At 63.7% G+C, this 230,686-nt stretch carries 173 protein-coding genes and 1 tRNA gene (2 of these 174 cut by a window edge); 89 read left to right on the top strand and 85 right to left on the bottom strand.

The window, feature by feature from the left end:
* The 5 genes from HAHE_RS08425 to HAHE_RS08405 form a co-directional block, all read right to left on the bottom strand.
* Positions 1-2,605, bottom strand: partial view of a DUF1588 domain-containing protein gene (locus HAHE_RS08425; protein ID WP_338690158.1) — the 5' portion only. It extends 473 nt beyond the left edge of the window; 2,605 of the gene's 3,078 nt are visible here — the first part of the coding sequence; the start codon lies at positions 2,603-2,605; its stop codon lies beyond the left edge, outside the window.
* Between the two features lie 144 nt (positions 2,606-2,749).
* A complete protein-coding gene (locus HAHE_RS08420; RefSeq protein ID WP_338690156.1) occupies positions 2,750-3,901 on the bottom strand; it encodes a permease in 1,152 nt (383 codons plus the stop codon).
* Between the two features lie 68 nt (positions 3,902-3,969).
* A complete protein-coding gene (locus HAHE_RS08415; RefSeq protein ID WP_338690154.1) occupies positions 3,970-4,287 on the bottom strand; it encodes a heavy-metal-associated domain-containing protein in 318 nt (105 codons plus the stop codon).
* A 20-nt stretch (positions 4,288-4,307) separates the two neighbouring features.
* Complete coding sequence (locus HAHE_RS08410; RefSeq protein ID WP_338690152.1) at positions 4,308-4,931, bottom strand: hypothetical protein; 624 nt, start codon at positions 4,929-4,931, stop codon at positions 4,308-4,310.
* Positions 4,932-5,020: 89 nt separating this feature from the next.
* Positions 5,021-5,365 (bottom strand): hypothetical protein, encoded by a 345-nt coding sequence (locus HAHE_RS08405; protein WP_338690150.1) that lies wholly within the window; start codon positions 5,363-5,365, stop codon positions 5,021-5,023.
* A 157-nt stretch (positions 5,366-5,522) separates the two neighbouring features.
* On the opposite strand from HAHE_RS08405, the gene HAHE_RS08400 reads away from it, so the two are divergent.
* The 4 genes from HAHE_RS08400 to HAHE_RS08385 all read left to right on the top strand — a co-directional run bounded on the left by HAHE_RS08400 (position 5,523) and on the right by HAHE_RS08385 (position 8,864).
* Positions 5,523-6,890 (top strand): right-handed parallel beta-helix repeat-containing protein, encoded by a 1,368-nt coding sequence (locus HAHE_RS08400; protein WP_338690148.1) that lies wholly within the window; start codon positions 5,523-5,525, stop codon positions 6,888-6,890.
* A gap of 87 nt (positions 6,891-6,977) precedes the next feature.
* Positions 6,978-8,115, top strand: a protein-coding gene (gene prfB, locus HAHE_RS08395) for a peptide chain release factor 2 (RefSeq protein WP_338690146.1) whose coding sequence is annotated in 2 segments (ribosomal slippage) — positions 6,978-7,061 and positions 7,063-8,115 — 1,137 coding nt in all. Because the reading frame shifts where the segments join, the coding sequence is not laid out codon by codon here.
* Between the two features lie 166 nt (positions 8,116-8,281).
* The gene (locus tag HAHE_RS08390) at positions 8,282-8,470 is read left to right on the top strand and encodes a hypothetical protein (protein WP_338690145.1); all 189 of its coding nucleotides are present in this window, start codon (positions 8,282-8,284) and stop codon (positions 8,468-8,470) included.
* Entirely contained in the window at positions 8,412-8,864 is a 453-nt protein-coding gene (locus tag HAHE_RS08385; RefSeq protein ID WP_338690143.1) for a nucleotidyl transferase AbiEii/AbiGii toxin family protein, read from the top strand. Before HAHE_RS08390 ends, HAHE_RS08385 begins: the two co-directional genes overlap by 59 nt.
* 3 nt (positions 8,865-8,867) lie before the next feature.
* On the opposite strand, the gene HAHE_RS08380 is transcribed toward HAHE_RS08385, so the two are convergent.
* Together HAHE_RS08380 and HAHE_RS08375 are read right to left on the bottom strand one after the other, a co-directional pair.
* A complete protein-coding gene (locus HAHE_RS08380; RefSeq protein ID WP_338690140.1) occupies positions 8,868-10,130 on the bottom strand; it encodes an MFS transporter in 1,263 nt (420 codons plus the stop codon).
* On the bottom strand, positions 10,123-10,572 hold the full coding sequence (locus tag HAHE_RS08375; RefSeq protein ID WP_338690137.1) for a GNAT family N-acetyltransferase: 450 nt from the start codon (positions 10,570-10,572) through the stop codon (positions 10,123-10,125). Before HAHE_RS08375 ends, HAHE_RS08380 begins: the two co-directional genes overlap by 8 nt.
* A gap of 31 nt (positions 10,573-10,603) precedes the next feature.
* On the opposite strand from HAHE_RS08375, the gene HAHE_RS08370 reads away from it, so the two are divergent.
* The 5 genes from HAHE_RS08370 (at position 10,604) to HAHE_RS08350 (ending at position 15,713) form a co-directional block, all read left to right on the top strand.
* A complete protein-coding gene (locus HAHE_RS08370; RefSeq protein WP_338690136.1) occupies positions 10,604-11,299 on the top strand; it encodes a hypothetical protein in 696 nt (231 codons plus the stop codon).
* Between the two features lie 141 nt (positions 11,300-11,440).
* Positions 11,441-12,229 carry a hypothetical protein gene (locus HAHE_RS08365; protein WP_338690134.1) on the top strand — a complete coding sequence of 263 codons (789 nt, stop codon included), beginning with the start codon at positions 11,441-11,443 and terminating at the stop codon, positions 12,227-12,229.
* 255 nt (positions 12,230-12,484) lie between these two features.
* Positions 12,485-13,777 (top strand): MotA/TolQ/ExbB proton channel family protein, encoded by a 1,293-nt coding sequence (locus HAHE_RS08360; RefSeq protein ID WP_338690132.1) that lies wholly within the window; start codon positions 12,485-12,487, stop codon positions 13,775-13,777.
* Positions 13,778-13,840: 63 nt separating this feature from the next.
* Positions 13,841-14,596, top strand: coding sequence for a hypothetical protein (locus HAHE_RS08355; protein ID WP_338690129.1), 756 nt, complete (start codon positions 13,841-13,843; stop codon positions 14,594-14,596).
* Between the two features lie 4 nt (positions 14,597-14,600).
* A complete protein-coding gene (locus HAHE_RS08350) occupies positions 14,601-15,713 on the top strand; it encodes a hypothetical protein (protein WP_338690127.1) in 1,113 nt (370 codons plus the stop codon).
* Positions 15,714-16,102: 389 nt separating this feature from the next.
* Here HAHE_RS08350 and HAHE_RS08345 read toward each other — a convergent pair whose 3' ends face one another.
* Positions 16,103-17,011, bottom strand: a complete 909-nt coding sequence (locus HAHE_RS08345; protein ID WP_338690126.1) for a hypothetical protein — start codon at positions 17,009-17,011, stop codon at positions 16,103-16,105.
* 93 nt (positions 17,012-17,104) lie between these two features.
* On the opposite strand from HAHE_RS08345, the gene carB reads away from it, so the two are divergent.
* Positions 17,105-20,362: a carbamoyl-phosphate synthase large subunit gene (carB, locus tag HAHE_RS08340; protein ID WP_338690124.1), complete on the top strand. Its 3,258-nt coding sequence runs from the start codon at positions 17,105-17,107 to the stop codon at positions 20,360-20,362.
* A gap of 362 nt (positions 20,363-20,724) precedes the next feature.
* Here the strand turns inward: carB and HAHE_RS08335 are convergent, their stop codons facing one another.
* A complete protein-coding gene (locus HAHE_RS08335) occupies positions 20,725-22,215 on the bottom strand; it encodes an SUMF1/EgtB/PvdO family nonheme iron enzyme (protein ID WP_338690123.1) in 1,491 nt (496 codons plus the stop codon).
* Positions 22,216-22,222: 7 nt separating this feature from the next.
* A complete protein-coding gene (locus HAHE_RS08330) occupies positions 22,223-23,350 on the bottom strand; it encodes a hypothetical protein (protein WP_338690122.1) in 1,128 nt (375 codons plus the stop codon).
* A gap of 109 nt (positions 23,351-23,459) precedes the next feature.
* Here HAHE_RS08330 and pabB point away from each other — a divergent pair, with 109 nt between their 5' ends.
* Positions 23,460-24,713 carry an aminodeoxychorismate synthase component I gene (gene pabB, locus HAHE_RS08325; RefSeq protein ID WP_338690120.1) on the top strand — a complete coding sequence of 418 codons (1,254 nt, stop codon included), beginning with the start codon at positions 23,460-23,462 and terminating at the stop codon, positions 24,711-24,713.
* Positions 24,714-25,065: 352 nt separating this feature from the next.
* Here pabB and HAHE_RS08320 read toward each other — a convergent pair whose 3' ends face one another.
* Positions 25,066-26,619, bottom strand: a complete 1,554-nt coding sequence (locus tag HAHE_RS08320; protein ID WP_338690118.1) for a LamG-like jellyroll fold domain-containing protein — start codon at positions 26,617-26,619, stop codon at positions 25,066-25,068.
* Positions 26,616-27,155, bottom strand: coding sequence for a sigma-70 family RNA polymerase sigma factor (locus HAHE_RS08315; protein ID WP_338690117.1), 540 nt, complete (start codon positions 27,153-27,155; stop codon positions 26,616-26,618). The genes HAHE_RS08320 and HAHE_RS08315 overlap by 4 nt, the downstream gene beginning before the upstream one ends.
* A 180-nt stretch (positions 27,156-27,335) precedes the next feature.
* On the opposite strand from HAHE_RS08315, the gene HAHE_RS08310 reads away from it, so the two are divergent.
* Together HAHE_RS08310 and HAHE_RS08305 are read left to right on the top strand one after the other, a co-directional pair.
* Positions 27,336-29,495 carry an Ig-like domain-containing protein gene (locus tag HAHE_RS08310; RefSeq protein ID WP_338690116.1) on the top strand — a complete coding sequence of 720 codons (2,160 nt, stop codon included), beginning with the start codon at positions 27,336-27,338 and terminating at the stop codon, positions 29,493-29,495.
* A 315-nt stretch (positions 29,496-29,810) separates the two neighbouring features.
* Positions 29,811-32,726 (top strand): hypothetical protein, encoded by a 2,916-nt coding sequence (locus HAHE_RS08305; RefSeq protein WP_338690115.1) that lies wholly within the window; start codon positions 29,811-29,813, stop codon positions 32,724-32,726.
* 7 nt (positions 32,727-32,733) lie between these two features.
* Here the strand turns inward: HAHE_RS08305 and HAHE_RS08300 are convergent, their stop codons facing one another.
* Genes HAHE_RS08300 through rpe form a run of 3 tightly spaced genes read right to left on the bottom strand, consistent with a single transcriptional unit; the run spans position 32,734 to position 35,019 of the window.
* A complete protein-coding gene (locus HAHE_RS08300; protein ID WP_338690113.1) occupies positions 32,734-33,582 on the bottom strand; it encodes a peptidylprolyl isomerase in 849 nt (282 codons plus the stop codon).
* A complete protein-coding gene (locus tag HAHE_RS08295; protein WP_338690111.1) occupies positions 33,579-34,310 on the bottom strand; it encodes a hypothetical protein in 732 nt (243 codons plus the stop codon). Before HAHE_RS08295 ends, HAHE_RS08300 begins: the two co-directional genes overlap by 4 nt.
* Positions 34,311-34,350: 40 nt before the next feature.
* Positions 34,351-35,019: a ribulose-phosphate 3-epimerase gene (gene rpe, locus HAHE_RS08290; RefSeq protein WP_338690110.1), complete on the bottom strand. Its 669-nt coding sequence runs from the start codon at positions 35,017-35,019 to the stop codon at positions 34,351-34,353.
* A gap of 107 nt (positions 35,020-35,126) precedes the next feature.
* Between rpe and tadA the strand changes: the two genes are divergently transcribed.
* On the top strand, positions 35,127-35,651 hold the full coding sequence (gene tadA / locus HAHE_RS08285; protein WP_338690109.1) for a tRNA adenosine(34) deaminase TadA: 525 nt from the start codon (positions 35,127-35,129) through the stop codon (positions 35,649-35,651).
* The gene (locus HAHE_RS08280; RefSeq protein ID WP_338690108.1) at positions 35,641-36,630 is read left to right on the top strand and encodes an aminopeptidase; all 990 of its coding nucleotides are present in this window, start codon (positions 35,641-35,643) and stop codon (positions 36,628-36,630) included. Before tadA ends, HAHE_RS08280 begins: the two co-directional genes overlap by 11 nt.
* A gap of 312 nt (positions 36,631-36,942) precedes the next feature.
* Here HAHE_RS08280 and HAHE_RS08275 read toward each other — a convergent pair whose 3' ends face one another.
* Together HAHE_RS08275 and HAHE_RS08270 are read right to left on the bottom strand one after the other, a co-directional pair.
* Entirely contained in the window at positions 36,943-38,250 is a 1,308-nt protein-coding gene (locus HAHE_RS08275; protein WP_338690107.1) for a hypothetical protein, read from the bottom strand.
* Positions 38,247-39,650, bottom strand: a complete 1,404-nt coding sequence (locus HAHE_RS08270) for a hypothetical protein (RefSeq protein ID WP_338690105.1) — start codon at positions 39,648-39,650, stop codon at positions 38,247-38,249. Before HAHE_RS08270 ends, HAHE_RS08275 begins: the two co-directional genes overlap by 4 nt.
* A gap of 251 nt (positions 39,651-39,901) precedes the next feature.
* Between HAHE_RS08270 and HAHE_RS08265 the strand changes: the two genes are divergently transcribed.
* The 4 genes from HAHE_RS08265 (at position 39,902) to HAHE_RS08250 (ending at position 44,020) form a co-directional block, all read left to right on the top strand.
* Positions 39,902-41,116 (top strand): DUF4190 domain-containing protein, encoded by a 1,215-nt coding sequence (locus HAHE_RS08265; protein WP_338690103.1) that lies wholly within the window; start codon positions 39,902-39,904, stop codon positions 41,114-41,116.
* Between the two features lie 50 nt (positions 41,117-41,166).
* Positions 41,167-42,276 (top strand): DNA polymerase III subunit delta, encoded by a 1,110-nt coding sequence (holA, locus tag HAHE_RS08260; RefSeq protein WP_338690101.1) that lies wholly within the window; start codon positions 41,167-41,169, stop codon positions 42,274-42,276.
* 776 nt (positions 42,277-43,052) lie between these two features.
* Positions 43,053-43,328, top strand: coding sequence for a type B 50S ribosomal protein L31 (locus HAHE_RS08255; RefSeq protein WP_338690100.1), 276 nt, complete (start codon positions 43,053-43,055; stop codon positions 43,326-43,328).
* Between the two features lie 161 nt (positions 43,329-43,489).
* On the top strand, positions 43,490-44,020 hold the full coding sequence (locus HAHE_RS08250) for a hypothetical protein (protein ID WP_338690099.1): 531 nt from the start codon (positions 43,490-43,492) through the stop codon (positions 44,018-44,020).
* Here HAHE_RS08250 and HAHE_RS08245 read toward each other — a convergent pair.
* Together HAHE_RS08245 and HAHE_RS08240 are read right to left on the bottom strand one after the other, a co-directional pair.
* The gene (locus HAHE_RS08245; RefSeq protein WP_338690097.1) at positions 43,971-44,315 is read right to left on the bottom strand and encodes a hypothetical protein; all 345 of its coding nucleotides are present in this window, start codon (positions 44,313-44,315) and stop codon (positions 43,971-43,973) included. The two genes, HAHE_RS08250 and HAHE_RS08245, sit on opposite strands and share 50 nt — an antisense overlap.
* 259 nt (positions 44,316-44,574) lie before the next feature.
* Positions 44,575-46,290, bottom strand: coding sequence for a 30S ribosomal protein S1 (locus tag HAHE_RS08240; protein WP_338690095.1), 1,716 nt, complete (start codon positions 46,288-46,290; stop codon positions 44,575-44,577).
* 907 nt (positions 46,291-47,197) lie between these two features.
* On the opposite strand from HAHE_RS08240, the gene HAHE_RS08235 reads away from it, so the two are divergent.
* Together HAHE_RS08235 and HAHE_RS08230 are read left to right on the top strand one after the other, a co-directional pair.
* Complete coding sequence (locus HAHE_RS08235) at positions 47,198-47,602, top strand: hypothetical protein (protein WP_338690093.1); 405 nt, start codon at positions 47,198-47,200, stop codon at positions 47,600-47,602.
* A 147-nt stretch (positions 47,603-47,749) separates the two neighbouring features.
* Complete coding sequence (locus HAHE_RS08230) at positions 47,750-51,730, top strand: arylsulfatase (RefSeq protein ID WP_338690091.1); 3,981 nt, start codon at positions 47,750-47,752, stop codon at positions 51,728-51,730.
* 422 nt (positions 51,731-52,152) lie between these two features.
* Here HAHE_RS08230 and HAHE_RS08225 read toward each other — a convergent pair whose 3' ends face one another.
* A complete protein-coding gene (locus HAHE_RS08225) occupies positions 52,153-52,758 on the bottom strand; it encodes a hypothetical protein (RefSeq protein WP_338690089.1) in 606 nt (201 codons plus the stop codon).
* A 275-nt stretch (positions 52,759-53,033) separates the two neighbouring features.
* On the opposite strand from HAHE_RS08225, the gene HAHE_RS08220 reads away from it, so the two are divergent.
* The 3 genes from HAHE_RS08220 to HAHE_RS08210 all read left to right on the top strand — a co-directional run bounded on the left by HAHE_RS08220 (position 53,034) and on the right by HAHE_RS08210 (position 55,934).
* Entirely contained in the window at positions 53,034-54,827 is a 1,794-nt protein-coding gene (locus HAHE_RS08220; RefSeq protein WP_338690087.1) for a DUF389 domain-containing protein, read from the top strand.
* Between the two features lie 74 nt (positions 54,828-54,901).
* Positions 54,902-55,789, top strand: a complete 888-nt coding sequence (gene hisG / locus HAHE_RS08215; RefSeq protein ID WP_338690085.1) for an ATP phosphoribosyltransferase — start codon at positions 54,902-54,904, stop codon at positions 55,787-55,789.
* 40 nt (positions 55,790-55,829) lie between these two features.
* The gene (locus HAHE_RS08210; protein WP_338690083.1) at positions 55,830-55,934 is read left to right on the top strand and encodes an AURKAIP1/COX24 domain-containing protein; all 105 of its coding nucleotides are present in this window, start codon (positions 55,830-55,832) and stop codon (positions 55,932-55,934) included.
* A 416-nt stretch (positions 55,935-56,350) separates the two neighbouring features.
* On the opposite strand, the gene HAHE_RS08205 is transcribed toward HAHE_RS08210, so the two are convergent.
* Complete coding sequence (locus HAHE_RS08205) at positions 56,351-61,108, bottom strand: beta strand repeat-containing protein (protein ID WP_338690081.1); 4,758 nt, start codon at positions 61,106-61,108, stop codon at positions 56,351-56,353.
* A 170-nt stretch (positions 61,109-61,278) separates the two neighbouring features.
* On the opposite strand from HAHE_RS08205, the gene HAHE_RS08200 reads away from it, so the two are divergent.
* The 11 genes from HAHE_RS08200 (at position 61,279) to HAHE_RS08150 (ending at position 71,798) form a co-directional block, all read left to right on the top strand.
* Positions 61,279-63,426: a family 1 glycosylhydrolase gene (locus tag HAHE_RS08200; protein WP_338690080.1), complete on the top strand. Its 2,148-nt coding sequence runs from the start codon at positions 61,279-61,281 to the stop codon at positions 63,424-63,426.
* Positions 63,427-64,285: 859 nt separating this feature from the next.
* Positions 64,286-65,638 carry an NAD(P)/FAD-dependent oxidoreductase gene (locus tag HAHE_RS08195; RefSeq protein WP_338690078.1) on the top strand — a complete coding sequence of 451 codons (1,353 nt, stop codon included), beginning with the start codon at positions 64,286-64,288 and terminating at the stop codon, positions 65,636-65,638.
* A 489-nt stretch (positions 65,639-66,127) separates the two neighbouring features.
* Positions 66,128-66,733: a hypothetical protein gene (locus HAHE_RS08190; RefSeq protein ID WP_338690077.1), complete on the top strand. Its 606-nt coding sequence runs from the start codon at positions 66,128-66,130 to the stop codon at positions 66,731-66,733.
* A 93-nt stretch (positions 66,734-66,826) separates the two neighbouring features.
* Positions 66,827-67,396: an imm11 family protein gene (locus tag HAHE_RS08185; RefSeq protein ID WP_338690076.1), complete on the top strand. Its 570-nt coding sequence runs from the start codon at positions 66,827-66,829 to the stop codon at positions 67,394-67,396.
* A gap of 122 nt (positions 67,397-67,518) precedes the next feature.
* Entirely contained in the window at positions 67,519-68,016 is a 498-nt protein-coding gene (locus HAHE_RS08180; RefSeq protein ID WP_338690075.1) for a hypothetical protein, read from the top strand.
* Between the two features lie 45 nt (positions 68,017-68,061).
* Positions 68,062-68,475 carry a hypothetical protein gene (locus HAHE_RS08175; RefSeq protein WP_338690074.1) on the top strand — a complete coding sequence of 138 codons (414 nt, stop codon included), beginning with the start codon at positions 68,062-68,064 and terminating at the stop codon, positions 68,473-68,475.
* Positions 68,476-68,747: 272 nt separating this feature from the next.
* Positions 68,748-68,942, top strand: a complete 195-nt coding sequence (locus HAHE_RS08170; protein WP_338690072.1) for a hypothetical protein — start codon at positions 68,748-68,750, stop codon at positions 68,940-68,942.
* A gap of 166 nt (positions 68,943-69,108) precedes the next feature.
* On the top strand, positions 69,109-69,366 hold the full coding sequence (locus tag HAHE_RS08165; RefSeq protein ID WP_338690070.1) for a hypothetical protein: 258 nt from the start codon (positions 69,109-69,111) through the stop codon (positions 69,364-69,366).
* A 33-nt stretch (positions 69,367-69,399) separates the two neighbouring features.
* On the top strand, positions 69,400-69,753 hold the full coding sequence (locus HAHE_RS08160) for a hypothetical protein (protein WP_338690069.1): 354 nt from the start codon (positions 69,400-69,402) through the stop codon (positions 69,751-69,753).
* 78 nt (positions 69,754-69,831) lie between these two features.
* On the top strand, positions 69,832-71,241 hold the full coding sequence (locus HAHE_RS08155; protein ID WP_338690068.1) for a BNR-4 repeat-containing protein: 1,410 nt from the start codon (positions 69,832-69,834) through the stop codon (positions 71,239-71,241).
* Complete coding sequence (locus tag HAHE_RS08150; RefSeq protein WP_338690067.1) at positions 71,238-71,798, top strand: GrpB family protein; 561 nt, start codon at positions 71,238-71,240, stop codon at positions 71,796-71,798. The genes HAHE_RS08155 and HAHE_RS08150 overlap by 4 nt, the downstream gene beginning before the upstream one ends.
* Before the next feature lie 812 nt (positions 71,799-72,610).
* Here HAHE_RS08150 and HAHE_RS08145 read toward each other — a convergent pair.
* The 3 genes from HAHE_RS08145 to HAHE_RS08135 all read right to left on the bottom strand — a co-directional run bounded on the left by HAHE_RS08145 (position 72,611) and on the right by HAHE_RS08135 (position 76,564).
* The gene (locus tag HAHE_RS08145; RefSeq protein WP_338690065.1) at positions 72,611-72,814 is read right to left on the bottom strand and encodes a hypothetical protein; all 204 of its coding nucleotides are present in this window, start codon (positions 72,812-72,814) and stop codon (positions 72,611-72,613) included.
* 148 nt (positions 72,815-72,962) lie between these two features.
* Positions 72,963-75,119 (bottom strand): transglutaminase-like domain-containing protein, encoded by a 2,157-nt coding sequence (locus HAHE_RS08140; RefSeq protein WP_338690063.1) that lies wholly within the window; start codon positions 75,117-75,119, stop codon positions 72,963-72,965.
* A 62-nt stretch (positions 75,120-75,181) separates the two neighbouring features.
* Positions 75,182-76,564, bottom strand: coding sequence for a DUF58 domain-containing protein (locus HAHE_RS08135; RefSeq protein WP_338690061.1), 1,383 nt, complete (start codon positions 76,562-76,564; stop codon positions 75,182-75,184).
* Between the two features lie 171 nt (positions 76,565-76,735).
* Here HAHE_RS08135 and HAHE_RS08130 point away from each other — a divergent pair, with 171 nt between their 5' ends.
* Both HAHE_RS08130 and HAHE_RS08125 read left to right on the top strand, forming a co-directional pair.
* Positions 76,736-77,212 (top strand): SprT-like domain-containing protein, encoded by a 477-nt coding sequence (locus tag HAHE_RS08130; RefSeq protein WP_338690060.1) that lies wholly within the window; start codon positions 76,736-76,738, stop codon positions 77,210-77,212.
* Complete coding sequence (locus tag HAHE_RS08125) at positions 77,212-78,357, top strand: hypothetical protein (RefSeq protein ID WP_338690058.1); 1,146 nt, start codon at positions 77,212-77,214, stop codon at positions 78,355-78,357. Before HAHE_RS08130 ends, HAHE_RS08125 begins: the two co-directional genes overlap by 1 nt.
* 483 nt (positions 78,358-78,840) lie before the next feature.
* Here HAHE_RS08125 and HAHE_RS08120 read toward each other — a convergent pair whose 3' ends face one another.
* From HAHE_RS08120 to HAHE_RS08100, 5 genes are all read right to left on the bottom strand, one after another.
* Positions 78,841-79,509, bottom strand: a complete 669-nt coding sequence (locus HAHE_RS08120) for a DUF2238 domain-containing protein (RefSeq protein ID WP_338690056.1) — start codon at positions 79,507-79,509, stop codon at positions 78,841-78,843.
* Positions 79,510-79,572: 63 nt separating this feature from the next.
* Positions 79,573-81,060 (bottom strand): methyltransferase, encoded by a 1,488-nt coding sequence (locus tag HAHE_RS08115; protein ID WP_338690055.1) that lies wholly within the window; start codon positions 81,058-81,060, stop codon positions 79,573-79,575.
* Entirely contained in the window at positions 81,057-81,929 is an 873-nt protein-coding gene (locus HAHE_RS08110) for a type VI secretion system tube protein Hcp (protein WP_338690053.1), read from the bottom strand. The genes HAHE_RS08115 and HAHE_RS08110 overlap by 4 nt, the downstream gene beginning before the upstream one ends.
* 6 nt (positions 81,930-81,935) lie before the next feature.
* On the bottom strand, positions 81,936-82,520 hold the full coding sequence (locus HAHE_RS08105; RefSeq protein ID WP_338690051.1) for a type VI secretion system tube protein Hcp: 585 nt from the start codon (positions 82,518-82,520) through the stop codon (positions 81,936-81,938).
* A 193-nt stretch (positions 82,521-82,713) separates the two neighbouring features.
* Entirely contained in the window at positions 82,714-86,730 is a 4,017-nt protein-coding gene (locus HAHE_RS08100; protein ID WP_338690049.1) for a beta strand repeat-containing protein, read from the bottom strand.
* A 130-nt stretch (positions 86,731-86,860) separates the two neighbouring features.
* Between HAHE_RS08100 and HAHE_RS08095 the strand changes: the two genes are divergently transcribed.
* Positions 86,861-87,976 carry a substrate-binding domain-containing protein gene (locus HAHE_RS08095; RefSeq protein ID WP_338690047.1) on the top strand — a complete coding sequence of 372 codons (1,116 nt, stop codon included), beginning with the start codon at positions 86,861-86,863 and terminating at the stop codon, positions 87,974-87,976.
* Position 87,977: 1 nt separating this feature from the next.
* Here HAHE_RS08095 and HAHE_RS08090 read toward each other — a convergent pair whose 3' ends face one another.
* On the bottom strand, positions 87,978-89,291 hold the full coding sequence (locus HAHE_RS08090) for a homoserine dehydrogenase (protein WP_338690045.1): 1,314 nt from the start codon (positions 89,289-89,291) through the stop codon (positions 87,978-87,980).
* A gap of 48 nt (positions 89,292-89,339) precedes the next feature.
* Positions 89,340-89,630, bottom strand: a complete 291-nt coding sequence (locus tag HAHE_RS08085) for a hypothetical protein (protein WP_338690044.1) — start codon at positions 89,628-89,630, stop codon at positions 89,340-89,342.
* A 96-nt stretch (positions 89,631-89,726) separates the two neighbouring features.
* Between HAHE_RS08085 and HAHE_RS08080 the strand changes: the two genes are divergently transcribed.
* Together HAHE_RS08080 and HAHE_RS08075 are read left to right on the top strand one after the other, a co-directional pair.
* Positions 89,727-90,980, top strand: coding sequence for an OmpA family protein (locus HAHE_RS08080; RefSeq protein WP_338690042.1), 1,254 nt, complete (start codon positions 89,727-89,729; stop codon positions 90,978-90,980).
* A 59-nt stretch (positions 90,981-91,039) separates the two neighbouring features.
* Positions 91,040-91,834, top strand: a complete 795-nt coding sequence (locus HAHE_RS08075) for an HAD hydrolase family protein (RefSeq protein ID WP_338690040.1) — start codon at positions 91,040-91,042, stop codon at positions 91,832-91,834.
* Between the two features lie 179 nt (positions 91,835-92,013).
* Here the strand turns inward: HAHE_RS08075 and pyrE are convergent, their stop codons facing one another.
* A complete protein-coding gene (pyrE, locus tag HAHE_RS08070; RefSeq protein WP_338690038.1) occupies positions 92,014-92,571 on the bottom strand; it encodes an orotate phosphoribosyltransferase in 558 nt (185 codons plus the stop codon).
* Positions 92,572-92,672: 101 nt separating this feature from the next.
* Here pyrE and HAHE_RS08065 point away from each other — a divergent pair, with 101 nt between their 5' ends.
* Positions 92,673-93,092: a hypothetical protein gene (locus HAHE_RS08065; RefSeq protein WP_338690036.1), complete on the top strand. Its 420-nt coding sequence runs from the start codon at positions 92,673-92,675 to the stop codon at positions 93,090-93,092.
* Positions 93,093-93,165: 73 nt separating this feature from the next.
* Here HAHE_RS08065 and rpmA read toward each other — a convergent pair whose 3' ends face one another.
* Both rpmA and rplU read right to left on the bottom strand, forming a co-directional pair.
* On the bottom strand, positions 93,166-93,426 hold the full coding sequence (rpmA, locus tag HAHE_RS08060; RefSeq protein WP_338690034.1) for a 50S ribosomal protein L27: 261 nt from the start codon (positions 93,424-93,426) through the stop codon (positions 93,166-93,168).
* A 40-nt stretch (positions 93,427-93,466) separates the two neighbouring features.
* Complete coding sequence (rplU, locus tag HAHE_RS08055) at positions 93,467-93,775, bottom strand: 50S ribosomal protein L21 (protein WP_338690032.1); 309 nt, start codon at positions 93,773-93,775, stop codon at positions 93,467-93,469.
* A gap of 125 nt (positions 93,776-93,900) precedes the next feature.
* On the opposite strand from rplU, the gene tsaE reads away from it, so the two are divergent.
* Entirely contained in the window at positions 93,901-94,314 is a 414-nt protein-coding gene (tsaE, locus tag HAHE_RS08050) for a tRNA (adenosine(37)-N6)-threonylcarbamoyltransferase complex ATPase subunit type 1 TsaE (protein ID WP_338690029.1), read from the top strand.
* A 5-nt stretch (positions 94,315-94,319) separates the two neighbouring features.
* On the opposite strand, the gene HAHE_RS08045 is transcribed toward tsaE, so the two are convergent.
* Genes HAHE_RS08045 through HAHE_RS08035 form a run of 3 tightly spaced genes read right to left on the bottom strand, consistent with a single transcriptional unit; the run spans position 94,320 to position 95,928 of the window.
* Complete coding sequence (locus HAHE_RS08045; protein WP_338690027.1) at positions 94,320-94,613, bottom strand: hypothetical protein; 294 nt, start codon at positions 94,611-94,613, stop codon at positions 94,320-94,322.
* A 58-nt stretch (positions 94,614-94,671) separates the two neighbouring features.
* Positions 94,672-95,319 (bottom strand): SDR family NAD(P)-dependent oxidoreductase, encoded by a 648-nt coding sequence (locus tag HAHE_RS08040; RefSeq protein ID WP_338690026.1) that lies wholly within the window; start codon positions 95,317-95,319, stop codon positions 94,672-94,674.
* A gap of 45 nt (positions 95,320-95,364) precedes the next feature.
* Positions 95,365-95,928: a hypothetical protein gene (locus tag HAHE_RS08035; protein ID WP_338690025.1), complete on the bottom strand. Its 564-nt coding sequence runs from the start codon at positions 95,926-95,928 to the stop codon at positions 95,365-95,367.
* A 136-nt stretch (positions 95,929-96,064) separates the two neighbouring features.
* On the opposite strand from HAHE_RS08035, the gene ribD reads away from it, so the two are divergent.
* Positions 96,065-97,117: a bifunctional diaminohydroxyphosphoribosylaminopyrimidine deaminase/5-amino-6-(5-phosphoribosylamino)uracil reductase RibD gene (ribD, locus tag HAHE_RS08030; RefSeq protein WP_338690023.1), complete on the top strand. Its 1,053-nt coding sequence runs from the start codon at positions 96,065-96,067 to the stop codon at positions 97,115-97,117.
* A 70-nt stretch (positions 97,118-97,187) separates the two neighbouring features.
* A complete protein-coding gene (locus HAHE_RS08025) occupies positions 97,188-97,454 on the top strand; it encodes a hypothetical protein (RefSeq protein ID WP_338690021.1) in 267 nt (88 codons plus the stop codon).
* Positions 97,455-97,459: 5 nt separating this feature from the next.
* Here HAHE_RS08025 and HAHE_RS08020 read toward each other — a convergent pair whose 3' ends face one another.
* The 4 genes from HAHE_RS08020 to lpdA form a co-directional block, all read right to left on the bottom strand.
* On the bottom strand, positions 97,460-98,467 hold the full coding sequence (locus HAHE_RS08020; RefSeq protein WP_338690019.1) for a CAP domain-containing protein: 1,008 nt from the start codon (positions 98,465-98,467) through the stop codon (positions 97,460-97,462).
* Positions 98,468-98,588: 121 nt separating this feature from the next.
* Positions 98,589-98,954: a hypothetical protein gene (locus HAHE_RS08015; RefSeq protein ID WP_338690017.1), complete on the bottom strand. Its 366-nt coding sequence runs from the start codon at positions 98,952-98,954 to the stop codon at positions 98,589-98,591.
* Positions 98,955-99,080: 126 nt separating this feature from the next.
* The gene (locus HAHE_RS08010; protein WP_338690015.1) at positions 99,081-99,944 is read right to left on the bottom strand and encodes a DUF4339 domain-containing protein; all 864 of its coding nucleotides are present in this window, start codon (positions 99,942-99,944) and stop codon (positions 99,081-99,083) included.
* A gap of 136 nt (positions 99,945-100,080) precedes the next feature.
* Positions 100,081-101,463 carry a dihydrolipoyl dehydrogenase gene (gene lpdA / locus HAHE_RS08005; protein WP_338690013.1) on the bottom strand — a complete coding sequence of 461 codons (1,383 nt, stop codon included), beginning with the start codon at positions 101,461-101,463 and terminating at the stop codon, positions 100,081-100,083.
* 140 nt (positions 101,464-101,603) lie between these two features.
* On the opposite strand from lpdA, the gene mscL reads away from it, so the two are divergent.
* A complete protein-coding gene (mscL, locus tag HAHE_RS08000) occupies positions 101,604-102,038 on the top strand; it encodes a large-conductance mechanosensitive channel protein MscL (protein ID WP_338690011.1) in 435 nt (144 codons plus the stop codon).
* Positions 102,039-102,118: 80 nt separating this feature from the next.
* On the opposite strand, the gene azu is transcribed toward mscL, so the two are convergent.
* The 4 genes from azu to HAHE_RS07980 form a co-directional block, all read right to left on the bottom strand.
* Complete coding sequence (azu, locus tag HAHE_RS07995) at positions 102,119-102,571, bottom strand: azurin (protein ID WP_338690009.1); 453 nt, start codon at positions 102,569-102,571, stop codon at positions 102,119-102,121.
* Between the two features lie 74 nt (positions 102,572-102,645).
* Entirely contained in the window at positions 102,646-103,326 is a 681-nt protein-coding gene (locus tag HAHE_RS07990; protein ID WP_338690007.1) for a prolipoprotein diacylglyceryl transferase family protein, read from the bottom strand.
* Between the two features lie 4 nt (positions 103,327-103,330).
* Positions 103,331-104,950 carry a hypothetical protein gene (locus HAHE_RS07985; RefSeq protein WP_338690005.1) on the bottom strand — a complete coding sequence of 540 codons (1,620 nt, stop codon included), beginning with the start codon at positions 104,948-104,950 and terminating at the stop codon, positions 103,331-103,333.
* 51 nt (positions 104,951-105,001) lie between these two features.
* Positions 105,002-106,246 carry an SHD1 domain-containing protein gene (locus HAHE_RS07980; RefSeq protein ID WP_338690004.1) on the bottom strand — a complete coding sequence of 415 codons (1,245 nt, stop codon included), beginning with the start codon at positions 106,244-106,246 and terminating at the stop codon, positions 105,002-105,004.
* 210 nt (positions 106,247-106,456) lie between these two features.
* Here HAHE_RS07980 and HAHE_RS07975 point away from each other — a divergent pair, with 210 nt between their 5' ends.
* Together HAHE_RS07975 and HAHE_RS07970 are read left to right on the top strand one after the other, a co-directional pair.
* Positions 106,457-107,746 (top strand): VCBS repeat-containing protein, encoded by a 1,290-nt coding sequence (locus HAHE_RS07975; RefSeq protein WP_338690002.1) that lies wholly within the window; start codon positions 106,457-106,459, stop codon positions 107,744-107,746.
* Positions 107,747-107,757: 11 nt separating this feature from the next.
* Entirely contained in the window at positions 107,758-108,930 is a 1,173-nt protein-coding gene (locus HAHE_RS07970; protein WP_338690000.1) for a class I SAM-dependent methyltransferase, read from the top strand.
* Between the two features lie 28 nt (positions 108,931-108,958).
* On the opposite strand, the gene HAHE_RS07965 is transcribed toward HAHE_RS07970, so the two are convergent.
* The gene (locus HAHE_RS07965) at positions 108,959-109,822 is read right to left on the bottom strand and encodes a sigma-70 family RNA polymerase sigma factor (protein ID WP_338689998.1); all 864 of its coding nucleotides are present in this window, start codon (positions 109,820-109,822) and stop codon (positions 108,959-108,961) included.
* Positions 109,823-110,005: 183 nt separating this feature from the next.
* On the opposite strand from HAHE_RS07965, the gene HAHE_RS07960 reads away from it, so the two are divergent.
* The 10 genes from HAHE_RS07960 (at position 110,006) to HAHE_RS07915 (ending at position 125,213) form a co-directional block, all read left to right on the top strand.
* Positions 110,006-110,968, top strand: coding sequence for a MerR family transcriptional regulator (locus tag HAHE_RS07960; RefSeq protein WP_338689996.1), 963 nt, complete (start codon positions 110,006-110,008; stop codon positions 110,966-110,968).
* A 49-nt stretch (positions 110,969-111,017) separates the two neighbouring features.
* Positions 111,018-112,637 carry an FtsX-like permease family protein gene (locus HAHE_RS07955; RefSeq protein WP_338689994.1) on the top strand — a complete coding sequence of 540 codons (1,620 nt, stop codon included), beginning with the start codon at positions 111,018-111,020 and terminating at the stop codon, positions 112,635-112,637.
* A 3-nt stretch (positions 112,638-112,640) separates the two neighbouring features.
* Positions 112,641-113,075 (top strand): hypothetical protein, encoded by a 435-nt coding sequence (locus tag HAHE_RS07950; protein WP_338689992.1) that lies wholly within the window; start codon positions 112,641-112,643, stop codon positions 113,073-113,075.
* Between the two features lie 117 nt (positions 113,076-113,192).
* Complete coding sequence (locus tag HAHE_RS07945) at positions 113,193-113,846, top strand: hypothetical protein (protein WP_338689990.1); 654 nt, start codon at positions 113,193-113,195, stop codon at positions 113,844-113,846.
* Between the two features lie 22 nt (positions 113,847-113,868).
* Positions 113,869-115,947 (top strand): hypothetical protein, encoded by a 2,079-nt coding sequence (locus HAHE_RS07940; RefSeq protein ID WP_338689988.1) that lies wholly within the window; start codon positions 113,869-113,871, stop codon positions 115,945-115,947.
* A 55-nt stretch (positions 115,948-116,002) separates the two neighbouring features.
* Positions 116,003-116,377, top strand: coding sequence for a GxxExxY protein (locus HAHE_RS07935; protein WP_338689986.1), 375 nt, complete (start codon positions 116,003-116,005; stop codon positions 116,375-116,377).
* A gap of 43 nt (positions 116,378-116,420) precedes the next feature.
* Positions 116,421-121,544 carry a DNA repair ATPase gene (locus tag HAHE_RS07930; protein WP_338689985.1) on the top strand — a complete coding sequence of 1,708 codons (5,124 nt, stop codon included), beginning with the start codon at positions 116,421-116,423 and terminating at the stop codon, positions 121,542-121,544.
* Between the two features lie 98 nt (positions 121,545-121,642).
* Positions 121,643-122,209 carry a ribonuclease H-like domain-containing protein gene (locus HAHE_RS07925; protein ID WP_338689984.1) on the top strand — a complete coding sequence of 189 codons (567 nt, stop codon included), beginning with the start codon at positions 121,643-121,645 and terminating at the stop codon, positions 122,207-122,209.
* A 5-nt stretch (positions 122,210-122,214) separates the two neighbouring features.
* Positions 122,215-123,072 (top strand): CvfB family protein, encoded by an 858-nt coding sequence (locus HAHE_RS07920; RefSeq protein ID WP_338689983.1) that lies wholly within the window; start codon positions 122,215-122,217, stop codon positions 123,070-123,072.
* Between the two features lie 194 nt (positions 123,073-123,266).
* Positions 123,267-125,213 carry an amylosucrase gene (locus tag HAHE_RS07915; RefSeq protein ID WP_338689982.1) on the top strand — a complete coding sequence of 649 codons (1,947 nt, stop codon included), beginning with the start codon at positions 123,267-123,269 and terminating at the stop codon, positions 125,211-125,213.
* Between the two features lie 167 nt (positions 125,214-125,380).
* On the opposite strand, the gene tssD is transcribed toward HAHE_RS07915, so the two are convergent.
* The 4 genes from tssD to HAHE_RS07895 form a co-directional block, all read right to left on the bottom strand.
* Complete coding sequence (gene tssD, locus HAHE_RS07910) at positions 125,381-125,923, bottom strand: type VI secretion system tube protein TssD (RefSeq protein ID WP_338689980.1); 543 nt, start codon at positions 125,921-125,923, stop codon at positions 125,381-125,383.
* Positions 125,920-126,834: a hypothetical protein gene (locus tag HAHE_RS07905; protein ID WP_338689978.1), complete on the bottom strand. Its 915-nt coding sequence runs from the start codon at positions 126,832-126,834 to the stop codon at positions 125,920-125,922. The genes tssD and HAHE_RS07905 overlap by 4 nt, the downstream gene beginning before the upstream one ends.
* Before the next feature lie 193 nt (positions 126,835-127,027).
* Positions 127,028-128,509: a lysine--tRNA ligase gene (lysS, locus tag HAHE_RS07900; RefSeq protein ID WP_338689976.1), complete on the bottom strand. Its 1,482-nt coding sequence runs from the start codon at positions 128,507-128,509 to the stop codon at positions 127,028-127,030.
* Positions 128,510-128,584: 75 nt separating this feature from the next.
* Entirely contained in the window at positions 128,585-130,285 is a 1,701-nt protein-coding gene (locus tag HAHE_RS07895; protein ID WP_338689975.1) for a C-type lectin domain-containing protein, read from the bottom strand.
* Between the two features lie 138 nt (positions 130,286-130,423).
* On the opposite strand from HAHE_RS07895, the gene HAHE_RS07890 reads away from it, so the two are divergent.
* A complete protein-coding gene (locus HAHE_RS07890; RefSeq protein WP_338689973.1) occupies positions 130,424-131,362 on the top strand; it encodes an arabinan endo-1,5-alpha-L-arabinosidase in 939 nt (312 codons plus the stop codon).
* A 79-nt stretch (positions 131,363-131,441) separates the two neighbouring features.
* Here HAHE_RS07890 and HAHE_RS07885 read toward each other — a convergent pair whose 3' ends face one another.
* The 6 genes from HAHE_RS07885 to HAHE_RS07860 all read right to left on the bottom strand — a co-directional run bounded on the left by HAHE_RS07885 (position 131,442) and on the right by HAHE_RS07860 (position 135,388).
* Entirely contained in the window at positions 131,442-131,798 is a 357-nt protein-coding gene (locus tag HAHE_RS07885; RefSeq protein WP_338689971.1) for a hypothetical protein, read from the bottom strand.
* Positions 131,795-132,172 carry a hypothetical protein gene (locus HAHE_RS07880; protein ID WP_338689969.1) on the bottom strand — a complete coding sequence of 126 codons (378 nt, stop codon included), beginning with the start codon at positions 132,170-132,172 and terminating at the stop codon, positions 131,795-131,797. Before HAHE_RS07880 ends, HAHE_RS07885 begins: the two co-directional genes overlap by 4 nt.
* A 22-nt stretch (positions 132,173-132,194) precedes the next feature.
* Positions 132,195-132,779 (bottom strand): acyloxyacyl hydrolase, encoded by a 585-nt coding sequence (locus HAHE_RS07875; protein WP_338689968.1) that lies wholly within the window; start codon positions 132,777-132,779, stop codon positions 132,195-132,197.
* Between the two features lie 333 nt (positions 132,780-133,112).
* Positions 133,113-133,625 (bottom strand): YbjN domain-containing protein, encoded by a 513-nt coding sequence (locus HAHE_RS07870; RefSeq protein WP_338689967.1) that lies wholly within the window; start codon positions 133,623-133,625, stop codon positions 133,113-133,115.
* Between the two features lie 85 nt (positions 133,626-133,710).
* Complete coding sequence (locus tag HAHE_RS07865; RefSeq protein ID WP_338689966.1) at positions 133,711-134,172, bottom strand: hypothetical protein; 462 nt, start codon at positions 134,170-134,172, stop codon at positions 133,711-133,713.
* Positions 134,173-134,248: 76 nt separating this feature from the next.
* Positions 134,249-135,388: a glycosyltransferase family 4 protein gene (locus HAHE_RS07860; RefSeq protein ID WP_338689964.1), complete on the bottom strand. Its 1,140-nt coding sequence runs from the start codon at positions 135,386-135,388 to the stop codon at positions 134,249-134,251.
* A 113-nt stretch (positions 135,389-135,501) separates the two neighbouring features.
* Here HAHE_RS07860 and HAHE_RS07855 point away from each other — a divergent pair, with 113 nt between their 5' ends.
* A complete protein-coding gene (locus HAHE_RS07855) occupies positions 135,502-137,658 on the top strand; it encodes an excinuclease ABC subunit UvrB (RefSeq protein WP_338689962.1) in 2,157 nt (718 codons plus the stop codon).
* Between the two features lie 667 nt (positions 137,659-138,325).
* Here the strand turns inward: HAHE_RS07855 and recA are convergent.
* The 3 genes from recA to HAHE_RS07840 form a co-directional block, all read right to left on the bottom strand.
* Positions 138,326-139,354 carry a recombinase RecA gene (recA, locus tag HAHE_RS07850; RefSeq protein ID WP_338689960.1) on the bottom strand — a complete coding sequence of 343 codons (1,029 nt, stop codon included), beginning with the start codon at positions 139,352-139,354 and terminating at the stop codon, positions 138,326-138,328.
* 157 nt (positions 139,355-139,511) lie between these two features.
* Positions 139,512-140,477 carry a thioredoxin family protein gene (locus HAHE_RS07845; protein WP_338689959.1) on the bottom strand — a complete coding sequence of 322 codons (966 nt, stop codon included), beginning with the start codon at positions 140,475-140,477 and terminating at the stop codon, positions 139,512-139,514.
* A gap of 60 nt (positions 140,478-140,537) precedes the next feature.
* Entirely contained in the window at positions 140,538-141,959 is a 1,422-nt protein-coding gene (locus HAHE_RS07840; RefSeq protein ID WP_338689958.1) for a class I SAM-dependent methyltransferase, read from the bottom strand.
* A 142-nt stretch (positions 141,960-142,101) separates the two neighbouring features.
* Between HAHE_RS07840 and HAHE_RS07835 the strand changes: the two genes are divergently transcribed.
* Positions 142,102-142,176: transfer RNA gene (locus HAHE_RS07835), tRNA-Cys, on the top strand.
* Between the two features lie 187 nt (positions 142,177-142,363).
* Here HAHE_RS07835 and HAHE_RS07830 read toward each other — a convergent pair.
* From HAHE_RS07830 to HAHE_RS07820, 3 genes are all read right to left on the bottom strand, one after another.
* The gene (locus HAHE_RS07830; protein ID WP_338689957.1) at positions 142,364-142,957 is read right to left on the bottom strand and encodes a toll/interleukin-1 receptor domain-containing protein; all 594 of its coding nucleotides are present in this window, start codon (positions 142,955-142,957) and stop codon (positions 142,364-142,366) included.
* Complete coding sequence (locus HAHE_RS07825; protein ID WP_338689955.1) at positions 142,950-143,366, bottom strand: toll/interleukin-1 receptor domain-containing protein; 417 nt, start codon at positions 143,364-143,366, stop codon at positions 142,950-142,952. Before HAHE_RS07825 ends, HAHE_RS07830 begins: the two co-directional genes overlap by 8 nt.
* 189 nt (positions 143,367-143,555) lie before the next feature.
* Positions 143,556-143,951, bottom strand: a complete 396-nt coding sequence (locus HAHE_RS07820) for a hypothetical protein (protein ID WP_338689953.1) — start codon at positions 143,949-143,951, stop codon at positions 143,556-143,558.
* 755 nt (positions 143,952-144,706) lie between these two features.
* Between HAHE_RS07820 and HAHE_RS07815 the strand changes: the two genes are divergently transcribed.
* The 8 genes from HAHE_RS07815 (at position 144,707) to HAHE_RS07780 (ending at position 157,232) form a co-directional block, all read left to right on the top strand.
* Positions 144,707-145,672, top strand: coding sequence for a hypothetical protein (locus HAHE_RS07815; protein ID WP_338689951.1), 966 nt, complete (start codon positions 144,707-144,709; stop codon positions 145,670-145,672).
* Positions 145,669-147,291 (top strand): hypothetical protein, encoded by a 1,623-nt coding sequence (locus tag HAHE_RS07810; RefSeq protein WP_338689949.1) that lies wholly within the window; start codon positions 145,669-145,671, stop codon positions 147,289-147,291. Before HAHE_RS07815 ends, HAHE_RS07810 begins: the two co-directional genes overlap by 4 nt.
* Before the next feature lie 10 nt (positions 147,292-147,301).
* Entirely contained in the window at positions 147,302-149,017 is a 1,716-nt protein-coding gene (locus HAHE_RS07805) for a nuclease-related domain-containing DEAD/DEAH box helicase (protein ID WP_338689947.1), read from the top strand.
* 10 nt (positions 149,018-149,027) lie between these two features.
* A complete protein-coding gene (locus tag HAHE_RS07800) occupies positions 149,028-152,717 on the top strand; it encodes a hypothetical protein (protein WP_338689945.1) in 3,690 nt (1,229 codons plus the stop codon).
* On the top strand, positions 152,714-154,681 hold the full coding sequence (locus tag HAHE_RS07795; RefSeq protein WP_338689943.1) for a DUF1998 domain-containing protein: 1,968 nt from the start codon (positions 152,714-152,716) through the stop codon (positions 154,679-154,681). The genes HAHE_RS07800 and HAHE_RS07795 overlap by 4 nt, the downstream gene beginning before the upstream one ends.
* Complete coding sequence (locus tag HAHE_RS07790; protein WP_338689941.1) at positions 154,678-155,679, top strand: DNA cytosine methyltransferase; 1,002 nt, start codon at positions 154,678-154,680, stop codon at positions 155,677-155,679. Before HAHE_RS07795 ends, HAHE_RS07790 begins: the two co-directional genes overlap by 4 nt.
* Before the next feature lie 169 nt (positions 155,680-155,848).
* Positions 155,849-156,235: a VOC family protein gene (locus HAHE_RS07785; RefSeq protein ID WP_338689939.1), complete on the top strand. Its 387-nt coding sequence runs from the start codon at positions 155,849-155,851 to the stop codon at positions 156,233-156,235.
* A 100-nt stretch (positions 156,236-156,335) separates the two neighbouring features.
* A complete protein-coding gene (locus HAHE_RS07780) occupies positions 156,336-157,232 on the top strand; it encodes a hydroxypyruvate isomerase family protein (RefSeq protein WP_425511000.1) in 897 nt (298 codons plus the stop codon).
* A 6-nt stretch (positions 157,233-157,238) separates the two neighbouring features.
* Here the strand turns inward: HAHE_RS07780 and HAHE_RS07775 are convergent, their stop codons facing one another.
* Positions 157,239-158,837, bottom strand: a complete 1,599-nt coding sequence (locus HAHE_RS07775) for a PQQ-dependent sugar dehydrogenase (RefSeq protein WP_338689935.1) — start codon at positions 158,835-158,837, stop codon at positions 157,239-157,241.
* A 48-nt stretch (positions 158,838-158,885) separates the two neighbouring features.
* Entirely contained in the window at positions 158,886-159,824 is a 939-nt protein-coding gene (locus tag HAHE_RS07770) for a DUF6528 family protein (protein ID WP_338689934.1), read from the bottom strand.
* Between the two features lie 125 nt (positions 159,825-159,949).
* On the opposite strand from HAHE_RS07770, the gene HAHE_RS07765 reads away from it, so the two are divergent.
* Positions 159,950-162,013, top strand: coding sequence for a DUF5722 domain-containing protein (locus tag HAHE_RS07765; protein WP_338689933.1), 2,064 nt, complete (start codon positions 159,950-159,952; stop codon positions 162,011-162,013).
* Between the two features lie 319 nt (positions 162,014-162,332).
* Here the strand turns inward: HAHE_RS07765 and HAHE_RS07760 are convergent, their stop codons facing one another.
* The 7 genes from HAHE_RS07760 to HAHE_RS07730 all read right to left on the bottom strand — a co-directional run bounded on the left by HAHE_RS07760 (position 162,333) and on the right by HAHE_RS07730 (position 174,826).
* The gene (locus HAHE_RS07760) at positions 162,333-163,832 is read right to left on the bottom strand and encodes a sulfatase (RefSeq protein WP_338689931.1); all 1,500 of its coding nucleotides are present in this window, start codon (positions 163,830-163,832) and stop codon (positions 162,333-162,335) included.
* Entirely contained in the window at positions 163,829-165,376 is a 1,548-nt protein-coding gene (locus HAHE_RS07755; protein ID WP_338689929.1) for a sulfatase-like hydrolase/transferase, read from the bottom strand. The genes HAHE_RS07760 and HAHE_RS07755 overlap by 4 nt, the downstream gene beginning before the upstream one ends.
* The gene (locus HAHE_RS07750) at positions 165,373-166,104 is read right to left on the bottom strand and encodes a type II secretion system protein (protein ID WP_338689927.1); all 732 of its coding nucleotides are present in this window, start codon (positions 166,102-166,104) and stop codon (positions 165,373-165,375) included. The genes HAHE_RS07755 and HAHE_RS07750 overlap by 4 nt, the downstream gene beginning before the upstream one ends.
* A 32-nt stretch (positions 166,105-166,136) precedes the next feature.
* On the bottom strand, positions 166,137-168,908 hold the full coding sequence (locus tag HAHE_RS07745; RefSeq protein ID WP_338689925.1) for a sulfatase family protein: 2,772 nt from the start codon (positions 168,906-168,908) through the stop codon (positions 166,137-166,139).
* Between the two features lie 102 nt (positions 168,909-169,010).
* Positions 169,011-169,721: a hypothetical protein gene (locus tag HAHE_RS07740; protein ID WP_338689923.1), complete on the bottom strand. Its 711-nt coding sequence runs from the start codon at positions 169,719-169,721 to the stop codon at positions 169,011-169,013.
* 23 nt (positions 169,722-169,744) lie between these two features.
* Complete coding sequence (locus HAHE_RS07735; RefSeq protein WP_338689922.1) at positions 169,745-171,757, bottom strand: hypothetical protein; 2,013 nt, start codon at positions 171,755-171,757, stop codon at positions 169,745-169,747.
* A gap of 168 nt (positions 171,758-171,925) precedes the next feature.
* Positions 171,926-174,826: a glycoside hydrolase family 9 protein gene (locus tag HAHE_RS07730; protein ID WP_338689921.1), complete on the bottom strand. Its 2,901-nt coding sequence runs from the start codon at positions 174,824-174,826 to the stop codon at positions 171,926-171,928.
* 185 nt (positions 174,827-175,011) lie between these two features.
* On the opposite strand from HAHE_RS07730, the gene HAHE_RS07725 reads away from it, so the two are divergent.
* Positions 175,012-175,794: a hypothetical protein gene (locus HAHE_RS07725; protein ID WP_338689920.1), complete on the top strand. Its 783-nt coding sequence runs from the start codon at positions 175,012-175,014 to the stop codon at positions 175,792-175,794.
* 479 nt (positions 175,795-176,273) lie between these two features.
* Here HAHE_RS07725 and HAHE_RS07720 read toward each other — a convergent pair whose 3' ends face one another.
* Genes HAHE_RS07720 through HAHE_RS07710 form a run of 3 tightly spaced genes read right to left on the bottom strand, consistent with a single transcriptional unit; the run spans position 176,274 to position 180,065 of the window.
* Positions 176,274-176,921, bottom strand: a complete 648-nt coding sequence (locus HAHE_RS07720) for a response regulator transcription factor (protein WP_338689918.1) — start codon at positions 176,919-176,921, stop codon at positions 176,274-176,276.
* The gene (locus HAHE_RS07715) at positions 176,918-179,002 is read right to left on the bottom strand and encodes an ATP-binding protein (protein ID WP_338689916.1); all 2,085 of its coding nucleotides are present in this window, start codon (positions 179,000-179,002) and stop codon (positions 176,918-176,920) included. The genes HAHE_RS07720 and HAHE_RS07715 overlap by 4 nt, the downstream gene beginning before the upstream one ends.
* 10 nt (positions 179,003-179,012) lie before the next feature.
* Positions 179,013-180,065: a LacI family DNA-binding transcriptional regulator gene (locus tag HAHE_RS07710; protein WP_338689914.1), complete on the bottom strand. Its 1,053-nt coding sequence runs from the start codon at positions 180,063-180,065 to the stop codon at positions 179,013-179,015.
* Positions 180,066-180,205: 140 nt separating this feature from the next.
* Between HAHE_RS07710 and HAHE_RS07705 the strand changes: the two genes are divergently transcribed.
* The 7 genes from HAHE_RS07705 to HAHE_RS07675 all read left to right on the top strand — a co-directional run bounded on the left by HAHE_RS07705 (position 180,206) and on the right by HAHE_RS07675 (position 187,669).
* Positions 180,206-181,585 carry a hypothetical protein gene (locus HAHE_RS07705; protein ID WP_338689913.1) on the top strand — a complete coding sequence of 460 codons (1,380 nt, stop codon included), beginning with the start codon at positions 180,206-180,208 and terminating at the stop codon, positions 181,583-181,585.
* A 4-nt stretch (positions 181,586-181,589) separates the two neighbouring features.
* On the top strand, positions 181,590-181,790 hold the full coding sequence (locus HAHE_RS07700; RefSeq protein ID WP_338689911.1) for a hypothetical protein: 201 nt from the start codon (positions 181,590-181,592) through the stop codon (positions 181,788-181,790).
* Between the two features lie 34 nt (positions 181,791-181,824).
* Positions 181,825-183,054, top strand: a complete 1,230-nt coding sequence (locus HAHE_RS07695; RefSeq protein WP_338689909.1) for an L-rhamnose isomerase — start codon at positions 181,825-181,827, stop codon at positions 183,052-183,054.
* Positions 183,051-185,849, top strand: a complete 2,799-nt coding sequence (locus tag HAHE_RS07690; protein WP_338689907.1) for a family 78 glycoside hydrolase catalytic domain — start codon at positions 183,051-183,053, stop codon at positions 185,847-185,849. The genes HAHE_RS07695 and HAHE_RS07690 overlap by 4 nt, the downstream gene beginning before the upstream one ends.
* 274 nt (positions 185,850-186,123) lie before the next feature.
* Positions 186,124-186,471 (top strand): hypothetical protein, encoded by a 348-nt coding sequence (locus HAHE_RS07685; protein WP_338689905.1) that lies wholly within the window; start codon positions 186,124-186,126, stop codon positions 186,469-186,471.
* 343 nt (positions 186,472-186,814) lie between these two features.
* Positions 186,815-187,288: a hypothetical protein gene (locus HAHE_RS07680; protein WP_338689903.1), complete on the top strand. Its 474-nt coding sequence runs from the start codon at positions 186,815-186,817 to the stop codon at positions 187,286-187,288.
* Positions 187,289-187,309: 21 nt separating this feature from the next.
* Positions 187,310-187,669, top strand: a complete 360-nt coding sequence (locus HAHE_RS07675) for a hypothetical protein (protein WP_338689901.1) — start codon at positions 187,310-187,312, stop codon at positions 187,667-187,669.
* A gap of 109 nt (positions 187,670-187,778) precedes the next feature.
* Here the strand turns inward: HAHE_RS07675 and HAHE_RS07670 are convergent, their stop codons facing one another.
* The 4 genes from HAHE_RS07670 to HAHE_RS07655 form a co-directional block, all read right to left on the bottom strand.
* Positions 187,779-188,435, bottom strand: coding sequence for a protocatechuate 3,4-dioxygenase (locus tag HAHE_RS07670; protein ID WP_338689899.1), 657 nt, complete (start codon positions 188,433-188,435; stop codon positions 187,779-187,781).
* 53 nt (positions 188,436-188,488) lie between these two features.
* The gene (locus HAHE_RS07665; RefSeq protein WP_338689898.1) at positions 188,489-189,574 is read right to left on the bottom strand and encodes a hypothetical protein; all 1,086 of its coding nucleotides are present in this window, start codon (positions 189,572-189,574) and stop codon (positions 188,489-188,491) included.
* An 18-nt stretch (positions 189,575-189,592) separates the two neighbouring features.
* A complete protein-coding gene (ruvX, locus tag HAHE_RS07660) occupies positions 189,593-190,018 on the bottom strand; it encodes a Holliday junction resolvase RuvX (protein WP_338689896.1) in 426 nt (141 codons plus the stop codon).
* Between the two features lie 94 nt (positions 190,019-190,112).
* A complete protein-coding gene (locus HAHE_RS07655; protein ID WP_338689893.1) occupies positions 190,113-191,186 on the bottom strand; it encodes a mannose-1-phosphate guanylyltransferase in 1,074 nt (357 codons plus the stop codon).
* A gap of 129 nt (positions 191,187-191,315) precedes the next feature.
* Here HAHE_RS07655 and HAHE_RS07650 point away from each other — a divergent pair, with 129 nt between their 5' ends.
* From HAHE_RS07650 to HAHE_RS07640, 3 genes are read left to right on the top strand one after another with little or no spacing between them, the layout of a single operon-like run.
* On the top strand, positions 191,316-191,624 hold the full coding sequence (locus HAHE_RS07650) for a hypothetical protein (protein ID WP_338689891.1): 309 nt from the start codon (positions 191,316-191,318) through the stop codon (positions 191,622-191,624).
* A 10-nt stretch (positions 191,625-191,634) separates the two neighbouring features.
* The gene (locus HAHE_RS07645) at positions 191,635-192,501 is read left to right on the top strand and encodes an NAD(P)-dependent oxidoreductase (protein WP_338689889.1); all 867 of its coding nucleotides are present in this window, start codon (positions 191,635-191,637) and stop codon (positions 192,499-192,501) included.
* 37 nt (positions 192,502-192,538) lie between these two features.
* Positions 192,539-193,144 (top strand): hypothetical protein, encoded by a 606-nt coding sequence (locus HAHE_RS07640; protein WP_338689888.1) that lies wholly within the window; start codon positions 192,539-192,541, stop codon positions 193,142-193,144.
* A 457-nt stretch (positions 193,145-193,601) separates the two neighbouring features.
* Here HAHE_RS07640 and HAHE_RS07635 read toward each other — a convergent pair whose 3' ends face one another.
* Entirely contained in the window at positions 193,602-194,096 is a 495-nt protein-coding gene (locus HAHE_RS07635) for a redoxin domain-containing protein (RefSeq protein WP_338689887.1), read from the bottom strand.
* On the opposite strand from HAHE_RS07635, the gene HAHE_RS07630 reads away from it, so the two are divergent.
* Positions 194,095-195,432, top strand: a complete 1,338-nt coding sequence (locus tag HAHE_RS07630; RefSeq protein ID WP_338689886.1) for a valine--pyruvate transaminase — start codon at positions 194,095-194,097, stop codon at positions 195,430-195,432. The two genes, HAHE_RS07635 and HAHE_RS07630, sit on opposite strands and share 2 nt — an antisense overlap.
* Positions 195,433-195,445: 13 nt before the next feature.
* Here the strand turns inward: HAHE_RS07630 and HAHE_RS07625 are convergent, their stop codons facing one another.
* From HAHE_RS07625 to HAHE_RS07610, 4 genes are all read right to left on the bottom strand, one after another.
* Positions 195,446-197,137 (bottom strand): potassium channel family protein, encoded by a 1,692-nt coding sequence (locus tag HAHE_RS07625; protein ID WP_338689885.1) that lies wholly within the window; start codon positions 197,135-197,137, stop codon positions 195,446-195,448.
* 141 nt (positions 197,138-197,278) lie between these two features.
* A complete protein-coding gene (locus HAHE_RS07620) occupies positions 197,279-198,646 on the bottom strand; it encodes an FAD-binding oxidoreductase (RefSeq protein WP_425510999.1) in 1,368 nt (455 codons plus the stop codon).
* Positions 198,647-198,832: 186 nt separating this feature from the next.
* Positions 198,833-200,062, bottom strand: coding sequence for a Gfo/Idh/MocA family oxidoreductase (locus HAHE_RS07615; protein ID WP_338689883.1), 1,230 nt, complete (start codon positions 200,060-200,062; stop codon positions 198,833-198,835).
* Positions 200,063-200,134: 72 nt separating this feature from the next.
* Complete coding sequence (locus HAHE_RS07610; RefSeq protein ID WP_338689882.1) at positions 200,135-201,157, bottom strand: hypothetical protein; 1,023 nt, start codon at positions 201,155-201,157, stop codon at positions 200,135-200,137.
* Positions 201,158-201,248: 91 nt separating this feature from the next.
* Here HAHE_RS07610 and HAHE_RS07605 point away from each other — a divergent pair, with 91 nt between their 5' ends.
* Both HAHE_RS07605 and HAHE_RS07600 read left to right on the top strand, forming a co-directional pair.
* The gene (locus tag HAHE_RS07605) at positions 201,249-202,082 is read left to right on the top strand and encodes a methyltransferase domain-containing protein (protein ID WP_338689881.1); all 834 of its coding nucleotides are present in this window, start codon (positions 201,249-201,251) and stop codon (positions 202,080-202,082) included.
* 154 nt (positions 202,083-202,236) lie between these two features.
* Positions 202,237-203,256 carry an aldo/keto reductase gene (locus tag HAHE_RS07600; RefSeq protein ID WP_338689880.1) on the top strand — a complete coding sequence of 340 codons (1,020 nt, stop codon included), beginning with the start codon at positions 202,237-202,239 and terminating at the stop codon, positions 203,254-203,256.
* Between the two features lie 15 nt (positions 203,257-203,271).
* Here the strand turns inward: HAHE_RS07600 and HAHE_RS07595 are convergent, their stop codons facing one another.
* Positions 203,272-204,066, bottom strand: coding sequence for a CPBP family intramembrane glutamic endopeptidase (locus HAHE_RS07595; protein WP_338689879.1), 795 nt, complete (start codon positions 204,064-204,066; stop codon positions 203,272-203,274).
* Positions 204,067-204,115: 49 nt separating this feature from the next.
* Positions 204,116-205,063: a carbon-nitrogen hydrolase family protein gene (locus tag HAHE_RS07590; protein ID WP_338689878.1), complete on the bottom strand. Its 948-nt coding sequence runs from the start codon at positions 205,061-205,063 to the stop codon at positions 204,116-204,118.
* A gap of 313 nt (positions 205,064-205,376) precedes the next feature.
* Here HAHE_RS07590 and HAHE_RS07585 point away from each other — a divergent pair, with 313 nt between their 5' ends.
* The 6 genes in view from HAHE_RS07585 to HAHE_RS07560 are tightly spaced (at most 39 nt apart) and all read left to right on the top strand, a layout consistent with a single transcriptional unit that may run on beyond the window.
* Complete coding sequence (locus HAHE_RS07585) at positions 205,377-206,450, top strand: hypothetical protein (RefSeq protein WP_338689877.1); 1,074 nt, start codon at positions 205,377-205,379, stop codon at positions 206,448-206,450.
* Between the two features lie 39 nt (positions 206,451-206,489).
* On the top strand, positions 206,490-209,087 hold the full coding sequence (locus tag HAHE_RS07580; RefSeq protein WP_338689876.1) for a hypothetical protein: 2,598 nt from the start codon (positions 206,490-206,492) through the stop codon (positions 209,085-209,087).
* Positions 209,088-209,114: 27 nt separating this feature from the next.
* Positions 209,115-217,880 (top strand): hypothetical protein, encoded by an 8,766-nt coding sequence (locus tag HAHE_RS07575; protein WP_338689875.1) that lies wholly within the window; start codon positions 209,115-209,117, stop codon positions 217,878-217,880.
* A 29-nt stretch (positions 217,881-217,909) separates the two neighbouring features.
* Positions 217,910-220,534 (top strand): cadherin-like domain-containing protein, encoded by a 2,625-nt coding sequence (locus HAHE_RS07570; protein ID WP_338689873.1) that lies wholly within the window; start codon positions 217,910-217,912, stop codon positions 220,532-220,534.
* Between the two features lie 9 nt (positions 220,535-220,543).
* Positions 220,544-221,548 (top strand): peptidylprolyl isomerase, encoded by a 1,005-nt coding sequence (locus HAHE_RS07565; protein ID WP_338689871.1) that lies wholly within the window; start codon positions 220,544-220,546, stop codon positions 221,546-221,548.
* A 24-nt stretch (positions 221,549-221,572) separates the two neighbouring features.
* A protein-coding gene (locus HAHE_RS07560; RefSeq protein WP_338689869.1) for an Ig-like domain-containing protein crosses the window boundary here: on the top strand, positions 221,573-230,686 show its 5' portion. It continues 3,375 nt past the right edge of the window; the window shows 9,114 of its 12,489 coding nt (coding positions 1-9,114); it begins with the start codon at positions 221,573-221,575; the stop codon falls past the right edge of the window.

Raw genomic sequence — 230,686 nt, 5'->3', positions numbered from 1 at the left:
GGCAGTGCCAGCAGTTCTTGTTCTCGGTGGCGCTGACCAGCCGTGCGCGAAGCGTCGCGTTGTGGTCTTCCGGAATCTGGGCGTCGACCGTGATCGGGACGTCCGGAATGGTGCCGGCGAGCAACTTCTCGCGGACGAACTTGCCGCGGTGGACCGGGTCGGTCTCGGTGTTGAAGGCATGGGCGACGAGCCATGCCGGGTGGGTCAGCATGCCCTTGCGGTTGGCGACCTTCATCGGCTGGTCCGGCGACCAGTCCCAGTCGTCCTTCCGGTAGCCCCACAGTTTGGCGACGTTCTCGCCGGGCATGAAGTCCGACCCGTAGCCGCGGTAGAGGTCGAAGGGCGGAGCGTGTTTCTGGCCCTTGTCGAGGCGGGCGGTGATGGAGGTCAGCGACTTCTTGAAAAGCTTGAGACCGTCGCCCTGGCGGTTGCCGGACTTCAGATTGTCCGGGTTGATGCTGCGCATCGGCTCCTCCCGCAGGAACTCCTTGTGCTTCTCGAGTTCCGGATAGCCGAAGTCTTCCCAGCCGGTGTCCTTGAAGTAGGCGTAGATGCGCTTGATCTTCTCGGAAGCCTCACGCATCCGCTCGTTGTCGCCGTCGTGATAGACGTAGAACTTCTCGGTGCCGACGAGTTCCCCGAAGACGTCCCGGTCCTGCTTGAGGATGTACTCGACGAGTCGGTCCGCCTCGCTGACCAGACGGTTGGTGGACTGGTCCAAGCGGTCGCCGCCGAAGCGCTTCTCGTCCTTGAAGATCTTCAGCGCCTTCGGGTAGCCGAAGAACTCGCGGAAGAAGCGCAGTTCGCGGATGGGAAGGTCCGTCGTGTTCTCGTTCCAGTTCTTGTCCTCAAGGACGGGGTCGATGAGCGTGTGGACATCGCGCCGGGCCAGCATGCGGCGGATCTCGCGTTCGTAGTCCTCGCGGGTGCTGAGCCTTCCCTCGCGGGCGGCAGCCACCAGCTCCTCATCCGGACTCTGGTCGGTCAGCGCGTAGGCGATGGCGTAGCTGGCGTCGCGTGGCGACAGCATGCGACGGCCGAACTCGTCCGGCTTGCCGGCTCCGAACTCGTTTCGGTAAGCGAACTCGCTGGAGAGGAAGAAGGTCTGGATCAGCTTCTGCACCGCCTTCCGGCGGCCGAGCTTCTCGATGTAGGACTTGGTAAGTGCGACGTAGTCGGCGGTTTCTTCCCCGGTCGGCTCCCGCTCGAGGATCAGGGTGGAGAGCTGCGAAGCCAGTTCGGCGAGCAGGCTGTCGGTCGGCGGTCCGGCGTCGATACGCTCCTGCTCGAAAGACTGCTCCCACTCGGTCATGCACTTCTCGATCAGGGTCGAGTAGTGGTCGCCCTTCACGCGGTGTTTCAGGATCGCCGCGCGGATGGCTTCCATCTCGGATTCCTCGAGGGGTTCGTAGACGACCCGCTTGATCTTCTGTCCCGACTTTTCGGCGATTTCCCGGAACTCGGGGACATATTCCCGGAGCAGGGCCATCCGGCTCTGGATCGTGCGCTCGTGGTCGCCGCGGTAGAACCAGATCCGTTCGCAGAACTCGCGGAATTCGTCATCGCTGAGATGCGCGAATTCCGGGTCCGACAAGGTGTGATAGACGAGACGGTCGGCCTCCAGCTTCTTGAGCATGTTGGTCGAGACGTTCATCGGCGCCTTCTTGTACTTCTCCCCGTCCTTCAGCGTCGGCAGCGGCTTCAGCTTCACCGGCACGAACTCCGGCAGGAGGGCCTCATGCCGGTCGCCATGGACCTCTTCGCAGATCCGGGCGACGAAGTGGTCGAGGAACTCGCGGCGTGAGGCGAGCGTGGCCATGTGGGATTCCTCGAGAGCCATGATCTCGGTGATCGCCGGAAGGTAGCGGCCGCCGCGTTTGGGAACGTGGACGTCGGTGATGAACTCCGAGACCTTCTGCGCGTTGGTCAGCATCGCCGAAAGATGACCGCCGGTCAGGTCCTCGTTGGCGTAGTAGCGGACGCCGACCGTTTCGGGCAACAGGAACGGATTCGCCAGCGAGACGTCGCGGATCTTCTTGCTGCCGACCACGTCGATCCGCTGCTTTCCGCGCGACACCTTGGTTTGGACCTCGAGGATCCGCTGGAACTTGGCATTGAAGATGTACTCGCTGATCAGCCAGCGCCGGTCCGGAGTGGAGGGCTTGAGGTCGGCATGCTCGCCGGAGAACAACTTTTCGTGGGAGACGTAGTTGCCGTAGGCCGGCATCTTCAGCTTGGCGCTGAGCTTCTCGGCGTCGTGGATCTTCAGGTCCTGCGCGATCCACGCGATCAGCTTCTTGCGCTCTTCGGCCGACGGCTGGTCGTCCTCGTCCTCCGGAGGCATGTGCTCGAGGTACGTCTGCTCGTGCATCCGGTTGAACAACTCGAGGCGGTCGCCGAGAGGCATTTCGGTCAGGTTGTCGAGCCGGACGTCACCCTTGGTGGTGCCGCTGTCGTGGCACTTCCAGCAGTAGTCCTCGAGCAGGTACTCGATCTCCTGGGACATCGTCAGGGCTGCCGGATCCGCCGATTGGGCGAGAAGGCCCGTGCCGGTGAGGCAGAGCAGCGAGCCGGTGAGGCAGGTGGTGGCGGAGAGCGAAGTCATGCGCGTGAGGCCGCGGGTCGGACCGGAATCCCTTGGAAATCGGGAAGTCTGCCCGCCTAAACCGGCAGTTTCTGAGCCAAGCTACGCTCGGAAATCCGAAGCTGTGTCGCTTTTTTGCGGATACAATCCGCTTATTTCGGGCGATTACGCGCCGTAGTGATTGAGCAGCCAGGAAATCGCCAGAACTTGGGGCGTGGTTAGCAGCGGAAGGGCGAAGGTGGCCTTCCACGACTTGGTGGTTTCCTTGAGCGCCATGATCTCCGTGTAGTCGGTCGCGGCTCCGGCCATGAGGAAGGTGAAGGCATTGCCCGGGGCGCCGGCACGGTTCAGCAGGTCGGCGGCGATCGGGCTCGATCCTTCGGAGCAGACCTCGATGACGGTGGTCGCGGCCAGCGTCAGCAGTAGGCCGATCATCGTCGGGCCGAAGTATTCTGAGAAGATGGCATCGGGAACAAAGGCGCGGATGGCACCGGCCATCGCGATCCCGAAGAAGATCCAGCGAAGGATCATCTTCGACTCGCTGAGGCCGTCCCGGACGATCCGCTTCAGGTTGCCGTCGCCGGGGCGGATGCCCGCCCATGCCTCCTGGAGGCCGTCGCGCAGCCGGTAGCTGCCGTCGACTTCGATCTCGTGCGGATTTTCCGGCAAGGCCCCGCGCTTGACCAGAATGTCGGCAACCCAGCCCGCGATGATGCCGATCACCATCGAGAGCGCGACAAAGGCCAGCGTCCACTTCAGGCCGATCAGACCGATCAGAATGAGGGTGAGCGAGAGCGAGTTCCACGGACTCGAGACGAGGAAGGCGATCGTTTGTCCGAGCGATGCGCCTTTGCGGTAGAGCTGCATCCCGACCATCAGGATGCCGTGGTTGCAGAGGTCGAGCAGCGTGCCGGCGAGCGTGGCGCGAACAATGCCGCCGGTGGTGCCGCCTTTGCCGAGAAGCTTCGCGACGACCTCCTTTGGGACCTGGCCGAGGATGCCGACGGCGGCGATCCCGATCAGGATCCCCCACCATGCCTTCGACATCAGCTCCCACGAGCCGTGGGAAAAGGTGTGCCACCATCCCGGTCCACCTCCGATGAAGTGACCGGCGATGCCCGCCGCGACGAGGACCATCGAACCCCACAGCAGCCAGTCGATTCTGCTTTTGCTGCCACAGCACGAGTCGTCCGAAGCGGGGTCATCGTGACCGGCGTTGCCGCCGCAACACGATGGTTCCGGTTCCTTTTCGGTGGAACAGCAGTCCGGCTTCTTGTCCTCCGGTTCCGGAGATTTGGATCCGCAGCAGTCGCTCATTCAGGCAGGTGGAGCAAAGCCCCGTCGGGCAGGCCCCGCAAGCGCGGGACCGCCGACAGGGCCATCGATCATTTCTTCTTCGCCTCGTCGAAGGCGGTCTTGACGCGGTCGATCTTCTTCAGATCGAAGCCGGATCGCGCGATGTATTCGCGGATCTCCTTATCGGTCACCGAGGCTCCCTTCTTTTCCTCGAGGAGGACCAGCTTGCGGTCGAGGTCGACATGGACGTCGGACACGGCCGGGTGCTTCTTGAAGTGGGCGATGATGCCTTGGGCGCAGAACGAGCAGACCATCCCGTGGACGGTGGCCTTGACGGTCATGACCCGTTCGGGCGAGGCGTGCAGCGGCAGTGCCGCGAGCATGCCGAGTGCGATCAACAGTTTCATGATGTGGTTCGGGTTCGGGTTCAGAAGTGGACCATGAAGCTCAGGCTGGGTTCGCCATCCAGCGAGCAGCCGAGTTCCAGGAAGTAGTTGTCCTTGAAGAGTCGAACGTAGGGAACGACATCGAGGTCGTCCCGCATGCCGCTCACGTGCTCGAAGCGGACGATGAACCATGTGTTGAGTTCATCGAAGTCCGCCTCGTAGGGCGCGAAGCCCACGGATGCCGCCGTCCAGCCGCGGCTCACGTCTTCGGAACCGATCAGCTTGGTTTCGAAGGCGGTGTAGATACGGCGGGTCTCGTAGTCGGCCCGGAAGAACCCGATGCCGGCCGGAGCCCAGCTGTCGCCCTCGCGCAGGGCACCGCCGGCGCCGAGCCCGACGTAGACGTTCGCCTGTGCGGAAGGCAGGTTCCAGCGCTTGAGCAGCCAGTTGTGCTGGATGCCCGCGAAGAGATCGGTGTCGCGATCGTCCTCGAAGCGCATGACGTGCAGTCCGAAGGCCTCGCGAGCGGTGTAGGAATGGTAGAGCTCCAGATTCTGGACGGATTCGGTGCCGCCGAGCATGAGCTGGTAGGCCCCTTCGTAGCTGACCGGGTGCGCCGAGGCGGCCCCGGCGAGCAGGGCCGGAATGAGATAAATTGATTTCATGATGGAAGGTGTTTGGTTTCGCCGGAATCCCATTCGGGGAGTCCGGATGCAATGCGGTGAGGTCGGATCGCGGTTCGGACCGCGCCGCCTCAATGCAACCAAGCCATCAGGACCGACCGGTATGCCGCCGGTGGTGCGCGGGGGCCGACGAACGGCCGCGGAATGAAGACCTGCGGCGGAGCCACGACATGTCGGAATGTCGTCCGGGCTTCGGGGCTGCCCGGGCAAGCGGGACACTCGGTGCCCGGACTGAAAAGCAGGGGCTCATCCGGGGTGTCCGGCTGGTCGATCGAACAAGGGCAGGAATCATCCGAACCCGAATCGCCGCAGCAGCAACAGGACTCCCCGCAGGCGGGGTCCGTCGCGAAGGCACGCTCCGGCAATGCCACCACCAGGGTGAGCAGCATGAGGAGTGTGCCGGCGAATCGACGCATGGAGTTAGTCTACCGCAGGCTCGGGATCCTGCAAGACGGCCTTCCGGTGGGGTTTGTATCGGCGCCGAAGGGCGGAATGGGTCGGTCTGCAACTCGGCCGTGGGTAGGCCCGATTTTCGTAAGCTGGAGAGCCCGTGCCGCGTTGGAGTCCGGAAGCATGAGAACCATCTTCGTTACAGCGGTCCTTCTGATTCCGTCCGTCCGGGGAGAACCGGTGAAGTCGGTCGACGCACTCGTCGAAGCCGTGGCGGCCGGAGGGCGGATCGAGGTGGCCGAGGGGCTTTTTGAACTGAAGCAGCCGCTCCGACTTGGAGCCGGAACGCAGTTGGTGGGTGCCGGTAGGGGTAAAACCGTGATCACGGCGGCGGCTGGATGGAAGGCCGATCCGAAGACGCTTCCGGACCCGGAGACGAACCACGCCAAGTTCGACAAGTCCGGCTATCTCCTCCGTCTGGCGGACAAGGCGGAGAAGGTCTCGGTTTCATCGATGACCCTCACCGGTCCGGCAATGCACGGGGCGATCTACGGCTGGGCGAATGACGCAGTGGAAATCCGCGACCTTCTGATCGAGGATTTCATGTACGCCGGCATTCGTACTTACAAGACCTCCAACGCTCGGATCCACGACTGCGAGTTCGTCGACACCGGTGGGCGGTGGGAACGCGGGGCGCCCGGAACCAAAGGAGGGATCACCGGCGGCGGCATCTTCGTGATCTGGATCTCCGACAGCGTGATCTTCAACAACCGGTTCCGTCGGACGAGGGAAGGCCCGGAGCACAACTTTTACGGGATCAAGGGACGGCAGGGGAAGCGGCTGCGGATCCACCACAACACGATCGAAGTGAACTTCTCGATCGAGTTCCCGTTCGAGAACGACGAGGACATCGAGATCGATCACAACGTGCTGAGCGGCACCGTTTCGATCCCGAAGCATGCCGGCGGTCCGGTGCCGGAGAGCGGGCGGACCTTCCGCATACATCACAACTTGTTCCGCGACACCTACTCGATCGAGTTCGTCCGCAACGGCGTGGAGATCGATCACAACCTGTTCGACTTCGATGTCTCGAAGGACCACGGCAACCTGATCAGCGCCTTCGGCAAGGCGCCGGCGGCGGGGCCCGTCCGGATGCACAACAACCTGATCCGCAATCCGGGTCGCGGCGTGATCTGGATGAACGAGCCGTATGCCGGGCTCGAGTTCGTCCACAACGAGGTCCGCTGCGAGACGACCGCCACGCCGCGAACCGAAGGGCTGTTCGGTTTCAATTCGAAGAGCGACTTCGCGACCTATGTCATCGCCGACAACATCATCGAGTGCCGTGGCACGCCGCGTCCCCTGTTCCGGAACGACGAGAGCGCCGGTTCCACGGTGCGCAACAACCGGCTGACGGGGATCACGGATGAAGAGCGCTACGGGAATCCGCAGGGTGATGGTTCGCCGGGGCTTGAGGCACCGCTTGCCTTCGATTGTGGAGTCGATGGCGAGACCCGGGTGGAAGGCTGGAAGGTGAAGGAGCGGGAGTGAGTTGAGCGGGACGACGGGTGCAGGGCGCCGAACCTGATCCTTCTCCCTTGCATTCGCCCCGGGGCTGCCGTTTCCTCCGCGCACCTCATGGCCGAAACACATACTGCCGACCTCTCGACCCTGGACACCGACGCGCTGAGGAAGCGTCTGGGCCAGCTCGGGGGGTATCTTTGACGTCCCGAAGCTGGAACGCGAAATCTCGACTCTCGAGGAGTCGATGGGAGCGCCCGATTTCTGGGACGACCCGAACAAGGCCCGCACCGTCAGCGAGCGGGCGGCCTCGATGAAGAAGAAGCTGGAGACTTTCCGCGGACTCGAATCCGGACTCGACGACGTGCTTGCCGCGATCGAGCTGGCGAAGGAGTTCGACGACGACGACTCGGCCGCCGAGGCGGTCGCGCAGGCGGGGCAACTCGACAAGGACATCTCGTCCTTCGAGCTGGTCACCCTGCTCGACAAGCCGAACGACGGTGCGAGCTGCTACCTGATCATCCAGGCCGGTGCCGGCGGCACCGAGGCCTGCGACTGGGCCCAGATGCTGCAGCGGATGTATGTCCGCTGGGCGGAGAAGAAGGGGTATTCCTGCGAAACGATCGACTGGGAAGACGGCGACGAGGCCGGCCTGCGTTCGGCGACCATCAAGATCAACGGCGAGAACGCCTACGGTTTCCTCAAGAACGAGCGCGGCGTCCACCGTCTGGTGCGGATCTCGCCGTTTGACTCGGCGGGGAAACGCCACACCTCGTTCGCTTCGGTCGACGCGACCCCGGAGGTCGACGACGAGATCAAGATCGAGATCGCCGACAAGGACATCGAGATTTCCTACATGCGTTCCGGCGGCAAGGGCGGCCAGAACGTCAACAAGGTCGAGACCGGCGTGTTGCTGCGCCACTTGCCGAGCGGCATTCTGATCAAATCGACCGCCTCGCGGACGCAGGGCGCCAACAAGGAGCTCGCGTTCCAGATCCTCAAGGCGAAGCTGATGCAGATCGAGGAGGACAAGCGCGCCGCCGCCGCCGAGCAGGCGTACGGCGAAAAGGGTGAGATCGCCTGGGGCAACCAGATCCGCTCGTACGTTTTCCAGCCCTATCAGAAGGTGCTCGACCTGCGCACCGGCGAGGAGACCGGCAACATCCAGAACGTCATGGACGGCGACATCGACGCCTTCATCGAAGCCAAGCTCCGCGGCAAGGTCCGGGTGAAGGGCGCTAAGGACGAGGACTGAGACCCGAAAGGTAGGGACGAGTGCCCTCACTCGTCCGAGGCGTGTCGTGTGCGTGGGAATCCGTTCGCCCGCTCGACGGCCGACCGGGAGAGTCCGATCCTGCCGAGCCTGACTTCGGAGAGGGTGCCAACTCGACAACCCTCCTCACTCAAGTTAGGTTCGATCCATGGAAAAGATCGCGATCAAGCGGGCCCTCGAATCCGAGGGCATCCCTCCGTTGATCGAGGATCGCGATGAGGCGCTGGCAGTCTTCGAGGCGATCCTCAATCGTGGCCGCGCCTTTTACCCGGATGCCGATGAAGCTTCACCCAGACGTTCGCGAATTTGTCGCGTTGTGCCTCTCAAGGAAAGTTGAGTTTCTGATCGTTGGTGGCTACGCGTTGGCGTTCCACGGCGCTCCGCGTTTTACGGAAGACATCGATCTAATGGTGCTGGTCTCGCCCGAGAACGCGGATCGGTTGGAATCCGTCCTCCAGGATTTTGGCTTCGGCGACATCGGTATCACCCGCTCGGACTTTCTCGATGGCGATCAAGTGATCCAACTGGGTCGTGCGCCGAACCGTATCGATCTTCTGACCGGCATCAGTGGCGTCAGCTGGAACGAAGCCTGGAGGTCACGGGTCGGCATGGACCTGGACGGGCTTGGCGTCTTCGTGATCGGGAAAAAGGAACTGGAGAAGAATAAGCAAGCGACCGGGCGACCTCAGGATCTTGCCGATCTGGCCAGGCTGCGACGAGACAAGTCTTGAGCCTCACTCCTCCATCTTCTCCACATCCCGCATCAGCAGCAGGAGGCCGGCAAGGGGAAGCAGGAGGCAGATCGCGAGGCCGGCGGTGTGGCTGCCGGTGAGGTCGCGGAGGAGTCCCATCGGTAGCGGCGCGATGGCGGCGGCGGTCAGCATCACGGTGCCGGCCGATCCTTGCACCGCGCCGAGCCCTTCGCGTCCGTAGAAGCGTGCCCATGTAACGCCGCCCATCACGGCGGAACTTCCGGCGACCGTGCCGAGAAGCAGGATGTAGATCCACAGCATCACTCCGTCCTGAAGCACCTGCGCGAGGCCGAGGCAGAGCATTTCGATCACCAGCAAGGCGCGCAGGATCTTCCTCACACCGAAGCGGTCGACCAGTTGTCCGGTCGCCAGGGTTGTGAGAGCGGCGGAAACGGCGAGCACCGACAGCATTCCGGCGGCGGCTTCGCCGGAGATCCCGCGGTCGGCGAACAGCGAGGCCTGGTGGAAAACGAGGGCGGTGACCGCGAAGGGCGCGGCGGCGAGAGCGATCGCGAGGATCCAGAAGCGTGCGGAGCGGAACACGCGGCGGTCGGGCTTGCGCTTCGGCACCGGCTGCGGTTCGCCATCGCCATCCGGGTGCTGGCCGACTTCCTCCGGGGTGTTGCGGACCAGCAAGGCGGCCACTGCAAGCAGCGCGACGAGCAGGATCCCGCCGATCCAGGCGTAGGTCGCCTGCCAACCGAAGGCGCCGATCGCCGCGAAGCATGCCGGCGGCAGCACCGCGCCGGACAGCGACACGCCGAGTCCCGCCAACGACATCGCGCGGCCCCGCTTGCGGGCGTACCATTGCATCACCAGCAAGCTGCCGAGCAGCACGAGAGTGCCTTGGCCGAGGGCCCGCAGGACCGCGAGCGATACCGAAAGGGAAACCAGCCCAGCACTCAGCGCCATTCCGCCGCAGGCCGCGGCCATGACCACCGCCGACAGCGCCAAAGTACGACGCACACCGTAGCGGTCAGCCGCGCGCCCCGCGAGCGAGGCGACCATCGCGCTGAGCAGGCTGCCCGCGGCGTAGATCCCGGCGAAGGTTCCGCGCGAGATCCCGAAGCTTTCCAGCAGGAACGGTTGGAAGACCGAGAAGGTGAACGACTGTCCCGGACCCGAGCAGAACCCGATCACGAAGGCCGCCGCGATCATGCGGCCGCCGGAGAAGCGGGGAGGGCTCTCGTTCACGCGACGCGCCGTAGGCCAGAACGGCCGGACATGCGAGGGCGGATCAGCCATTTCCGATCCGGCGGCTCATGACGATGTGGGGGAGTCCGATCTCCTCGAACTCCTCTCCTTCGGGCGTGTAGCCGCAGCGTTCGTAGAAACCGCGCACCACCACGCGGGCGTGCAGGGTGAGCAGGTCGAGGCCTTCCGCGGCGAGAATGCGTTCCACCCCCTCAAGCAGCGACCTTCCGAGACCGCGGCCGGCGGTGTCATCGCGGACCCACATCTGCCGGAGCTGAACCGTTCCCCGCTTGCGAGCCACGGCGATCACCCCGGCGAGGATCTCGCCGTCCTGCCGCAGCACGAAGTGGCGCTGGACCTCCTCACCTTCAGTGTCGGTTTCCGAAAGCCGCATCCCGAGCGGCTGGCGCAGGATCCGGTCGCGGAAGTCGAGCACGGTCCGGTAGCCTTCGCTGCCGAAGTCGATTTCCTCGATGACGGGGGGAGTTGGCATTTCGTGCTTCGTCCAGCATGTTGCTTGCCGGATGCCGATGGAAGGAAAGAGCCAGGTCGAGGACGAGGTAGGCACGCGGATGGAGTCGTCCGCCCCGGTCCCCGACATGGTTGCCCGGGATTCGAATGCGCGGGGCAGGGCCCAGCGTGTCGGGTTGGCGATCCTTTCGCTCTACACGCTTGCGTGCGTTTGGATCGGTGGATGGCTGCTTCTGCTGCAAACCGACCCGACGTGGATTCTCTCGGCCCGGGCTCTGTCGATCCTGTTCATTGCGGCGTTCGCAACCTTGCCACTGATGCTGGCGTACTCGGTAGGGGTTCCGGTTGCCAGAGGGGTGAAGCGGTGCTGCAAGGTGGCCGGGAGCTGGCCGACTTGGCTGCTCGCGATGGTGTTGCCGGTCGCGGGCGTTGTGGCTCTCCTTACACCGACAGCGCTCGATCGGATTTTCCCCCAGCGGATTTTCGAGAGATTGACCGGTGTCGAGATGCCGGCCGAGGCGCGGCTGGTCGGTTACGAGAACAGCTCGGATATCATCGAGCAGCACATCACGATCGAGTTCGAGGCGTCGGACACGGAGATCTGGGAGATGGTGCGGCGGATGGGCGTCCGGAATCTCATGGGAACCGGCGTCGATACCTTCCGGGCTCCCGATGCGGTTGGCGACATGTGCGAGCTCCGCATCGACTGGTTCCGGGGGCGGGTGGTGATGGAGTATTTGGATGTTTAGACACCGGCGCCGCAGGCGGACCGCGCGAGCCCACTCGCGCATCGCCGGACCGATGGGGCGCGAGTGGGCTCGCGCGGTCCGCTTTGCTTCCGTCGTCAGCGCCGGCTTGCTGGAGCGTGCCGGACCGGCCATGCTGCCATCATGCGTGCCTTCGTCCCCCTCCTGCTCGTCACCGCCGCCTTTGCCAACGACACCGCCATGCATGACGGCGGGAGCGGGCCGGAACCGGTCGGTTGGACCAAGGATGCCGAAAGCGTGATCCGGATGGAGCGCGAAGAGGTGGAAGTGGAAATGGGACCGTTCGACTCGTCGGTGACCTGCCGGTTCGTGTTTGTCAGCGGCAAGAAGGACGCGCCTGCCATCCAGTTCCTCGGTTTCCCGGACATCACCCGCAGTTTCTCCGAGTCCGACAACATGGGCCCGCTGCGCGACATGCGGACCTTCGTCAACGGCCGCGAGGTGAAGAGCGAGATGGTCAGCAAGAGGATGGGGGATGACGGCAAGTGGATCGACCTGCCCGAGCCGCAGGATCCATGTGAAACGTGGCACGTCGTGAAGGTCAGCTTTCCTCCCGGGGAAGAGGTCGTCGTCGAGCGGCGCTTCCGCACCGACAACGGCCGCACCGCCGGCGGGCCGGTATTCTTCGGCTACACCACCGAGACCGGCGGCAACTGGCGCGGGACGATCGGCAAGGGGACGTTCACCGTGCGACTGGCGGACGGCCTGCAGGCGGCGAAGCTTGATCTGGAACCGAAGACCGGCTGGAAGAAGAGCGAGGATGGTCGGCTGCTGACGCTCGAGTGGAAGGACTTCGAGCCGCGCACCGACGAGACCCGGCGGTATTGGTCGGTCGGCTGGTTCCCGGCCGATGGCGACCCGATGCAGTACGAAAAGGTGCAAGGGAAGCTGGAGAAGGCGTATTCGAAATGAAGTAAACCGAACCTCGGAAAATGGCCCTCGGTCAGGGGTTTGTAGTTCCCCCTTCAGGGGGCTGCGGAACCCGAGTTGCGGCAATCCGAGTGCTGTTTCTTCTGACGAGTCACCCGTCACTTCGACCGCCTGAAGGCGGAACTACGAACACCTGACCACGCACTGCGGAGGCAACTCGTGCCGTGACATGCCGCACTTCGCTCACCCGGGGACTTCCCATGAATCGCCTCATGGTCTAGGGGAAAAACGAAACCCATGCTGATCTCATGCCCCCACTGCAACACCGGGTTGGATGTCGCTCCCGAGCACATCGGCCAAACGGTGCAATGTCCGGCCTGTCAGGGCCGCCTCACGATCTCGGCCGACAACGCCTCGCAACAGCCCGGCGACACGCCTTCGCATCCGGAGCGTGAAGGTTGGCCGGAGAAGGACCACGCCAACCCGAACTTCGCCAAGAGCCTCGGGATCGGCGTCGGCTGCACGGTCGTTTTCCTCGCGCTGATGATCCCGTTCCGCGACACCCGCTTCGGCGGCATTTTCCTCGATCGCGGATGGGTCAACTACGCCGAAACCTTCCTGTTCTTCTGGGGACTCACGATCCTCTTCATGAAGGCGCAGATGAACAAGCGGCAGGAACGCGCCGCGCTGCTCGACCTGTTCCCGCAGCGGCTCGGACGCGAGATCAACCGAGAGACGGTCTCGGACTTCATCGACAACATCTACAAGGTCCCGCTGAGCCTGCGCGACAGCCTGATCGTCAACCGCATCCGCAAGGCGCTCGAGCTCTTCGAGGCGCGCCCGAACAACACCGAGGTCGCGACTTTCCTCAACACCCAGTCGGAGGTCGACGCCAACCGCTCGAGCGGCTCCTACGCCCTGATCAAGGTCTTCCTTTGGGCGATCCCGATCCTCGGCTTCATCGGCACGGTGATGGGTCTCTCGACCGCGGTCGGATCGCTCGCGATGGGTGACAACGCCGATCCGGAAGCGCTCAAGCAGTCGATCAACAGCCTGACCGGCGGTCTGGGTCTGGCCTTCGACACCACCCTGCTCGGCCTGATCCTGAGCATCCTGATGAGCTTCCCGATGGCGGCGGTGCAGAAGAAGGAGGACGAGACGCTGACGATCATCGACGCCTTCTGTAACGAGAAGGTCCTGCCGAAGCTGAACGACAGCAAGCATGCCGGCACCGACAAGTTGCTGGAGAAAGCCGAGAGCATTCCGCAGCTCGTTTCGTCGCTGGCGCGGGCGCACGAGACCTTCCTCGAGAACCTCAACGACAGCACGATCCAGCTGAAGGAGAGCGGTGAGATCCTGCGCAAGGGGCTCGACGCCCATCGCGAGACGGTTGAGAGCAGCTTCACCGAGGCGGTGAAGAAGCTCTCCGACACCAGCAGCGAGATTTTCATCCGCTCCGATCGCGAGCTGAACCGGACTTTCGAGAACATCGCCAACGGCATCGATCTGATGAACCAGGCGCTGCGCGACCTGGGGCAGAAGCAGATCCCGAACGAGGGCAAGAAGCGCAAGGGGCTGTTCCGCCGCTAACCGTCACATCCCATGGCACGCCGACGATCCGCGAGTGAAGGAGGGGTTTCCCTGTTCCCCTTTATGAGCATCCTCGCGTGCCTGATCGGGATCCTGACGCTGATGATCAGCGTGATCACGCAGCTCAAGGAGATGGACCGCGAGGGCCAGACCGAGGAGGAGGTAGCGCGGGCGAAGGAACGTCGCGACCTCGTCATCAAGGCCGAGAAGATGCGCAAGGAGATCGCGCAGCTCGACCAGCGGGTGAAGAAGGAGCGCGCCAGCGCGGCGGAGTTGGAAGAGTTGAAGGACCGCCAGATCGTGTTGCGCGACAAGCTCGACGATCTGACCAAGGCGAAGGACCAGTCGGATGCCGAGCTTCAGAAGATCGCCGAGAACCTGAAGAAGGAACTGGCGGCGCTGCAGAAGGAGCAACCGGCGTTGGTGAAGCGGGCCGAGGAACTGCGCAAGCAGCTGAAGGAACGCAAGGAGGCACCCGAGCCGCCGAAGTCGGTGCAGGTCCGCCCGGGCGGCAGCGGACTGAACAAGGCGAGCAATATCTTCTTCGTCGAGTGCCACTCGACCGGAATCAACATCCTCGAAAAGGGCGGCAAACCGAAGGCCGTCTCAACGGCCGCGATCCCGAACAGCGGCGCCTACAAGGATTTCCTCGCCAAGGTGAAGGGCACTCGCGACTCGATGGTGCTCTACCTGATCCGCAAGGCCGGCAACGAATCGTATCTCTGGGCCGCCAGCGAGGCGCGCAACAAGTTCGAGGTCAACACCGGCAAGCTGCCGCTGCCCAACGACGGCCCGATCGACCTTTCCCTCTTCGACTGAAGCCATGGCCCGCCGACGCAAATCCGATTCCGAGGGAGGCGTGAGCCTCGACTCGCTGATGGACGCGCTGACCAACGTGGTGGCGGTGCTGATTCTCGTCCTGATCCTCGTCCAGGCCGACGTCAGCCGTACGGTCCAGAAGCTGATGGACGACCTCAAGCCGGCGACACCCGAGGAAGTCCAGCAGGCGCGCGAGGACCTGGCGAAGCTCGAGACCCAGCGCGAGCGGCGGGAGGAAATGCTCGAGGCCGAGGCACCGAAGCCGGCTGCCCTTGAGGCCGAGCGGCGGAAGGTGGCGCTGCTTGAGAAAGACGTCGGCAAGAACGAGGAACTGCTCGCCGACCTTAAGGAGCTGCGGGAGCTCGAGAAGAAGCTGCGGACCGACCGCGACAAGGAGCAGGCCGAGACGGTCAAGCTGCAGGAGGAGATCGCGAAGCTCGAGGCGCTACTCGACTCGACGCCCGAGAAGATCGCCAAGCCGGACATCGTCACCATTCCCAGCAGCCGTGAAATCCCGCCGTCGGCGAAGATCTACTACGCGCTCGTCTTCGACGGCCGTGTGCACCTGATCGATCCGTTCACACCGATCGACCTGTTCGAAAACGAGTTCCGCCAGAACAAGGGCGACTGGATCGCGCAACGGATCAAGCGGCAGGGCGCCGACCGGCTGCTGTACGACAAGAACAAGATCATGAAACACTTCGAGGGTTTCGACTGGCGCAACCGTCGGGGTCAGGACGTCTCGATGCTGAGCAGGCCCCACTGGAACCGGATCCAGATCGTGATCAAGCCGGACAAGCAGAAGGGCGGAACCACCACCGACCAGTTGCGGGAACCGGGCTCGGCTTTCGAACAGGCGGTGAAGGCGCTGTCGCGGGTGCGGAACGCGGTGCTGCTTTTCCGGGTCAATCCGAACTCGTTCTCCACCTACCTGCTCGCCCGTCCGATGGCCGACCGGGCGAATCTTCCGTCCGGCTGGGAAGTGAGCTGGAACCAGCAATACGCCTTCCAGATCCCCGACCTCGAGGTCAAACCGACCGGCGCTCCGCCGCCGCCACCGGAAAACCCGAAGCCGAAGCCTGCGGGTCCCCCGAAGCTCGATCCGCGGCTGGATTAGGAAATGGGAGTGGGGGTGGATTGAGGGGTTGAGGGGTTGAGGGATTGAGGGGTTGAGGCCCGGGAACGGGAACGCCCCAACGGGGCATCGTACTGGAGCCCGGGGTTGCCGCAGGCTACCCCGGGACTGGGATGGCCGGGTTTCCCAACCCCAACGGGGTTGTGTCAATGTGCGACGGGCGTTGCCGGGCGGCGAAGCCTGATTGGATCGAACCCCCTTGGGGTTCAAGGGTTCGCGCGTGCGCACCCGGGGTAGCCTTCCGGCAACCCCGGGCTACAGAACGAAGCCCCGTTGGGGCGTCGAAAGGTGGCGAAGCGAGTTGTTTCTGGACCGACTTCGGCGTCGGGGCGTATCGGCCCTTCGGGCGAACATTTCATGCAGTGTTCGGGCTAATCACCCGCTTTCCGCAACTCTCCGAAGCGCTGGCGGATCTCCGCAGCGGTTCCGATCGTCAGGTGGATCGTGTAGTCGTGCTCGAAGCCGGGCTTGATCTGCATCGTCCGCACCGGTGCGAAGTACGAGCACCCGCCGCCCTTCGGGCCGGTCTTTCCCGGGTGCCGGTAGGTTGTGAGCTGCGGGTTGCCGGGGAAATACACGCCGATTCCGCGCCCGTCGGGGCCGACCCACGCCGCCCATTCCTCATTCGCCTCGCGCGGTTCGTTCGGCCAGCCGGGGCGGTCCATGGTCAGCGCCGCGCCGGTCCACGGCTGGTCGCCCTTGTAGTAAACGAGGTCGGCCAGGGTGCTGTCGACGAACACGGCAGGCAGCTCCTGATGCTTCGGAGGGTGAATTGCTTCGCCTTTGTAAACGAAACGGAAGCGGATCGTCGCTATCGGACCATCGAGGAAGATCCACTCTTCCATCCGACACTCCTCGACGTCTTCGCCGCCTGCCCAATTGACCGGCACGCTCTTCACATAGAGAGAGTCGTCGGTCTGCTTCTTCTCGACCACCCGGGCCGGCTTGCCCTTGTAGTCGCCGCCCTGGACCGGATTCCAGCACCACGGCTTTTCGACCCACTTCGAGCCGTCCGGCTTCCCGTAGTACGACTGCTGGATGAAGCGCCCGCGGTCGGCATGGTTGAGCAGGTTCGGACCGTCCGGCTTCTCCGAGAAGTGGAAGATCGAGCCGCCGGATTCGAGGTCGACTCCGATCCGGATCCGGTCGTTTTCCAGAAATGCGGGCTCCGCGGCGAGTGCCGGAACGGAGGCCAGGAGGAGGCAGGCGAGACGGACCATCGACACGGATACGGCGGGATTTCCGGGATCTCCCGCGAATGATCGGCACTTGCGTTTCATCCAACCCTTTACATCGGTGGCAGGGCCTGACAAGTACCCCGAAATTTAGCCCGCGCACTTGGTCGGCGCTGTGCTGAAACCTCCTGTCCCACCATGCCAAAAGACACCTCCATCAAGAAGATCCTCGTCATCGGTTCCGGCCCCATCGTCATCGGCCAGGGCTGCGAGTTCGACTATTCCGGCGTGCAGGCCTGCAAGGCACTCCGCGAGGAAGGCTACGAGGTGGTGCTGGTGAACTCGAATCCGGCGACGATCATGACCGACCCGGAGTTCGCCCACCGGACCTACGTCGAGCCGATCACCCCGGAGGTCGTCGAGAAGATCATCGTCAAGGAGCAGCCCGACGCTCTGCTGCCGACCCTCGGCGGCCAGACGGCGCTCAACTGCTCGATGGACCTGTTCAAGTCGGGCACGCTCGACAAGCACGGCGTGAAGATGATCGGCGCCAATGCCGACGCGATCGACAAGGGGGAGGACCGCCAGCTTTTCAAGGATGCGATGATCAAGATCGGCATCGATCTGCCGCAATCCGGCACCGCCCATACGATGGAGGAGGCGAAGAAGGTCGCCGAAGAGCTTGCCGAGGCGACCGGCAAGAAGTTCCCCCTCATCATCCGCCCCGCTTTCACGCTCGGCGGCCAGGGCGGCGGCATCGCCTACAATCGCGAGGAGTTCGAGGAGATCATCGCCCGCGGACTCGACCTGTCGCCGGTGAGCGAAGTCCTCATCGAGGAATCGCTGCTCGGCTGGAAGGAGTTCGAGATGGAGGTGATGCGCGACCGCGCCGACAACTGCGTGGTCATCTGCGCCATTGAGAACATCGACCCCATGGGCGTGCACACCGGCGACTCGATCACGGTGGCTCCGGCGCAGACGCTGACCGACCGCGAGTACCAGATCATGCGCGACGCGTCCTTCGCCGTCATCCGCGAGATCGGCGTCGAGACGGGCGGATCGAACATCCAGTTCTCGATCGACCCGGTCAGCGGCCGGATGATCGTCATCGAGATGAACCCGCGGGTCTCCCGCTCGTCGGCCCTCGCGTCGAAGGCGACCGGCTTCCCGATCGCCAAGATCGCCGCCAAGCTGGCCGTCGGCTACACGCTCGACGAGCTGCCGAACGACATCACCCGCGAGACGCCCGCCAGCTTCGAGCCGACGATCGACTACGTGGTTACCAAGCTGCCGCGCTTCACCTTCGAGAAATTCCCTACGGCAAACGCCGTACTCACGACCCAGATGAAGGCGGTCGGCGAGGCGATGTCGATCGGCCGCACCTTCAAGGAGTCGATGCAGAAGGCGCTGCGCTCGCTCGAGACCGGCCGCTGGGGCTTCGGCTTCGATCCGAAGGGTCCGTCGGCGCCGATGCACACCGACATCGAGCAGAAGCTCGCGGTGCCGAATGCCGAACGCATTTTCTGGGTCCAGGTGGCCTTCACCAACGGCTGGTCGATCGACGAGGTGTTCGAGGCGACCGCGATCGATCCGTGGTTCCTCCACCATCTGAAGGAGATCGCCGAGGAAGGCCGGACGCTTGCCAACTGCGACCTCAAGACGGCCAAGCGGCTCGGGTTCGCCGACCGCCAGATCGCCCGCGCCCGCAACCTCGAGGCGGCCCGCAGCAGCGGCCACACCCAGTCGGATGTCGAGGCGGTGACCGAGGATTCAGTTCGCGAGGAGCGCAAGGCGGCCGGCATCATTCCCGGCTACCGGCTGGTCGACACCTGTGCCGCCGAGTTCGAGGCCTACACGCCCTACTTCTACTCGAGCTATGGTGACGAGAACGAGGCGCGCGATACCGGGAAGAAAAGCATCATCATCCTCGGCGGCGGCCCGAACCGGATCGGCCAGGGAATCGAGTTCGACTACTGCTGTGTGCACGCCGCCTTCGCGGTGAAGGAGCTTGGCTACGAGGCGATCATGGTGAACTCGAATCCGGAAACGGTTTCGACCGACTACGACACCTCCGACAAGCTGTTCTTCGAGCCGCTCACGCTCGAGGACGTGCTCAACATTTGCGATCAGGAGAAGCCGGCCGGTGTGATCGTCCAGTTCGGCGGCCAGACGCCGCTCAACCTCGCCGCCGACCTCAAGCGTCACGGCGTGCCGATCATCGGAACCTCGCCAGAGAGCATCGACCTCGCCGAGGACCGCAAACACTTCTCCGCACTGCTCGACAAGCTCGGCCTCAAGCAGGCCGAAGCCGGTACCGCGATCGACGAGGACGGCGCCGTCGAGGTCGCCAACCGCATCGGCTACCCGGTGCTCGTCCGGCCGTCGTTCGTCCTCGGCGGACGCGCGATGATGATCGTTTACGAGGACAGCGAGCTGCGCCGCTACATGCGTGAGGCCGTCGACGCCTCACCGGAGCGCCCGGTGCTGGTCGACCGTTTCCTCGATGGCGCGACCGAGGTCGACGTCGACTGCATCGCCGACGGCAAGACCGCGGTGGTCGGTGCGATCATGGAGCACATCGAGCAGGCCGGTATCCACTCGGGCGACTCGGCTTGCTGCATCCCGTCCTACTCGCTCTCGGATTCGATCAAGGAACAGATCGACACCGCGGCCAAGAACCTCGCGAAGGAGCTCGACGTGAAGGGCCTGATGAACATCCAGTTCGCGGTGAAGGATGAGCAACTCTACGTGATCGAGGTCAACCCGCGCGCCTCGCGCACCGTTCCGTTTGTTTCGAAAGCGACCGGAGTGCCGCTGGCGAAATACGCGACCCAGATCATGCTCGGCAAGACGCTCGACGAGATCGGATTCACCCAAGCCGTGATTCCTCCGCATTTCTCGGTGAAGGAAGCGGTCTTCCCGTGGAACCGTTTCCCGGGGATCGACATCGTGCTCGGTCCGGAGATGAAGTCGACCGGCGAGGTGATGGGCATCGATGCCGATTGGGGCATGGCCTACGCCAAGAGCCAGATCAGCGCCTTCAACCCGCTGCCGACGAAGGGCAACGTCTTCCTGTCCGTCGTCGATCGCGACAAGCCCCGCGCCCTCGCGGTGGCCAAGGACCTCGTCGATCTCGGATTCACGCTTTGGTCGACGGGGGGGACCTACCAGTTCCTCCAAGACGCCGGTGTGGCCTGCGAGCGCCTGTTCAAACTGCACGAGCAACGTCGTCCGAACGTCGTCGACATGATGAAGAACGGCGAGATCGCTTTCGTCATCAACACGCCGAGCGACCAAGCCGCGCGTGCCGACGAGGTGAAGATCCGCTCGACCGCGATCACGATGAAGGTCTCCCACGCCACCAACCTCGCCGCCGCCGAGGCCTGCGTGAAGGCGATGCGCTCGCTGAAGGAGCGCGAGCTGACCGTCCAGCCGCTGCAGGATTACCATCCGTAAGGCAGGGGACGGGAGTCAGGAGTCAGGAGTCAGGAGTCAGGAGTCAGGAGTCAGGGCAGGGGTCAGGGCTTAGGGGTTAGGGGTTAGGGGTTAGGGGTTAGGGGTTAGGAGACGGACGTGGCCGGGACTTCAGGCAGCCCCGAAGGGGCGTAGGCGTTTAGCCACGGGGTTCACCCCGTGGTGAGCCGGTCAGCCAAACCCTTGAGCCCCGCGAGGGGCGGCGGCAGAGAGGGTCATCATCTGCAGGGCCGAACGTTGAAATCGCATCGACGATGCCGAGATGTGCGTGAAGGCTGACCCTCCATCGGCTGCAGGATGGTCATCCCTGGGGTCGGCGGACGAGCGAGGGCGCTCGTCCCTACCTAGTCCGGCCGGGTGACGACGCGGAAGCCGAGGTCGGAGCGGCGGAGGAGACGGTTTGGGGTCCACTCACGGGCGAGAGCGCCGTTGTCCGGCTTTTTGAAGGAGGCACCGATGATGACGATGTGCCGCGGGCCGAGCGGGTTGGCGGGATTCACGCTCGGGCGTCGCGTCCACTCGGAGACCGAGCCGGCCATGCCGCGCAGCCCGTTCGGAGTGCGGTCGTTGATGCTGAGGTCCGTGACCGGTCCCCACGGAGCCGGCTGCAGATACTCCGGCCGCTCGACCTTGGAGCGCAGGGCCGCGAACCACTCCTCCTGCGTCGGCAGGCGGCAGTTCTTCCAGTTGCAGTAAGCGGAGGCATCCCACCAATCGACACCGACAACCGGGCAGAACAGACTCATCGGGCGATCATTCCACGTTCCACCTGAGCGGGCGGCGGCCAGCATTTCCTCCCAGCCGTCGGGCACGTGGCCCTTTTTTTCCTCGGGCTGATCCTCGAGGTCGAAGACATCGCGCTCGCCGGGATCAAGTTGCTCCAGCACGTCGAGAAACTCGCGGTACTCGCCGATCGTCACCTCGCAGGCGGAGATTTCGAATGCCGGAAGCTTTTCGGTGCCACCGTCGGGCGAGGGATGCGAACCGGCGGCAATCGGCACAGGCACCGGGAGTGTCGGCAGGACCTCCGGCGGCGGCGGATCGCCTTTCGGGAACATCACCATGGCAACCGTGCCGATTCCGACCACCGCAACCAGGCCACCGAGGATCATCGGCAGTTTCGATTTCTTCAGCGGAACCCGGGCGGTGCGGGGCGAGGTCACGGCCGGTGGCCGGGCTTCGAGGAGCTGGCTTTCGATTTGTTCGCCGTAAGAACGAACCGCCTCCCAGTCGATCTGCTTTTCGGTGCCGTGGCCGCGCATCCACGCGAGCACGGTGAGCACCCGGCTGGCGCCGGGCAGGCCGTCGGCGACGAGAGGTGGCAGCATCTCACCCAGCCGGTGGACGTCGTCGATCTGCCCCTTCGGATCAAAGTCGCCGGCGCGTGCGACGTTCTCGATCCGGATCACTCCGTTCGAGTCGAAGTGGATGGTGTCCGGTGTGAGCGGCTCGGTTGCGGTTCCCTTCGACGCGAGCTGGATCATCGCCTCGGCGGTCCGACGCAGGATGTGGGCGAGATCGGAGGGCCGCATCGCCTCGCGGCTGCGCAGCCGGTCGCCGAGGCTGTTGCCGGTGATCCGCTCGAGTGCGACGTAGCAGGCGTGGGGTTCGTCGACCGCTTCGTAAACCGAGCCGATCAGCGGATGATCGACGCTCGCCTTGGCGCGGACGTCGGCAAGGAAGGTCTCGCGGTATTTCAGGTTGGTCAGCTCGACGAGGACGACCGGTCGCTGGACCGACGACTGCTCGGCGAGCCAAGTGGTCTGACCGGCATGTTCGGCGAGGGGTTCGATCAGGCGGTAATCGCCGAGCGTGCGCGGTTCGGTTTCCGGCATGGAGGGGTCAGCGTTCGGGGAAGGGTGGCAGCGCGGGCTGGAGCGGGATCTCGTCCTCGAGGGGTGGAAGCAGGCTGCCGTCGAACGGAAGCTCCTCGTCAAGGAACAGCGGGTCCATGCCTTGCTCCGGCTCGGTGCGGTTCATCGAGGCGAGGTGCCGCGGCCATGCCTGGCTATCGATCAGCTCGTTCTTGTAGATGAGCTCCACGACCTGGCCGTAGTACTTCCGTCGGCCGAACAGGTGCTCCTGCGAGGGATCGGGGGCGGGCAGGACGTAGGTGACCCGGAGGACCTCCTCGCCACCGAGCCAGTCGAACTCACCGCTGACCCACTCGACTTCGTTCTGCGATTCCGGAGTTGCGGGAACCGGGTCGCCATTGGCGGTCTTGTCGAAGAACTTCACCTGAACGAAGAAGTCGTTCGGGTCCGGCTCGCTGCCTGGGGCGGCGTTCACCGGGATGGTCAGGACCACACGCTCGCCGCCGGCGAAATGGTCATCCTTGAAGATCCGGGCGCGGCCGAGAGCGAGCTTGCCGCGCATGTCGACCGGCATCGCAATCCCATCGCGGAGCTTCTGTGCGGCCAGCGGGTAAAGCGCGCCGGCGCCGGTGGTTCCGAGTTCGAACACGGCTTGGTACGACTGCGCGGCTTTCTCCGCCAGCGCGGGATCGAAGGCGGCCATCGTTTCGTAGACCATGCCAAGCTCGTAGTGGACGTTCGGATCGTTGGGTGCCTTGGTGCGGGCTTCCTCGAGCTTTACGATCGCGCTGCCCATGTCTTCGGAGATGCGGGCCTCGCGGGCCTCGTTGACGAGTCGCTCGACGACCGGGTCGGCAATCGGCGGTGCGTCGAGCGGGCGGGCGGGTGGCAGGGGCTTCTCCACCGGGATCTCGATCGGTGGCGGCAGGGCGACGACCGGCTCGGCCGGTTGGGCGGGTGCGGGAGCCGGCTTCGGCGCGACGTTGACGATCTTGGTGACGATCTCCTTTTCCACCCGGACCTCGCGGCTCGCCTCGAAGCGCACCGCGAGGGCGATCCCGCCCGCCAGGAGCTGGATGAAGGCGACCAATCCGAGCACCCAGCAGGATAGCCGGAAGCACAGGTTCGGGCCGCTCGAGGCAGTCGTTTGGCTCATACCCGAACGCTAGGTCCCCGCGCGGCAGGGGAGCAAGGCGGGAATCGCTCTCCGCGATGGCCGGAACTTGGAACTTGGCAGGCGGCCCGCCCCGGTTTCAGTTCCCGGCGTGAAGCCACCGGTCCAGCGGCGAACCGGAGCGCTCGACGGCCGGACGCCGGGCGAGGTCGCCGCGCGCCTGCGCCATCTTCCAGGCATGGTGTTCTTCGACACCGCGGGCCACTTGCCGGCCAGCTACCGGAATCCGGTTTCGATCATCGCCGCCGAGCCGGTCGAAGTGCTGAAAGGGTCGATCCACGATCCAGCCGACCGCTGTCGGCTGGAGGAGGTCCTGAACAAACGGAGCGGTGGCCCGGCGGCGGACTGCGGGTTTCCGGAAGGAGGCCTCTGCGGCTGGGTCGATTACGAAGGCGACTTCGTCTTCGGCGACTATCCGGAGATGCTAATCCACACGCACGACGGTGGCTGGCACGAGATCGGTTCCCTTTCGGAGAAACTGGCGGAGCCGGCGGACGACCGGCCGTCGCTCGGAGACGTGACGCCGGTCTGGCCGCGCCAGCGGTTCCTCGACGCGGTCGGGCGCATCCGTGAGTGGATCGCAGCCGGCGACATCTACCAGGTCAACATCTCCCAACGCTTCGAGGTCGAAGTACGAGGTCCATCGTTGTTTGGCTTGTATGAACAGCTCCGTGCCGCTTCACCGTCGCCGATGGCAGCGTGGCTTTCGCTCGACGGTCGCGAGGTGCTTTCTTCTTCGCCGGAGACGTTCCTCCGAATCTCCGGTCGCGGAATCGAGACGCGGCCGATCAAGGGTACGCGTCCGCGTTTCGCCGATCCGGTGGCGGACCGCCGTTCGGCGTACGAGTTGCAGACCTCACCGAAGGAAATCGCCGAGCTGGTGATGATCACCGACCTGCTGCGCAACGACCTCGGGCAGGTCTGCGAGTTCGGCAGCGTGGAGGTCGACGAGATGCTCCAGCTCGAGACGCTCGAGCAGGTCCACCACTTGGTATCGACGGTCAGCGGCACCCTGCGCGAGGACGTCGGGCCGGTCGGAGCGCTGGCCTCGTGTTTCCCGGGTGGCAGCATCACCGGAGCACCGAAGCGGCGGGCAATGCAGATCATCCGCGAGTTGGAAGGCGGTCCCCGCGGAATCTATTGCGGGGCGATCGGGTATCTCGGCTACAATGGCGAGAGCCAGTTCAGCATCGCGATCCGGACGATGGTCCGCGAAGGCGGACAGCTGCAGTTCCACGCCGGAGCGGGCATTGTGGCGGACTCCGATGCGGAGAAGGAATTCGAGGAAACCCTACACAAGGCCGAGGGAATCCGGCTGGCACTTGAGCGGTTCAGGGGAGAGTAGCAATGTTTCCGGAGACATCGTCATCCCGCGGTGACATCAAGCCCCGAAGGGGCGACGGCAGTTAGCCACGGGGTTCACCCCGTGGAACCAGGTCGGCAAAATGATTCAGCCCCGGCAGGGGCGTAGGCGGACTCCCGAGATGTTCCCACGCTCCGCCGACGCACCTTCGGCGCTTGGCCCTCTCTAATGCCGTTACCACGGGGTGAACCCCGTGGCTAACTGCCGTCGTCCCTTCGGGACTGCTGATCATGCTGACGTGTGGATCGGCAAGAGACGGTTATCAGCTTTCAAGCGACGGTTGCTTGGGACGGCCGAATTGGAAGAGCGTAGCATCCAAGCAGGGCGACCGTAACTATTCCCCGTCCGTCCCGATCGCGGCTTCGTACTGCCGGGAGACTTCCGCCGGAGTCAGCGGCCGGCTCCACATCGCGATTTCATCGACCCAGCCGCGGAAGTGTTTCGCGCCTTGATCGGTCAGGTCTTCGCTCGGCTTGCCGAACCTGACGCGCGATCCGGCGGACGACGTCGAGGTGAGGCCTCTCGGACCGTGGTCGGCGGCCGCCGACTGTCCGTCGACGAAGAGTTCGGCCGATGCCGTGCCCCAGCTGGCCGCAATGTGGTGCCAACGGCCGTCTGCCACACTCCGCGACGATGCCAGCACGACGTCGGCCCCGTCGTTCTTGATGAACATCCGGACCCGACCGGACTCGGCCAGAGAAGTGTAGACCAGGCAGACTTGCGGGTTGCGCTTCCCTTCAGGAACCGGCCCGACCAGCCAAAGGATCTCCTCGTGGGTGATCCCCGGCTCGCGCCGGATCCAGAAGCTCACGGCACCTTCCCGTTGTCCCATCTCATGAGTCTCGCTCGGGCCGGCGACCAAGGAATCATCCTCGGTGCCAATCAGGCGAAGGCAGCGGTTGTCGTGGTCGAATCCATGGAAGGCCTCGTTGCTTCCCACGCCGGGTTCACCGCCGATCACCTGGGATTCCGTGGAGTCCGAATGGCCCCGCCTGTCGTCTTCGAAGCGCCAATATCTCAGCGGCGACTGGCCGCGGACGGTGGTGGGGTAGTTGCGGTCGGCTTCGAGAAGCTCTGCCAGATCGGGGAATGGATCCTCGGCGAGAGGTTTCTCGGATGGTTCGCCGAAGAGCGGAACCTCCCGGGCTTTCCCGTCCGGCTTCAGTGAGGTGATTACGGGTTCCTGCTTCCGGTTCAGCACCTGCAGCTCGCCTTCGATGAGATGAATCTCCGCGGCTCCCTGTTCCGGCACCCGGACACCGAACCGCGTGCCGATATCGCGCACGATCAGTTCCGGAGTCTTCAGTTCGAATGAGTCGTCCGAGGTTCCTGAATCGAACCACAACATGCCATGGACGAGGTCGGGTTGGTTGAGTTTCGGGAACCGGACTTCGGCGGGTCCCTGGATGGCCAGCGTGGCGCCGGACTCCAGCTCAAGCCGGGCGATGCCGGACATGACCCGGACCGTCGAGCCTTCGGTCACATCCGACTCCTTCCGGTCCTCTTCCCGTGCGACCGAGTCGACACTCCACAGGGTGTCGGCGGCCACGGTGACCTTCGCGGAGTCAGGGCCGGGCTGGCTGATCGCTACCAGCCCGAGGATCGCGGCGACCAGCGCGATCACGGCGGCCGCGGCCAGCATCGAGCGTTGGAAGAGCCGGCGTTGGGCGACGGATGAATCGATGACCGGAAGCAATCCGCGCTCGTGCATCTTGGCACCTTCCATCTTGAGCACGGCCGAGTGCTGGAAGTACTCGAGGTAGGCCCGGCGTGCCGCGGGCGAGCGTTCCAGCTCCGCCATCAGTTCGTCGCGCCGACGGGGATCGATCGAGCCGTCTTCCAGTTCCATGAAGGCGGCCAGCAACTCACCGGACTCGTTCGAATTCATGTGGCGTTCCCTCCCAGCTGGGTTTTGAAACGCACACAGCTCCGGAGGTTCGTCCGGATCCGGTGCAGGCTGCCCTTCAGGTTCTCCGCCTTTCGTCCGATGGCGGCGGCGACTTCGCCGAGGCTACGTCCTTCGTAGTAGTAGCGCAGCACCAGTCCGCGGTCTTCCGGACGCAGCTGCTGGACGCATTCGCGGAGCGCGTCGTGACGGTGGTCGTGTGCGTCGAAGCACTGGTCGGCGGCATCATCGAGCAGCTTCACGAGGGTTGCTTCAGGGACGGTCCAGACCTTCTTCCGTTTCAGGTCGCGCCAGAGGGCGAGCACCTTGAAGCGCGCCACCGAGAACATCCACGCCTTGAAGTTCGTGCCGATCTCGAACTCCCGCCGTTTCCGCCAGACGGCGGCATTGACCTCCTGGACGACGTCGTCGACGTCGGGAGTTCCGGGCATCAGTGACACCACGAAGGCATGGAGAGCCGCCTGATGGCTGACCACCAGCTGCACGAAGGTCTCTTCCATGTCGGGGCTTTCGGCCATCGGACGCGCTTTCTCCCCTGCCTATACCGGAACGCCCCCCGAGGGTGGTGCGGAAATTCGGAGAATTCGTGAATCCGCGTTTTTTTTGGCGAATTCAAAAAATGGCACAACCTTGCCATCCCTTGACGGAATTCATCATCGAGCCGCCCTCGGCGGGAACCTCGACCTTCGAAAACCCCGATGAAAAGCCATATCCTGACTCCAGTCGCCGTCCTTTCCACTTGCTGTTTCCTGAGCTCATCCGCGCACGCCGCTTTGTTCAGTGAGGACTTCGAGAGCTACACACCGGATGCCGGCCTCGACACATCCGGCCCGTGGAACCAGGTCGCGCCCGGGGCCGGAACCGCGACCCTGTTCGTGCGCGACGACCTCACCGCGACACCCTTCGGGGCATCCAACCAGTACCTCGAATATGATGACAACGATGCCACGAGCGGAGGCAGTGTGCGGGTCCAGTCGCCGAACTTCGCGGAGGCCTCGGGTGCGGTAACGACTTTCGTTTTCGACTTCTACGAGCCATCGGCCGTCAGTGGGGGAAGCCTGATCGTCGGTTACGCCAACGAAGATGCGGATCTGAACGGAGCGGGTCAGCGGCTGGCGGTCAACCTGAACGACGGTGCGGTCACGGGACTGTCGACCGTGGCAGCCGCCGGGTCGGACACTTACAGCCTCGATACCGCCTACCGGCTCTATGTCATCTTCAACGACACCGGCTCGAGCGTGAGCTACACCGGTGGCTCAGTCGCTGCAGGCGTTGCGGACCTCTGGCTCGAGGAGATCGGTGGTTCCTTGACCTACGTCGGCACGAAGGACGCATCGAATTCCCAGACCGCTGCCTATCGAGTCGGTTTCCGGAGTTTCAGCAGCACGATCCAGCAGGCGCTCTTCGACAATGTGTTCCTCTACCAGGGGGTGGCGCTACCCGGTGACCTCCCTGCGATCAGCGAGACGCTACCAGCAGACGATGCGACGGCTGTCCTCGAGGACGCGAGCCTCGTCGCGACCTTCGACAAGGGAGTCGTGGCAGGCACCGGGAACATCACGCTGAAGCGGACGGCGGATGATACGACGGTCGAAGTCTTCGATGTGAGCAACCCCGCCGAGGTCGACATTTCCGGGAACGTGGTTTCGGTCACCCCGGCGAGCCTGCTTGCGTCGGACACAGGCTACTATGTCCTGATCGATGCAGGTGCCCTGGAAGACGAGATCGGTGAGGCGTTTGCCGGGATTTCCGCAACCACCGACTGGAACTTCACCACCGGCACCTCGGTTACGGGAGCCTTCGCGGATGACGACCGGATCACCGGCCGGGCCGAGGCCGGTGCGGAAGCGCCCGGTTACTACTCGGGAGGGGCCGGCGGACGTGTCGGGATCGGTGGTGCCACCGGAGCGAGGTCCGATCTAAACCTCGTCCTTTCCTTTACGCTTCCGACCCTTCCGGTCGGTTCCACGCTCAGCGCGGCTTCCCTTGACTTCGAGATCACCGCCTATCGCAACCACAGCGGAGCGGATCCGGCCCTGAATGTCTACCTGCTCGATAGCGCCGACCCGTCGGGCACCGGCACGGACTTCTTCTACCATGGTCCGGCCGATCCGAATCCCGACGTCGAGTTTGTCGGAGCCACCGACCTCTCCGAGCCGACGTCAGCGGGACAGGTGAGCTACGCGGATGACGAGCAGGACCAACGCTATCAGATCACCGGCGATGCGCTGGCGCTTCTTCAGAGTTTCTACGGAGGAGACCACATCCCGGACCAGACGACGGTGTATTTCCGTTTCAATAGCGACAACCTCATCATCGGCAGCGGAACTGCGCAAATCGGAGGCACGACCTTCGACCGGTATTTCATCGACACCGATCCGGCCGAGTCGGCGCTCCAGATCGTGGCCGAGGGTGGTGCCCCGTCCAGCGCCTACGACACCTGGGCTTCGAGCTTCGTCCCGAATCCGGGAACGACTACCGACAACCCGGACTTTGACCCTCTGACCAACCTTCTCGAGTTCGCCTTCGGAACGGACCCCAACGTCAGCGACGCGGTGCCGCTGGTGCCGGACGGGTCGGTCAACGGGGTGCCGATCGTTCAGGCATCCGGTGGCGGTGGCGGGGTCACCTTCGATTACCTGTTTGTCCGTCGGACCGACCACGGGACCTCGGGGAGTGTCGATTACACTCCGCAGTTCAGCAGCGATCTGGATCTGTGGTACGACAGCTCCGCCACCCCGACCTTCGTGGCAAGCGCGGGAGCCGGCTACGAGGTGGTAAGCGTTCCGTATCCGGCGCTCCTTCCGGATGGAAAGAAGGCGCGATTCGCGCGAATGAGTATCGACGAAGTTCCCTAGTATCCCGCGCGGCAAGTTCGTCACCTTTCGGGATGTTGGAAGTTATTTTGAAATCAGCTCGCTGCGCTCGTCCGCCCGATGATTCACGGATCTTTTTCCCATCTGCGGCGTTGTTCCTCGGTCACAAATCTCGATTTGCTCCCTCGTCACGCCTTGCATTTGGGAAAAATCTCTCGCGCGAAAGTCAACGCTCTTGCCGCGCGGGACACTAGCAACTCTGTGAACACGAGCACCCCTTTTTCAAGTCGAACGCAATCGGACCGACATTCCGGCGGCCTTCCTTCCGGTATGGACGGATGCGGGCTGGTTCGGAGGGTGCTTCCATTCCTCCTCGGGGGAGTCCTTTCAGCATCCGTAACTGGTGCCGGGACCGGGTCGTCGCTCGTCTATCCGGGGCCGGGCGGGCAGCTTGAGTACGCGGGCTATGCCAACGAGGGGCAGGCGAGCACCGGCAACCGGATGATCGATTTCTCGATGGCCGGCTACCGGGGAGGTGGGGTGGCAATCCCGTGGGTGCCGGTCGAGATCGAACTCGATCCGGTGCCCGGTGGCGGCGACGACCATGCACGGATCCAGGCGGCGATCGATACCCTGAGCGCGATGCCGCTCTCGCCCGCCGGCTTTCGCGGCACGTTGCTGCTGAAAGCGGGGAACTACAACGTTTCCGAAACACTCCACATCAACGCCAGCGGTGTGGTCATCCGCGGCGAAGGGCAGGGGAGCGGAGGAACCGTGATCCACTTCACAGCGACGGCTCAGGACGACCTCTTCGAGTTCACCGGCAGCAGCCGATGGACGAAAGTGTCGGCCGGCGAAACCACGATCGCCGATCCGTTGGTGCCGAGCGGAGTTCGTTCCTTTGGCGTGGTGTCGGCGGCAGGTTTTTCGGTCGGCGACCGGATCATCATCAACCGGACTCCGAACCAGGCATGGATCGACCTCCTCGACATGGCGCAGTGGGGGTGGACCACAGGTGCCTACACGTCGGATCTGCCACGGGTGATCACCGCGATCGATGGCAACACGATCACGGTCGACGCGCCGCTCACGCATGCGATCGAGAGTCAGTACGGCGGCGCCGAGGTCTACCGCTACACCTTCGACGGCGCGATCCGGAATGTCGGGATCGAGGGCCTCCGGATCGAGTCCGCCTACACCAGTGACACCGACGAGGATCACGGCTGGAGTGCGGTGATGTTCCGCAAGGTCGAGAACGCCTGGGCGAGGAACATCACGGCGAATTACTTCGGCTACGCCTGCGTCGATATCCGTGACGACTCGCTGTTTGTCACGGTCGAGGACTGCGCACAGCTCGACCCGAAGTCACAGATCACCGGCTCCCGGCGATACTCTTTCCGCATCGACGATTCATCGTTCATCCTCTTCCAGCGGTGCTACACGGAGAAGGGTCGGCACGACTACGTGACGCAGTCGAACACCGCCGGTCCGAACGTGTTCGTCGATAGCCTCGCCGAGATCACCTACAGCGACATCGGGCCGCACCATCGCTACTCGGAGGGCATCCTGTTCGACAACATCAAGGGTGGTCCTACCAACGTCCAGAATCGCAAGAGCTCGGGAACGGGCCACGGCTGGGCCGGAGCCCAGACGGTTTTCTGGAACTGCGAGGCCAGCAGCATCATCTGCGATGCTCCGAAGGCGGCGATGAACTTCGCGATCGGATGCGTCGGGACGAAGAGCGAGAGCAACATGTCGCCGGAAGAGCCGTTCGGCTTCTGGGAATCCGAGCAGGTTCCGGTCACGCCACGCAGTCTCTACTACACACAGCTGATGGACCGGCTGGGAGAGCCGGCCGTGCGCACCGTGATCACACCATCGCAACTCGATGGCCGGATCTGGAGTGAACTTTCGTCGTGGCATGGAGACGGAGCGCCTCCGGGCCTGCCGCCCTTGGCACCGGTGCAGGTGGATCTGGGCAACGATCGGACCGAAACGGAAACCTCGCTGCCGGTGATCGCCGTCGTGCGCTGTCCGTTGCCCGACAACTTTCCGATGACCGTCACCGGATGGACCCAAACCTCAGGCCCGGCCGGTGTCACCTTCGACGACCCGGGCGCCGCGTCGACTGTGGCGCAATTCCCGGGACCGGGAACCTACGAACTCAGCTACTCCGTCTCGCAGGATGACAACCGCGACCCCGGGGACGTGGTGACGTATCCGGGATCGGACTCGGTCATGATTACCATCGTGCCGCCTCCCGATGCGGTCGGCACGCTCGCTTCCACCGACTCGATCGTCGGCGAAGGCCAGGCGGCCGCGCCAAGTGCAGACTACTATCCGGATGACGGATCGACCACGGTCGGCACCAGCGGATCGACGCTCACCGACACCCGGGTCGACCGGAACGTGGTGCTGGGTTTCACCCTGCCGACCTTGCCGGTTGGCGAATCGATCGAGTCGGTGGATCTCTTGTTCGAAATCACCGGCGCCCGCGACCAGACCGGTGCTGCAAACCTGCCGGATCTTCGGGTCGACCTCCTCGACACCGCCGATCCGGATGCGACTGGTGCCAGCTTCTTCCATCACGGGCCATCCGATCCGACCCAAGCCCACGTCGGTGCGACGGCGGTCACGATCAGCGGGACATCGCAGAACAGTTTCGCAGATGATGCCGAGGACCGGACCTTCGAGATCACCGGGGCGGCGCTGACCTTGCTGCAGGGATTTTACGGAGGCGACCACATCCCGGACCAGCCCGAGGCGTTCTTCCGTTTCAGTCTGAGTGAGGATCCCGATCTGGCGGATCTCCGACGTTACGCTATCGACTTCGGCGCGGAAGAGTCGCGCCTCGAGTTCTTCACCGGGTCTCCCGACGGCACCTTCGGATCATGGATCGCCGGCTACCCGGAAGTGGGTGCGGAAACCGAAGTCGACGATGACCCCGACGGGGATGGGAATGGCAACGGGCTTGAGAACTACTTCGGCACCCATCCCGGCGAGTTCTCATCCGGGCTTGTGGCGGGAACTCCGAGCGGAAACACCTTCACGTTCAGCCATCCGCTCAACCCCACCCCCGCAAGCGACCTTACCGCGAGCTACCGCTGGTCGAAGGATCTCAGCATCTTCACTCCTGACGGCGTGGCGCATGAAGGAACCACCGTGACGTTTTCCCAAGGCACGCCGGCCGGTGGATTTGTCACCGTCACCGCTACAGTGACCGGAGCGCCGACCGACCGGCTTTTCTTGGTCATCGAAGCGACGGCGGACTGACCCGGAGTCAATCCTCGTCGCGGGTGACCTCCGCCTTTTCCCGCAGTTGGACGGCGAGTTGGTGCAGTGCTTCGCGCCTTTGGTCGGCAAGGGCCTGTTCGCGGATGGTTTCCTCAAGCTCCTCGAAGGGCGGAATGTGCTCGGGCTCGAGCTCCTCGATCCGCACCAGGTGGAGCCCCTGCTCGTACGAGAATACCGGGCTGAGCTCGCCCTCGCGCAGCGAGAAAAGCATCGCTTCGAACGGATTCAGGGTCCGCTCGTGTTCGATCCATCCGAGATCCGTTTCGCCGTCTTCGCGGGCGGTGTGTTCCTTGGCCACTTCGGCGAAATTCGCTCCGTCGAGCACCTCGCCGCGCAGCCCGGTGATCTTCCGGTACTCGGCCGCAGGGTCGTCGCCGGGAAATCGGACGAGGTGCCGCACCCGGGCGCGTCCCGGCTTGCGGAAGAGCTCGGCGTTCTCATCGTACCACTCGCGCAGTGCCGCCTCGTCGAGCTCCGGCAGATCCCTCCAGACGTCGTCGGCGAAGCGTTCCATCCGCAGCCGGGCCACCGTTTCCTCGCGGAGCTGGTCGCGCTGCTGTTCAAGCATGTCCCACGACGCGCCGTGGCTGCGCCATTCCCGGAGCGAGTTTTCCAAAGCTTCGCGAACCTCGTCCCGGTTGGGTTCGGGCACTCTGCGCTCGGCTTCCTGCGCCAGCAGGATTCCCTCGATCACTTCGTCCTCCGCCTTGTGACGGAACTCCTCGTCGCGTTCGCAGCACGAGATCTCGCTGCGGGACTCGGCCTCGGATTTGATGCGCAGGAACGCATCCTCAACCAAAGCGGGGTCGATCGTCTCTCCGTTGACCGTGATCACTCGGGCTGACGGAACCGCGATTGGCGGGTGGAGAAGTGACTCATGATTCCGCTGCGGACACTCTCGAGCGCTTTCCGGTCCTGCTCTGCCTGCCGAAGGGTTTCCTCATCGAAGAACAGAGGCTGGTCCGGAGTGCCGCCATCGGGAACATCAACGACCGGCGGAGCGCCTCCATCGGAGCCGCCGCCATCGTCGCCGGAGGTCGGCCGACCGCCGCGGACGGGCTGGGCCAGATTCGGGTGATTGACCGAAATGTAGTCGTCGTAGAGCGACTTGTAAGTGGAAGTCCAACCTTCGGGGTCGGTCGCGATCGCGGTGCGGACGTCTTCACGCAGCGCTTCGAATGCCCTCGTGCGGCTGTCGGTGACGACGGCAGGAACCGGGCCGTCACCGGTCTCCGGATGCCGGGTGCCGGTTTGCCTCGCGGCATCGCGGGCGGCTTGGATCTCGGCGTATTTCTCCGGGCCGAGGATCCGGCGGAGCACCGCTTCCGGGTTTTCCTTCGAGTTTTTCGGCTCGGTGTCCCGTTGGGAAAGCTTCGGGCCTACCTCGGTCGGCTTTTCGCCCTCACGAATCACCGGGGCGGGGCGTTCGGAGTGTTTGAAATCGCGGCCGGTCGGGTCACTGGCGGCCGCTTGGTCTTCATTGCCATTCCATCCACGGGACAGCAAGGCGACACCACCGACGATGACGGCGGCTCCGGCGAGGGCGATGGTGGAAGGTTTCATGGGTCGGTAGTCGGAAAACGCCGCCGGGCGGCCGATTTGCCTAGGCTTGTCGGATGGCGGTGATGGCCTGAGCCATGTCCGGAGCGCCGAAGGTCGACGAGCCGGCCACCATGACATTCGCACCGGCCTGGGCGCAGCGCGAGGCGGTTTTGTGGTCAATTCCGCCGTCGACTTCAATGTGGAATTCCAGCCCCCGGTCCTCGCGCAGCTTCGCTGCGGCCTCGATTTTCGGCAAAACCTCGTCCATGAAGGCCTGCCCGCCGAAGCCCGGAACCACGGTCATGCAGAGCAGAAGGTCGATTTTGTCGAGAAACGGCTCGGCGTCCTCGATCGGGGTCGCCGGGTTGATCGCCAGCCCCGCCTTGCAGCCCGCGGCACGGATCCGGCCGAGCGTTTCGGCCACATCGTGGTCGGCCTCGGCGTGCACCGTGATCATGTCGGATCCGGCCGCGAGGAAGCGGTCGAGGTAGTGGTCCGGCCGCGAGATCATCAGGTGGACATCGAGGAAAATGTCGTTCGATTCGTGCACCGCGAGAACGACGGCGGGCCCGAACGAGATGTTGTCGACGAAGTGTCCGTCCATCACGTCGAGGTGCATCCAGTCGGCACCGGCGCGGATCGCGCGGGTCACTTCTTCGCGGATCCGCGAGAAATCGGCGGCGAGCAGGGAAGGGGCGATGACTCGGTCCTTGTAGGTCGGTGGAATCACGTCGCGGAGCGTAAGGGTCAGGTGCGAGGGGCCAAGTTCCAAAAAAGATCGGGCCGATTCGGGATTTGGAACTTGGCACGTGGCTCTCGGATCTTCCCCGTAGGGCCGTGGAGATCGATCTTCTCAGCGATGACTACTTCATGGGTCAGGCCCTGCGCGAGGCGCGCAAGGCGGCTGCGGCGACCGAGGTGCCGATCGGTTGCGTGATCGTGCGCGAGCAGCGGGTGATCGGCCGGGCTTGGAACCAGGTCGAAACGCTGAAGGACGCGACCGCCCACGCCGAGATGCTGGCCCTGACTGCCGCGCAGCAGGCGCTCGGCGACTGGCGGTTGGAAGGCTGCACGCTCTACGTCACCAAGGAGCCATGTCCGATGTGCGCCGGCGCGATCGTTCACTGCCGGCCGGACCGGGTGGTCTTCGGCTGTCCCGACGAGAAAGGCGGCGCCGCCGGAGGCTGGATCAATCTGCTCCAGGCGAATCCGCCGCTGAACCATCAGTGCGAGATTGCGTCGGGCGTGATGGGCGAGGAATGCCTTGCGTTGCTGCAGGGGTTCTTCCGTGAGGCCCGGGAAAAGAAGAAGGCGTTGCGCGATGCCGCGAAATCGAACGGGCACCCGAAGGATGAAGGCTAGCCGGATGTCGCTGCTCGCGTGTCTCGTGGTGCTGGCCGTTTCCGGCTGCCGGACCGTCGAGTTCTACTCGCAGGCGGTCGCCGGACAAGTCGAGGTGCTGGCGAAGCGGCAGCCGATCGACAAGGTCATCGCCAAGACCGACGACACCGGTCTGCGCGAGCGGCTGGAGCTCACGAAACGCCTGCTCGCCTTCGCCGAGAGCGAACTGAAGATGCCGTCGGGCGGGAGCTACGAACTCTACACCGAGCTCGGTCGCGATCACCTCGTGTGGGTCGTCCACGCCGCTCCGGAGCTGTCGATGGAGCCGAAGAAGTGGTGGTATCCGGTGGTCGGCGAGCAGGCCTACCGCGGCTACTTCCGTGAGGACCTCGCCCGGGAGGAGATGGCACGTCTCGAAGCCGACGGCTACGAAACGTGGGTTGGCGAGGTCGATGCCTACTCGACACTCGGGGTGTTTCGCGACCCGGTGCTGGATACCTTTGTCGAGCGGGCCGAGGTCGACTACGCCGAGCTGATCTTCCATGAGTTGGTGCACCGGAAGTACTACGTTTCTGGTGATACGCCCTTCAACGAGTCGATGGCCGAAGCGGTCGCGCGTGAAGGGGTGCGGCGGTGGTTCCGGAAGACGGGGCGACCGCATCTGGTGAAGCGTTACGACGAAAGGCTGGTGAAGATCGGGCAGGCGCTGGATGCGATCGGCGGGGCTTCGGAACGGTTGAAGAAACTGTACGCCTCGGACCGCTGCGATGCCGACAAGCTGGTGGCGAAAGATCGCGAGCTGAAACGGCTGAATCGCGAGTTGCGGGCCCTGCGCACCGAATGGGGCCGCGGACTGAAGTCGTGGATCGAAGAGCCGGTGAACAACGCGCGTCTGAATTCCTTCACGACCTACGAGGCCGGTGTCCCGCGTTTCGAGCGGATGATCGAGGAATGCGATGGGGACTTCGACCGCTTCTGGGAGCGGGTGAAGGAGAAGTAGGGAGCATGGCAATCCCTTTCCGCGAAGTCCCGAAGGGACGCAGGCATTTAGCCACGGGGTTCACCCCGTGGGTCCCCGGACGGCAACATGATTGAGCCCCGCGAGGGGCGACGGCGAGGTCGGCCTCATCTCGTGGAACCGCTTCGCCTGCGCACCTTCGGCGCTCAATCCTCATTGCGCAGCTTTCCACGGGGTGAACCCCGTGGCTAAATGCCGACGGCCCTTCGCGGCTCGAAGAGAACCGAGCGAGGCGGTGGATCGTTGTGCGGACTGCGGACCGGAAATGTGGCCGATCGGACTTCGTCTTCCCCGTCACTTCTTGATGCGCCACGGGCGTGGGCCTTCGAACTCGGCGAAGGGGTCGGAACTGAACGGATCCGACTCGGCGTATTCGGCGGACCACTTGGCGTAATCGAGCGCTGTCTGCCTCAGTGCCGGGTCGGCGATGTGTTCCGCCACGGCGGTGAAATCCTCGGACTTCATGCTTTCCACGCAGCCGGCAAGCGCGAGGTCCCGGGTCGGAGGATCCACGACCTCAAGAAGCTGCGGCCAGCGCTTGGAATCGGCCGAGATCGCCCGTTGGAAGGCGGCGAGCCGGACCGGCTGCCACTCTGGATCCTCGGGCAGCCCGATCGCCCACGGAATCCATCGGTCCGCCGCCGCCTGACGTGCGGCGCCATTGGATTCGGAGAGGTTGTTCGATTGGCTGAAGGCGATGCTCAGGGCGATCGCATTTTCCCTGCCGGCACCGAGGCCGCGCTGCTCGATGGAAGCCAGCATGGTGTAGAGGTCGCTGTCGCTGATGTCATAGTTCCACCCGTGCGTTGACCACTCTTCGAGCATCCGGTCGATCACCCGATCCCGGGCTTCATCGGGAAGATCGAGAATGAAGGAGGCGTCCGTGAAGCTCTCGGAATAGCCGCGGACGATGCACTCGGTGATGGCCTCCCCACCCGGGCCGGAGCCGAGGACATCGGCGAGCTCGGCGAGCCGCTCGAAGCGGTGGGTTTCGAGCATCGACTTGGCGATTTCAAGGGCCGCGCGGTGGCGCAGTCGGGCGGACTGCAGGTCGTTCAGGTGGAGATAGAATTCCGGATCGAAGGTGCATGCCCGCTCGAAGAGCTCGCCGAGCTGCTTGACGGGTACGCGGTCTTCGCCGAGCGCGAGGAAACGGGCGAGGGTGGCGGAGGGATCGCCTTCGGTGACCAGCGCGTCGAGGGACCTGGTGCAGCCGGTTCGGATGGCGTAGGCGAGCAGTGCGTCCGGTTGGTCATGCGCGAGCTGACGCAACCACTCGGGGTTCGATCCGGCATAGCGTTCCCACGGTCGTGTCGAGAGGTAGTCCAGAACCGCGAAGGGATCCCGCGCCGCCCAAGCGTCGAGAATCTCCCGCCGCAGTTGCCGGATTTCTCCGGGCTCACCGTCGAGTCGGGCAAGCCGTGCGAGCATTGCTTCCGGCTCGGGGCGCTCCTCCCTTTCCCGGATCTTCGCTTGGAGGACTTCCGGCTCGGGGTCGGATGGTTCCGGAGCTTGGTGGGAGGCATGCTCCTCGATGGCGGCAACCATGAAGGCTCCGAAGGCGGCTGCTGCGAGATGGGTGACCATGTGCCGGGCACTCATCGCTCCTCCTCCTTCGGTGGTTTCCCGTTCAGCCGCTGCCACTCGGCGATGTCCCAATTCCACTCCTTGATTTCGGAGCGGAGGCTGTCGCGGGCGGTTCGCACGTCTTCCGGAATAGCATTCAACCAAGCCTGTTTCCGCAGGGCTCGCGGTTCATCCGCATACCGCAGTCCGTCGCTGAGGGCATCGGCCTGCTGCTCGGGCGTGAGTCGGTGGGAGGCCCACTCAATCGACTTTTCCGGCACGTACTGGAAGATTTCGACGAACAGCCGCTGGTCGAGAAGCGTCGGAAAGTCAGCGAGCTCGGGTACTCTGCCGACAATCGATGACCTTGCCTCTTCGAGCCCCGCTTCACCGGCCATGATCCGCTCGGGGAAGTCACCATCGGAGAGCAGCCAGTCGCCGAGCGACTGCTCGATGGTTCGTTCCGCGAGATCGTCGGACCAGCGCTCCGGCTTCTCGGCTCCGGCTGTCGGGTGTCGGTATCCGCTGGCGGAGTCCGAGGAACGCTCGGCCAAGTGCTCCAGAAACTTTGCTTCGACTTTCTCCAGACCGGTGAGATCGCGCTTGAGAACCGCGGCGTAGAACTCGTCGCTCATGGCGATGCCGGAGAACGACATGAACGGATCTCCTGACCTGGACAGTTGCCCGAGCAATTGGTTCCGCAGCGCCTCGGGGACGTCTTCGAAAAGCTCCCGGACGGCTTGCTCGGGGTCATCGGGGATCCAGTTGTCGGCGAACCAGTGGCACAGCGAGTCCTGAAGATCGGCGTCCGATCCTTCCCACACGGTGCGAAGTCCCTGAAGGTTGTCGCGCGAAGCCAGGTTCGAGGCCGCGCTGTAGGCCATCGTGCTCCGGAAACTTTCCGGGAGATTGGAATCCGTCACCCATCCCCGCATCGTTTCCGGCGGAACGTCGAGCAGGACCGCCGGGTCATCGGTGACCCATTCCAGCAACGCGGGCCGGATCACGACTTGTTGTAGCGCGCCCTGCGGGTCGAGGCGCAGCCAGGCGAGAAAGATCGCCTGCGCGGTCTCCGAGTCGTCCCCTTCGAGCGCGAGGGTGAGCAGCGGGTCGAGCTCCCCCGGGGTCTTGCGTTCGAAGATCCGCGAGCGTTCGACGAGCTGGAGGTGACGGGCGTCGGTTTCCCGATTGTCCTGCTTTTCGAGTTCAACCCAGTTCTCTTCGGAGGTCACCGGCCAGATGCTCTCGCCCCCGCTCTCTCGGCTGGCGTTTGCCTCGGAGATCCGGTGGAGCTCGCGGCGGAGCTCGTCACCGATCGGGTCGGCAGATTCGACCACCGTTTCTTCCGGTTGTTCCGGCTCCGCGTTCATCGCCAGCCACACGCCCGCGCCGACCGCGGCGGCGATGAGGTGGGTGGCCAGCGGAACGACTTTCACGATGGATCATGAAACGCAGGAGTCGTGAAGTTCTTCAAGCAAGTTGGATGGGAGGCGGGACGCCCCCGTCCCGCGAGTGGCGGCGGGTTCGGACGTCGATGTGGGTTTCGTGGCAGTGTGGCATTGACGCTTGCGTTCGGAGGTTGGGCTCGACTCCTGGTCCGAAGGAGGCTCAGCGTGGGAGATGCCGCGTCCGGATTTCACCGGCTTCAAGATTGCGGGACGGGGGCGTCCCGCCTCCCAGGTTCCGAATGAGATGGACGGACGCGGTCGGGTTGGCGGGAATGAATGCCATGAACCACCCGCCCCTGCCGCCCGCGCCACCAATGCGCCCGACCCGGCCCCAGACTTCGGGTCTTTGCGTGGCCAGTTTGGTGCTCGGGATCTTCGGGCTGTGCTCGGGTCTTACCGCGGTCCTTGCCGTGATCTTCGGTCATCTCGGCCTGTCCAAAGTGAAGTCTTCGGGCGGGCGTCTGGCCGGGGGCGGAATGGCGGTGGCCGGGCTCGTGATGGGCTATTTCGGACTGCTGGTGGTGGGGATCTTCGTCGCAATCATGTTCGCTGCAGGCCGATCGGTGGAGAAGAAGCAGGCGGAGGCGGGCAAGCTGTTCGACGTCGCTTCGGTGCCGGTGCCTGCGATGCCCGACCTCCCCGAGTTCGAGCCGGTCGGGGACAAGGGCGTCCGCGTCGGCGCGGTGGAGATCTCCGATGGCGTCGGTCCCGGCGAAAGCATGTGGATGTGGATCTACCTTCCGCCCGGCGATCCGGCTCCGGGATCGTTGTCGGCAGTCCTGGTCGCCCCGGCGGGGACCAACCTGCTTTCCGGATCCGACCTCGGTCCGCTGGGTGTCGATGACTACCACGACGAATGCCTGCCGTACGCGGAGGCCGGCATGGCGGTCGTGTTCTACTCGATCGATGGCGAAGTCGAGGATGAGGAGGACGACGGTTCGCATCGGCTCGGCTACGAGGCTTTCCGCGACGCCTGCGCCGGGGTGGTCAACGGCCGCAACGCGCTCGAGTATGTCTTCAAGCGCATGCCCGAGGTCGACACGACCCGGATCTACTCGGCCGGGCACAGTTCGGCGGGCACGCTTTCGCTGCTCTTCGGGGCTCACGAACCCCGCCTTGCCGGATCGATCGCCTACGCGCCGGCGGCCGACGTGGTGGACCGCCTGCAGGAGCTGATCGATACCCCGCTGGTGAACTCCGCGTTTCCCCAGGTGAAGCATTTCGCGAAGCGCAGCTCGCCGATGACCCATGTGGCCGAGTTTTCGCGTCCGGTGTTCCTCTTCCATGCCGAGGACGACGAGAATGTGCCGGCGGAGAAAACCGAGGAGTTTGCCTCGGCTTTGAAAGCGGCGGGAGCTGACGTGACCCTCAGGATCTCAGAGGAAGGCGGACACTACGTGCCGATGATCACGGAAGGCATTCCTGCGGGCATCGAGTGGATCCGGGCTCAGTGATCGCCGCTCCATCCTTGTCGCTCTCCGGATCGCCCGATTATCCTCTGCCCGTGGCCGCCAACTCGAACATCCATGCCATCATCGGCACCGACGAGGGGCGTGTGAAGGAGGAGGCGCTGCGGCTTCACCGCGAGCTGACGGGTGGCAACGACGACGGCTTCACGCACGAGACGATCGATGGCACCGCCGACAATTCCGATGGCGCTTTCGAGATCTGCAAGCGGGTCGTCGAGGCCCTCAACACGCTGCCGTTTTTCGGTGGAGAGAAGGTGGTGTGGCTGAAGTCGGCGAGTTTCCTCGTCGACGACGTCACCGGCCGCTCGGAGCGGACGCTGAGCGGGGTCGAGTCGCTCAAGGAATGCCTCGAAGCCGGACTCGGCAATGGGGTGACTTTCCTGCTGAGTGCCACCGGCATCGACAAGCGGCGGGCGTTCTGGAAATGGCTGCAGAAGAACGCCAGCGTGAAGTCGTACGACAAGATCGATACCACCCGCGACGGCTGGGAGGAGGAGGTCGCGGCGCTGGTCGAAGGGCGTGCGAGGGACCTCGGGCTGAGCTTCGAGGACGACGCGCTGGAGCTTTTCGTGATCCAGGCGGGCGAGGCGACGCGGCAGATCGGCGCGGAGCTGGAGAAGCTCGATCTGTTTCTCGGTAAGGAGCGTCGGACGGTTGAGCTGGCCGACGTCCGCCGGATGGTCCCGATGACCCGCGCGGGGATCGTTTTCGAGATCGGCAAGGCCTTGCAGACCGGTGACGCGGCGCGGGCGCTCGAGCTGATCGACCGCCAGCTCGAAGCGGGCGAGAACGCGATCGGGCTGATGCGTGCCTCGATCATTCCGACGGTCCGCAACCTCTTCATGGCCCGGGTGGTCGCCGAGACCGGTGTGCCGACGGGCAACTACAAGGCTTTTGCCGGCGCGCTCGACCGTCTGCCCGAAATCCAGCGGGCGTGGCTGCCGCAAAAGAAGGCCGGTGGTGTGAATGCCTATCCGTTGTTCCTCTCGATGGGAGCGGCGCGGGCGTTCCGGATCGAGGGCCTGAGGAAGGTCATGGAATCGGCTCTCAAGGCCGACAAGGCGCTGGTGACAACCGCGCTCGACCACCGGCTGGTGCTGCACCGGCTGGTCGCCGAGATCAGCTCGGCGGCGAAGCGGAGGTAGGGGATGGACGCCGGTGAGCCGCCGATTGCCCTGAAGCCGTGGTGGCGGTCGATCGGGTTTTGGCTGGGGGCGGTTGTGGCGGTGTTTTTCGGGTGGTTGTGGGTGGATTCGGAGGAGTTTACGACGGAGTGCGCCGTGACGACCGACCGGGCAATGCTCGTCGTTGCGATCGGGGACGGACGTGCGGCGCTTGAAGGGCTCGCGTTCGGAAAGGGAGGCGGTATGGCAGCGCCTCTCTGGATGTGGGAACGGAAGCACACAGCCGGCTCAAGGAACTCCGGAAATGCGATTGAGCACGTGACCGTGCGCCATTGGGATCTCGACTCATGGTCAATGGACGGGATGAGTGGATCGAGTGTGGCGGCTCCGACATGGCTTCTTCTTGTCGCTTGGGGAGCATTCTGGGGACTCGGCTGGCCTTGGTGGCGTCGGCGGCGAAGTAGGAGGCTCGCGCCGGCAACGGCGGGGGCTGAGTGAATGGACCGCGAGCTTCAGCTCGCCCCGTCGGTTCGGCAGCCGGGGTTCCGGGGCGAGCTGAATCTCGCGGTCCACTCCCTGTCGGCTCCGAGCGGTGTCCAGCCGTGGTGCGCGGACTTGAGTCCGCATCCGGGCTGACGGGGGCTCTATTGGCCAAGCGGACTGAAGTCCGCGCACCATTTCGGGCTGTCGGCAGTCATGGACGTTTCCACGCCGACTCCCCGGCTTGACAGATCGTGCGGGCCGTGCATTCTCCCCGCCCCGCCGCGTTGGAAACGTGTCGGTTACCTCTCCAGACCATGAAAAAGGATATTCATCCCGACCTCCAGCCGGCCATCTTCGTCGACATGACGACGGGTGCCCGCTTCATCACCCGCTCGACCAAGACCTCCGAGAAGAAGGAGACCATCGACGGTGTGGAATACAACGTGATCTCCGCCGGTATCACCTCGGACTCGCACCCGTTCTTCACGGGTCAAAAGCAGTTCGTCGACACCGAAGGGCGCATCGACAAATTCCAGAAGCGTTTCGGCTCCGTCCGCCGCGCTGGCAAGCCGAAGCTCAGCCAGTCCTGATCGCCGGGATCATCCGCGATTTTCCAAACGCCCGTCCGCACCCCGCGGCCGGGCGTTTTTACGTGTCGAATTCAACATCCAGCAGCCAGCAAGGAATGATCAAATGCCAGTGACTCGGGAGCGGAACCATTGATCTTTGGATGTTCCTTGGTGATTGTTGAGTGTTGAAGGTTTTCTTCCCGCTCCTCATCCGCGAGCCCCGCTCGGTCAGCTACACGATCGTCTTCGGCATCTGGGGCGAGGTGCTGCTCTACTGCCTGCTCCACGATCAATATCTGGTCCGCCTCGCGCCCGAGCATTTCACGGTCTACCACCCGCCGCTGTGGGGGATTGAAAACGAACCGCTGCTGGCCGCGGCTTGGGCGTTCCGGGCATCGGTCGGGCCGGGGATCGTGCTGGGTCTGGCCGCGCTGTTCGTCGGTCGACTCGGTCGCTGGCCGAAGATGCCCGTTACGCCGATGCTGAAAGCGGTCGCGCTCGGACTGGTCGTTACCGAACTTTGCGGACTCTCTGCCGGTGCCTACTCATGGTTCACCGGCCGCACGGTGTATCCCGAGATCATCTACCCGGAACTCACCCGTCCGCTGATCACCAGTCAGTCGATCCAAGTGACCTGCTATCTGGCCGGAGCCGTAGTCGGGCTTATCTTCCTCCTTTGGATCCTTCGCTGGCGGATGCGAGCGCGCGCCTGATGGCACCGGCATTCGCTTTCGCCAGCCACAGGCCGATCCCAAGGGAGAGAATGCCGACGGTGAAGAACCCGACATTCATCGCCGGAACCATTGGCACGCCGAACTGCATCACGAGGCTGGCCAAGGCGGTCGTCAGGGCACCGAGCAACAACCCGGTCGAGCCGATCGCCACCACCACCCCGAAGCCGAGCATCAGCAGCTTGCGCATGTGAGGCTGAAGCGCCTTACCGAGGGTCGGTGCCGCCTCCTTGGAATCGGAGATCAGGCGCAGGAGGAGATTTTCGCCGTCGGTCATGGATTACCCGTTTGCGCGGAGGGGGGGAGGCGCAATGGGAATCTTCCGAAGGGGAACATCCAACAGCCAACAAGGAATGATCAGGTTTCAATGGAAGCGGTCGGAGACCGCCGCGCCCTGATATGGCGCCTGGAAGGCGCCACTCCTTGGCCATTGATCCTTCCTTGCTGGCTGCTGGATGTTGAATCTCTGAAAACGAAAAAGCCGGCCCCGTTTCCGGAGCCGGCTTTCGTGAATCGCTCTTGCGAGCCTCGGAGGATCAATCCTCGTCCTCTTCGGACGGGCTCCACTCCTCGGCGGCTGCGGTGGCGAGGTTGAAGGCCTGCTCGAGGCCGACCATCTCGGAAGACGGGCGCAGGCTTTCGAAGCTGGCGCTCTCCTTCTTGAGTTCTTCCTCGCTGTAGCTGACGGCCTTGATCGAAAGACCGATGCGGCGCTCGACCTTGTCGACCTTGATCACGCGGGCCTCGATCTCGTCGCCGACCTTGATGACGTCCTTGACCTTCTCCACGTGGTCCTCGCTGAGCTGCGAGATGTGGATGAGGCCGTCGATGTCGCCGTCGAGGCTGACGAAGGCGCCGAACGAAGCGATCTTCGCGACGGTGCCCTTGACCAGGTCGCCGACCTTGAAGCGGTCGTCGATGAGGCTCCACGGATCGTCCTCAAGCTGCTTGACGCCGAGAGACACGCGCTGGTTGGCCTTGTCGATGGAAAGCACGATGGCTTCGACCTCGTCGTTCTTCTTCAGCACCTCGGACGGGTGGTTGATCTTGCGGGTCCAGGACATGTCGGACACGTGGATCATGCCGTCGATGCCTTCCTCCAGCTCCACGAACGCGCCGTAGGCGGTGAGGTTGCGGACCGGGCCCTTGATGGTGGCGCCGATCGGGTAGCGGACCTCGATCTCGTCCCACGGGTTCGGCTCGAGCTGGCGGACGCCGAGCGAGATCTTCTGCTCTTCGATCGAGATGCCGAGGACAACGGCCTCGATTTCCTGATCGAGCTCGAGCACGTCGCTCGGGCGGGTGATGCGCTTGACCCAGGAAAGCTCGGACACGTGGACCAGGCCTTCGACACCGCGCTCGAGTTCGACGAACGCGCCGTACGGGAGGAGCTTGGTGACCTTGCCCTTGACGGACGAACCGATCTGATACTTCCGCTCGATGTCTTCCCACGGATTGTCGGTCATCTGCTTGAGGCCGAGCGACACGCGCTCCTTCTCGCGATCGACGTCGAGGATCATGACCTCGACCGGCTGGCCGATCATGAGCATTTCCGACGGGTGGTTGATGCGGCCCCACGACATGTCGGTGACGTGAAGCAGGCCGTCCATGCCCTGAAGGTCGACGAACGCACCGAAGTCGGTGAGGTTCTTGACCGCGCCGGTGACCTTGTCGCCGACCTTGACGGTCTGCAGGAAGCGCTGGCGGAGTTCCGCGCGCTCGGCCTCGATGACCTCGCGGCGGGAAAGCACGATGTTCTTCCGGTCGTCGTTCACCTTGACGATCTTGAACTCGTAGACGTTGCCGACGTACTCGGTGAGATCCTTCGGCGGGATGATGTCGACCTGGGAGCCGGGCAGGAAGGCCTCGACGCCGACGTTGACGGTGAGACCGCCCTTGACGACGGCCTTGACCTTGCCGCGGACCAGACCGCCGTCTTCGTAGACGCGGACGATCTTGTCCCAGTTCTGCTTGTGAGCGGCCTTTTCCTTCGAGAGGACGACCATGCCCTCGTCGTTTTCAAGCTTCTCGAGAAGGACTTCGACTTCGTCGCCGACTTCGATCTCCTCGTCTTCGAACTCGGACGCCATGATGGTGCCTTCGGACTTGTAGCCGATGTCGACGAGAACGACCTGCGGGCGGATCTCGATGATCGTGCCCTTGACGATGGTTCCTTCCTTGAACTCGGTGAACTTCGAATCGATCAGTTCACTGAGTTCCTGGTTTTGGGGTTCAAGCACTTGGGTGCTCATGTGGTTAATGGTTAGGTTGGTTTGGTTAATCGCTTGTCCTTCCGAGATGCCCCGATTTTTGTCTGACACGCCACGGGGCTCCAACCGCGTGCCAGCTTGAGGAAAGAGAAACGGGCGGCGAACCTAGGCACTGCGACCCCGTTGACAAGCAGAAATGCTGCTATTTCAGGGGGTTGTGGAGAAGTGACGGGCAGCGGGTCAGGAGTGAAAATCGGGGGAATTCGGCGGCCCGATCGGACGGATCTTGGCAGGTGGGCCGGGCCGGCGAGGATGGGCCAGTGGAGAACGGGGAAATCGGGCCGAAACCGCTTCGGAAATCCGTAGGATTCTGGATGGGAGCGGTGGTGGCGCTGTTTCTGGTGTGGGCTTGGGTGGATTCGATGTGGTGGAGTACGGAAATCAACCGCTCGAGCGAGGCAGAAATCGTAGGCCTCCACTCAAGAATTGGGGGGATTTATATCGATCATGTGCAAACCGGAAGTGGTGGAACGCCTCGAAGTTCCGCCGTGTTTCTGTGGGGGCGTCACGACAACGACGACCGAATCGGCGGGGAAGGAATCGAGTCAATTCGGGCCTCCGCATCAGGGTGGTTTCCCACGTTCCACGCCTCCGGGTGGGGCGACGCACGGGGCTTCAAGGCGTTTGTGCCCTATTGGATGATTCTCTTGGCGTGGGTGACTCTGTGGACATTGACGCTTGTTCTCTACGGCCGCTGGCAGCGCAAACGGCTGGCGGTCAGGGGTTCGTAGTGCCGCCTTTAGGCGGTCCTCGTTCGCGGTCCGCACCGCCTGAAGGCGGAACTACAAACTCTAGTGGAGGACCTTGATGCGAAATGCGGACGGGCCATGCTGCGAGAGTGAGCCCGAAACCACTCAGAAAGTCGGTATCCTTTTGGCTGGGCGGGTTCTTGGCATGCTTCCTCATGTGGGCGTGGGTGGATTCGATGGAGAACGAGACCCGGGCCTACGGCTCCAATCTGGTCCGCACGGTCGAACTGACCTTGGTCCATTCGGAATTCACCATCCGAACCTCGAACGCGTCGTTCCGGGACGGATGGGTCGAGAACCCGGACTATGTGCCTCCCCCGCTGACTTGGGATTATCGCCGGTCTTCGCTGAACCATGAGCATGTCGAAGCAGGTAACTGGATGGTCGCTCCCAGCTACTCGAGCCGGCGGGGCGGGGTGATGTGGCTCCGATTCATCGGCATCCCGATGTGGCTGATCCTGTTGGGATGGAGCGGTCTGTGGCTGGGCTCGATTTTCCTCTACCGTCGCTGGCAGCGCAGACGGCTCGCGGCCAGTGGTTCGTAGTTCCGCCTTTAGGCGGTCGCTTCTCGCGGCTCGGCCCCTGAAGGGGGAACTACGAACCCTTGATGCCGAACCGTGAAGGAACACTTCAGGCTGCCATCCCATCGATAGGGTGAGACCCTGCCCGTCAAAACCCAGCCATCCGCCTGCTTGAGTGCGAAAACCCAGTCCCTCGGGGCCCTTTTGGCCCTCCTGCCCGCCGTTGCCCCGGCTCAGGACATCCTTTTCTCCGACTCCTTCGATCGGGCCGATGCCCGGAACATCGATGCCTCCCTGACGGGAATAGTCGATGCCACCGGCTCGTCGCTGGCGGCCGACGGCGCTTACGGCCAGCCCTTCGTCGACGCGGCCAACGACACCAGTGGTCCCGATGGCAACGCCGCCAACGGAGGCGGCGCCCAGATCCTCGGAGGAAAACTCGAGCTCGCCGACGGCGCGGGAACCTCCAATGCCTACGTCCGGCACAACTTCATCAATCCGGAGATCCTCGCCGCCGGGTGCTTCAGCGTTTCGGTCGAGATTTCCGGAGCAACGCAGAGTGGAACCGGGCAGGGCGGCGGATTCGCGATCGGGATGTCCGAGGCCGAAGCCCTCGATACCGGCGACGCCTTCAACGGCGACGGCAGCAGCGACGACCTGCGCCGGATGACCGACGCGTTCGGAGATCCGGCGGACTCGATGGCGGTCTCGGATTTCTGGGTCGTCCTGCAGGCCGATGGCCAACTCGTTTGGGGCGGGATCGGCGACCAACCGGCCTTCGGCTCGACCGATGTCGGCACCAAGACGGGCACGGTGTCCGCCATTTTCTCCCTGAGCGACTTCAACGACGGCTCGTCCGTCGGCTTTGAGGTCTTCTTCGACGGAGCTTCGGTCGGCACGGGCACGTTCCCGTGGACCGGAACCGACGCCAACTTCATCGGTCTTGATGCGCGCGACAGTGGCGGCGTGTTCTTCGACAACCTGTCGGTCGGCATTCCGCAACCGGTCGTGACGCTCGACTGCAACCCGACGACCGTGGCGCCGGGGAATCCGGCCAAGACGATCAGCCTGTCGTGGTCGGCGAGTCTTCTGCCTGCGGGATCGACCTATGCGATCACGGCGGACCAGGCGGTCAGCTTTCCCGGCGGCGGTCAGTCGGGTCCGGCAACCGAAACGGGTACGGTGGATGCCGTAGTGAATGGAACCCTCGGTGACACCACATTCACGATCGAGATCCTCGATGGAGCGTCGCCGGTTGCCAGCGCGCAGGCGACCGTCTTCCAGAAGCGGCCGAATGTCCTGCTCATCATGCTCGACGACATGGGCTGGTCGGACTTCGGCTGCTACGGTTCGGAGATCCGCACGCCGACCATCGACTCGCTCGCCGTCAACGGCCTCCGCTACCGGAACTTCTACAACACCGCGCGCTGCTCGACCACCCGCTGCGCGCTTCTTTCGGGGCTCTACACCCAGCAGGTCGCCGCCAACCCCGGAGCGTCGCTGCCGAACCTGATCACCGACAACAACGTCACGATCGCCGAGCTGCTCTCGACCACCGGTTACCGGCGCTACATGGCGGGCAAATGGCACCTTGGCACCAGTGCGGACCGCTCGCCGATCGGGCGCGGGTTCCAGCACATCTTCGGACAAACGAGCGGCGGAAGCTTTCCCCACAACCAGGTCAGCGGCGGCAACCACGACTCGTTCTGGGACCCGTCGAATTTCGGGTTCTATTCGGAAAACGACGAGGTGCCCGAGATCGACTGGACCGGCACGACTTTCCATCAGACGGTCGGCATTGGAGACTACTCGGTCGATTTCATCGACCACCACCTTGGCAAGAACGATGGAGCGCCGTTCTTCCTCTACATGCCTTTCAACGCGGTGCACTGGGACATCAACGCGCCCGCGGAAATGGCCGACCGCTACACGGACGTGGCCGACCTTTCGCCGGACGGACTGACCGCGGACGGCGGCGACGATGGTGGGGACTACTATCACTACGAGATCGGCTGGGACCAGGTGAGGGCGGACCGTTTCGCGCGACAGCAAAGTCTCGGAGTACGGGATCCATCGTGGGTGCTCTCGCCGAAGAGCCCGGCGATCAACTCCAACGGAACGGCGAGCCCGCTGCCACCGCTGACGGACATTCCGGATTGGAGCACCCTCGACGCCGACCGTCAGGCGGATCTCGCGAGGAGGATGGCCGTGTATGCGGCGATGCTCGAACAGGTCGACGACAACATCCGCAAGGTCACCGACCACCTCTCCGCCAACGGACTCCTCGACAACACGATCATCTTCATCCTCGCCGACAACGGCGGCAACTACGAGGGCGGGCTCTACGGCAAGACCGACGGTGTTTCGAATGCCGACCCGGTGACGGGAACCGCCAACCTGCGCAACATGGGGCAGGCGTCGAACCCCGACCTCCACATCGGTGGCGGATGGGCGAACGTGAACAACACGCCGTTCCGGCTCTACAAGCACTACCAGCACGAGGGCGGCATCCGTACGCCATGCATCGTCCACTGGCCGGATGGCATCACCTCGCCCGGCCGCTGGATCGAAGATCGCGGACACCTGATTGACATCATGGCGACCATCGCCGACGTCACGGATACTGCCTATCCCGCGAGCTGGCCGGGACGTACGCTGCTGCCGCTCGAGGGTGAGTCGCTGAAGCCACACTTTGACCCCGCGACCGCCGCCAGCTTCCCCGCCCGTGGCATCGGCTTCGAACACGAGGCGAACCGCGCGTGGTTCAAGGGCAACTACAAGTTCGTGACCAAGAACTTCGCTTACCCGGACGGGTCTTCGCCGCAGGACGAGTTCGAGCTCTACGACATGAGCGTCGATCCCACCGAGCTGAACAACCTCGCGCTTTCCGAAATGGACCTGCTGCTCGAGATGATCGACGACTGGAACGCGTGGGCCACGCATGTCGGCGTGGTGGCGGACCGTCTGATCGATCCACCCGGTCCGCAGGTGAACCCGGCCCCGCTGCCGACAGACCTGTTCCTCGACACGTTCAACCGGGCCTCGAATTCCGATCACGATGCATCAGCGGAAGGCATGTCCGGGCTCCGGGTGCCCCCGATCGGTGCCGGCGCGGCGTGGTGGGATGCCTTCGAAGGCGGAAGCACGGAGGTAAACAACTTCGCGCTGCGGATGGCGGTTGGTTCGGGGATGACCGAGACCGCGGTGCAGCACAACTTCGTCGACCCCGAAATCCTCGCCGCGGGAGGCTTCTCCGTGCAGGTGCGGGTCGATGAGATCCTGTCGAGTGACGCGAGTGGTCCGGCGGACCGCTATGCCGGGATCGCGGTCGGGCTCACGGCATCCGAAGCGCAGGACTCGAGGGACATCGGCAACGCGGGTCCGCCGTACTCGTTCCGCGGGTCGGTCGCGAATCCGGTCGGCACCGCCGACTTCCTTGTCGACCTCGACATCGACGGCAACCTCAAGTGCTGGTCGAACGGTGCGCTGCTCGACACGGTGCCGGTCGGGCAGACGACCGGGAACCTGCTGGTCTGCTATCAGCTCGCGTCCTTCGCGGCCGGGTCGCCGGTGACGGTCAGTGTGTTTCTCGACGGGCGGCTGATCGATATCGACAGCGGCTCGCCCGCGGTGTCGCGGAGCTTCGTTTGGGATGCGGCCGACACCAACCACATCGGGCTCAGCGCCCGTGCTTCGGATCGTGTGGTGCTCGACAATTTCGCGGTGCGCACGCTGCCGCTGAGCGCTTCGTTGGCTTCGGAGTATGCCTTGGCGAACGGCCTGACGGATGGCGGTTCGGCGTCGGGCGCGGATCCGGATGGGGATGGCGACGACAACTTCACCGAATGGCTGAAGCAGGGTGATCCGACCGGATCGGATGCCGGGTCGAAGCTTCTCTCCATTTCCCCGTCCGCATCGGGCGAGTTCCGCTTCAGCTACGTCCATGTGAATGAGGCGGATCTGGCGGGCCTGACGTATCGTTTCCGCTACTCGACCGATCTGGTCGGTCCCGTTTCCTCGTGGCCGGTCTTCACGCCGGACGAAGTCTCAAGCGAAGCCCTCGGCGAGACCCACGAGCGCCGCCTTGCCGCGGTCCCGGCAGGATTGGTGACGGCGAATGACCGTCTTTTCATCCTCGTCGAGGTCGAGTGATGAACGGTCCATGAGGGCCCGCGGCCAGTGGTTCGTAGTTTCGGGGCAAGCAGCTGCCGATCCACGCCGGTGATCTTGCAGCCCCGGAGGGGCGCCGGCAGTTAGCCACGGGGTTTACCCCGTGGATCAGGATGCCACGATATTGGAGCGCCGAAGGTGCGCAGGCGAAGCGGTGGCACGGATGAGGCTGACCTCGCCGTCGCCCCTCGCGGGGCTCATTCAATCTGCCGGACCCGCAAACCACGGGGTGAACCCCGTGGCTAACTGCCTGCGTCCCTTCGGGACTTCCGGGTGACCTGCAGGACAAGCTCGCGCAGCCTGTTTCTCCTTCACCGGCTCCTTGATCCATGAAAACCAGCCTCACCCCCAATCAGCACGAACCGCTGCAGCCGGCTTCCACGTTTGACCCGTTCCCGACCTCTTTACAACCCCGCCCAGTTCCCTTGGGGAATCTGCTCGAGGAACCTGGCATCGGCGCCCTTGACCTTGAGCCAGCCGTTCTTGTGGCCGATGGCCTTGAGCGGCGTGGCGGCTGTGAAAAGTACGACACTCGCTACCAGTGCGAGGATCATCGTGACGATCGTGTAACCGATCGCCTCATCAGGAAGGCTCCCGAAAATCATCGCGAGAAGGCAGACGCCCGCGAGGGCAAGAAGGCCAAATCCGATCCCGCGAAGCCGCAGCATTCTTTTCGAGGCCGCAGGGCTGAGACTATAAACCACCTTCGCCTTTTTCTGGCAGACCAGGATGAGGATCACCAACGGAATGAGTCCTCCCAGGAGCCCGAGGAAAACCCAGGGCGGGTTCCACGAGAGAGGGACCTGCTTCCGCCAGTCGTTGTCCGAGGTTTCATCGCCTGTCGAGACGCAGGACGGGGGAAGTACCGCGCCGTCTCGGACAATGAGAAAAACGTCGTCCTTGAAGAAGGTGGTGGTGAGCGAACCGCCCGGGATCGCGGGCGGTGAGGCCGGCGGTGCTGAGGGTGTCGAGTAAGGGTTGATCGCTTCGGTCGCCGGTTGTTCCTCCATTGGCCGGAAAGCTGGACGCGCGGATTCCCGAAATGAAGCTGAAAGTCAGTGAATGGGTTCGCGGCCAGTGGTTCGTAGTTCCGCCTTCAGGCGGTCGTTGTTGGCGGCCTCGGCCCCCTGAAGGGGGAACTACAAACCCCAGTGGCGGATCTTTGTGGGTCGATGCCAGCTTCGGTGGTTTGAGGCTTCTTGAAGGTGGGATCACGAACCCTTGGATCCGGCTTCCGGAGTTCCGTCTCGCTTGGCAGCGGTGACCGGGCGTGCATGCTTCAGCCATGCCGCTTTTGTTGGTGATCCGCTACCCGGAGGAGGGACCCGGCCTGATGGCTTGGGGGCGCCGGGCCGCCATGGCGCTCGAGGAGCCGATGGAAGTGGTCGTATGCGATCCCGAGGGGCCGCAGGAGGGCATCGGCTGGGAGGAGGAAAGAGGCGAACGCCCGGTGTTTCTCGACGGACTGGAACAAGATGAACGCTGGGGAAGGGTGCGCATGGAGAACGCTGCCGGAGCTCTCGCTGAGGCTTCGGTTCAGGCCAAGTTCATGCTCATCGGCAAACACAACTCGGGCCGTGGCGACAACGACTCTCCCGAGCGCCGGTTGTCGCGAGCGGTCTTCGATCAGGCCCGCTGTGCGGTCGGAGTACTACGGTTGCCGGAGGAAAACCGCGACTGGGCCGGGAAGGTGCTGGTGCCGTGCGCCGGCGGGCCTCACTCGCGGGCGGCGCTGCGGCTCGCCGAAAAGCTGGCAGGGCAGGGGGCCACCGCGTTCTTCGTCGAGCCGGACGTCGATGAGGTCTCGCGGGAAGTGGGGGAACGTCTCCTCAAGAAAGCGATCAAGCGCGCCGGGGTGGATCCCGACGCGGTGACCTGCAAGGTGGCCTTGGGAGAAAAGGTTTCGGACGAGATCCGCAAGGAAGCCGAGGGCGGCGACTACGAGCTTCTCATCATCGGCGCGAGCAATACCGGCACCCTGCGGGCCAAGCTTTTCGGCACGGTGCCCGACCGGTTGCTCCGGGGTCCGGGTGGGCTGGCGCTGGCGGTGGTCCGCGCGGCGCCGCCGAAGGGCCACCAATTGCGTGAGGCGCTGGGCCGCTTCATGCGGCTGAAGGTGCCGCAGCTCGAGCGCGACGAGCGCGTCGCGCTGGTCGACGAGGTCGAGGGCAAGGCCCGGTGGACCTTCGACTTCGCCGCGCTGATGGTGCTGGCGACTTCGATCGCGGCGCTCGGACTGCTGGCCGACTCGGTCGCGGTGGTGATCGGGGCGATGCTGGTTGCGCCCCTGATGACTCCGCTGATTGGCGGCGGGCTGGCCCTGGTTCAAGGCAACTGGCCGCTGTGGCGGCGCAGCCAATGGGCGGTGCTCATGGGATTCTTCGCCGCGCTTGGGATCGGCATCCTCGCCGGATTCGGCGCGCGGCTGCTCGGCTTCGGTCTCACCGGCGAACTCGCCGCCCGCGGCGAGCCGACCCTGCTCGACCTCGGCGTCGCCTTCATTTCCGGCGTGGCGGCGTCCTACTGCCTCGCCCGGCCGTCGCTCAGCGGTGCCTTGGCCGGGGTGGCGATCGCTGCGGCCCTGGTGCCGCCCATCGCGACCGTCGGCATCTGCCTTTCCCTGGGCGAAACCGAAACGTCACGCGGCGCGGCGCTGCTTTTCGGCACCAATGTGGTGGCCATCGTCCTCGGAGCCGCGGGCAACTTCTACCTCGCCGGGATCCGCGGCCAGCAGGCGGGCGGCGTCTGGGCACGTCGCCTGTTCATCACGCTCGCCCTCGCCTGTGCGGGGCTTGCGGTGCCCTTGACCTCCGTTTTGGTCGGAAAAGTCACCGAGCCGCGGCTGCTCGAGCAGCGGCTGCAGGCGGTCGCTGACAACGGCGGCTACCGGCTGCTGAAGCTGCGCCGCACCCGGGAAGCGGGCGACCGGTTGGTGGAGCTCGAGCTGGCCGGTCCGGCGGCTGCCGGCGACGCCTTGGTTTCCCGGCTCCGGGCCGCAGCGGAGGATGAGGTGGGCCATCCGGTGCGGGTCCGGGTGCGGACCTTGCTGGAACGCGAGGAAGTCGGGGATTCCCGCTGACCGATTCCGGCCCCTCCGGCACAAAACTTCCCTTGCGTTTGGGCGTTTCCGCCGCTATCCCCGCCGCCCGCCCGATGCCGGAGAACACTGAAAAGTCCCTGAAGCTGGCCCTGCCGAAAGGCAGCCTGCAGGACCCGACCCTCGATCTGTTCGAGAAGGCCGGATACAACATCCATGTCTCATCGCGCGGCTACCGGCCGGCGTCCGACGACAGCGAATTGGATATCTTCCTGATCCGCGCCCAGGAAATCGGCCAGTACATCGGGCAGGGATTCATCGACTGCGGGATCACCGGTCTCGACTGGGCGACCGAAGCCGGCCGCGAGCTGGTCGACCTCGCCGAGCTGCCCTACTCCCGCGCCACCGTGCGACCGACCCGCTGGGTGCTGGTCGTTCCGGAAGACTCGCCGATCCAGAAGGCCGAGGATCTCGAGGGCAAGCGGATCGCCACCGAGGGCGTCGGCATCACCAAGCGCTACCTCGCCGACAAGGGCATCAACGCCGAGGTCGAGTTCTCATGGGGCGCCACAGAGGTGAAAGTGCCGGATCTCGTCGATGCGATCGTCGACGTCACCGAAACCGGATCGTCCATCCGCGCCAACAAGCTGCGGATCGTCGACACCCTGCTGACTTCCTTCCCGCACTTCTACGCCAGCGCCGAGGCCGCTGCGGATCCGTGGAAGCGCGAGAAAATGGAGCGTATCTGCATGCTTCTGAAGGCCGCGCTCGATGCCCGCGACAAGGTGGGCTTGAAAATGAACCTTCCCGAGGACAAGCTGTCCGTCCTGCTCGAGACGCTGCCATCGCTGCGCCGTCCGACCATTTCCCAACTCGCCGACGGCGGCTGGGTGGCGGTCGAAACGGTGGTGGGCGAGGAAGTCGTCCGCGACATTATCCCGGCGCTCAAGCAGCTGGGAGCCGAGGGGATCATCGAGTATCCGCTCAACAAGCTCGTCCTCTGAAACTTTCCTAGCAACCAACCAACCCCGAACCGACACCACCATGGGCTCGCTCAAAAAGCGTCGTAAGACGAAGATCAGCAAGCACAAGCGCAAGAAGCGCATGAAGCAGAACCGCCACAAGAAGCGGCTCCGCTACAAGTCCTGACGCCGTGAAGCGTCGGTGGCCGCTTGCTGCCTGAAAAGACTTGAACCAAGCAGGGATCCGGAATGCCGGATCCCTTGTTTGGCGTACGGAGTGGCGCATCGGACCGCGAGCTTGCTCCCCCGATGTGTCGGCGGCAGCTCGCCCCGTCGGTCCGGTGAGGTAGGGACAAGCGCCCCCGCTTGTCCGCCGGTGCGAGAAGTGGGCGGATCCCGGACGACCGAGGGCGATCGTCCCTCCCTGCCGGGGTTCCGGGGCGCGGTCGGAGCCGCGCGGTCCTTTGTCAGAGGTAGGGCGGTCGTCCCTACCAACCGGGGTTCCGGGGCGAGCTGAAGCTCGCGGTCCATCACGGTGCCATGCTTCCACACAAAAAACGGCCGCGGGTTTCCCCGCGGCCGCTGCCTTTATGAATCGCTCCGTCAGGGGTTGGTCAACTCCACACGGGCGAAGATCCTCGCTTCGGACGCCGGACTCACAGTCGCCTCAATGGTGACCAGCTCGTAGCCCGGTCCGTCGGCCACAACGGTCACCGGAGCCATCGTCACGGTCACCCCGCTCTCGGTGCCTCCGCTCGGAGTCCAGACCCCGAGAGCGGCCGACCACTCGTAGCTCTCGGTCAGTCCGGTGCGGTCGACCGGACGGCGGTGCACGAAGGTGAAGGTGCCGGGCCCGGTCTTGGTCACTTCGACCAACGGGCTTCCCGAGTTGTCGGGAGTCAGCGGATCGCTGTTGAAGAAGTACCACTCGAAGCCGTTCGGTATGCCGTCATTGTCGTCGTCGTCATCGAAGCCGCCGACCAGTCCCGGATAGTTGGCCGACACCCACGAATCGTAGGCATTGCTCAGCAGGGCGGTCAGCGTGACCGTCTGGCCGTCGTCGTAGTCGATCTCGAAGCTGTTCGAGCCGACCGCCACCGTCGCGCCGTCGGCGAGACCGGCGAAGGTGCCGCCGAGACTCTGGCCGGTGTAGTCGATGATCGTCAGCTTGGTGCCCGGGCTGATCGCCTGCGGGCTCAGCGCGATGTCGCTCAGGTCGAGCGTGACGTTGTTGTTGATGGTCACCGGGCCGCCGGTGACGACCAGCTTGTCGGCGCTCGGCACCGAACTGTCGATTTCGACCTCGAAGATCGAGTTGTCGGCAAACACGACATCGACCGTCGTCAGCGTGCCGATGCTCGAACCCGGAGCAAGCGTGCCGCCGTCCGCGACGTCCACAGCACCGCCCGCGATCCCGCTGCCGCCAAGCGTGGCGCCGCCGGTCACCGTGATCAGCCCGGTCGCCGCCGACTGGTCGCCGTCGATCAGCAGGGTCGAGGTGTTGTTGATGTTGGTCGGGCCGGCGTAGGTGTTCGTGCCGCTGAGCGACAGCGTTCCGTTGTCGCGGATGTTCAGGCCGCCCGCGCCGGAGATCACGCCTGCCACCCGGCCTCCCACGTCCGTGGGCCCATCGATCGTGCGGATCGAATACTGCACCGCATCGGGGAGGATGATCCCGTTCTGGAGGATCGCGGTGTGGGTGGCCGACGGGGAACCGAAGAACAGCGCGAAGTTCTGCGGATCCACCGACGGGAAGAATCCACCGACACCCCATTCGAGGTCGGCGCCCGCGCCACCGATGTTGATCGTGCGGTCGGCACCGACGGCGGCGAATCCACCGCCGTTGGTCCAGTTGAGTTCACCTTCGCCAGCGCCCACGTTGCGTTCGAGATCGGCCGCACCACCGTCGATGTTGCCGGCGATCTGAAGAATGCCGGAACCGCCGAACTGAACTTCCGCATTGGCCGGAAGCTGGCTTGCCGAGGCGACTTCCAGCACGCCGTTCTCCATCCGGAACGCTCCGTCGAAGGTGTTGGTGCCTCCGAGGGTCACGCCGTCGCCGACGAACACATTGCCGCTTTCGATCACAAGCGTGCCGCTCCCCGCGATCGGGACGTTGAGGTCGACTGCCACGCTTCCGTAGATGACCGACCCGCCGTTGGTGCCGACGGTGATGCCGCGGTTGGCGTCATCGATGACGAGCGGGGCGATCGCCCGGAGACTTCCGCCATCGAACAGGATGTGGTCCGCAGCCGGACTTCCCGGGGCCGTGCCGAGCCGGTCCTCGCTGTCGATTTCGAGGGCTCCCTCGGTCAGCACCGTCGCACCGGTGTAGGTGTTGGTGCCCGACAGGGTCAGGTCGGAGTCACCCAGCTTCCGGAGTCCGAAGCTTCCCGCCAGGTCGTTGGTCAGGTCGGCCGAATTGACGTCGGTCTGGAATCCGAGGAACGACCCCGCGTTGAAGGTGGCGTTGGCCAGCAGCGTGTCGATGTCCGCCGTGAGCCACTCCTGGGCCCAGCCGGTATCGATGGCGAAAGTGCCTCCCGCGTTGGCGGTGATCGACTGGGTCGCCGGATCGATATCCGTCGGGAAACGGAAGCGCATGATGCCTCCGTTGACCGTCGCGCTCCCGGTGTAGCTGGCGAAGCCGTTCTTCTCGAAGGCCTGCTCGCCCGCACCGTTCTTTACGAGGCTTACCGTACTTCCATTCTCGAGGATATTCGCGGTGTAGATGTGTTCCTGTCCGGCGGGGACATCGAGGGTCAGCACCGAAGGGCCCGCGCCCCGGTTGTTGATCCGGCGTGTGCTACCGAGCGTGTCGGGGAGTCCGGCCACCGTCTGGTTGAAGCCGTTCAGGTTGAACTCAGCGATGCCTGCGCCGCCGATTTCCATCAGCGCTCCGGCCGGCAACTGGTCGCTCGCCGTCAGGTCCATCTGACCTTGGAAGATCCGGGTGTTGCCGGTGTAGGTCTGGGCCACGCCGATGCTCAGCACGTCGGCGTCGTTGCCGCTCATCTGCAAGCCGTGGGGCCCGGTGATCGCGTCGGCGAGGGTGATCGAGCCCGGAGTGATATCGAGGCCGAGGTAGGCGGTCGGATCGAGGAAGTTGACCGTGCTGGAAACGGTCGGAAGGTCCGATGAGGCGAAGGTGGTGCCGTCGAACAGCACGGAGAAAACCTCGCCGGCCGCAACGGTGACACCGCTCAGGTCCGGTAGGGCGGTCGCGCTGCCGAGGATGATCTCGCCGTCGAGAACCTGAACCGCGCCAGTGAAGGTGTTTGTGCCGCTGAGGGTCACGCTGACCCCTCCGTCCACGCCGACGCCGCCGGTGCCGCTGATCACTCCGCCGTAGGCCAGCGATCCGCCGCGATTGAAGAGAACAATGCCGTCGTTGGTGATGTCGGTATTGCCAGCAATACTGCCTTCGTTGCCGTTGCCGTCGCCGATGCTCAGCACACCGGAGGCGCCGACCGTGTAGGAGTTCGCATCGGCATCCCCTTCGATGGCCAGCACGCCGCCGTTGACGGTGATGTCGTTGGCGATGGCATTGGGTCCCCCGCCGAATACGAGGATCCCGTCATTCACCGTCACATCGCCAGCAATCTGGATATTGCTGAGCTCTTGGGTTCCCGGCCCGTTCTTGGTGACGTTGAAGTTGCCTTTGTCCTGATTCACGTTGACCCCGAAGTTCGAGCCGAAGACGTAAGACTCGCCGTCAGCGACATCGATGATGAGGTTGCCCGCAGGTCCGCCGGAACCGGGTGCGGCGTTGGTGTCGAAATTGACCACCTGGCGGGTGTTGCTGCCTGAAGTGTCCAGCCCGCCGATCGTCTGGGTGTGGCCTTCCAGATAGAGCTTGGAGTTCGATCCACCGTTGCCGCCGATGGTCACGACCGTGTCGCTCGGAAGCGCCTCGTCGATGCCGAGCGCGAGCCTGCCCTTTCGGATCCGGGTGCCATCCGTGTAGTCGCTGGTGTCCGAGTTCAGGGTCAGGACATTGGCGAAGCCGTCGTCGCGACCGATCTGGAATCCACCGGTGCCGGTGATCGTGCCGCCGTAGCTCTTCGGGCTGTTGGAAATGATCAGGCTGCCGCCGCCGTCGAGTGTGATACCGCGATTGCTGTCGAGACTCGAGGTCGCGCCGAGGAAGAGCACGGCGCCATTCCTGAGGGTCAGGCTGTCGGCGACCGGCGACCCGGGAGCGGTTCCGAGCGCGCTCTCGTCGTTGATGTTCACCGTGATGCCGTCGATGGTCGTGGTGCCGGTGTGGGTATTCACGCCGTTCAGCGCGATCCCGGAAGAGCCGAGCAGTTCGAGATTGCCGGCACCGGTGATGATGCTGTCGACGTCGATCGTGCCGCCTCCTGCGCGGAACGTTCCTCCGCCGGCACCGATCGTGACTCCGCGGTTCGCGGGGATCACGGTGCCGGCATTGACTGCGAGCTCGCCGCCATCGAGGGAAAGTTGGTCAGCGACGGGCGCACCCGGAACCGCTCCCAACGCGCCATCGCCGTTGATGGTCATGTTGCCGTTGATCACCACCTTGCCGGTGAAGGAATTGGCGCCGGTGAACACGGAAGATCCGAGACCGAGGGTGTTCACCGTAATTCCGCCGCTGCCGGAGATGGCCCCGCTGTAGGTGGCGAAGCGTTCGTTCCACTGGCGGCTGAAGGTCACGTTGCCCGAGGGCAGGATCCAGTTGTTGGCGAAGGTCTGGTTGGTATTGCGTTCGTAGCGGAAGGCAGAGCCGTCGGCCATGCTGACGACGCCGAACTGGCCGATCGTGTTCGCAGGGCCGCGGACCGTGATTGGTCCATCGATCACGAGGTTGGCATTGGCGACCGACCAATCCGCGCCATTCGGATTCACGCCGGTATTGAAGGTTCCCGTGCCGGTGACGGTCAGGGTCGAGAGCGCCGCCATGGACAGGGTCGTGTCGTTGGCCTGGTCGTTGGTAAAGGTCAGGACGTTGTCGTTGAGGGCCCATGTGGATCCGTCGAGCACGGTGATTCCTTCGTTGTCGGTCTCGGCCTTGAGCACCACTGCCGATCCGAGTCCGGCATTCAGGGTCAGGTCGCCGACCGTGATGCCGGCACCGGTCGCGAGCGTGACCTCGCCGCCTGCGTCGGCGAACACGCCTTCGGTGGCGCCGGAGTTGTCCCACACCGCGTTGGCTCCTCCGTCCCACCAGTTCGCGGTGGTGGTGTCCCACACTCCCGCCCCGCCGAACGGGCTGCCGGCGAGGTCGGGATCCCAGGTCAGCTGGGCATGGAGGGAAGCGCACGAGGCGGCGCAGGCAAGAAGGGCAAGTCGTGTGACGTGGGCATCGGAGGCGAACGATTCGCTTCGATTGAATTTCATGGAGTTTTTGGCAGTTAGGTTTTGGCAGGCCGGGTTGGGTTAGGGCCCAACGGACAATGACGATCGGTCAGGGCGCGTTATCAAATTGTTGGCAAAACGCTTCGGCAGACCCGTCATGACGGACGAAATCCGTTGAAAATCCTGACGGGCGACGGAGGCTGGCGGCGTCGATGGGCTTTCCGTCAGATTTCTTGTTCGGGACTGCGAATGCCGATCACCAGGTCGAGGCACACGATCCTTCGCGCGAGGATGTTTGGGACCTGTGGGAGCGCAGCCAGAAGCTCACCGAGCGCGGCCGCGCGACCGATTTCCAGCACCGCTACGAGGAAGACATCGCGGCCGCCGCCGAACTTGGCTGCAAGGTATTCCGCTTCTCAATCGCGTGGGCACGGGTCGAGCCCGAGTGCGGATCTTTCGATCCGGAGATGCTCGATCACTACCGCAAGGTGGCCGACTGCGTGAAGGGCCACGGCATGCAGTTGATGGTCACGCTCCATCACTTCGTCTGGCCGCTGTGGCTGGAGCGCGACCACGGCGGGATGATCGGCAAAGGCTTTCCGGACCTCTTCGCCCGCTTCGCTGACCGCGTGGCGGAGGCCTTCGGCGACCGCGTCGACTGGTGGATCACCTTCAACGAGCCGAGCCAGCTGACTTTTGGCTACATCAAGCCGTGGTGGCAGAGCCGCTACTACATGCCCCCGGGGCTGCCGCGCGGTTCGGAAGTCGATGCCGAGGCGGAGGCGGTCGGACGCCTCATCCCCAACCTGTTCCGCGCCCATGCCCGGGCCCGCGGGCTGATCCGCACCCGCAATCCGGAGGCCCGGGTCGGCGTCAATCCGCTCGTCACCGGCTTCCCGCCTTGGCTGCAGAAGTTGATGGACTGGGGCGCGTGCCACCGCGGCTTGCAGGAAGCCCTGTTCAAGTTCACCAGCAAGGGCGCACTGGTCAGCGAGCGCGGCGATGTCGATCTGGTGATCGGCGGCATCAGCGTGGCCGACGAGACGCGGCATGAGTTCAGCGATCCGTACCTTCGGACCGGAAAGGCCGTGCTGGTCAGGGCTGACCACGCTTTCGGTTCGGTAGCCGACCTCGCGGGGAAGAAAGTCGGTCTGGTGGCGGTCGGCAACCAGGCGGAGGGCTGGCGCCGCGATTTGCCGGCAGGAACACGCAGGCAGGCGTTCCGGAACTACGATGATGCTCGTAGTTCACTCGAGGCAGGCGGCGTCGACGCTCTTTACGGTGATGCGTTTTTTCTGATGCCTCCCGAGCTTCGCGATCAGGACAGGTTCCGTTTTCTCGCGGAGCATCTCAGCGACGAGAACTACGTCGTGGTCGCGCCTCACGGTCATGCGCGGTTGGTCGAGATGGTCGATCGCGCGGTGGCTGATGTCGTGCCTTCGGAACACGAGGCCGGAGCGCCGGAACCGGTACAGCGCAAGGCCACCGTGCCGTGTTCGTTGCATGAGGTGTTCCGCGGCGAGGACAGCCTGCCGGAGCGGCTATCGAGCGGGCGCGGTGTGCGACGGGTGCGACGGCGCGGCAAGATCCGGATCGGCATCCGGACCGATGCGCCGGGATTGTCCGAGCACTGCGATGGCGACGGCTTGGAAATGCGGCTGGCACGGCGGATCGCCGCGGAAGTGCTCGGCGACGAGTCGAAGCTCGAGATCGTGCCTCTCGTTCCCGGTCGACGGCTGGAAGTCCTGACGTCGAAGTCGAGCTGGCTCAACTGGGCGTGGCGTTTCTGGGGCACGACCTGCCTGATCGCCAATTCGAACTGGTGGTATCTCGGAACGTCCGGCCGCTTGCCGGAGGAACTGTGCCCCGCGGAAGCGGTCGGCGCGCAGGACTTCGTCGGCCTCGACTACTACTGGGGTCTTCCGACGACCGGCCTGCACCGGTTCCGGCTGCTTGAGGACGCCGCCCACGGACGATTCCTGAAGGCACCGGTGTGGCCGCGCGGATTGTTCCATGCGCTTCGTCGTTTCGGCCGATGGTTCCCGGACCAGGACCTGTTCATCGTCGAGAACGGTTGCCCACCGAAGGCCGGTGGCATGAGCCGGGGCGGGTACATGGACGCCCACCTCGATCAGGTCGAGAAGGCGCTCGACGAGGGATTGCGGATCAAGGGTTACAACTGGTGGTCGATCACCTCGAACCGCGAGTGGGGTCATCCTTTCGATCCCAACACCGACTTCGGGCTCTACTTCGTCGACCTCGATCGCGACCCGGAACTCCGGCGTGTGCCGACCGATGAGGTCGACCGTTTCCGTGCATGGATTGCGAAAGCCGAATCCGCGACGAGCCAAGAACCGTAATGGACCGCGCGAGCCCACTCGCGCTACGGAGCAACAGGGATTTCGAACCGCCAAGACGCCAAGGGCGCCAAGGCCGGGGTTCTGCGGCACGAAGGGTGTCTCATCGGTCGGACGGGCTTCGGGGCGCGAGTGGGCTCGCGCGGTCCGCCTGTCGGCCCGGAGATAGGACTCCCGAAAACTGGATCCGGGAAACTACGCAGGCCGGAACAATTTCGATTCTTGCCGCAACTTTGGCCCATTGAGTGCTGTTAGCTCCCTGTCGCGACACGACTGCGGTCCGACTGAAATGTTCCAAGGGTTGATGGGTTTTCCTTTGGAGTTGATCAGTCGGACCGCTCTTTTTTTGTCTGGGATCGAAGTTCTGCCCCCCGATCGGGGGAGACGTGGAAGTGTGAGGCAAGGAAAGTGGAAGGAGCGTGTATTTTATTCGGCCTGAAACCGGTCTTGGCCCGCCGATTGCTGACCTGTCTTCGTCGCGACACAACAGGCGGTCCGATTGAAAAGTCAGCTGGGTTAATGGGTTTTCCCGGCGGCGGATCAATCGGGCCGCTTTCTTTTATGAGAGGTGGAATGAGTGTTCCTCATCGGTTCGAGGGAATTCCATGCGGCAGGTTGGTAGGTCGTTGTTAGAATGTGACGATGGCGACGAAAAATGCGGCCCGGCACATTTTGGCCCGCTGGTTGCTTCCCCGTTCTCGTCGCGACTGAACAAGCGGTCCGGCTGGATGTTTCAGGGTTCATGGGTTTCCCCTGCGGCAGATCAGCCGGACCGTTTCTCTTTTCAGCCTCAGGCTCCGGTGCAGAAACGGAACCGCGGGGGATTTGTCAGACCGCCCATGCTCGGCATAGCTTGGGGTCGATGGACCCAGAAACCCTGAATCACGATGCCGTTGTCGTCGGCTCCGGAACCTCCGCCTACTTCGCCGCCAGCGGTCTGAAGAAGGGCGGGCTCGATGTCGCGATCGTCGATGAGCGGCCCTTCGGCGGAACCTGTGCTCTGCGCGGCTGCCAGCCGAAGAAGTACCTCGTTTGCAACGCCGAGGCGGTCGCCATGGCGAGCCACTTGGTCGGCCAAGGGATCGTGGCGGCGCCGAAGACCGATTGGGCGGGCCTGCAGGCCCTGAAGAACGAGTTCCTCAGCGGAAAGCCTGAGCGGGAGGTCGAGGACTGGCAAAAGGAGGGCGTCGCGACCTATCACGGCCACGCCCGCATGACCGGACCGAACGAGCTCGCGGTGGGCGACCGGATCCTGCGGGCGAAGCATATCGTGCTGGCGACCGGAGCGACGCCGCGCTGCGCGGGCTACCCGGGGGCCGAGCATTCGGTTTTCAGCGACGCCTTTCTCGAACTCGACGAACTGCCCGAGCGGATCGTGTTTGTCGGAGGCGGTTACATCTCGTTCGAGTTCGCGCATGTGGCGATCCGTGCCGGAGCGAAGAGCGTGACGATCCTCCAGCGCTCGGATCGGGTGCTGAAGAACTTCGACCCGGAGATCGCGGAAGTGATCGTCGCGGCGAGCGAGGCGGAAGGCATCGACGTCCGCCTTGAGGAGTCGCCCGAGTCTTTGGAGAAGGTCGATGCGGGCTACCGGTTGGTCGGAAAGTCGGGGACGGTCTATGAGGCGGATCTTGTGGTCGAGGCGACCGGACGCGTGCCCAACCTCAGCGTGCTCGAGGGCGGCCAAGGTGGCGTGGATTCGGATGACGGCGGCATCAAGGTGAACGGCTACCTGCAGAGTGTTTCGAATCCAGCGGTGTATGCCATCGGCGACTGCGCGGCGACGCCCTACCAGCTCGCGCCCGTAGCCGACGCTGAGGGCAAGCTCGCAGCACGCAACATCCTCGAGGGAAACGTCGAGGAAATGGATTACTCCGTGGTGCCGAGCGCGACCTTCACGATTCCGAGCATCGGCTCCGTCGGACTGACCGAGGAGCAGGCCAAGGAACGGGGTCTCGACTTCCGCGTGAGGAAAGGGAGCACGACCGGGTGGCCGTCGGCCAAGCGGATCGGCGAGAAACACGGCGGCTACAAGGTGCTTATCGACAACACGACCGGTGAACTCATCGGCGCCCACCTCGCCCGCCACAACGCCGCCGAGGCGATCAACGTCCTCGCCCTCGCCATGAAGTTCGGCATCAAGTCGGGAGACCTCAAGGAGTTCATGTGGGCCTACCCGACAATCGTGTCGGACCTGAAGTACATGGTCGGCTAGTGTCCCGCGCGGCAAGAGCGTTGCCTTTCGCGCGAGAGATTTTTTCCAAATGCAAGGCGTGACGAGGGAGCAAATCGAGATTTGTGACCGAGGAACAACGCCGCATCTGGAAAAAAGATCCGCGCCTCGTTCGGCGGACGAGCGCAGCGAGCTGATTTCAAGATAACTTCCTTCATCCCGAAAGGTGACGAACTTGCCGCGCGGGACACTAGCGCTGCTACCCATCACGTTCCGTTGTTCCACAAGGTTCCACCGTCGTGATATCGCCTTGTTATCACGAATCGCGGTTTCACCGGGAAACTTCGAATCGTGCTTTCCGGTAGCCGGAGGAGAGAGCTCATCCCTCACCCGACGACTCGACCCACTTGCTTCGGCGGAGCAATCGCCACGAGATCAACACCTTGCAAAAGAAGCTGCTTTCGATCCCTCAAAATTGACCAACGCTTCGATGCCCCCTAGATTCGATACAGTACACAGTTCGACCAAGGAATGAATACGTTGGCGTTCAAGATCGAGCCCTGCCCGGTGGCGAATGACCATCAGGTGCGTCTCATCGTTGACGGCCACGACTGGTTCGAGGACGACGACACACTCGGCATAGATCCGCCAGAGTTCTTCGCGCAGGGCGCGTTGATCAGCGGAGGGATGATTACCGTTGGTAGATGTGGATGCGGAGCAGTCGGGTGCGACAACATCGAGTTTGAGGTCGAGCGCAAGAGCCCAGGAGTGATTTGGCGGGTTCGCGAGGGCGTCTCCTACGTCTTTCGCGAGTCTGATTATGATCGGCTGATTGAGGCAGCTTCATCGGACTTTTCATGGGAGGACGCCAATCGGACGGCCGAACGGCTCGTGGCCGATGTTCTCGCGGGAACTACCATCGACGACGGATTTCAGTTCGATTGGGCATCTGCAAGAGTCGGTCATGGCAAGATCACTTTGTCTTACAGTCGAGCCGGAGAGCAGCGCACCTTTGATTTCGGCTGGGACGGTGTCACGCCGGAGTCAGCAATTCCCGGAGCCAAGCGCTTCAAACAAACAAGGGTCGACCAAGGCGTGGGTGGACAACCCGCTACCCCGCCGCGAGTCGGAGATTGAACCGTGATCAGAACCCTTTACCCTGAGTCGGATTGGCGCTGCCGGTAGCGGGTGCCACCACTTCGACGCTGCAGAGAATCTTGTTCTTCCCAAATGGCTTTCCAGCTCATTCCTGATTTCGAGGGAGAATGCAGATTTGTTGACGATTGGCGCTCACCATCCAACTCGTGGAATACAGTCGTTCCGTCGAATGGGGTCTGGATCGATTCTGACTACACCTCCCAATTCGAGCTGGCGATTGGCCCGGGAGACTTCTGGCCGGTTTTTCTTCTCAATCCGCTGAGTTGGCCCCTCTTCCGCAAGGATTTCGTGGACACTAGTCTCGAGCTGCAGCGAGCGATACACCGGGGGGACGTCCAGTCTTTACCGATCCTCCTCAATGCTGCCGAAAAGCACCCTGAGTATCGTTTGATCAACGTGACGCGTCTCGTCCCGTGCCTCGACGTCCAGCGCTCCTGCATCAGCAGATTCGATGACGACCCGACCGAAGAGATCAGTGCCGTCAACCGCGCAGTCCTTCGCCGAGAAGCCAGTTCAGATGCGCCGCCGGTGTTTCGGGCGCGAGAGTTCCCGGTGATGCTCTTTGTGCAGGATGCCATGGCCGAGGAGCTTTCTGCTTGCCGCGAACTTGGTGCAGAACTCGTCCCCGTCGAGCTGAGCTAGCAACCGAGAGCCAAGCAAGTAGGAGATTGCGACGCTTCTCAGCGGCCTTGTTGAACGCTGAGTTTGGTGGTTTGCTGCTCACAACGGAATCGGTTCCGCCGCCATTCCTTCAACGTTGTCCTATGAAAAAGAAGACTGCTTACCTCGCGCTGGGAATAGGCGTGGTGTGCAGTCTGGCGTTCACTCCGGTCTTGGTTAGCTGGACACAGTCCGGGATGCTCGATGCGAGCCCTCAAGCACACTTCCTTGCAGGCGTCGGACACATTGTTGGCTGGTTTGGAGCCGAAGACCTACAGCAGCAGTCATTTGCCTCTGCCAACCGAGTTATTTTTGACAGGGTGATAGTGAGGATGGGGCCGGCCACAGAGGAAGAGATGGATGTGCTATACGAGAAGGCGTGCTCCCGGACGACCTTCAAGATTGGTGGGCTTATGACGACGAGGAATGACCCGCCGGGATTCATCGCATTTGAGATTCAACGTGATGTGGAAGACGAGTTTCGACGCGAGTTGCAAGCCGCCCTTGAAGGCTACAAACGCGCACAACAAAGCGGTGGAGGTTCGACGCCGATCACCGGCCGTGTCGAATCGAAATCGCCAGACGCGGCTGGATCTGATTGATTCCTAGCGGGCGCGGCGTGCGTCTTGCCTTCAACGTTCGGCCAAATGATGTACCGGCTCCTTCTATTCATTACCTTGTTGTCTGGCATGACAGGATGCACGGGGTTTCGTGAACCCATAACGACGGCAAAGGCGCAACGCGGGATCGTTGTTAACAGAGATACCGGAACCCCTGTGATTGGAGCGGTGGTAACCAGCAAGAAGGGCGATTCTTCGAGACAAACTGAAGTGGATCAGAGCGGGGAGTTCGTTTTGGATTCCTACCAAATCCGACACAATGGAGATGCAATTGACGATGCGATGCTGGCGGCAGCAAGGGAGCCATTGTTGATTCGCGCATCCAGCTCGGGCTTTTATCCCGCGGAGATGAGATTCGTGAACGGACCAAATACTCTCGACACAATTTTCCCCGACCGCATCGTGATCAAGCTACAGCCAAAAGCTTCGCTTCAAGAGTGAAGTGCATCGTTGGGAAGCCTCATGAAGATCTCGGCGGGAGTGCGATAGTTCTAGCGGTTCCTCGGTCGTCATTTTATCCAGCGCGGACTTGGGGAGACGCCAGACGAAGGTGGCGATGAGTTTCAACCTGAGCCGGGAGAGGCCTTCCGGTAGGAGACGCCCGTGGTGCTCCGGTTTGAAACGTCGGGACTGGAAACGGGTCGGGATTCTGTAGTCCCCCTGCGCCAGGACCCTGCTAGGGTGCCGGTGAACCTGCCAAACCGCCAAGACCCATGAAGAAAGCAATCGTTGTAGCAATGGACGTGAACGCGCTCAGTGGAAAGAAGAAGGAACAAGCTTCGGAGAGCGCGCTCGGTGAACTCAACCGGCATCTGGCCGAAGGATGGAATGTAATCCATTCGTTTCCCATGAGCGGAACTGGAAACCCCATTTGCTCTGCTAGTGTCGTGGTGCTTGAGAAGGATTGAGACAGATGGCTCCGGTCCACAGCGCATCCTGATTGCATGGATCGATCCGATCTGGCGCAAGTGCTGACTTCAGGAGCAAATGAGAGACGAGATGCAGACACCGACCCGGAGCACGGCAGAGCGGAAAGCATCTTGGGCGAGGATCGGCAGGTGGTCTTTTCCCGTGATGTGCGTCGGTGCTCTGCTCGCGATTCCCTACGTGCTCCATCTTTGCTGGGTCATGGGCAGGGCGATCTTGGTATTGGACGGTTCCGGTGCCGGCCCCGAGGTGACGATTCTCGATCACCCGGTTTGGTCGGTGCTTTGCGCCATCGGCGTAGCATTGGTCGCCGGCGGAGTATCGCTTGGCGCGCTGAGTCGGAAGGAATACCGGAAACTGGAGGAAGGCGTTGCCTCTGAAGACGAGAGAAACCAGCCGGACTGACGCCCTCGTTGGAGGCTGCCGACGGATACAACCATGAAACGAAAACGCGCGATCATTCTCAGCGGACTCGGAGTCTGCGTGCTGGCCTACGCCATTTGGTTGGGTCGCCCGTTCTATGTTCGGCCCGGGCTGTTGGTGGACCATCAGATCCCTCCGGAAGCGGAGGAGGTCGTTCGCGAGTGGTTCGAGGAGAGCGGAGGCTGTCCGCCGGCACAGCTGAACTTCGCCAATCTGCTCGAAGCGTTGAGTTCGCCAAGCGGTTCAAGCGTCGGCCACGCCGGCGCGATCCTTGAATCCGCGACTGAGATCCGGGTGGTCCACGATGGGCGGGAGTGGCATTTCGTCAAAGGTGTGGATGGCTGGGCGTTTGACCGTGCCGGCCCGTGAACCACCGAAGCACGAGCCGTGTCCCTTCAAGCCACACGCTTGACCGCTCCGGGCGGTTACGGTGAGAAACGTGGTGCGATGAGAACCTCGGTCTACTTCCGCTTGGCCGTATGCGTGGCTGCCGCCGCGGGAACCGCGGTTGCCGCCGAGCCCAAGGACGACGCGACGGACGTGCGGAGGATCGATGGCTACCAGGGTATCTGGTTCGATCTGGGCCAGCGTTCCGAGTTCGGCTCGAAGTATGCCGGCGGACTTGGGACCTACACGGCCAAGCACGTTCCGCTGGCTGTTCACGCGCCCGATGTCGGAAAGACCTTTTTCGTCTATGGCGGAACAACCCGCCCGGACGAGCGCCATCTGCTCGCGATGGTGTCGTACTATGACCATCGGACCGACCGGGTGCCGAAGCCGGTGGTGGTTCATGACAAGCAGGGAGTCGACGATCCCCACGACAACCCGAGCATCCAGATCGACGGCGACGGCCGCTTGTGGGTTTTTGTGAGCGGCCGTGGTCGCAAGCGGCCGGGCCACATTTACCGCTCGCAGCTGCCCCACGACATCGAGAGCTTCGAGCACCTCGGGCCTCGCGAGTTCACCTACCCCCAGCCGTGGTGGCGGGATGACGAGGGGTTCCTGTTTCTGTTCACGAAATACACGCGAGGCCGCGAGTTGTACTGGAGCGTGAGCGACGCTACTGGCGGCAAGTGGAGCGAGGATCGGAAGTTGGCCGGCATGGGCGGCCATTACCAGGTGAGCAACGAGCGTGATGGCAGGGTCGTGAGCGCCTTCAACATGCATCCGGGCGGGAACGTCGACCGGCGTACGAATCTGTACTTCGTGCAGACGGACGACGGTGGCGAGACTTGGCGGACTGCCGCCGGGAAGAGACTGGAGACGCCTCTGACGGATCCCGCCTGTGCGGCGCTGGTTCACGACTACCGCGCCGAGAAGCGGTTGGTTTACCTGAAGGACATCGGGTTCGATCGGGACGGAAATCCGGTCGTCCTCTATGTCACGAGTTCGAGCAGCAAACCCGGTCCTGTAGGAGCACCCCGAGTCTGGACGATCGCGCATTGGTCCGGGGAGTCGTGGGACATCCGAGAGGTCACGACCTCCACGCACAACTACGACATGGGTTCGCTCTACATCGAGGACGACGGCACTTGGCGAATCATCGCGCCGACCGGGAAGGGGCCGCAGGAGCACGGCGCGGGCGGGGAGATCGCGATCTGGACGAGCCGCGACAAGGGGCGGACCTGGAAAAAGGCTCGCGAACTCACAACGGGGAGCCCGCGCAACCATGGCTACGTGCGTCGGCCGGTGAATGCGCACCCGGACTTCTACGGTTTCTGGGCCGACGGGAATCCCGATTCGCTGTCGGAGTCGCACCTCTACTTCACGGATCGATCGGGCTCTCGGGTGAGATGTCTGCCCTACGAGATGGATCACGCCGAGGCGACACCCGCCACATTCGGGACCGGGAAATGAAAGTGGTCATCGTCCCCCATGACCCCGAGTGGGCGGAGGCGTTTGCATCCGAAGCGCGGAGAATCCGCATGGCGCTTGGTGCGGTGGTGGTCGAAGTCCATCACATCGGGAGCACGGCGATCCCGGGGATGCCGGCCAAGCCGATCATCGACATGCTTTTGGAAGTCCGGAGTCTCGATGACTTGGACGGCGCGACTGCGGCACTCGAGGCGGCCGGCTACGAAGCGATGGGTGAGTTCGGGATTCCCGGTCGGCGGTATTTCAGAAAGGACTCCGCGGCAGGAGTGCGGACGCATCAGATTCACGCGTTCGAACAAGGCAGTGTCGGTTGCGAACGTCATCTCGCGTTCCGGGATTACATGATCGACCACCCTGATGCCGCCCGGGCGTATGGGCTGCTAAAGCGGCAGTTGGTGGAGGCGCATGCAGGTGACTTGGAGGCCTACATCGACGGCAAGGATGCCTTTGTGAAGGAGCACGAAGCGATGGCCATCGGATGGAAGAAGGGAGCTACCCCGAGAGACTCCGCGAGCTGCGAGCCTGACCATGAAGCCTGAACGGATTCGAATTGGCTCCTTCGTGGGTGCCGTGTTCTTTCGCCCGGTGCGCCTTCTCATTCTCTTCTCCTGTGGGCTCTTGTCCTGCTGCGCGGACCGACCCGTCCGATTGCCGGCGTTTGTCGAGGGGAGCGCTCCCGAGGAATTCGATTCACGACGTGCCACGTTCGAGGAGCACATCCATCTGCTTTCGCCGTTCAAGGAATCGGTCCTGCGATCGGAGGCTTATCAGGAACGACTACGTGCGGGTTATCAGCACCCGAACACCCGCAGTCGCCGGGGCGAAGATTATGTTTTCATTCCCGGGCCGGTTGCCGGGGAGGAGGGGGATTTCTTTGAGCACAGTTACCAGCTCGATCGGGAGGCGGGGGAATTCACCACCGTCACCCGATTGTCGGAGAGATCCCGTATGACCTCCAGGTGTGCGAGGCGTGCGGATGGTTGGTGGAGGGAGAGTGTGGAGGTCGATCCACCGCCCCTTGGGAGCATTGTTCCGGTCGATGCGGCGAGGTAGACCGCTTGCCAAAAGTCCTTGCCGAAACGGGGTAGCTTTTTGGTTAGAACGAAAGCCGCTTCGCGGATCGGTTCTCGGGGTTCCGGCCTGCGGGAGCCAATGCCAGCGTTGCTCGTTGGTTCTGGATCTCGATCCACGCCCTCCTCGCGCCTTGGTCTTGGCTCCCGCAGGCTCGGCCGTTTCGGCAACTACATTTGGCAAACGGTCGATGGGTGACCCGCTCGAAGCGCCGGAGGACCTTGGGTTTTGGGCCGTGTCCCCTGAATCCGAGAGACGCTCCGGGCGGGCGCACCCGAAATCAGCGTCCGGCCGGTTGGTCGTTGTCGATCCAGGCGGAGGCGGTGGAGAAACCGATGCCTTGGAACTCGTAATCGTCCTCGGATTCGGAGGTGGCGACTTCGGCGGCCGGGGTCTCGGGCTCCGATGGGGAGTCCCGCAGGAAGTAGACGAGCGAGAAGGCGGTGGCGAAGAAGGCGATGGCGAGGAGGTCGAGCGTTTTCATGGCAGGGTGGGTGACTTGATTCGTCATCCATTCTGCCTGGCCGCATTTGCGCCTGATGCGGCGTTCGTATGGGGAAGGTAAAAGTTTGTGAGGGGAATGTAAGGAGCCGGGGTTGCGGACGGAGCGCCTGAAGCGGGGGGAGTGGATCTCAGGCCTGACGACGCGGGACGCGCTTGAGCTCGCGGCGGAGGGGGGCGACGAGGGACTCGAGGCGGGAGCGGAGGCTGTCGGCGTCGGCGGTCGGGTCGAAACGGAGCCGGCGGTGGATCTCGATGGCTTCGTCGAGCTGATCCGTGCTCGCCAATGCCGGGCGGACGTCGAGCAACCAGCGGCTCAACGGCGTGCCGAGAGGACGCTCGCCGAGGTGTTTGGTAGCGGGCTTTTCGAGCAGTCCGAGCGGCGACAGGGCGAGCGCGGCCTTGGCGGCCTTACGGTCGCGATACGGGCCGACCTGGCGTTTCGATCGCCAGAGGCGCCGGGCGGCGAGTGCCGCGCCCGCGACCAATGGCAGGCAGACGATGACGATGGCGATGGCCATGTTTCCCGGTTGGCTCCGCCAGACGAGGATGTTGTCGCGGAGGATCTGCCAGCGATCGAGCAGGCCTTGCCACGCGGGCATGTAGGGCGTTTCGGTGCCGGACCAGTCGGGCGGTGTCAGATCGACGTCGATCCACGTTTGGCGTGCCTCGTCCCACGCGGTGCACCATGCGTGACCGTGGGTGCCGCGGAGCAGCGCCTCGCCGCTGTCCGGGTCGCGCTCGACGACGGCGAAGCCCGTGGCGTACCGGGTAGGAACTCCGCATTCGCGAAGCAGGAACACGGTGGCGGTGGCGAAGTACTCGCAGTGGCCGCGTTTCGTTTCCTCAAGGAACAGCGAGATGAAATTGGCGCGTTCGTATTCATCCTGCGCCTTCGGATCCGGGAGGGAGAGATAGCGCGTGTAGGTGAACTCGCGGGCGAAATGGCCGCGCAGCACGGCCACCTTCTCTTTCAGTGGCAGGTCGCGGATGCCGAGCTGGTCGACAAAGCGCCGGATCGCCGGTTCCTCGTTATTGGGAATCTGGAGATCGGGCGATTCACGATCGGGATCACCGGGGTCGCTCCACGGAGGCAGGGCGGTGTCCATCGGGTCGCCCCAGAGGATGAGGGCATCGGCGACCGGGTGTTGCGGGTCGACGCGGAGCGAGCCGAAGGCGTTGATTTCGATGTTCTGGGCGGGAAGCACCATGCTTCCGGCATTGGCCGGCAGCGGGAAGAGGTCCTTTCGCGGGGTGCCGCCCCGCACCGTGAACTGCGGAAAAGCCGGGCTGGTGGCGGTGGTGGTGTCGGCGTTCTGGGCGGTGATCCGGAACGGGTCCTCGATGCCGACCGACTGAAGTTCCTGGAACTCCAGCGGTTCCGAGTCCTCTTCGCCCACCCGCTTCGGCAGCTTCGTGCTCCAGTAGGTGTTGAGGTAGTTGTTGTAGGACGAAACCCGCAGCAGTCGCGGCAGTTCGCCATGACGCGGGATCAGCCGCCACTGGATCTCCGGCGACTGCTTGATTTCTCCGAGGTCGCCGATGGCGGTGCGGGTGTGTCGGGAGTATTCAAGCGAGCCGAGCTGGTAGCGGCCGATCAGCAGGCGTTCATAGGCGTAGTCGAGAATCTTCTCTCCGGCGTAGCCGCCGCCGACGGCGGTGAGGAGCATCAGGCCGGCGCTGACCGGCTTCATGCGCTTGCCGGACAGCCGCGGAATGAACCACCAGATCACGAGCACCACCGAAGCGACGAAGAGGAATGCCGAGCGCGAGTGCTGGCCGAGCGAGGCCGAGATCAGCACCGAGCAGAAGTAGACGTGATCGAAGCAGAAACGGATGTCGCGGAACGGCAGCCCGTGCTTGCGGGAGTGCTCACGGCGCTTGCGCAGGAAGAGGGAAAGGTTTGCCAGCGACATGCTACGACGAATCCCGTAGCTCTGGACGAACTGGAGAGGGAACAGGATCACCGGCAGCCAGGTCATCGCGTTCGGCAAGGCGGAGATGGCCGAAGAGTCGAGCCAGACGACACCCACCGTAAGGACGAGCAGGAGGATCGCGACCTGCCAGGCGCGGAGGTAGGCGGGATTGCCGAACTCCCAGCGGGTGCGTGTCCAGTGTGCGGCCTCGACCGCCACGGCGATGATGAGGCCGATCAGCGGCCGGCCGGTGATGCCGCCCCACAGCAACAGGCTGGCCCCGAGCAGCAGGCGGGGTGCGGGCCGGGTGTCCGCCAACTCCCGGTCCCGTCGCGTCGGCGGGGATGTCGGGTTATCGTCAGCGCTTTTCACGGTGTTTCAATGTGGCTCGGTTTGCGGGCGCACGCTAGTGGAGATGGCGGCCGGAACCGTCATCAGAGCTTGTCCGGAAGTTTCATCAGGTCTTCGGCGAGGTGGCCGGACCGGACGAAGTGGGTGCGGGGACGGATGACGGCGGGCATTTCGTCGCAGACGACGATCGCGGCGATCTCGATGCCCGCGGCGGCAAGGCGCTGGAGGAGACGCGCGCGCTCGTCCGACCAACCCGAGAGCACCGCGAGGCAGCCGGCGAGGTCCTCCGAGTGGCGCATCACAAGCCGTTTGAGGGAATCGAACTCGGGCTTGGGCGACGGCTCGACGCCGGCAAGCACCTCGAGCAAGCCTTCGGCCCGCCCGGTGCCGCGTCCGGCAGTGACGACCTGCTCGCGACCGGAGATGAACATCAGCTCGATCAGGCACTCGCGCGTGTCGATGGCGGAAACGAACGAAGCCGCGACCGAGACGGCCTCCTCGAATAGCTCCTCGTCGCCGGCCTCGGGGAAGGTATCGAGAATCAGCCCGTGGCGCGGGTAGAAGCTGTCTTCGAGCTCCTTGATGATCGGCTTGCCGGTGCGTGCCCAGCTCTTCCAGTGGATGAGCCGCGGCGGGTCACCCGGCTGGTAGTCGCGGAGCGCGACGAACTCGCCCGATGGCCCCGTGTTCCGCGAGGTCGCGTCGCCGCCGGGCTGGAAACGTGCGGTGCCCGGGAGCTCGACGTTCGGCAGGCGGTGGCGCCGCGGCAGGATGGCGAGGGTGGCGTCGCCGCCGTCGACCTTCACGCTCCGCTGATAAAAGCCGAGCGGGTCGGGGAGCAGCAGGCGCAGGTCGTCGAGCGGGACCAGCCCGCGGCGGCGTGGGGTCAGCTCCGCGACGATCGTCTGCTGTTCGCCGCGTCGCAGTGCGAGGGATTCCTCCGATGGCAGCGGGTCGAAGGCGAGGCGCCGTTCGCAGAGCCAGTTCCAGCAGTAGTAGGCGAAGGCGCGGTCGAAGAGGTTGCGCTTTTCCTCGCCGGGCTCATGGGCATGGATGAACTGCTGCCGTGCCGGGCGCGGGTCGGGCGGCGACTCGAGCAGCCAGGCGTTCCGCAGCCCGCGCCCGCGGTTGGTGATGTGGTAGCGCAGCCGGACCGGCACGCCCGCGGTGGCATGCTGCGGGAGGTCGCGACGGATCTCAAGCCGGGCGCCGCGGAAGGGCAGCCAGAAGAGTGCGAGGCAGCCGAGCGTGAAGGCGAACGAGAGCAGGCGGAAGACGGCGTCGGACGCCTGGCCGCCGGCGAGGCAGGCGAGCACCACGCCGACCAGCAGCAGGCCCATCCCGGCCGGCCGGATCCGGCGGCGGAGGAAGTGGTTCATCGCGGTGCCGTGGCTGTAGAACGAGTAAAGCCACGGCCTCAGGCGGTTCGAGGCGGTTGGTCGTGTGGCGGGTGGCGGTGAACTCACGGCTGCCTGACTATCGCCGGTCCTGCGTCAGGCTCCAGTCCGGATCGTCGGTTTGCCATCGGGTGCCGCGGGTGCTAATCGGGCGGGGTGCGATTCGGGAGGTGGAAAGTGGAGGTGCGGGGTCTGCCCGACGAGGAAAGGACCCGCCTTGCATCGGCCGAAGCGCACCGCTTGGGATTGCGATCGCTGGCCTCCGATCTGCGGGTCGTGTGGAATCCCCGGCTGCGTTCGACCGCCGGACGCGCCTGGCCGGGGCAGGGAGTGATCGAATTGAACCCGCGCCTGCGGGAGTTTGGCGATGATGAGATCCGCCGGACGCTGCTCCACGAGCTGGCGCACCTCGTGGCCCACGCCCGCGCCGGGCGCAAACGGATCGCCCCCCACGGGCCCGAGTGGCGCTTCGCGTGTGCGGACCTCGGCATTGCTGGCGAATCGGCGAGGCATCGGTTGCCGCTCCCGCGGTCGCGTCAGAAGCGGCGCTTCCGCTACGAGTGCCCGGTGTGTGGCACCGGCATCGAGCGGGTGCGTCGTCTGCGTCGTGCCGCGGCCTGCTTCACGTGTTGCAAGGCCCACGCGGGCGGGCGCTTCGACAAGCGGTTTCAACTGGTGGAGCGCGACCATTGCGCGGCGACCGGGTTGGATCCCTGATGAACCGCTTTTCGAGAAACCTCGCGACGGTGTTGCTGGCGGTGGTGTGCGCAGCGGCGACGGTTCCGGCGGATGCTGCCGACGAGCCGATCGACATGCAGCGGGCCAAGGAGCTGCTGCAGAAGCAAAGGTCCGGTGGACAGCTTTCGGACGACGAGCGGGCCTATCTCGACCGGGCCAAGGAGATCCGGGCTCAGCGTCGGAACGGTGCCAATCCGAATACCCGTCGCGAAGGGGGTAGAAACGCGAACGTCGGCAAATCGTCGGTCGGGATCGAACCGCTTTGCTGCATGGCGGCGGATGCCGACTACCGGGGTGAGGACGGCGGTCTTTACGGCGGAGGGCGTAACACCCCTCCGGACTCGCTGATGGCGGCCTTTGCCAAGCAGGTTCCGAAGGTTCGGCCTCTGAACAAGAAGGGCGAGCCGGATGAGGAAGGGAAGATCGTGTTGCTCTCGATCGGGATGTCGAACACCACGCAGGAGTTTTCCGCGTTCCAACGGAGCATCGACACCGACCCGAGGAAAGCGAAGAGCGTCGTGCTGGTCGACGGTGCGCAGGGCGGCCAGTCGGCCAGCGAGTGGACGGTGAGGAATGCCGAGCGGACCTGGTCGAGGCTTGACGCCCGATTGGTCGCCGCCGGGGTGAGTCCGGAGCAGGTGCAGGTGCTGTGGGTCAAGCAGGCCGAACTGAAGCCGCTGCCGGACGAGATGGACAACGCCCGCGTGCTGCACGAGCACCTCGTCGAGATCCTCAATCGCGCGCAGGCGAGGTTTCCGAACCTGCGGCTCGCGTACCTTTCGAGCCGGACCTACGGCGGCTACTCGGGGAGGCATCCGGAGCCGGAGTCGTTCGCCACCGCTTTTTCCGTGCGTTGGCTGATCCGCGACCAGATCGCCGGCAAGCCGGAGCTGAGCTGGGATCCGGAGTCCGGTGAGGTGAAGTCGCCACTGGTAATGTGGGGGCCGTACTTCTGGGCCGATGGCGTGCGGCCGCGGGCGTCCGACGGGCTGGTGTGGAATCGGGAGGACTTCGTTGCCGACGGGACGCACCCGAGCGAGAGCGGCCGGGCCAAGGTCGCCAAGATGCTGACCGACTTCTTCACCGCCGATCCGACCGCGAAGGGTTGGTTTGTGGGGCAATAGCTGCGGAAGCCCGGCCAGCATCGGGCCACGGCGGTGCAGCCCCGGGTGACGGAGTGAAGCCCCGAAGGGGCGACGGCATTTAGCCACGGGGTTCACCCCGTGGTTTCGTCGCCGGCAACACGATCCAGCCCCGCGAGGGGTGTAGGCGAAGCGGTACGGGCGGGTGGATCGAATCTCCGCCTTCGCCCCTCCGGGGCTCGATGACCTTTCGGTGTGCCTGACCCCGGGGTGAACCCCGGGGCTAAATGCCGTCGCACCTTCGGCGCTCTCCGGGCGAGAGTGTGCGTAGGTTTCGACGCCGGCAACACGATCCAGCCCCGCGAGGGGCGTAGGCGAAGCGGTACGGGCGGGTGGATTGAATCTCCGCCTTCGCCCCTCCGGGGCTCGATGACCTTTCGGTGTGCCTGACCCCGGGGTGAACCCCGGGGCTAAATGCCGTCGCCCCTTCGGGGCTTGAGATGGCGGTGAGGCGACAATCGCCTCTCAACCGGGCGGAAGCTCGGCAGGTTCGCGGTGTTTGATGCGCAGGCTGTCGCGGAACTCGCGGGCGAAGTCGCGTTGGCAGCGGGCGTTGATCGCGGAGGTGATGAGCATCGCGATGATCGCGCCGAGACCTGCGAGCGCCATGTCCTTGTGGGCGTCCCATTCGTCGCCTTGGGTGCCCAGATACGCCTGACCAAGATCACCACCGAAGACCGATGCGGCGCCCCATTCGATCAACTCGTAGATCATCGAGGTCGAGAGCGTGAGATCCAGTGGAAGGAAGTATCCCCAGAACCCTTTCGCGTCCGCGATCCGCAGGAAGATCTCGCGCATCGGGTAGGCGAGCAGCAGTCCGTAGAGGAAGTGGACCAGCCGGTCGTAATGGTTGCGTCCGCCGTCTTCGAGGCCGAGCCAATCCCTGTATGGGACGTTCGAGTAGGAGTAGTGCGATCCGAGTTCGTGAAAGCAGAGGAAGATGAAGAAACAAACGTAGGAGACACGGGAGAAGGGAAACTTGCGGGCGGTCAGGACGAGGATGGGGACCGTGATGAAAACCATCGCGTTTTCCAAAAGCCAGTCCGCCCGCTTCAGCGGCGCGATACCGAGCGCGACCATCACCCCGATGAAGAGCACCAGCAGGACGGTGGCGAGACGCAGTGACTTGGGCACGATCCGATTGTCGCAGCGCAACGATGGGGTAGGCAAGGCTCCGCGTCGCCTCGGCAACGGCTCTCAATCCGCGAGTTCGGAGGGAATGAGGATGCCGTGATGCACCAGTTGGCGGACGAGGTCTCCGATCTTGTGCCCGATGTCCGGGATGTCCGAAAACTCCGGCTTTTTCCGGATCTCCGCGACCATGTCCGCGGGCGTGCATCCTTTGGCGCAGAGTTCCAACAACCGGAGCAGGTTCTCATCGATCTGGCCGTCGTAGGAGAGCCGGCAGGCACTCGTGAGCCGGATGGTCCGGCGGATCCAACGCCTCTCGAGCTCCATTTCCGCCATCGCCCTCATTTCCGGAACCGTTCGGTAGTGTTGATCGAGCAAATCGGAATGAGGGTCCCGAAGCCAGGTGCGGTTGCGCAGGACCCGGAGCACTTCCTCGCCGGCGCCGGGAGCGATGCTCTCGGCTGCCCGGGATTCGGTTTCCGTCCACTCCCTGCCGGAGGAGCACTGCTGCAGAACGATGAACCCGCTGCTGATTCGCCGGATACGATGTTCACCGTAGAAGTCGAGCCAGCGCCGCATCTCGCGCGCCTCGCCGGCACGATCGAAGCGGACGTCCCCGCGGATCCATTTTCTCGCATAGTCCGCGGGACTGGCGCACTCGGTTTGGAAAAGCCATCGCCGGACACCTTCCGAAGGGCTCCAGCGGAGAGGTGCTTCGGGCCAGTCGTCGTCGTCCGAATGGCACCAGTTGATCAGCGCCACGGCAATGCCGCCGGGAGCCAGATACTCCGCCACTTCCCGGAGGGCCCGCGCGCAAATGCTCTCCTCACCCGCGGCCGACTCACGGTGGATCAGGTGGCCTCCGGGAGACTGGACGTAGGGCAGGTTGGCGGCGATCCGGTCGAAATGTTCGCCTCGAACCGCCGAGAAGAGGTCGCCTTGGCGGAAGTCGATCCCCTCGGACGAGGACAGGCGCGCGTTGAAGCGCGCGAGTTCGATCGCGCGGGGATTCAGATCGGAGGCGACGACATCAGCGCCGCTGGCGCGGAACTGCTGGGAGAGCCACGCGATGCCGCAGCCGAGCTCGAGCATCCGGCCTTGCTCGCATGGCGGAACCAGGCAGGCGAGCAGGTGGGTCGATGGGCCCAGGCCCATCACGTAGTCCCCCGAGGGATCGTTCTGTCGCTCGGCGAAGTCACACGCGATCCAACCCTTTGAGCCCGGACTGACCTGGAAGCGGGAGCGAACTCCCTGGTCCGACTTCTCCAAGAGGCCGATGCGGTGGATGTCCTCCGCTTCGTTGCCGAGAAGGCCGACGACGTCTTCGGCTGGCAGTGTGTCACCGAGGAGGAAAAGTCGCACCGCGTTCGCCAGCCTCGAACTGGAAGGTAGAGTCTCCCGAATCAGGTGCCCTTCGCGAATCACGCGGGCCAGCGAGCCGAGGCCGATTGCCTTGCTGTTTCCATGGCTGAAGCCGGCCCGCGCCAGAGCCGTTCGGAACGGCTCGGGAGACCAGTCGTCCAGTCCTGTGAAACGGAAGGTGCTGTCACTCACGGTTCGAGGGAGACCCGGTAAAATCCGAGGGTCGCCGCGTTCGCGACCGCGGCGGTGGTCGAGGTGTCCGTCGCGGTCGCGGTGCCGATCTGGGTGAACGGCGTGGTCAGGTCGGGGCTCCGGAGGATCCGGTAGGTCTTTCCGGGCAGGCTGTTCCAGGTCAGCAGGAGCTGGGCGGCGTTGCTCGGATCCACCTTCACCGTGACCTTGAAGAACGACGCGCCGGAATTCGGATCGCTACCGACGAGAAACTCGTCGCCATTGTTCAGGCCGTCGCCGTCGAGGTCTCCGCCCGAGTCGTCGATTCCCACCACCAGGCCGTTGAGCGTTTCCCACGAATCCGCCATCCCGTCCCTGTCGCCGTCGGTCCCGTCACCCGATCCTGACGAGCTCGTTCCGGTCACGAGATCGATCGTGGCGAAGCTTGAATCACTAAGGGTGTAGTAGGTGAAGGTGATGGATTGGAAATCCAGTGTCAGGAATTCCTCGGGATCGCCGGCACCCTCTGACGACCACCGCGAAACGACCACGTCGTCCAGTTCGATCCGACTGAGAAGCACGCCCTCGACGGGCCCGTCGAAGTCGATCGTGACCGAGTCGGAAACGGTGGCGGTGGCGCAGGCTTGGAACAGGAGGGGCGATGACTTGTCGACCGGCTTGCGCAGGCTGACGGATCCGGGTGTTCCGACCACGAGCGGTCCGACCAGCTCGAAGCCGTTGACGACGATCCAGTCGGGGTGGACCGGATCCGTCGCTTCCCCCTCGATGACCGGATCAAACTCCATCCACGCGTGCTCATCCGCGGCGCCCGCCAGGTCGGCAGTCGCGAACGCGGCCATGACGGCCGCCGTCTGGAGGGAGCGGATCATCCGATCCTACTTGGTTGGCGTGGAGAAGTCGTAGCTCGCCGCCGTCGTGTCACCGGTGGCGCCGGTGGCCGTGTCGACCTCCGTGTACTGGATGTCGATCTTGGTGTAGTTGAACGAGACCTGCTCGGTCGGCTGGGCGCTACCGGACGTGGTGGCGTCGGACGTGCCCAACGAGCTGATGATCACGTTGCTCAGGATGACCACGTAGTAGGTCGGGGTGCCGGGTGCCGCATCCTTCGTGAGATGCAGCGTCACGGTGGGCAGGTATTGACCGGTGGCACACTTCAGGAACAGCTGGGGTGATGACTTGTCGAGGGGTTTGCTGATCTCCAAGGCCTGCTGTTGGGCTTCCCCGGTCGGCGCCGGTCCGGTCGGCCCGAATTGGATCGGACGGCTGATCCCCATCGAGAACGATTCGATGTCGATCCATCCGACGTGGTCCTTGTCTCGGTTCGATTCCCCATCGATGTCGGGGATCTTCAGGTAACCGGTGAGCGGGTAGGCATCCGCACTGCCCAGCGTGAGGGTGGCCAACGGCGTGGCGAGGGCCAGCGACGACGAAAATCGCGCCGGATGACGGGACGTTTTCATCCTGACATGGTGGGTCATCGGGAGACCTCAAGTCAAGGTCATCCGTCCCTCTCGCATGCACGGATCGTCCCGAATTGCCGGGAATCAGGCGTTCTCGGAAGCGAGAACGGAAAGGGGTGGAATCCATCCGGAGCAGAGGCGCGACTGCCTTGCGCGAACCTCCGTTTCCGGATGGATCCCGAAGTGAGAGCCGTTACTCGACGGCGCTCAAGCGGCCGAACATGCGGCCGAGATCGACACCGCCGTCGGCGGTCGCCGGGATGGAAACGCTGACGTTGTCCGGAGTCGCCGCGTCATCGATGGTGACGGTGACGCCATTGGCATCGGGGCCGGACGAGGTGGCGCCGATGACCACCGAGGTCCACGGTGCCACGAGATCGGCATCGAACTCCGCGCTGAGGGTCACCTCACCGATGGAGCTTTCCTCGCGGGTGAACTCGAGCGTCAGGCCGCCGGCGGTGGCGGTGGTGGTGACGAGCGAGCTGGCGTCGTTGGCCAGCGGGTCGCCGCCGAGGATCCACTCGAGGCCGTTCGTGATGCCGTCGTTCTCCGGGTCGTCGTCAAAGCCGGCTTCCTTGCCGGGGCTGCCGTCGAGACCGTTGAGCGCCGCCCAAGATTCGAACGGTGTGCTGGTGGCTTGCGACGTGAGGGTCACGAACGATCCCGTGCCGCCGAGCGTGTCGTCGTAATCGAGGACGAAGGTGTTCGGTCCCACGACGATCGGATCGCCATCGGCGATTCCGGCAAAGGTGCCGCTCAGCGAAGCTCCGGTGTAATCGATCAGCGTGTAGACCGTGCCACCGGGAAGGGCGGTGGGCGCGACCGCGAGATCGGCGAGTGACAGCGAGGCGCCGGCGAGGTCGAGGGATCCGCTCAGCGCGAAGCCACCGATCGGATTGCCGAGCTGGCTGTCGAGGAAGGCCTCGACGGTAACGTCGGCCGCCAGCGTGGCGCTGTTGCCGCCGGTGGTCTCGAGGGTGCGGACCAGTGCGTTGTCGGGAAGCGAGACGGTCGTGCCGGTGATCGTAAGGTCGGCCCCGGTCACGTTTCGCAGCGTGCCTTCGCCCCAAAGCAGGATGGCATTGGCTGTTGCCTGACCTGCGATGGTTGTCGCTTCGAGCGTGGCGCTTTCCTGCAGCTCGACCGTGGCGGTTCCGATGTCGCCGCCGGTGTCCTGGACGAGGACGAGGCTGCCCGTGCGGATGGTGCCGCCGTAGCTCGCGAGGTAACCGTCGGCCGTCTTCTTGTTCGGGCCGTTGCCCACGCCGAGCACGATGCTGGTGGCGTCGAGCGTGCCGGTATTGAACATGAACGAACCGCTGGTCGGGTTGTTGAAGTTGCCCGCCCCTCCACCATGCTGGCCGAGCGTGAGCGTTCCGACCAAGGCATCGAGCGTGGCCCCGGTGGCGGTGAGGTCGATGGTTCCGCTGCCGCCGGTGTAGTCGGAGGCGGTGCCTTTCGAGCCGACCAGGACATCGGCCCGTCCGGTGCCGTCAGTGGCGCGGATTTCAAGGGTCGCGTTCTCAAGGCCGGTGCCGATCCGCAGGGTCGACGATCCCGACTGGGCGCTGTTGTCGCCGACGGTGATCTGGTCGGCGTGGATCACGTTGGTGAGACCAAGCTCAACAACGGCGCTGGAGCTGGAGCCGAAGCCTGCGGGACCGCCTTGTCCGATCGCGAAGCTCGCGGCCGTGATGGTCGCGATGTCCGGGAGGTAGACGTTGGAGCTACCGCCGCTCGCGACCGTGGCTGCCTTGAAGCTGCCGCCGGGGTTGGCGACGATGAGCTCGTCGATCCCGATCATGTCGAGCGATCCCTCGTTGGCGAGGAAGTCGCCTTGGACGCTCAGGGTGCGTCCGGCATTGGCATACAGGTAGGAAACTCCGGAGGGTGCCTTGGTCAGCGACGAGACGACGAGGTCGAGGTCGGTGAAGTCGAGATCGCCGTCGCTCAGACGGATGCCGGTGCCGGTGGGAATCGTCGAGCCCGACGAGTCGAGCAGCAACAGGCCGCCGCCGGTGACGCCGGTGACGCCGGTGTAGGTATTGCTGCCTGTCAGGCGGAGCTCACCGGTTCCGGCATGCAGCAGCGAGCCGCTGCCCGAAACGTCGTTGGCGAAGTCGATGTCATCGACCCGGCTGACCGCCAGTTCGCCGTCATTGACGATGGTCCCCACAACGCTGCCGACCGAACCGTTGTCGCCGATCTGCAGGGTGCCACCGCTGATCGTGGTGCCGCCGGTGTAGGTCATGTCCTCGGCGAGGATCACGAGGCCGGGACCTTGCTGGACGAGTGCGCCGGTGCCGCTGATCACGCTGGTGATGGTCAGGGCTCCGTCGAGGTTGAAGACGAGCGTGCCGTCGTTGGTGATCGACGAGGTGGTGCCGAGCGAGCCGGTGGTGCCGCCATTGCCGATCTGGAGGGTTCCCGACGAGATGACGGTCGCGCCGCTGAACGAGTTGTCGGCGGTGAGGACGGTCGTCCCGCTGCCGGCCTGCTCGAAGTCGCCCGTGCCCGAAATCGCGTTGGCGAGTTCGAAGCTGTCGGAGCGGTCGAGGATCAGGCTGCCGTCGTTGGCGATGGAGCCGGTGCCGAGCGAACCGGTCGTGCCGCCATTGCCGACGGTCAGCGTGCCGGCGCTGATGGTGGTGCCGCCGGTGAAGCCGTTGTCGGTCGCGATGGTGACGTCGGCGCCGCCGCTGACGACGAGCGAGCCGCCGCCATCGATCGAGCCGGAACCGGTGAGGGTGTAGGACTCGATCGTGTTGTCGAAGGTGACCATTGCAGGGTTCACCGAGTCATTCAGGACGACCGAGGTCGTGCCGGTGGCGGTATCGTCGAAGGTGACGCTGTCGAACTCGTAGTAGGTGTCGGAGCTGCCTCCGTTGTCCCAGTTCGAGTCGCCGTTGATGTCCCAGGTGCCGGAAGCACTGCCGTCCCAAACGAGGTCGGCCGGGTCTCCGGTAAAGGTGACCGAAATACTATTTGCACCGTAGGTCGGAGTCGCCATCAGGCGGGTGCCTTCGAGGCCCGTGACCGTGAGCGGCGGATTGGTGCCCGCGAACGAGCCGAAGGTCACGATCGTGTAGGGAGCGCCGACGGTCGGGGGTGAGGTGATCTGCAATTCGATTCCGCCGCCGTTGTTGGTGTAGGCGTTGGTGATCGTCGTGAGATCGGATCCTCCGGTGCCGACTTCGATCACCAGGTTGCCGCCGTCCGCGGTCAGCGAGTCGATGGTACGGGTGCCGAGGTGGAGTCCGCCGTCGGTCAGGGTGAACGGGATGGCGGGATCGACCGCGCCGGTCAGCGCGAGGTCCCCCGTGCCGTCTTTCTCGAAGGCAAGCGTGTTGCCCGCGGTGTAGCTGACCGAGCCGGCGAAGGTGGCGTCGGTCGACTGGGTCACGGTCAGCGACGAGGTCGCGCCATTGCCCTCGATCGCGCCTTCGGTGCCGTCGATCGAGCCGATGGTCGCGGCGACGTCGGCAATCCTCAGGCGGGTGTTCGTGCCGGTGAAGGAAAGTGCCGCATTCGGCTGATCGACCGCGGCGTTGATATTCAGCGTCGAATCGTGCCCGAGGCTCACGCTGCCCGTGCCCCAGCCGCTGACGTCGCCGAGGTTGACGCCGAGCGTGTCACCCGAGTTGTGACCGGCGAAGAAAAGGTCGCCGCTGAAGCCGCTCGCGTCGGGGTTGAAGTTCACGTTGCGGCCGGAGCCGGTAGCGTCGCGCTGGACCGTCAGCGAGCCGGTGCCGGCAAGCGTCCCTTCGAAGAAGAAGTTCATCGTGTAGGCGCTGTTCTCCTTCATGTTGAGGATGTTGGCGCCGTTGAGCACGAGGGCGGTATCGAGCGAGTGTCCGATCGAGCCGAGCGACGACTGCGGCCGGATCTCGGCGTCGCTGACCGTCAGCGCGGGAATCGAGTGGTTGACCACGAAGTAGCCACCGCCGTTGGTTCGGTAGAGGTTGAGGATCGCGCCATTCTGGATCGTCAGGCTGTCGCCATCGAAGATCGTGTTGTTGGCGTCAGGAGAGCGGCAGGTTGCTCCATCCACGACGTAGTCATTGCCGATGGTAGGAACGGTATCGTCTCCCCAGTTTTCGGGGGTCGTCCATTGGTTGTTGGCGCCGCCGCCGTCCCACGCCACCTGGGCGTGGGAGGATGACGCGAAGATCAGACCGAACAGGCCTGTGCGGAGGATAGTGCAATTCATGGCAGTGTTTTGGTGTTTTGCGCCCCTGAGTGAATCCACTCCACAAGGGGACGGAGGCGCAGCTTAGGAGGGAATTCCTGAGCTCGAAGCACCTCTGAGGAAATGATCTGATAAATTTAGTTTTACAGATGTGTCCGATTCGGGAGGCTGGAGCATGGCCCGGATGGAGCGTCCGAAACTGGCGGATCTCGTCGCCTCGGCGCTCTCCGAGGCAATCGGTGGAGGGCGCTGGGAGGAGCGGCTGCCGGGGTCGCGGGTGCTGGCCGAGGAGTTCGGAGCGAGTGTGCCGACGGTTTCGAAGGCACTCCGGCAGCTGGAAAGGCAAGGCTTGATCGAAGGTTGTGGGAGTCGGAAGGCGTACCGGATTGCGGACCCGGGGGATGCCCGGCGTTCCCCTGACCTGCCGGCGCCCGAGCGAAAGGCGATCATTCTGACCCACGCCGACATCGGCACCCTGCCTCACTCAACCCGTCAGGTGATCGATACTTCAAGGGCGATGCTGGTCCGGCGGGGTTGGTCCGTGGAGTCCCGGACCTTCGACTTTCTCCATGCCAAACGGCCGCACCGGAGCTGGGACCATCTCGTGCCGTTGGATCCCGAGCTGCCGATGGTCGCGGTCTTCGGTCGTCACGCCTTGGAGAAGTGGGCCCACGGGCACGGGCTGCGCATGGCATTTCTCGGCGGGACCACCGCGCGGCCCGAAACGCCGATGATCGCGGTCAAGTCATCGCTCCTCGCCGCGGAGGCGGTGCGTCGGCTGACCGACATGGGGCACCGTCGGATCATTCTTCCGGTGTGCGACCGGCCTCCGGCTTTTGCCGACTCGATCAAGCAGGCGGTCAGGGAAGGGCTGGAGCGCGTCGGGGTCACGTATGTTCCGAAATTCCATACCCCCGAAAGCGACTACCAGAGGCCCGACGTGATCCGGGGGATGATCGAGTCCGCCTTCGCGTCGAATCCCCCGACCGCCATCGTGATGCTCGACTGGAAGGAGTTCGTGACGGCGGCCTGCGCGCTGGCGCGGATGGGATTCCTGATCCCGCGTGACGTCTCGGTCGTGATTCTGAACGAGCAGGCGGAGACCGACTGGTTCCTGCCGAAACTGAGCTGCTTCCGCTTCCCGGTCACGCGGATGGCTTCGGCGGTCGCACGCTGGGTGAGCGAGGGGACCTCGACGGCCGGCAGCAATTTCCTCAGTGCGGACTTCGACGAAGGCGGCTCGATCGCACCGCCGCGCGAGCGCTGAGTCAGAGCTTCTCGATCCGGAAGACGACCGGCTCGCTGTTGATGCAGTCGAGGTTTTCGATCTCCCGCAGGGTCTTCTGCAGCAGACCGAACGGGCAGCTGTGGAGCTGGAAGACCATGTCGACGAAGTCGGCGTCTGGGCTTTCCGGATTCACCGGAGAGTGGGTGCCCGAGATGCCGATACCGGCGTCGGCAAGGTGCTTGGCGACCTCGGCGATGACGCCGGGCCGGTCGGTGACATCGAAGCGTACGTAGTAGGCCGTGGTCGTTTCCTCAACCGGCAGCAGTCTGCCGCTGTCGCGATAGGGAAGGAACCCGCGGTGTCCGTTCGGCTGGCGCAGCGAGCGGGCGGCCTCGACCAGATCGGCAACTACGGAAGATGCCGTAGGATCCTGCCCGGCGCCGCGGCCGTAGAAGAGCGACTCGCCGGCGGCGTCGCCGTGAACCGCGACGGCATTGAACACGCCATGGACGCTGGCGAGGATGTGCGACTTGGCGATGAAGGAAGGCTGAACGCGCAGCTCGACCTCGCCGCCGGGGTGCTCGCGGATGACGGCGAGCAGCTTGACCACGTAGCCGAGACGGGTGGCGAACTCGATGTCGATGGGCCGGACCTGCTCGATGCCGGCGACATGGACCTCGGCCGGGTCGATCGGGAAACCGTAGGCAAGCGTGGCGAGGAGGATCGCCTTGTGCGCGGCGTCCCAGCCGTTGACGTCGAGCGCCGGGTCGGCCTCGGCGTAGCCGAGTTGCTGGGCTTCCGAAAGCGCTTCGGAGAATTCGAGTCCGGCGGTAGTCATCCGCTCGAGGATGTAGTTCGACGTTCCGTTGATGATGCCGCTCATCGACTGGATCCTGTTGCCGACGAACGACTCCTGGACCGTCTTGATGATCGGGATCCCGCCGGCGACCGCGGCTTCGAAATGAATCGGCGTGTCGAACTCGCGCGACAGCTTGAAGAGTTCCGTGCCGCGCTCGGCGAGCAGCGCCTTGTTGCCGGTGACCACCGGTTTGCGGGCACGAAGAGCCGCCGCGACGATGTCGAACGCCGCGTCCGTGCCTCCGATCAGTTCGACCACGATGTCGACCGCCGGATCATCGACCAGCTCCTTCCACTCGGTGGTCAGCCGGTCGGCCGGCACGGCGACCGGGCGCGACTTTCCGAGGTCGCGCACGAGCACGCGTGCGACATCAAGGCGGACCGATCCGCCGGTGCGGTCGGAGATGAGTTCGGAGTTGCGCTGGAGTGCCAGCACGACCCCGGAGCCTACGGTTCCGAGACCGGCGAGTCCGATGCCGAGTGTGGAGCAGTTCACGGCCCCGACTGTGCCGGGGCGGTGGCTGCTGCGAAAGGGGAAAGCGGGTCAGGCGCCGAGTTGTTTCATGGCGGCTGCCCAGTCGTCGCCGGAGTCACCCGGGAGTCCCTCGCTTGTGCGCTTCAGGTAGTTGAAGTAGGCGGCTTCCTGGATCTGTTCGAGAGTCGGTGGAGTCTTGGCCTTCTTGGTGGTCTTCTTCGCGGCGGCCTTCTTGGCCGGGGCCTTTTTCGCGGTTTTCTTGGCTGCGGCCTTTTTTGCAGGGGCCTTCTTGGCAGCTTTTTTCGCGGCTTTCTTCGCGACCTTGGTCGCGACCTTCTTGGTAGCTTTCTTGGCGGACATAACGTCGAGCGGGCGGATAGCAGGTCTGATGCCAAGGGCAAGCGCGGGCATGAAGCCATTGATTGTAACGGAACCGTCCCGGCGTATAGTGCCGGCGTGAGCGACAGCTACACATGGAGCGACATGCGCGACGAGGGTCCGTCCCACCTGCCGGGACCGGACCGCCTCGGCTGGTGGGTGGGTATTGCCCTGCTGGTCGCCATCGTGCTCCACGTCCTCGCCTTCTTCGCCCTCGGGCAGATCAAGATCGCGCTCGGCTTCGACGAGGCTGAGGAGATGCGCACGGCGCCGATCAATGTCGATCAGGTCGAGGTCCTGCCGCCGGCGATGGATGACATCACTCCGGAGCCGGTCGCCCAGGAGCCGGAGAACACCGCGTCGCTGCTCGAGGAGATCGACGTGCTGGCGAACCTGCCGGAAGACCACGAGCTCGACATCACTCCGGAAACGATCGACCCGGAGTTTGCCATCAAGCCCCAACAGCCGTTGGCCGAGGGGGCGCCTGAGGCGCTGGAGTTGGACATCTCCGCCGAATTCGATCTGGCGTCGGCATTGCCCGAGATGGGCCGCACCGAGAACCCGCTGCCGCTGGCGGCCGAAGGTCAGGTGATCGTCGATCCCGGTGCGGTCGAGGTGAACGACCCGTCACTTGATCAGTTCACCGAGGAGATTCTGAAGAAGGGTGCCGGTGGCAATGCGGCTGCGGGAACGCTCGATGGCGTGGTCACTCTGGATGACCTGGTCGGGCTTCCCGAGAACGTGCTGGTCGGCAAGAAGACGATGCTGCCGAGCGATCTGCTCTTCGAATACAACAGCGCCGAGCTGCGGGAGAGCGCGCGGGTCGGGCTGATGAAGCTGGCATTGCTGGTGGAGCGAAATCCGGGTCTCTACTGCTGGATCGAGGGTTACACCGATCTTTATGGAGGCGATGGCTTCAACCTCGACCTGTCCCAGCGACGGGCGAAGGCGGTGAGGAATTATCTGGTCGAGGCGCTGCTGATCGATGGCGAGAAAATCGTCACCCGTGGCTATGGCAAGAGCCGGCCGATCATTGATAACGGCACGGTGGATGAGCAGGCGCCGAACCGGCGGGTTGAGATCAAGATGCGGCGGACCCTGCCGACCGACCCCGAGCCGGTGGTGAAGGAGGTCAAGCCCGAGCCGAAGCCGGAACCGGAACCACCGAAGGCGGTGCTGGTGACGCCGATGCGCGATCTTGAGGTGCCTCCCGTCATCGAGGAGCCGGTCGAAGAGCCCGAACCTCCGAAGGCGGTGCCGGTGGTCGAGGACCCGCCGCGCGCGGTTCCGGTCGAGGAGTCGCCTCCGCGTGCCGTGCCGGTGGGCGAGTGACACCCTTGTTGCCGTCGGTTTCCGCTCGCGGTCGGGCGGTCCCGTGTTAGGCAAGCGGTATGAGACCGCTCGACCTTCCGGAAAAGCCGCAGTGGATCCTGTCGTTCGACTTCGACGGCACCCTGCACGACCCGGGTGGGAGGCCTCCGGTGGTGGGTGCGTTTTTCGAGAAGATCACGGAGTTGCGGACCGAGCGCTCCGCGCTTTGGGGAATCAACACGGGACGCTCGATGGAGCATGTGATCGAGGGGCTGATCGAGAGCCGCTTTCCGTTCGCGCCCGACTGGGTCGTGGCCCGCGAGCGGGAAATCTGGTTTCCGAACGACTACGGCCGCTGGATCGGCGACGACAAGTGGAACAAGGAGTGCGAGAAGGCGCACCGGAAGTTTTTCCGCAAGGTGCGCAAGGTGCTGGCGGCGATCCGGGCGGAGGTCGAGGAGCACACCGGAGCGACTTGGGTCGAGCAGGCTGGCGACCCGGCGGGATTGATCGCGCGCACCGAGGAGGAGATGGAGTGGATCCTTGGCCGGGTGACCGAGTTGGCGGCGCCCGAGCCGCTGCTCGGTTGGCAGCGGAACTCGATCTACCTGCGTTTCGGCCACAAGAACTACCAGAAAGGTAGTAGCCTGCGCCGGGTGGCGGAGGGGTTCGGGTTGGGGCCGGCGCAGAGTTTCGCGATCGGCGACAGCCACAACGACTTCGAGATGCTGTCGCCCGAGTCCGCCGCCTTCATCGCGTGTCCCGGCAACGCGGTGGACGAGGTGCGCGAGCACGTGGAGGAGGTCGGCGGCCATGTCTGCGCCGCCGGGCACAGCGACGGATGCGTCGAGGCGCTGCGAAGGTTCTTTGATTAGGAGTGGCGCTTTTCAAGCGCCATGGCTGGGCTGGGCGGCTTGCAGCTGCCCCGATGCGCGATCTGGAGATCGCCGCGCCCACTCATGGCTCCCCGGAGGGAGCCACTCCGTTAAGGGGCAACGACATTCCTGTCGATGAGTGATCGCCGGCTGAAAATCGACAGGAATGTCGATTCCCCCTACAGGAGGGTGCTGCGGGAGTAGAGGGCGAGGACCGGGATGCCGCGGGCTTCGATGGCCTGGCGGCCGCCTTCCTCGCGGTCGACGAGGACCAGGGCGAAGGCGATCTTGCCGCCGGCCGCCTCGATGGCGTCGATCGCCTTGAGTGTCGAGCCGCCGGTGGTGATCACGTCGTCGACCACGATCACCGTGTCGCCCTCCTTGAAGTTCCCCTCGATCTGTTTGCCGCGGCCGTGGCCCTTGGGCTCCTTGCGCACCGTGAAGACCTGGATCATCTCGTCGGGGTTCTGACGGGCGGAGGTCATGCCGATGGCCAGTGAGATCGGGTCGGCGCCCATCGTCATGCCGCCGATGGCGTCGATGGCCAGTCCCTCGCTCTGGATGCGTTCGCGCACCGCGGCCCAGCCGATTTCGCCGATCAGGTTGGCACCGACCGGATCGAGCGCGGTGACGCGGCAGTCGATGTAGAGGTCGCTCTCCTTGCCGGAGGCGAGGGTGAAGGTGCCGGTGCGGACGGACTTCTCGAGGAGGATGGCTTTCAGGTCGGCGGCGGACATGCGCCGAGCGTAGCGAGCGAGGGACAAGTGAGAAGTGCCGAGTGCGGGGCCGGCGGCAAACGCGGTTGAGGACGGGCTCAGGTCAGGTACAGTATCCGCTGATGGAAAAACCTCCGCCGAGGAAGCTCGTCACGGTGCGGATGCCGGACGATCTGGGCGACCTTTCCGGGCTCAGCCCGGCAGAGAGGGCGGAACTCGTGCAACAGAACGAACGGCGGAAGATCTACGAAGAGGTCATGAAATCGGAGTCGGATGCGTGGCGCCGGTGCTTTCTGTCCGGCGGGATCTGCGTCGTATCCTGGATGCTCGCCGTCGGCTGCAGCTTGTTGATGGAGCTCGTCGACCGGTTTCCGGTGGATGCCCGCGATGCGGCTTGGATCGGGCTTTCACTCGTCGCGGGGTTGTCAGCCCTCGTCGGGCTTCTGAGCTTTTATCCCGCGGTTCTCCATCTCGCCCAATTGATCCTGGCGATGCGCCGGCGGAGGCGGCTGGGACGGTCGCTGCCTGCCACGGGTCGTTGACCGGTGGGATGCGGACACGAAAAAGCCGCCGACCCTCTCGGGTGGCGGCTTTCGAAAATTGTCGGGAGCGACCTCAGTTGGCGGCGACTTCGGCCGGCTTGACGTTCACCCGACCGCCGTTGCGGTCGAAGAACACGGTGCCTTCGATGGCGGCGTGGATGGTGTAGTCCTTGCCCATGAAGACGTTCTTGCCCGGGTGCCACTTGGTTCCGCGCTGGCGGATGATGATGTTGCCGGGGATGACGACCTGACCGCCGAACTTCTTCACGCCGAGGCGCTTCGAGCGTGAGTCGCGGCCGTTCTTGACGGAACCTTGTCCTTTCTTGTGAGCCATGGTCTTGGGAAAATCAGGGGTTCAATGAACCAGCGCCGGATCAGGCGATGGAGTCGATCGAGATCTTGGTGAGCGCGCGGCGGAAGCCCTTGGTCTTGTGGAAGCCCTTGCGGCGCTTGAACTTGAAGGCGATGCCCTTCGGTCCGCGGAAGTTGCTGACGACGGTGGCCTTGACGCTGGAACCGTCAACGACGGGAGTGCCGACCTTGATGTCGGAGCCTTCGCCGATGAGGAGCGGGGCGAACTCGAGGATCGTGCCTTCGTCGAGGTTGAGGTTCTCGACGTCGATCTTGTCGCCTTCTTGGACGCGGTACTGTTTGCCGCCGGTTTTGATGACTGCGTAGGCCATGGCCGTAGAGGAAAAGGGATTGGAGCCCGGAGGTCGGGCGGGCGGGGAGAACAGCACAGCGATTTCAGACGGGCAAGGGAATTTTTTGAAATCGACGGGGTCCGCGGATCGGCTTTGCTGCGGGGGTGGAGCGGGTGATTCCGGATGAAGCGGCAATGGTGGCTTTCGGTCGCGAAATGGCGTCCGGGCTGGCGGGTGGCGAGGTGTTGGGGCTGGTGGGCGGCTTGGGGGCTGGCAAGACGCATTTCACCAAGGGTCTGGCGGCTGGACTGGGCCACGATGGGGAGGTCACAAGCCCGACTTTCGCCTTGGTCCACGAGTACCGCGACGGCCGGCTGCCGGTGTTCCACCTCGATTTCTACCGCCTCGAGTCCGCCGAGGCATTGATCGGGATCGGCTGGGACGAGATGCTCGACGAGGAAGGGGTCGTCATCGCCGAGTGGGCGGACCGATTTCCCGAACTCCTGCCCGTGGGCACGAAGGTGCTCGATTTCGAGGTGCTGCCGGACGGATCGCGGCGGGTCAGTGAGCGCGGCTGACCGGCTTACTGGAAGCTGCGGCTGATGGCGTCGAACAGGCGGCTGACCGTGCCTTGGGTGCGCGAGACGGTGCCGGGAGCGTTCGAGTAGGTCCGCTGCACGGTGCTGTAGGACCGGTCGACCGTGCCCTGCGTGCGGTAGGCGGTATTGACCGCGCCATTGGCCATTTCGCCGCTGCGGGCGACAGTGCGGTTGGCGGCTTGGGTGGTGCGGCCCAGCGTGTCCACCGTGCGCCCGGCAGTACTGCACGAGCTCAGCGCGAGGGCGGCGCCGGCGGCAAGGAGGACGAGGGCTTTCATGGCGCGGAAGGGTAGGGAGACCGGGGGCGGGGTCAATGAGACATTTCGTCCCCGCATTTCAGCCGATCCGGCTGTCGAGCTGGAACACCTGACCCGAGGTGTACGGAAGCTGCCGGTGGAGATGGACGAGGAATGCCGCGACCGATTCGGTGTCATTGAAACGTCCGAGGGCATGTTCGCGGCGGACCTCATCGCGGCGGCTTTCCGGGAGGCCAGCAGTCATTCGGGTTTCGAGAAAGCCGGGGAGCACCGTGTTGACCCGGATCCCGGCGGGGCCGAGTTCCTTCGCAAGCGACTTGGCGAGCCCGATCAGTCCGGCTTTGGCGGCGGCGTAGGCGGCTTGGCCGACCGGCGGGTGGAGGGCCGAGTGGCTTGAGATGAAAATGAGGTGGCCGGTCCGCTTCCGGAGCATCGCGCGGGCGGCCGCTTTGGCACAACGGAAGGTGCCGTGCAGGTTGACCTCCAGCTGGCGGTCCCAGGACGCCTCATTGCAACGGGCCAGCAGTTCGTTGTCGGCGAGGCCGGCGTTGCTGATCAAGAGATCGGGTGTCTCGATGCCGGCGAAGTAGCTCGCGACCGATGCGGGATCGGCGACGTCCAGTTCGTCCCGGCCGGGCGCGAGCACCTCGTCACCCGCGTCGCGGAACGCGCGGGCGATTGCTTGCGCGAGATCGCCGCGTCCGCCGCTGATGAGCACCCGTTCCATCGTGGGACGAGCGTGGCGGCGGCACGCGGCTGCGCAAGCGTAAGCTTATTCGCCGGGAGGCGTGCCTTTGCCGACGGCACCGGAGGCCGGACGGATCACGATCGCGTGTTCGTCGTAGCGCGCGATACCGCCTGCCTGCTGAAGCAGGTAGTCGAGCGCGGCCTTGGCAGGGATGTTCTTCAGCGACAGCGAGACTTCCCGGTCACCGAGTTTGCCGGTCGGATCCTGGACCATGAAGTTCGGCGTGAAGGCATCGTCTTCGCCCTTCTTCTTGGTCGACTCGGTTTCCACCATCGAGTTCAGCGCGGAGAGCGCCTCGCTCAGGGTGACGTCGCGGAACTCGACCTCGGGCAGGCGGATGCCGCCGAGTTCGGTTTCCTTGCGCTTGGCAAGCATGTTGCCGGCTTGGGTCTTCAGCGCGGCCAGCTTGTAGCGGGCGTAGGGATGGTCGGGGCGGAGTTGGAGTGCCTTCTCGAAGGCGGTACGCGCCGTCGCCGGGTCGTTGCGGTTCATGGCTTTGACGCCGGCGTTGTAGTATTCATCCGCCGTCTGGGCGAATGCCGGAGTGGCCGTCAGCAGCAGGCCGATGAGGATGCTGGGTGTTTTCATGCGTTTCTTGCGGTTGGAGTTTCTTGCGTTTCTGAGCCGCTTCCGTGGAAGTGACCGTCTACAACCTTGGCGCGATTTCAGGATCCATCAATCCCGGAGTTGCGGTCAGGCGCGGGAGCAGGCATTTCGGAGTGCAGTGAGCGAGGATGAAAAGTGGATGCGCCGGGCGATCGCGGAAGCGCGTCGAGGCGTCGGCCGCACCTCGCCGAATCCGCCGGTCGGTGCGGTGCTCGTTCGCGATGGCATCGAGATCGGCGCCGGTTGGCATCGGCGGGCCGGTCAGCCGCACGCCGAGCGCGAGGCGATCGCCGATGCTCTGCAGCGTTCGGGTCCGGACGCGCTGCGCGGTGCCACGGCCTACGTGACCTTGGAGCCCTGCTCGACCCACGGTCGCACGCCGCCCTGCACCGACGGCTTGATCGAAGCGGGTGTCAGCCACGTCGTCTATGCCTCGACCGATCCGAATCCGGCGCATGCCGGAGGGGCGGATCCATTGCTGCGGTCGGCCGGCATCGAAGTGGCATCGGGGGTGTTGGCCGACGAGGCCGATCGGCTGATCCGTCCGTTTGCCAAAGTCCAGGGCACCGGTCTGCCTTGGGTCATCTGGAAAACTGCGATGAGTCTCGACGGCCGCCTGACGCGACCCCCGGGTGAGGGGATGTGGCTGACCGGTCCGGAGGCGCGTGCCGAGGTCCAGAAGATCCGTGCGGAAGTCGATGCGATCGTGACCTCGGGCGAAACGGTCCGGAGGGACCGTCCGCGGCTCGACCTGCGCGAGCCGGAGCTGCTCGAAGGCCGCGAGATGCCGTGGCGGGTGGTATTGACCGATCGACCCGATTCGTTACCCGACGACGCGCCCTTGTTCACCGATGCCCATCGCGAGCGAACGCTCGTCCGCCCGCGCATGGATTTCGAGAAGACCCTGCGCGAACTGGTGCGCGAGAGGGGAGTGAATGCCGTGATGCTGGAGTGCGGAGGACGGCTGGCAGGAGAGTTCGCGGATCGGGGTCTGATCGACGAAGTCGTCGCCTTCATGGCGCCGATGATCTGCGGAGGGCCGGTGACCGCACTCGCCGGCGAAGGACTGCCGGACGGAGCCGGTCTCGATCAGATCGAGTTCCGTCAGGTCGGACCCGATGTGATGCTCCGGGGAATCGTCCGCGAAGGTTCCCTCACCAAACATCCTTGATCGTTTCACACACGCGTCATCTTCGTTTCATCCGGCGTGGGAGAATGGGAATCGTCTTATGAACGATACCATGAATACCGAACCGACGACCCCGACCGCGACTTCCTGCACCGACAAGTGGAAGGCAAGGATCCTGCCGGGACTGAGTTATGCCATTGCCATCGGCCTGACCCTTGCGGGTCCGGCACTGATGGCGTGCGCATTGGTACTGGCCGTTCTGGCCGGAAGCGCATCGGTCGCCGGGCTCGGCCTGCTCGCCGGCGCGGTGCTGGGAGCGGCCGGAGCCGTATCGCTGCTGTGGTGCCTCTCGAAGAGCAACGGCACCGCGACCGCTTGAAGAGGTTATTTCCCGAACATCTGCGTCCAGCGGCCGCCGTGGTGGCCGAGACCGATGCGCTGTTGTCCGGGGTTGAACATGTTCTTGTGGTGCCCGGGTGAGTAGAACCAGCCGCGGTTGGCAGCCTGCGGCTGGTTCGATCCGCTGTAGATGTTTTCGCCGGACGCGGTGGTGCCGAAGTTCTTCGCGCGGTCCCACGGGGTCTTTTTTCCGGGGACCGGCGACTCGTGGGCGAAGAATCCCTTCTCCGCCATGTCCTTCGAATGGTCGCGGGATGCGTCGCAGAGTTTCGGATCGAGGACCAGAGCGTTGAGGCCGACGTAGAGCCGCCAGTAGTTGCACTCTTCGATCCCGCGCGCCTCGTCGGCGGGAACGTTTTCGTCTTCAGCGATCTTGCGGTTTCGTTCGATCGTCTTGAGACCATCGCGGGGCAGGTCACCGGCGGTCGCGGCGACCGATTTCTCGCGCTCCTCGAGGCTTGAGACCGAGTCGCTCGGGATCGAGGAAAGCGCGGCATCGAGAGCGGCATCCCGGAAGCGGGCAAGTTTGTTCGCGGCCTCGCGCAGCGGTGCGAGCGTGGGCGGAGCGCCTTTCAGGAGCTCCTCGCTGGTGGGCGAGAGGAGTTTCCGGAGTTCCTCGACAGCCGGCATGCTCTTGCTCTTCAGCAAGGGCTTCATCGGACCCTCGCCGAGCCGGTAGACGGACATGAAATCATCACGCAGTTCGCGAATCCGTTTCTGGCGGGCGTTGCGATCTCCGCCGACCCCGGTCTTCGCCACCGATTCGAGCGCGGCGAGATAGCGGTCGCGAACGCCGGGCCACGCCTTGTTCAGTTCGGCGATGAGGTCGCTGAGGGTTTCGTCCGGTTTGCCCTCGAGTGAGTCGCAGAGTTCGTCGATCGGCTGACGCGTCTCGAGCCGGGTTTGGAACGCGGCGAGGAGTTCGTCGGACGTGCGGTCGGCGTGGGCAGGGCCGAGCGCGAGGAGCGCGATGGCGAGGTGGTGGGGTTTCATCCGGGCAGGGCAGAGGATCGGATGGAAAGCGACGCGCGGGCAAGGGCTCGTCCCGGGAAGACACGGAAAAGCCGCCGTTCCGATGGGGAACGGCGGCTAGGAATCGATTCGCCTGCCGGGGTCAGCGGCAACTGCGGGAGGGAACGTAGCGGGAGCCTCCGCCGACGATCACCGGGCCGATGCGCACGCCACTGCGGGTGTAGCGGCTGTTTTGATAACGCGGCTGCGGCGTGTGGCATTGCGGCTGGCGTACGACGCGATGGCGGCAGTGGTGGTTCACCGGCAAGGTCTGGTAGCGGTAGATGGCACGGCCGAAGCGATCGTAGTAGGCAACGTAGCGCTGCGTGTAGATCGGGCATCCGCATGACGTGTGTCCGCTGACGTAGGTGGTCGAGCAGCTGTTGTGCTGATGAGGGCGGGCCTCGGCATCGGGCGCGGCGACGAAGCCGGCGCCGATCACGGTCAGAAGAGTAAGAAGATGCTTCATGTTTTCAGTGTTCTCGGATTCGTCACTTTCGACCGGAGCGGCGGGACATTTATTCAGACGAAATGAGAAACAAAAAACCCGCACCGGAAATCCGGGGCGGGTTGGTGAGATCGAAAGACTTCGAAGTCAGCGATCGGCACTGTAGTTGATCGCGGCACACATGCCACGGATCACGATGACCTGGAAGACCAGCACCGGGAGCAGCGCGAGGATGCTCAGGACGAACGCCGAAAGGTTGACGATCGGGTAGGTCATGAACAGTCCCTCGGACATCCTCGGCGCATTCCGGTGTTTCGGATTCGCAACCACGATGCGGTTCCATTCCTGGGACCAGCGCCAGTAGGCGACGAAGATCCAGTAGAGGTTGTAGAACGGAATGAAGAGGAAACCGACCGCCTTTCCGGGCGTCGAGTACGCGGTGTGGGGCTGAAGCAAAACCCAGGCGCGGTAGACATAGATCATGCCCATGATCTGGCCGGTCATCATCAGCGCGAGCGAGACGAGGAATCCGATGCCTGCGATCGGGCCGACCGACTCGACGGCGGACGGGTCATTCGGGTTGGTTAGAATCGGAACGATGAGGGCGGCGTAGCTGGCCAGGAATCCGAGCGTGCCGATCACGAGCAGGGTCGCGCACAGCACGAAGTTGGCGCGCTTGACCGTGGGCAGGTCGTCGCCGACGCCCGCCGACTCGTGTGCCGTGGCATCGGTCGTCGGCGCGGCATAGGGATTCATCGGATCCGCGGCGGCCGGAGCAGTGGCCGGGGCTGCAGTCGTTTCGGCGGGAGCCGCAGCGGCCGGCTCGGGCGCGGGTCCCGAAAGGGCTTTCAGTTCGGGAACCATTTCCGCCGGCTTCCAGTCGTCCATGCCCTCGCGCCAAACGAGGTCCTTGACGGGGTCGAACTCGTTGTTGCCAGCAAGACGCTGGAGCTCGGAGACCGGCACCGGCCCCTTTTGTTCGCCGCCGTGGGCGTAGTACCATTCGCTCATGCCGGTCGGACCCTAGCAGTGGCCGGGAAGGGGCGGCAAGATCGCCGGTCGGAAATCTGGATGGAGGGAGGGCACGAAAAAGCCCGCCGGTTTCCCGGCGGGCATGAGAGCCGGCGGATCGAGTCCGCAGCTTGGCTCAGAAGTGGATCGCGTGGCCCTCGGCGGCGAGGGTCGCTTCGTGGATGACCTCGCTCATCGTCGGATGGGCGTGAATCGTCGCGTGGATGTCGTCGATCGTCAGCTCCTGGTCGAGCGCAAGACCCATCTCGGCGATCAGCTCGGTCGCGTTGTCACCGATGATGTGGGCGCCGAGCAGTTCGCCGTGCTTCTTGCCGTAGAGCAGCTTGGCGAAGCCGTCCGGTTCGCCGGCGGCGATCGCCTTGCCGATGGCCATGAACGGGATCTTGCCGACGGTATACTCGATTCCCTCCTCCTTGAGCGCGCGCTCGGTCTTGCCGACAGACGCGACCTGCGGGTGGCAGTACGTGCATCCGGGGAAGTTGCTCACCTTGCGCGGCGTGTGGCCGTCGACGTAAAGGCCCTCGACGCACTGGATCGCCTCGAACGAAGCGGTGTGCGCGAGCCACGGCGGGCCGATGATGTCCCCGATCGCGTAAACGCCCGGGATCGAGGTTTGGTAGCGGTCATCGGTGTTGATGTAGCCGCGCTCGGAAAGCTCCGGCTGCTCGCCGCCGGGAAGCACCGGCTGCACGCCGATCGCGACCAGGCAGACGTCGGCCGAGATCGTGCCGTTCTCCTTGGCGCCTTCGACCGAGATCTCGACGCGATCGCCGAGGTCCTTGGTGCCGGTCACCTTGTGGCCGGTGAGGCAGCGGATTCCCTGCTTGATAAATGACTTCTCCAGCGCGTCGCCGACTTCGTCGTCCTCGACCGGAACGAGGCGGTCCATCATCTCGACGATCGTCACCTTGGTGCCGAAGGCGTTGTAGATGTAGGCGAACTCGACGCCGATCGCGCCGGCGCCGATGATGATCATTTCCTTCGGCTGGTTCTCGAGGATCATCGCGTCCTTCGAGCCGATCACCGACTTGCCGTTGATCGGCAGACCCGGCAGCTCGCGGGTCTTGCAGCCGGTAGCGACGATGATGTGCTTGGCCTCAGCCGACGAGGTCGAGCCGTCCTTGGCGGTCACCTCGACCTTGCCCGGGCCGGTGATGGCTCCGTGGCCGCGGACGTACTCGACGCCGTTCTTCTTGAAGAGGAACTCGATCCCGCCGGCGAGCCGGTCGGAGACCTTGCGCGAGCGGCCGATCACGGCGGACCAGTCGTAGCTCAGGTTGTCGAACGAGAAGCCGAACTCCTTCGCGCGGTGGGAGAGCGTGTGGTACAGCTCGGCATTTTTGAGCAATGCCTTGGTCGGGATGCAGCCCCAGTTCAGGCAGGTGCCTCCGGCGCGGTCGGCTTCGACACAAGCGACTTTCTTTCCGAGTTGGGCGGCGCGGATGGCGGCGACGTAGCCGGCAGGTCCGCCTCCGATGACGATGAGATCGTAGGCCATGAGGAGTTGGGAATTCGCGTTTTGCGTTTCGCGGCGGAGCGTGGGCGGGGTCCGCGCGGTTGTCAAAGGGGAAGGGAAAGGTTGCCAGAATCCCGGGAAATCGCTGGAATCCGCATGGTTCAGAAGCCTCCCCAACAATTATGATCAAGGAATTCAAGGAGTTCGCCTTCAAGGGCAACGTGATGGACATGGCGGTCGGCATCATCATCGGCGGCGCTTTCGGCACGGTGGTGAAGTCGCTGGTCGACAACGTGCTGATGCCGCCGCTCGGCAAGCTGATCGCCGGCATCGATTTCACCAAGCTGAAGATCGTCCTCGAGCCGGCCGTTGCCGAGGTCAAGGAAGGCGACACCGTGGTGACCGCGGCGAAGCCGGAGGTGGCGATCGCCTACGGCCAGTTCATCACTGACTTCATCTCCTTCGTCCTGCTCGCATTCGCTGTATTCCTTGTGGTCAAGAAGGTGATGGCCGCCTTCGAGAAGAAGAAAGAAGAGGAGGCCGCGGCACCCCCCGAGCCGAGTGCCGAGGAGAAGCTCCTCACCGAGATCCGGGACCTGCTGAAGACGAAAGGCTGAGTCCGGCTGAATGAGTTTACGAAAAAGGCCGCCCGGGATCCCGGGCGGCCTTTTTGTTCAGAGAATCGGAAAGTCGAAGCTTACTTCGCCTTGACGGTCAGCACGCCGTTCATGACGCCGAAGTGACCGGGGAAGGTGCAGAGGTAAGGATACTTGCCGGCTGCAGGAGCGGTGAAAGTCACCGTGGTTTCCTCGCCGCCGCCGATCATCTTGGTGTGGGCGATGATCAGGTCGGTGGAAGCCTTGTCCGCGGGGATGTAGTCGCTGGCCGCCGCTTGGGCGCACTTCATCGCGAACGGAGCGGTCGGGGTGTCGGGCTTGAGGATCACCACGTTGTGGCCCATCGCCGCCTTCGGCAGTTTGCCGATGTGCTTGAACTTGATGGTGACTTTCTGGCCTTCGGTCACCGAGAGCTCTTTCGTGCTGTACTGCATCTGGTCGTTGCCGGTCAGCTCGAGGGTCGCGGTGTCCTCAGCGACGGCGCTGAGGGCGGTCGCGGAGAGGGCGAAGAGGGAAATGAGGAATTTCTTCATTCGGATTGTTGGTTCGGTCGCCGCTACGGTGGGACCGGATCGGGTCTTTCGCAACCCCCGGAATGCGACAGACTTCATATGGCGCTCCGGCGGGTTCCGGAACGCGTCGCGCGGGTGCGGAAGGCGACCGCCGCCGCGATGGCGGTCGCCAGCGCGAGGATCTGGTAACCGGACAGGCCGAGAAAGGGCTTGGGAGTCGCGCGCAGGAACTCGTGGGCGAAGCGGAACGTGCCGTAGGCGATCAGGTAGAGATGGAAATGCTGACCGGGGAGAAGTTTGCGCCATTGGAGGACGAGCAGCCCCGTGAGGGCGGCGAGTTGGAAGCCGATCTCCACCGGCACCGCCGGCCAGCGGCCGTCGCCGATCGGGATGCCCGGACAACACCCGGCGGAAATGCACCCGACACGGCCGAGGATGAGCGGGATGGGTATCAGCAACGCAAAGCGGTCACCGGTGATCTGTCGGTAGCCGGTCGCTTTTTTGGCGAGCTCGACTCCAGCCCATCCTGCCGGCAGCGCACCCATCACGGACTTTCCCGAAAGCCACGCCAACCAGCGGTCCGGGTGACCCGCATACATCCATCCTTCGGCGAAAAGGAACGCCAGCTTGGCGCCGAGGAAGGCCGACGCGATGCCGGCGAAGTAGATGATCGGCAGCCGCGAGTCGTTCTTCGAGAGCTTCCACCAACCGGCCGCGCCGATCGCGATGCCGATGATGATGGCCAGCGAGTAGATCGGCGAACCGGCGGAGGGCATGGCGTCACTCGTTGAGCTCGACGCTCAGGCGGACGAACCGCTTCAGCGGGTCGGCGGGCCAGCTGTAGGTGCGCTTGACGAAGCCGTCGACGGCCGGCGCGTAGGCAGCCGTCGAGGTCATGATCCCCGCCGGAGGGGTTTCCGACCAGCTGGCGAGGGATTCGGAAAACTCGAGTGTGTACGATAGTCCCCGTAGGACGGCATCGTCGCGCTCGGGAAAGCTGATGCTGACGGTGCCTCCCGATTCCTCGATGACCGGCTGGAGCGGTCCGCCATCCTCGAAGATGAGCCTGCCGTCTTCAGGATCGCCGCCGAGTGCGTACTCGAGGAGGTTGACCAGCATATCGTCGTCCGGGTCGTCCGTTTCGCCGGGCTCGGCAAGCCCGCTGGCCCAATCGGCGAACGAGGGCGCGAGATCGATGTCGACCGATTGGGTGAAGTCCGCCGTCGTGTCGCTGCGACGGACGAGATCGACCGTCAGGGTTTCGACCGAGGGTGCCGCGGCCCAAGTCGCGCTGAAAGTGGCGGTGGCCGCCGGATCGAAGGTGGCCTTGCGGAACGTCCACTTCGTTCCCGAGCCGTAGGTGACCCACCCGCCGGGCGGCGTGATCGTGTCGGGCGCCTCGCCCGGCTGGAAACCGAACTCGACCTCAACGTTTCCCGTCACGTTGGCGCCGGTGTTCTCCAGATCGTAGTCGAAGTCGAGCGGCAGTGCCTTGCGGGGCGTCGGCTGAACGATGGTTGTCGTCGTCGAAAGGGTGGTCGGGTCAGGATCGGATGACCTCATGCGGTAGCCCATCGCGGCCATTTCGGCGTCGAGTTGGGCGATGTAGAACGGAATAAAGACGTCGTAGTTCTCGATGACGACGGGGATGGGGTCGTCCGTTCCGCTATGGACACCGACGAGGGCCGCGGTGCTACCAATGGGAACAATGGACGGGCTGCCGGAGTCGCCGAACTCAAAGTGGCAGTCATTGGGCCCCAATCCCGCCGTAAGGTAGTCGAACCGGAAGTAGCGGGTGGTGAGCATTCCCGTGCTCCCCCCAAAATCCACTTCCTCAGACATGCTTGCGACTTCGGCGATCGTGCCGGTTCCGATCAGCGGAAATTGCCCATCCGGTGCCGGAGGGCCCACGTTGTATTTTCCCGTGACGATGAGATTCTGCCCGACGTAGTCGACCGGGTTGGGCAAATCGAGATAAGGAAGCGGGCTGATGCCGGAGTCCGCGTCGATCGGTGAGTCGAGTGCGATGATGACCAGGTCGGAGTCATTGACTCCATCCGGGATTACGATCTCGGCACCCGCCGTCCGGTCAACGAACTCGTTCGAGGCGTTGAGAAAACGCACCGTGTTGCCGTTGTTGAGACCCGCCGGGTAGTAGTGGTTGGCGAAAACGATGTGCTGTCGCGAAATCAGCGCGCACTGGCGGGCCGGGTACGTGCCGAAGCGGTAGCCAATGCCGGTGAGATCCACATTTGACTGGATCCGGTTGGTATTGTTTTCGGCTGCGGCCGGCCAAGGGTCGAAGCGCTTGTGATCCGTGGCGTTGTAGGAACGGATGAAAAGGGCGTTCGCTGTCGGTGGGAAGGCGGTCAGGGCAAGCAGCGTGATGGGACGAAGCATGTCGAATATTGGAAGCTACACATGACCTAACGACCGCGCCACCGATTCGGATCAGAATTTCTGGGCGTCCTCGGCCATTTTGGTGAGGACTTCCTCCCACGGCGTGCCGGGATACTTCTTCGCTTCCCGGAGACAGGCCGACGAAACCTTCGGGTCGGCTTTCCACTGGCTCGCCGAAACCTCGCCGAAGCTTTTCTCCGCGAAGGCCTCGATTTCCTGCAGGCCCTTCACGTAGGTCTCGTTCACCTCGTCGGCGCCGAGTTCACGGTGGAGTTCCTCCAAACCGTCGGCCTCCGCGCCGTGTTCGGTGAGGAAGCTGGTCCACATGAAGGCGCGCATCGGCGCGGTGTCCTTGGATTCGCGGACGAGGGCCATGACGTCCTGAACGTAGCGCTCGGTCGCTTCGGGATAGTTCTTCCCGTTGCTGAGGAGGAACACGCCGTTGAGGTGGGTGATGCCGTCATCGATGAGTTCGTCGCCGGCCCACGCGTGTTTGCCGGGGAAGTAGCGCAGCAAGCCGTCGCGGTTCCGGTAGCCTTTGAAGCCGTGGGCCATGTCGGTGCGGTTGAAGCAGTTGGTACCACAAAGACCGTAGACGACCTGCTTGGCGTTGCCGACCGATCCGCCCGCGCCACAGGCAAGAACGCCGGTGATGTCGCTGTTCTTGGTCGCGGTGGCGAGGGCCATCCGCGAGCCACCCGAAAAACCGCTGGTGTAAAGCCGGTCTCCGTCGATCGGGAGGGTGTCGAGAACGTGCTCGATCATCGCGTCGACCGCTTCCTGGCTTTTCTCGAAGCCGTTCTTCGATTGCTTCGAAACCGCGAGGATCATCCGGTTGCGCTCGGCGCCGGGGATGTAGCGATTGGTGGTGCCGGCACCGCCCCCGCCCGGATTCATGATGAACATCACCGGGTGCTTCTCCCCCTTGGCCAGCGACTTCGGAAGGTAGAGGAAATAGCTCCACTCGCCGCCGGTCGAAATCTCGCCAGTCGTTTCACCCAACGGATGCGGGAGATCGTCGGCCGCTTCGACCTCCGGCGCGGCTTCCGGATCGGGCGTCTCGACCTCGAAATGCTCGCGCAGCAGCTCCTGGTCGTCGTCGGAGAGCTTGGCGATCTCGACGGTGACCTGGGTGCCGTCGGCGCGCTCGAAGCGGACCTTGCCTTCAGCCACGGCGAGCGCCTTGGCCTCGACCTTGTGGCCGCTCTTGGCGGTCCATGTCCGGGACTCGGTGGGTTGACCGAAAAGGACGCCGGTCGAGAGGACCGCGAGCAGGGTGAGAAAGCGCTTCATCATGCGGTCGCACCATGGTCGAGCCGTTGTGGCGGCGACAAGCTCCATGTGATGGGCCGGAGGGATCCGGGGAGTCGGACCGCGCGAGCCCACTCGCGCAATCCTGGCGTCCGTGATGCGCGAGTGGGCTCGCGCGGTCCATTTCCTCCGGTTCCACCGGCTTTCGCGCTTCCGGCCACAGGATTCCCGGATCAGGCTCGTATTCTCCCAGTCATGAGAACCCTTCCCCTGTTCCTCCTCGGTGGCACGATCCTGGCGGTTGCGCTGAACGCGCCGGATCGTCCCGCACCCCGATTCGCGAAATCCGAACTGACCCGCGAGTTCTGGGCCGAAGGCGCGGACTTCGGCGACTTCAACAACGACGGCAAGCCGGACCTCGCGGCGGGGCCTTACTGGTGGGAGGGTCCGGATTTCTCGAAGCGCCATGCCTACGACGCGACCGACACGCGGCAGTCGCCCTCGGGCCAGGCGCCGCATCGGGCGAAGAATCCGGAGGGAGAAATGGTCAGCGTGGCCGGATTCGCGGGCGCCTACTCGGGCACCAATGCCTACTCCGACTGCTTCCAGCTCTTCAGCGGTGACTTCAACGCCGACGGCTGGGATGACATCCTCACCGTTTCCTTCCCCGGGAAGGAAGCGTTCTGGTTCGAGAATTCGAAGGGCGGTGAGTCCCCGTGGAAACGCCACACCGCCTATCCGTCGGTCGACAACGAATCGCCGGTGCTTGTCGACGTGACCGGGGACGGCGCTCCCGAGCTCGTTTTCCATACCAAGGTCGAGGCGGAAGGCGGCGCGTGCCTCGGCTATGCGAGTCCGGATCCCGGGAACCCTGCCGCACCTTGGAAATTCCATCCGATCTCTGCGCCCGGCAAGTGGGGCCGTTTCCAGCATGGTCTCGGAGTCGGCGATGTGAATGGCGACGGCCGGACCGACCTGTTGATGGTCCACGGGTGGTGGGAGCAGCCGGAGTCGCTCGAAGGCGATCCCGAGTGGGCATTCCACGCGGCGGATTTCGCGGCGAACGGGGCGCAGATGCATGTCGATGATGTGAACGGCGACGGACGCGCGGATGTGGTCACGGCGATCGAGGCCCACGGCCATGGCTTGGCGTGGAACGAGCAGAAGCCCGATGGCTCTTTCGTGCGGCACCCGATCATGGGCAAGACCGCCGAGGAGAGTGCCGGGGGGGTGGTCTTCACCCAGCCGCACGCGGTCGAGATGGCCGACATCGATGGCGACGGCCAGCGCGACATCGTGACCGGGAAGCGCTACTTCGCCCACGGTCCGAAGGGTGATATCGACCCCTTGGGTACGCCGGTCCTTTACTGGTATCGGGTGAGCCACGACGAGTCCGGCAAGGTGTCGTTCGAGCCTCACCGGATCGACGACGCTTCGGGCGTCGGCACTCAGTTCACGGTGCGCGATGTCACGGGCGACGGCCAGGTCGACATCGGTATCGCCAACAAGCGGGGGGTGTTCTTTTTCCGTCAGGAGGCGCGCTAGGAGTGTCGAGAATGCGGATGCAGTTGCTGCCGCGTGCGGAGACGGCGGTGAGGAAGGGACATCCATGGGTGTTCGCCGAGAGCGTGAAGTCCCAGAACCGTGAAGGTTCGGCGGGCGAACTGGTGGTGATGTACGACCGTCGCGACCGCTTCCTCGCGGTTGGACTCTACGATCCCGATTCGCCGATCCGGGTGCGGGTCGTTCACGCCGGCAGTCCGGCGGTGATCGATCGTGACTGGTGGCTTGGTCGCGCGCGCGACGCGGCAACGCGACGTGAGGAGGTGTTCAACGCCAAGACCAACGGCGCCCGCTGCATCAATGGCGAGAGCGAAGGCTTCCCCGGGCTGGTGGCGGACCGATATGCCGACACGCTGGTGGTGAAGCTTTACTCCGCGGTTTGGCTGGAGAGGTGGGCGGAGATCGAGTCGGTGCTACGCGAGGTTTTCGGTCCGCGCTATCTGGTCCTGCGGGTCAGCCGGAACCTCGCTGACGCCACCGCCGAGCATGGTCTCGTGCCCGGCTTCCAAGGGGACCAGGGCGACGAAGTGGTGGTCTTCTCGGAAAACGGGATCCGCTTCGAGGCGGCGGTGGTCCATGGGCAGAAGACCGGCTTCTTTCTCGACCAACGCGACAACCGGGCGCGCGTCGAACAACTCGCCGAAGGTCGGGAGGTTCTCAATCTGTTCAGCTTTTCCGGCGGCTTCTCGCTCTATGCCGCCCGGGGTGGAGCGACCCGCGTGGTTGACGTCGACATCAGCGCCCATGCGTTGGAGAGCGCCCGCCGGAACTTCGCACTGAACCCCGACCTCGATCCGACGATCCACGAAGGAATCCAAGCGGATGTGTTCGAGTGGGTGGGGCAGTCGGGAGCGTCTTACGATCTCGTGATTTCGGATCCTCCGTCGTTGGCCAAGCGTGAGCGGGACCGCGAGAAGGCGATCGTCGCCTATCGACGGCTGAATGGAGTGGCGCTCGCCCGTGTTCGCCAGGGTGGCATCCTTGTGGCCGCATCCTGTTCAGCGCACGTTTCAGCCGACGAATTCTTCGGGGCCGTGCGCTCCGAGGCGAAGCGCAGCGGACGCCGCTGCGAGGAGCTGTGGACGAGCCGCCATGCTGATGATCACCCGGCCTCGTTTCCCGAGGCCGAGTATCTCAAGGCGATCTGCCTGAAGTGCGCGGACTGAGCCTGAGCGGCTGAGACCGCGCCGACGTTCAGTCCTCGTCGAAGAGGCCGGTGACCGGTGCCGGAAGCGGGTTGTCCTTGCGACGCAGCGCCCGGCGCATCTTGTCGAGGGCCTTGTTCTGGAGCTGGCGGATCCGTTCGCGGGTCAGACCGAAGTCGCGACCGATCTCTTCGAGGTTCATCGGCCGCTTGCCGTTCAGTCCGAAGCGGGCGTCGATGATTCTCGCCTCACGGTCATCGAGGGTGGCGAGGAGCTCTTCAAGGTGGTCGGCGGAATCGTTGAAGCTCAGAGCCTCGCCGGGATCGACCGCCCGTTCATCGCCGATCACGTCGGCGTAGGTGGTGCCTTCGCCATCGGCCAGCGGTGCGTCGAGCGAGGTCGTCCGCTGCGAGGCCTGCATCAGGGCGGAAAGCTTGCGGCGCGGAATCCCGGTCTCTTCGGAGAGTTCGTCCTTGGTCGGTTCGCGACCCAGTTCTTCGGCCATCCTGCGGGCAATGCTCCGCATGTGGGCGATCTTCTGCACCATGTGCACCGGCAGCCGGACCGTCTTGCTCTGGTTGGCGAGGGCCCGCTTGATCGACTGCTTGATCCACCAGGCGGCGTAGCTGCTCAGCTTGGCGCCTTTTTCCGGGTCGAAACGTTCGACCGCCTTGGTCAGGCCAATGTTTCCCTCGGAGATCAGATCAGCGAGGGGGAGGCCGTAGCCGGCGTAGTCTTGGGCAATTTTCACGACCAAGCGCAGATTGGCTCGAATCATGTGTTCCCGGGCCTTCTCGTCGCCCCGCATCACCCGGTTGGCGAGCTCAAGCTCTTCCTCAGGGGTCAACAGCGGGGTCTTGGCGATCTCCTTGAAGTAGGTCCGGAGCGAGTCGTTGGATTGGGAGTAGGACATGATTTGGAGAGGTTGGGGGTAGCGAACAAATGCAGCTGCACCATCCACCACACCGCACGGAATACGAACAGAGCGGCTTTGTTTGCAATCAAAAACCGAACAAAGTCCCTGTTTTCCTCCAATTTGGCCATCTTGTTAACATTTTGTTTGTGAATACTGTGGGTAACACGAAGATGGGGCGTCATGAGTGACATCGAGTCCGACCAATCTGCGAATGAGGAGCTTTTCGGAACTGCGACCGTCGTGGCGAGGACCGGCCTTACCGCAGCGCGGATCCGGATGTGGGAGAAACGCTATGGGGCGGTCGAGCCCCAGCGCACGGAGACCAAGCGTCGTCTGTACACGCGGGAGGATCTCCAGAGGCTGTCGCTTCTCCGGTCGCTGACCGATGCCGGTCACGCGATCAACCGCATCGCGGCCCACCCTCTCGACCGCCTGCGCTCTCTGGCGGCGGAGGAGGCCGAAGTGGTGCGCCGGTCCCAGCCGACCGCCGACAGCCGCGTGCTGGTGGTCAGTGAGACCGGCAATGCGCTGCTCGGCGATGACTCGTCAGTCGATTTCGAGTGGTCCTGTCCGTTCGCGACCTTGCAGGACGCGCTGGACTCACCCGCGGTTCCGGGTGCCGATCTCCTACTGATCGAGACCGACACGCTGTTTGAGGAAACGCTCGATTCCGCACGGCTTCTGGCCGAGCGGACTGGCGCGCGGCGGACTCTGATTGCCTACCGTTTCGCAACTCGCGAGCTGGAGCAGTCGGTGCGGGGCGACAACCCCGACGTGATCCTGCTCCACGGCCAGCGTGATGCCGGCCGACTGCGCCGCGAGTGCGTGTTCCAACTGGAAGCTTTGACCGGCAGAAGCGACATGCCGGACGCCGGCGCCATCCCCGAGCGGCTCTTCGGATCCGCCCAGCTGGCGAAGCTGGCAAACATCAGCACGGCGGTCGATTGCGAGTGTCCCCGCCACCTTGCGGAGCTCCTCAAGGGACTCTCGGCCTTCGAGAGCTACAGCGAGGCCTGCGAAGACCGGAACAAGGATGACGCGCTCGTCCACGCCTACCTGCACCGGACGACCGCCCAAGCAAGACGCTCGATGGAAGATGCCCTCCAGCATTTGCTGAAGGCCGAGGGTATCGAGCTCGGCTAGTTTGTGGCGCTTCGCTTGCGCGGCGGAGGACGGGCGGCTAGGCAGGGGCATGGCCCGCCGTTCCTTCAGCCTCATGCTCGCCTGGCGCTACCTGAATCCGCGCCGGGCACTGCTTTCGGCAGTCGCGCTGATTTCCGTCTCGGGCGTGATGCTCGGCGTGCTGGTGCTGGTCGTCGTGATGTCGGTCTACTCGGGCCTCGAGCGGGAGGTGAAAGGCCGGCTGCTCGGGTTCATTCCCCACGTCCGTCTCGACTACGCGCCGTTCGAAGGATTCCGCCAGCCAGTGTCCGACTGGCGCGAGGCGGCGGCCGAGGTGGCCAAGATGCCGGGCGTCGTCGAGGCGGGGCCTTTCGTGCAGGACAGCATGCTGATCGACATCAACGGCTACCGCTCGCCGGGCGTGTTCCGGGCGGTCGACACCTCGAATCCGATCGAGGTCGACGGCATTGAGGCGATGCTCGATCTGGAGAACTATCCGGAGAGCTCCTCGGACATGGGCCTCGACGACCGGGTGGTGATTTCCTCGAAGACGGCCCGGCTGTTCAACGCGGGGGTGGGCGACGTGATCCAGCTCCTGACCTTGCGGAACGTCGAGCAAGTGGAGGATGCCTACAAGCGGACCAAGGAGCCCCCGTTGCGGGAGAAGTACGCCGAGGTGCTCACCGAGGTCCGCAAGGCCGTGAGCGAGAAGTGGAAGGTGACGGCCGAAGGCTCGGAAATGTCGAGCGAGGACTACAACGCGATCGTGATCCCGCTGCAGCAGATTTTCTACGAAGGCGTGCGCGAAGCCGAGGCCGAGATCGTCGGCGAGGCGCTCGACCTGATCAGCGACGCCGAGGACGACGCGGTCAACCGGGTCCAGCGCCATACCAAGGAGGCACCGAAGGAGTTCCTCGCCATTCTCGACCGGCTGAACGCGACCGACGTCAAGGAGATGGACCTCGAAACGCTGCAAGGCATCGAAGAGTTCGTGCTGCCGACCGAGGCGACGATCATCGGGGTGTATCAGTCGTCGCAGATGGCACTGACGCCGGATGTTTTTGTTCCGCTCCATCTCGGTCAGGAGCTCGCGGGTCTCGATGACATGGTGCAGGGGATCGCGGTGCGGCTGGAGGATCCCTACCAAGCGGGTCTCGTCGCCGAGCGGATGGCGCGCGAGCTGCCGGAAGGATGGCAGCCGGTCACGTGGATCGAGGAGATGAGCGACTTCTCGCGCTTGATCGAGCAGCAGCGGGTGATGATGTACTTCGCGCTCTCCTTCATCATCCTCGTTTCGGCGTTCTCGATGACGGCGGTGATGTTCACCGTGACGATCCAGAAGCGTCGCGAGATCGGCGTGATGAAAGCCCTTGGAGCGGCGCCCGGCCAAATTGTGCGGGTCTTCGTTTACCAAGGGATGATCCTGGGCGCGGCCGGCTCCGCGCTGGGTGTCGGACTCGGGTTGTTGGTGATCCACTTCCGTGAGCCGATCCAGCGGGCCTTCCGGGGGATGGGCTTCGATCCCTTCCCCGCCTCGTTCAACGGCTTCACCGTGCTGCCCGCCCACATCAACCCGAGCGAGATCGGGATCATCGGCGTGATGGCCTTCGCGCTGTGTGCCGGAGCGGCCTTCCTGCCAGCGCTTTTCGCCGCGCACAGCGATGCCGCGAAGTCTCTGAGGAACCTCTGATCGATGGCGGGCTATCGATTGGAATCCGCCCAGCACGCGGAGCATTGTGGCGAGCCTGACGAGGAGCGGGTGGTCAAGGCGATCGAAGGAATCGATCCGGCACGCCCGGATCCGTTCGTGGTGCTCGACCACGAAGACGGTCACTACATCCAGACGCTCGGCAGTTCGTCGGGTCTCGTGCTCGAGTGCCGGATCATGAACGATGCCGACCCGCGCGGCTTCCGGCACTGGCGGGCTTGGGCTCCGGGCGACGGAGAGGATCCGGGAAAGGCGGACCCACGGAGTGGCGAGTGGGGGCCATGGATCCACGAGCGCGACCACCTCGAGGAAGCCCAGGTCGTCTTTGCCTTCCTGCGCTTTGGTGAAGACGCCAAGTCCCTGCCCGATGTCCGGGGTGTCGCATGGCGGGACGTGACGGAAGAGTTTCCCGAGGCTTGATGTTAGGGAGTCCCGAAGGTCAGGAATACTTCCCGGGCGGCACACTCCTGCCTCTTCCGAACGGCTTCGTCTTTTGTAGTGGTTGGTGCACGGGCTTTCCGCTGGGATGCGACTGTCGTGAAGGAACTCTTCGAGCACATGATGCTGCCCTACAACCTGCCGATGACGGTGGCGATGGGGGTGCTGTTTCTTTATTGGATCATCGTCCTGTTCGGCGGGATGGCGGTGGACGCCTTTGACGTCGATCTGGATGTCGACACCGACCTCGATGCAGAAGTCGACGGCAGCAATCTGTTCCACGGGCTGCTCGGCGGCACGCTTCGGTTTGTGAATGCCGACGCGATCCCGCTGACGATCGTGCTCAGCCTGGTGATCCTGTTCACGTGGGCCGCTCAGATCCTTTCCAACTACTACCTGAATGCCGGCCACTCGATGTGGCTCGGATTCCTCCTGCTGCTTGGGTCGTTTATCGCCGCGAGCGTGGCGACCAAGGCGGTCACGCAGCCGCTGCGTCCGCTGATGATCCGGCTGAAGAAGGCCGAAGACACCAAGCCGGTGATCGGCGAGGTCGGTATCGTCCGCTCGCTGACCCTCAGCGAAAAGATCGGCCAGGTAGAGGTCCATCGTGACAACGGTGCTCCGGCCCTCCTGACCTGCCGCCTCTCGGAAGGCGCGGCCGAACTGCCGCGCGGGTCCGAGGTGGTGATCGTCAGCTACGACGAGGCCGAGGGCTCCTACCTCGCAACCTCGCTTTTCGATTCTTCCAAGTAACGACCCCTCAACCAATCCAACCATGAAACCACCCACCCTCATCGCAGTCCTCGACGGCCTTCCGGCCAACGTCATGTGGATCGTCATCGGAGCCGTCGTGCTGTTCGGCTTCGTGTTCCTCTACATGATCATCAACTGCTACCGGAAGGTCGAGAAAGGCTCCGCCCTCGTCCGCACCGGCGGCACCAAGACCAAGGTCATTTTCAACGGAGGCTTCGTCATTCCGATCCTCCACCGGGCCGAGCTGATCGACATCTCGGTCAAGCGTCTGGAGATCGACCGGACCGGTAAGAACGGCCTGATCTGCAAGGACAACATGCGCGCCGACATCAAGGTGGCGTTCTTCGTCCGGGTGAACCATGTCGACGACGACGTGCTCAAGGTGGCCGACTCGATCGGCTGCCAACGCGCATCGTCGGAGCCGGAAATCCGGGCGCTGTTCGACGCCAAGTTCTCCGAGGCCCTGAAGACGGTCGGCAAGCGGTTCCAGTTCATCGATCTCTATGAGGAGCGCGACACCTTCCGCAACGAGATCCTCAAGGTGATCGGGACGGACCTGAACGGCTTCGTCCTCGATGACGCCGCGATCGATTACCTCGAGCAGACGCCGGTCGAAGCGCTCGATCCCGACAACATCCTCGATGCCGAGGGCATCAAGAAGATCACCGAGCTGACGGCCGCCCAGGCGAAGCTCGCGAACAACATCCAGCGGGACAAGGAGAAGGTCATCAAGCAGCAGGACGTCGAGGCCCGCGAGGCGATCCTCGAACTGGAACGCCAGCTCGCCGAGACGGAGGCCAAGCAGCACCGAGAGGTCGAAAGCGTGAGGGCCCGCGAAGAGGCGGAGACCGCCAAGGTGCGTGAGGAAGAGCGCCAGAAGTCGGAGCGGGCGCGTATCGCCGCCGAGGAGGAGATCGAGGTTGCGACCCAGAACAAGGAGCGCCAGGTGCTCGTGGCCCAGCGCAACAAGGAGCGCACGGATGTGGTCGAGGTCGAGCGGGTGAAGCGCGATCAGGAGCTCGAGTCGATCGAGCGCGAGCGCGTGACCACGCTCAAAGACATCGAGAAGGAGAAGGCGGTCGAGGTCGAGAAGAAGGCGATCCAGGACGTCATCAAGGAGCGCGTCGCTGTCGAGAAGCTCGTCGTGCAGGAGCAGGAGCGGATCAAGGACACCGAGGCATTCGCCGGTGCCGACCGCGAGAAGCAGGTCAAGGTCACGCTGGCCGAGGCTCAGGCCCAGGAGGATGTCATCCGCCGGGTCAAGGAGGCCGAAGCCGCGAAGCAGGCGGCCGAACTCGAGGCCGACCAGCGAGTTTACGTCGAGGTCAAGGCGGCCGAGGCATCGAAAAAGTCGGCCGAACTGAAGGCCGAGGAGGTCGTGATCGCGGCCGAGGCCGAGCAGAGCGCCAGCGAGAAGCAGGCGGCAGCCAAGAAGCTGCTGGCCGAAGCGACCATCAAGGAGTCGGCTGCGCACGGAATGGGCGAGGCCGAGGTCATGGTGGCCAAGGCGGATGCCACCCAGAAGCAGGGCGAGGCAGATGCCGAGGTCGAGCGTCTCAGGTTCGAGGCGGAGGCCGAGGGCATCCACAAGAAGGCCGAGGCGATGAAGCTCTTCGAGGAAGCCGGACAGGCGCACGAGGAGTTCAAGCTGGAGCTGGAGAAGGAGAAGGCCATCGAGCTCGCCCAGATCCACATCCAGAAGGACATCGCGGAAGCCCAGGCCATGGTGCTCGGCGAGGCAATGAAGTCGGCGAAGATCGAGATCATCGGCGGCGAGAACAAGTTCTTCGACCAGATCACCAGCGCGATCTCGCGCGGCAAGTCGGTCGACCGGATGATCGAGCACAGCGAGGCGCTGTCCGACGTGAAGGAGACCTTCTTCAACGGCGACCCCGAGTACTTCAAGTCGCAGCTCCGCGAGTGGGCCGGCCAGTTCGGGGTGACCGCCGAGGAGGTCAAGGACCTGACCATCGGCGCCGCCCTCGGCAAGCTGCTGGCCGACGCGACCGGCGACACCCGCCGCAAGCTCCTCGGCTTCCTCGGCGCCGCCGACCGCTTCGACCTCACCGACGAGAAGGCCTCGAAGGTGCTCAAGGGCTGAGCGATCGTCTGAACCGAACCACGGAATACACGGAAGCCACGGAAAGGAAGATGGGATGGCGCTGATTCTTCGGGATGAAACGCACGCGATTCTAGGAGCCTGTTTCGAGGTCTACCGGGAAAAGGGCTGCGGATTTATCGAGGATGTCTTCCAAGAGTGTCTGGAGATTGAATTCGAAGAACGAGGATTGCCGTTCGTGTCCCAACCAAGCGTCGAGCTCGAATACAAGGGGCGCATTCTGCGCAAGAGATGCGTCCCCGACTTCATTTGCTTCGGTAAAGTGATCCTTGAGATCAAAGCGGTGAAGACCCTCGAAGATGCCCATCGGGCCCAGCTCATCAACTACCTGAAAGCGACCCGGATGAAGGTCGGATTGCTCGTGAACTTCGGTCACCATCCCAAGGCTCAGCACGAACGCTTCGTCCTCTGAAACCTTCCGTGATTTCCGTGTATTCCGTGGTTCCCCAATAAAGATGCCTGAAGAAGAACAGAAGCAGGACCAGCTCGAGGGCGGCGCCTATGAGGTCATCCGCGCGCGGTTGGAGAAGCACGGCGCGACCCTGCGCGACGGGCTCGATTCGCTGAATGCCGAGCGCCTTGCCGTGTTCGGCGGGGTCGAGACGGCGCTGCTCGGTACCGAGCGGGTGTCGACCGAGCACAATTGCGTCGCGCGCGATCTGGTCACGGTCGGCAAGCGCCGCTTCCTCTTCGGCTACAACATCCAGTTCGGGCTCAAGCAGACGACGGACATCTCGGACGTCTTCTCGGCCTACGACTACGATCCGGAAACCCGTGCCTTCACCCAGGTTCCGGTCGCCGAGGTGCTCGACGATCCGCGTTTCGTCGAGGACTTCCACTACCTCTACAAGTACTACCGCGAGACGGTCTTCCAGAAGTTCATGGTGATCGGACCGCATCTGTTCATCGCGATGCGGGCCGGCAAGACGCTTGAAGACATCAAGGTCTTCAAGTGGCGGATCTTGAACGGGGAGCTCGAATACGTAGGCAACCGTTTCGACCACGAGTATGTCTTTCCCCCGCAGCAGGAATTCAAGTGGATCCGAGCCCACCGCGAGATGCATCGCTCGGGGCTGCACCCGCACATCTCGATCGAGGACCGGGTGTTCGTCGAAACGGTCGGCGGCGACCTGACGATCAAGATCGAGGACAACACGGAGACGGGAGAGGGGATCTATTCCGAGCCGGTCACGGAGAGCGATCAGACGCTTGATGACGCGGAGATCTTCTACGCCAAGGTCGGCTCGCTGATCATCCTCAAGATCCTTCCCTACCGCGAAAGCCTGCACCGCTACCTCGTCTTCAACGAGAAGACGAACTCGGTCCACCGGCTCGATGCGATCGGTGACTCGTGCGTTCTCCTTCCCGATGACCACGGCATCGTGTTCGCTAACGGCTACCTGCTCCAGAGCGGTGAGCTGAAGACCTTCGATCACGGGATTCTCGACATGCGCTTCGAGCGCCGGGTGCCGAGCTCGAACGGCGAGGACGTTCTGTTCGCGTTCTACAACCGGCCGGCCGGCGAGTATGTCCTGCTTTCCTACAACCGGATCCAGCAGAGCGTCGAGACACCGATCCTCTGCTCGGGGTTCTCGCTGTTCCCCGACGGCCAGCTGGTGCTGTTCCGATCGGACGGCCAGCCGCAGAAGCACCACGCGCTTCAGATATGGCAGACGCCGTACTTGGATGACGAGGCGGCGATGGCAACCGCGGCCGACCAGAGCTCCTACCTGTTCAAGATCGGCAATCCCGAGCTGGTTCGCGGGATGGCGGAGGCGCGCGAGCTGCTGACGCTCCTCGAAAAGGACGATTCCTTCGCGGGGCTCTACCTTGACCTGGCGAAGCGCTCCGGCGACTTGCTTGATGCCTATTTCTGGCTCGACCGCGAGGAGTGCGGAAAGCTTTCGGCGCCGCTGCGCGAGATCCGCCAGGCGGCGGAGGCGGCGATCGGGGAGTTCGACAAGGTCCAGCGGCTGCGCGAGGTCGCGGCGCAGCGGACGGCGGAAGTCCGTGCGGCGGTGGAGAAGGCGGTCCGGGAAGCCCGGACGGCGCCCGGCGACGAGCTGAAGCCGCTCGTTCATCATCTTGCGGAGCTGCGGAAGCTCCGCGGCGAGATCATCGGGCTGCGGGAAGTCCGCTACACCGAACCGGCGGTCATCGACGGCTTCGAGGCGGAAGTCGTCGACGTGACCGACGGGACATCGCAGCGGACGGTCGATTTCCTCCTCGGGGAGGATTCGCTCAAGACCTACGCCGACGCCATCGATGAACAGGAGGCCGGTGTCGCGAAGATCTCCAAGGTTGCCGAGGCCGACGATGTTGCCGAGGCGTTGGACAAGGCGGCGGGCGAGCTTGAGATGCTGATCGAGGTCGTCGGCGGCCTGAAGATCGAGGATGCCACGCAGACGACCGCGATCATCGAGCGGATCTCGTCTCTCTATGCGAAGCTGAATGGCACCCGCGGCTCGCTGCGCAACCGCCGCAAGGAGCTGGCTCGTGGTGAGGGCGAGGCCCAGTTCGCGGCGCAGATGAAGCTGCTGTCGCAGGCGCTGGCGAACTACCTCGACCTCTGCGACACGCCCGAGAAGTGCGATGAGTCGCTGACCCGGCTGATGGTCCAGGTCGAGGAGCTCGAAGGGAAGTTCTCGGAGTTCGACGAGTACATCGAACAGCTCACGACCCGCCGCGAGGAGATCTACGATGCCTTCGAAGGTCGGCGGACGCAGCTGATGGAGGGCCGGCAGAAGCGGGCCGGCGCGCTGTTCAAGAGCGCCGAGCGCATCCTCAACGGCATCCGCAACCGGGTGTCGGCCTTCAAGGAGCTCGAAGAGATCCACAGCTACTTCGCGACCGATCCGATGATCGGGAAGGTGCGGGACATCGTCGCGCAGCTCACCGAACTCGGTGACCCGGTCAAGGCCGACGATCTACAGACGCGCCTGAAGACGCTGCGCGAGGACGGGGTTCGGCAACTGAAGGACAAGAAGGAGCTCTTCGTCGATGGGCAGAACGTGCTGCGTTTCGGGAAGCATCCGTTCAGCGTGAACACGCAGGCGCTGGAGATGACGATCGTGCCTCACGAGGACGGCATGGCCTTCCATCTGGCGGGCACGAAGTTCTTCGAGCCGATCGTCGACGAGGCGTTTCTCGCGACGCGCGATGCGTGGGATCTGGAGGTGCCGAGCGAGGGACCGGACGTGGCGCGGGTGGAGTATCTGGTGTGGCGGTTCTTGATGGAGGGAGTGGAAGGGAAAGGCGGCCCGGCGGACGAGCGGGGGCGCTCGTCCCTGCCATTGCTGGAGCAGGTTCAGGCGTTCATGCAGCCGCGTTACGCGGAGGGATACACCAAGGGCGTCCATGACGAGGATGCGGCGAAGCTGCTTGAGAAGCTGATGCCGGTGCACGATGAGGCCGGCCTTCTGAAATTCGGACCGAGCCTGCGGGCGGCGGCGGTGCTTTTCTGGGAAAGCTGGCAGGATCCGGCGAAGGAGCTGCTGGCGGCGAAGTTTTCGAGTTACGGCAAACGCCGTAGCCTTTTCGAAAGCGGTGGCGATCTCGCCCGCTGGAAGGGCGGGCTGCGGACCGGATTCGAGGCGTGGCAGAAGGACGTCGGGCTTTTCGCGACCGAGGATGCGGAACGCGTGGCAGGCTATCTTTCGGAAGAGCTCGCGGCTGGCGGTGCCTTCGTGGTTTCCGCCGCCGCCGCCGAACTGGTCCGGGGCTTCGAGCATGCGCTGGTCGGAAAGCGGGCCAAGCAGACTTATGACGAGTCGGTTGGCGGTGAAGGGACGCCGGTCGAGGTCCGTTACGAGGTCGCCCGCGACTGGCTCGCCGGATTTGCCGCGAGTAGCGAGGAGGCCTTGGCTTCGACGCCGGACGGATTGAGGGACTCGGTGGTTGACGAGGGAGCGGTGCATCTGGCGCGCGGCGGATTCGAGCAGCGGTCGGTGAAGTCGGTCGAGCTCGCCGTCACGGTCGACACCCTGCGTTCGAACCACCCCCGCATCCGGGGCGGTGAGCTGGAAGTCCACTACAGCGAGTTCCTTGACCGGGTCGCGCGGCACGAGGCGTCCGACGCGCGGGCTTTCCGCGCGCTTTCCTCGCTGAAGCAGCAGCTAACCGAGGAGAAGCGCGACGCGATGAGGCTGGACGAGTTCAAGCCGAAGGTGATGAGCGCCTTCGTCCGCAACCGTCTGATCGACGAGGTCTACCTGCCGCTGATCGGCGACAACCTCGCGAAGCAGCTCGGAACCGCCGGTGCCGACACCCGGACCGACCGGATGGGCATGCTGCTCCTCATTTCCCCACCGGGCTACGGCAAGACGACTCTGATGGAGTATGTCGCCAACCGGCTCGGATTGACCTTCGTCAAGATCAACGGCCCGGCGCTCGGGCACAACGTGCTGTCGCTCGACCCGGCCGAGGCACCGAACGCCGCGGCCCGTGAGGAGGTGAAACGCCTCAATCTCGCGCTGGAGATGGGCGACAACGTGATGATCTACGTCGACGACATCCAGCATACGAATTCCGAGTTCCTGCAGAAATTCATCAGCCTTTGCGATGCCCAGCGGAAGATCGAGGGGGTCTGGAAGGGCAAGGCGCGCACCTACGACCTGCGCGGACGCAAGGTCGCGGTGGTGATGGCGGGCAACCCTTACACCGAGAGCGGCGGCAAGTTCCAGATCCCGGACATGCTGGCGAACCGGGCCGACACCTACAATCTCGGCGACATTCTTGGCGGTCACGAGGGGGCCTTCAAAGCGAGCTACATCGAGAACTCGCTGACCTCCAATCCGGCGCTTTCGCGGATGGCGAGCCGGTCGCAGAAAGACGTCCTCACCCTGATCCGGATCGCCGAGACCGGCAGCCGCGACGGCGCCGATTTCGAAGGCAACTACACGCCGGCGGAGATCGACGAGATGATCGCCGCGACCAAGCATCTGCTGAGGGTTCGCGACACGATCCTGCGGGTGAACCTCGAATACATCCGGAGCGCGGCGCAGGAGGATGCCTACCGCACCGAGCCGTCGTTCAAGCTGCAAGGCTCCTACCGGAACATGAACCGGATTGCCGAGAAGGTCCTGCCGCTGATGACCGACGACGAGGTCCGCCAGTTGATCATCGACCACTACCGCAGTGAGTCGCAGAACCTGACGACCGCCGCCGAGGCGAACCTGCTCAAGTTCTACGAGATGGAAGGCCTTCTCGACGAAAAGCAGGCCGCCCGCTGGGAGCAGATCAAGAAGGACTTCAACAAGCGGAAACTGCTTGGCGGGGCGGGTGAGAACGACCCCGTGGCGCGCGTGGTCGCGCAACTCACCCAATTCAATGACGGGCTCGAGGCGATCCGTGAAGGAATCGCCTCGGCTGGAGCGAACTACGCCAAACCGCAGTCGCTCGGCGACGAAACCGTGGCACGTCTCCAGCAGATCATCGAGGGCCTGAGGGCGGTGCCGGTCGAGGTCGACATCAAGGTCGTGCCGGTGCAGGACGACGGAGGGACGATCGAGAAAATGGAACCGTCAACCTCGCCCATCGAGGTGAAGCCGGAGGTGCGGCAACTGCCGGACGAGGAGTGACGGGTTTCCGGCCGGAAATCGCAGGGAAATCGTGACCGAAGGTCACCGGGCCCCGATATGGCGCTTGGAAACCGCCACTCCTTTTCTAGGGTCGCCGCGTGGCGGGGAAAAACATCGTCTATTTCGACCTTGAGACGCAACGGAGCTTCGGCGACGTCGGCGGCTCGGCGCATAAGGACAAGATGGGGATGTCGGTCGGCGTGACCTACAGCACCGCCGACGGCGAGTATCACATCTACGGCGAGGACCAGGCCGACGCCCTGATCGAGGAGCTCGTCCGGGCCGATCTGGTGGTCGGCTGGAACCACGTCGAGTTCGACTACCCGGTGCTCCAGGGCTACACGATCCGCGAGCTGGCCGACCAGACGATCAATCTCGACATGATGCTGGCCGCCCAGGAGATCATCGGCTTCCGGCTCAAGCTCGACGCGGTGGCCGAGGGGTCGCTGGGAATGGGCAAAACGGCTGACGGACTCGATGCCCTGAAGTGGTGGCAGGAGTACAAGAAAACCGGTGACCGGGAGCCGTTGATGAAGATCGCCGAGTACTGCGCCTTCGACGTCAAGGTGACCAAGTGCGTCCACGAGTATGCGGTCGAGCACGGCCACCTGAAGTATCACGACAAGGGCGGCCACCTGCAGGAATTCGAGGTCGACTGGAAATAGCGCGTATGGCGGAACTCGGAGAGTGGGCGGCATTGAAGGTGATCCGGGAGAAGCCTCCCGGGCTCTATCTCGATTCCGAGGGCGAGGAGGGAGAAGTGCTTCTGCCGCGCAAGGAGATGCCCGCAAGTTGGGAACTCGGCGGGACGATCGAGGTCTTTCTCTACACCGACTCCGAAGATCGGATCATCGCCACGCCGAAGCGGCCGAGAGTGATGCCGGGGGAATTCGGCTACCTCAAGGTGGTGGCCGAAACCCGTGTCGGCTCGTTTCTCGACTGGGGCCTTCAGAAGGACCTGCTGTTGCCCTTCGGCGAGCAGCGGGAGCGCGTGCCGGTCGGGCGGTCGTGCGTGGTGCACGTTCACGTCGATCCCGAGAGCGGACGGATCGTCGCCAGCCGGCGCTTGGGCCGCCATCTCAGCCAGGACCGGCCGAGATACCAGCCGGGCCAGGAAGTCGAGCTGCTGCTGTATGGCAAGACCGAGATGGGCTACAAGGCGATCGTCGATGGCAAGTTCGGCGGCGTGCTGTTTGCCAACGAGGTATTCCGCGATCTGCGGGCCGGCGAGCGGACGCAGGGCTACATCAAGGAGGTCCGCGACGACGGCAAGATCGACCTCTCGCTCTACCCGCCCGGGCGCAAGCGGGTGAACGATCTGGAATCGCGGATCGAGGACGAGCTCCACCGTCGCGGTGGATTCTGGGAGCTATGCGATTCGAGCCCGGCCGAGGTGATCCATCAAGAGCTCGGGGTCAGCAAGAAGGCGTTCAAGCAGGCGACCGGGGCGTTGTTCCGGAAGCGCAAGATTGTGATCAGCGACGACGGCATCCGCCTGACCGACGGTCAGGCCCCGCCGCGTGGCTGACCGGTTGCTTCAGCCTGCCGAACTGTGCACGTGGACTAACATTCTCATTCTAACAAACGCGTCAGGGAATTCGCGTTTTGGCGGCACGGAAGCCGGAATCCTCCGGGATTGGCGGGCCTCCGGCGAATCGACCGTTGACCCCGGGCCGATGGCATGGAAGTTGCGTGTTCCAACCCTTCCCAGCTCGCCTGTCCATGCTCGATACCGCTCTTCCTCCGACCATCCACGAAAGCCGGCTCTCCCTCCACCGCTTGCTGCCGCGGCTGCGGAAAAGCTTTCCGACGGAGAATGAGGGCGCGGACTGGGCGGCGTTCGAGGACCGGCTGGAGCGGCACTTCCCGGTGCTTTTCGACCTGCTGTGGCGGGTCTATGGTCCCAGCTACGACTTCTTCTTTCACGTCGAGCAGATCCTCCGCACCTGCGCCGAGTCGTGGCTGGCGCGCGACTCGGATCTGAAAAGCCTCGATGCCATTCGCGAAGGTCACACGCATTGGTACCAGTCGAACCGGGTGGTCGGCGCGATGGCCTATGTCGACCTCTTCTCGGGAGACCTCTCCGGCCTGCGCGAGCGGATCGTCTACCTCAAGGAGCTGGGAGTCACCTACCTGCACCTCATGCCTCTGTTCAAGAGCCCGGCGGGCGACGACGACGGTGGCTATGCGATCAGCAGCTACCGTGAGGTTGATCCGGATCTGGGAACCATGGACGAGCTGCGCGAACTCGCGGCCGAGCTTCGGCAGCAGGGGATGAGTCTCGTGCTCGACTTCGTCTTCAACCACACCTCCGACGAGCACGACTGGGCGATGGCCGCCCGCGAGGGATCGGAAGAGTTCCAAGGCTACTACTGGATGTTCCCGGATCGGGAGGAACCGGATCAGTACGAACGCACCTTGCGTCCGATTTTCCCCGACGCCCACCCCGGTTCGTTCACCTACCGCACCGCATTGGGCAAGTGGGTGTGGACGACCTTCAACAACTTCCAGTGGGACCTGAACTACAAGAACCCGGACGTCTTCAATGCGATGGCGGGCGAGATGCTCTACCTCGCCAACGCGGGTGTCGAGATGCTGCGCATGGATGCGGTCCCGTTCCTGTGGAAGGAGAAGGGCAGCAGCTGCGAGAACCTCGAGCAGGCGCACCTCCTCATCCAGGCCTTCAACGCGATCGCCCGGATCGCCGCGCCGGCGCTGATCTTCAAGTCGGAAGCGATCGTCGCGCCGGACGAGATCAAGAAATACGTGTCCGAGGAGGAGTGCCACCTTTCCTACAACCCGCCGCTGATGGTGCAGCTCTGGAACTCGCTCGCTTCACGCAATGCGAACCTGATGCTTCACTCGCTGCCGAAGCGCTTCGAGCTGCCGAAGGGATGCTCATGGGTCAACTACCTGCGCTGCCACGACGACATCGGCTGGGGCTTCGAGGATCGTGACCTGTGGGAACTCGGGATCAATCCGCACGACCACCGCTGGTTCCTCAACCGCTTCTTCACCGGCGAGCACACTTCGAGTTTCGCGCGCGGTCGGCTGTTTCAGCACAACCCGGTGACCGGTGATGCCCGGATCTGCGGCACGACCGCTTCGCTCTGCGGACTGGAGAAGGCGATCTACGAAGGTGATGAGCAGCAGACCGAGTACGCCATCCGTCGTATCTTGCTGCTCTACGGCATCATCTTCACGATGGGCGGCATCCCGCTCATCTACCTCGGCGACGAGATCGGGATCGCGAATGACTACGATTTCGAAAGCGACTCCGAGAAGGCGGGCGACGACCGCTGGCTCCACCGGCCTGCCTTCGATTGGGAGAAGGCGGAGAACCGCAAGGACCCGACCACGGTCGAGGGCAAGCTGTTCCATGGCATGCTCAAGCTTTCCCAGATCCGGAAGAACAACCAGGCGTTCCATGAGACCCACACCGAGTTCGTCGACGTGGGGAACCAGCACGTCTTTGGCTACTTCCGGGTCTACGACGGCCAGAGCATCCTCTGCCTCGCGAATTTCAACGACCACCCGGAGGAAGTCTCGGCGACCCGCCTGCGCCAGCTCGGGTTGAGGAAGACCTTTACGGACCTGATCGCCGGGCAGTCGATCGTCGCGACCGAGCGGCTCGTCATGGAGCCGCTGCAGTTCATGGCGATCCTTTGAGGGATCGGACCGCGCGAGTCCACTCGCGCTTATCATCGCGGGCGGCCGAAGGACGGGGCGCGGTCGGAGCCACGCGGTCCACTCGCGCTTATCATCGCGGGCGGCCGAAGGACGGGGCGCGGTCGGAGCCACGCGGTCCGCTGCAGCGCATCTGTCGGCCAGTCCAATTAGCGATCGGACGAGCTCACGGTGGTCGTCGTGCCGCCGCTCTCGCTGGTGATCGTCATGGTGTCGTAGTAGATCGTCACTTCTTCCTGTGGGGGCAGGTTTGCCGCGGCGGGGTCGTAGGTGCTGGCCAGCCACGGCTGGACGCGGACGATCTTGGCGCCGGTGAGCTCGATCGTGAAGAAATGCTGAGTCTGTCCTGTGTCCGGATCATTGTTGAAGAAATTGAGCCTGACGGTTCCGGTTTGCTCGTCACTGATTGCCCGGTAAAGAAGAGGCGTTGCCTTGTCGATCGGCTTGGTGATCGTGATCGGCTTGTGCGAAAGTCCTTCGACCCGACCCGCGGAGATCCCGCGGAGTACCTCGTGGCGGAAGGCGGTCACTTGGATCATGGTCGAGACATCAATGCCGCCGAATGTGGGGTAGCTGTGTTCTCCTTCGAGGTCGGTGCCGCCCATGTTGATCTCGGCGAATGCCGGAAGCGCGGCGCGGACGCTGGCGGTGACGAGGAAGGTGGCGGTGACGAGGAGGGATATCAGTTTCATGGTGTGGGCAGGTTGATTTCGACTTTGTAGAAGTAGGGGGCCGAGGGAGGGGTCGGGGCGATGGTCGCCGGTCCGTTGGACCCTGGTGTGAACGGGCCGTTCTGAAGCACGAACGAAGCCGACGGATCGGCCGCTCCGAGGAGCCGGTAAACACGGTCGGCCCGGGCTTGGAAGGAGATCGTGATCGGCTGGGTCGGACTCGGTCCGGGGGTGACCAGAACCCTGAAGAAGGAAGTCGGATCGTTGGCGAAGGTGCCAGTGACGAACTCGTCGAAGTTGGTCCATCCGTCCTTGTCCTTGTCGCCGTTACCGTCGGCCACGAGCGGGTTCAGGCCGTTCGCCTGCTCGTAGTTGTCGGTCATGCCGTCGTTGTCATCGTCGTCGTCGGCATTGTTGCCGATGCCGTCGCCGTCGGTGTCGACCGTTTCGTTGGGGTCATTGGGCAGGTCGTCGCTGATGTCGGGCACGCCGTCACCGTCGGTATCGAGCAGCGGCTCGGCTCCGCCGTTGAACTCACGGGGCAGGGGTTCCTCAAGCGACGGGTAGAGCCCGTTGTCGGCCCCGGCTGAAAAGACAGGATTCACCGCCCACGATCCCGCTGGGGAAGAGGAAGCCAGTGGGCTCACTCCGAGCAGCACGCAGGGGGTGGTGTCGCCGGTGTTGCCGATGTTCGCCACTTCGAGATGCAGGCGGTAGGGACCCGGCAGGCTGAGGTCGAGGTGGCTGTCGGGATCGGTGAAGGTGACTTCCGGATCGGAGTAGGGGTCGGCGCTGAGTGCGAAGCTCGGCGGGATGGTGGACAACGGAGTGACGTAGCCCTCGCGGGTGAACCGGAAGTTCGCGTGGCCGACTTCACACGCGAGCGTGTGAATCAGGACCACGATTCCCGCGATGACTCCGCTACGGCACATGCTCCACCATTTAGCCGGTCGGCCGTCCGGCAGAAAGGCGGAAATGGAGGAGATTCGGTTTCCCGGCCGGGGATGAAGGACCGCGCGAGCCCACTCGCGCTTATCCGTTCGGGCGCCGGAACGACGGGGCGCGACTGCCGCCGACTTCATCGGGGGAACGAGTCGCGCGGTCCGCCGCAGCGCATGAGGCGGGTTATTCTTTCTTCTTCAGGAGCGGGAAGAGGACGACGTCGCGGATGGTCGGGGCGCCGGTGAGCATCATGATGAGGCGGTCGATGCCGATGCCGATGCCGCCGGCGGGGGGCATGCCGTGCTCGAGGGTCTCGATGAAGTCGTAGTCGACGAGCTGCTCTTCCTCGCCGCCGGCCTGGTGCTCGAGGCGGTCGCGCTGGACGTCCGGGTCGTTCAGCTCGCTGTAGCCGGGGCTGATTTCCTGGCCGTTGATGATGAGCTCGTAAACCTCGACCGTCTTGCCGCCGGGCGTGACTTTCGCCAGGGGGATCAGCTCGCTCGGCACGCGGGTGACGAAGCACGGGTCGAAGGTGTGCTCCTCGACCTTCTTCTCGAAGACCTGTTGGATGACTTCGTAGTCCTCCATCTCGTCGGAGATCTGCACGCCGAGTTCGTCGCACTTGGCGCGGCGCGCCTCGGGCGTGATGTCGAAAAAGTCGTCGCCGGCCACCCCCTTGACGAGGTCGTGGTAGTTCGCGCGCTTCCACGGGCGGGTGAGATCGATGGTGCGGGTGACGTTCCCTTCCTCGTCCTTGTGATCGATCTTCAGTCCACCGCAGAAGGTCTCGGCGAGGTGGCAGACGAGGCTTTCGACCAGTTCGGCCATGATCTCGAAGTCGCCGAAGGCCTGGTAGGCCTCAAGCATCGTGAACTCCGGATTGTGGCGGCGGGAGATACCTTCGTTGCGGAAGTTGCGGTTGAGCTCGAAGACCTTGGTGAAACCGCCGACAAGCAGGCGCTTGAGGAACAGCTCGGGCGCGATCCGCATGGTCAGCGGCATGCCGAGCGCGTTGTGGAAGGTCTCGAACGGCCGCGCTGCCGCGCCACCGGCGACGCTCTGGAGCATTGGCGTCTCGACCTCGAGGTAGTCGCGCTCGTGGAAGAAGTTCCGGATTTCCGCAACCATGCGGCTGCGGGTGACGAAGATTGCCGCGCTTTCCTCGTTCGACATCAGATCGAGGTGGCGCTTGCGGTACTTCAGTTCGCGGTCGGCGACGCCGTGCCACTTGTCGGGCATCGGGCGCAGCGACTTGCTGAGCACGGTGAAATTCTCGACCTTCACGGTCGGCTCCCCGGTGCGGGTGATGAACGTTTCGCCCTCGATGCCGAGCCAGTCGCCGCGGTCGAGGCATTCGAAGATCGCGAGCTGTTCTTCGCTCAGCTTCTTGACCGCGATGAATCCCTGGATCTGTCCGAGCACGTCGCCGATGTGGAAGAAGCACGAGCGGCCCATGTTGCGCAGCCCGGTGATACGGCCGGCGACTTTGACCTGCTGGCCTTCCTCGAAGTTCTCGCGCAGTGTGGCGGGCGTGTGGGTGGTTTCGAAGGCCGCGCCGAAGGGGTCGACGCCGAGTTCGCGAAGCTTGGCGAGCTTCTCGCGGCGCACCGCGATCAGTTCGGCTTCGGTGGACTGGGATGGCGGCGTCTGGGCGGCGTCGGTCATGGCGGGGGAGGCCTTAGAACATCGAACCCGCCTCCGCAAGGGTGGGAATCGCTGAGTTTCAATGAGAGCCGACCGCTACTCGGGATCTTCCTCGGGCGGCGGCTCGAGGGAGCGGAGCCAGGCCCGGGTGTCGGCGAATTTCTCGATCGACTCGGTGAGCTCGCGGGCGATGTCGGGTTGGCCGCGCTCTTGGGCGGCTTCGATGACCGGGCCGAGACGTTCGACGTAGGCGTCGCGGACCTTCCCGGCCTGGGCGAGGAAGGCGCGGTCGATTTGTGCCTGCTTCTCGAGGTGATCGCGGGCGACCTTGATCATTCGCTGCGGGTAACCGCCTCTGGCGAGGCTACCGGGTATCCGGTTGCCATTGACCGCCTGCTTGAAGCGTTTGACCCCGGGTGCCCAGCGCTCGACTTCGCTTTTCGGGTTGCCGCGCAGCCAGACGTCGAGGTCGAAGAAGAAGCCCTGTGCATTGGTCTTGAGGGCGGCGTCTCGCTCTTTCTCGATGCCGGCGAGGAGTTCACGGGCCTTGGCGCGCACCTCGTCCATCGGGTCGGGCGCGAACGGCACCGGCTCGGGTTCCGGACTCCACTCGATGATGAAGGCGGTCGCCGTCGAACGCGGATCGGCATCGGCCCAACCCGCGTGGGGTGCGAACGCAAGAGCGTCGTACTGGCCGGTCGGCTGGCCGTCGGCCCAGCGTGCGAAGGTCCACGGCTCGCCGGTATCCCATTTCCACTCGGCGCCTTCGCGCTGGCCGCCGAGCCAGACGAGCGAGCCGGACTCCATCGGGGCGGTCACCTTTTCCAGCCAATCGGCTTCGGCGGCCGTCGCGGGAACCATCAGGTGCCCGGAGCCGAGCTCCGCGAGTTCGCGGGCCTCGGTGGCGGTCATATCGCGTTCGACAAGGAGCAGGTGGCTGTCGCCGACCTCGATGGTGCCGCGGGGGAACCGGGGAACGCTTTCCGCGAGGGTTTCGCGGGTGCGCTCGAGCATTTCGCGGAGGCCGGCGGGATTGGATCCATCGCGCTGCCACTGGATGAGGAAGGGATGCAGGGTGGATGGCGGTTCCGCGATGAGCGACGAATCGGCCTGGATGGCGACCGCCTTGCCGGTGCCGGATGGAGGAGCGGAATGGAGTCCGGCACCATCGATCCGCTGCCAGCCGGCATCGCCGAACCGGCCGACCCCGATCCACAGCGCGGGCGTCGTTTCGCCGCGCGCGGCGCTATCCGGGACTTGCGCCGCGAGCCACGCGAGGTGAAGCGGGTCGCGCGGAATGGCGAGGTGGCCGCCGTAGGCCTCGGCGAAGCGGTAGGCCTGATCCCACGTGACCGCTGCCGGGACGAGGAAGTAGTCGGACACGCCGTCGGTGATCGTGCCGATGGGATATTCGTCCCGTGCGCCGTCGGCCAGTTTCTCACGTAGGCGGACCAGCGACTGCGCGGGTTTTTCCGGAACCGGCGGGCTGGCAGGTGGCTCTTCCACCATCGGTTCGGCTTCCGGCTCGGTTTCAACCAAGGGTGGCTCGGGAGCGGGAGCGACGGGTGGTGGCTCGGCGGGTGTGGCGGTTGGCATTGCCGGCGCGGTGGGAGCCGGTGCCGCGGCGCGTTCTTGGAGCGTGCGCTGGTAGCGTTGCCAGGTCGCGTAAATCGCGCCCACCAGTGCGACAATGATCACCAGGTTGCGCGCCAGTTTCCAATCGACCGCCGACGACTGCCGCCTGCGTCCCCGGGGTTTCCGGCGGCGGCGGGCGGGTCTGCGATCGGATCTTGGCACGGGCGGGTCGTTTGGGACGGCCGGAACCATCGGGGATGCGGCAGGATTCTGCAACCCGTCGACGGTGCCTTTTTGGCTCCCGCCGACTGCTGACACGCTGAGGAGAAACAATCGGGCAGGGCCGGCGTTTCATCGGCGATGAGTCTGTGGCGATCGGCGATGCTTGCAATGGGAGTCTGCGGCGCGCTGTGGGCGCAGGACTACCCGGCAAAGGTGCACGACCCGTCCACAGTGGTCCGCGAAGGCGGCTCGGTCTGGTTTTTCTCCACCGGGATGGGTGTGAAACTGATGCAGCGAACCGCTGACGGGTCGTGGAAGCACGCCGGGCAGCTTTTCGAGCGCGGCAAGGAACCGGAATGGCATCGGGAGATGGTGCCGGAGAACCGGGGACACCTGTGGGCTCCCGACATTATCCGCTCGGGCGACCGCTGGTGGGTTTACTACTCGGTTTCGAGCTTCGGGAAAAACACGTCGGCAATCGGACTCGCGAGTTCGGCGACTCTGGATCCATCGGCGGAGAACTACGGATGGAAGGACGAGGGAATGGTGATCCGCTCCGAGAGGCGTGATCGTTTCAACGCGATCGATCCCGCCGTCATTCGGGACGGGAAGCGGCTGTGGATGAGCTTCGGGTCGTTCTGGGACGGCATCATGCTGGTGGAACTCGATCCAGAGACGGGCTTGATGAACGACCCGGAAGCCAAGCCGGTCAGGCTGGCGCATCATCACGAGATCGAGGCGCCGTTCATTTGCGAACGCGACGGCTGGTACTACCTCTTCGTGAATTGGGGTCTGTGCTGTCGGGGCGTCCGCAGCACGTATGAAATCCGTGTCGGCCGCAGCCGAAAGATCGAAGGTCCCTACGTGGATCGCGAGGGAGTCAGGATGACCGATGGAGGCGGATCACTGGTGATGTCCCGGGAAAGGGAGAACATCGGACCGGGCCACGCGTCGATCTTCGAGAACGGTGGGAAGCAATGGCTTGTGCACCATTTCTACGACGGCGAGGACCGAGGGAAGTCGAAGCTCGGAATGGCCCCGCTTTCATGGAAGGACGGATGGCCGAAGGTGAAGTGAATGATAACGGGATGGACCGCGCGAGCCCACTCGGGCTCCGCCGGACCAGATAAGCGCGAGTGGGCTCGCGCGGTCCATTTCAAGATCCCGGCACCTCCGGCGGACGGATACCACGGTGAAGTGTCCACGCCAGCGAGAGGAAGGTCGCGCCAAGGGCAAGCGTGCTGACCATCCACAGGATATCCCAGAGGTGGGGGATCGAGTACACTTGGTAGATCATTGAATTCAGCCCCCCCATCGGCAGCATGCCGATCACCCAGATCATTCCGTAGAAGAACCACGTCACCAGTTCCACCAGGCCTCCGATCAGCCCGATGAGGGTGGCACGGGTGGGTGCAAACAGGTGGAGCTTCCAGAATGCGAAGGCCCAAAGCGCTGCCGCCAGAAGGCCCGCGAGGGACGAGATGCTGCTGGTGAACTGGAACCAGAGGTTCATGAGTGGAGCGGAAGTTGATGTTGGCGGATCATCCGCCTCACGAGGGAGAGAAACCCTATCCCGATCAGCAGGAACCCGATCTGGCCGAGCACGCTGAACCCGCTTTGGACCATGAAGTAGGCTTCGGACACACTCTGGTCGTCATACGAATAGTAGATGTCCTCGACCTCCTCGGCGGCAAATCTGCCTTCGAGGACCGCGCTGAGCCGATCGGTTCCGATGAAGAAAGAGGCCAGCGGGAACAGCTGCGAAAAACCGAAGACGATCGTGCCGAACGGCAACAAGCGGGGAAGCTTGAAGACGCGGTATCTCAGGATGGCCAGCAGCAGCAGGATCGCCGACGCGGCGATGACGAGGGTATGGATCTGATACATCGGCTCGGGCAGTGGGGATCGGTCAGAATCTCCATCCGACTCCGATCGTGAATCCCAAAGCGTCGATTCCAGGGTTGGGCGAAGTCTGGCCGCCGTTCGAGTGGTGGACGAAGTACGGTCCTCCCAGTAGTGAAACATTCTCGCCGATCTCGCGACGCAGGCCGAGGTGGGCGAACCAGTTCAGGGTGAAGTCCTGCCCCTGACCGCCGGGGACGTTGGTGGAATCGGTCATGCCGATGCCACCGCCGATCGAGAAGAACAGCGAGGTCTTCTCATCCGGGAACCAGTATTCGATCGACGGTGCCGCGGAAAGGCCGAGGTAGCCGGTCTCCGGTCCGGCGGCGAAAACCTCCATCATCAGCGAGAAGCGGGAGCGGACGACAAGTCGCGCGCCGTGTTCGTCTTCCCACCAACTCCACTGGACCGGAGTGCGCAGGGTCAGCTGGGTCGGGATGATTTGGTAGTCGATCGGTGTGTTCGATCCGACGTTCCATGCGTAGCCGGATTCGAGGGTCAGCTCCCATGCTTCCGCAGGATGCGCGACAGCAGGGGCCGGGGTTTCGAGATCGGCCAGAGGAAGCGAACAGACGATGAGCGGAACGATCATGGATGGAGTTTGTTAAGTTTTCCTAAGTTTTAGGTTGAACGAAATCTGCGGGCATGGTATCGCGACCTGTCTTTTCGGGGATTGGATTGGTCGGCCCCGTCGAGCCTTCGGGCTTGGCGGGGCTTCCTCGTTTCCGGGACCCCCTTCGGCTGCTTCCATAAGTGCGGGTCCGACCGGATTCGTCAAACCCGGGATGGGGAAGGTAGGGATGCGTGTCCTCAGGTCCCCCGATTGGGTCGGGGCTCGTCAGGCGCGGTGATTCTTACCCGTGAGAGATGATCGAAATTGGAGGGATGCTCGGCGGACAAGCGGGGGCGCTTGTCCCTACCTTTGTCAGATCTCGTCTTCGTCGCCGGGGACCGGCGGGATCAGGTCCTCGCGCATCAGGAGGAGCTGCAGGTCGAGGTCGGGGAGCAGGTCGGCGGGAGTCCGCACCACGGTGGTCGCGTAAGGCGCGAGTCGGTCGAGCTCGGCGATCGTGCAGTGGATCATCGAGGTCATGATGTCGTGATCGTATTTTTCCCGGTCGAACAGGTTGGTGATCCGGAAGACCAGGCGCTGGCGGTCGAGGTCGTACTCGAAGCCGCCTAGGTTCAGCGATTTGTTGGCGCGTGCGAGCAGTTCGAGGATCGCGTGCTCGTGGTCATCGTCCGCCGGCAAGGGCATCTCACCAATCACGGCCAACGCGTTCAGCGGCGGGTAAGCCTGGGCGAAGAGCTCGATACGGGTGTGGTGGCCGGAGAAGACGGAGCGCAGGACGTCCTTTCCTTCGACGGCTTCGCAGTGCCAGCCGTTGCGGCCGAAGGTGTCTTCCACGGACTGGATCTGAAGAGAGGGCGGGCGCATGGGAGGAGATTGAACGTCGAACCCTCCTTCGCCAAGGCTTCGGAAGGGCAGGCATCGAACGTCCAACCTTGAACGTTGGAATGAGTCAGTCGGCTCGCTCGATCCGGCCCTTGAGGGCCTTGGCGAGGAGCGGTCGGCGGTTTTTCGGAATGGGAGATAGCTCGAGGTGGATGCCCGAGTTCTGATCCGGATCGAAATGGAGGGTGGCGATGTGTTTCCCGACCTCGACCGAGTCGATCTCACCCCATGGGATCATCCGCATCCCGCTGACCGGCCGGAAGAAGGGGAAGATCTCGACGCCCAGCGGGCTGAGGATGAGGTAGGCGTGCCGGGTGCAGTGGAGTGCCAGCCGCATGCAGATCCAGCACAGGGCAAGCGGGATCAGGCTCCAGGCCGGGTGGGGCAGCGCGGGGTTGTCGACGCGGTGGAAGCTGATCGAGATGAGAACGATCGCGATGCCGGCGGTCACGGCGGCACCGATCCAGAACGGAACGGCCTGCGCGGCACGGGTGAACCGCAGTTCCTTGTGGGGCTCGACGACCGGCATGGGAGCGGAGCATTTCCCCGTGGGGGAGGGTTGGGAAGGAGGATCTGCAGAGGCCCGCGAAGATCAGATGCAGGCGTCAGATAGGTTTCACAAGGTCCAGCAGGGTCTCCGCGAAGGTCTTTTGGAAGCCGGGGATGCTCATGCCGTTGCGGACGCGTTCGCACAGCTCCTCCGGCGGCTTCGGCATGCCTCGGTCGACGTAGTCACGCAACGCCGCGGCGACGGCGGCGCTCGAGGACGCGTCGATGTGAAACTCGTCCGGCAGCAGATCGCGCATTCCATCGCAGTCCGACCCGAGAACGGGCGTTCCGCAGGCGAGTGCTTCGAGCATAACGAGCGGCACGCCTTCGTAGCGCGACGGAATCACGAGCGCGTCGGCTGCCGGGTAAAGCTTGGCGGTATCGGCCCACGGGATGCGACGCACCCGGTTGCCGAGTTTCCGGGCTTCGATCAACTGGTCGAGGGTGTCCGAGTCGGGCCCCTCGCCACCGATCACAAGGTGGCACTCATCGACAATCGGACGCGAAACCGCCCGGACCAGCCGGTCCTGCTGCTTTTGGCGGAGGTCGATTCGGCCGACGCAGGCGAAGAGCGGGACGCCGACCGGCAGATCGAGCGCGCGACGGCATTCGTCGCGGTCGGCCGGCGCGAAGCGTTCGGTGTCGATGCCCGGAAAGACGACCTCGACCGGCCCCTTCGCGCCGCGGGCCCGCAGGTGCGCGGCCAGTTCATCGCAGCTGGTGATGAAGGCGTCGGGTCGCTCGATCAGCATCGGGGCGCCCCAATCGAGCAGCCGTCCGAGCTTCGCGCCCATGGTCTGGTAGGAGTGCGGCATCGCCAGGTAGCTGATGGCGCGCACGCCGCACTTGTTGGCCGCGATGATGCCGAGCGACGAGGGCTCGATGCCGCCCTGCACCGAGACGACGGCGTCGGGGGCGATGCGGCGGATGGTCGCGCTGAGGTCGGCGATCCGGCCGCGTGAGAAAAAGTGGCGGATCGCCTCGAAGCGGGACGCCTGCTCGTCGGTCTCCTCGACGGTGAGGGCCGGAAACCGCTGACGTAGGGTCTCAAGTCGCTTCACGAGGGTCGTGTTCTCCTCGCAGACGATGAAATGAACCTTGATGCCCGGTTTCGCGAGGATCGCCTCGAGACCGAGAAGGGTCATCGCCTCGTGCCCGCCGAAGAGCGGACGGTCATCGTAGAACAGAAGCGTCACTCGGCGGAATGCTTGCCGGAAACCCGGCCAGTGCACAATGCCCGAATGGCGAGCTCCTTTCCGGCGGGCTGTGTCGCTTGCGGGCGGAGCGGATCGGCCCTAGAGAAACGGCGATGGCATTTCAGTTGGTCAGCGATTACCGGCCGCAGGGCGACCAGGGGCAGGCAATCGAGAAGCTGGTGAAGTCGATCGAGGCCGGCAACCCGCACCAGACGCTGCTCGGCGTGACCGGTTCGGGGAAGACCTATACCATGGCCTCGGTGATCGAGCGGATCGGCAAGCCGGCGCTGATCATGAGCCACAACAAGACGCTGGCGGCGCAGCTCTACTCGGAGTTCAAGAATTTCTTCCCGCACAACGCGGTCGAGTACTTCGTCAGCTACTTCGATTACTACCAGCCGGAGGCCTACATTCCGCGGACCGACACCTACATTGAGAAAGACTCGTCGATCAACGACGAGATCGAGCGCCTGCGGCTGTCGTCGATGGGGTCGCTGCTCACTCGCGAGGACACCATTGTGATCGCCTCGGTCAGCTGCATCTACGGCTTGGGCTCGCCCGAGGACTACGAGGGCATGATGATCCCGGTCTGGGTCGGCCAGGAGATCGGCCGCGACGAGCTGCTGGAGAGCCTTGTCGGGCTGCTCTTCGAGCGTAACGACATCGCTTTCGGCCGAGGAAAGTTCCGGGTGCGTGGCGACGTCGTGGAAGTGCATCCGGCCTACCTCGACGAGACCGCGGTTAGGGTCGAGTTCTTCGGCGACGAGATCGACCGGATCACCACCATCGACACCCTCACCGGCTCGATGATCGAGGCGGTCGATCGCTACACCTTCTTTCCGGCGAAGCAGTTCGTGACGCCGGGCGACAAGATGAAGAAGGCGATCGTCGAGATCCGGAAGGAGGCCGACGCGCGGGTCGCGGAGTTCGAGAGCCAGGGCAAGCTGATCGAGGCGCAGCGGCTGCGGATGCGGACCGACTACGACATCGAGATGATGCGCGAGATGGGATTTTGCCAGGGGATCGAGAATTACTCGCGCCACCTGACCGGCCGCCCGCCGGGAGCGAGGCCCTACACCTTGCTCGACTTCTTTCCCGACGACTACCTGACGCTGATCGACGAGAGTCATGTGACCATTCCGCAGGTCGGGGGCATGTACGAGGGAGACCGTAGTCGGAAGACGGTGCTGGTGGATCACGGATTTCGCCTTCCGAGCGCGCTCGACAACCGGCCTTTGCGGTTCGATGAGTTCATGAAGATGACGCGGCAGCGACTCTACGTCTCGGCGACGCCGGGGCCGTTCGAGATGGTCAACTCACGCGCCGACAACCGGAGCTTCATTCCGGTCAAGGGTCGCAAGGACGACCGTGGTTTCACGCCTTTCGACCTCAAGCGGATGAACATCATTCCGAGCGGAAGTGCCGAGCCGGTCGAGGCATTCGATCCGACCCGGCCCGGGAAGCCGTTGGTGGTCGAGCAGATCATCCGGCCGACAGGATTGTTGGATCCGGTCCTCGAACTGCGGCCGCTGAAAGGCCAGATCGACGAGACGATCGAGCTGTGCCGCCAGCGGATCGAGATCGGGGAGAGGGTGCTGGTGACCACCTTGACGAAGAAGACCGCGGAGGATCTGTCGGAGTATCTGCAGAACGTCGGTCTCAAGGTGCGCTACATCCACGCCGATATCGATGCGGTCGAGCGTGTGGAAATTCTGCGCCAGCTGCGGGCGGCGGAGTTCGACATTCTGGTTGGGATCAACCTGCTTCGTGAGGGACTCGATTTGCCCGAGGTTTCACTGGTCTGCATCCTCGATGCCGACAAGGAAGGCTTCCTTCGGAACGAGACGAGCCTGATCCAGACAGCCGGCCGGGCGGCGCGGCATCTCAACGGGAAGTGTGTGTTGTTCTGTGACGAGGTCACCGACTCGATCCAGAAGTTGCTCGATGTGACCGAGTACCGTCGCACCCGTCAACAGGAGCACAACGAGGAGCACGGGATCACTCCGCAGAGCGTGAAGCGTGCGGTGCAGGAGAGCCTGCAATTGTATTCGAACCAGAAGGAAGGGGCTGAAAAGCTCAGCCGCTCGCTGGTGGCGGAAGACGAGGAGGTTTACGACAAGGTCCGGGTCATCGCGGAGCTTGAGAAGGAGATGCGCGATGCCGCGGCCAAGCTCGAGTTCGAGCGAGCCGCGCACCTACGGGACCAGATTGCCCAGTTGAAGGACGGCAGCGCCAAGCCGGCGAAGAAGAAGGTGAGGTATCGGAAGTGACCGGCCAGCCGAAGTGGCTGGTGGCAGGTGGCAGGTGGCAGGTGGCAGGTGGCAGGTGGCAGGTGGCAGGTGGCAGGTGGCAGGTGGCAGGTGGCAGGTGGCAGGTGGCAGGTGGCAGGTGGCAGGTGTTCCGAAATCTCGAGAGCCCCGAAGGGGCGACGGCATTTAGCCACGGGGTTCACCCCGTGGTTCCCCGGTTCGGAAGATGATTGAGCCCCGCGAGGGGCGTAGGCGGAGACTTGAACCACCTGCCCGTAGCGCCTCGCCCACGCCCCTCGCGGGGCTACGGATTCCGTTTCCAACGCTTCCACGGGGTGAACCCCGTGGCTAAATGCCGTCGCCCCTTCGGGGCTGCACGTTCGGATCCGTCCGAACCATTCTCCCGACACTCAGGTGAATTCAAGTCTGCGGGTATTCTGGTGCTTGGCCCGGACCGCGCGAGCCCACTCGCGCCCCGGAGCCCCGGGAGAGATGATCGTCCGGGTCGCCGGGAACCCCCCGTGAAAGTGGACTGGAACGCGCACCCTTCCGTGATCGGGGTTGGCAAGCGGGTCGTAACCGCCGTGCGCGAATAGGCTCGCGCGGTCCGCTCCGCAACCCCGGCACGAAAATGCCCGCCTTTCGGCGGGCATCTCGAACACGAATCAGACAAACACAAAGCCCCGCGTTACTCCTTCGCGGCGTCGAGCTTCTCGCGAACCTTGTCGGAGAGCTCGGTGAAGAGCTCTTCGTTGTCCTTGAGAGCCTGCTTGGCCGCGTCACGGCCTTGGGCAAGCTGTTCGCCGTTGTAGGCGAACCACGACCCGCGCTTCTGGATGAGATCGAACTCGAGGGCGAGATCGAGCAACGAGCCGGTCGAGGAGATCCCCTCGTTGTACATGATGTCGAACTCGCAAGTCGTGAAGGGCGGGGCGACCTTGTTCTTCACGATCTTGATCTTGGTCCGGTTGCCCTGAACGGTGCCATCCGTCGCCTTGATCTGGCCGATGCGGCGGATGTCGACCCGGACTGAGGAGAAGAACTTCAGCGCGCGGCCGCCCGGGGTGGTCTCCGGATTGCCGAACATCACGCCGATCTTCTCCCGGATCTGGTTGGTGAAGATGCAGACCGTGCGGGCTTTGGAAATCAGGGCGGTCAGCTTGCGCATCGCGGCGCTCATCAGGCGGGCTTGGGTGCCGACGGTTGAATCGCCGATCTCGCCATCGAGTTCCTGCTTCGTCACCAGAGCCGCGACCGAGTCGAGCACGATGACGTCGATTGCATTGGAGCGAACCAGCGTTTCACAGATCTGCAGGGCTTCCTCGCCGGAGTTCGGCTGGGAAACGAGGAGGTCATCCAGATTGACGCCGAGCTTTTGCGCATACTGGGGGTCGAGAGCGTGCTCGACGTCGATGAATGCCGCTAGGCCGCCCTTTTTCTGGGCCTGGGCGATCGCGGTGAGCGTGAGGGTCGTCTTACCCGACGATTCCGGGCCGAAAACCTCGATGATCCGGCCGCGGGGGAAGCCGCCGACACCTAGAGCGCGGTCGATGACCAGATTGCCGGTAGGGATGACATCGACGTCGACGCGGTGTTCGTCGCCCATCCGCATGATGGCGGCTTCGCCGAACTCCTTCTGAATCTGGGAGATGGCCAGGTCGAGGTTGCGTTTGCGGGCGTCAGCAAGCTTTTCGGAGGGATCAGCGGTCTTTGGCATGGCGAACCGTGTCGCAGATCCGCCGTCGAAGGTCAATTGAGAAAAGATGTTCTCTTGAACAAAAACGAGCCAATTTCGGATTTCTTAAGCATTGGCACGAAAAAGCGCCGCCGGACACGGTCCGGCGGCGCTGGAAAATAGTTGGTGGGTGAGGCGATTACTCGTCCGAATCGCCCTTTTCGTCGGCCTTGCTGGCCTCCACCTGAGCCTGCATCTGCGAGATGCGGCCCTTGAAGTCCTCGATCCGGCCCGCGAGTTCGCTGTCCGGGGCGATTTCCTTGGCTTCGTCCATCGCCTTGAGGGCGGCGTCGAACTCCTGCTGCTGGGCGAGGATCATGCCCTTGTAGAGCGCGACCTGCTGCTTCTGTTCGCCTTCGAACTCGCCCGAAGCGAGTGTTTCGTCGACGTGAGCCAGCGCCTTCTCGTGGTCACGGGCGCGGGCGAAGTTGTTCAGCTCGGACTCGAACTTGCCGAACTTCTGCTTCATCTCGATCTGCTTCACGAAGCCGGTCTCGTCTTCCGGGTCGGCCGCTTTGATCGTCTCGATCGTGTCGCCGTAGAAGGAGGCGACCATTTCGTCTTCGAGTCCCATCGCGTTGAGGGCCTCGACCAGAGCCTTGGCCTTGTCGACGCCTTCCGACTTCTCGGCCTTGGCGAAGGCCTCGTCGCGGGTCTTGCGGGCTTCAAGCAGTTCATCGAGGTGCTTCACATACTTCTCCGGGCCGCCTTGCTGATAGCCGGTGCGGGCGAAGGGTTTGCCCTCGGCGTCGGTCAGCAGGATCGTCGGGAAACCCTTGATGCCGTATTCGCTCTGGAGCTCCTCATTCTGCTTCTGGGTCTCTTCCGAGAGCTTCGACTTGTCGCGGAGGAAATCGAGTTCCACGAGCACGAACTTGTCCTTCACGCCTTCCTTGAAGGGGTCGTGCTGAAAGACTTCCTCGTTAAGCTTGATGCACCAGCCACACCAGTCGGAGCCGGTGAAGTCGATAAGCAGACTCTTGTCCTCTTCGGCGGCCTGTTTCTTGGCGGCGGCGAAGTCATGGGTCCAGCCTTCGCCGCCGGCGAGGGCCTGACCAAGGGTTGCCGCGCATGCCGCGGCGAGCAGGATTGGTTTGATTTTCATCGGCGGGAAGGCTCGGGCCGAATCCGATGAAGTCGAGGGAAAAGCAAGTTGCCCCACTTGCTAATCCACAAGCAGTCCGCGGGACGCCAAGTGCCGGAGCCATGGCTCAACATCGAGGTCCGGAGCGTGATCCCGGGCAAGCGCGGTGACCTCCGCCACCGAGCGGGAACCGTCGAGCGCCGCGGCGATCTGCCAATGGCTGTCGGGAAATCCGCAACTCCGGTGGAAGCCATCGACCAGCGCCGTCCGGCTGCGGGCGAATTCGAGATTGAGCGGGGAAAGGCGCGGGCGTGCCGTCGATTTCGGGTCGGCTTGGATCGCGTCGGTCCGGAGCTCGACCCAGCCGAGTCTCGCCGCTTGGTAGAGCCAGTCGGCGATGGTTTTGGCGCCGCGAGCCGGATCCCAGCGGGGTCCCAGCCGGCTCGCGCATTCCTCCATCAGCTCGGTGACCGGACGGGTCGATGGCCAGGCCGCGGTCAGCGCCGCGTGGAAGAGTTCGAGGATCTCGCCGTGGACCGTTTTCATCGGCAGCGGGTGGATGGCGAGACGCGCCGAGAAGTGAAGTACGACGGATGTCGTGGTTTCCGTGTCGAGCGCGAGCGACGCGTGGCAGAACAGGCTGGTGCGTTCGGTTCGGCCGGAAAGCAGGTCGAGGGTTTGCTGGAAGCGTACCGGATCGGAAGCGAGCGGTTGGAGCTTGGCCAGCGCGCCCGGATCGAGTCCCGGCGGCAGGTTGCCGGGCAGGGTGGCTTCGCCGAGGTAGCGGAGCTGCTGCTGGCCCGTCCACTGGATCACCTGGCCGAAGTGCAGCGGATCACACACCGGCGCGAGTTCGTCGAATGCGAGCAACTCGCCGCCCTTGGCGTGCATGCTTTCGCAAATCGATGCGAGGTGGGCGGTGTAAGGAGTGCCTCCGTCTCTTGCCGACTCGGCCAGCGTTTTCAGAATGGCCGAAGCGTCGCTGCCCAGCTCGGGGAGAGCCTTGACCATCGCGGCGACTTCCTGCCGCAGCGACCATCCCGGGAGGGTGTGGTAGGAAATGCACGCGACGCCGTCGGGGGCGAGCGACTGCTGGATCAGTTTCAGCAGGGCGGCCTTCGTTTCGTCACCGACCGAAGAAAGCATTCCGTGGGCGAGGACATAGTCGAAGGACGAGTCGCCGGGATCCCATTCGGCGAGGTCCGCATGTTCGAAGGAGATGTTCTTCAGTCCCGCGGCGTCCGCATGGCGCCGCGCGGTGCGGATGGCGGTGTCGGAGAAATCGATGCCGTGAAACGTGCTCTCGGGAAACCGCTCGGCGAGCGGCAGCAGGTGGTGGCCAGAGCCGCAGCCGATGTCGAGGATGCGGCAGCTCTCCGGAAGCGGCGGCGACGGGACGCCCGAGATGCGCGCGGTCGCGGCCAACACGCCCGGATGAGCGTCGGGGTGGCTCAGGGCGGGGTAGCGTCGGTCGGAGTAGAGCTCGCGGACGGCGTCGGGCATGCGCCGAGCAAACCAGCAATCGCCGAGGTGCCAATCCGATTCGCGTGGCGTGCTCCGGAACGGTCCACCCGGCCGGCCAAGCCCGGCATTGACAGCCCGCGGAACGGCGCGTAACAAACCCGTCCCGCGCCGCAGGCGTCATGGCGGAGTAGCCAAGTGGTAAGGCAGAGGTTTGCAAAACCTCCATTCGTGGGTTCGATTCCCACCTCCGCCTCCAGCGGCCGTTACGGAGTGTATAGCCGTTGAGTCTGCTGCGAACGCCTCCTATGGTAGCCTTGCGTCATTCGGTGACCTTTGAAGGTTTAATCCGAACAGCTTCCAGCGGCAATCCGGGGCACATGATGGGCGCTCTCTCGTCAACCACTCGCCGGGCACTATTGGTAGTCCGTGACGGGGCGCGACACTCAGTTCCCTTGCATGATCAACCACACCACCAAGGCTCCGATGCCCGCGGAGAGCAGCGCAGTCACTACAAGCTTGGCAGTAAGCGTGCCTTTAGAAGCCTTCGGAACGGGTGCTGAAGGGGCCGCTGATGCGGCAGGAGGTTCTGCACAGGCCGCGACAGGTTCTGGCGGCGTTGCGGCCTCAGTCAGTGTAGGTTCGAAGCATCGAATCTCTTTGGCGAGTTGCCCTAGGTCCCGGTCTTCGGTAGCGTGCCACACCATGCGATCTGAGACGAGGGGCCAAACCCAGTTCTCGGTTCCTTCTTCGTCCAGTAACACCGGGACGACGAGTTTTTTGCTCTCAAGCGCAGTTTGCCAATCCTTCTCGACCCAGTGGCTTCGTTTGGAATTGTGGGAGAGAAGCAGTGCTATGACATCGGACTTGCGGATTTCCTGCTCAAGGAGCTCGCGGCCGAGCTGGTCCGTGAAGCTCTGCCCGGCGACGATGCCGGTGGAGTCGAGGAAGAAATCGATGCCTTCCTTCTCCAGTGCCTCGGCCAGTTCCTCGGCTTTTTCTACGTCTGCCCGCGAGTATGAAATGAATACCTTAGACATCGGACCCTCCGTTCACTCGGTTTTTAAGCTGGGAAATATACGTGTCGAAGTCTTCCAGATTCAAGATCGTGCTGTTTCCAAGGAGGGACATGAGACCCAGTTTCTGCAGTTCCGAGTCGGAGGGGCCGTAGCGGATCGGGACGATTCGCTTTTCGCGGATCAGGGTCGCTCCCACTTCGGCGAGGACCCAAGGCCGTTGCAGGGATGATTTGGTGAAAAGGACCAGTAGCTCGTCGCAGCGGGCCAATTCCCGGAGGATCATGGTGCGGAAGTCGTCACCATACTCGATCTTTCCCGTGTCGAGAAACACGCTGGCGCCGGGAATTCGGATCTTTGGCGCCAGAAACTCGTCGACGATGTATTTGTCGTCCCCTCCGTGGGAAAAGAAAATCCGGTAGGGTTCGCTCATGCTTCAATCGCGAGTCGAGGATCGGGAGGCGCCAGTAACCCCTGCAGTTGGAAGTGCTCTACCCCGAGATCGCCGGTTTTGGCAAGGGAGGGCGTGTTTTGGTGGTGTTGCCCGGGCCATCGGTTGGGATGTCTGTTATCGTCTCCGGATAGGGGAAGAGTTTGGGCTGAGCCCGGAGCTGCCGGGCTTTCAGACCTTGTGGAACTCTTTGAGGAATTCGTTCTTGGTCTGGTTGAACCGTCGGTGAGATTGGTGGTTGAGCGGGCGTTCCGCTTCTTCAAAGGCGGGCGCGATCACGCCCCAGTTCGAATTGCGGACGAAGAACACGACATAATCGACGTGGCTCTCGCTCCATTGGTTCCTTACAACATGGTCGTCACTCCTAGCCTCGACGGTTTTGATCTGGATGCGGAAATACTTGGGGCCATCCGAAATGAGGATGTCGGTCTTGTGGCCATGGTCAAGAATGGGGAGGAAGACCTGCCAGCCATCGTGCATCAGCCAGCTCACCGCGAGGATTTCAAAGGCGGTATTCTTCAGGGCCTGATGGGTTCCCGGTGGGGTCTGGGTGAGTCGATTTGGCATTGGATTCGAGGGCTGGGAAGGATCCTTGGCGCCCGTGGGAGGCGTCGCTGCATGAGGGAATCTAACAAAGGCGGCTGAGTCGAACGGAATCGGACAGCACACGTGATTTCGTTCTCCTGTTGTAGCGGCCCGGCTGACTACGCAGACCATGGATTCAGCGCCCTGACTGAAGTCTTCAAGTTGTGGTGTTCCGGTAGAACTGAATAGACTAGGTTCTGATCACCAACCCCGTGCGATGGTGAGAGCGCCTACCAGACAGACGGCCGAGAAGAAGGACTGAGAGAGTTTGTCGTAGCGGGTAGCGATACGCTGGAAGTGTTAGAGCTTGCTGAAAGACCATTCGACGCAGTTCCGGCGACGGAAGCGGTCGAGGTCAGAGCGGATCACGGTTGCTCCTGAGCTGATCAGCGGGATCACGGCCTCGATGCCCCCCAAGTCCAGGCGATTGCGGATACGGTTGACGTCGTATCTCTTGTCGAGCAGGACGGCTTCCAGAACGTTCCCCGAGGAGGATGCCGGCGTTTTTACCCAAGCTTAGTATTCTCCAAACCCGTGCGAGGAAAAGCCTCCAATGATTGTAGCGGGAGAAAGACGCCTACACGTTGGTCACTACGCTGGTACGTCAGCGATTGGGACGAGTCTGCTAGAATCCCGGTGGGCCCACTCGTAAACGTGATAGACATTGTTCCCTGTGCCCGTGTGTTGTTTGACAGAGTGCCGCCCAATGTCTGAACCCGCTCGATAGCATCTTCCCAGTGAGCACCGATCCCCCTCCGGACTGGATCCACTTTCTTCACCGTCTCGGGGTGGAGATTCACCGGCTCTCAGGCAGCCGGACGGACCCTTTTGCGGTGTTTGTCTCGGTTCCTTTCCTGGACTTCGCGGGCGTCCTCACGGTTTCGGGGATTCTCGCGGGGAAATACCGCTACGAGCACCTGCCATCATCGGATCCACACGAATGGCTCGATCGAAAGGGACAACCCGTTTCCTTCCCTGTCGAGCTGCGGGACGGAAAAATGATGCTCAAACGGTGGGTGGGTTCCGTGCACGGTGTTGATGAGGGCCCGGAAGGTCCCTGCCTTGCCGTGACTTACCTCGACAACATGCAGGGCAGGCGTCAAGGCAGGCACTACACGCGGTTCGTAAAGCCGCGCTGGCTGCCGGCCGTTTGCGAGCTTGAGACGATGCCCGATCTCGATACCTGGCATCAGGGAAGCCGGCTCGTCTCAAACATCGGGGCGCTGGACAAGCTCCTTGGCAAGAACGGATCTGCCGCACTGGTTGGGCAAGGCAGCCAGGACTGCCTGATGATCGATGTGAAGACACGCGTCATCGACGAACTCAAGGACTCCATCGATCTGCAGCGGTTCGGCGTTTCCGGTGCGGATGAATCGTTGGTTCTCGCAGACCTGATCCGTCCGGATGGGTGGGGTCCCGAGGCCATGCGGGAGACGTTTTCATCGCGGGTGACTCCGGAGCCGGCTCCTGGTTGGCGTCACACCGTGCTTTGCGGCAGCCTCAATTTCCTCAGGTGCTGGGATGAGATCGATTCACCAGTCCGGGTGGTTTTCATCAGCGCTTCGGAGAACGCCTATACCGAAGCCGTGGATTTCGTGAACGAACTGTATTACCAGCGAATCGAAGAGATCCCACTGCCAGGCGACTTGCTGGCGTTGAAGCCCTCCTCTTTCGACATCCAACTGATCAGCTGCAAGGAATGAAAACCCGGATGGAACTCGATGCTTCGTATGAGGCAATGGAAAGCGCGGCCGTCTCCGGGTGGTCTGTGACGGAAGTCGGCTGGTCTTGCCTGGACGATTTCCACACCTCGCTGCGAGCGTTTGAGAACCGGATCAAACTCCAGGAAATGGATGATGCCTGGCATCCGTTTCTCCGCTTCTGCCGGAGCTTCCGGTTTTTCCTTGTGGCGACTCCACTGCCTGCGTCGCTGATCGTGAGCAAAATGAAGAGTTGGTCGATGCTTGGCGGCCAATCGTTGGAGCACTTGAAGGGAGGCCTGGATGACACCGGCCAGGGCCTCTACTCAAGACTCTTGCAAACCTTCGGCGCGCTGCAACAGGAAGAAGGTAATCCTCTCTGCAAGGCGGCGGTCACGGACCTGCTTGCCACGGGGGAAGCAACCAGTAACATCGCTATTCTTTCCCCCGATGCGCGGCTTTCCGCCCCCATCCGAAACCACCTTTCAGGGCGCCTGGGCGGGGATTTTATCATCAGAAGTTTGAGGCCTGCTGAACTTAAGACGCGGGAGGTCTATGACGAACTTGTGGTATTCGGCCCTACACGCCGCCGTTACTCCGATGGATCGGAGTTCATCTACGCCGCTCCCAGGGCCCGGTCGCTGCGGCTCTACACCCCCTCCAGCTTCCCAACGTCGATACCAAGCCCCTACCGCTTCGAGGGCTCTCCGCATCGGTCCGGAAACCAATCCGGATCCGGTTCATTCCGGTCGTTTGCAAGCCCGTCCATCGTCAGGAGCGAACGGGTTGCTGCGCACACCGTGGACCCGGCGGAGGCGACCGTGGACCAGGAGTGGTTGGACTCGCTACCCACTGTCGTGGTTCCTTCGGGTGCTTTCGAGGACGCACAAGGCGGGGAGGAATGGGAATGTGAACCAATCGCAGCGAAGCAGGTGCTCCTGAGTGCGGATCACGCGGTGTTCCTCGACCCGGGAAGCTCGCTCTACCGGCTGAACCGCGAGAGGAAGTTGGGACAGAACAACTGGGTTTGCACCGGGGTTGACCATGCGGAAGTCCGCGACATCGGCCCGGGTGACGTGCTCTTGTTTCAGGCTGCTGGCGGCGGGAGCATGGTCGCCGAACTTGCTGACCATCTCCTCGGAGATGATGCACAGAGTTTCAGAGCCACCCAGGATCTTTGGAAAACCAAGTTACGCACTCACGTTCTGGTCTACTCGTCCACCAGGGAGGTTCGGAAAGAGCTGCAGAAAATGGGCTCGAAGATCCGCACCGACGCGACGGTCAGGAACTGGTGTATGTCATGGAACATCGGCCCGGGAACCTGGGCGGATTTTGACGGCTTACTCGGGATCCTTGGCCTGACAGCCGAGCGGCAGCGGATCTTCGAGGCGACCCGAGCGATACGGGCGGCTCATCGAAAGGCCGGATTCGAGCTCGCTAACCAACTTCTCAAACTGATCGAGGGTCAGTCCCTCAATGATCTGGTCAAAAACGGAACCCAGGAATTCGGTGGTGCCGAAGGCGCGGCCAATCGCAAGGTTGCCTACGAAGTGGTGGCAGTACTTCCCGAGGAATGCGAGGTCCTGCCAAATCGCTTGAACCAACCTTTCTCCCTTCACTAGCACTTGAGCCATGGCACGTCTCATTCCCTCCACTTGTCCCGAGAAGGCTCCCCCCGGGGAAAAGCTTTTGTTCCGCCGACTGCGCGACGACCCTGACGCTGCAGACTGGATCGTTCTCCACAGCCTCGATCTGGCAAGGCACGTCAACAATGTCGCCGGCGAGGCGGATTTCGTCGTGATCGTTCCTGAGCTGGGAATTCTGGTGGTTGAGGTGAAGTCTCACAAGACCGCCGTGGTCGATGACGACGGCTGGCACCTTGGGCACGATCCAGTGGACCTGAGGGGACCGTTCAAGCAGGCATCGGAGGCAATGCATTCCATCCGGGAGTATCTGCTCGGCATCGATTCCTCGTTCGGTTCACTCGTGATGTGGTCGGCGGCCAGCTTCCCACGCTGCGACTTTCGTCAGAAAAGCCCGGAGTGGCACGACTGGCAGGTCATCGACCGGTCCCGGATCACCAGTGCCCCGCTTTCCCGGATCATCGCGGGCATCCTGTCGAAAGGCCGGGCAATCCTCGAATCCCGGAATGTGAGCTGTGCCCGCGATCCGGCCAGGCATGCTTCCAGGGAGAGATGCGACGCCGTCGCGGGTGCACTGCGCCCCAGGTTCGAGGTTGCGCTGTCCCCCAAAGGCAGGCGCAAGGAACTGGATGAGGACCTCCTTTCGCTCACCGAAGAGCAATTCACGGCGCTGGACCAGGCCGCCCTCAATCCGCGCGTGATTTTCTCCGGACCCGCTGGATCGGGGAAGACGGTTCTCGCGATGGAGGCCCTGCGCCGGAAGGCGGTATCCGGCGAGGCCCGGAATCCGGCGCTATTCTGTTTCAACAAGCTTCTTGGAAACGACCTCTTCAAGCGGACCGGTCAGATTCTACCAGGGGTCCAATCAGGCCATCTCGATGGGTGGCTTTATGAAATTGCAAAGGACCGGCTCAGCCCCGGAGACCGGGATGATCCGGATTTCTTCAACGGTCTGCTGGCCTCCCGTGCGATTGATGCACTGCTCGATGATCCCGGGTTCAAGCCCTTCGATTTCATCGTCCTTGACGAAGCACAGGATCTTCTCAAACCCCACCTCCTCGACGTTCTGGACCTCATGCTGGAAGGCGGCCTTGCCGCCGGCCGATGGTGCATGTTCGGCGACTTTGTCGGTCAGGACATCTTCTGCAAGGGTTCGATGGGCATGGAGCGGTTCATCGAAGAGCGGAGTCCCTCCGCCTCGCGGTTTCTTCTGAACACCAACTGCCGAAACACCCGGGCAATTTCGGAGTACATCGTGACCCTCGGTAAGCTCGACCCGCCATATGCGAGAGTCCTTCGCCCGGACGACCGGATGGATCCGGAACTTGAGTTCTGGAGCAGTGATCAAGATCAGATCGCACAGGCAGCTGACTTCGTTGAACGGTGTCTGGCGGACGGCTTCAAACCCTCGGACATCGTGCTACTGAGCCCCAAAGGAAAGGGATCGCTCGGAAGGAAGCTCGAATCCGATCCTGCCTGGCGGGGTAGGATCGGCGCCTTCCCGGCAGGAGATGGCAGGATCGGCTATTCCACCATTCACGGATTCAAGGGACTGGAGGCCCCGGTTGTTCTCGTCACCGACTTCGAGAAAATGGATGACTCCACCCAGCAGTCGCTCTTCTACATTGGACTTTCGCGGGCACTCCACCGCCTTGGCGTCTTCCTTCATGAAGATCTGAAACAATTCGTCCGCGACACCATCTGATCCCATTACCATGTCCGACCAAGACGATCTCGCAACACACCTAGAAAACCGTGACCTGCTGGTATCCGCCATCGTTGGCGAGGTCTTCGGGCCGGGAAGTTCCTTGGAAGCCGAACAAAACCTGCTCGACGAGCCGACAGAGTTCGATCTGTCAAAGCCCGTGACCTTTGCTGATCAGAAGGAGCACCGCAGCAACCGCCCCGTCGACAAGGCAACCGGTGAAGAAATCCTGCGCGAGGATCGTCCGCTGAACCGTTACGGCATGGGCGTCCTGTTCCCCGAGGAAGATGAGGTGGTCCAGGAAGATGATGAGGAACGGAACGCAAGCGCCGAAGCTTCGGCTGGGCCTGAAGAAGATGGCGGGGAGGAAGCCGAGGAAAAGGCCCGCGAGGAACGCACCAAGGCGGAAGATGCACGGATCCGGAAGATTGAGAAACGGGCGGCAAAGATCAAGGGGCCGGATAGTGGCGGTGACGACGAGGATATTGCATCCGATGCCGCGGATCTCCGGGTCACGAACCTCCGGCGGCAGCGGGGTATCGGCATTTCCTTCGTGGTGGACAGCGCGGGTGCGGGCGATCTTGTCATCAGGGTCACGGGAGGGCGTTACCAGCGTTTCAAAAATGTCCGCATTGCAGACGGCAAGGACCGCCGGGAGATTGTCTGGTGGGTCCGGCGCAAGGTGGACCACGAAATCAGGATTCCCTTCCTGGAAATCAAAGCGGCTGACGGCTTTCTTCCAAGCCGGCCCGTTGAAGTCCCGACCGGGGAAGGGCTTCCCCCGATCGACTTGCGCCTGGAGGTTCTCGTTCGAGGCCGGAGCAGGATTCCGGGAAACGATCACCCCGGCACGGCCCGCCTGCTCACCATCACCCTGGTGAATCGCAGCCAGTGCAAATCAAGGGATGCCCTTGATTTGTTGTGCCTGTTCCAGGCCCATTTCGTCGCATCGGCCCCAGGGTCGGACGACTCTGCCATCCTTCCTTATCCGGAGAGCGGGAATGCAGGTGGTGGTTCCGAGCAACAGTCCCTGGAGCTGCTCTACCGCAATGAACATGTCTTCGCGACCGGGCATGGCTGTGCCGGGGCCTGGGATGCGGACGAATACGCAAAACATGCCCGTGCCGTCCGGGCCGAGGTCGTTCCCTGGTGCGAGACGCCGCAGATCACCCCCCGGCTCTATTATCGTGACGCGCCCGGTGCACCGGAAAAAGAGCTGAGCATTCCACTCCATCTTCTGGCGGACGAGAGCAGGACCGGGGAGGCCCTCGCTCAGTTGAGGCTCCTCCTCGAACTCTACTCGAAATGGATTGAAGACCGCACCGCAGAAATCCCCGGCCTGGAACCCCGTTTCAGACCTGCAGCAGAGCGCCACTTGAAGGCCTGCAGCGCATCGCTCGAGCGCATGCAGACAGGCCTGAAGTTGCTTGAGAGAGACCCCGACTCCGACATCCCACTGGCCTTTCGCCTGACGAACCGGGCGATGCTCCTCCAGGCACTGGCATCAGGCATCAAGACCCGGTCACGAAATTTCGACGCGAAGACAAAGAGGGTCACCTACGAGCCACCCTACGCCGAGCCCGACCTGGCCTCTGGGAAGGCGATCGCTAGGGCATGGCGCCCCTTCCAGCTGGCGTTCCTGCTGATGAATCTTCCCGCCCTCGCCGATCCCTCGGACCCGTCTCGTGAAATCGTCGATCTCATCTGGTTCCCGACCGGTGGCGGCAAAACGGAGGCCTACCTCGGCTGCGCGGCCTTTTCCCTCTTCATGCGCCGCCTCAAGGATCCTACCGATACGGGGACCGAGGTGCTGATGCGCTACACCCTGCGGTTGCTCACCGCCCAGCAATTCCAGCGGGCCTCATCCCTGGTTTGCGCGATGAACCAAATCCGTGGGGACCTGAGCGGGCGTCTTGGTACGAAACCCTACCGCATCGGTATCTGGGTCGGTGGCGATACCACTCCGAACAAGAGGGCGGATGCATTGATTGCCTACAAAGATACTAAGAGATTCGGGGAAGAATCTTACAAGATGGTCCTTTTGAAGTGCCCCTGGTGCGGCGCTCCCATGGGACCCCGCAAAGCCGGTGGCAGGTCAGGGGGGCATGAAATTGACGGCGCCAGGCAGAAGACGGGCTCCGACGTCATCCTCCACTGTCCGGACACGGACTGCAGCTTCAGCAAACAGCTGCCAGTCGAGGTCACCGACGAGAATCTTTACGAAAACCCTCCTGACTATGTGATTGCCACGGTCGACAAGTTCGCATCGCTCGCGTGGCGGGAGGAATGCCGGAGCCTCTTCGGTTTGGCCGGGGACGGCTCACGGAAAGCGTCCCCTCCGGGACTGATCATTCAGGACGAGCTTCATCTGATCACCGGCCCCCTGGGTAGCATGGTCGGGCTTTATGAAACCTTGATTGACGAACTGGCGACTGACCGCCGTGACAATGAGCTAGGCTTCAAACCAAAGCTGATTGCCGCAACTGCGACCACCCGCGCTTCGGACCGGCAGATTCGTGACCTCTATGCCCGCAAGACGACGGCGATCTTTCCCGCTCCCGGGCTCGATGCCGCCGACTCATTTTTCGCCTGCTACGATCGTCAGAATTCGGGCGCGCGGAAACCCGGGCGACGCTACCTTGGCTTCCTCCCGGTCAACTATTCTTCGGCGCTGACCGCAAGTGTCCGGCTCTACGCTGCCGCGCTGGCGGCTGCCCTTGGTTTCAAGACGGACGAAGAGCGGGACCCCTGGTGGACGCTGCTGGTTTTCTACAACAGTTTGCGTGAGCTGGGTGCAAACCTGACATTGTTCGGGGCCGACATTCCCCAGAGGCTTTACGACATTCAGCGCAGGTGGTATCCAAGGAAATCACGCCGTGTCCTGTACGAACTCCTTGAACTGACGGGGCGTCTGGCTAACAGCGATGTGCCCCGGGCGCTGGAAGCACTAGAGCGACCCTACAAGACTAAACCCCGGAAGGGCTTCTACCCGATCGACGCCTGCCTAGCCTCCAACATCATCGAGGTGGGCGTGGACGTCGATCGCCTGGGGCTGATGGGGGTCGCCGGACAACCGAAAACCACCGCCCAATACATCCAGGCCACGGGCCGGGTGGGGCGGCGACTCCCCGGCCTCATCCTCATGAACTACGGCGCGATGAAGGCCCGTGATCGATCCCACTACGAACACTTTCAAGCATACCACACGCGGCTTTACGCCCAGGTGGAGCCCGCAAGTGTGACCCCCTTCACCATCCCTGTCCTGGACCGGGCGCTTCATGCCGTGCTGGTTGCCTATGTGCGGCAGACACTTCCGGAAGATGATCTGGGAAGTCCCACCCCATTTGCGGGCACCGACCTTGAGACGGCGGCACGCAAGGTCTACCAGCTTCTCAGGAACAGAATTGCGGTGATCACGCCGGACGATGCCGTGCGCGACCGGGCCCTGGAGGATCTCAGGGATTGTTTTGAGCGTCGGCTTGCAGAGTGGAAACGCTATCATCCGGCGAAGTGGTCTGAATACTTTCCCAGCAAGGAGAAAGCGGGCGATGTCCCTCTTATCCGGCCCTATGGAAGCCCCTGCCCTACTGAGTGGGAGGGGCAGACCTGGGAAACGCCGAACTCGCTCCGGGGGGTTGATGCGGATTGCCGACTCCGGATTCCGCCCACACCTGAAACCGAGACTTCAACCGGATCATGAGACTGAACCCGCTCCGCCGATCCCAACTCGTCGCCCCTTTCGGACCCGGTGCCATCCACGTTCTCGAAGGAGGAGTCGCCGTTGTCACGGGAGCACTTGATGAATGGTTTCGCGACCGCAAAGGGAATCCCGCCGACGAAGAGGACCTGAAGAAGCTCCCGCTATGGCTGCGTGAGCCCAGGCTTGAGGCTGCCCTCGGGGTTTCCCACTTCCGGATGGCCCCGGGGCCTGAAGACCGCGAGGATGCCAAGGATCTGGAGCTGACCACCCCTGTCTACCGCTTCCCAACTTGGTATGTGTGCCCCCGTCCGAAATGCTCCGCGATGAAGCGGGCGCATCTCAATCGGGATGGCTACCTCACGTGTGATGGCAATGACTGCAAGAACATCCGCCTGCGCCAGATCAGCTTTGCGGCAGTTTGCGATCACGGTCACCTTCAGGATTTCCCCTGGCTGGAATGGGTCCACCACACCGAAACGCCCGACCCCTCTTGCGGAGGGCACCTGAAGTTCGTATCGCAAGGAACAGGATCCCTGGAATCAATCCAGGTCCGCTGCGAGCGATGCAAAAAATCAAGATCACTCGCCGGGGTCATGAGCGGCGAGCTGCCTTCGGGCTCAGACCCACGAGGCTGGAGTGGTCTTAGCCGTCAGCTGCTCCTGAACAAGGGGGATATTCCCCCGAAGGATGGTAGCACGGATTTCAGCTGCCAGGGCGTCCGCTCTTGGATGGGACCGGTTCCGAATGAGCGTTGCGAGCGCCCCTTGCGAGCTGTTCTTATCAACGCCACGAACGCACATTACGCCGACGTCAGGAGTGCTATTTTCATTCCGCCCCGCTACCAGCCATCTCCGTCCGCATTGCGGACGATCCTCGATGAAGTGGACTTCCGGAATCAGATCCGGATGTGGCGCCGTGCCGATGACGAGTTGGAAGATATTCTGAAGAAGCTCCGCAAAAGGGACGACAAGAGTGAAAATCCACGGCTTTCCGATTACACGGATGAGGCCATTCTCACGGCGCTGACGGGGCACCAGGAAGCGCCGCCACCAGAAGAAGCTCCGGGGGGTCTGGCTGGCGGACCGAAGGCGGATCAAGAGGCGATGATCCGGCGCGAAGAGTATCACGCCTTCCAGGGCAGCACCGACCGCGAAGGGGATCTTGTGCTCCGCGAGACCGATGCCTCGGGACTTCCAAGCCGCCTCGGCGGGCTCATCGAACGCATTGTTGCAGTCGAGAAGCTTAAGGAAACCCGTGTCTTTGCTGGATTCTCACGCCTCATGTCACGACTACCATCGGATGCACCTCCTGCGTCTTCGCTGTTGTGGCAGGCCTACCCTCATGATCATGCAAAGCGGTGGCTTCCAGCGACTGTGGTACATGGCGAAGGCATCTTTTTGCAACTATCAGAGAGCAAAATAAAGGCATGGGAAAACCGTCCTGAAGTGGTTTCCCACATCAGCACTTTGCAAGAGAACCATAACGCTTGCGTGCGACGTTACCGCTGGGAAGATCAACTTATCGAGCCGCGCTACGTTCTTCTTCACACGCTCGCTCATATCTTGATTGGTCGGATGGTTTTCGAGTGCGGCTACGGCTCAGCCTCGCTTCGAGAACGGCTCTACGTCAGCGCAGGGCCCGAGCCTATGGCAGGCATACTAATTTACACTGCTGCCGGTGATTCTGAAGGCACGATGGGAGGACTTGTCCGCCTCGCGGAGCCAAACGCACTCGGGCGCATTCTTGAGAACGCGATTGAAGAAGCCGGGTGGTGTTCGGCAGATCCAGTTTGCAGTGAGGCGGCAACCGCCGGAGGGCAAGGGCCCGAGTCTCTGAATCTCGCTGCATGCCACAGTTGCGCCTTGCTCCCTGAAACCAGTTGCGAAGCCTTCAACAAGCTCCTCGATCGGATGACCGTGGTGGACCCAAAAGTGTCGATCTTGGGCACCAACTTTTGCCAGTGAGTCCAAAAACGAAAATTCCGATTCTTTCTCTTTTCTCCGGCTGCGGAGGGTTCGACCTCGGATTCGAGCAGGCAGGCTTCGATGTAAAGCTCGCGCTAGACATCAGCAAAGCAGCAGTTAATTCGTACAACTTCAATCGCAAAAGCACTAGGGCAGCCGAGGTCGATATTTCCACAATCTCTGGTAGCGAACTGAAGGCCCTGCTCCACGGTGCTGCAATCAAAGGAGTAATTGGTGGAGCCCCTTGCCAAAGCTTCTCGAATGGCAACGTGCATAAGCGAGATGATGACGAACGGAGCACCTTACCCGGCAAGTTCGCATCTCTTCTTAGGCATCTCAACAAGGACGATGAAGTTGACTTTTTCGTGTTCGAGAATGTTCAAGGCATCAACTCCTTTCGGCACGAAGAAACTTTCAGTCGATTCAAAGAAGCCTTTAGAAGGGCTGGCTTTCGACTCTACGAACACGTCCTTGACGCGCAGCATTTCGGAGTCCCTCAGGTCCGTCCACGTGTTTTCGTTGTCGGCATCAACAAAAAGAACTTCTCTGATCGTCCGTTCAACTTCCCAGTTGGTCAATTCGATGAGCCCAATACCGTAGCTTCGGCCATTCGCGGCCTAGCTGATCCACTGTTCTTCAAAAGGGGCATCATTCCAGAAGATATTCCGGTTCATCCCAATCATTGGACGATGATGCCGAAGTCAGCGAAGTTCACCGACGGCTCGTTGGTCCAGGGCGCCTCGTGGGGAAGGTCTTTCCGGGTTCTGAGCTGGGATAAACCAAGTTGGACGGTTGCCTACGGCAACCGGGAAATTCACATCCACCCCTCCGGGAAGCGACGCCTCAGCGTCTTTGAAGCAATGCTGCTCCAAGGTTTCCCCCAAAGCTACAGACTTCTCGGCACGCTTTCACAGCAAATCCGCCAAGTGTCTGATTGCATCCCGATGCAGGTAGGATTTGCACTGGCTGAGTCGATTAGAACCTCAATCTACAGGTAAGTCGATTTCCTGCTGAGGTGGGTCACGACTGACTGCCTAGACCTGCCGGTAGCAGCTTGTAAGGCTTCGGCGCAAGCCTCCCGGGCTCGTTTTGTTGGCGAGTGAATTGTGGAATGGCCGCCGCGATCTTGCCTTCGGCGCGAGGTTCGGGAGAATCCGATTCCTTGCTATGGAAAAGGTGACCGGAATCGGAGGGTTCTTCTTTGCGAGCGACGACCCGGAGGCTCTTGCCGAGTGGTATGAGCGGCATCTCGGTATTCGGAAGCCGGGAAAGGAATACGCCGATGGCTCGTGGTGGCAGGATGAAGGGCCGACGGTTTTCGGGGCGCATGCCAGAGACGCCGGGGGTGGCGGAAAGGATCGCTCGTGGAGCATCAATTTCCGGGTGCGGGACCTCGATGCGATGGTTGCCCAACTGCGGGCGGCGGGGATCACGGTCGAAGTGGAATCGACCGTCTATCCGAACGGCCGCTTTGCCCATCTGAAGGACCCGGACGGCAACGGCATCGAGTTGTGGGAACCGGATGGAACGGATCTGCAACGTCCGGCTGGGTGACACGGCGGTGGGGAGTGGGTTCCCCTGAGATGGATCGGCTGTTTCCCGTCGGGTTTTGACTCCGGACCGTGGTGGTGTTTGATAGGGGACACCGATTCTCATTGTGAAACGCCGAACTTTTCTCAGCCGCAGCGGCAGGACCGCCACGATCACTGCCGTCGCCGCCTCGCTTTCGAACCGGCTCCGGGCGGAGGAGGAGGCCGCCGGCGGAGCCGGATACCGTCACTCAGCCTGTCGGTGGTGCTACAGCGGAATCGAACTCGAGGATCTCTGTGTGGCTGGAAAAGAGATCGGTCTGGAGTCGATCGAGCTCGTCGATCCCGGCGACTTGGCATTGCTGGCCAAGCACGGACTGACCTGTGCGATGGTGAATGCACCGGGTGCGACGACTGCGGCGGGCGTCAAGGTCGGGGGGATCGAACGTTCGTTCAACCGGGTCGAGCATCACGATGCTTTGGTCGGGGCTTACGAGGAGCGACTTAAGGCCGCCGCCAACGGCGGGGCCAAGCAGGTGATCTGTTTTTCCGGCAACCGCGACGGCCTGGCAGACGAACAGGGCATCGAGAACTGCGCCATCGGCCTGAAGCGGATCCTCCCGACGGCGGAGAAGCTCGGGCTGACGGTTGTGATGGAGTTGCTCAATTCGAAGGTCGATCACCGCGACTACCAGTGCGACCACACGGCCTGGGGAGTGGAGTTGAGCAAGCGGCTCGACAGCCCGAACTTCAAGCTGCTCTACGACATCTACCACATGCAGATTATGGAGGGGGACGTGATCGCGACGATCCGCGACAACCATCAGCACATCTGCCACTACCACACGGGCGGAGTGCCGGGCCGGCATGAGATCGACGACACCCAGGAGCTGAACTACCCGGCAATCATGCGGGCGATCTCCGACACCGGTTACACTGGCTTCGTCGGGCAGGAATTCATCCCCGCTCGCCCCGACAAGCTCGCGAGCCTGAAGCAGGGCGTGGAGATCTGCTCGGTCTGACCGGCCTCACTGCTTGTGTCCGCCGGCTGGCTCGGTGCTGAAGATGGCATTCAGCATCTCGGCGATCTGCTTGTCGGAATACATCGGGTGGGCCGGCATCGGTTGTTCGCCCCAGGCGCCGACACCGCCTTCCTTGACCTTCTTCGCGAGCTCGGCCGGGGCCTTCGGGTCCTTGCCGTACTTGGCGACGATTTCGGCGAAGCTCGGGCCGATGAGCCGGTCCTGTGAGTTGTGGCACGAGAGGCAGGTGGCTTCCTGGAGCGCCTTGGTGCCGGGGAGCTTGGCATTCATGCCGGCGATGCGCGGGTCGGCGGACGGGTCGGCCTGCTGGTTGAACTCGGTCGAGTAGGAGATCCGGATCAGCCGGCCGTTCTTCACATCATACCAGCCGGTACCGTATTCGAGCACGTAGAGGATGCCCTTGTCGAAGAACAGGTCGATCGGCTTGCGGAACTGGAAGTTCAGCTTGAGGTCCTCGACCGCGACCTTGTTCTCGTCCTTGTCGAGGCGGATGAATTTGAACCAAGAGCGGTTCCAGTCGGAGAAGACCAGGCAGTTGTCGAGTTCCGCCGGGAAGGCGTTCGGGCTGTCGGTCGCGTGGTAGACCTCGCCGATGATCGAACAACTACGTTCGTAGTAATGAAGCGGTTCGCGCGGGACCGGGAGGTCGGTGATGCCGGTGTTGTTCTTCGAGGTGTTGCGGAGGCGCTTCGGGTCGAAAGCTTTTCCGGATAGGTCGTTGAAGGCCTTGGTGTCGGTGATGACGTAGGGCCAACCGTAGTAGCCGGCGGTCTTCGCCTGGTTGATTTCCTCGCCGGTCGGCTGCTTGTCGGGCGCGACCTCGCTCCAGTAGAGCGTGCCGGTCTTCGAGTTGAGGGTGATCCGGTACGGGTTGCGCAGGCCCATCGTGTAGATTTCGGGGCGGGTCTTCGGGGTGCCCGGTTTGAAAAGGTTGCCTTCGGGGATCTCGTAGCTGCCGTCGTCCTTCACCCGGATCCGCAGCACCTTGCCGCGCAGGTCGTTGCTGTTGGACGACGAGCGTTGGGCGTCGCGTTCCTTCTTGTCCTCCTCGATCGGTGTCGCGGGTTTGGAGAAGGGATTCGTGTTGTCGCCGGTGGACAGGTAAAGCAGTCCGTCCGGGCCGAAGGCGAGTGAGCCGCCCTCGTGGCAGGTGCTGTCGTCGCGGTCGGTCGCGACCTCGAGAATCGTCTTCTCCGATGCGGGATCGAGTTGGCCGTCCTTGAAGGTGAAACGGGAAAGCCGGTGCGAGCTTTCGTCGGGCAGCGACCAGTAGGTGTAGAGCCAGTGGTTGTTGGCGAAATCGGGGTCGGCAGTGAGGCCGATGAAGCCGCACTCGCGGGCGTGGTTGTCTTTCCGGATCGCGACCTTGAGCTCGCCGCCTTCCGTGAGGGCTCCCGTTTCCGGCGACCAGACGCGCAGCTTGCCGGTGCGCTCGCAGATCAGGATGCGGCCATCGGGCAGCATGACCATTTCCTGGGGATCGGTGAACCCTTCGGCCAGCACGTCGACCTTGAAGTGGGCCGGGTCGAGCGCGGCATCGAGAAGGCTCAGGGGCAGGAGCGAGGCGAGGAGAAGCAGTCTCATGGGCGGGACGATACGCGCGTTGAGGGTGAAGGTATTCATCCGGGGGCGTCATTCCTGCCACCAGCGGGCTTTGTAGATCCGGGCTCCCGGGAGTTCCCAGATTTCGGATTCGTCGAGGGTCCGCGGTCCGGTGGAGTGCCAGTCCTGTGTGGCCATCAGGACGAGGATCGGCCCGTCTTTGGCAAGCTGGCTGATGCTTTTCACGTCGGCCATTTCGTGGCGCCCGGCGAGCGGTGCGAAGGTCTCGGTGGCGGGGTCGAAGCGCCAGAGGTGGTCCATGTCGGAAACGAAGTAGGCGTCCTCGCCGGGGATCGGGGTCAGGTCGTGGCCACCGTGCCGCGGATGGCGTTTCGATGCCTCGGTTACCGGAAGGTCGACAGTGGACTCAACCGTGAGCGGATTCGGGTCGGCTCCGGGGTGATAATGGAGGCGTTGGATCTGTTTCCCGCCGAGTGCCCAGAGGCAGTTGCGCATCACGTCCCACTCAAGGCCGTGGGCATCGGACAGTGTCAGTTTCTGAATGATCTCTCCGGCATCCGCATCCCAGAGCGAGAGCGTGTCGCCGGTGCTCGACGCGACGACCACGCGGCCGTCGGGAAGGAAGTCGGCCGAGTGCGGGTTGCCGCCGATTTCGATCACGGCGGTGGCCTGTGCCGTGGCGTAGTCGATCAGAGCCACTCCACCGCCACTCGCGGTTATGACGATCTGCTTCCCTCCGCGGTCCGGCTTGGCCTCGTCAGGGTTGCTGAACCACTTGCGTTGGGTGTCATCGAGTGCGGGATCGTCCGCGGGAGACCATGACCAGACGACGGCCTCCGGCGAGCTCCAGTCGAGGGAGGCATCCATCCGCATGATCCGGGTCGTCGCCTGCTCGCAGATCAGGATCGTCGCCGGTTCCTCCGTGACGGTCAGCTCGGGCGCTTCCGAGCAAGCGCTGAGCGGGAAGGCGCCAGCGATGACGAGGGCGAGTTGTGTGGGGCGTCTCATCATAGGATCGGTGCATTACCGGCTCGCGAGGGGGCTTGATCAAGGGAATCCGGCAGCATGCGGAAATCCCGTCATCCGGTGAATGCGATGGAGGGGTCGAGCGGGTTCTATCGTAGATAAGTGCGATGAGATTTTGGCTGGGAATTTGCCTGCTTTTGATGACCGCGTCGGTGGCTTGGAGTCAGCCAGTCGGTTTGCGGCTTTCCTCGTTCCGGCAGGATGTCGATCTCCTGAAGGACGTCGGGGCCGGGGTGCAGGAATTGCTGCCCGGCGGGCCGGTCTTGGCGGTGCCCGAGGGGAAGGTGCCGAAGGGTCCGTTGGTGCTGGAATTCGACTACTTTTCGGTCGGAGGCGCGAAGTCCTTTCACGTCCTGCCGGGGCCGCCGTTCGAGGCGAAGACCGCGATCCTGATCGAGGCGCCCGGGCACAGCGAAGTCTGGAGCAGTTATGTCAGCCGGTTGAGCGGTCTGCCCGAGGAGTGGTCGCAGTTGCGGTTCGACATCGTCCTCGAAGCCGATCGCGTGATGCGAGTCCGCAACGCGCGGATTCGCCCGGAGCGCGAGGGCGAGTTCAATGCCAGTGGCCGGCCCCGTCGATCGGTGGCGGACGAGATCCTGCGTGCCGAGCTTTCGAAAGAGTATCCTGCCTCGATCGAGGCGGTGGACGTCGGCGAGTCGACCGTGCGTGTGAGCGGAAAGGTGGGTGCGACCGAAGATGCGCCGTTGCTGGCCGACATCCCGATGGATCTGCTGCTGATGGACTCCGGGCGCTTCGAAGTCTTGGAGCCGATCTCGGTTTCCGAAGACGGGAGCTTCTCGGTCGAGTTGCCAAGGATGAGGACGCGTTCCGGTCATGCCTACGACCGGCTGACATCGCGTTGGCGGGTGGTGAAGAAGGCCGGGAACGATGTCGAGGTGTTGTCCCATGCGCGTTACGCCGAGAAGGTGGCAGCGCGGGATCCGGCACCGCCTTTGCTTGATCCGGTGAGCAAGAAAGGCCTCGGCGGTTGGAACGCCGGAGTGATTCCGGGCGAGCTCGGGACCTTGGGGATCGCGGCGGTCACGGTGAATGTGGTGGTGGACACCTTGCTGGCTCCGGTCTCGGGTCCGGGCACGCTTCCGTTCGAATGGCAGGCACGGACCTTCCACGCGAGGAAGCAGGCGCTGGAGCGCTTCGACCGGACTTTTCTCGGTGCGGCGGCGGACAACGCGATGGTGTCGGCGATCTTGCTGGTCGGGAATCCGGCGAAGGGCGATCGGCCGGGGAGCAGCGTGTTGGCACATCCGGATGCGACCCGTGAGGGCACCTTCGCCTTGGCAGACGTATCTTCGGAAGAAGGCATCGCCGCGTATGGCGGTTTGCTCAACCTGATGGCCGAGCGTTGGTCACGGGCCGACGGGAAGTTCGGTCGCGTGCATCATTGGATCGTGCACAACGAGGTGGATGCCGCGTGGGTGTGGACGAATGCCGGGGCGATCGGCGCGGTTTCCTACATGGACCTCTATCAGCGGTCGATGCGGCTGACGGATCTGATCGTCCGCCAGCATGACCCGAACGCGCGGGCCTTCATCAGCCTGACACACCATTGGGCGGAGGCGGGCACTCCGAAGTTCTACGGGTCGAAGCAGATGCTTGAGTTGCTCGCGAGCTTCGGGGCGGTGGAAGGAGACTTTCCGTGGGCCTTGGCGCACCATCCGTATCCGCAGAATCTGCGGAATCCGCGGACTTGGGAGGATCATCAGGCGAGCTTTTCGTTCGGCACGAAGAAGATCACGCCGCGCAACCTCGAGGTGCTCGATGCGTGGATGCGTCACCCGAGGATGCTCTATCAGGGTGAGCCGCGGCTCGTGCATCTCACGGAGAATGGATTCAACTCGCCCGATCTGTCGCCGAAGTCACTGACCGACCAAGCGGCGGGGATGGCGTATGCGTGGAAGAAGATGGCGCGGCTGCCGACGCTCCGGATGTGGCACTACCACAACTGGATCGACAATCCGCATGAGGGCGGGTTGCGGATCGGGCTGCGGAAGCTCCCCGGCGAGCCGACCGACCCGCGGGGTCCAAAGCCGATCTGGCATCTTTACAAGGACTTGGGAACCGATCGTGAGGACGCGGCGTGCGCGCCGTATTTGGAGACGATCGGGATCAAGGATTGGGATGAGATTCATCACGCCGGTCCGATCGAGTGATGAGCGGTGCACCCCGTCGATCATAGTCCCGGAGGGACGACGGCATTTGGCCACGGGGTTCACCCCGTGGTATCGGGGACGGCAACAGGATTGAGCCCCGCAAGGGGCGCAGGCGAAGCGGTCCGGCTCCATTGGTTGCGACTCCGCCTACGCCCCTCGCGGGGCTTGGGAATCTCACTGCGAACCGTTCCACGGGGTGAACCCCGTGGCTAAATGCCGTCGCCCCTTCGGGGCTGGATCGTGCACCGGGCTGAACTCGGTTGCCGGGCCGGGAACTTGGGGCGCGAGTGGGTTCGCGCGGTCCTTTCCTTCGTGGGCTCTACTTCTTCTGCTGGGGCTTGTTCCCGGGTGGTTTGCGTTTGGGGACGCCGATCTGGTTGGGATCGTATTTGGCCGGGTCGAAGTTGGGGTTGGGCAAGGGGCGGGCGGCGCCTGTGTCCTTGAGGAAGGTCTCGATCAGGGCGTCGAGTTGCTCGACCACATCGGGTTTCTCGGCTGCGAGGTTCTTCGTTTCTCCGATGTCGTCCTTCAGGTTGTAGAGGAGGTAACGATGCGCGCCGTCTTCGCCGTCATGGAAGATTCGGATCAGTTTCCAGTCGCCGCGCTGCACGGCTACGGAAGGAGGCAGCCAGTCGGGTACGGGCGGGTCGTGGGGGAAGTATTGGAACACCGCCTCGCGATCCAAGCTGCCACCGTTGAAAGTCGGAGTGATGTCGATGCCATCGAGCGTCTTCTGCGCCACCGGCTCGATGCCGATCCCTCTGAGAATGGTCGGGTAGAAATCCTCGCTCTGGACGATCGCGTCGCTGCGGCCGCCCGGCTTCGTCTTCCCCGGCCAGGCGATCACGCACGGCACGCGGGTGCCTCCTTCGAAGATCGTCGCTTTTCCTCCACGCAAGGGCCGGTTGCTGGTCGGGTGGTCCTGGCCGACGTAGTCGTACATGTTGCCACCGTTGTCCGATGTGAAGATGATCACGGTGTTGTCGAGGACATCGAACCGTTCCAGCGCCGCGACCAGGGTGCCGACGGCATCGTCCATGCTCTCGATCATCGCGGCGTAGGTCGGGCAGCGCTGCTCGTCGTGAGGATCCATGACCTGATCGTATTTCCTGATCAGCGCCTGCTTCGCATCGAAGGGCGCGTGTACACTAAACATCCAGTAGTTCAGGAAAAACGGCTGGTCCTTGTGTTTCGCCATCCATGCGACCGCTTCGAGCGCCATCCGGTCCTCGATGTGCTGGTCGGGGATCGCCGGATCGGGATCGAAGTCCTTGTAATTCCACGGAGCGACGAATCCACCTGACGGTCCGGGTCCGGCGAAGTGGGGGATATCGACATCAAAACCCTGCTGCAGGGGTGAGAAGGGATCGGGGCCGAGGTGCCACTTGCCGAAGTGTCCGGTCGCGTAGCCCGCGTCCTTGAGTGCCTCCGCGATGGTCCGGAACTCCGTGCGCAAGCGGCTCGCCGACGTCGGCACGGTCGACTTCTTGTGAGGTGGGCCTTTCTCGGTGGTGCTCGACTCAAGCGTGACCTGCGGCAGGTGGCATTGCGGCGCGGTGACCCCGATTCTCGCCGGGCTGATGCCGGTGAGGATCGCGGCACGGGTCGGCGAGCACAGCGGGCTCGCCGAGTAGGCGCGGGTGAAGGTCAAGCCGCGCTCGGCAAGGCGCGCGATGTGCGGCGTGCGGTAGAAGTCGGTGTGGCCGTAGAGCGAGGTGTCCGCCCAGCCGAGGTCGTCGGCGAGGATGAAGACGATGTTCGGCTTGTCAGCCGCCCGCAGCCAGACGGTCAGGCAAAGCAGGAGCAGGGTTCGGATCATGGTTCGGGCGCGGGTTGGGGAGGCATGGCAGATGGCACGTAGCGCTTGCCGCTGCCGCGGTCGCCTTGGGGTGAGTAGTGAGGACTTTTGGCGGTGGACTTCGGAGTGTAGGTCTTTCCTTGATTCTCCGATGACCACCACGCGGTCCATTGGGATGCGAGTTGTTTGACGATATCGGGACGGCTTTCGGAGATGTCGCGGCTCTCGAGAGAGTCCTTACGAGCGTCGAACAACTCCCACCCCGATCCGTCCACTTCGGCCATCGTCCAGTTTCGCGTCCGGATGGCCCGGTTGTCCATGTATTGGAAAAACATCGGGCGCTTGCGTTGCCATTCGTCGCCTTGGATCAACGGCAGAAAGGATTCGCCATCGCAGTCCGCCGCATCGAATCCCGCCGCGGCGCCCAAGGTCGGCATGAGATCGACGAAGTGGATCTCGGAGTGGTCGATCCGCCCTGCACCGGCGAGCCGTTTCGGCCAGTGGACGATGGCGCCCGTGGTCACTCCACCGGCGTGCTGGCTGATCTTGTAGAGTCGCCACGGGGTCACGCTTGCATAGGCCCAGCCCAGCCCGGGCTGGTAGTTCGAGCCGCGGTCACCGGGCAGCTTGCCCTGCTTGAGCATGGCGGCATCGACCACCGAGAAAGGGTCGGTGCCATTGTCGCTGAGGAAGACGATCAGGGTGTTGTCGAGCCGGCCGGAAGCCTGCAGAGCCTTGACCACTTCACCGACACCCCGGTCGAGACGTTCGACCATCGCGGCGAAGGTCGCCATCCGAAGGTCCTCGAGATCGCGTTGGACATCGCTGAGCGCGGACCACTCGGGGAGGTTCTCGGGGGCGGCGGGCAATTCGGCATCCGGCGCCACAACCCCGAGCTTCTTCTGCCGTGCGAAGCGTGCCTCGCGGACGGCCTGCCAGCCTTGCCGGTAATTCCCGCGATGTCGCGCGATGTCCGCCGCCGGCGCCTGCAGCGGGTTGTGCGGCGCCTGGAAACTCAGGTAGAGGAACAGCGGTTGTTCGGAGTCGGTCTTCTCCACGAAACGCACGGCCCGCTCGGCGAAGGCGTCGCTGCTGTAGAAGTCCTTGCCGAAAGCGGTGAAGGGTGCGCGATCGAGATGGTAGTCCCGGCTGCCGCCAAAGTGATCCGCGAAGCCGCCGAGAAAGCCGAAGAAGTGATCGAAGCCGTGGTCCATCGGGTGGCCGGGGAGGTGCCACTTTCCGATGAGCGCGGTCCGGTAGCCGTGGGTCTGCAGCCTTTCTGGCAGAACTTCCCGTTTCCCGAACTCCCGCTGGCCGGAGGGCCACCATTGTCCTGTTAGAAACGAAGTGCGCGAGGTCACGCACATCCCGGCATTGCGGCAGCGGGTCAGGCGGAGGCCGTTCTCCGCGAGCCGGTCGAGGGCCGGGGTGGGGATCTCTCCCCCGAAGCAGCCGGCGTCGCTGTAGCCCATGTCGTCGGCGAGGATCACGACGATGTCCGGTCGCTCGGCGGCATGGAGGCCGAGCGATGCCACGGTGGCGACAAGCAGCAGTTCGCGGATCATTGGGCGCTGCCAATCTGGCCGGGCCAGTAGCGCTCGACAAACTCGGCGTTCGAAATAAACGGCAGGGTCTCGGTGTGGCCGTCGGCGAAGAGCACGATCTGCTTCTTGCCGTGGACTTCGTCGTCCTTGCCGTCCGGCCCGCCGCGGTCGTGGTAGGCGTGGCCGCCACCTCCCAGATGATTCGGGATTCCTTCGGAACCGGCATGCCACTCGACAACCACGGCGGCCCGTGACAGGTCCTTTACGATCGAAAGCGGAACGCCAACGTTGAACGGGCGGTTCTTCCATCCGCGGAACTGTGTTCCGTTCGACCAGTTGGTGGTCCACGGAACGATCGCATAGCTACGTTTGAAGAAGTTCCGGTCGCGGTCCTTGCGGTCCTCCGGGCAGGCGAAGAGCTCGGCGGTTTGCTTCAGCGATGCCCATTCGTTGGCGTTCAACGGCTGTTGTCCGGCGAGGTCTTCGGGGCGGCCGCTGTAGCCCATGTAGGGAAGGATGGCACGGTCCCATGCCATGCCGTCGTTGCGGCCGGGCAGGCGGCGGTAGTCGCCTTCGAAGTGGGTGAGCCCGAGCCCGATCTGGCGCATGTTGTTGGTGCAGTTCGCGAGCCTCGATTTGGCCATCGCCTTGCGCGAGATGGCGAAGACGAGTGCCGCAAGCGCGGCGACGATCACGAGTACGACCAGCAGCTCGATCAGGGTGAAGCCGTGGGGTTTGCGTCGGGTCATGGGTTTCGTCGGGTTTCTTGGAGTGAAGAGCCTCATTCGAGGATCAGGTTGAAGTCGTCGAATATCGAACTGCCGGAGGACCAAGTGGTAATGCCGAACTTTCCGCCTTCGGGGACGGGTGCTCCGAGGTCGAAATCACTGTTGAAGTAGTAGACCGAACCATCGGGATCGAGGATCCGCAAGTCGACGAGCGACGAACCCTGCTGGCCGCTCACTTCGACCGTGAAGAGTGCGCCATTGGTGAACGAGCCGGTCGGGTAGTTCGGAAGGCCGTTTTCGGCGATCAGAGCCGGGTTTTGCTGGGAGCCCTGGACAACGCGAAAGAGCCTCACGTCCTTGTCCGATCCGCCGGGAGCGCTGCGTCCGTCGGCGAGCATGAACTGCCAGAAGCTGGAGCTGCCGCCGTCCGGCACAACGCCGAAGGCAACTCCGCCGGCGACACCGGTGCCGTCGAAGCCGGTCTTGACCGAGACGGTGAATTCCGCGCTGGCGGTGAGAGCGGAACCGTCATGCGTGGCGAGTGTGACCGGGCCTGCGGGCGCGTCCACCCGGCCGCTTCCGAGCGTGAAGTCGGCGTCGCTGTTGCCAGCGATGTCGAGCGTCCAATCGGCATCGTCATCCAGCGCGCCGCTCTCGCCATCGAAGTTGTCGCTGGCGGTCGGAGCCACCGGTGGGTCGATGGAAATGAATCGTTGCTCGCGGCGGGTGACTTCGGAGGCTGACTGGTTGTAGTCTTCGGTCGCGATGCGCCACTCCGCGAGCTCCCGAGCGAGCGATTTCCGAACTCCGGCGAGGGCAGGATCGCTGATCAGGTTGTCGGAGCACCACGGATCGGCATCGAGGTCGTAGAGTTCCTCCGGAGGCAGTTCTCCCTCGACCAAGATCCGCAGCAGTTCGCGTTGGGGTGTACCGGTGGCGGCGACCGTGGCGTCGTAGGCGCGGTTGTACCATGGAGATCCGCCTTGGAACTGGTCGGCATTCAGTGCCGGTCCCGGGTTGGCGAGCGTGGCGCCGGAGGCCTGACGGATATTGCGAACGTAGTAGTAGCGGCCGTCGCACACCGAGCGGGCATCGTATTTCTCATGGCAGGCACCGAGGATGGTCTTGCGGTCGCTGAATTCGGACTGCCCGCTCAGAAGAGGCCAGAGCGACTTGCCGCCCATCGATGGCGGCACGGCGATGCCGGCGAAATCGAGGAAGGTCGGCGCGAGGTCGAAGTGGCTGACCGGTGCGTCGAGGCGGCGGCTTCCGCTGACGCCGGGACCGTCGATCAGCAACGGAACCTGGAGACCGTAGATGCTCTGCTTGAAGCGGTGCAGGCCAATGCCGTGGTCGCCACTGAAGACGACCAGCGTTTCATCCAGGATGCCTTGCGCCTGCAGCGCGGCACGGACGGCGGCAAAGAGCGAGTCGACCACCTCGATTGCGCCGTAGTAGTCGGTCCAGTCCTGGCGCACGCCCGGCACGTCGGGCATCGAGTTCGGCACGACGATGGAGCTGGGGTCCACGTTGGTGACGCCGCCGTCGCCGAGCAATCCGCCGCTCGGATCCCACAGCCCGTTGGCGTTCGGGGTGTTCCGGAACGGCAGGTGGGGAGCGCCCATGTTGAAGCACAGGAAGAACGGCCGCTGGCCGGCGGCCGTCACCGTGTTGTTGATGATGTTCGTCGCGGCCGCAGGCGTGCCCGGATTGGAGTGGCCCTGATGATAGGGGAACTTGCGGACCGGTTGGACGTGGCTTTTGGAACTCACCGAGGTGTGCCAGCCCTGGTCGCGGAAGATCTCGATCAGCGTCGGCAGATCCTCGTGCACGCCGCCGAGTCCGAGCTGCGACGGGTCGGGCTCGCCGAGCGGAAAGTTGACGCCGTAGTTCGGCACATTGCGGTGGGCGCTGTTGGTGTGCGGGTAGGTGCCGGTGAAAAGCGCCATCTTGCTCGGGCTGCAGACCGGCGACAGCGCGAAGGCGCGCTCGAAGATGACGCCGCCGTTTCCGAGCGTGTCGAGATTCGGGGTTTCAAGGCCGACCGTGCCAAGGCATCCGAGGTCGGGTCCTTGGTCTTCGGTCAGGAAGAAGACGATGTTCTTCAGTGCGACCACCGGCGAGGTGCCGAGGGCGAACTCGTCGCCGTCGAGAATCGAGTCTCCGTCAAAGTCGGTGGTTGCCGAAACGTGGGTCAGGTCCGTCACGCCGTCGCCGGCATCGAAGACGATGCACCATCGCTCCCAGTCGTCGGGGAGCGAGTCGCCGTCGCTGTCGGTCGATGACAGCGGGTCGGTGCCGATTCGGAACTCGACGTCGTCCGCGACCTTGTCGCCATCGCTGTCCCAGGTCAGCGGGTCGGTGCCGAGTTCCTCCTCTTCCCGGTTGTCGAGCGCGTCGGTGTCGGAGTTGAGTGCGAAGTAGCGTGCGACTCGGTAGAACTTCTTTGCCGGATCGGCCGGGCGGGTGACGTCAGCGTTCGAGCCGTCACTCGCGGTGGCATCACCATCGCGGGTCCACTCGGAGAGGTCGCCGCTTTCCACCACCGCGTCACGCAGCCAGCGTTGGCCTTCGACGGTGAAATGATCGTTGCTGCCGTCGGTCGTCAATCCGCGCGGCCGGAAGAACGAGTCCGGATCGGTCGGGTCGGTCCATGCCCGTCCTTCGTCGCCGTTGCTCTGGCCGTCACCGTCGCTGTCGGCCTCGAGCTGCGCCGCCTCGGCCGGATACGCCGCCTCCCATACGTCGCTGATGCCGTTGTGATTGGCATCGAGCGCGCTGGCGAAGGGAAACAGGATGACGGTGAGCGGGATCAAGGCGGGCATGGCTCCGGGGGGTCCCCAAGCGGGGCGTTCGACACGGATGGATTTGGGTTTCATGGAAAGTGTCCCCGCAGAATCTGACAAGGGAACGTTTTCGGGAGAGTTTCAGAGTACAGGTGGCGCGGTTCGGCGGCGACGCAAGAACAGGAGCAGTGCTGGCGCGACGAGTGCGAGCAAGGTGGGTTCCGGGACGGCGGTCCCGATCACCCGGATGCCGGCGATCTGGAAGTTGTCATTGCCGGTGGATGTCGGCTCATGGAACAGCAGGCGCAGATTGCCGGTGCCTCCCTCGACCCACGCGAGCGTGCTGTCGGTTGCCGTCAATGATTCGCCGCTGAGATCGATCGAATAAGTCCCGAGCGGGTCCGTGCCGCCTTGGACGCTGATCGGTTGGCTGCCCAGCAGCACGGTGGAGGTATCCGGCTTGCGGTAGCCGATCTCCCAGGTGGTTCCGGTGGAGTTCGAGGCGCGGATGTCGATTTCGATCGAAGTGATCGTGTACGACTGGCCGGTGCTGGCGACCCCAAGCGCCAGGTCGATCCGGCTTGGTCCGCCGAAGGTCGAAGCCGTGTGCAGGTCCGGGTTGGTGGCGGCGGTGCCGGTGCCGTCGTAGACCCAGCTTGCCGTTCCGGCGCTGCCGCCGATCGTGGAAATCACCGGGCTTCCGGCGAAGACCGGATCGACGGTGGTGAATTGGGCGTCGGTGCTGTTGAAGCTGCCGACGGCGCCGCTGCCGGAGAAGTCGAGCTCGAGCAACGTGGCGGCGTGGGTGCTGCCCAGCGTGAGCAGTGCGGCGAGCAGATGGCGCGGAGTCATGTGGGATTCTTTCGTTGGATCAATCACTGAGCCTCGACCCTGACGAAAAGCCGGCCGTCGACGGCAGTGGCGGTGAGTTGGACGTTCACCGTTTGGAGGTCGCCACCTGTCGCGCTCTGGATGGCGCCCGAGTCTTCGGTCCATACGGAAAGGTCGGTGGACGTGAAGACCGTGTAGGTGGCGCCGGCGAGGGTCGGATTACGGCGGTTGTAGGAGAAGGTGCCTGCGGTCGTGAGCGGGCTGGCGATCGGGTTCACCGACGAGGGATCGGTTGGAACCAGTCCGAAGAGCCGCTCGGTATCGTTGTCGATCCCGTCGGCATCGAAGTCCTCGCTGGCGCCGGTGTTTGGATCGCCGGGTGTCCACGCCTGCTCGCTCGACCATTGATCGTAGTCGCTGGCTCCGGTGAGGTCGCGGTAGATCCGGATGGCCCCGATGCCGACCAGCGTGCTGATTTCGCCCGACGGGTCGAAGCGCAGGTTGGTGAGGGTGCCGGGAAGGTCGTTCTCAAAGTTGAAGCGAAGCGTGTGCGGCGATCCGTCGCTGGGAAGCGTCGGTGCGAAGAGCGCGTTGGCCCCCGAGAATCCGCCACCGTCGAGTGCCCAGAAGAGCTGCGGTGCGGTGGAGGTGCCGGGATCAGGCTCGATGTCGATTTCGATCACGACCCTGCCGCTCGGCGGCTCGGTAATGGAAAGGGTGGGTGAGGAGAGCTGGGGGTCGCCGGTCGATGCCTCGCCCCACAGTGCGCCGGAGTAGACGCCGGTGAATCCGTCATTCGGAACCTCGACGGTCTGGTTGTTCGGAGTCCAGCCTTCGAGGTCGTCGTCAGTCTCGAAGGTCCACTCCTGCGCGAGGACATACTCCGGTCCGAGTGCTGCCGGATCGAGCTCCGCGGTCGGGGGCAGGATCTCCGGTCCCTCGGAATAGATCCGCACGAAGTCGATGTTGGAAACGATGCCTGTGGTGTTCGACGGGTCCAGCCGCAGCCTGGTGATGGGCGCGTTGATGTCGTCGTCGAAAGTGATCCGGTAAACGTGCAGCGCGCCATCGTCGGCCGGTGCCGCGAGGTCGATGCGCTGGGTGGCGCCGAATGCTCCGCCACTGAGGGCGTAGAAGAGTTGTTTCGGAGTGGTGTCGCCGGGTTCGCTGACGATCCCGAGTTCCATGACGAAGCGGCCGGACTCGACATCAGGGACATTGAAGACGGGCGAGAGCCAATTGGCATCTCCGCCGGTGCTGGTGCCGGTGACCACGCTCGAGGCGATGCCTCCGGGGATGACCACATCGAACTGGCCGTTGGCCGTCCAGCCGTCCGGGTCGCCGTCGACATCCCAATCCCATTCCTGCCGGAGCGTGAACTCACCGCCGACTGCCGAGCCCGGATCGAGTTCGATGACCGGTGGCGGATTGGCCGTCTGATAGATGATGAACGAGTCGATCTCGAACGAAGTGCCGATGAGACCATTGAGCGGATCGAGGCGGATGCCCTCGACGTTCGGAGCGGTGCCGCCGGCGGTCAGGCCACCTGGATCCGCCCAGGAGAAAAGATACCAGCCATCGGTTTGGGCGGTGATGGTCGGAGTTCCGAAGCTGTTCGGCCCCGGGCCGTTGGTGGCCCCGGGCTCGCCGAACTGGGCGACGGTGTAGAACAGCGAAACGTCGCCCGGGATCATCACGTCGGACGCGTCGAAGACATCGTCGTTGTTGACGTCGGCGCGGATGCGCAGGGTCACTTCCCCGACTTGGTTTTTGGGAATTCCCAAAGCGAAATCGCTGCGGACTTGAGGATCGGCCGAGGTAGGCTCACCGGTCAGCACGCTTTCGGTGCCGCCGTCGGCCGTCGCGTAACCTTCGCTGGCAGCGAAGCTGTCGGTCAGGCGGTTGCCGAAATCGACCCAGTCGCCGTCGCCCACCAGTGCGGTGGCGGAATCGGGGTTGTAGCCGCGGGTGTTGTCGAACTCCTCTTGGAGAAGCACGACTTGGGCAGTCACGGGGGACGCGAGGCCGAGCAGAACGGCCATGGTCGGAAACGACATGGGTTGCATGGGTTATGGGGTTTGGGTTGTCGAAGAGACCTCAGGGGCGGGTTTGGAGCGGGCCGAAGGGCCGCCACCGTTCCCCAAAAGAAAGGTTTCTTATGAACGGAACTCTGGAGCTCCCGCCTGCCTCTGTCATGACGCACGATCGTGCGTCACGCAGGGAGTTCACGGCCGGGCGGTCCGGACTCGGTAGAAGGTCGCGGCACCTTGTTCGCTGTCTTCGAAGTCCAGGGCAGCGTCGGTCGCGAGCGGTCCGTGGCTCCGGAGAAGGGTCCACGTGCGGAGATTCTCGGATCTCTCGAGCCAGTAGCGGCGGCCTGCTTTGGCGTTCAGCGAGATTCGGAGGTCGTCCGGACTCAGGAGCAGACTGGTCCGGTCGGAAGCGTCGAGGGGGTCCGTGCCGCCATCGTGCTCGTCGAGATTGCTCTGACCGTCGCCGTCGGGATCGCCGTCGGCACGGCTGTCGGTATTTCCGAAATGAAGAACCTCCCACGCGTCGGGAAGCCGGTCACCGTCGGCGTCCGGGGGCGGGCCGGGATATCCGATCCGCTGCCTCGAGACGACGAAGCCGTCGAACCGAGCGTGTTCGTCCTTGGTGGCCTGCCAGATCGAACTGCTGCTTCCGCCGAAGAAGGTGCTGAAAAACATCCAGGCGATCGTGGCGTCGGCGGTCGGGGCGTCGCGAAAGTAGAAGCCCGGATAGCTCGCGGCTTTCACGCCATCGAACCAGCCCTCCATCAGGCCGTCGAATTGCCCCGGGGCGTTGAGCCGAAGCCGGAGCTCGATGTGATGCCAGCGCCCGGGGACGAGCGTGGCTTGGAAGCCTTCGGTATTCCACCAGAAGCGGTCGCCGGGGTCGTAGAGGTTGTCCGAAGGCACATGGATGTAGAACTCCACCTTGCCATTCTCGCGCCACATCAGGCGCCCGGACCACTCGTGCGTGCGGTCCTCGAACGAAACCGCACCGCCGAGCCCCGGGAGTTTTCCACCGAGAACGAAGTCGAAGTCTTCATCAAATCGAACCCAGTAGCTCATGTAGAGTTCCTCATGCGGTCCGCCGAGGTCGGTGAACCATTGGGCGCCGCTGTTGGCCGATTGCTGACCGCCTTGGGGATAGAGAACGCGCACCGACTTGCCGAAGTCTCCCGCCACGATTGACTCGTCGATCTCGACCCGGCCTTCATCGGGCCCGTTCGCCCACTTGGTACCCGGCCACAGGGGAATCCAGGTGTCGTCCGTGTGGGCGCCGGTCGGAAACGTGTCGATGTTCTCGCGAAAAACGATCGTAGGATCTTCCGGTTGGTCGAAGGTGTCGGAAACCATGTCGCCAGAAACGGACCTCAGGCGGGCGAGCGCGGCGGTGAAGGCCGCATTGTAGTCCAGCGCGACCTCGCTCTGCTGGAAATTGCTACGGTCGTCATCGTAGCTGTCGTCCGGGCCCGGACCACCGACGAGAGCTCCGTAGAGCACGTGGGTGTTGGTCACCGGATCGAGGATGTCACCGGTTTCCGATGCATGGGCCGCGCGGTGGTGCGGGTTCACCGGCGGGTTCCGGCCGAATCCGCAAACGAAACTCCGTCTGTCGGGATTGGATCCGAGAGCGTAATCGATCTGCGCCTTCGCGAACGTCGAGTAGCGGCCGTCGGGATCGGCCACATGGTCGGCGTGGACGAATGCGCAGAAGGCGGCGGTGGTGGCATAGCGGAGCGACCCCCAGGCGTCGAGGTAGGCTAGACCGCCCGGGGTGTAGGGAACCCGCGCTTCGGCGTGTCCGATGGTCCAGAAGTCGAGCCAGCGCGCGGCGTCGGCGCGATACGTTTCGCCGCCGTCGAGCACCGCCATCAGCACGTAGCAGCCGTAGCGTTTGTCGTCCCACGACAGGCCCCAGTCGTAGCTCCCGGAGATGGCGGGATAGGTGGCCTTGGCGCGGTCGAGCCACGCCGGATCACCGGTGGCGCGATACAGCCAGGCGGCCGCCCAGACGAGTTCGTCCTGATACCCGCTCCACGACCGGTAGAACGGGGCGGCGGCCGGAATCGAATCGCTGTAAACACCACGGTGCAGGTCGGCGAACTCGTAGAGGGCAGTCGCGTGATCGATGAGTTCGGCGGCTTCGGCGGGAGACTCCGGGGCGATGACCATGGCGATCGACGCAAGGGCGGCGGCGGACTCGGCGGCGAGATCGCTGCCGGGTGAAGTCGCGTCGATTTTGAAGGAAGGCCGGGCCATCACCATCGACTCGGGCGGTCCCCACCACGCGTGGTCGAGGCTGCCGTCTCCCACCTGGCCGTAAAAGACGTCGGTCGAGCCGTCGGGATTCCGAACATGGCATCGCTTGAGGTAGTCGGCACCCCAGCGGAGCACGCTACGGAGCTCATCCAGCTCGCCGCATCCCGAAAACCCGTCCGGATACTCAACGGCTCCCCACGCGAGCATGGTCATGCTGAACGCCATCGGCAGTCCGAATTTCACGTGGTCCCCGGCATCGTGGAAGCCGCCGGTGAGATCGATTCCGACGTCGGCGCCGTCGGAGAGCCCTGCGTCGCCCCGCCACGGGATGCGGAAGCCATCGGGGAGTTCGCCCGACCGCTGGGCATCGTAGAACCACAGCGACCTGCGGAGGGCATCGGCGTAGTTGAATGACTCGTCCGGTCCACCGCCGGGATCTCCGGGATCGACCGGGTCGGAGGACAATGCCTCGGCGGTGAGTGTCGATGGCGGGCCCGTTCCATTGTCCGGATCGACGATCAACCCGAAGGTGGTCGACTCGCCGGCTGCAAGTGAGCCGTTGTAGCTCAGGTTGCGGATCGCGAAGTCGAAGCTGTCCGGATCGCTCTCGCCACTCTCGACTTCGGCCTTCCACAGGGATCGGATCGGTCCGCCGAGCTGCATCCGGACGCGCCAACCGCTGATGGGTGAGGCAGAGTCGTTGGTGACCGTGACGGTGGCTTTGTAGGAATCTCCGTAGTCGTCATCCAGCGAGATGCTCGCGGTCTGGGCGAGCGCGGGAGTGAGAAAAACGGCCGCCAAGGCGATCGTGATGGGTTTTCTGAGGTCGGAGGACACGGGGAGCGCGGGCTGGCGTGGCGGAAACGGTATTTATAAGTCCGCTGGGCTAGGTTCGACAGGGACGGCACCGGGGTCACGACGCATGATCGTGTGTCACGATGGCGATACCAGTGGGCGATGCGGGAGATCGGCGACGCTAAGAATAGTTGAGCCGAACCGTTTCAACCTTCAGCCCGCCCGAGATGATGAAGACACTACTCCTTGCACCGATGCTGGTCGCGGTCGCCGCCGCGAATCCGATTGCCGTGTATCCTACCATCAAGATCGCCGAGAATTGCGTGGTGACGGTGGGTGAGAAAGAGGCGTGGGTGGTTTGTGAAGTGACGTATCGGCAGGGTAACGCGGGCGGTGGGATTGATCCCGGGCAAATGGTGATTCAGGTGCCGGTATTTGTTCCCGAAGGAACGGACAAAGCGGCGTTGCCGGGCATGATCAAGGCGCGTCTGGAGACGAAGGCGGACGGCGTTCTTGAACCGCAGTCGTATGGCGAGCCTTTGGATGCGATCGAACTGTGGCGGGTTGAAACCAAAGATGTGGACCAGAAGCACATTGATAAGGCCCGGCTAAGGCCCTCCGAGGATCCTTTCGCGCCGAACGCCGGCTTGGAGTACCGGCCTCCGGTGCTGCCGATGAGTCTGCTCAAGGCTTTCGGAGGCACTCGGTTGGTCGACGCCGGATTTTCGATCCCGCCGTCACCCGATCGCGAGTTCACCATCAAGGTGACCTACACGCAGCCGCTTCATGAAGGACGCTTCGTCTATTTGCCGCAGTTCGAGGACGGCGCGCGTCAGAGGGACGAGGCCAAGTTCAAAATCATCATTGCGCCGGAGGGAGAAACGGAGGTGAAGCCGAGCGGTGTGGGAGCGGAAGGGAAGGTGAAGAACGACGGCAAGATCGTTTATATGCCGGAGCACGGGGTGCCGATCGCGGTGGATGTGGTCGGTAAGGGTGACAGTCGGCCGTAGGGTTGTGGCGGAGTTCGCCTGCGCCCCTCCGGGGCTTGGGATCCATCGGGATTGCCATTCCCCGGGGTGAACCCCGGGGCTAAGTGCCTTCGCCCCTTCGGGGCTGTGATGACGTGCGCGGGCCAATGAGGAGAGCGGCTTTTCAAGCCGCGGCATCAGGCTGCGGCATCGGGTTGCAGCATTGCGCCGAAGCATTCGGGCGCAGTATTGGAGCACTTTCCGAAATGTCCTAGCCGCCCGGAAGCGAATGGCGACCACCGATTTCAAATAGCAATGGGAACTGCTAGTGAACCGCGAAGATCGCGAAAGACTGCGAAAGACTGCGAAATCCAGAGGCAGGAAATCATTTCAGATTTCGCGATCTTCGCGGTTCAATTTCTTCATTCAGATCAAAGAAACGCCTACAGAATACAGCAAATTGCTATAGGTCGGGCGCTCGAATGGCGGGGCGGCTTAAAAAGCCGCTCTCCTCAACGGGATCACGAGAAGTCCAGCAGGCCGCGGCGGATGGCGGCGCTGACGGCGGCGGGCAGGCTGTGGACGTGGAGCTTGTCGAAGGCCCGGCGGAGATAGCCGGAGACCGAGTGCAGGCTGATTCCGAGTTCGTCGGCGACCTGCTGCTTGGTGAGACCGCGGGCGACGAGTTGAAGCACCTCTTTTTCGCGGGGCGCGAGACTCTCTTCCTCGGCGATCGGTCGCAGTTTCTGGAAAGTGTCGAGCAGCATGCCGGCGATCTGGGGGTCGAGCGGAGTGCCGCCACCGACGACTTCGTTCAGGGTCTGCAGGAGGCGCATCGGGGAGCCCGCTTTCACGAGGTAGCCATGCGCGCCTGCCTCCAGTGCGGCGAAGACTTTGGCGCGGTCGGTGAAGGCGGTGAGGATGATCACGCGCGCCTCCGGAAGTTTCTCGCGCAGTTTGCCGATCCCTTCGATCCCGCCCATCGCCGGCAGGCCGAGGTCGAGCAGAATGATGTCGGCACCGAGTCCGGCATCGATCGCCTCGAAGGCGTCCTCGAGATTCGAGAACTCGCCGACGCATCGGTAGTCGCCGGTCGCGTCGAGCGTCTTGCGGATCGTCTGGCGGTAAACCGCGTGGTCCTCGATCAGAAGAATCTGCTGGGCGTTCACGGGGCGTCGTCGGGTTTCGAAGGATAGGGGACCGGTTCCGGGGCCGATCCCTGCGAGCGCGGCACGAAGCGCAAGCTGACCGTGGTTCCTTCCCCCGGCAAGGTCCGGATGTCGACGCGGCCACCCAGCTTCTCTGCCCTTTGCCGCAACGCACGCAGCGACGCGGGCTGCTCGAGGGTCTGCGGGTCGATGCCCCGGCCGTCGTCGGTGATCCGCAGCACAAGCGCATCGCCGTCCCGGCCGACCTCGATCTCGACCTTCGATGCGTCGGCGTGGCGGCGGATGTTGTGCAGTGCCTCGCGGAAGAAGAGCACGAGGTGCCGTCCGTCCTGATCGCCGAGCGACCAGTCCCTGAAATCGGCGGTCAGTTTCCACTCGAGCGGTTCGAGGAGGATCGCCGCGCTTTCCCTCAGGTGATCGATCGTCGAAACGCGCGAGCCGGGTGTCGGATGGAGCAGCCAGACGATGTCGCGCACCGAGGTCACGGTCTCGGCCGCGACCCGGTGGATGAGCTCGAGTTCCTCCTCGGGCGTGCCCTTCGTCCGCGCGAGGGCGGTGAGCATCTGGATGCTGCCGAGGTTGGTGCCGACGTCGTCGTGGAGGTCGCCAGCGATGCGCTCGCGAATGCGCCGGACCTGCCGCTTCTCACGCAGGCGGTAACGGATCGGCAGCACCACCGCGGCGCAGACCGCGAGGAGCCCGACGATCGACAGCAGCCCGATGGTTCCGCTTCGCCAGCGGCTCTCCAACTCGACCATTCGTTGGGAGATTTGCAGCCGACGGGTTTCCAGCTTCAGTCGATGCGACAGGGCCTCTAGCCAGGCACGATGCGTGAGGATCGGCCCGGAGGGTCCGTGATCATCGGTGATGCCTTCGCGGGTCCAGAAACGTGTGCCGTGGGCGCGGATGGGTTCGGTCTGTTCGGTGGTAATCACGGCCGCGCCGACCGCCAGGTTGGTCTCGTCCTTCAGTACCTGGATTTCGCTGAGGGCGAGGAAGGCCGGGTAGTAAGTGAATGGCTTCCAGAGCTCGGTGGCCCTCAGGCGGACGAAGCGCGCGTCGGTTTCTCGGAAACGCAGGGTCACCGGGTTATGGCCGACGTTCACCAAACCGACTTCGCTGCGGTCGATGACGGCCTGGTAGCTGTCGTCTTCACCCGTTTCCGAGACCTCGATCCGGAAGCGTTGAGGAATCCCGAATCCGGGGAAGTCCTCGATCGACGGTCGCAACGCGGGGAACATCCGGACGCCGTCAATTTGCCGCGACTGGCCGAGGTCGATGACGATATCCACCTGCTCTTCGGCCTCGTCCCTGCCGAGCGAGATCCAACCGGGCGAGGGTGGTTGCTCGTTGGGAGAAATGACGCCCTCCGGAATGCCCAGCGGGGTCCGTTCGTCATGCAGCAGCTCAGGGCTCCAGTAGGACGAGTGCTGGGTCAACTTGGTGCTTTCGATCTCGATGCGGGCGAGCGGCGCGACGTTGCGAGCGCCGGAAAAACAGAAGATCTCCGAGAGCGCGACCAGCGGAAGGGATGGGGCTCCTTCGGGGATCGGCCGGAGCCGGGAGATGTGGAGGGTCAGTTCGGTCGCGGGGAAAGGTTCAGCCAGCGAGTCTGCAATCGGGTGGCCCACGTGGGCGGCGTTCGCGCTCATCGCCCGATGTGCCGCAACCTCCATGCTGAGGCCATCCGTACCGCGGAGTGTCAGATCGAAGTCGTCGGGAAAGCCGTAGTTCGCTTCCAATCCGCCGGCATCGAACTTCCGGGCGGGCACCAGCACGACCCGGTCGATGTCCTGCGGCTCGTCCCACTGCAGGCGGATGGTGAAGTCGACCTCGCGGGTGAGCAGTGCGTCGTCGGTCGGGAACGAGTGCAGGAAAGCGCGTCGGTCGCCGAGGTCGTCCAGCGGGATCGGCGGCAGGGCGGCAAGTTCGTTGTCGATCGCCTCCACCTCGGACCGGAGCTGTTTCCACTCCGACGAAAACCGGCTGGCGATCGTCTCCTCGGCGGCGATGGGCGAGATCCAAACCGCCCCGATGAGGCCGAGCGAGAGGGCAATGGCTCTGTCGCGGCGTGGCGTCATGGGGTGCGACTCATGCCGACGCCGTTCCGCTCGACTCGCGCGGAACGAAGTGGGTGTCGAAGACCGACCGCTGGGGCGGCTCCTCGCTGCCTTCGATCCGCGCCATGAGGAACTCGAGCGCTTTGGACATCATCGCCTCATGGGGTTGGGCGACGGTGGAAAGCGACACCGCAAGCTGCTCACCGAGCGGGATGCCGTCGATGCCGACCACCGAGATGTCCTGCGGCACGCGCAATCCGGCATCGGTCGCAGCGCGCATCACGCCGATGGCGGTCAGGTCGTTCAGTGTGAGCACCGCGGTCGGCCGCGGGTCGGATGCGAGCAGGGTGTCGCCGGCTTCGCGTGCCTCGGCGACGCTGGGGCCGCAGTTGAAATTCGTCAGGCTGGCCCCGTCGAGCTTCGCCACCATTTCCTCGAAAAGTGCCGGGCGCTTGCCGACCCGCTGGCCTTCGGATCGGGCGGCGACGAACGCGAAGCGGCGGTGGCCCTGGGCGTAAAGGTTCTCGGCGGCCTCGCGCAGGCCGGTCTCGAAGTTCGGCATCACGAGGTCGACCGGCACCTCGCCCGCGCCGGGCATGGCCAGCGCCACCAGCGGCACGCCGGATTCGGCCTGCTGCTCGAGAATCGCGCGGTGCGAATCGATGTCGCTGACAAAGGCCACCACGCCGTCGACGTTGCGGTCCGAAAAGTCGCGAAGCAGCTTCTTCTCCCGCTCAAGGTCGGTCCGCCAGCTTTCGATGACGAGGTCATAGCCGAGTGCCTCGACCTGCTGGCCGAGGATCGAGGCGGTGTGGGTGAAGTAGGGATTGTTGAGATCGGCCACCAGCAGGCCGATCGTTTCGAAGCGGCCCGACTGCAAGGCGACCGCCGCGCGGTTCGGCCGGTAGCCGAGCTCCTTGGCAGCGGCGAAAACCCGCTCCTGGGTTTCCTTCGAGGCCCACGAATTCGGTCGGCGGTTGAGGATGGTCGAAGCCGTGTTGACCGCCACGCCGGCCCGCTCGGCCACATCCTTCAGGCGGACCCGTTTCTTCGGGGCGGGGGAGTTCGGTCGGAGGCTCTTCATGGGGATAGGGGCCTCAAGCCTGCCCTCCCGAGGCGCCTCACAAAAGCGTTTTCCGCTTCATATGAAACGTTTCATGTTCTGGCTTGACCGAAACGGTCGGATTGGGGATTTTCGGCTCCCACCATCCTAACAAACCCATCATGTCCGAACAGGAACACGCTGTCACGGAGGAGTTCGAACGCACGCCCGTGCCGAATTCCGCCCTCAAGGGCCCCGGAAAATTCTGGGGCATGTATGCCGGAGAACACGCCGCGGGCACCGAGTTCATGATCGGGCCACTGTTCCTGCTCAGCGGGGTGGCGTTGAAGGATATCTTCCTCGGTCTGCTCGTCGGCAACCTCCTTGCCGTGCTCTGCTGGCGGTACGTCTGCGCGCCGATTGCCGTGCGGGCGCGGATGACGCTCTACTACCACCTCGAGAAGATCGCCGGTGGCGGTTTGGTGAAATTCTACAACCTCGCGAACGGGGTGCTGTTCTGCTTCCTCGCCGGCGCGATGATCACGGTCTCGGCGACGGCGGTCGGGATTCCGTTCAACATCGAGATGCCGACGATCGAGTCGGTCTATCCGAACAACGCCGCCTTCGTCATCATCGTGCTGCTGGTCGGTGCGGTCATCGCGATGGTCGCGGCCAAGGGCTACGACCTCGTCGCGCGCTTTGCCAACGTGGCTTCCCCATGGATGGTGCTGGTCTTTCTCGCCTGCGGATTCGTCGCGCTGAAACAGATCGGTGCCGCCAACTGGGAAGGACTCAACACGATCTGGAACGAATCGATCACGATCGCCCAAGAGGGCAAGAACCAGAGTACGATGGGCTTCTGGTCGGTCGCGCTCTTCGCATGGTTCTGCAACTCCGCGATGCACATCGGCATGGCCGACCTCTCGGTGTTCCGATATGCCCGCAAGCCGTCTTCCGGTTGGGCTGCCGCCGGCGGCATGTATGTCGGCCACTACATGGCGTGGATTGCCGCCGCCTTCATGCTCGCCGCCCAGATTCAGGCGACGGGTGACTCAAATCCGGTCCCAGGCCCGATGGCTGCCAACGTCGCCGGTCTTGCCGGCATCGTCTGCGTGGTGGTCGCTGGCTGGACCACCGCCAATCCGACGATCTACCGAGCCGGTCTCGCGTTCCAAGCGATGATTCCGGGTTCGTCACGAACGGCGATGACCCTGGTTGCGGGCATCGTGGCGACGGTCGCCGGTGTCTTTCCCGCCTTCGCGTGGAAGCTGCTCGGCTTCGTCGGATTCTACGGCACGGTTCTCGCTCCGATGGGGGCCGTGATTTTCGCCGACTGGTACTTCGCCAAGAAGGCCGGCTTCATGCCCTTTGCCGCCGAGGGCCGGCGGTCGTCTTTCAATCTGGCAGTTGCCTTCGCATGGCTCATCCCGGTCTCGATCGCAACCTACCTGATCAAGGTCGAGGGCATCGCCTCCTGGTTCTGCATCCTGCCGTGCTGGATCGCCACCGCCATCCTCCACGTCATCTTCAGCAAAATCTTCCACAAACCCGCCACCGCCTGAACCCATGAGAAAGATCCTACCCATCATCGCCCTCGTCGGCCTGGCGCTGACGATCCTGCCGCCGCTGGTTCACCTTCTTGGCAGTCTTCCGCTCAAGATGACCTTCATCCTGATGACCGTCGGAATGGTGGTCTGGTTCGGCGCCGCCACACCGTGGCTCGGACGCAAGGACCTCCGGCCGTCCGATACGGAAGTGCAGATCTGAAGATTTGCTCATCCCAACCGATCTCTCGGCACCCATGTACGATTCCGCCCGTGAACAATACGCCGCTTTCGGCGTCGACACCGAGGCCGCTCTCGAGCGGCTCGCCCGCATCCCCGTTTCCATCCACTGCTGGCAAGGTGACGACGTCGGCGGCTTCGAGAATCCCGACGGCCAGCTCGGCTCCGGTCTCGCGGTCACCGGGAACTATCCCGGCAAGGCACGCACGCCCGACGAACTCCGCGCCGACCTCGAGAAGGCCCTGTCACTGATCCCGGGAAGCCATCGGCTCAACCTGCACGCGATCTACCTAGAGACGGACACCAAGGTGGAGCGCGACGCGATCGAGACGCGACACTTCCAAGGCTGGATCGACTGGTGCAAGTCGCAGGGGATCGGCCTCGATTTCAACCCTTCGTGCTTCGCCCATCCGAAGGCCGACAGCGGGCTGACGCTATCGTCGCCCGACGCCGGCATCCGCCAGTTCTGGATCGATCACTGCAAGGCCTGCCGCGTGATCGCCAACGACATGGGCGAACAGCTCGGCGACAAGACGGTGACCAACATCTGGGTGCCCGACGGATACAAGGACACGCCGGCCGACCGCGTCGCGCCGCGGCAGCGGCTGAAGGACTCGCTCGACGAAATCCTAGCTTTCGACACGCCGCACAACCTCGATGCGGTCGAGTCGAAGCTTTTCGGGATCGGCTCGGAAGCCTTCGTCACCGGATCTCACGAGTTCTACATGGGCTATGCGATCCAGAAGCAGATCCTGCTCTGCCTTGATGCGGGCCATTTCCATCCGACCGAGATGATTTCGGAAAAGATCAGCTCGTGCCTGCTCTACCTGCCCGAGCTGCTGCTCCATGTGTCGCGTGGCGTGCGCTGGGACTCGGATCATGTGGTGACCTTCAACGACGAGCTGTTGGCGATCGCCCGCGAAATCGTCGCCAACCGCTTCGAGGACCGGGTGCACATCGGCCTCGATTTCTTCGACGCCTCGATCAATCGCGTCGCGGCGTGGACGATCGGTGTGCGCAACACCCTGCGAGCCCTGCTCGCCGGGTTGCTCGAGCCGACCGACAAGGTGCGCGCGGCCGAGCTTGAGGGCGACTACACGACGCGTCTCGCGCTGATGGAGGAAGCCAAGACCTATCCGATCGGAGCGGTCTGGGACGAGTTCTGCCGCCGCAACGACGTCCCGGTCGGCCCGGCGTGGCTCGACGTGGTCCGTGACTACGAAGCGACGACCCTCTCGAAGCGATGAAATGGCTCATCCCGCTTTGCGCGGCGACTCTGGCGCTGGAGGCCCACACCACCACGGGCCTGAAGATCGAGCACCGGGTCCATCCCTACGGTCTCGATGATCCGAATCCGCGGATGTCGTGGCGCCTTGAGGGCGACGCGGAAGGTCTCGCGCAGACGGCTTTCCAGATTCTGGTGGCTACTTCGCAGGACAAGCTGGAGGCCGGTGAAGCTGACCTGTGGGACAGTGGCAAAACGGAAGGCAGGGCCAGTCACGCCCGCTATGAAGGCAAGGATCTGCCTTCATCCGCGCCGGTCTACTGGAAAGCTCGTAGCTGGGCAGGCGGGGAGGCGTCCGAATGGAGCGCGGCGACGCGCTTCGTCACCGGTCGAATCGACGGTGAGCCGACCGCGAAGTACATTTCCTTCAAGGACGAGCGCTCCTTCCACACCAAGCGCAACGAGCTGTATCTTCCGGCGCCGCGGTACTACCGCAAGACGTTCAAGCCGGAGAAGAAAGTGGTGCGGGCGGTTGCCCATGCATCGGCGCTCGGCATTTACGAACTCAAGCTCAACGGCATGAAGGCCGGCGACGCGTGGTTCGCGCCGGGATGGACGAACTACCGCAAGCGCGCTTACTACAACACCTACGACGTCACCAAGCTTCTCGCCCGCGGTGAGAACGTGATCGGTGCGGTGGTGGCCGACGGCTGGTACTCGGGCTACCTCGCCTACGGCAAGCTGGTCGGCTATGGCCCGCACCGGACGGGGCGCGACATTTACGGCAAGACCCCGGCGTTGATGGTCGAGATCCACCTGACCTACGACGACGGTAGTAGCGAAGTCGTCGCCACCGATGGCTCCTGGAAGGTCACGACCGGCCCCGAATTCGAGGCCGACTTCCTGATGGGTGAGGGCTACGACGCGCGCAAGGAGATGATCGGATGGGCAGCCAAGGGTTTCGATGATTCGGAGTGGGAGTCCGCGGTGCTCGCGAGCTCGAACGGGTCGGTAAAGCAGCCGTTCTTCGACAAGTTCGGCAAGGAGGTTCAGGAATTCGGGTTCATCCGCCCTCCGGTGCTGCAGGCCTATCCCGCGCAGCCGGTGCGCACCATCGAGGAACTGGAAGCGGTCGCGATCACCGAGCCGAGCGAGGGAGTTTACATTTTCGATCTCGGTCAGAACTTCGCCGGCAACGTCCGGCTCAAGTTGCTCGGCAAGTCAGGTCAGAAGATCACGCTGCGCTACGGCGAGATGCTGCATCCCGACGGGCGGCTGATGACCGAGAACCTCCGCGCCGCCCGCGCGACCGATACCTACATCTGCAAGGGCGACCGTGAGGGCGAGATTTGGACGCCGCGCTTCACCTTCCACGGCTTCCGCTACGTTGAGGTCACGGGGTGTTCGCAGAAGCCGCCGCTCGACGCGATCACCGGACTGGTCCTGCACTCGGACACGCCGATGGCGTCCGGCTTCGAATGCTCCGATCCGGTCGTCAACCAGATCTTCCGTAACGCCGTCTGGACCCAGCGTGCGAACTGGATCGACCTGCCAACCGATTGTCCGCAGCGCGACGAGCGCATGGGCTGGACCGGCGACGCGCAGATCTACGCCGCCTCCGCCGCGATCCACGCCGATGTCGGCGCGTTCTTCCGCAAGTGGCTGCGCGAGTTGGAGGATTCCGTGACCAAGGAAGGCTACTATCCGTCGTACGCGCCCTATCCCTTCGGTCATGGCAAGGCGATTCACGGCTCGGCGTGGTCGGATGCCGGCGTGATCGTTCCGCACGCGGTCTGGAAGGCGACCGGTGACCCGCAGTTTTTCACGAATCACTGGGCGGCGATGACCCGCTTCATGGACGCGCGGATGGCTCAGGACCCGCTGCTCAAGGGAACGGCCTTCGGCGCGCCTTGGGGCGATTGGCTGAACCTCGACGACCCGACGCCTCACGAGTATGTCGAGCTCGCTTACTTCACGCTGTCAGCCCTCCTGATGTCGGAAATGGCGTCGGCGCAGGGGCTAGCCGAGCAAGTGAAGAAGTACGACCGGTGGGTGGCGATGATGCGGGAGAACTTTCGCAAGCAGTACCTTCAGCCTGACGGCACGATCCGGCCCGAATCGCAGTCGGCCTACGTGCTGGCTCTCGATTGTGGCTTGCTCGATGATCCGGCCGCACGGAAGAAGGCGGGAGACCGGCTGGCGGCGCTGGTCGGCGAGCGGTCCGGTCCGAACGCGACCGGGATGACGACCGGCTTCCTTGGCACGAAACCGCTGCTGCCGATGCTGACCGCCACCGGTCACCATGACCTCGCCGTTTCGCTGCTCCAGTCCCGCAAGTATCCCTCGTGGGGCTACGAGGTGAAGAACGGCGCGACGACCATCTGGGAACGCTGGAATTCCTACACCGCCGAGCACGGCTTCGGTGGCCCGAACGGCACGATGAACGCCGCGATGAACTCGTTCTCGCACTACGCGTTCGGAGCGGTGACCGAGTGGATGGTCGAGACGCTTGCCGGCATCGCTCCTGCGGAGCCCGGCTACTCGAAGATCCGTTTGCATCCCCATTTCCCCAGTGCCGACGCCGTGTCGGAGACCGACACCATCTCATGGGTCAAGGCGCATCACGACTCGCCCCATGGCCGCATCGCCGTGAGCTGGAAACGTCAGGAGGACGGCAGCCTGCTTTACGAAGCGACCGTTCCGCCCAACACCACCGCGGAGCTGACCCTTCCGGCCGTGTCGCCGTGGAAGCAAGCGGACGCCAAGCCGGAAACCCGGACGCTTGCTCCGGGTAGCCACAAGATTGTCGTCGAGTAGCAGCCCATTCAGGCGGGCGACTGTGGTTCGTAGTTCCCCGTTTACGGGGTCTAGGGATGGACGTGATTCGGATCGACAGGCTGTGAGAAGACGGTCCGACTTTTCGAGCCGTGCCAAAGACCCCCTGAAGGGGGAACTACGAACACCACTGGCGCGCGACTGGGGTTTGTAAGTCCTCTCGGGTGGTTGGGGCGCCGGTTATGAAACCGGCATTTCTCCGAACCGGCCCTTGTCCCATCCTTTTGCGAAGGGTAGCCACTACGTTACTCCAAGTATGTCCGCGAAAACCACATGCCCCGAGTGCGGCGCGGAGTTTCTGAAGAAGACCGCGGATTCGAACGGCGGTTACTGCCTGAGGTGCCGGCCGAAGAAAAAGCGGGAAGTCGATCACGAGAGTTTGGCGGATACCATGGAGATCGGCCTCCGGCTGCTGCTCGGATTCGTGTTCGGATGCATCTTCGCAGGCGCCGGCTACGGGGTGGGCGCGATGATCTGGGTCGGAGTTGGAGTGCTGATGGCACTGGCCGGCTTCCCGTTGGGATTCCTCTACGGCTTCTTCCTTCCGGAGATCAACGGGTTCATCCGGAACTGCTTCCGCATGTTTCTCGGTGGAGGTGACTGATGCTGCCTGGGGGGCGATGTGAACCTTCGGGTGGTCTGTCACGGGTGTTCGTAGTTCCCCGTTTACGGGGTTCGGAGTTGATGGAGTCGCGGACTTCTCTCGTTCCTCCGCCACCGCCTTCGCCCCTTCCGGGGCTCGAAGAAACGAGTGATCCGAATACCACGGGGTGAACCCCGTGGCTGACTGCCTACGTCCCTTCGGGACTCTTTCCGGGGTGGCCCGCGTGGGGGAGGGCCGTGCCTACCGCAACCTTGGTGGATCCAGCAGTGGCTCATTCCTTGCTGCGGGTTGCGAAGCCTGATTGGTTGGTAGCGACCGTTTCGCTTCAACCTCCCGTCTCATCATGAAACTCCGGCTCCTCTTCCTCGCTTTTCTCGTACCCTCGGCGTTCGCCTCCGAACTCGGACTCGCGACCGTCAAGCAACCGCTCTTCCTCGCAGGCGACGGCGCCGGTGCGATGCTGCGGATCACCGACGTCCCGTATGTAACCCGGTGGGCCGATCCGGAATGGAGATTCACGGCGATCAGCAAGCCGTTTGTCCCGTCCCACGACAACTCCTGGCATCATCCGGGTGACGTCAATCTCGCGTCCTTGTGCAAAATCAAGGTTGAGGGGACTTACAAGGCCAACTCCGTGGACATCGGAGTCGTGATCGATGCTTCGAAGGCTTCGGTGCCGGACTATTGTCCCTTCACGCTCGAGCAGGTGATCGATGCGGTGGAGACCTGCGTGAAGCTGATGTATCCCCCGAGGCCGGACGATGAGGGGAAGCTGGAGATCAAGGTCATCCGTCCTGAGAAGAAGGATGCGGAGTAGGCAAGCGGCCCAATCGAGGTGATGGATCACGAAACGCGAATTCAGATCGGTTCCGGTCAGGAGTCGGTGGTGGCGAAGCTGCGCGACTTGCCGGAGCTGCGCCGCGAGTATTCGTGGATGGAAGACTACATCCTGTGCCGCGTGCTGGACTCCGGAGAGGAGATGACGGTGGGATATCTTCTGGAGCTGTTGGAAAGCGGCGGAGAGACCGGGGAAGAAGACTCGCCTAAGCGCCAGGCGGCGATGCTGAGGGTGCTGCTTGAGAATCAGGCGAAGCAGGATCAGGTGATCGCCGAGATGTCGTCGAAGATCGGGTGCCTGTATTGGTACATGATTGTCTCGATTGTGATCGCGGTGATCGCATTCCTGCTGTCGCTGTGATGTCAGGCGCAGGAGGTGCCGGTTTGAAAACCGGCGCTCCTTTTGAAGAACGACGGGAGAGGGATCTGCCCGCCTATGCATGGCGCCCGAAGGACGCCACTCCTTGGCCTTAGCCCGCGGGCGTGAAGCCCATGACGATGTCGAAGCGGGCGGCGAGCTCGCCGGTCTTGGAACCCTTGACCGGTGCGAAGTCGACGATCACGGCGGCACGCTGCTTCTCGTCCTTGATGCCGCGGATCACACCGTCGCGCTCGTTCTGCTTCTCGCCCTTGATGTAGCACTGGGTCGTCCACTTGTCGCGGCCCTTCATTTTGACCGCGAAGTGGATGTGCGGTGTGCGGCCGGGGTAGGAAACCGGCTTGATGGTGCGGAAGTAGTACTCGCCGGTCGATCCGGTCAGGAAGCGGCCGAAGCCTTGGAAGTTCTTGTCGCGCTTGTCGTGCTTGTTGCTGCCCTTGTGCAGGTAGACGCCGTGGTGGTCCACCTGCCAGATCTCGACCATCGCGTTGCGGATCGGGTCGCCCTTGGCGTCGAGGATGCGGCCGCTGAGGTGGGTGACTTCGCCGACCGCCGGGGTGAGGCCGTCATTGACCACGATCAGGTCGTTGTCGGTATCGAGCGGCAGATCGACCGGGTAGAACGGCCCTTCGGTCTGCTTCGGCGTCGGCTGCAGCGCTTCGGCGAAGGCGCCCGGGACCCACAGGCCGGCGGCGGTGGCGGTGAAACCCTGGAGAAAGCGGCGGCGGCTGGAGTCGTTGAAGTTCATGGTGGGGAGAACGCCGCCAAGGGCGCGAAGTTTCGTTAAGACTTGGTAAAAGCCTACTCGTTGACCTGCAACCGGAGGAATTCGCAGGCCTGGCCGGATGGAGTGACAGTGACCGTCCCGGTGGTGCCGATTGGCAGGGGGTTCACGCCGGCGGAGCAGCGTCCGGCAGGAAGGGGTGTCCAGACGCCGAGGGTGGTGGAAACCTCGATCAGGATCGGAGCAGCGGTGCCGAAGGGCGGCAGAGGAAGTTCGAATCCGCCCGCGGCGGTCGAGCGGGGCAGGCTGTCGGGATAGTCGTCGTAGGCTCCGAGACCGTAGGCCCACGCAAAGGCGTTTGGCAGGCCGTCGCCATTGAAGTCATCGCCCGGCAACGCTCCCGGAATCCCCTCGGCGTTGGTCCACGCGACGAATGGGCTGTCGGCGACCGTAATGCTGCCGGTGGCTTGGATCGTTCCTGAGGCGATCGTGCGGACAGTTGTGTCGCCTGAGTCATCCGTCTGGTCGATCGCTATCGGGAAGCTTGCAACAATATCGTAGCTGGTGAAGCCGTTCGCTGAACCTGTAGGGACCAGTGTGATCGTACCGGTGCCAGCGCCGGCCCCGGCGATCTGATTGGGTGGCGCGAAGTTTTCAGCGACGTTGGTCTTGTTGGAAAACGGGGGCCAAAAGTAGCCGGTAGCGGTGCCTTGATCGATAAGGAACGTATGGTCCGCCGCATCAAACTCGCCGGTGACCGGATCCGTGATCAGGGCAGGTGGAGCGGTGGTGAAGATTCCGCAGGAAAGATTCTCAAACCGGAGATCATACCCCAGTTGGGACGTTTGAGTTTTGACGACGCGGAAACGCATGTCGGTGGCGCTTGCCCTGCCGTCGATCAGGCTGAAGCTGATCGCCCGGTCGTTGGTGATATCGATTTCGACCTCGACGTCGACGGTGCCGGTAAGACTGGTGTTCTGTTCCGTCCGCCACGAGGCGTTGCCGCCCGGCTGCACCTTGATGTTGATGATGTTTTTGTCCTCCGCGGTGGTGGCGCCGGCCTGAGGCACGATGTTCAGGGTGGTCGACCCTGAGACGATCGTGCCGGTGGTCGCGCCAGCGAGGCCGGCTGTGGCGAGAAGAAGGGGAACAATGCGGATCATGACGAATTCGGGGGCGGCTCAGAGTTCCTGACCGTCGCTTTCATAGAGCCAAAGCTCGAGAATTTCAACCGCGGCGGCCTGGTCGATCACCGCCTTCTGCTTTTTGGCGTTCCTTCCCGCAGCACGGAGCTTGCCAGCCGCGGACACGGTGGTGAGCGACTCGTCGATGAAATGAAGCGGAAGTTCCGGCAGGCGTTTGGCGAGTTTTTCCCCGAACTTCCGGACCTTCCCGGCGGCCGGGCCCTCCTCGCCGTCGAGGTTCAGAGGCAGGCCGAGGACGAGTGTCCTGATGTCGCGCTCGGCGACGATCGCGGCGATCCGCTCGACCGGGTCGGTGGTGCGGACGTGGATGGTTTCGACCGGGTGGGCGAGGATTCCCAGCGGATCGGTGGCGGCGATGCCGATGCGGGCGTCGCCGTGATCGATTCCGAGGGCGGGGTGCACGGGAAACTTTAGGTTTTAAACTTCAAACTCGAAAGCGCGGGGTGCGACGACGGCGGCAAACCGGTTGAGGTTTCGAGTTTGAGATTTCAGGTTTTCACAGGAGTTCCTTCGGGAGCTCGGCGGAGAGCTTTTTGATCGCGTCGGCCTGGTGGCGGTTGGCGATGAGCAGGGCGTCGCCGGTCTGCACCACGATCAGGTCGTCGACGCCGAGCAGCGCGATGCGGACGTTCTTGTTGTCGTTGAAGACGATGTTGTTCTCCGAATCGATCTTCGACAGCGGCGTGTTCGAGCGGTTGTCGGAGTCATCGGCCTCAAGGTATTTCGCCACCGAGATCCACGAGCCGACGTCGTCCCAGTCGAAGGTGGCCTCGATGTTGAGCACGCGGCTGGCCTTTTCCATCAGTGCGTAGTCGATCGAAATCGGGGTCAGCTCGGGGAACTGGGCGGCCACGGTTGCGGCGGGGTCGCTCGACTTGCGGAGTTCGGAAACGAAGTTCGCGAGTTCGGGCGCGTGCTTCGAAAGCTCGCGGATCACGGTCGGCAAGGACCACACGAACATGCCGGCATTCCAGCAGAAGCCCCCGGCGGCGAGGAACTGCTCGGCGAGATCGGTGCTCGGCTTTTCCCGGAACCGGGAGACCTCGGCCGGCGGGTGCTCGCAGTCCAAACCCGGGATGCTGGCGCGGCTGCCGCGCTCGATGTAGCCGTACGACGGGCACGGCCAGGTCGGGCGGATGCCGATGGTGACCAGCCCGTCGGACTTCTCGGCGGTCGCGATCGCATCGCGCATGACCGCGTGGTAGGCGACCGTGTCCTGGATCAGTTGGTCGGCCGGGAGCACCATCATCGTGGCGCCGGGGTCGCGGGCGGCGACAAGTCCGATTCCGAGCGCGACGGCCGGGGCGGTGTCGCGTTTCGCAGGTTCGGCGAAGATGTTTTCCGGCGGCAGCATCGACGCGACCTCGCGCACCGCATCGATCTGCGCGGCATTGGTCAGGATCAGGATGTTCTCGCGCGGCACGAGGCCGTCGAGTCGGTTGATCGTTTGCTCGAGCAGCGTGTCGCTGCCAAAAAGGTTGAGCAGTTGCTTCGGGCGGGCGTCCCGGCTGAGCGGCCAGAAACGGGTGCCGGAACCGCCGGCAAGGATGAGAGCGTAGGTGGAGGCCATGAAAAACGGGCAGTGCGGGTATTCGCGCGGGACTGTAAGGGTCGCAGGCCCGACGGAAAGCCCCAATCCCGGTGATGATTGGAACGTTTCCGTGGTTGTCGCGCCCCGTGAGCCTGCTAGGAATTCGGCATGACGTACGAGAACGACGAGCAGGAGCGCGCATGGACCGAGACTTCGGCGATGGTTTCGCCGGCTTTGCTCGGCGCGGCTGCGGGACTGATTCTTGGAGAGGTAATGCATGCCAACGCGCGTCGCGGCATCGCGATCGGGCTGGCGGCCCTCGGCGTGGCGGCGCTGATGCCTCTGACCGTGGCGGGCATCGTCAACAAGGTGAACGGCCCGCGGACCAAGCGTGGCGTGCAACGCCGCCTGCGCGGGATCCGCGATGCCGGTGACGGTTTTGTTGAAGATAGCCTGAGCGAAACCGGCGTGGTTTGAGGGGAGGCGGATGCGTGTCGCGATCACCGGGACCACCGGCCGGGTGGGTCGTGCGCTGGCCGACCGGCTTCGGGGGCGACACCAGGTTCTGGAACTGCCGCGCGGCGAGTGGGATCTTGCGGCTCCCGGCCTGGTAAGCCGGATCGAGGCCCTTGACTTCGATGTTCTGCTGAATCCAGCCGCGATCACGTCGCTCGAGGCCTGTGAGGACGACCCGGCTCTGGCCGAGAGGGTCAATGCCGCGGTGCCGGCGGAACTCGCCGAGTCGTGCCGGCGCAGTGGGCGGGTGATGGTTCATTTCAGCACGGACTACGTGCTCGGCGGGGCCGACGAGGGTCTCCACGGCGAGGACGTGAAGGTGAACCCTTTGTCCGTCTACGGTTCCACCAAGGCGGCGGGCGAGCGGGCCGTGCTTGATGCGGAGGGCTGCGTGATCCGGGTTTCGTGGGTCTTCGGCCCCGAGCGCCCGGCCTTTCCCGAGCAGGTCGTCAGCCGCGCCTTGGCCGGGGAGCCGCTGGCTGCGGTGGCCGACAAGACCTCGCTGCCATGTTTCACCAAGGATTTGGCCGGCTGGATCGAGCGGTTGCTGGAGGAAGGGATCCGCAACGAACTGCTGCACGCGTGCAACGCCGGCGAGCCGGTGAGCTGGAATGGCATGGCCGAGGCGATTCTGGACCAGATGGTCGAAGCCGGTGCGCTCGCAGCCCGCCCGGAGGTCGAGGTTCAGCATCTCGATGAGGTTTCCTTTTTCCGCGCCACGCGGCCGCGCCACACCGCGATGGCGACGGGCCGGCTGGCTTCGCGACTCGGAGAGGCACCGCGGCACTGGCGGGAGGCGATGCGCGAGCACGTCGCCATGCTCCTCATAAGCCGTTGACCCTGACCATGGTGCGTGTCAGGTTCCGTTAGTCTTCATGAACATCCGACTGATCTCCCTCCCGGTCCTGGGTCTGATGCTTGCGGCATGCGAGCAAGGCGGCCCCATTTCCTCTGGCTACGACCCGCTGGACACGGCGGGCGGCGGTGGTTCTTCGGCCCGGGTGGTCGATTCCGGTTACCGTCCGGGCGAGTTCATCAAGGCCTCGATGGACAGCACCGGATTCTTCAAGAAGCGGCCGGATGGCGATGCGAACGCCGACAAACTGCTCAAGGCCGGCACGCCGATGAAGGTGATCATGGACGACGGCAGCTTCGTCAAAGTCGAGCTAGACAGCGGTGAACTCGGCTACGTCTCGACCGTCCAGGTGATGGGCGAGAACGAGGCGGCGATGACTCCCTACGGCGACGGCGAAGTGCAGGTTTGGCCGCCGCCGCCAAGTGACGGGATCATCCCGCTCGACCAGATCGAGGAGGGCGACCCCGACGTTCCGGTGGTTCCGACCGAGATCGACCCGGACGCACCGGCCGATGTTCCATTGCTGCCGTCCGAGCCGGCCACCGATGGTGCTCCTGAAGTGCCACCTCTTCCCGAGCCGCCTCCGGTTGACGCCGGTGAGGACGATTCGGCCGCGGCCGAGTGATGGGGAGAGGACCGCGCGACTCCAGTCGCGCTCCGTAGCTTGTGTGCGTCGGCAGAGTTTTTGAACCGCCAAGGCGCCAAGACGCAAAGTCCGAACCGGAGAGGGATCTGATGCCCTTCGTCTTCGTGCCTCCAGCGGTTCGGTAATCTGTAGTTGGTTCAGTGGGCTCGATGAAGAAATTGAACCGCGAAAACCACGAAATTGCGCGAAATCGGTGAGATCCGAGATGACTTCCAGATTTTGGGTTTCGCGGAGTTTCGCGATTTTGGCGGTTCGCTTGAAGTTGCGGTTCTTGTCTGAAAACGGCTCCCCGTCGTTCGCTGTTTCGCGGCTACGAGATCTAGCGAAGTTGTGGGCCGATGCGCGACTGGGGTCGCGCGGTCCGAGGGACGCGAACACGAGAAAGCCGCCAGGGAATCCCCGGCGGCTTTGCTTTTGAAGTTGGGATGGGCGGACTTCAGGAAAGCCCTTCGAGCACGCTTTTCACGGCATCGAAGTCCGGCAGGTCCTTCGGATGCTCCTGGATGTCGATGTGGCGGACCACGCCTTCCTTATCGATCACAAAGGCCGAGCGTTTGGAAACACCGCCCATGATCAGGTTGGCCTCGGGCAGGAATTGCTCGTAGGCGACGCCATACGCCTTGGCGGCGGTGTGCTCGTAGTCGCTGAGCAGTTGGATGCCGATGCCTTCCTTCTGGGCCCACGCTTCCTGGGCGAACGGATTGTCGCCGGAGATGCCGATGACCTTGGCGTCGAGCGCGTCGTAGGCAGCGATGCCACCGGTCAGGTCGCAAAACTCCTGTGTGCAAACTCCAGTGAACGCCATGGGAAAGAACAAGAGGACCAGATTGCTCTTGCCGGTCAGTTCACTGAGCGTCACGAGTTCGGGACCTTCCGGTCCTTTGCTGACAAGAGTGAAGTCGGGTGCGGGGTCGCCAGTTTGGAGTGCCATGATGATTGGTATTTCGGGGTTCGGCGTCCACTATGAGCATCCGAACCGGTTGGTCAACGGATCGACACCCATGGACTTCGAATTTTCCAAACTCGGCCTCGAGCTCGGCTCGGGAAGCGGAATCGGCGAGCTGATGAAGGACCTCGGCGAGGCGCTCGCCGCCGGAGGTGACATCCGCATGCTTGGCGGCGGTCAACCGGCGCACATTCCGGAAGTCAACGCGATCTGGCGACGGCGGATGGAGGAGATCACCGAGGAGCCCGGTGCCCTCGAACGGATGCTGGCGAATTACGACCCGCCCCAGGGCAATCCGCGCTTCATTGAGGCGCTCTCGACACTCTTCCGCCGGGAGTTCGGCTGGAAGGTGGGCTCGGAGAATTTCGCGGTGACGCCCGGAGGGCAGACCGCCTTCTTCTTCCTCTTCAACCTTCTCGGCGGCGAAATGCCCGACGGACGCCGCAAGAAGATCCTGCTGCCGCTGGTGCCGGAGTACATCGGCTACGCCAACCAGGGAACCTGCGGCGACATGTTCCGCGCGGTGCCGCCGAAGATCGAGAAAACCGGCGAGCACGAGTTCAAGTATCGCGTCGACTTCGACAAGCTCGAGGTGACCGAAGACATTGCCGCGATCTGCGTTTCGCGGCCGACGAATCCGACCGGCAACGTGCTGACCGACGGCGAGATCGCCCGTCTGTCGGATCTGGCGAAGGCACACGGCATCCCGCTGATCATCGACAACGCCTACGGCGCTCCATTCCCGAACGTCATCTTCACCGAAGCGACGCCGGTCTGGGACGAACACATCATCCTGACGCTGAGCCTGTCGAAGATCGGCCTGCCGGGAACGCGCACGGGAATCGTGGTGGCACACCCGAAGGTTGCCGGTGCGGTGGCATCGATGAGCTCGGTTGTCGGGCTGTCCAATCCGAACATCGGGCAGGTGATCGCGCGGCCTCTGATCGAGAGCGGTGAGATCCTGAAGATTTCGAACGAGACGGTGAAACCGTTCTACGTCGAGAAGTCGCGCATGGCCCGGGAGTGGGTCGCGGAATCGTTCGGTGACTCCTTCGAATACTACATTCATCGTAGTGAAGGTGCGCTTTTCCTCTGGCTGTGGTTCCCCGGCCTGCCGATCTCCGCGAGGGAGCTTTACGAACGGCTCAAGGCCCGGGGGGTCCTGATTGTTCCCGGGAACTATTTCTTCTTCGGTCTCGAGGACGAATCTTGGCGCCACCGCCAGGAGTGCCTGCGCATGACCTTCACGATGGACGAGGATGCCGTGAAGGGAGGCATCCGGATCATCGGCGAGGAAGTCAGGAAGGCGTGGGCGGAATGAGCGTTATGATCGCCTAGCTCGCCAGCGACGGCTTGAACACCTCGAGGAACTTCCGCTCGGCTTCAAGCGTTCCGATCAGCACAAGACGCCCTTCGTCGGGAAGGGGCTCGAACGGGTCGGGGTTGACCTGGCGGTTGCCTGCGACTTCCACCGCGAGCACCGAGCAGCCGGTCCGGGAGCGCACGGCCGAGTCGGCCAAAGTCATGCCGGCGAGGCAGGACGGCACCGAGACCGAGAAGATGTTGACGCCTTCGGCCAGCAGCACGGTGTCGCTGCTGCGGAGGAGGTTGAAAATCGTGTTCGCGCCCATTGAGGCGTAGGACAGCGTGACGTCCGCGCCCGCGCGATGGAGGCGGGCGGCGTTGGATTCCTGGGTGCACCGGCAGATGATCTGCATGTTGTTTCTCAGCCGCCGGAAGAAGATGGTGAGGAAGGCGTTCACGTCGTCGTCGTGGGTGGTCACGATCACCGAAGCGGCCTGGTGCAGGCCTGCCTTGACGAGGACATCGAAGTCCGAGGCGTCGCCGATCACGGTGTTCGGCAGATGGCGGACACGTTCGGGTAGCTTTTCGATCAGGGTCCAGTGGATGCCCGCTTCGGTCAATGCCTGGGCGGTGGCGCGTCCCACCCGCCCGCCGCCGGCAATGACAACCCGGGCAGGCGCCTTGCCATCCCGCTTGCCGAAAAGCCGGTCGTATTGGTCGAAGTGCTGGCGCGATCCCGCCATCACCAGCACCGAGTGTTCGCGGATCTTGGTGTCGGGATCGACCGGCTTGAACTTCCCGCGGGACCACAGGCCGACGATGGTCACACCGGTCTGCCCGCGGAGGTCGCTTTCGGCGACCGTCTTGCCGACCAATGGTGTGTGGGCTGCACTGGCTTCGGCGATGATCAGGCCCTCGATGTCTCCGATGGTATGGGCGGCGGCGTCGTTGCCGATCACCCGCCTGGCGAGCGTCTGGCCCATCATTTCCTCAAGCCGGAGGATGTGCGTCACGCCCGCGAGTTCGAGAGCACTGCGAACCATTTCCGAGCTGGCTGAGGCAACGATCGGCACGCTGTCCGAAAGTTCGCGGACGGTGAAGCAGACATTGGCATTGGTGACGTCATCAAGAGTCGTTACGACCATTGCGGCTTGCTCCACCTTCAGCCTGCGGTAGCTCTCGGGATCGCTGCGGTCACCCATGACCACGGGCACGCCGCGGTCGCGCAGGTCGAGCGCCTGTTCGAGCGTGGGAACGACCACAAACCACGGGTAGGCGTATTCCTCCAACATGCGCGACAGCATCGAGGCGACCGGGCCATAGTGGGTGAAGATGATGTGCCCTTCGGTGCCCGAGGGAACCTTCAGCGGGGCTTTGGCCTTCTCCTGGGCCTTCATCCACGGTGCGTAGAAGAACTCGATGAAGGTGAAGGGCAGCAGCACCAGCAGGAACAGAACGCCTGTGACGAGGACGATGATGGAAAAGAGTCTGCCGGCGTCGGATTCGAAGGTGATGTCCCCGAAGCCGAGCGTCGACATGACCGTGAGAGTCCAATAGAAGCCCGTCACCCAGGAGTGGTGCTGGCCTTCGCGCTCCATCAGCACGTGGAAGACGATGCTGTAGGTGGTGATCAGCCCGATCAGCACGGCGGTCAGCCGAACGAGGACCATCAGGTTGGTGCGGCTCGCCCGGGTGCCCATCAGGGCGGTGAGGACGGACATCAGGGATTTCATTGCGAGGGCGACCGCGGAGCAGAAGAGGGGAACGTGTGGGTTTCTAACCGGTATGCGTCTCGGGTACAGGGAGTTTTTTCCATCCCGTCAAGACACCGCCCCGAAACCATTGGGCAGGATGCCCGCGAATCAATCCAGAAACTTGCCCGGGTTGAGGCGGCCGGAGGGGTCGAGGGCGTTTTTGACGGCGCGGTGGACGTCGAGATTCACGTCGCCGAGCGCGGCTTCGATCCAGCGTTTTTTCGCGAGACCGACGCCGTGTTCGCCGGTAATGGCACCACCGTTCTCGAGCACCCAGGTGAAGAGCTGGTCGAGGGCCCTGTCGGCATCGGCGCGGACTTCAGGGTCATCGTAATTGGCCACCATCAGGTTGGTGTGGATGTTGCCGTCGCCGGCATGACCGAAGCATGCCACCGGGATACCGGTCATCTCTTCAAGGCGACGGGCGAACTCGACCAACTCGACAAGTTTCGACCGCGGCACGACGATATCCTCGTTCAGCTTCGTCAGACCGGTATCGCGGAGGGAGTAGGAAAACTCGCGCCGGAGTTTCCAGATCGCTTCGCATGAAGGTTCGTCCTCGGCGCGGTCGATGCGGGTGGAGCCGAGCTTGCCGAGGCGGGCCTCGAGTTCGTCGATCTCATAGTCAACCGCGCGGGGCCGGCCGTCGATTTCGACAATCAGGTGGGCCTGGCCGTCGGGCAAGGCCTCCGGGCCGAGCCGGTTGCGGGCGGCGCGTAGCGTGAAGTCGTCGGTAATTTCGAGCGCCGACGGCAGGTGTCCGGCGTCGAGGATCGACTGGACGGCCGCCGCCGCCATCCGGAACTCGGGAAAGACCGCGGCGAGCATCGCCCGCGCGGGAGGCTTCGGAATGAGGCGCAGGGTTGCCGCGGTGACCACACCGAGCATGCCTTCCGAACCGACGAAGAGCCCGACGAGGTCAAAGCCGGTCTTGTTCTTGTGGACCCGCCCGCCACATTTGAAAACCCGGCCGTCGGGCAGCACGACCTGCAGGCCGAGCACGTAGTTACGGGTGACGCCGTACTTCAGGCAGCGGGGTCCGCCCGCGTTGGTGGCGATGTTGCCGCCGATCGAGCATTCCTTCAGCGATGCCGGATCCGGCGGGTAGTCCCAGCCGAGTGACTGGGCTGCTGTCTGCAAGTCGCCGGTGATGACTCCGGGTTGCACCACGGCCACCCCGTCTTCCGGGTTGAGTTCGAGGATCCGGTTCATGCGCGCCAGCGACAGGGCGATCCCGCCCTTCATCGGGACGCAGCCGCCGACGTAGCCGACTCCCGCTCCCCGCGTGGTGACGGGGATCTTGTGGCGATGTGCGAGCTCAAGCGTGTTCGACACGTCTTCGGTCGACTCGGCGAAGACGACGAGATCGGGCGGGTGGCTGGCGTACCACTTGTCGGTCGAATGGACTTCGATGTCGTCGCTGCGCATCGAGACCTTCTCCGGTCCGAGCTTCTGGACGAGCAATTCGGCGACCATGCCGATGTCGAAATCCGGTTCGCTCCCCGGCACCTCGCCATCGAGCGATCGGAAGACGTCCTCTTGAAAACCGGTCTCATACGCCGGACGCGACGGGGCATCCGCGGTCCCGCGGCTGACCCAGCTGTTGCGTTTTGGAGGAATTTTCACGGCTCGCTTTCAGGCTCTGCCGGGATCGGCCAGTGGTCAACCTCGCGTCAGTTCGACCGTCCGGCCCTCATCCGCCGACTGAGCCGCGGCGAAGCCGATCCGGTGGCCTTCGATGAAGTCGCTGGTGGCCTCGGCAAGCAACGCAGGGAGAGCATGGATCAGGCCAAAGTCGCCGCCGCCGTGGCCGGCGTAGCCCCCGGTTTCCTGCTCCTCGATCGGGATCTCCTCGATGCCTCCGGTGTGGGGCCGGCATTCAACCCACGGCTCGCGTCCGTCGGCGTGGATCGCGCCCTCAAGGATGCCCTTCGTTCCGTAAATCCGGGTCCGACGGCCGGTATCGAAGGCGGTCATGGTGAGATCGGCGGTGATACCGTTTTCGAACCGCATCGAGACCACCTGATGGTCCGGCGTGTCCTGGCCGCATTTGTAGGCGCAGCGGCCCCAGTCGCTGGTTTTCAACCACTCCCGCACATCGTCGTCGGTCATCTTTTCGGCATCCGGGCGGACCATTCCAAGCCAGCGTCGCTGGGTGGTGAGGTACTGGTTGGCATCGTAGAGACAGGTGCCGGCGTGCGGGCAGCCGTCGATGCAGCGGTCGGTCGATCCTTCCGGCGCCTTGTCGGGGCGGAAGTGGGAGATCTCCGCGAAACTCGAGACCGCGGTGCAGGGTGACCCGGCGAACCACGTCATCAGGTCGGTGTCGTGGCAGCACTTGGCGATGATCATCGGCGTCGAGTCCTTGGTCTGTGCCCAATGGCCGCGGACGAACGAGTGGGCATTGTGAAACGGTCCGACACCTTCCGCGGCCTGGATCGAGATCACCTCGCCGATGCGCCCGTCATCGATGGCGCGTTTCATCGTGCGGTAGAAGGGCGTGTAGCGGAGCACGAAGCAGAGCAGCAGCTTGCAGCCGTTTTCGTCGGCGAGGCGGGCGAGCTCCTCGACTTCCTCGGACGACTGGGCGGCAGGCTTTTCGAGCAGGACGTCGTAGCCCGCGCGCAGCGCTGCCGAGGCATGACCGAAGTGCTGGGCATCCTGGGTCGAGACGAGTGCGACGTCCGCGAGCTTCGGCTCGGCGAATAGGTCGTCGGCATCCGCGAACGTTCGCGGGGCCGGATCACCGGCGATGCCGAGCATCGTCTCAATGGCCGCTTCCGACGGGTCAGCAATGGCGGTGATCGTGTGCCCGAGGTCACGGGCGATCCTCATGTAGGTCCGGCCGCGTGAGCCGCAGCCGATCACGGCGAAAGAAAGCGATTTCTGCACGCGCCGGAGGAAACTCGAAACTCGCGGGTCACGCGAACCCGATTTTCGGCGATCTCGGAACAGGCCGAAGAATCAGCGGGCGTCGAACTCGATCGTAAAGTCGTCGAAGCGGGCGTCGCCACCGGTCCGCCCGCTGCGGTCGAGGCTGACTTCGTCGATGGGTCCGATCATTTCGGCGGGGGCCCGCACGGTGCTTTCGAATGCCTGGCAGTCCGGCTGGTCGATCGTCACCGAAAGCTCGGCATCGCCGTCGCCAAGGCGTCGCACCTTCACCAGCATCCGCTGGAGTTCGTCGGTCGACGGGGTGAATCCCATGCCTTGGTTGCGGGTCAGTTCCCGGGTCGTGCCGATCTGTTCGAAACGGAAACCGCCGCCCGCGTAGCCCGGGTGGTACAGGGCGCGGACCTTGCCGATCGTAATTCCGACATGCCACGCCGCCGCGCCACCCTCGGTCCCGCCGATCTTCGCCGAGATACTGAACTGGTCCGGGAAGCGCTCCATCCCGGGCCACTCGGCCGACCGGAGGATCAACCGCTGGTCATCATCGCCGTCCCGCTCGCCGCTGAACCGAAGTTCGCCGCGCGCCACTTCGCCCGTCATTCCCTCCGGCACTTCGAACTGGAAGCTGCGATACGGTTTGCCGAGGTCCTCTTGGGACTGGCCGAACCACTCGTAGAAGATGCCGCCGGTCGCGGGTGATTCCGGCGCCTCGAGCAGCGAGGCTGCTGCATGCCGGATCATCCGGTCGCGGCTGCCGATCGCGGGAAAGCGGAGTTGGTTTTCGATCTCCTGGACCCGGAACCGGACTTCCGGGCTTTCGTCAGCCGGCTGCTTCCGCAGCCAATCGAGGGCGTCCGGCCCGGCCGAAAGGAATGCCTGCTGGGCCCGCACCCGGTCGGGAAAACTCTCGGACCCGAGCTGGCGATAGTGCTTCTCGAGCGCAGGGGTTTCGATGCGCGATCCCGCCAGCGCTTTCTCCAGCGATTCGTTTCCGGTTCCGATGCCTTCCTCGCGCAGCAAGTCCAGCCGCCAGTCGCCGAGCGCCGCCGGGGCGGTGGCGAGCAGGAGGACCTGCATGCTTCGGAGCGGAATCATCTCGTTTCGGCGTAAGCGATCCCCGGCCGGGATTCAATCTCCGCTTCTCCAGATCCCTTGCGTCGGATGGCGGAAAATCTCAGGCTGCGACATGGGGAATGAGGGCCTGCCGGATGATGTCGCCGCCCACTATGACGACCTCGATCCGCTGTATCGCCGGATCTGGGGCGAGCACCTTCACCACGGTTTGTGGCGGACCGGCGACGAGTCGCCGGAACAGGCGGCCGAGGCGATGACCGAACTGGTTGGCGAACGGCTCGGGCTGCATTCGGGTCAGTGGCTCTGCGACGTCGGCTGCGGTTACGGTCGGATGGCTCGCGAACTCGCCGGACGCTTCGACGTCCGGGTGACCGGCCTGACCATTTCGGAAAAGCAGGCGGCGCGCGCCATGCGGGACGTCGACGACAGGGTGCACATCACCCACGGGGACTGGATGGACAACGGGCTGCCGGACCAGCGCTTCGACGCGGTGCTGGCAGTCGAGAGCCTCGAGCATATGCACGATCCGGCACGGGCGGTCGCCGAGATGGCGAGGGTTCTCCGCCCGGGCGGCAGGGTGGTGCTTTGTTGCTGGCTCCGGATCCCGGATCCGCTGCCATGGGAGCGCCGGTTTTTGTTGGATCCGATCGCGGAGGATGGCCGGCTTGCGGGCATGTCGACCGAGAGGCAGGTAACCGGGTGGCTTGAGGCGGCGGGGCTCGTGCTTGAGCAATCGGAGGACCTCAGTCGCGAGGTCGAGCGCACGTGGCCGGTGTGCATCGGGCGCAGCACGAAGGCGCTTTTCACCGATTCCGGGACGCGTCGGTTCCTGCTCGCGAGATTTGGGCGGAGCCGCGCAATCGGCGTCACGCTCTTCCGTATCTGGGCGGCCTACGTGCTGGGGGCGATGCGCTATGTGATCTTCACCGCTCGGAAGCCGGGGTGACGCGACCGGGCAGGATCGATCATGGACCGCGAGCTTCAGCTCGCCCCGTCGTTCGGGTAGCCGGAGCACCGGGGCGAGCTGAAGCTCGCGGTCCATTTCCCGATTCGTCCGATTGAGACCTTGCGCGGCCTTTGCGGATCGGCAGGTTGGCGGCATGAAGCAACGACGACTCGGCAAGAGCGGCATCGTGGTCAGCGAGGTCTGCATGGGCACCATGACTTTCGGAGTCCAGACGGACGAAAAGGAGGCCTTCCGTGTGATGGACCGCTCGGTGGATGCGGGGATCGATTTCTTCGACACCGCTGAAGTCTATCCGGTGCCACCGACGGTCGAGCTGGCGGGCACCACCGAGGAGATCGTCGGGCGCTGGCTGAAGACGCGTCCGCGCGACGGCGTGATCATCGCGACCAAGGTCGCCGGCGCCGCGCACGCCTGGTTCAACCCGCCGGTCCGACACGGCAAGGCCGCGCTCGACCGCCATCACATTCGCAAGGCGGTCGAAGGATCGCTTCGGCGGCTGCAGACCGACTACATTGATCTCTATCAGGTGCACTGGCCGGACCACGGGATGCGCGCCGAGGACACGCTCGAGGCTCTCGACGAACTGGTGCGCGAGGGGAAGCTGCGGGCGATCGGGACCAGCAACGAGGACTCCTGGGGGCTGATGAAGGCGCTTTGGACCTCGGACAAGGAGGCGCTGAAGCGCTTCGACACCATCCAGAACAACTTCTCGCTCAACAACCGTCGCTTCGAGGACGAACTCGCCGAGGTCTGCCGTCGCGAACAGGTCAGCCTGCTCCCTTACAGCCCGATCGGCGGCGGAGTCCTCAGCGGGAAATACAACGACGGAGCGCTTCCCGACGGTGCCCGCTTCAGCGAATACATTGCCAACGGCGGACCGCGCCAGAAGGCAATGGCCAAACGCTTCTTCAACCCGCGCAGCGAGGAATCGACCAAGCGCTTCATGGCAATCGCCGCGGATGCCGGGATCCACCCGGTGACTCTCGCCGTGGCGTGGAGCAAGCAGCACGACTTCGTCGCCAGCACGATCGTCGGCGTGACCAGCGAGCCGCAGCTCGACCCGATCTTCGCGGCGATCGATCTGGAGCTCGACGAGTCGACGATCGAGGCGATCGACGCCGTCAGTCGCGAGATCCCGTACCCGATGGGCTGATCGGGACGGAAACCCTCAGACCGCGGTCGCGCGCACCAACTCGATGGCTGCCAGCGAGTTGTTGAGGGCGTGCATGGCGACCGGCACCCAGATGTTGCCGGTGCGTTCACGGGCGTAGGCCAGCACGATTCCCATCAGGAAGATGTAGAACACGATCGCGAAGCTGTACTGCACGTGGAGCACGGCCCAGATCGCCGAGGTGACGAAAATCGTGCCCCACAGGCCCATCCTGGAATGCCGCCAGCCGCGGAACAGGACGCCGCGGAACATGAACTCCTCGACCAGCGGGGCACCGATCGCGACCGCTGCGATCATCAGCCATATGTGATTGGTGTTCAGGGCCATATCGACCATCACTTGGGGAGACTCATCGATGCCGATGGCAGGCGCGATCAGGTTGAAGCCCATGCCGAAGGCGACGATACCCAAGGTCCAAAGGACGGGCGGCCACCAGCGGACTTTGGCGTTACCCATGTAGTCCCATCCGCCCCATCCGGACTTGAAGCGCCCCACCAGCCAGCACAGCGGACAAACCGCGAGGGCTCCAAGTGCCGAGGCAAACCACAGCGCGTCCGCATTCTGCATCAGCGACATCGGGTCCTTCATGAACTCCCTGAAGTCGGCCTTGTCCCAAGTCGCCGCGAGGTAGCCCGCGAGACCGATCGTCTGGGCAGTTTGCCAAGCCATCATCAGGGCGAAGGCCCAGAGCAACGTCCACCAGCCGTTCCATGCCGGCCTGGCGGCGGCGGGCAGGGGAGGTGGTGCCGCTATTGATGGCGGCAGGGCGGGGATCTCAGGAGCGGGATTCACGGTCGGAATGCTTCCATTGCAGACGGCGGACCACAACCCGGGAAAACCCTCAGCGGCGGGGCGCTGTCGGCAGGTCGGCGAAGACCACCTCAGAGCCGATCAGGCTCTTGGCCGTCGCCGCGACCTGGCCTGTGTCGAGCATGACCCCGGAAAAACCGAAACCCCGCCACGGCCGTGGCTCGCGGACGCTCCAGTTCGCGGCGACAATGTGGAAGCCGTGCTTCTCGGCCTTCTTCGGCATCTCGTGCCAGAACCACGGGGCAGGATGCTCGTCATCGACCCACGCCGTCGGGAAAAGCAGCGTCCACGGCTGCTCGGCCTCGTATTTCTCCGGCAGGAAATGGATGTCGTAGCACACCGCAATCGCCAATCGGCCGAACTCGGTGTCGACGCACTGGAGGCCGCGGTCTCCCGGTGTGGCCCACGAGCTCTCGGTATCGGGGTAGGGGTGGATCTTGCGGTAGTGGGCGTGGATTTCCCCGTCCGGACCGGCGAGGCAGACCGTGTTGAAGAATCGGTCGTCCGCCTTCTCGATGAACGGGATCGTGAGGTAGATGTCGAGTTCGTCCGCCAGGGTGGACCACTCACGGGTCGACCGGCCGGGGACGGTTTCGGCGTACTTCAGCGGGTCCTTGCCCTGCCATTCTCCGGCGATCGGACGACCCGACCGCTGCCAGTTCTCGCTCCGGTCCTCGGCAATGTAGCCGGTGATCGCCGCTTCCGGTACCACCACGATCCGGGCACCGCCTTCGGCCGCTTCACGGATCAGCGGCACCAACTGGCGGCGGTTGGCGATCGGGTTGGCGAACTGCGGGGCATACTGGATTGTCGCGACCCGCACGCTCGTCCTTCCGGACAACCGGCTCGTGGGAAACGGAAGTCGGGAGTCGGGCGGCGGCTCCGGCCAGATGGTGGCGAGGCCGAGCACGGCGAATGCCGCAACGCCGAGTCCGCCGATCCAAGGTCGGCCGGAAATTGATCCGATGAGCGTGCCCACGAACGGAATCAATGGACGGCGAACGTGCTTCCGACAATCCCGTTTCGTTCCGTTCGGAATACACTGCCTGTTAGATTCTCTATCGGATCGCAGCGGTAGCCGCCCGGCATTCTTGTTCGCGAGCAGGACGATCTAACAGAAGCTGCCGATGCGGACACACATTTTCGGTTTGTCTAACATCATGGTTACCAAAACATACCGGATGAATATGTGGGAGCGTTGGCGATTCATCTTTACGAAGGGCCGCGAGACCCTGTATCGCATAGAACCCTCCGAAGGTCTTTTCGGACGCCTCTCTAACCGACTTCCTTCCGTGGACAGTAACGCCTTCCCCCAAACGTCGTTCAAGTGGTTCGCGAAAGTGCCTCGCTGTCAGTGGCTTGTAGCATGTGCTTCGGTTCTGTTAGTCGGTCTTCCGGATGTGCTCCACGCGGGTCAGGGGCTCCGTCGCACGCAGGCCATCCCGTTGTCGAAGGGATGGAACGCGGTGTTTCTTGAAGTGGAGCCGGACGACACTTCACCCGCGAAAGTCTTTTCGGGTTTGCCGGTCGATAAGGCGGCCACGTTGGTTGAAAACCCGACCACCAATCAGTTTGTCTCCGATTCCGCGATTGATCTTTCGAAAAGCGGAGGCTGGGGGATCTGGTATTCGGCGGAATTGCCCGAGTCGTTTCTCAAGTCGCTGGACGCCATCCACGGCAACCAAGCGTATCTGGTCCACGCCAAGGAAGGCTGCGTCTGGCAGGCTGTCGGCTCGGCGACCCAGACGATCGTGAAGTGGCGCTCGGACGCCTACAATCTGGTCGGGTTCCCGGTGAGAACTCCGGGCGGACCGACCTTCGGCCAGTTCTTCGCCGGTTCGCCCGCACATGTCGGCCAAAAGATCTACCGCTTGGTGAACGGCCGCTGGAAGCAGGTGCTGCAGCCGACCACCCAGGCGATGAAGTCGGGAGAGGCGTTCTGGATTTTCTGCGAGGGCCGCTCCGAATACCAAGGGCCGCTTCGTGTCGAGGCCCCGTCCCGCCTGGGTCTGCTCCTGGGCCGGGGAGGGAATGAGATCATTCTGAGGAACAACTGCCCGCACCCGCTCAATCCGACCGTCGAGCACGTTCCGGGCGCGTCCCCGGCAGTGCCGCTTTCGGTGATCGTCCGGACCTTCGGCGACCCGGCGGATCCGACGTCGACCGCCAGTGTCCCGATGCCCGCCGCGGCATGGTCGCAGACCCTGCCGCCGCTTGAGTCCGGCGACGGATTCGCGATTCCCTTCGAATGCCGGGCCGCCGAGATGGTGCGCCCCGAGCAAGCTTCCCTCCTGAAGATCACCACCGACCTCGGGACCGAGACCTGGGTGCCCGTGCGCGGTTTCCGCGACGACCTCGAGGACTGATCCCACCCGAAACCCGACATCCTGTCCCCGCCTCCTGACATGAATCTCAGCTTCTGCCGCATCACGCGGTCGCTGGCATGGATCGCAGTGCTCCAAGGAGCACACCTGTCCGCCCAATCGAGTCCCTACCGCGGCCTTTGGGTCGGCGAGGCAACACTCGGCGCGGTGAACGAGGTCTCCGTGCCGCTGGACGCCCAGAACATCCCCCGCGCTCCGGATCCGAACGTCCCGACACCGACCTCCGATGCCGCCAAGTTGCGTCTGATCCTGCACGTCGATGCCGCCGGTCAGGTCAGCTTGCTCAAGCACGTCGCGATTCTGGCCCGCAAAGCTGGTGTCCAGGAGAGCGAGAACGATCTTGCGCTGGTCACCGACGAACGCCTCTACGGTCAGTTTCCGCCCCAGCCGGCACGACGGATTTCGAGTGTCGTTTTCGATTTTGGCGACCCGAAGGCCACCGGGGCCGTGAACGAGATCGCGGAGCGGGCCGCCGCCGCCGCGGCTACCGCCGCCCAGCTGAACGGTGCCACCGTCGAGAGCGTGACCGCCGCCGCCCAGTCCGCCGCCCAGACGGTCATCGCCGAGTCGAATGCCGCCGGTGCCTTCAACGATTTCCTCGAAGACCACATGACCCCCGATGCGGTGAAGGCGATCGCCCTCGGAGGTCCGACCGACACGCTTGAGGGCGAGGCCGAGGAACTACGGGATTCGTCGTTCTTCGGCGACGACCGCGGCTTGCGGATGCTTGAGGAGATCCTCAATGCCGTGGCCGCCCTGCCGCCCGGAGCAACCGATGAAGAGAAGGAGGAAGTCGCGCTGAAAACCGCGGCTTCTTTTGTCGAGACCGACAGGGCCTACGACCGCTTTCTGGCCAGCGAGCTCTTCGGCGACATGATCCGCGACGCTGCCGAAGCCGCAGCCGAGGCGGCCGATGGCGTGACTCCGGTGCCGATCTCCTCGTTCCAGTCGGCTGACAGCGGTGCGGCGACGGGAATCGTCTCGCCGGCCCATGGCTTGGTCGACCCCGACGAAATCGCGATCTTTGGTTCGGCAATCGGGGCCTACAACGGCATCCACCTGATCACCAAGATCGACGACGACACCTTCAGTATCGACGTTCCTTTCGTGGTCGGCGGGACGGTCGACGGCTACGGCCCGCTCAACCAGGTCGCGCCCACCACGGTCGAGACGCCCGACCACGGTCTGTCCGATGGCGACCGGATCACACTTCGTGACTCCTCCCTGAGCGCCTTCAACGGCAAGCACTTCGTCTCGGTGCTGGATGCCGATCACTTCACGATCGACCTGCCCTTCGATTCCGACCCCGCCACTCACGGCGTTTGGTCGATCCGTTCGGGCGAAATCACCGGCTATGCCGGCACCGGCGACGGCTCGGCGGGAATCGCGGTCACCGCTCCCGGCCACGGCCTGAACAATGGCGAGCAGATCGAGATCCTCGGCTCCGGCGAAGCCTCCTACAACGGCCTCAAAACGATCACGCGGATCGACGACGACACCTTTTCGATTCCACAGGCCTTCGGCGGAAATCCGGCGGTGAAGGGAACTTGGGATGTGCCTCGCCCGATCGCTTCGTTCGCGCCGCCGGCCGTGGTGCCGACCCTCGTTTCGGCACCGGCGCACGGCCTGGGCCACAATGATCGGATCGTCATTTCGGGCTCGGGCAACCCCGCCTACAACGCCGAGCACGATGTCACGGTGGTCGATGCTGACTCCTTCGCCATCGGCATTCCGTTCGAGGCGGCGACCGGAGATCCCGCGACCAAAGGCAGCTGGCAGCCCGCCGGCGGAGGATCATGGCGGTCGGTGATGCCGGTGCGCACGGCGATGGAAAGCGTGGCCAAGGTCAACCAGGCAAAGACCGAGGCGCTGACCCTCAAGGTGCCCGATTACATCGAGCCGGGCCAGAAGGGGCGCGCGCAAGTCGCGGTGGACATCGTGCTGGAAGCCATCCTCGAACGTGCTGCGATGGAGGGCACTTCGCTCGCCGCTCAAGGAACCTACGCGGCCGCCGAGGCAGGCTGGGAGGCGCTCGCTGCCGACGTGCCGCGGTATCCGACCCCGACCTCGGTGCCGTCCCTCGACTACGCCGACTTCATCGCTTCCGACAGTTTCAGTGATTCGATCGCGGTGGCCGCCGCCGCCGCTGCCGAGGCCGCGGTGAAGGAATCGGAGAACGTGATCGCCACTCCGGAATCGATCGAACTCCGGGCACTGAATGCGGCGATCGACGCGATCGTCACCACCTTCTCCGCCGCCTCACGGGCCCTGCTCACCGAACTGCCGATGACCGGAACCTTCGGCTCCGGCGGCTCGGGGCTCTCGGCCTCGCTGCTGCTGCCCGCCAACCACCCGACGAATCCGTTCCGCCACCGGCGGCATCCCGACCATGCCCGGGGATTCGACGTCACCCGTGAGATCGACCTCAGCTTCTTCTCGGAGGACGACCAGCCGCTTTCCCGTGCCGGCTACGGTGTGGACCGTATTTCAGGTGTCTACGAGGAGGAGATCTTCGGTCTCCACAAGCCGCTCGGACCCGACAAGGACATCGGCCTCAAGGTCCGCGGCAGCTTCCAACTCCAACGCATCAGTCTCATCGACACCCTCAACGGTCGCTGAATCCGACACTCTCCCGCTCTCCGAATCATGCACCTCTTCTCCAGCTTGCGCGCACGACTCGTTCCGCTCCTTGCGGCGCTCGGTGTCACCACCTTCGCCGCCGCCGCGCCGTCCGATCTGCTCTTCACGGTGTCGCTCGACTCGTCGACGAACCGTCCGACCTTCACGGTGACCAACAACTCGCCGAACCTGAAGATCGACCGTTTCGACTTCACCATCGGCAACACCGCCTACGAGTTCGACTGGAGCGATATCACGCTGACAGATCCTCCCGGCGGAGATGCTTTCATGATTCCCACTCCGGGTAGCGGGCTCACCGACTCGTTCACGGTGTTGCTCAACGATTTCGACCCCGGCGAGTCGTTCACCATCCGGATCGACATCGACAACGACGGCCAGAACAACGTCGTCTACAACCGCTACGTCTTCTTCAATAACGGCGGCGACCTGAGCAATAACTCGCGGGCGACGGTCTGGTCGGGTGTGATTCCCTCCACCCGCGTGCTCCCGGACTTCGCTCCGCCCGAGCTGGTCTTCCGCGGTCCCAGCCGCATTCTCAATGTCGCCAGCCGTGCCGAGTCGCAGGCCGGGGACGGTGCGTTCGTCCGTGGTGTCCAAGTATTCCACGAAGGGCTTCTCGTGTCCGCCGAGTTCGACACCCTGACCGTCAATGCGGGGCATGGCGACCGGGTCCAGATCATCGCGCCGCAGGAGGTATACAAGGACATCCACTCGAATTTCCTCGGCGGCAGCACCGCCGACGATCCCGATCTGATCAAGAACGACGCCGAGGAACGGTTTGTCGCGCTCGGGATGTCGGTGAACAACGTCGCCCAAACGGCTGACCCGACGAATTATGACTTCGAAATCCTCGGCGATACCAACGTGCAGGTGAAGTGGGAGCACTACTACGCACTGACGATTGAGCACGACTTCGCGAAGACAAAGAGCGTCGAGGAGATCGCCGGAACGCCGTGGGCCGGACCACTCGCTTCGGATGCGGCCGGCACCCCCGATCCGCCGGTGAGCAAGCAGTGGGTGCTTCGCGGAACCGAACCAGTCGTGCAGATCGACGGGGCCCTGGTGGATACCTTCAGTCACCCCGGTCTCGACATCCGCTTCGTGGTCGAGGGCTACCGGGCCTACGGGCCGCCGAACACCTTGCTCACCCAGGCGCAGAACGCGGTGCGGATCGACCCGAATCTCGATCCCGATGTGGCTCCCGACGGCGTCGACATCCGTGAGTCCCAGAACGGGACGATCGGCTCATTCGCCGACGGTGGAGGAACCGCGACCGAAGTCACGACCGTCGGTGATCACGGTCTGGTGACCGGAAACCTGATCCAGATCAGTGGCACGGGCTATGACCCGTACAACGCGATCTTCTCGATCATCAAGATCGATGACGACACGTTCTCGATCCCGATTGATTTCGTCGCAGGAGCCGGCGAGCCATTGGCCAAGGGAACGTGGCGGAACATCACCTACGTCAAGAGGTTCGAGTTCGAGACCGTCGAGCAGCGCCAGCAGGTCGAGAAGTTCAACATGTACGGCCCGGGCGGGATCACCTACGTCTGGCAGATCCAGTACGGCATCCGGATCAATGCCGATGACCCCACCCGGATTCCGCTCGGCAGGGTCTATGAGGTGCTTCCCGACGGCACTCTTGCGGACAGCACGGTGATCGACGGGGTCGCCTGGTTCGATCCCGGAGCCCATGTGAAGGTGGTTTCGGCGACCAAGGACGGAGCGGGGGACGATGCCCTGGCGCTGACCGGCTGGGTGAACGGCGATGGCTACTACTTTTCGGCCCAAGGCGAAATCGATCCGGCCAGCGGGCTGCCAACGAGCGGATCTCCCGCGTTGGTGAATGGAGGCCCGGTGGCGGCGTGGATCACCGATGGCCCGGGCGAGTTCGGGTCGCTCGGTTACGAAATCCCGAACCTGCGTCGCCCGGTTCGCGTCCTCTGGCGCTACGGCGCAGGTGCGGTGGTCGTCAACGTGACCATCGGCAAGCACGTCTTCGAAGACTACCCGCAGTATGCAACGATGTTCCTTGCCGAGCCCGATCCGATCATCAACGCGGTGCCGGATCCGATTGCTGTGGTGCCCGATGTCGCTCCGCCGGGTGCGGAGCTGATGGCCGAGTGGGATCCGGTCAGCGGACGCCTTTTCCCGACGGTGCCCGGGCGGTTCACGGTTCCATGGAGGCCAACGCCCGAGTCGGCGAATGCCGTGGAAGTCCGGGTGATCGCGACCCTTCCGAATGACGGCTTGCGCAAGATCCGCGGCCACTATCCGCACATCCACGGAACGCCTGCGGTCGCGCTGGATCCGGATCCGGGTGACGACTTCCTTTTCAAGGAGATCAAGTACACCACCGCAGGCGCGACGGTCGATGACGACGGGCTGTTCGCCACCGAACGGCCGGGTATGTCGGTGCTGCTGTTCTCGCAATTGCAGAAGGTCGGACGGGGTGAACCGAAAGAGTTCCTTCAGGTCCGGGTTGTCGATACCCGCGCTTGGAATGTCGACCTCGACTCGGTGCCGAAGGAAGTTCCGGTCGGCACGAAGATTTCCGATCCTTCCTCGGACCGCGCCGGACTCGGAACCGGTTACCTCCTCGATTTCGCCGGACGGGCCCGCTACAACCCGTTCATCTACGACGAGGGCAAGCTCCAGGGACTTGCCGCCATCGATATCTACGACATGGACCAGCTCCGGGCCGACAGCTCGTCGCTGGTGGTCGTGAACAAGGGCGCGCTCCCGGGACCGGTGATTCCGGTCAACGAGCATCCCGGTGTGCCAGACGACGAGCTGCCGATCATCGTTTGGTACGATGATCCCCGTATCAACGACGGTCTGATGTGGCCGTGGGTTTCCAAGATCTACGAGCCGGTCTGGCCGAGCGCGGTCAACGCTCCGCAGATCGTGATCGCCAGCCAGTTTGGCAGCGAGGGACTCGGCCGCACCGGGCTCGAGCAGGTGACCGCCCCGGCCATCGGCGAAGTTCCCGAGGCCACCACCTACGATCCGTCGCGCTTGCAGGCCGTCCAGGTGTATCAGCAGCCGGATCCCGACCAGCCCGGCTACAATCCGAATGAGGAACACGCGCTGATGGCGCCGTCGCTCCGCTTCGCCGACGTTTCTCCCCGTCCGCCGGCCGTCTACGCGCTCCGGGACGGCGACATCAACAACTCGAATCCGAACGTCACCACGGGTTCCGGTGCCTACACCTCCGACCCCTTCGTGCTCGTCCAGTTCTTCGACGTCGCCGCCGACGAGGTGAAGATGAACATCTACACCGTGAAGCGTCAGAGCAGTCTCGGTGACCAGCCGTTCTATCGCTTCGCCGACAATTTCACCGCGACGACCACCAACCTCGCCAGCCAGCCTTACGTGGTGATGAACGCGGGCGAACCGGTGATTCCCTTCTACCCTCTCGGAGTGGCCATCGGCGCGGCTCCGCCTGCGGAGACCTTCGGCAACAACTTCTTCCCGCAGGAGGTCTACTGGGAGGACTGGCGCGGGACCTACTGGTCGATCTCGGGAGGCAACAAGGCTTGGTTCAACGCTTCTTTCTACTACCCGCTCAATCCCGACTTCTGGTGGCCGTCGAATCTCGAGACCCCACCCGTCAAGGTGGTGAAGAGCGGCGCGACCTACACGCCGACCTTCGATAGCTCGCGCCCGGTCGAGGTGCCTTCGACCGGGGATGCCGTGGCATTCCTTCCATCCTCGGTGCGCTCGCCTGCCTCGGCGGCTTTCCTGGGCGCCCACCTGCCGACGAAAGTCATCTTCAAGTCCGAGTGGCCGGACAATCCGCCGGTCCTCAAGGCAGGCGAGACGCTGACCTTCTCCGGCGGCGAGAATGCGGCCGACGAAACTTTCCTCGGCATCTCCGATCCCGCTCCCGGTCTTCCGCAGCTTACGGCCTTTGCCTCGGCGGAGATCATCTTCGATTCGCTCAATCCCGAGTCTGACCCTGACTTGCTCAGAACCAACTGGACCGGTCGCGTGGTCAACGCGCTGGTCAAGCGCACGGCTTCTCTTTCCAGTGGTGATTTTCCTCCCGCTCTGGAGCCGGCGACCGGGCGGGTGACCGTGAAGGGCGGGAAGTACATCTTCAACGAGCTCTCGGCATCGCTCCAGCGGCGCCTCCGCTACGACCCGATCGCCGGTCAGTTCGAGTTCATCGGCCTGCTCAATGACAAGGACATTGGCGACAACACGCTCACCGCGGCGCCTCCTCAGGTTTACTCGCTCGAGCCCAATATCCTTACCGTCGACGAGTGGCGCGAGATCTCCGCGTTGGCCAGTGATGACTCCAACTGGACCTCGGCGGCCACTCGCCTGTTCATCGAGACCCGCGACCCGCAGCTGCTGGCCCAGTATTTCTTCAACGCGCGGATCCTTGAGGACCTCCTCGGGCAACACCTCGCCGGCCTGATCCCCGCGGGCAACCTTCCCGAATTCGATCCGATCTTCTCCTACTTCTTCGAGCAGACCCCGCGGCCGCTGCGCGCCTATGGTCCGGGTCTGGCGGTGATCCCGAACGGGGCCTACCTCGATCCGCTCGGCAAGCTGCAGGACGGTTCCGACTTCCCCGACGAAAGCTACATCACCGTGGTGGAGAACAACGATCCGTCGCTCGGCGGTTCGCCGATCACGCCGCACATCATCAAGGTCGACCGGAAGAAGCGCTACCGCGGTTCGATCCAGGTGCTGCTTTCGGACAATGTCTTCGACGAGAATATCGTGCTGCGCTCGACCGGCGACTTCGGCGCGAATGCCGACGATCTGGTTTTCGAGTGGTGGTATCGCCCCGACGACGGCAGCGTGAATGTCCCGCCGCCGGACCTGATCCCGCCCGGCCAGACGAATCCGTGGAAGCTATTCCCCGACCCGAGCGGCAATGGCGGCAAGGGGCGCTACCAGATCACGCTGAAAGGCAATCCGAACGCGCCCGAGACCTTGCTTGCCGATTCGTGGTGGTTCGTCCGCTACCGTCACAAGAACGACAGCACCAGTGGCACCAACTGGAATGTCCCGCAGTCGGACGGCAAGATGGGGGTCAACTTCACGTGGGCCGGCGCGGGCAATTCCCAGCCGCTCATCGATGCCGACCTTGACGGCATCAAGGACTTCCGGGCGCAGCTCGCGCAGGGCTGGATCAAGCGCGTGCTCGATGCGGTGAACCCGTACGAAGCCCGCATCCGGGACTTTGAAGGCGACAATCCGGCGACGGTGACCAGCATGATCACCCAGTTCGGAGCCCGCTACGAAGGACCGGTCGCGTTGAATCCGGACAAAAACGTCATTGAGAACGTCGGGCTGATCGAGCTCTACGAGACGGTGCTGAACCGCGGGCGCAGCCTGAGCATCGATCTGTCGAGGCCGGTATCCACGCCGGCCATCGCCAACGCGCTGCAGCTTGCTTCGACCCGGATTTCGGACTTTTACACCCTGCTCGGAAATGAGGCTTACGGGGACGCGCTCGATCCGACCATCGGACACGGCAGCAGCAGCGTGGACTACGGTTCGCTGTCCACCTCCGTATTCACCTTCCAGAACCAGATGGCGTCTCCGATCGCTGAGGAGCTTTCCCTCCTTCACGGAGTCGACGACTTCTTCGCGCGCCCGGTCTACAACCGGCTGTTCTGGAACTTCACCAAGGGTGAGGGAGAGGCGGCCTACGCAACGAACTACAACATCAACGACATCAACCAGGACGGGTTCATTGACGAGGACGATGCGATGATCCTCTACCCGCAGGGCCACGGCGACGCCTGGGGTCACTACCTGATGGCCTTGAGGAACCAGTACGAACTGCTCCGCCATCCGTTCTTCAACTGGGTGTCGCGCTCGGAGAGCTACAACCTCATGGACATCGTCATCTCGGTCGACTTCCTCGATGAGCGGAAGTTCGCCGCCTCCGCCGCCGCCAAGGCCAAGGCCGGTGCGGAGATCGTCGCTCTGACCTACCGCGAGAAGTATGTGGCGGACCCCAAGGCCCAGTGGCAGGGGTACACCGACTCGAACCCCGATCGCGCATGGGGCGTCGACGAGTGGTCGCGCCGGGCGGGACAGGGAGCCTATTTCGACTGGGTCACTTCCAACGCCCTGCTGCCGGCAGAGCACCCGAACACCAACCTGGAAGGCATCCAGAAGGTCGATCGCACGACCAACTCCGACATCTCGGTCGTTTCCGCCAATCTCGCTGCGGTGCAGCGGACCATCGATCAGGCTGACCGCGGCTACAATCCGCTTGGGCTTGCCGCCGGCGCGCAGATGTTCGACCTCGATCCGCTCTTCGAATACTTCGGAGAATACGGCGACGGAACGGACGGCAGGCAGCACTTCGACCAGATCTATATCCGTTTCCTCGCGATGCTGGAGAACGCCACGACCACGTGGGACTGGGCGAACCAGAGCAACCAGATGATCCGTCGGATCGGCAACAGCGAACTGGAGTTCCGCAACTCGACGTTCCAAGAGGATCTGTCCTACCGAAACCGGCTGATCGAGATTTTCGGCAAGCCGTATGAAGGAACGATTGGACCGGGCAAGCTCTATCCGGCCGGTTACGAGGGCCCCGATCTCGGACTCTACATGTATGTGCCGATCCGGGAGATCAACTATGACACCGTGCCGCGGCCTGCGACGGGCTTTGCAAGCTTCGGAAGCAACGGAGCGCTTTCGGGCGGCGACCTGTACGATGCCTATCTGGCCTCATCACCTTCCGGTAGCGGCTCAAGCGTGCTGAACAAGGAGACCGCGCTCAAGGACGTGGACACCGGCATCCGGACCCTCTTCAACAGCACGTTCGCCAACTCGACGAATTCGCTCGAATATGACTCCGACACGGTCTCGGGCCTTTTCGCGGTCAACTATACCGACCTCGACAACCCGAAGGTGTCGCTGGAGAACTTCGTGAACCAGATGCCGATCACGGCAGCCGGTTACACTTTCCAAGCGCCTGCGGCGTGGGGAGGGCGCGGGGCGACCGGCGAACTGCAGGTTCTCATCAACCAGATGATCCAGCAGGAAGCCGAAATCGCCAAGGCGGTCGGAGCTTGGGACGCGCTGACCGGTGAAACGGTCCGCATTCTCCGCCTTATCAACGCCCGCCTTACGACCTCCGGCCTGAACCAGGGCCGCGACGAGATCTTCAGCCGAGTGAAGCTCGCGGTGAATGATACGATCGAGGTGATCGAGACGGCGGTGAAGGTCTTCAAGGCGTCCCGCGAACTGACGTGGGAGCTGAAGGAGGCGATCGTCGAAGGCGTGCCGGTGCAACTGCCGACGGGTGGTCTGGCGATTTCTCCCGGTGACGCCCTCTCGCTCGCACGATCGGGCATCGAATTCACCGCTGTCGGCACCCGTGCGGGCCTGTTGACCGGTGAGAACGTCCTCGAGATCGGCAAGTTGATCGCCAAGATCGGACTGGACATTGCTGAGAACGAATTGGAGATCGCGAAGGCCCAGGATTCACGGGAACTCGAGATCAAGGAGTGGATCAAGGAACTCGAGGACCAGGTCGGCGACGAGCCGGTGCTCCGGATCGCGATTTTCAAGGAGATCCAGGCGTTGCGCGAGTTGTCCGACCGTTACCGGACCCTGCTGGACGAAGGCGGTCGCCTCGTTGACGAGCGCGCGGCCTTCAACAAGCGGGTCGCGGCACAGACCCAACTCGAACGCTATCAGGACATGACATTCCGCGTGTCGCGCAACCACGCGTTGCAGACCTACCGGAGTTCATTCGACCTTGCCGCCCGCTATGCCTACCTCGCGACCGCGGCCTATGACTACGAGACCAACTTCTCGATAGACGACCCTGCCGCTGCGTCGGCGACCTACGGCAAGATCCTGAAGGCCCGGTCGCTCGGCAGCCTCCGCCGCGCGATGGAGCAGCTTAAGCAGAACTACGACTCGGTCCGTAGCCAGATCGGCTTCAACAACCCGCAGCGCGAGACCGGTGAGATGTCACTCCGCCAGGAACTCATGAGGATCCTGCCGCCGACCGAGGTCCAGCCCGGCACCCCGGCCAATGAGTATCCGTCGCCCGGCGAGGATTCCGATACGGTTTGGCAGCGGGTGCTCGAGGACTCCCGTGTCGACGACCTCTGGCAGGTCTCCGAGTTCCGCAACCAGTGTCGACCATTCGCAGCCGCCACCGACCCCACAGGGAAACCGGTGCCGCAACCGGGGATGGTCATCCGGTTCTCTTCGGACATCAGCTCCGGCAAGAACTTCTTCGGCAAGCCACTCAGTGGCGGCGACCAGGCCTACAGCACGAGCAACTTCGCAACGAAGATCTCGGGTGTGGGCGTCGCGTTCGAAGGCTACCAGACCGACGATGTCCTCAACGATCTGGCCGCCGCGCCGCGCATCTACTTCGTGCCGGCGGGGCTCGATATGATGCGGGTGTCGCGGTCGGACGATCCGGACGAGGTGCGGGCTTGGAAGATCGTTGAGCAGGCGATCCCGCTGCCGTTCCCGACATCCAACGGCGACATCGAGGTCAGCGGCTACATTCCGCTGCTCGATTCACTCAACGGCCGCCTGGGCGACCAACGGCGCTTCTCCGACTTCCGGGCCTACCCTGAGGACCTCGGCGATGCGGTGAAGGACACCCGCTTGGTCGGCCGGTCCGTCTGGAACACCGAGTGGATCCTCATCATTCCCGGCGCGACCCTCAATGCCGACCCGGATACGGGCATCGACCGATTCATCGACCAGGTCTCCGACATCAAGCTGGTCTTCGATACCTACGGCCAGAGCGGCGGCTGATCCCTCCGCAACCCATTCGACGAACTTCCATGAACTCACGGAATTCCCTCAACACCGTCCGAACCCTCGCCGGGTTTGCGGCGTGTCTCGTGGCCGCTTCGACCGCATCCGCGATCGTCGGCGAACCTGAGACCGTTGTCTACGGGCGGATCCTGAACCGGATCAATCCGAATACCGAACAGTTGGTCACCGAAGGTGAATTGCTGTGGACGATCCAGCGCCCTGACGGGTCCTCGATTCCTCTCTTGGGTGAGGTCGCCGAGATCGGCGGAGGTCTCTACTCCTACACGCTCCGCGTTCCACACCAGGCGGTGATGCTCGGTGAGTGGCAGGCCGAGCAAACCGTGCCGCTGGGCACTTCATCCAACACCGGCTACCACACCGGCATCACGCTCGACGGAAATCCGGCGGGAATCCTTCCGCCCGCGACTTCGGGATTCGAACTCGACCAGCTGCTGCGCGCATCGGCGATCCGGATTGACCTCGAGATCAATTCCGAGGGTCTCGACAGCGATGGCGACGGCCTGCCCGACTGGTGGGAGGATGAGCACGGCTTCGACAAGCAGGACCCATCGGACGCCTTGGCCGACTCGAATGCCAACGGACTCAACAACCTGGCGGAGTATCTTGCCGGCACCGATCCGAATCAGGATCCGACCGAGCCGCTGCTGCTCACCAGCGAGGTGATTGCCTACGCGGACTCCGGTTCCCTCATTCCACTTGAGGTGGCGGACAGCGACAGTGCGCCCGGGCAGCTGACCTTCACGCTCTACTCTCTGCCGGACGGCGGCGACCTGATGCTGCGCAATGCCGATGTCTTTCCGTCGACCCCGGATCAGCCTCTTGAAGCGGGTGATACGTTCACGCTTGCCGATGTGCGGAGTGGCCGCGTGCGATTCGACCACACTCCCGGGGAAACCACCGGCAGCTTCGAGGTCGGCGTGCGGGATGAGGATCCCACGCACGAAGAGTCGAGGGGCGAAGTGAGCGTGCGGCTCTTTGATTCGTCACCCGGAGACCTCGCAATGACCTCGTCGGAGAAGGTTCGCTTCGAGGCCCACGGGCTTGCCCGAGACCTTGGCCACCTGATCACGGATTTCGGCGCAACCTCCGGCCCTCACCAGATTTCCGCGCCGGCCGCCGGGCTATCGGATGCCGACTACGCGACTCACGTTTCGAACTACGGCCCGGAACGCCCGCACATCTTCCTCGGTGGTCCGTCGGCAGATTCGTTCTCGGGCGGTCCTGCCAACGACTTCTTCCTCGGCGGCCAAGGCGCCGACTCGATGAACGGCGGACCGGGTGCCGATTCCTTTCTCTTCATCGCCCTGTCGCCGGATCCCGACGAGATCTCCGACTTCGATCCCGCCGAGGGCGACCTGATCGACGTCGCCGCCGTGCTCGATGGCGCCTCCAACCTCCTGACGGACTACCTTCGGATCCGCCGGGACGGAGCCGACGCACTGCTTGAGGTCAGCGCGGCCGGGACCGGCACCGGTTTCACCGACCTCGTGGTCCGTCTGCAGGCTTCGTCACTGCAACCTACCGATCTCGCCGGTCTCTACTACTCCGGCAATCTTGAGACCGGTGGCATCGGCCTGCCACCGCGGCTCAGCGTGGTCGCCGGTGACGCGGCCAGCGAGAACGGCCCGACCGACGGGTCTTTTGTCATCACCAGGGAAGGGGACCTCGATAGCGACCTGACCGCGATCCTCCAACTCACCGGCAATGCGACCAACGGGACGGACTACCAGTTCGTGCCCGGAACCTTGGTGCTGCCCGCCGGTGCAGCTTCGGTGGAGTTGGTCATCCGCCCATACGTCGACTCCAGCGTCGAGTTCAACGAAGTCGTGCATCTCTCGATTTTGTCATCGACGGATTACCTGCTCGATACGGCATCGTCCGCGCAGATCACGATCGAGGATCTCAAACCACAACTCAGCCTCGAAGTGCTTGAGCCGCTTGCGAGCGTCGAGGACGGCACCCCCGGTGCCATCCTGATGCGCCGGGCCGGGCTGACCTCCCCCGAGGTGTTCGTCCAGTTCACGCTCACGGGCTCTGCGGTCAATGGAGTCGATTACAACTACGTCACCCCCTACGTCACGCTCTCTCCGGGGCAGACGACCAAGTTCATCCAGTTCACTCCGAAGCCAACCGTCGATTTCGGCGCTGCCGAAGGCAAAACGATCCGGATGTCGCTCAAGCCGGATGTCGCCTACGCGATGCCGGTGCCGATGGCGAGTGTCAGGATCGTTCCGCGTCGCCTGACCTACGCCGCATGGCTTGCCGAGAACGGCCTGACCGATGGTCCGGTGGAGGGGATGCCGTTGGTATCGCGCTATGCCTTCGCTCTCGACCCGCTTCTTGCCAATGACCCCGCGGCGCTCGCCCGGATGCCGAAGCCCGAGCTCAGCGATGACCACCTGACCATCAGCTTCCGCCGCAAGCCCGGCATCAGCGACTATCGCTACGAGGTCGAGTACACCAATGACTTCGTGACGTGGAACACCGGCCCCGACTTCGTCGAGGACATCACCGCACAAGCCGCGCCCGATGACGCGGGTGCTGCGGTCTACCGAGCCAAGCGGCCGATTTCCGACGCCGAGCGCGCCATGATGCGTGTCCGCCTTGTTCCCGGTTCTCCGACCAACTGATTCCTTTTCATGATTCGCCATTCCCATCGCCTGTTCCTGATCGCCGCCGCGACCGCACTGGTGACCCAGTGTGAGAAGCCGTCGACGAATACGGGGGCGCCCGCTCCCGAGGGGGTTCTGGCGACGGTGGCGGGTGAACCGATCACCGAGGCGGATTTGCTGGCCGAGGCCGAATGGCGGCATGCGAACCGCGAGCGCGTGCCCTCTGCCACCGAGTTGCTCGACGAGATGATCCACCGCCGCGCGATGCTGGCCAAGGCGCGCAGCGAGGGTCTCGATGAGGATCCGGCGACGCGGCGCAGGATGGAGAGCATCTTGATCGCCCGCCTTCGGGAACGCGACCTCGAGAAGGCGGTGGCGAATGCCGAGATCACCGAGGAGGAACTCCGCCAAGCGTACGAAGCGAAGTCCGGCGAGCTCACCCGCAAGGGTCAGGACCGGTTCGCGATCCTTTTCCTCGAAGCCTCCGACAAGAGTTCGGACGAGCGCCGCGCCGAAGTGCGGGCGAGGATCGATGAAGGCATCGCGAAGAGCGACGCCGACCCGGCGCCCGGTGGTCGCGGCCCGGCCGCGATGGGATTCGGTGCGGTGGCGGTCGACTACTCCGACGATCAGACCACGCGCTACCGGGGAGGTGATCTCGGATGGATCCCGGAGGGTCAGGAGTCGGCCCGGGTCCCTGCCGAAGTGCTGGAGACCGGGCGAAAACTTTCCAAGGGCGAGCGCAGTGAGGTGATCGAGACCCCGCTCGGCTTCTACGTTATCATGAAGACTGACGCCCGGCCCGGGGGCATGCCTGCCTTCGATCAGGTGTCGCCCCGGCTGCACCAGGAACTGCTGGTCGAGAAGCGTCGCGGCATCGAGCGGGCTTTTGTCGAGTCCGCCGTGTCCGAAGCTGATGTGACGATCGACGAAGCGGCCCTGAAGGAAGTCCAGCTGCCTTCCCGTCCAACCCCTCAGAAGCCGGCCTCGACCGGCCCCGACACTTTGCCCCAACCCTCCGCCTCCCGCTGAGCCCAATTCTTTTCTTCCCGACGCATGGAACCGAAATCCCGCACCCTGCTGACGCTCGCCTGTCTCACTCTGGTCGGACTGATGGGACGAGCCGAAGCCGCGAACCCGACGCTGACCACGATCTCCGACTTGCCGGGGGCGGTCGAGGACACGCCATTCGTAATCTCCCACGCCCTTTTGCTGGCCGCTTCGGATGCAGACGATGCCGATACCGGGTCCGCCACGCTGCAATTCCGTTTCAAGTCCGACCAAGCGGGGACGCTTCGCGACGGCTCCAACGCGGTTGTTGGCAACAACGACACACTTGGCCCCGGAGAGTCGTGGACGTGGACTCCCGATACCAACGACAACGGAACCATCGCAGCTTTCAAGGTGCGGGCCTATGACGGCTCGGGGCAGTCGAATGCGGATGTCCAGGTCAGTATCATCGTCGCTGCGGTGAACGATCCGCCGGTATTCAATTCCATCTCCGTTCTGAACGGAGCGAACGAGGACAACCCGACGACCATCTCCCACGCCGATCTGGTCGCCGCCACCAGCATCACCGATCCGGACGACACGACCTTTGATTTCGTCTTCAAGGGGATCTCAAGCGGCATCCTGACGCTTCCCGGCGGGGCTCCGGTGATTCTCAATCAGACGCTGTCTTCGGGCCAGAGCTGGGTTTGGACTCCGGCCACCAATGCCAATGGCGAACTCTCTGCTTTCAGCATCCGGATCAGCGACGGCGACGACGAATCCACCGGGCAAAAAGTTGTCGAGGTCCAAGTCGATCCGGTGAACGATCCGCCGGACTTCGATTTCGCCGCCCCGGTCCTGCCTGCGGTCGATGAAGACGCGCCTGCGCAGACGGTCAATGACTGGGCGATCAATATCACAACGGGTGCCGCCAACGAATCCGACGACCTCACCTTCGTCCGGACCTCGGCAGCTTCGAGTCTGTTCAGCGTGCAACCCGCGATTGACGAGAACGGCGTTCTGACCTTCACCCCGGCTCCCAACGAAAACGGGAATGCCATTGTTACCTTCAAGCTTACGGACGACGGAGGCACTGCCAACGGTGGCGACGACGAATCAGCCGAGAAGAGTTTCACGATCGTCGTCAACGCAATCCCGGACAAGCCGGTGATCGGCGGCACCATCGGTGTCGGGGGCACCGACGGCGGATCGTCCGCGGACCCGCTCTCCGACGCATCGACCGGTGATGGCCTTCCCGGGGAAGACTTCCTTGTCTTCAATACCCTGACCGTCACGGATGTCGACGACAACAAGCCGACCGCCGAGTCGCTCGATCTCACGGTCACGATCTCGAAAGATTCGGATCAATACGGGATCTTCAGCATCGCGGGTTGGACGGAGACCGAAGACGCGAACAACTACTACTTCACCCTCAACAACCAGACCGTGGCCAACGCGCAGACGGCGCTCCGTACCGCGGTCTTCCAGCCCGCACCGAACGCGCAGCCGGTCGATATCTACAGCTTCTCGGTTGAGGTCGACATCGTTGACGACTACGCGCTCTCCGCGACACCGCTCAGCGGTTCCCTCTACGTCGAATCGGTGAACGACCCGGTCGAGATCACCGCAACGGTGAGCCCGGACACCATCACCGATGCCGGGCTCTGGAGGCCGTTCCGGCTGAATGTCTTCGATCCGGACCCGGGTGAGACCTTCGAGCTGACGATGTCGGAAACGAGCCCGACTTCGAGAGGCACCCTGACTTTGCCTTCCGACCCGATCACCGGTGACGCCGCGGCCTTGGTGGCCGGCATCCAGGATGTCGCCTTCGCGCCCGTTCAGCAGAGCATGCTGGTTACGGCGACATTCGATGTCGAGATCACGGAGGTCCATCCGGACGCCAGCAAGGAGAGTCCGGAGACCGAGTCGGTGACGCTCAACATCACCTTCGACAACGATGCCCCGCAGCTCTCTGGTGTGAACACCGAGCTGATCCGGGTGACCGACGATCCGCAGAACGATCCGGTTTCCCCGTTCGCCACGGTGACCATTTCCGATGCCGACCCCGGTCAGGAGATCACCGTCAACATCGAACTGGACGATGCGGCTAAAGGCAGCCTCAGCGGACCCTTCGATGTGGGCAATCCGGGCCGCATCACCGGCACCGCGGCAGAAGTTACCGATAAGCTCCGTCAGGTCACTTTCGAGCCGACTTCCGGGCGCTCCCGCGACGGCGGTAGCGAAACGGTCATCCTCACATTGATCGTGTCCGATGGCGGCAGCACGCTGACCAACGACCAGACCCGGGTCGAGGTGACTTCGGTCAACGGGGTGCCGCTCGTCCAGTGGGACGTGCTCGCCGAAGGCAACGCCGCCGGGTCGTTCCCGCTCCAGTCCTCACCGGCACTGATTGCTCCTTTCCCCTACATTGATCCTGATCTGGTCGCGAATCCGGAAGGCCTCGAAGTCACCGCGTCGCTGCCGTTCGAAAAAGTCGACATCAGCGACGACGGCGAACTGGTCGTCACCGTCGCCATCGACGATCCCGCCAAGGGAACCTTCCTCGCGAGCAGCCTCGGTGGTTTCGCCGAGACCGCAGCTGGCTCGGGCATTTTCACGATGACCGGCACGCCCGCGACGATCGAAGCCGATCTCGAGGACATCATCTATGTGCCGAGTGACAGCTACCTCTTCCCTCCGGGTGAGCCGGGCAGGACGAACTTCTCGATCAGCGCCGCCGATGCCGTGCTGAACGTCACGTCCCGGATCCTGCCGATCGTTCTGATCAGCGACAGCCGGAACTTCCTCGTAACCACCGTGCTGGATGACCCCACGGTGCCCGGCACGCTTCGCCACGCTCTGGTCCACGCGAAGAACAACGACGTCATCACCTTCGCCCTGGCAACCTACCCGGCTGTGATCCGGCTCAGTTCGCTCTACGGGGACTCGGGCACCATGGTGCTCGATCGCCACCTGACGTTCCGGGGTCCGGGCGCGGACAAGCTCACGATTACCGGCGACACCAACGCCAACGGCAATACCGACTCGGGAGATGTCCAGCTCATGCAGGTGCTCGCGACCGTGCGCATCAAGGGTGTGAAGTTGGCCCGGGGCTTCGGCCTGACCGGCGGTGCGGCCGCCGTGGGCCGTATCGATTCCGATACCCGACCGGGTGAACTGATCCTTGAGGACTGCGTGATTTCGAACTGCCTCGCCAGCCAATGGGGTGGTGCGATCGACGTCTACGAGGGATCGTTGACGGCGCGCCGCTGCGTTTTCGAAGGGAACCGGCTCAATGTTTCCTCCGGCCTCGGTGGTGGAGCGGTTTCTCTCTACACCGACGAGATCTGCACCTTCGAGAACTGCACATTCACCGGCAACAACCAGGGATCGCCGACCGGCTACGGCGGCGGTGCGATCTACGTTGAGAACTTCACCGCATCCCAGCTCTTCCAGACCTGGATCACCCACTGCACCTTCGCCGCCAACCTTGATGCGGCGGACAAGGGCAGCTCGATCCACAGCAACGTGGCCAACACCCGCGTGCTGCTGACCAACACCATCTTCAACGACGGTTCGGCCAGAAACCTGCAGGTGGCGGGCAGCGGCGAGATCGTTTCGGTGGGTGGCAACCTTTCCGATGACAACACCGCCACGACATTGATCCAAGGTGGCACACCGCAGCAGGTCTACCTGCTCAGCCAGCCGACCGACCAACGCGCCGTCAATCCGTTGCTCGGACCGCTGGAGCCGATCGAAGGCCCGTCCATGGGCTACCGGCTGCTGACCGGAAGTCCGGCGATCGGCATGGCTCTTCCGGATGTCCTCATGCTCGACCAACGCGGAGTGTTCCGCAGCGGAGGTTCGGATTCCGGCGCGGTCGATGCGAGCGCCCTCGGACGGATGCTGATTCACGAAATCTTCGTCTCGGAGGATGATCGGGAACTGGAATTCATCGAGTTCTTCAACCCGCGCGACCAAGGTCCGGTCGATCTCGCCGGCTATCAGGTCCGGGTCAACGGCATCGTGCGCCACACGTTCTCCTCGCTTGTGGTCCAACCGGGATTCGGTGTGGTGCTTGCCGGTGAGACCGGCGAGGTCAGTCCGGACGACGTGCCTGCCATCACGGTGGCCGGTTCCAACACACCGCTGGTCCTCGCGCCGGCCATTGATGACGACGGGGACCCGGGTGATGGTGGACCGGATGACGAGGATGGAATCGTCGACGGGAACGTGACGGTCGGCGGAGTTGTCGTCGGAGACATCGACGCCGATGGAGACGACGATGATGACGGTGGTCTCGGACTTCCGGAGCGCGGCACCATCGAACTCCTCGCTCCCACCTCGAGCGGCTTGAGAGTCGTCGAGTCGGTTTCGTATGTGGCGATCTTCGCCAACTCGGCCGATCTGACCACCAATCTCGACTACTCCACGGACTCGATCACTCTCGCGCCGCAAGGTCAGGGAGCGGCCTTCGTGCCCAACAGCGTGATCCTCGCGGGCCAAGGCAACGGGGTTGACCTCGGATTCACCGGGAGTCCGATTTCACCCGGCGCCGACGCGACCGGCACTCCTTTCGGCGAACCGAATGCCCGTCCGTTCGCGGTGGCCGACCGTTTTGAAATCAACGAGGACGACCTCGCGATCCTCGACGTGGTCGGCAATGACGTCGATGCCGACGGCACCGACATTCTGTTCGTGGTCGATCTGGACACCGCGCTGACTCCCGCGCCGCTGCTGGGAGATGCCCCCTCCTTGATCACGCTCCTGGGTGCCCCGGTCGATGTCGATCCTGTGGCCACGCCACTGCGCGGGGAGCGCCTCATCTACAACCCGCGGACCACCTTCAATTCCCTGCCCGCGGGCGCCCGGGTGACCGACACCTTCGCCTATTCGATCATCGATGTCGGTGGCGGACCGGTATCGGACTACGATGAGGACGGCGGAACCGGCAATACCTTGGTGATCGCTCCTTCCCACCGGCTTCTCGACGGAGACGACATTGAGATTTCGGGCTGTGATGTTCCCGAGTACAACGGCCCCCACACGATCACCTACGTCGATGAGGATTCGTTCATCATTCCGGAGCCCTTCAATTCGACGGCATCGATTTCTCCGACCGGCTACGGTCAATGGTTGGCCGATGATCCGCGCACGCCGACCGATCGCTCGCAGAACCTGGTCGAGGTGATCATCCTCGGTCGGAATGATCCGCCGGAACCGGTCGCCGACAGCGGGATCGTTACCGACGAGGACTCCGTGCTCCGGATCTTCGGTGACCGGCAGGCTGGGGATGCGGTGCCGTCACTCGATACCGATGTTCTCTATCCGATGCCTCGGAGCGTTGAGCCAGTTGGTATCCTCCGGAACGACGATGACCCGGACAGCAACGACAAGCCCTTCACCCAACTGAGTATCGTCGGCGTCTGCCAGGTCACGGAGATCTCCGCCTTTTCCGGAGTGGATGGCGAAAGTCCGGTCACCGTTTCCTCCACCGGCCACGGCCTCGCGGACGGCGACATCATTCTTATCTCCGGCTACAACGGCCACCCGTCGTACAATACCTACCATGAAGTCACGGTGGTCGACGGTGACTCCTTCACCATCCCGATCACTTTCGTCGAAGAGGATCCGCCGCTTCTGGAAGATCCGATGGCGCTCTGGACCCAGCTGGATGACACCAACCGCTTCCAAACCGAGAGCCTGAAGGGGGCGACGGTGCTGCTGGAGATCCGGGCGGACCGCACTTTGACGAACATCGTCTACAACGCCCGGTCCTCCACCGAACTCAACACCCTTGCCGATGGCGAGAGCACCGTGGACACCTTCTACTACGCGGTCGAAGACACCTCGGGCGCCGTATCGGTGGCCAAGATCTCGGTGTCGGTCGACGGCGTGAACGACGCGCCGGTTCCGACCGACGATCCCCCGGGCCTTGTGGTGCTCGATCCGTTCGTCCCGGGCGGCTCCAGCTTGCCCGAGACCGCAGGAAACTCGACCGTGCTCTACACGTTGCCGGTTCCCGGATCTCCCGGCATGGTGAATGTCACCGTTCAGCCTCCGGGTGTGGATGCCAGCCAGTTCGTGGTGATTCCGGGTGTCGATTGGACCACCGAGGATCTCGCCCTTCCGCTTCCCAGCTCACGATTCCTGGATAATGACGGTGAGGTCGACGGAACCGATGTGTTGACCCTGACAATCGGCCCCGGCCAGGACACCAGTCTCCTCGACGCCGATATCAGCCTGAATGGCGATGCCTCGGTGCTGACCTATGACCCGACCGGCTCGGATCAGCTTCAGGCACTTGCCTTCAAGGAACGTGTGATCGACGTAGTGACCGTCGGAGTGTTCGACGGCATCGCTACGGTCCCGACTTCCTTCATCGTGGTGGTCGAGGGTCGCAACGACTCGCCGGTCGCCGCCGATGCCGGCTATACGGTCGACGAACGGACGCTTCTGACGGTCGGCCCTCCCGGCCTTATCGACAACGGCACCGAGATCGACCAGAACGTCACGCTCCCCGACAACCGCAAGTTCCTGCTGCCTCAGGAAGATCTCGGCACCACCGTGTTCGGCGCACGCGTCGATTATATCCTCGAACCGCGAGAAGGCCTGATCACCGGATTCGCCGCGGTCGGAATGGATCCCAATGTGACCTTGGTCGAATCGAACGACCATGGACTCCAGACCGGCGAGGAGGTCCAGCTGCCGTCCAGCGACGTGCTGACCGGCCAGTATTTGGTGACCCGCGTCGACGACCACACGTTCACGATTCCAGTGCCCTTCGATGCTGCCTTCGCCGCGCTCGGCGGCAGCTGGCGGGTCTTGGCCAGCACCTTCCTCTACGATCCCCGGGCCTCGGTCTTTGCCGGCCCGACCGGTGAGCCGAGCTTCACCCTGCAAGGCTTGGGTGAGGGCCAAAGCTACGTCGACACCTTCGAATACACGATCCTCGACGGCAGCCACCTCTTCGCCAATGACGACATCTACCGGATCGAGGTCGATACAACCGACATCCAGCTGAAGGTGCTCGACAACGATGCGAGCCTCGACGGCATCGCCACCAGCCGGACCATCGTCAGCGTCGGCCCGCCGAGTGCGGGTGGCACGGTGTCGATCGAACTCCCGGCACTTCCTGGTGAGGAAGCGTCGTTGATCTACACGCCTGAGACCGGCTTCGTCGGTGACGAGGTATTCACCTACACGATCGAGGATGACCTTGGGAACCGCGACACCGCCCTGGTGACCGCCCGGGTGACGATCGACCGGTTGAACGGCAACCTCCGCGCCAACCCCGATGCCTTCACCGTGGCAGCCGGCCAGACGCCACTCCTCTCCGTCCTCGCCAACGACAGCATCATCCCGGCGACTGGCGATCCGCTGACGCTCGACTCGATCTCGGTGCTGCCGGATGCAGGGGGCACGGCCGTGGTTGAAGGAGGACGAGTTCGTTACACGCCCGATCCCGGTGCGACCGTTTTCCCCTACACCGAGACCTTCTCCTACGTGATGTCCGGCGGTGGCACCGCGACGGCCGAAACGACCGTCAACGTGTTGGTCGTCGAGCAGATCCTGAATCTTCGGGACGACTCCTTCGGCGTGCCGGCAGGCAGCAGCGGGGTGACGCTCAACGTTCTGGAGAACGACAACGTGCTTCCCGGAAACGGCGAGGACCTCGAGATCGTTTCCACCACCGTTCCGACGGCGGGAACGGTGACCATCGTCAATGGCGACGCGCTCTCCTACTCGCCACCGGCCGGTTTCCTCGGAACGGCGACCTTCTCTTACACCGCCGAGGACGGATTCGGTGGTTCCGGAACCGCCATGGTTACCGTGAATGTCGGCTATCTGACGACCAATCCGGACATCTTCGCCATTCCCTTCGACGACTCGGGAACCGCTGCGGACGACGGCGACATCGACCTCGATGTGCTGGCCAATGACAGCGTCCTGCAGGGTGGCCTCGGCGGACTGACCATCACCGGGGTGACGCCCGTGAACTCGGTGGTTGCCGACGCTCTGGGAGAAATGAACCCGGCAGGCGACAACCTGAGCCTCGTCTTCACTCGGGAAGAGGATGCGGTGGGGCAAGCCGACTTCGAATACACCGTGTCCGATTCGAGTGGTCGCACCGCGACCGGCCTGGTGACGGTGGTCGTGATTTCCGGTGGCGTCCGGGCGAGCAGCGACTACTTCACGGTCCAGACCGACAGCACCGAGAACGAACTCACGATCCTGTCCAACGACCTGCGCCTTTCGATCCTGCCCGGCAGCCTTTCGATCGCCTCGATCGGCACCGGCCCGGATGCCCCGGACCAGGGAGGCACCGTGGAAATCAGCGCTGACTTCCAGCGGCTGGTCTACACGCCCGCACCGGGTTTCCAAGGGACAGAGTCGTTCACCTACACCACGACCGACGGCGACGACAGCGACACGGCCCGCGTCTCGGTGCGCGTGACTCCGGGTGCGATGGTGGCGGCGGATGACGACTTCCTTGTCTTCCGCGGGAGCACCGACAACCGGCTGGCGGTCCTGCTCAATGACAGGGTGATCCCTGACGGTGGCCAACTCCTGTTCATCACCGCGACCGGCCTTGACGCCGGGAACCTGTCGAATCCGCCAAACCGAGGCACGCTGAGCATCATCGAAGGCGGCGCCGCCCTGAGCTACACGCCATCCCCGGACAACACGGTGTTCCCTTACACGGAGACCTTCACCTACGAAATCTCGTCCGGTGGAACCGCACGCGCCGAGGGGCTGATCACCTTGGAAGTCGTAGATCGTGAGGGGGTCCGGGATCTGGAGACGAACAATGACATTTTCACGGTGCGGAGCGACACGCCCGGAACCGAACTTCCGGTTCTGGCCAACGACAGTGTCTTGCCGGCCAGCGCCGAGGACTGGGCGATCACCCAGGTCAGCCCGCCGACGGTGAACGTCTGCTCGAACTTCCTGTTCATGCCGTCCGACTTCCTGGACCCGGATGATTTCGCGGACACGCTTGCCGCTCAGGCAACCGACCTCACGGTCTTCCTCTGGGCCAACATTTCCCCGGCGTCGCAAGGTCTGCTCACGGATCCGGGAGCGAGCGATGCCGATCTCCAGGATGCGCTTGCCGTCGAATTCAACACGCTGATCCAAGGAGGAAGCTCGATCTATGATGCAACCCGCTTCGGCGGA

Source organism: Haloferula helveola (genome assembly GCF_037076345.1).
GTDB classification, from domain to species: Bacteria; Verrucomicrobiota; Verrucomicrobiia; order Verrucomicrobiales; family Akkermansiaceae; genus Haloferula; species Haloferula helveola.
The sequence above is the reverse complement of the archived record's forward strand: the minus strand, read 5'-3'. Positions and strand labels throughout refer to the sequence as shown.

Coding starts and splice junctions, on each gene's coding strand:
- HAHE_RS08420 (WP_338690156.1), bottom strand. CDS start 3,901: ATGAGCGACTGCTGCGGATCCAAATCTCCGGAACCGGAGGACAAGAAG.
- HAHE_RS08415 (WP_338690154.1), bottom strand. CDS start 4,287: ATGAAACTGTTGATCGCACTCGGCATGCTCGCGGCACTGCCGCTGCAC.
- HAHE_RS08410 (WP_338690152.1), bottom strand. CDS start 4,931: ATGAAATCAATTTATCTCATTCCGGCCCTGCTCGCCGGGGCCGCCTCG.
- HAHE_RS08405 (WP_338690150.1), bottom strand. CDS start 5,365: ATGCGTCGATTCGCCGGCACACTCCTCATGCTGCTCACCCTGGTGGTG.
- HAHE_RS08400 (WP_338690148.1), top strand. CDS start 5,523: ATGAGAACCATCTTCGTTACAGCGGTCCTTCTGATTCCGTCCGTCCGG.
- HAHE_RS08390 (WP_338690145.1), top strand. CDS start 8,282: ATGGAAAAGATCGCGATCAAGCGGGCCCTCGAATCCGAGGGCATCCCT.
- HAHE_RS08385 (WP_338690143.1), top strand. CDS start 8,412: ATGAAGCTTCACCCAGACGTTCGCGAATTTGTCGCGTTGTGCCTCTCA.
- HAHE_RS08380 (WP_338690140.1), bottom strand. CDS start 10,130: ATGGCTGATCCGCCCTCGCATGTCCGGCCGTTCTGGCCTACGGCGCGT.
- HAHE_RS08375 (WP_338690137.1), bottom strand. CDS start 10,572: ATGCCAACTCCCCCCGTCATCGAGGAAATCGACTTCGGCAGCGAAGGC.
- HAHE_RS08370 (WP_338690136.1), top strand. CDS start 10,604: ATGCCGATGGAAGGAAAGAGCCAGGTCGAGGACGAGGTAGGCACGCGG.
- HAHE_RS08365 (WP_338690134.1), top strand. CDS start 11,441: ATGCGTGCCTTCGTCCCCCTCCTGCTCGTCACCGCCGCCTTTGCCAAC.
- HAHE_RS08360 (WP_338690132.1), top strand. CDS start 12,485: ATGCTGATCTCATGCCCCCACTGCAACACCGGGTTGGATGTCGCTCCC.
- HAHE_RS08355 (WP_338690129.1), top strand. CDS start 13,841: ATGAGCATCCTCGCGTGCCTGATCGGGATCCTGACGCTGATGATCAGC.
- HAHE_RS08350 (WP_338690127.1), top strand. CDS start 14,601: ATGGCCCGCCGACGCAAATCCGATTCCGAGGGAGGCGTGAGCCTCGAC.
- HAHE_RS08345 (WP_338690126.1), bottom strand. CDS start 17,011: ATGAAACGCAAGTGCCGATCATTCGCGGGAGATCCCGGAAATCCCGCC.
- carB (WP_338690124.1), top strand. CDS start 17,105: ATGCCAAAAGACACCTCCATCAAGAAGATCCTCGTCATCGGTTCCGGC.
- HAHE_RS08335 (WP_338690123.1), bottom strand. CDS start 22,215: ATGCCGGAAACCGAACCGCGCACGCTCGGCGATTACCGCCTGATCGAA.
- HAHE_RS08330 (WP_338690122.1), bottom strand. CDS start 23,350: ATGAGCCAAACGACTGCCTCGAGCGGCCCGAACCTGTGCTTCCGGCTA.
- HAHE_RS08320 (WP_338690118.1), bottom strand. CDS start 26,619: ATGAATTCGAACGAGTCCGGTGAGTTGCTGGCCGCCTTCATGGAACTG.
- HAHE_RS08315 (WP_338690117.1), bottom strand. CDS start 27,155: ATGGCCGAAAGCCCCGACATGGAAGAGACCTTCGTGCAGCTGGTGGTC.
- HAHE_RS08310 (WP_338690116.1), top strand. CDS start 27,336: ATGAAAAGCCATATCCTGACTCCAGTCGCCGTCCTTTCCACTTGCTGT.
- HAHE_RS08295 (WP_338690111.1), bottom strand. CDS start 34,310: ATGAAACCTTCCACCATCGCCCTCGCCGGAGCCGCCGTCATCGTCGGT.
- HAHE_RS08280 (WP_338690108.1), top strand. CDS start 35,641: ATGAAGGCTAGCCGGATGTCGCTGCTCGCGTGTCTCGTGGTGCTGGCC.
- HAHE_RS08275 (WP_338690107.1), bottom strand. CDS start 38,250: ATGAGTGCCCGGCACATGGTCACCCATCTCGCAGCAGCCGCCTTCGGA.
- HAHE_RS08265 (WP_338690103.1), top strand. CDS start 39,902: ATGAGATGGACGGACGCGGTCGGGTTGGCGGGAATGAATGCCATGAAC.
- HAHE_RS08255 (WP_338690100.1), top strand. CDS start 43,053: ATGAAAAAGGATATTCATCCCGACCTCCAGCCGGCCATCTTCGTCGAC.
- HAHE_RS08245 (WP_338690097.1), bottom strand. CDS start 44,315: ATGACCGACGGCGAAAATCTCCTCCTGCGCCTGATCTCCGATTCCAAG.
- HAHE_RS08240 (WP_338690095.1), bottom strand. CDS start 46,290: ATGAGCACCCAAGTGCTTGAACCCCAAAACCAGGAACTCAGTGAACTG.
- HAHE_RS08225 (WP_338690089.1), bottom strand. CDS start 52,758: ATGGAGGAACAACCGGCGACCGAAGCGATCAACCCTTACTCGACACCC.
- HAHE_RS08220 (WP_338690087.1), top strand. CDS start 53,034: ATGCCGCTTTTGTTGGTGATCCGCTACCCGGAGGAGGGACCCGGCCTG.
- hisG (WP_338690085.1), top strand. CDS start 54,902: ATGCCGGAGAACACTGAAAAGTCCCTGAAGCTGGCCCTGCCGAAAGGC.
- HAHE_RS08210 (WP_338690083.1), top strand. CDS start 55,830: ATGGGCTCGCTCAAAAAGCGTCGTAAGACGAAGATCAGCAAGCACAAG.
- HAHE_RS08205 (WP_338690081.1), bottom strand. CDS start 61,108: ATGAAATTCAATCGAAGCGAATCGTTCGCCTCCGATGCCCACGTCACA.
- HAHE_RS08200 (WP_338690080.1), top strand. CDS start 61,279: ATGGGCTTTCCGTCAGATTTCTTGTTCGGGACTGCGAATGCCGATCAC.
- HAHE_RS08195 (WP_338690078.1), top strand. CDS start 64,286: ATGGACCCAGAAACCCTGAATCACGATGCCGTTGTCGTCGGCTCCGGA.
- HAHE_RS08190 (WP_338690077.1), top strand. CDS start 66,128: ATGAATACGTTGGCGTTCAAGATCGAGCCCTGCCCGGTGGCGAATGAC.
- HAHE_RS08185 (WP_338690076.1), top strand. CDS start 66,827: ATGGCTTTCCAGCTCATTCCTGATTTCGAGGGAGAATGCAGATTTGTT.
- HAHE_RS08180 (WP_338690075.1), top strand. CDS start 67,519: ATGAAAAAGAAGACTGCTTACCTCGCGCTGGGAATAGGCGTGGTGTGC.
- HAHE_RS08175 (WP_338690074.1), top strand. CDS start 68,062: ATGATGTACCGGCTCCTTCTATTCATTACCTTGTTGTCTGGCATGACA.
- HAHE_RS08170 (WP_338690072.1), top strand. CDS start 68,748: ATGAAGAAAGCAATCGTTGTAGCAATGGACGTGAACGCGCTCAGTGGA.
- HAHE_RS08165 (WP_338690070.1), top strand. CDS start 69,109: ATGTGCGTCGGTGCTCTGCTCGCGATTCCCTACGTGCTCCATCTTTGC.
- HAHE_RS08160 (WP_338690069.1), top strand. CDS start 69,400: ATGAAACGAAAACGCGCGATCATTCTCAGCGGACTCGGAGTCTGCGTG.
- HAHE_RS08155 (WP_338690068.1), top strand. CDS start 69,832: ATGAGAACCTCGGTCTACTTCCGCTTGGCCGTATGCGTGGCTGCCGCC.
- HAHE_RS08150 (WP_338690067.1), top strand. CDS start 71,238: ATGAAAGTGGTCATCGTCCCCCATGACCCCGAGTGGGCGGAGGCGTTT.
- HAHE_RS08145 (WP_338690065.1), bottom strand. CDS start 72,814: ATGAAAACGCTCGACCTCCTCGCCATCGCCTTCTTCGCCACCGCCTTC.
- HAHE_RS08125 (WP_338690058.1), top strand. CDS start 77,212: ATGAACCGCTTTTCGAGAAACCTCGCGACGGTGTTGCTGGCGGTGGTG.
- HAHE_RS08110 (WP_338690053.1), bottom strand. CDS start 81,929: ATGATCCGCTCCCTCCAGACGGCGGCCGTCATGGCCGCGTTCGCGACT.
- HAHE_RS08105 (WP_338690051.1), bottom strand. CDS start 82,520: ATGAAAACGTCCCGTCATCCGGCGCGATTTTCGTCGTCGCTGGCCCTC.
- HAHE_RS08100 (WP_338690049.1), bottom strand. CDS start 86,730: ATGAATTGCACTATCCTCCGCACAGGCCTGTTCGGTCTGATCTTCGCG.
- HAHE_RS08085 (WP_338690044.1), bottom strand. CDS start 89,630: ATGTCCGCCAAGAAAGCTACCAAGAAGGTCGCGACCAAGGTCGCGAAG.
- HAHE_RS08075 (WP_338690040.1), top strand. CDS start 91,040: ATGAGACCGCTCGACCTTCCGGAAAAGCCGCAGTGGATCCTGTCGTTC.
- pyrE (WP_338690038.1), bottom strand. CDS start 92,571: ATGTCCGCCGCCGACCTGAAAGCCATCCTCCTCGAGAAGTCCGTCCGC.
- HAHE_RS08065 (WP_338690036.1), top strand. CDS start 92,673: ATGGAAAAACCTCCGCCGAGGAAGCTCGTCACGGTGCGGATGCCGGAC.
- rpmA (WP_338690034.1), bottom strand. CDS start 93,426: ATGGCTCACAAGAAAGGACAAGGTTCCGTCAAGAACGGCCGCGACTCA.
- rplU (WP_338690032.1), bottom strand. CDS start 93,775: ATGGCCTACGCAGTCATCAAAACCGGCGGCAAACAGTACCGCGTCCAA.
- HAHE_RS08045 (WP_338690027.1), bottom strand. CDS start 94,613: ATGAAAGCCCTCGTCCTCCTTGCCGCCGGCGCCGCCCTCGCGCTGAGC.
- HAHE_RS08040 (WP_338690026.1), bottom strand. CDS start 95,319: ATGGAACGGGTGCTCATCAGCGGCGGACGCGGCGATCTCGCGCAAGCA.
- HAHE_RS08035 (WP_338690025.1), bottom strand. CDS start 95,928: ATGAAAACACCCAGCATCCTCATCGGCCTGCTGCTGACGGCCACTCCG.
- HAHE_RS08025 (WP_338690021.1), top strand. CDS start 97,188: ATGAATACCGAACCGACGACCCCGACCGCGACTTCCTGCACCGACAAG.
- HAHE_RS08020 (WP_338690019.1), bottom strand. CDS start 98,467: ATGAAACCCCACCACCTCGCCATCGCGCTCCTCGCGCTCGGCCCTGCC.
- HAHE_RS08015 (WP_338690017.1), bottom strand. CDS start 98,954: ATGAAGCATCTTCTTACTCTTCTGACCGTGATCGGCGCCGGCTTCGTC.
- HAHE_RS08010 (WP_338690015.1), bottom strand. CDS start 99,944: ATGAGCGAATGGTACTACGCCCACGGCGGCGAACAAAAGGGGCCGGTG.
- lpdA (WP_338690013.1), bottom strand. CDS start 101,463: ATGGCCTACGATCTCATCGTCATCGGAGGCGGACCTGCCGGCTACGTC.
- mscL (WP_338690011.1), top strand. CDS start 101,604: ATGATCAAGGAATTCAAGGAGTTCGCCTTCAAGGGCAACGTGATGGAC.
- azu (WP_338690009.1), bottom strand. CDS start 102,571: ATGAAGAAATTCCTCATTTCCCTCTTCGCCCTCTCCGCGACCGCCCTC.
- HAHE_RS07990 (WP_338690007.1), bottom strand. CDS start 103,326: ATGCCCTCCGCCGGTTCGCCGATCTACTCGCTGGCCATCATCATCGGC.
- HAHE_RS07985 (WP_338690005.1), bottom strand. CDS start 104,950: ATGCTTCGTCCCATCACGCTGCTTGCCCTGACCGCCTTCCCACCGACA.
- HAHE_RS07980 (WP_338690004.1), bottom strand. CDS start 106,246: ATGATGAAGCGCTTTCTCACCCTGCTCGCGGTCCTCTCGACCGGCGTC.
- HAHE_RS07975 (WP_338690002.1), top strand. CDS start 106,457: ATGAGAACCCTTCCCCTGTTCCTCCTCGGTGGCACGATCCTGGCGGTT.
- HAHE_RS07970 (WP_338690000.1), top strand. CDS start 107,758: ATGCGGATGCAGTTGCTGCCGCGTGCGGAGACGGCGGTGAGGAAGGGA.
- HAHE_RS07965 (WP_338689998.1), bottom strand. CDS start 109,822: ATGTCCTACTCCCAATCCAACGACTCGCTCCGGACCTACTTCAAGGAG.
- HAHE_RS07960 (WP_338689996.1), top strand. CDS start 110,006: ATGAGTGACATCGAGTCCGACCAATCTGCGAATGAGGAGCTTTTCGGA.
- HAHE_RS07955 (WP_338689994.1), top strand. CDS start 111,018: ATGGCCCGCCGTTCCTTCAGCCTCATGCTCGCCTGGCGCTACCTGAAT.
- HAHE_RS07950 (WP_338689992.1), top strand. CDS start 112,641: ATGGCGGGCTATCGATTGGAATCCGCCCAGCACGCGGAGCATTGTGGC.
- HAHE_RS07940 (WP_338689988.1), top strand. CDS start 113,869: ATGAAACCACCCACCCTCATCGCAGTCCTCGACGGCCTTCCGGCCAAC.
- HAHE_RS07935 (WP_338689986.1), top strand. CDS start 116,003: ATGGCGCTGATTCTTCGGGATGAAACGCACGCGATTCTAGGAGCCTGT.
- HAHE_RS07930 (WP_338689985.1), top strand. CDS start 116,421: ATGCCTGAAGAAGAACAGAAGCAGGACCAGCTCGAGGGCGGCGCCTAT.
- HAHE_RS07920 (WP_338689983.1), top strand. CDS start 122,215: ATGGCGGAACTCGGAGAGTGGGCGGCATTGAAGGTGATCCGGGAGAAG.
- HAHE_RS07915 (WP_338689982.1), top strand. CDS start 123,267: ATGCTCGATACCGCTCTTCCTCCGACCATCCACGAAAGCCGGCTCTCC.
- tssD (WP_338689980.1), bottom strand. CDS start 125,923: ATGAAACTGATATCCCTCCTCGTCACCGCCACCTTCCTCGTCACCGCC.
- HAHE_RS07905 (WP_338689978.1), bottom strand. CDS start 126,834: ATGTGCCGTAGCGGAGTCATCGCGGGAATCGTGGTCCTGATTCACACG.
- lysS (WP_338689976.1), bottom strand. CDS start 128,509: ATGACCGACGCCGCCCAGACGCCGCCATCCCAGTCCACCGAAGCCGAA.
- HAHE_RS07890 (WP_338689973.1), top strand. CDS start 130,424: ATGAGTCTGTGGCGATCGGCGATGCTTGCAATGGGAGTCTGCGGCGCG.
- HAHE_RS07885 (WP_338689971.1), bottom strand. CDS start 131,798: ATGAACCTCTGGTTCCAGTTCACCAGCAGCATCTCGTCCCTCGCGGGC.
- HAHE_RS07880 (WP_338689969.1), bottom strand. CDS start 132,172: ATGTATCAGATCCATACCCTCGTCATCGCCGCGTCGGCGATCCTGCTG.
- HAHE_RS07875 (WP_338689968.1), bottom strand. CDS start 132,779: ATGATCGTTCCGCTCATCGTCTGTTCGCTTCCTCTGGCCGATCTCGAA.
- HAHE_RS07870 (WP_338689967.1), bottom strand. CDS start 133,625: ATGCGCCCGCCCTCTCTTCAGATCCAGTCCGTGGAAGACACCTTCGGC.
- HAHE_RS07865 (WP_338689966.1), bottom strand. CDS start 134,172: ATGCCGGTCGTCGAGCCCCACAAGGAACTGCGGTTCACCCGTGCCGCG.
- HAHE_RS07855 (WP_338689962.1), top strand. CDS start 135,502: ATGGCATTTCAGTTGGTCAGCGATTACCGGCCGCAGGGCGACCAGGGG.
- recA (WP_338689960.1), bottom strand. CDS start 139,354: ATGCCAAAGACCGCTGATCCCTCCGAAAAGCTTGCTGACGCCCGCAAA.
- HAHE_RS07845 (WP_338689959.1), bottom strand. CDS start 140,477: ATGAAAATCAAACCAATCCTGCTCGCCGCGGCATGCGCGGCAACCCTT.
- HAHE_RS07840 (WP_338689958.1), bottom strand. CDS start 141,959: ATGCCCGACGCCGTCCGCGAGCTCTACTCCGACCGACGCTACCCCGCC.
- HAHE_RS07830 (WP_338689957.1), bottom strand. CDS start 142,957: ATGTCTAAGGTATTCATTTCATACTCGCGGGCAGACGTAGAAAAAGCC.
- HAHE_RS07825 (WP_338689955.1), bottom strand. CDS start 143,366: ATGAGCGAACCCTACCGGATTTTCTTTTCCCACGGAGGGGACGACAAA.
- HAHE_RS07820 (WP_338689953.1), bottom strand. CDS start 143,951: ATGCCAAATCGACTCACCCAGACCCCACCGGGAACCCATCAGGCCCTG.
- HAHE_RS07810 (WP_338689949.1), top strand. CDS start 145,669: ATGAAAACCCGGATGGAACTCGATGCTTCGTATGAGGCAATGGAAAGC.
- HAHE_RS07805 (WP_338689947.1), top strand. CDS start 147,302: ATGGCACGTCTCATTCCCTCCACTTGTCCCGAGAAGGCTCCCCCCGGG.
- HAHE_RS07800 (WP_338689945.1), top strand. CDS start 149,028: ATGTCCGACCAAGACGATCTCGCAACACACCTAGAAAACCGTGACCTG.
- HAHE_RS07795 (WP_338689943.1), top strand. CDS start 152,714: ATGAGACTGAACCCGCTCCGCCGATCCCAACTCGTCGCCCCTTTCGGA.
- HAHE_RS07785 (WP_338689939.1), top strand. CDS start 155,849: ATGGAAAAGGTGACCGGAATCGGAGGGTTCTTCTTTGCGAGCGACGAC.
- HAHE_RS07775 (WP_338689935.1), bottom strand. CDS start 158,837: ATGAGACTGCTTCTCCTCGCCTCGCTCCTGCCCCTGAGCCTTCTCGAT.
- HAHE_RS07770 (WP_338689934.1), bottom strand. CDS start 159,824: ATGAGACGCCCCACACAACTCGCCCTCGTCATCGCTGGCGCCTTCCCG.
- HAHE_RS07765 (WP_338689933.1), top strand. CDS start 159,950: ATGAGATTTTGGCTGGGAATTTGCCTGCTTTTGATGACCGCGTCGGTG.
- HAHE_RS07760 (WP_338689931.1), bottom strand. CDS start 163,832: ATGATCCGAACCCTGCTCCTGCTTTGCCTGACCGTCTGGCTGCGGGCG.
- HAHE_RS07755 (WP_338689929.1), bottom strand. CDS start 165,376: ATGATCCGCGAACTGCTGCTTGTCGCCACCGTGGCATCGCTCGGCCTC.
- HAHE_RS07750 (WP_338689927.1), bottom strand. CDS start 166,104: ATGACCCGACGCAAACCCCACGGCTTCACCCTGATCGAGCTGCTGGTC.
- HAHE_RS07745 (WP_338689925.1), bottom strand. CDS start 168,908: ATGCCCGCCTTGATCCCGCTCACCGTCATCCTGTTTCCCTTCGCCAGC.
- HAHE_RS07740 (WP_338689923.1), bottom strand. CDS start 169,721: ATGACTCCGCGCCATCTGCTCGCCGCACTGCTCACGCTGGGCAGCACC.
- HAHE_RS07735 (WP_338689922.1), bottom strand. CDS start 171,757: ATGTCGTTTCCGACCATGGCCGTTCTGCTCGGCCTCGCGTCCCCCGTG.
- HAHE_RS07725 (WP_338689920.1), top strand. CDS start 175,012: ATGATGAAGACACTACTCCTTGCACCGATGCTGGTCGCGGTCGCCGCC.
- HAHE_RS07715 (WP_338689916.1), bottom strand. CDS start 179,002: ATGACGCCACGCCGCGACAGAGCCATTGCCCTCTCGCTCGGCCTCATC.
- HAHE_RS07710 (WP_338689914.1), bottom strand. CDS start 180,065: ATGAAGAGCCTCCGACCGAACTCCCCCGCCCCGAAGAAACGGGTCCGC.
- HAHE_RS07705 (WP_338689913.1), top strand. CDS start 180,206: ATGTCCGAACAGGAACACGCTGTCACGGAGGAGTTCGAACGCACGCCC.
- HAHE_RS07700 (WP_338689911.1), top strand. CDS start 181,590: ATGAGAAAGATCCTACCCATCATCGCCCTCGTCGGCCTGGCGCTGACG.
- HAHE_RS07695 (WP_338689909.1), top strand. CDS start 181,825: ATGTACGATTCCGCCCGTGAACAATACGCCGCTTTCGGCGTCGACACC.
- HAHE_RS07690 (WP_338689907.1), top strand. CDS start 183,051: ATGAAATGGCTCATCCCGCTTTGCGCGGCGACTCTGGCGCTGGAGGCC.
- HAHE_RS07685 (WP_338689905.1), top strand. CDS start 186,124: ATGTCCGCGAAAACCACATGCCCCGAGTGCGGCGCGGAGTTTCTGAAG.
- HAHE_RS07680 (WP_338689903.1), top strand. CDS start 186,815: ATGAAACTCCGGCTCCTCTTCCTCGCTTTTCTCGTACCCTCGGCGTTC.
- HAHE_RS07675 (WP_338689901.1), top strand. CDS start 187,310: ATGGATCACGAAACGCGAATTCAGATCGGTTCCGGTCAGGAGTCGGTG.
- HAHE_RS07670 (WP_338689899.1), bottom strand. CDS start 188,435: ATGAACTTCAACGACTCCAGCCGCCGCCGCTTTCTCCAGGGTTTCACC.
- HAHE_RS07665 (WP_338689898.1), bottom strand. CDS start 189,574: ATGATCCGCATTGTTCCCCTTCTTCTCGCCACAGCCGGCCTCGCTGGC.
- HAHE_RS07655 (WP_338689893.1), bottom strand. CDS start 191,186: ATGGCCTCCACCTACGCTCTCATCCTTGCCGGCGGTTCCGGCACCCGT.
- HAHE_RS07650 (WP_338689891.1), top strand. CDS start 191,316: ATGACGTACGAGAACGACGAGCAGGAGCGCGCATGGACCGAGACTTCG.
- HAHE_RS07645 (WP_338689889.1), top strand. CDS start 191,635: ATGCGTGTCGCGATCACCGGGACCACCGGCCGGGTGGGTCGTGCGCTG.
- HAHE_RS07640 (WP_338689888.1), top strand. CDS start 192,539: ATGAACATCCGACTGATCTCCCTCCCGGTCCTGGGTCTGATGCTTGCG.
- HAHE_RS07630 (WP_338689886.1), top strand. CDS start 194,095: ATGATGATTGGTATTTCGGGGTTCGGCGTCCACTATGAGCATCCGAAC.
- HAHE_RS07635 (WP_338689887.1), bottom strand. CDS start 194,096: ATGGCACTCCAAACTGGCGACCCCGCACCCGACTTCACTCTTGTCAGC.
- HAHE_RS07625 (WP_338689885.1), bottom strand. CDS start 197,137: ATGTCCGTCCTCACCGCCCTGATGGGCACCCGGGCGAGCCGCACCAAC.
- HAHE_RS07620 (WP_425510999.1), bottom strand. CDS start 198,646: ATGGTCGCCGAATTGCTCGTCCAGAAGCTCGGACCGGAGAAGGTCTCG.
- HAHE_RS07610 (WP_338689882.1), bottom strand. CDS start 201,157: ATGATTCCGCTCCGAAGCATGCAGGTCCTCCTGCTCGCCACCGCCCCG.
- HAHE_RS07605 (WP_338689881.1), top strand. CDS start 201,249: ATGGGGAATGAGGGCCTGCCGGATGATGTCGCCGCCCACTATGACGAC.
- HAHE_RS07600 (WP_338689880.1), top strand. CDS start 202,237: ATGAAGCAACGACGACTCGGCAAGAGCGGCATCGTGGTCAGCGAGGTC.
- HAHE_RS07580 (WP_338689876.1), top strand. CDS start 206,490: ATGAATCTCAGCTTCTGCCGCATCACGCGGTCGCTGGCATGGATCGCA.
- HAHE_RS07575 (WP_338689875.1), top strand. CDS start 209,115: ATGCACCTCTTCTCCAGCTTGCGCGCACGACTCGTTCCGCTCCTTGCG.
- HAHE_RS07570 (WP_338689873.1), top strand. CDS start 217,910: ATGAACTCACGGAATTCCCTCAACACCGTCCGAACCCTCGCCGGGTTT.
- HAHE_RS07565 (WP_338689871.1), top strand. CDS start 220,544: ATGATTCGCCATTCCCATCGCCTGTTCCTGATCGCCGCCGCGACCGCA.